The sequence below is a fragment of the Niallia sp. Man26 genome, from assembly GCF_022049065.2.
Classification (GTDB): domain Bacteria; phylum Bacillota; class Bacilli; order Bacillales; family Cytobacillaceae; genus Niallia.
Map to the genome: position 1 here is coordinate 130,343 of NZ_CP095743.1, position 230,686 is coordinate 361,028.

Consider the following 230,686-nt stretch of genomic DNA (forward strand, 5'->3'; position numbering starts at 1 on the left):
AAACTTGTTCCAGCAGGTACAGGTATGCCTAGATACCGTCATGCAGAACCAATTACTGTGGACGAAACAACAGAAGAATCTGTTCCAGTTGAGTAATTTACTGGTATAAAACAATGAATTCCAATAGGCAAGGTCTAATAAGTGTAACTGTAAGTTAGATCTTGCTGTTGGTCCATTGTAAGTAATATTTAATTTTTTTGGGAAAAGAATTGACATCTATTTTCATAGATGATACTATATCAAAGGTGCTCCTATTCACCTGTTGCTTTGGAGGATATCTTATGTCTTATGAAAAAGTATCACAGGCCAAAAAAATAGTAGTAGGAACAAAGCAAACAGTAAAAGCGTTAAAGGCTGGGAAAGTAGCAGAAGTAGTAGTTGCTGAAGATGCAGATCCATTTATAATTGGAAAGGTAACTGAAGCTGCCAATGAAGCGAACATCCCAATCATACTTGTGGATTCCATGATGAAGCTCGGCAAATCATGTGGTATAGAAGTAGGCGCAGCAACTGTTGCCATAAATAATTAAAAACTGTTTTTATGGATTTGAACCATGAAAACTTTGTTTTTGCCCTAATATGAACCACCTGGATGTGTGGACTTCAAACATAAATGGAAGGGAGGAAAATTAAATGCCAACTATTAACCAATTAGTGCGCAAGCCTCGTCAATCTGCTCAAGAGAAGTCGAAGTCTCCTGCGTTAAACAAAGGTTATAACAGCTTCAAAAAAACACAAACTGATGTATCTTCACCTCAAAAACGCGGGGTATGTACTCGTGTTGGTACAATGACACCGAAAAAACCAAACTCAGCGTTGCGTAAATATGCTCGTGTACGTTTGACTAACGGTATCGAGGTTACAGCTTACATCCCAGGAATTGGTCACAACCTACAAGAACACAGCGTTGTACTAATCCGTGGAGGACGTGTAAAAGACTTACCAGGGGTACGTTACCATATCGTACGTGGTGCTCTTGACACAGCTGGTGTTAACAACCGTATGCAAGGTCGTTCTAAATACGGTACTAAAAAACCAAAAGCAGCAAAAAAATAATAAACAAATAATATAACAATTGGTTGAAAGGAGGAAATCAAATGCCACGTAAAGGTCCTGTAGCAAAAAGAGACGTATTACCAGATCCAATATACAATTCTAAACTTGTATCTCGTTTGATTAACAAAATGATGATAGATGGTAAGAGAGGTAAATCTCAAGCTATCCTATACTCAGCTTTTGATATCGTTGCACAACGTTCTGGACAAGAGGCTATCGAAGTATTCGATCAAGCTCTTAAGAACATCATGCCAGTACTTGAAGTTAAAGCACGCCGTGTTGGTGGTTCTAACTATCAAGTACCAGTGGAGGTTCGTCCAGACAGACGTACTACTTTAGGTCTTCGCTGGTTAGTTAACTACGCTCGTCTTCGCGGTGAGAAAACGATGGAAGAGAGATTAGCTAACGAAATTCTTGATGCAGCTAACAACACTGGTGCATCAGTTAAAAAGCGTGAAGATACACACAAAATGGCAGAAGCAAACAAAGCGTTTGCTCACTATCGTTGGTAAGATCAAAAATCTAAAAAATACTTTCTTATGGAAGGAGAAAAACCAATGGCTAGAGAGTTCTCCTTAGAAAATACTCGTAATATCGGCATCATGGCTCACATCGATGCTGGTAAAACGACTACAACTGAGCGCGTACTTTACTATACTGGTCGTATCCACAAAATTGGTGAAACTCACGAAGGTGCATCTCAAATGGACTGGATGGAGCAAGAACAAGAACGTGGTATCACGATCACATCTGCAGCAACAACTGCACAATGGAAAGGTAATCGTGTAAACATTATCGATACTCCAGGACACGTAGACTTCACTGTTGAAGTTGAACGTTCTCTTCGTGTATTAGATGGTGCTGTAGCAGTATTGGATGCACAGTCTGGTGTTGAGCCTCAAACTGAAACAGTTTGGCGTCAAGCAACAACTTACGGTGTACCTCGTGTTGTATTTGTTAACAAAATGGATAAAATCGGAGCTGACTTCCTTTATTCATTAAAAACTTTGCATGACCGTCTTCAAGCTAATGCTCATGCAATTCAACTTCCAATCGGTGCTGAAGATCAATTCGAAGGCATTATTGACCTAGTTGAAATGAAGGCAACGTTCTATGGTAATGACCTTGGAACAGATATTGAAGATAGAGAAATTCCTGAAGAGTACAAAGATCTTGCTGAAGAATACCGTGAAAAATTGGTTGAAGCAGTAGCAGAACTTGATGAAGACTTAATGGAAAAATATCTTGGTGGAGAAGAAATTACTAAAGAAGAATTGAAAGCTGCAATCCGTAAAGGAACTGTAAACGTTGAATTCTATCCAGTAATTTGTGGATCTGCCTTCAAAAACAAAGGTGTTCAAAAAATGCTTGATGCAGTAATTGATTACTTGCCTTCTCCATTAGACGTACCAGCAATTAAAGGTACAATTCCTAATTCAGAAGAAGAAGTAACAAGACCATCAAGTGATGATGAGCCATTCGCTGCATTGGCGTTTAAAGTTATGACTGACCCTTATGTTGGTAAATTAACTTTCTTCCGTGTTTATTCTGGTACATTGAGCTCAGGTTCTTACGTACAAAACTCTACTAAAGGTAAGCGTGAGCGTGTAGGACGTATCCTACAAATGCATGCTAACAGCCGTGAAGAGATTACAGAAGTACATGCTGGAGACATCGCTGCAGCTGTTGGTTTAAAAGATACAACAACTGGAGATACTCTATGTGATGACAAAAACCTAGTAATTCTAGAGTCTATGGAATTCCCAGAGCCAGTTATTGAATTGTCTATTGAACCAAAATCAAAAGCTGACCAAGATAAAATGACAACAGCTCTACAAAAACTACAAGAAGAAGATCCTACATTCCGTGCGCATACTAACCAGGAAACTGGACAAGTAATCATCGCTGGTATGGGTGAGCTTCACTTGGATATTTTAGTAGACCGTATGCGTCGTGAATTCAAGGTTGAAGCTAATGTTGGTGCTCCTCAGGTTGCATACCGTGAAACATTCCGTTCTTCTGCTGCAGTTGAAGGTAAGTTCTCACGTCAATCTGGTGGACGCGGACAATACGGCCATGTTTGGATCGAATTCGCTCCAAACGAAGAAGGTAAAGGCTTCGAATTCGAAAATGCTATCGTCGGTGGTGTTGTTCCTCGTGAATACATCGCACCAGTTCAAGCTGGTCTAGAAGATGCATTAGAAAGAGGAGTACTTGCAGGTTACCCATTGGTAGACATTAAAGCTAAATTGTTTGATGGATCATACCATGATGTTGACTCATCTGAAATGGCGTTTAAAATTGCCGCTTCTATGGCGCTTAAAAATGCTGCTTCAAAATGTAACCCTGTAATTCTTGAGCCAGTAATGAAAGTTGAAGTAATCATCCCTGAAGAATACATGGGTGATATCATGGGTAACATCACTTCTCGCCGTGGACGCGTAGAAGGAATGGAAGCTCGTGGTAACGCACAAGTAGTTCGTGCGATGGTTCCACTTTCTGAGATGTTTGGATATGCTACAACTCTACGTTCTAGCACACAAGGTCGTGGTGTGTTCTCAATGACATTTGACCACTACGAAGAAGTGCCAAAATCAATCTCTGAAGAGATCATCAAAAAAAATAAAGGGTAATGATTGATTTTACCTTTTCAATGAAGTATAACTACTATGTAAGCAATAAAGCTGTGATATAAATATCACAGCTCCCATACTTAATTTTTACAAATCAAAGGAGGATTTTCCTAATGGCAAAAGCTAAATATGATCGTTCAAAGCCCCATGTAAATATCGGAACTATTGGTCACGTTGACCATGGTAAAACAACTCTAACAGCTGCTATCACTACTGTACTTGCTAAAGCAGGCGGTGGGGAAGCTAAAGGTTACGACCAAATCGACGCAGCTCCTGAAGAGCGCGAGCGTGGAATCACAATCTCAACTGCACACGTTGAGTACGAAACTGCTACTCGTCACTATGCACACGTTGACTGCCCAGGACATGCTGACTATGTTAAAAACATGATCACTGGTGCTGCACAAATGGACGGCGGTATCCTAGTTGTTTCTGCAACTGATGGTCCAATGCCACAAACTCGTGAGCACATCCTATTGTCTCGCCAAGTTGGTGTACCTCACCTAGTTGTATTCTTGAACAAATGTGACATGGTTGATGACGAAGAGCTTCTTGAACTAGTTGAAATGGAAGTTCGCGACCTTCTTTCTGAGTATGAGTTCCCTGGTGATGACATTCCAGTTATCAAAGGTTCTGCTCTTAAAGCTCTTGAAGGTGAAGCAGAGTGGGAAGAAAAAATCAACGAGCTTATGGCTGCAGTTGATGAGTACATCCCAACTCCAGCTCGTGACACTGAAAAACCATTCATGATGCCTGTTGAGGACGTATTCTCAATCACAGGTCGTGGTACAGTTGCTACTGGACGTGTTGAGCGTGGACAAGTTAAAGTCGGTGACGTTGTAGACATCATCGGTCTTGCTGAAGAGAAAAAATCTACTACTGTAACTGGTGTAGAAATGTTCCGTAAATTGCTTGATTATGCTGAAGCTGGTGACAACATTGGTGCACTTCTTCGTGGGGTTGCTCGTGAAGATATCCAACGTGGTCAAGTATTGGCTAAACCAGGCACAATTACTCCACACGTAAAATTCAAAGCTGAAGTTTACGTATTGTCTAAAGAAGAAGGTGGACGTCATACTCCATTCTTCACAAACTACCGCCCACAGTTCTACTTCCGTACAACTGATGTAACTGGTATCTGCAACCTTCCTGAAGGTGTAGAAATGGTTATGCCTGGCGACAACATCGAAATGGATGTTGAATTGATTTCTTCTATCGCTATCGAAGAAGGTACTAAGTTCTCTATCCGTGAGGGTGGACGTACTGTAGGCGCTGGCGTAGTTGCTACAATCGTTGAATAATAACCTTTAAAATAAACGGGCCGGTCTATCCGGCTCGTTTTTATTTAGAAATAACGAAAGTGATCTTAGTTTCTTCTATATATATGATGTAATTTTGTTATTTATTATTCTACATAATTATTGAAGAATAGATTGTAATTTTATGACTATTCATTAATGGGTTGAAATATAACGATAGTCGCTGTATAATAATCAAAGTGTACAAAACGTAAAAAGAAAAATAATTTAAGTATTGCTTTTCTTAGAATGTTTATGTATAATAGACAATGTTGGTCTTTGACTGCGATGATGCAGAAGGTTGCTGACACACCCGGCCGCTTTGCCATGGCGAGTGTGTGGGAAATTTCTGCGGAGAATGTCTATTTTAAAATAGGCGAAAAGGAGGGAAAATAATGGCAAAACAAAAAATCCGTATCCGTTTAAAAGCGTATGATCACAAGATTTTAGATCAATCTGCTGAGAAAATTGTTGAAACTGCAAAACGTTCTGGTGCTGCTGTATCTGGACCTATTCCGTTACCAACTGAAAAGTCTATATACACAATCCTACGTGCGGTTCATAAATATAAAGATTCTCGTGAGCAATTTGAAATGCGTACGCACAAACGTCTAATCGATATTGTGAACCCAACACCACAAACTGTTGATTCATTAATGCGTTTGGATTTACCATCAGGTGTAGATATCGAAATTAAACTTTAATTGAAATAAATATATAACTATCAGGAGGTGTGACTGAAATGACCAAAGGAATCTTAGGAAGAAAAATTGGTATGACTCAAGTTTTTGCTGAAAACGGCGATCTTATCCCGGTAACAGTAGTTGAAGCTGCTCAAAACGTTGTACTTCAAAAGAAATCTGTTGAAACAGACGGCTATGAAGCTGTTCAAATCGGTTTCGAAGATAAACGTGAAAAGTTGTCTAACAAACCTGAAAAAGGACACGTTGCTAAAGCAAACACTGCTCCTAAGCGCTTCGTTCGTGAATTGCGAGAAGTTAGCTTAGCAGAGTACGAAGTTGGTCAAGAAGTCAAAGTAGACGTATTCGCTGAAGGCGATATCGTTGATGTTACAGGAATATCTAAAGGTAAAGGTTTCCAAGGCTCTATCAAGCGCCACGGACAATCACGCGGGCCAATGGCTCACGGTTCTCGCTACCACCGTCGCCCAGGTTCAATGGGTCCAGTAGCTCCAAACCGTGTATTCAAAGGTAAAGCATTACCAGGACGCATGGGCGGAGAGCAAGTAACTGTTCAAAACCTAGAAATCGTTAAGGTTGATGTTGAGCGTAACCTTCTATTGATTAAAGGTAACGTACCAGGAGCTAAAAAAGCTCTATTAAAAGTAAAAAGTGCTGTTAAAGCATAATTAGTAATCCGGAAAGGAGGAAACAAGAATGCCTAAAGTTGCATTATTCAACCAAGACGGTACTCAAGCTGGAGATATCGAATTAAAGGATTCTGTATTCGGTATCGAGCCTAACAACCACGTTCTTTTCGAAGCAGTTGTTATGCAAAGAGCTTCTTTACGTCAAGGTACACATAAAACAAAAATTCGTTCTGAGGTTGCTGGTGGTGGCCGTAAGCCATGGCGCCAAAAAGGCACAGGACGTGCACGTCAAGGTTCTATCAGATCTCCGCAATGGCGTGGTGGTGGAACAGTGTTTGGACCAGTTCCACGTAGCTACAGCTACAAATTGCCTAAAAAGGTACGCAGACTAGCAATCAAATCTGCACTTTCTACTAAAGTATTAGAAGAAAGCATTTTAGTATTGCAAAGCCTTGCTTTCGATGCACCAAAAACAAAAGAATTCAAAACTGTTTTAGGTAATCTTTCTGTAGAGAAGAAAGCACTTATCGTAACAGCTGACCTAGATGAGAACGTAGCATTATCTGCTCGTAACATCCCTGGAATCACTGTTGTATCTGCTTCTGATGTTACAGTATTAGATGTATTAAATCATGATAAATTAATCATGACGAAAGCAGCAGTTGAAAAAGTAGAGGAGGTGCTTGCATAATGGATGCACGCGATACTATTAAGCGCCCCGTTATCACAGAACGTTCTACTGACTTAATGGCTGAGAAAAAATATACGTTTGAAGTTGATGTTAGAGCTAACAAAACTCAAGTTAAAGATGCTGTAGAAGAAATCTTTGGCGTTGAAGTTGAGAAAGTAAACATCATGAACTACAAAGGTAAGTTCAAGCGTATGGGCCGTTTCGGAGGCTACACTAACAAACGTCGTAAGGCAATTGTTAAACTAACAGCTGACAGCAAAGAAATCGAATTTTTCGAAGCTTAATATATAACTGAGAAGAGGAGGGAACACAAATGGCGATTAAAAAATACAAACCTACCTCTAATGGTCGACGCAACATGACTTCTTCTGACTTTAGTGAAATCACTACAAGTACTCCAGAAAAATCATTGCTTGCTCCTTTACACAGAAAAGGCGGCCGTAATAACCAAGGTAAGTTAACTGTTCGTCATCAAGGTGGAGGCCATAAGCGTCAATATCGTGTGATTGATTTCAAACGTGACAAAGATGGCATTCCAGGACGCGTTGCTACAATTGAGTATGATCCAAACAGATCTGCTAACATCGCGTTAATCAACTATGTAGACGGTGAAAAACGCTACATTCTTGCACCAAAAAATCTAGAAGTTGGCTTAGAAGTAATGTCAGGACCAGAGGCTGATATCAAGCCAGGTAATGCACTTCCACTAGCTAACATTCCAGTGGGTACTGTTATCCACAACATCGAATTAAAACCAGGTAAAGGCGGACAATTGGTTCGTTCTGCAGGTACTTCTGCACAAGTACTTGGTAAAGAAGGTAAATACGTACTTGTACGTTTAAATTCTGGTGAAGTTCGTCTAGTTCTTGCTACTTGCCGTGCGTCAATCGGTCAAGTTGGTAACGAACAACACGAATTAATCAAGATTGGTAAAGCAGGTCGCTCTCGCTGGTTAGGCAAACGCCCAACTGTTCGTGGATCTGTAATGAACCCTAACGACCATCCACACGGTGGTGGTGAAGGACGCGCTCCAATCGGACGTAAATCACCAATGTCTCCTTGGGGTAAACCAACTCTTGGTGCTAAAACTCGCAAGAAGAAAAACAAATCAGATAAATTTATCGTACGTAGCCGTAAAAAATAACGGGGTTGAACTACGGTTCATAATAAGAACCGTAGAACAATCACGAAGGGAGGTTCAATCATGGGTCGCAGCTTAAAAAAAGGGCCTTTTGTTGATGATCATTTACTAACAAAGATCGAAAAATTAAGTGAGTCTGATAAGAAACAAGTTATCAAAACTTGGTCTCGTCGTTCTACTATCTTCCCACAATTCATCGGTCAAACAATCGCTGTTTATGATGGTCGTAAGCATGTACCTGTTTACATCACTGAAGACATGGTAGGTCACAAACTTGGAGAATTCGCTCCATCCCGTACTTACAAAGGTCATGCAAGTGACGATAAGAAAACAAGACGTTAATGAGAGGAGGGCATTCACATGCAAGCTAAAGCTGTTGCAAATACAGTTCGTATTGCTCCTCGTAAAGCTCGTTTAGTCGTAGATTTAATTCGAGGTAAGCAAGTAGGTGAAGCAGTATCAATTTTGAAGTTAACTCCAAAAGCTGCTTCTCCTATCGTTGAAAAAGTTCTAAAGTCTGCTATTGCAAATGCAGAGCATAACTACGAAATGGATATCAATAACCTAGTGGTTGAGCAAGCATACGTTAACGAAGGACCAACACTTAAACGTTTCCGTCCACGTGCGATGGGTCGTGCAAGTCAAATCAACAAACGTACTAGCCACATCACTATCGTTGTATCAGAAAAGAAGGAGGGGTAATCAGTGGGTCAAAAAGTAAATCCAGTCGGTTTGCGTGTCGGGATCATCCGTGATTGGGAATCTAAATGGTACGCAGGCAAAGACTATGCTGATCTTTTACACGAAGACCTTAAAGTACGTGAGTACATTACAAAACGTTTAAACGACGCTTCTGTTTCTAAAGTAGAAATCGAACGTGCTGCTAACCGTTTGAATGTTACTGTTCACACTGCTAAACCAGGAATGGTTATCGGTAAAGGTGGTACAGAAGTTGAAGCTTTACGCAAAGCTTTAAACTCACTTACTGGCAAACGTGTACACATCAATATTCTTGAAATTAAAAGAGCGGACATGGATGCAAAACTAGTTGCTGAGAACATTGCTCGTCAATTAGAAAACCGTGTATCTTTCCGTCGCGCTCAAAAACAAGCTATCCAACGTTCAATGCGTGCGGGTGCTAAAGGTATCAAAACTATGGTATCAGGTCGTCTAGGCGGAGCAGATATCGCTCGTTCTGAGTCTTATAGTGAAGGAACTGTTCCTTTGCATACTCTACGTGCTGACATTGATTACGCTACAGCAGAAGCAGATACTACTTATGGTAAATTAGGCGTTAAAGTTTGGATCTATCGTGGAGAGATCCTTCCAACGAAGAAGAAAACTGAGGAAGGAGGCAAATAATAATGTTACTACCTAAACGTGTTAAATACCGTCGTGTACACCGTGGAAAAATGCGCGGTCAAGCAAAAGGCGGCACAGAAGTAACTTTCGGTGAATACGGTCTACAATCTTTAGAAGCATCTTGGATTACTAACCGTCAAATTGAATCCGCTCGTATCGCGATGACTCGTTACATGAAACGTGGCGGTAAAGTTTGGATTAAAATTTTCCCACATAAGCCTTACACTGCAAAGCCTCTAGAAGTCCGCATGGGTTCCGGTAAGGGTGCTCCAGAAGGTTGGGTAGCAGTTGTTAAGCCTGGTAAAATTATGTTCGAAATTGCTGGTGTTTCTGAAGAGATCGCTCGTGAAGCACTTCGCCTTGCATCACACAAGCTTCCAGTAAAATGTAAGTTTGTAAAACGTGAAGAAATTGGTGGTGAAACTAATGAAAGCTAATGAAATTCGTGACCTTACCACTGCAGAAATTGAACAAAAAGTTAAATCTTTAAAAGAAGAGCTTTTCAACCTTCGCTTTCAATTAGCGACAGGACAACTTGAAAATACAGCTCGCATTCGTGAAGTACGCAAAGCGATTGCTCGCATGAAAACAGTAATTCGTGAAAGAGAAATCGGCGTCAATAATCGATAACGTGAGAGGAGGTTCGTATGATGAGCGAACGCAATCAACGCAAAGTCTATACTGGCCGTGTTGTTTCTGACAAAATGGATAAAACCGTTACTGTTGTTGTTGAAACGTACAAAAAACACCCACTATATGGCAAACGCGTGAAATACTCTAAAAAGTATAAAGCTCACGATGAGCAAAATACAGCTAAAATTGGCGATGTTGTACGTATTATGGAAACACGTCCATTATCAGCTACAAAACGTTTCCGTCTTGTAGAAGTAGTAGAAAAAGCAGTTATTATCTAATTGTTCGGAATAAGCTTCATCCCGAAGGGAGGTTACACACATGATTCAACAAGAATCACGTTTGAAAGTTGCTGACAACTCTGGTGCTCGTGAAGTACTAACTATTAAAGTTCTTGGTGGTTCAGGCCGCAAAACTGCTAATATCGGTGATATCATCGTTGTTACTGTGAAACAAGCAACACCAGGTGGCGTTGTTAAAAAAGGTGACGTAGTAAAAGCAGTAGTAGTAAGAACAAAGAGTGGTGTACGCCGCGCAGACGGTACTTACATTCGTTTCGATGAAAACGCATGTGTAATTATCCGTGATGATAAGAGTCCACGTGGAACTCGTATCTTTGGACCAGTTGCTCGCGAACTTCGCGATAACAACTTCATGAAGATTGTATCATTAGCTCCAGAAGTACTATAAATCATAAATTCAATTGCCTTTAAGGAGGTGCGAAAAGATGCATGTTAAAAAAGGTGACAAAGTAATGGTCATCTCTGGTAAGGATAAAGGCAAAACTGGTGTAGTTCTTGCAGCGTTCCCTAAAAAGAGCCGTGTGCTAGTTGAAGGAGTAAACATTGTTAAGAAACACAACAAGCCATCCCAGTTGAATCCACAAGGTGGAATCAATGACCAGGAAGCAGCTATTCATGTATCCAACGTTATGCCTATCGATCCTAAAACAGGTGAACCTACACGTGTAGGATCTACATCTGTTGATGGTAAAAAAGTACGCGTAGCGAAAAAATCCGGTGAAATTCTAGATAAATAGTTTAAAAAAGAAGGGAGGTACTATGAATGAACCGCCTAAAAGAAAAGTACACAAAAGAAACTGTACCTGCTCTTATGAGCAAGTTCAACTATAAATCTGTAATGCAAGTTCCAAAGCTTGAGAAAATTGTTATCAACATGGGTGTTGGTGAAGCAGTTGCAAATGCTAAAGCATTGGACATTGCAGTAGAAGAATTGACAGTAATTTCTGGTCAAAAGCCAGTAATCACTCGTGCAAAGAAATCTATCGCAGGCTTCCGTCTACGTGAAGGTATGCCAATCGGTGCGAAAGTTACACTTCGTGGAGAACGCATGTATGAGTTTTTCGATAAACTAGTATCTGTTTCTCTACCACGTGTTCGTGACTTCCGCGGTGTTTCTAAGAAATCTTTTGACGGCCGTGGAAACTACACTCTAGGTGTTAAAGAACAATTGATCTTCCCTGAAGTTGATTACGATAAAGTAAACAAAGTTAGAGGTATGGATATTGTTATCGTTACTACAGCTAACACTGATGAAGAAGCTCGTGAATTATTAACTCAATTTGGAATGCCGTTCCAAAAGTAATCTCTAATTAGAGGGAGGCGTAAATGTGGCTAAGAAGTCAATGATTGCGAAACAAAAACGCACGCCTAAATATAAAGTACAAGAATATACTCGCTGCGAACGCTGCGGACGTCCACATTCTGTGTACCGTAAATTTAAGCTTTGCCGTATTTGTTTCCGTGAATTAGCATATAAGGGACAAATTCCTGGTGTGAAAAAAGCTAGCTGGTAAAACCCCATTATGGGAAGGAGGTTAAAACAATGGTTATGACAGATCCAATTGCAGATTTGCTTACAAGAATCCGTAATGCGAATATGGTACGTCACGAAAAATTAGAGGTACCTGCTTCTAATGTGAAAAAAGAAATCGCTGAAATCTTGAAGCGTGAAGGTTTCATCCGTGATGTTGAATATATTGAAGATAACAAACAAGGAATCATCCGCATTTTCCTTAAATACGGTTCTAGCAACGAGCGTGTAATTACTGGACTTAAACGTATTAGTAAACCTGGTCTTCGCGTATATGCGAAAGCAACTGAAGTACCACGCGTACTAAACGGTCTTGGAATCGCACTAGTTTCTACTTCTCAAGGAGTACTTACTGATAAAGAAGCTCGCGCTAAACAAGTTGGCGGAGAAGTTTTAGCATACGTTTGGTAATATAGGTTTAAATGAATGGAGGTGCAACTAAATGTCTCGTGTAGGTAAAAAACCAGTCGAAGTACCAGCAGGCGTTACAGTTACTATTGATAACAGTACTGTAACGGTTAAAGGTCCTAAAGGCGAATTAACTCGTACTTTTAACTCTGATATCGCAATCAACGTTGAAGAGAACGTGATTAACGTTACTCGTCCTTCAGATGCGAAGGAACATCGTGCATTGCACGGAACAACTCGCGCTTTGTTATCTAACATGGTGGAAGGTGTTTCTAAAGGCTTTGAAAGAGGTCTTGAACTAATCGGTGTAGGTTACCGTGCTCAAAAACAAGGAAACAAACTTGTTCTTAACGTAGGTTACTCTCACCCAGTTGAGATCGAACCAGAAGCAGGAATCGAAATCGAAGTTCCTTCTGCAACTAAAGTAGTTGTAAAAGGTACTAGCAAAGAGCGCGTTGGAGCACTTGCTGCTAACATCCGTGACGTTCGCCCACCAGAGCCTTACAAAGGTAAAGGTATTCGTTACGAAGGCGAATTCGTACGTAGAAAAGAAGGTAAAACAGGTAAGTAATGCCGGATAGGTAAACGAAAGGAGTGACCTGAATGATTACGAAGGCTGACAAGAATGAAACCCGTAAAAAAAGACACGCACGTGTGCGTTCTAAACTAAGCGGTACTCAAGCTCGTCCTCGTCTAAATGTGTTCCGTTCAAACAAACACATTTACGCTCAACTTATTGATGATGTTAATGGCGTAACAATCGCTAGCGCATCTACTTTAGATAAAGAGCTTAACTTAGAATCTGCTAGCAACCTTGATGCTGCTGTTAAGATCGGTGAATTAGTAGCTAAACGTGCTGTAGAAAAAGGTGTTAAATCAGTTGTTTTTGACCGCGGTGGATATTTATATCATGGTCGCGTAAAAGCTTTAGCTGATGCTGCTCGTGAGAACGGCTTAGAATTTTAATAGTCAAAGGAGGGACAAAAATAGATGCGTAGTCGTAGTATTGATCCAAACAAACTTGAACTTGAAGAACGCGTTGTTACTATCAACCGTGTAGCGAAAGTTGTTAAAGGTGGACGTCGTTTCCGTTTCTCTGCACTTGTAGTAGTTGGAGATAAAAACGGCAATGTTGGTTTTGGTACTGGTAAAGCTCAAGAGGTACCAGATGCAATCCGCAAAGCAGTTGAAGATGCGAAGAAAAATCTTGTGGAAGTACCTATGGTTGGTACAACAATCCCACACGAAATTATCGGACATTTCGGTGCTGGTGAAATCTTGCTAAAACCTGCTTCTGAAGGTACTGGTGTTATCGCTGGTGGTCCAGTACGTGCAGTGCTTGAGTTAGCTGGTGTTGCTGATATCCTATCTAAATCTTTAGGTACAAACACACCAATTAACATGGTTCGTGCAACTTTAGACGGTTTAAAACAATTAAAACGTGCTGAAGACGTAGCGAAGTTACGTGGTAAATCAGTAGAAGAACTGTTAGGATAAGGAGGGAAATTAGATGGCAAACAAACTGGAAATTACCCTCACTAAAAGCGTTATTGGTCGTCCTCAAGACCAACGCGAAACAGTTAAAGCGTTAGGTTTGCGTAAAGTAAACCAAACAGTACAACAACAAGATAATGCTGCTATCCGCGGCATGATCACTAAAGTATCACATTTAGTATCTGTTAAAGAAAACTAAAAATCATTCTTCTTCAATAAGGAGGTGCCAATATGAAACTTCATGAATTAAAACCTGCAGAAGGTTCTCGTAAAGAACGTAAGCGTGTCGGTCGTGGTATCGGTTCAGGTACTGGTAAGACTGCTGGTAAAGGTCATAAAGGTCAAAATGCACGTTCAGGTGGGGGTGTAAGACTAGGATTTGAAGGTGGTCAAACTCCTTTATTCCGTCGTTTACCAAAACGTGGTTTTACAAACATCAACCGTAAAGAATACGCAATTGTTAACCTTGATGTTCTTAACCGTTTCGAAGATGGAGCAGAAGTGACTCCAGAACTTCTTATCGAAACTGGAATCGTGAGCAACGAGAAAGCAGGAATTAAGATTCTTGCAAATGGCAAAGTTGAGAAAAAGCTTACTGTTAAAGCACATAAATTCTCCTCTGCTGCAAAGGAAGCTATTGAAGCTGCCGGCGGTCAAACTGAGGTGATTTAATGTTTCAGACAATCTCCAATTTTATGCGCGTGGGTGAAATAAGACGTAAAATCATATTCACCCTATTAATGTTGATTATATTCCGTATCGGTACTTTCATACCGGTACCTTATGTAAATGCAGAGTTTTTACAAGCGCAGGATGCTTTTAGTGCCTTCGGTATTCTAAATACATTCGGCGGCGGCGCGCTTAGCAACTTTTCTATACTTGCTATGGGGATTATGCCATATATCACAGCATCTATCATTGTCAGCTTGCTGCAGATGGATGTTGTACCTAAGTTCACTGAATGGTCTAAACAAGGTGATGCTGGTCGACGTAAGTTAACTCAATTTACTAGATACTTCACTATCGTCTTAGGCTTCATTCAGGGCTTTGGAATGTCTTATGGTTTCAATAACCTTGCAGGTGGTGCTTTGATTACTAATCCTGGATTTAGTTCCTACTTGGTAATCTCTGTTGTGTTAACAGCAGGAACTGCTTTCTTGATGTGGCTTGGGGAACTAATCACGTCAAAAGGTGTTGGTAATGGTATATCTATTATCATCTTTGCTGGGATAGCTGCTGGAATTCCAAATATCGCTAACCAAATTTATGCACAACAGTTTGAAAACCCTGGTGATCAATTATTCTTGCGCATTGCTACAGTGCTTCTAATTCTAGTTGCAGTGGTAGCTCTTGTAGTTGGAGTAATCTTCATCCAGCAAGCACTTAGAAAGATCCCAATTCAATATGCGAAAAGAATGACAAATGGAAACAGCTCGGTTGGAGGACAATCTACACATCTTCCGCTAAAGGTTAACTCTGCTGGAGTTATCCCGGTTATTTTCGCGGTTTCATTCTTGGTTACTCCAAGAACAATCGCATCATTCTTTGAGCAAAATGCTGTAACAACTTGGATACAAAAAGTATTCGACTACACGCATCCTATTGGAATGGTTATCTATACAGTATTAATTCTTGCATTCACTTATTTCTATGCTTTTATCCAAGTTAATCCTGAACAAGTTTCAGAGAACTTGAAAAAGCAAGGTGGATACATTCCAGGTATCAGACCAGGAAAAAGTACGCAAGAATATTTGACTCGTGTTCTTTACCGTTTAACATTAGTCGGTGCATTATTCTTGGCTGTTATTGCCATTCTTCCAGTGTTCTTTATCAACATTGCCGGGTTACCGCAATCTGCGCAAATTGGTGGAACGAGTCTACTAATCGTAGTCGGTGTTGCACTGGAAACAATGAAGCAGTTAGAATCCCAGCTAGTTAAACGTCACTATAAAGGATTTATAAAATAACATATAATTTTAGGGGACTCTTGTCCCTTGAATTTTATGTGCAAGACTTTATTTAGGGGGGAATACGCATGAATTTAGTCTTAATGGGGCTCCCTGGCGCAGGCAAAGGTACACAAGCCGAGAAGATTGTCGAGAAATATGGCATCCCTCATATCTCAACTGGTGATATGTTCCGTGCTGCAATGAAAGATGAAACAGAGCTTGGACTAAAAGCAAAATCATTTATGGATAAAGGTGAATTGGTTCCTGATGAAGTTACTATCGGGATCGTTCGCGAAAGACTTAGTAAGGATGATTGTGAAAAGGGTTTTCTTCTAGACGGATTCCCTCGTACTGTTCCACAAGCTGAAGCTTTAGAATCCATTTTGTCTGATTTAGAAAAAAGACTTGATTATGTAATCAATGTTCAAGTCGATCAAGAAATATTAATGGAAAGACTGACAGGACGCCGTATTTGTAAGTCTTGCGGAGCGACATACCATTTGGTGTTCAACCCGCCTGCTAAAGAAGATACATGCGATCGCTGTGGCGGTGAGTTATATCAACGCGCAGATGATAATGAAGCTACTGTCAAAAACCGTTTGGATGTTAACATCAAACAATCTCAACCATTACTTGATTTTTATGAGTCAAAAGGCTACTTGAAAAACTTCAATGGCCAACAAGATATTTCAAAAGTATTCTCAGATCTGGATGAATTACTAAGTACTCTTAAGTTATCCTAAATTCATAAAACACTTTTGCTTAGACTAATCTGAATCTAGCATGGACTTAAATCAGAGAATAAAATAGAAGAATTGGGATGAAATGGCTAAGGAGTTTATTCCTAAACATGATGCATTTCCTTTTTTCAAAAGGTATAATAATTCCTATGGTTATATCTGTAACAAATAAAGCATAAATATGAATTTTAATGTTTATGTGAGTTAGAAGAATAATCAATTTATGATAATTGGTGCAGAGTATTTTGGATTTCATGGTAGCTCCGCTTGAATTGCTTTTTTATCTAGTAGTGAAGAAGGTAACTATTATTCTTTCTATTATGGACATAAGGTATAGGACCAGGTGTGCGCAATCGGTAATCCCTCTTTATTTTAATATCGGAATGCGAAGATCTTTACGGCATTTCATGTAGCGATTGTGTATGTGATGCGAAAAATACGGTTAGACTCTTGAAGAAGTGTCCATGCTATTTTTTTTGCAGTAATTAACAAAAGCAGTGAAACAGCCGCAGTTAGCACTTTGCTAGTGTTTTTATATTACCCTGTTAGCAAGAAATATTACTTTTAATATAGCTTTATAACGGAGTGTAAAAGCAATATTAGCTGTGTTGGTGGTCACATTGGTCGATTCTGATGGAAGTTTATAATTTTTATTATTAATTTGTCATTATTAGCGGACGAAGGTTTAACATTGTGTTATAATCAATTAGTTGCAGTTATATGACGAATTAGTATATTATAGAGCAGTTCAGAGTAGTTGATGTACACCGATCGTGTTACAAAAGAGAGAACTACACTTTGCTATATTTAGTTTAAAGTATTTCGCATTTTAAAATGAAGGGAGAATTTATTCGATGGCTAAAGACGATGTAATCGAAATTGAAGGCACAATCACTGAAACTTTGCCGAACGCCATGTTTAAGGTAGAATTAGAAAATGGTCATACTGTATTGGCTCACGTTTCTGGTAAAATTCGTATGCATTTTATCCGCATTTTACCTGGTGATAAAGTAACGGTTGAGTTATCTCCATATGACTTGACTCGCGGAAGAATCACTTACCGCTTTAAATAATCTGATTGCACTCCGTACTATCAAGGAGGTTAGGATAATGAAAGTTAGACCATCTGTTAAACCTATCTGCGAAAAATGCAAAGTTATCCGCAGACGTGGGAAAGTTATGGTTATCTGTGAAAACCCTAAACATAAACAAAAACAAGGTTAATAATAAGGAGGTGCGCATATAGATGGCACGTATTGCTGGTGTGGATATTCCACGTGAAAAACGCGTAGTAATATCTTTAACATACATTTTTGGTATCGGAAAAATTACTGCACAAAAAGTATTGGCAGAAGCTGGTGTTTCTGAAGATACTCGTGTTCGTGACTTGACGGAAGATGAACTTAACAAAATCCGTGATATCATTGACAAACTAAAAGTTGAAGGTGACCTTCGTCGTGAAGTTTCACTTAACATCAAACGTCTAATGGAGATCGGTTGCTACCGTGGTCTTCGTCACCGCCGTGGTCTTCCAGTTCGCGGACAAAACACGAAAAACAACGCTCGTACACGCAAAGGTCCTCGTAAGACTGTAGCTAACAAGAAAAAATAATCGGTAAAGGAGGTACTAGTAATGGCACGTAAAACGAATACTCGTAAACGTCGTGTGAAAAAGAATATCGAATCTGGTATTGCACACATTCGTTCAACATTCAACAACACAATCGTAACTATCACTGATGTTCATGGTAATGCTCTTTCTTGGTCAAGTGCAGGAGCTCTAGGATTTAGAGGTTCTCGTAAATCTACTCCTTTCGCTGCTCAAATGGCTGCTGAAACTGCTGCTAAATCATCAATGGAACATGGTATGAAAACTCTTGAAGTAACTGTAAAAGGACCAGGTGCTGGTCGTGAAGCTGCTATCCGTGCTCTTCAAGCTGCAGGTCTTGAAGTTACTGCTATCAGAGATGTAACTCCAGTTCCTCATAATGGCTGCCGACCACCTAAACGTCGCCGCGTTTAATTTTTCTGTATAAAATCATTTATCCTTGTCTATACTGGGATTTGATTAAAACTTTTTAAAAAAGCCCGTACAGAATTATTAACCCAGTTGTTGTGCACAAAGCGGGAACGTAAACATGGGGAATTTCGGTTACTCAGTTAGCCGGGGTTTCGACGTTTTGAAGGAGGGTATATTTTGATGATCGAAATAGAAAAACCAAAAATCGAAACGGTTGAGATCAACGATGATGCCAAATACGGCAAATTCGTCGTAGAGCCACTTGAGCGTGGATATGGTACTACTTTGGGTAACTCCTTACGTCGTATTCTATTATCCTCACTCCCTGGTGCCGCTATCACATCCATTCAAATTGATGGGGTACTTCATGAGTTCTCAACAATTGAAGGCGTCGTGGAAGATGTAACATCTATCATATTGAACATCAAAAAACTAGCACTTAAAATCTACTCTGATGATGAAAAAACTTTAGAGATTGATATGCAAGGTGAAGGAGTTGTCACTGCAGCGGACATCACTCATGACAGTGATGTAGAGATCTTGAATCCAGATCTTCATATCGCTACATTGGGCAGCAACGGAAATCTTCGCATGCGTTTAACTGCTAAGCGTGGTCGTGGATACGCACCTGCTGAGCAGAACAAGCGTGAAGATCAGCCGATTGGTGTTATTCCAATTGACTCTATCTATACGCCTGTATCTAGAGTGAATTATCAAGTTGAAAACACTCGTGTTGGTCAATTGACTAATTATGATAAACTAACATTTGACGTTTGGACTGACGGTAGTACAGGTCCTCAAGATGCTATTGCACTTGGTGCAAAGATTTTGACAGAGCATTTAAACATCTTCGTTGGTTTAACTGATGAAGCACAAAATGCTGAGATAATGGTAGAAAAAGAAGAAGATCAAAAAGAAAAAGTTCTTGAGATGACGATTGAAGAGCTTGATCTATCTGTTCGTTCTTATAACTGCCTAAAACGTGCTGGCATTAATACAGTACAAGAATTGGCAAATAAAACTGAAGAAGATATGATGAAGGTTCGAAATCTAGGTAGAAAATCTCTGGAAGAAGTTAAGCATAAACTGGAAGAGCTAGGTTTAGGCCTGAGAAAAGACGACTGATAAACAGCCGTTTTTGATTGCCCAGCTGCTTGAATAACAACAAAAGGAGGGAATCACACATGGGTTACAGAAAGTTAGGACGCACTAGCGCACAGCGTAAAGCTATGTTACGTGACTTAACAACAGACTTAATCATCAACGAGCGCATTGAAACAACTGAAGCTCGTGCAAAAGAACTTCGTTCTGTTGTAGAAAAAATGATTACACTTGGTAAACGTGGAGATCTTCATGCACGTCGTCAAGCTGCTGCTTACGTACGTAATGAAGTTGCTAACGTTGAAGAAAACCAAGATGCTGTTCAAAAATTGTTCAGCGACATCGCTGCTCGTTACACTGAACGTCAAGGTGGATACACACGTATCATGAAAATGGGACCTCGTCGCGGAGACGGTGCACCAATGGTAATTATCGAGTTAGTATAATAAAGAGATTTTAAAAGAACTTAGGGTGCGGGACAGTTTATATTGCTATCAAACTTGTTCAAGTACCCTTTTTCTTTAGCAGTCTCATTCTATATGCTATCAAGCCAAAACAGAGTGTTACGATGAGCATTAAGGAAAAAAAGATAGAAATGTCTCGTCTAGCTCTAGCACCTCAATAAATTCAATGTGAATTTGGGGTGCGGGCTTTTTTCGTTTTTAAAGAAGCATTCAGGGTGCGAAGAATAGGAATATCATAAGATTCTTTACAACATATGAATTACCTGGGTAACAGGGACATAGGATTTTATAAAAAATATCAATCTTATGTTAAACCAATTCAAAGCTCGCCCGTAAGGCGAGTTTTCTTTTTGGCAAAAGAAAAATGAGTGGGGTATTATATGGACCATAAAGTATTGGTAACAGTTGATTCCTTATCTTTTATGTACGAAGATCAACAAAGAAAAGCTCTCGATAACGTTTCCTTTCAAGTAAAGCAAGGGGAATGGGTGGCGATAGTAGGACATAATGGCTCTGGCAAATCTACACTTGCAAAGCTGTTAAACGGCTTATATTTTTCGTCGGAAGGTTCAATTCAAATAGGTGATGTAACTATTTCTGAAGAAACAGTATGGGAAGCAAGAAGAAAGATAGGCATGGTATTTCAAAACCCTGATAACCAGTTTGTAGGTACTACAGTAAAAGATGATGTGGCTTTTGGGTTAGAAAATATTGCCGTCCCCAGAGAAGAAATGCATAAAAGGGTAGAAGCAGCTTTATCAAAAGTTAATATGTTGCCTTTTCTTGATCAAGAGCCGCACCATCTTTCAGGCGGTCAAAAACAGAGAGTAGCTATTGCTGGGGTAATTGCTTTGAAACCTAGCATCATCGTGCTGGATGAAGCTACTTCCATGCTTGACCCGCAAGGCAGGCAAGAAGTGCTGGAATTAATGAAAGAGCTGAAGGAGGAGAACATGACCGTTATCTCCATCACTCATGATTTAGACGAAGCTGCAAGAGCAGACCGGATCATAATTATGAATGAAGGGAAGATATATAAAGAGGGGAATCCTTCTGAAATCTTTCAGTTAGAAAAGGAATTAATTGATATTGGGTTGGATATCCCATTTGCGATAAAGCTGAGAAGCGGTCTTCGTAAGCAGGGAGTTCAACTGGACAAAATTACATTGACAGAAGAAGAGTTGGTGACAGAGTTATGGACATCTCACTTCAAAGAGTAGCTTATAAGTATCAAGAGAATACACCATTTGAAACTCTGGCTATTAAGGATGTAGACATAAACATTACCTCTGGATCATATACAGCTATTATTGGACATACAGGCTCTGGGAAATCTACCGTCCTTCAACATTTGAATGCTCTGTTAACACCTTCAAATGGTAGTGTTGTAATTGGCGACAGACTAATCGAATCTGGACGTAAAAATAAAAACCTTGCCCCTATTCGTCAAAAGGTAGGAATCGTCTTCCAGTTTCCCGAAAGCCAGCTTTTCGAGGAGACAGTGGAAAAGGATATTTGCTTTGGACCGATGAACTTTGGTGTAAGCGAGGAAGAAGCTAAAGTAAGAGCAAAAAAGGCGCTTAAAGAAGTTGGTCTGTCTGAAGAGTATTTGACTAAATCTCCATTTGATTTATCTGGAGGACAGATGAGAAGGGTTGCAATTGCAGGAGTTCTGGCAATGGAACCAGAGGTGCTTGTGCTTGATGAACCAACCGCTGGACTTGATCCAAGAGGGCGCAAAGAAATTATGGATATGTTCTACAGACTTCATAAAGAGCGGAATTTAACGACCATTCTTGTTACTCACAGCATGGAAGATGCCGCAATCTATGCTGATAAAATAGTTATTATGAACAAAGGAAATGTTTATAAAGAAGGAACACCAGAGAATATATTCTCAAATAGTGAAGGTTTAATAGAAATTGGTCTTAATGTTCCGGATATAGTTAGATTTCAACAGAAATTAGAATCACTGCTAGGATACAAGTTAGACAGAGTGCATTTAAACATGGAGACATTTATTATGGAAGTTTCAGATCATTTAAAGAAAAAAGAGGCTAATCAATGATGGGGAAGATGATAATCGGCCGTTTTGTTCCCATTGACTCTCTTCTTCACAGGATGGACCCTCGCTCTAAACTGATAATCGTATTTTTATTTATATGTATCGTTTTCCTTGCTAACAATGCGGTTACCTACTTTATACTTGCTGTTTATGTTGGTATGATGATTCTGTTATCCAAGGTGCCCTTCCGATATATTTATCTCGGGTTAAGGCCGATTTTATGGCTTATATTATTTACTTTCTGTCTTCATTTATTCTTTACTAAAGGTGGCAACCTTTTATTTGAATACGGATGGATAAAGATTTATGAAGAAGGTTTAAGGATGGGAATTCTTATTTCATTAAGATTCTTTCTGCTTATCATTATGACATCCTTGCTTACCTTGACAACGACTCCAATCGAGCTGACAGATGCCTTAGAAACGCTCCTAGGGCCGTTGAAAAAAGTCCGTTTTCCAGTTCATGAGCTTGCTTTAATGATGTCTATTTCCCTGCGCTTTATCCCGACACTTATGGATGAGACGGAGAAGATAATGAAGGCACAGATGGCAAGAGGGGTCGAATTTTCTAGCGGCCCAATCAAGAACAGAATTAAAGCTATTGTTCCATTGTTAATTCCGTTGTTTGTCAATGCTTTTAAGCGTGCGGAAGAGCTAGCAACTGCAATGGAGGCAAGAGGCTATCAAGGCGGAGAGGGCAGGACCAAGTACCGTCAGTTAGTATGGAAGCAAACAGATAGTATCATGATTTTATTATTAGTGCTAGTGGCAGGATTGCTGTTTGTATTTAAATCATAATGGAGATAAATAATGCAAAGATATAAAGGGATAGTCAGCTATGACGGCACCGAATACTGCGGTTTTCAGTTGCAGCCAAAAGACCGAACTGTTCAAGGAGAAATTGAAAAAGCTCTTAAAAAGCTTCATAAAGGCAGTGAAATTAAGATACAAGCATCGGGCCGTACAGATGCAGGTGTTCATGCAAAGGGTCAAGTTATTCATTTCGATTCAGATCTTGATATTCCTGCAGGTAAGTGGGAGCTTGCTTTAAATGCACTGCTGCCGCATGATATTGTTTTTTCCACAATAGAGGCGGTTGATAGGAGCTTTCATGCGAGATACGATGTGCAGGGCAAGGAATACCGTTATTTTATTCATCTCTCTGAAAGGAGAGACCCGTTTAAGCGTAATTTTTCCTATTATTACCCATATCAGCTGGATATAGGTGCCATTAGGGAAGCACTGGAGTATTTCATCGGAGAACATGATTTTACGAGTTTTTGTTCCATGAAGACAGACAAAGAAGATAAGGTTAGGACCATTCATTCCATGAGATTGGTGGAAGAAGGGGACATACTTGTTTTTTGCTTCGAAGGGAATGGTTTCCTGTACAATATGGTCCGGATTATTATTGGGACGCTGTTAGATGTGGGCAGAGGCAAACGAAAGCCGGAATCCATTAAAGAGATAATAGAGAAGAAAGACCGCAAAGCCGCAGGAAAGACAGCTTCTGCAAACGGACTTTATCTTTGGAAGGTCTTTTATTAGGGCCGAAAGAGCCAGGTTTTCAAGAAATATTCATAACAACTAAACCTGGTGTAACATTTTCTTGACATATGCCACTCTAGCATATATCATAATATGGTATGTATTATAAACCCACATTAAGCCCCGGAAACTTATTGTGTGAACATATAGACGTAAATCATTAAAACAAACAAAAAATTAAAAACTTACATTCAGGAGGGAAACTCATGCGTACAACGTTCATGGCTAATTCAAATACTGTTGACCGTAAATGGTACGTGATTGATGCTGAAGGCAAAACTTTAGGTCGTCTTGCTAGTGAAGTAGCATCAATTCTACGTGGTAAACACAAACCAACTTTCACACCACATGTGGACACTGGTGATCATGTTATTCTTTTAAATGCTTCAAAAATCGAATTGACTGGTAAAAAATTGACTGATAAAATTTACTACCGTCACACAATGCATCCAGGTGGACTAAAGCAAAGAACAGCTTTAGAAATGCGTACAAACTACGCTGAGAAAATGCTTGAGCTTGCTATCAAAGGCATGCTTCCAAAGAATTCTCTTGGTCGTCAAATGTTTAAAAAATTACATGTATACGCTGGTAGCGAGCATCCGCACCAAGCACAACAACCAGAAGTTTACGAACTTCGCGGATAATTAATAAGGGAGGTAAAAAAAATGGCACAGGTTCAATATATCGGTACTGGTCGTCGTAAAAGTTCCGTTGCACGTGTACGTTTAGTACCAGGCGACGGTCAAATCATCATCAATGGTCGTGAAATTGAAAACTATATTCCATTTGCAGCTTTGCGTGAAGTTGTAAAACAACCATTAGTAGCTACTGAAACTACTGGAAGCTACAATATCCTAGTAAACGTTAGCGGTGGAGGTTACACTGGTCAAGCTGGAGCTATCCGTCATGGTATCGCTCGTGCTTTACTACAAGCAGATCCTGAATACCGTCCAACACTTAAACGTGCTGGATTGCTAACTCGTGACGCTCGTATGAAAGAACGTAAAAAATACGGTCTTAAAGGCGCTCGTCGTGCACCTCAGTTCTCAAAACGTTAATTTTGCGTTTCAAAGACCCTTTCCACTTTTGTGGAAAGGGTCTTTTTTATGTCTGAAAATTATCTCTGACGGCGGCCTATGTTAACTCCTAAATATAAATCTTCACATCTAATCATTCTAGAGCTTAAATATCTTTTAATTTATGATGCAGGGGGCCTTTAAAAGTTAGTAACGTTATATAATAATATAGGTTAAACTTCTTCAATTGGTTTATAGAAGCTTTTGGCGGGATATTCTAAATCGAGGACTGCTTAAAATAAGCTGAATGGAAAAAATTATTAAGATAATTAGCATTTCTTAATAAGCGCATTTATTTTATAGCTGCTGTTTCTTGAACAAAGGATAACCCTGAAGATATATCTTCAGGGTTATCCTTTGTAATTAAACTATTGACCGTTAATCAATATTTTGTTTTTGTCGCACGTTCTTGCTCTCAAACATTTGCCTTTGGGAACTTTATTTTATTTATGGTGTGAATTGCTAAAAGAATGAATCTAGAAGTATAAAAAGAGGGGATGGGGAAGATAAACAGAGAAGAAAGACCCGTTCTTTTTACGGGCCTTTCCATCACTTATTCGTTCCTTTGAGCAAGGTTGCTTATTTCATCAGCTGTAAGTGAGCCATCATAAATCTTCAATTCATCCATGCTACCTTTAAATGGTGGGTCCCACCAGTTCACTCCTAAACTAAAGCTTGTGCTAGCCGTTGTGAATATGTTTGGGAATCCTGTGCCTTTATATTTTTCATTTCCGTTTACGTACACGGAGATCGCATCCTTATCAACTGTAAAAGCAAGATGTGTCCACTCACCCGTTTTTATTTGGCTGCCGACAGATGCATCATACCATTTAGAGCTGCCTGACCATACTTCTGTGCTTCCATTTCCTGTGCCATATGGAAGCAGACTTATCCAGTTGTTACTGTCTCTTGCACCGAAGAAAGTAGTAGTGTATTGCGTCAGCTGTTCTGGTTTAATCCAGAGAGAAACACTATAGCTATCACTAGATATTAATCCGTTTGGCAAGCGGATGCCTGAAGCTCCGTCAAATTTTGCTGCTTTTCCTCCGTTTACTCCATCTGTATAGGAGATTGTTCCACCATTATTATCAATTCTATTTCCTGTCACTGTACCGCTGCCGAATTGTGCATTGCTGTCACTTAAATCACCTTCGAATGAGTATTGGGCTGCCAAGCCATTTTCCTTATATGGCAAAACAGTAATGACGAAGGTTTTAGTAGTCGTGGACTTGCCTTTTGTAATAGTTGCGGTTAGCGTTGCTTCTTTACTGGCAGCACCAGCCTCTGGACGTGTTACTGCACCTGTTGCTGATATGACATTTGAATCAGAGGTTTTCCAAGTAATTGTTGTATGACGGGTTCCCTCAGTCGGCAAGGATATATTTGAAACTACGTTAGCTGTATCACCAAGGTTTAGGTCGGTTTTTACATCCTGGACTATTTCCTTGTCTGACTTATCTTCCATTTTGCTGCCCCAGATTGTAACTCCTTCGTTTGACATTGCTGTAAATGCCATCACATAGCTTTGGGACGTTTCATCCCATTGGCGGACAAACACACCGTTATAGGTACTGCCATCGATTTTTATTTCTGCTTCGTTATGACTTGTTTTTTTCCAAGTACCTGTCGCATCTCCTGTTATTTTACCGTTTTTATTTAGTTCAATATAAACTGATTCTGTAATATCGCCTGAATAAGCTTTTCCATGATTAATGAACTGATATTGGCCTATAAGATTTTGTCTATTCACTTTTTCTAACTTTTCCCCGCTGTAGCGGTATGGTGCTGCAACAGGCCAGCCTTCACTGTTCATGAACATTTGATGGACACGTACTTCATGCATTTCACCTGTTTCAGGGAAGCGGGAATGGAATACTAAGAAATGCTGCCCAGTTTTAGAATCGATGAAAGCTGAGTTATGCCCAGGAGATACATAGCCGACTCCGATACCAGTTCCTGGATCGCCAATTCTTCGTTCAAACAGGAAATTTCCCATTACCTTATTTCCGTATGGAGAATTGTCAACATTCCCAGGTAGCACTGCAGATTGACCACTTGCATCTACATAAGGACCATCAGGTGATTTGGAACGGAACAGCCTCATATTATAACCTCCATCAGCACCTAACCAGCCATATGTCACATACAGATAATAATATTTCGTATTTTTATCATAAACCACATACGGACCTTCTCCAGATTTGTAATAGCCTCCGGCGATTTTTGTGCCGAAGTAGCGGTCAATCATTCTGCCGTCCTTTGTTTTTCCGTCTTTGCCAGGATAAATTGGTTTTCCAGTTTTCTTATCAATTTCCAGCAGATAAATTCCGCCAGACCAAGAACCATATGTCATCCACAACTTGCCGTCAGCAGCTGTGAACACATTAGCATCAATCGCATTAGGATAAAGATTATTGTTATAGGAGCCGTCAGCATTAAACCAGCTGTCGTTTTCATTTGTTAATTCTTTAGAGCTTATTAAGGTACTGATATTTGTATTTACCCATTTTTTATCAACATTGCTGTTAGCATCTTTTGCACTTTGTTTTGTGAAACCTGAATACACAATGGTGTCGACATATTCAAATGGACCTTCAATATTTTGAGAAACTGCATAACCGATCGCTGAGCGTATATATGTGGAGGAAGCACTGTAGTAAATCATGTAAGCACCTTTGCTACCATCCTTATTAACATAATTTTCGTTCCAGAAAACATCCGGAGCCCAAACAGCAAAACCTCCCTTGCTGTCGGAGTCATTTTCGCCAGCCCATTTGAATGATCCGGCTAAATTTTTGGATAAATCTCCATACAGCTTGTTATTAGGTGTTGTATACCCATTTGTGAATGTCTCCCAATTTATTAAATCGTTTGACTTGGCTGCTTCAATATGAGAACCAAATACATAGTATGTGTCACCATCCTTGATAATAGATGGATCATGAACAGATACATTTTGAAAACTAGGATTTGTGCTAGAAGGGGATTTTTGTTTATCTTTTTCTGCAAAGGCAGCGCTGGGAATCATCAATACAAAAGCTAGAATAGCGGACAGCAAAACCCGCATATGATTTGTTTTCATTGACAGATCTCCTTCATTTTGAAATGGAAAATTACTTGCCAAAGGACAACTCCATTCTAAGAGGCGATGTTATGTATGAGGGAGGAGCTCCGTTGTGGTGAACTAAGTGATTATCGGCTTTATCAACTCCTTTTCTCTTAATTTTTGAAACGCTTTCATAATCTATCATACGTTAACAAAATTAGGAAAACAGAACCTATTGGCCTATTTTTAACTACTAATTTCTTTGAATAAAAATACTTAAATAATAACGTTTTTTGGAAATAGTAGAAACTAATCTGGCTTTTCACCCGTATAACAATTACAAGGCTTGGAGGTGAATGAAGAATGTATACAAAAATTGAGGAACCGAATAGATGTATTTCTGAAAAGGCAATGAAAGTGTGGCGGATATCGGAAGCTCTCCTAAATGGGGGAATTCTAGTTGTACTTGGCATAGTATATTATTTAGATGTTTATTTTGATTGGAAGTACTGGATAGGCTGGATAATAATTGGGCTTCTTGGGCTAACAGTATTATCCGCAATTTGGGGGATTATTCTTGAACCGTCATTAAAGCAAAAATATTGGCGTTATGATGTGGATGAAGAGTTCATTCAATTGAAATCAGGTATCTGGAATAAACAGCATCAACTCATTCCGATGACAAAGGTACAATCTGTTGAACTTATTCAAGGGCCATTATTAAGAAAATACGAGCTGTATTCCATCTCTGTCGGCACAATGGGCAGCAGTCATAAAATACCAGCTATACCGCAAGAAGAAGCACGAGAACTAAGGGATCAGATAGCACATTATGCAAAAATAAAGGAAGTGGAATGATGGAAGGGAGAACAGTAAGGCTGCATCCGGTAAAAATGCTGCTGGACCTCATTACATTGGTTAAAACCAATATAATATTTATTTTCTTTCTTTATGTCATCCATTTTGGCACAGACAATAAGGTTTGGATAGCTTTACAGTATTTATTTGCAGTATTTATACTTATTGCCATTGTTTATATAATCTTTGATTGGTGCTTCTACCGTTATACAGTGAAAGATGAAGCTATTCATATTATATCGGGTGTCATAAAAAAATCAGAGCGGGTTATTTACTTAAATAAGATACAAAATATTCAAAGACGCACTACTGTTATCCATAAGTTATTTAATATCTCTTCCATTACTATGGAAACTGGTGAGTCAGGGGATAATGGTTCGATTGCACTGCCTGCTGTCTCTCGAAAGGAAGCAGATTGGCTGGAGACTATAGCTTCAACTGAGTATATGGATGTACCTGATGAAGCGGCTGAGGATAACATAGAATATACGGTGGAGAAAACAAATGACAGACAGATTCACTTTATAGCGTCAAAAAAAGATGTCTTAAAGGCATCCTTTACATCATTTAGTTTTTTTGCACTAATTCCTGTTGTTTTTTCTATCTATTCCAATGTAGAAGATGTTTTCCCTGTTACAAATAAAATGGGGGATTGGTTTAGCAGCATTATGAGATACTGGTGGATGATCGCTATACTGCTGTTTCTTTTTACAATAGCTGCAGTTGCTTATGGTGTAATCTCCACGTACTGGAGATATGGAAAATACCAAATATTATCTGACAGCAATAGAATTTATATTAGAAAAGGACTTGTGGATGAGGTTGCATTTTCTATCTTAAAAGAGAAGGTGCAAGCAATTGAAGTGATCCAATCGCCTTTGAAAAGAATCCTGAAACTTGCAGAGGTCAAGTTAGTCAGTGCAGGGGAGACAGGGGAAGAAGATTTAAAGACAAACTCTCTTTATCCGTTTTTGCCGATAGAGAAAGCATATGAAATTGTTCATGAATTATTGCCTGAGTACAAAATTCATTCAAAAATGACTAGCCTGCCGAAGAACGCGCTAGCAGCAAGGTTGTTAAGACCGAGCTATTTATGGATTATATCATTAATTGCTCTATGTATTTTTAAACCAGGTTTATGGTATGCATCGTTTGCCGTATTGCTGTTTGTTTATCTATTACGAACTCTGGACTTCGTGAACAGCCGCTATATAGTAAAGGATGAATATATCCAGATGAAAACAGGCAGCTTCCAAACGTCCTTATTTCTCACAAAAAGAAATAAAGTAATCGAGATTGAAGTAGGACAGTCCCGTTGGCAAAAGCGATTTGGTTTAGCGACAATTGATATTGTCAACCGTTCAAAGCCAATTGTACATACTGAAATATCGGATATTCCGTATGAAGCAGCTGCTGGCTTTTATTATTGGTATAGGATGCGGACAAAGGAAATTCGCATTGATAAGCAGTAGTGACATCTTTTCCTATCGTTCCCCAATCAATGAAGTGTATACAAGTACATATTTCCTTCAATGTTCTTGTTTTTTTCGTTCATACTAATAAGGCAAAAGATTTAATGAAAGGAAAAATCTCATGCTGACTAAACAACAACTTAATGAATTCCAATCACTGTTAGAAAATGAAAAACAAGACATAGAAGAAAGATATGATATAAATGATCACTTAGGTTTAATCCGCAGTCATGCACATGATTCGGTTGGGGAATTATCGAGTTATGATAATCACCCAGGAGATGAGGGCACCGAGTTATATGAAAGAGAAAAGGATATTGCCTTAAATGAGCATTATAGATTTGAATATGCTGGTGTTGTAAATGCGTTAAAGGCAATTGAAAATGGAACATATGGAAAATGTGAAGAATGTGGAAAGGAAATTCCTCTTGAAAGACTTGAAGCTCTTCCAACAGCAAGATATTGCATTGAGCATACCCCGGACCAAGTTGTTTCACACGAGCGGCCGGTAGAGGAAGGTGTGCTTATGCCTCCATTTGGAAAGTTTGACATGGATGAACAGGATGAAACAGTTGCATATGATGCGGAGGATTCCTGGCAGGATGTTGAGAGCTTTGGTACGTCAGAGACTCCATCTGACTTTGTTCATCCTGTATTTGATCATTATAATGATCTCTCCATTGATTCTTATGAAAATGTTGGGTACGTAGAGGAGTATGAAAATTTTGTAGGTGTTGATATAGAGGGAAAAAATATCACGGTATATCCTAATCAGCAGCATAAAAGATATGAGCAGAGCTTAGATGAAGAAGGAATCATGACGAGCTTCGGAGATTTGCCTGCATATGAGCATGATCCTTATGTTGAAGATGAGGATGGCAGAGAACGCTAATAAGAAAGGTCAGGCACACATCTAGATTTATATCTAGTGCGCAGCCTGACCTTTTTGTTTAAAACAACAGTTCATATATGTCGTTTAGGTGGTGAGCCCTTTTGGAGTCTTGCTCGTTTTTAGCATGCTGTATTTCCTCTTCTAATACTTGATTTAAGAAGCTACTTTCTTCTTCGGATAATTCGCGGACAAATGCTTCTTCTGATTTATAATGACCCTTCATCATTTTGCTGTAAATGCTTTTTCCAGTATCTGAACGGTCTGTATACAGAGATAAAACTTCTCTTACATAGGCTAATGACTGATTCATTTAAGCACCTCATACTTATCATTTTTTCTATATTATTATGGGTTATTCTCTTGATTTTTATTATCCGTCTTACATTTTTCCATATATAGAAACATCCATATTATTTGGATATGGAAATTAGCCTTATCCTTGAATTGCTCCTCTCGATTAGTTAAAAACTATTTTCAAGAGGTGAAATCAGTGACAGTTATTATGAACTTCGATTTAAAAAAAAGAGAAAAACAAATAAAATATGAAAGATCTGTTCTTAAAGAGCTTTCTGTAAAGGATTTAAAAGAAAAGGTTGCTCGTTATTTTGGCTCATCTCAATTGACATCAAGCGTTATTATGAACGAAGGTATGGAAGAGGCTTGTTATGATGTAGCTATTGAAGCATTTTTGTTAGGGGCAAACTTTAGCAAGTTCAGCGCATGGGGTGAAGATATCCCCACTATTAAAAATAGATGCTTAGAAGAAGATAAACATTTAAAGGATACATTATTTCATTTTCTCCTCTACTGGGGAAGTGAAGAAAGCAGTAAAAATGAATCGCTATACTATCTTTGTGAACAATTCGTAAATGCATGGTGGTTAGAGGGTTTTAATAAAGCAATTAAAAGAAAAAAACTTAGACTTCATTAAAATCAGGCGGTGCGCACACCGCTTGATTTTTTTCTGGTTTGTTCTAAATTGCCTCCTTGTCCCATATATTTAGCATAAGGACGAGCAGCAGGAGGGATTGACTAGGACAGTGAATAAAAAACTTAAAATCAGTATATTTGCAGTGGGACTCATCCTTCTTTTTTTCATCTTGCAATTTGACTTTTCAGATGATGACTCATGGGACGCTTGGAATTTGCCTTTAACCGGGAAAATTATTGTCATTGATCCTGGTCATGGTGGCCCAGATGGTGGAGCGGGTGATGAGGAAGTGTTAGAGAAAGATGTTGCTTTGGATGTATCCTTAAAAATCCGCGATTATCTTCAAGAACAAGGCGCGCTAGTTATAATGACTAGAGAGGAAGATAAGGATTTAGCAGGGGATGATGTAAAGGGATATCGCAATCGGAAGGTAGCAGACCTGAAGGAAAGGCTCAATATGATTAATTCCTCAGATGCTGATTTGTTTTTAAGTATACATCTGAATGCCATTCCGTCCTCTAAATGGAGCGGAGCACAAACCTTCTTTTCCCCACAGCTGGAGGATAATGAGATTGCCGCAAAGTTTATTCAAGATGAGCTGATTGATAACCTGGAAAACACAACAAGAAAAGCAAAGCCACTAAACAGTGTTTATATTTTAAAGTATGCCAAAAAGCCAGGTGCTTTAGTGGAAATTGGTTTTCTATCCAATCCTGCAGAGAAAAAGAACTTAATGGATAAGGAGTACCAAAATAAAATAGCTGCATCCATCTATAAAGGTGTTAATCGATATTTTTCTAACGAGGATGCAATTAAAGGGGAATAGCTATAGGCTGATTCTCCTTATTCTTTTCTCCCGTAATTCCTGGGAAATATAAAGGGAGAATCTGAAATATGTAAAGGTTATCATTTTCTATGTTATACTTACTAAAAAGAGGAGGGGATTGTCATTTTAAACGCAGAAGCGATTGAACGCATGATAGAACAGATAACAGATCCTTTTTTACATAAGACATTGTTAGAATTGAATTCCATAAAGGATTTAAAATGGGATGCAGAAAAGTCACATGTCAGCATTAAGTTAGCAGTTGCGGAAATGGGATCTCCTGCACAAATGGAATTGCAGCAGGAAGTTGTCAGCATACTTAAACAAAATGGGGTGCAGACTGTTGGTATGCGATTCACTGAACTTTCAAGTGCCCTAGTCCGGGAGATACAAGCAGAACATGCTGAGATGGAAAATAAGAATTCCCCTACATATATTGCTGTGGCCAGCGGAAAGGGAGGGGTTGGTAAATCAACTGTTTCTGTCAACTTGGCTGTTTCTATGGCAAGGCTTGGAAAAAAGGTTGGGCTTCTAGATGCAGATATATATGGATTTAGTGTTCCTGATATGATGGGAATAACGAAGAGACCGGAAGTGGTAAATGATCGAATTATACCTGTAGAGCGTTTAGGAGTACAGGTCATTTCTATGGGTTTCTTTGTTGAGGATAATGCCCCAATCATTTGGAGAGGACCTATGCTCGGGAAAATGCTGACAAGCTTTTTGCAAGAAGTGGAGTGGGGAGATTTAGATTATCTCATTCTAGACTTGCCACCTGGAACAGGTGATATAGCTTTAGATGTACATACGATGCTACCTTCTAGCAAAGAAATAATTGTAACAACTCCACATCCTACTGCAGCATTTGTAGCAGCTAGAGCGGGAGCAATGGCAATAAAAACGGAACATGAGATATTAGGTGTTATTGAAAATATGTCCTACTTTGAGAGTAAATTAACAGGAGAAAAGGAATATGTGTTTGGACAAGGCGGGGGCAAGAAGTTGGCAGAGGATTTGCAAACCTCCATGTTGGGACAGCTTCCGTTAGGTCAGCCTGATTGGGATAAAAATGATTTTGCCCCTTCTGTTTATGGGCAGGAACATGTAATAGGCGATATCTATATAAAGATTGCAGAGAAGGTCATTCAAAAGGTAGGAAAATAAGAAGCCTAAATAAAAGAAAGCAGGGGATTCCCTGCTTTCTTATTTTGACTAGATTTTAAAGGATTTAGTATTAAAGTTAGAGGCTGCCTCTTTAGCTGCTTTGTCGAGCATTTCCTGAAACTTTTTCTTGAATTCAGGTGTATCCATTGATTCCTGCATAACCTGCATTAGATGTTCTCGATATTCTGTGCTTTTTAACACATTTTTCAAGTCTGATTCAATTGCCGGGTCTTGCAGTAGTTCGACCATCATCTTTCGATAATCTGGATCCTTCATCAAGTCTTTGAGTAATTTCTCATTCTCTGTTTTCAGGCTTTTTGCCATTGTTTCTGCAAATTCCGGATCTTTAAATTTCTCTGTCCAAAACTTAGCTGCTTTATCAGAAACTAAAGTAGATTCAATGGTCTTTGTTACAGCCTCTTCATTCATTACGAGATTTTCCTTAATTTCTTCATCCCCAATAACATCACGTATTGCTTTTTTTCCGTCATCGGTTTTTAGTATATCTACTACCATTTTTTTGGTTTGGTCATAGTCCATCTGTTGCGCAGACTCGCCGGCTGAACATCCGCTTAAAATGGAAAGAGATAAAAGCAGGACGATGCTGTATTTTTTGAACATTGCAGCTGCTCCTTTCAAAAGGAAATATCCCTGTTCATTAGGATGCTTTGTTTTTTATTTATTATTCCTTTCGATTTCAAGTTTGCAGGATATGTTTTGCCGGGAATAGGGGATAATGATAAAGGCCCTTAATGAAATAAATCATCAAGGACCTTTATGTTATGGGAATTAATTCACTTCTTTTGAACTTGAGTCAGCGTTTGAAAGCATTTCTGTTACAGAAACGAACTTCAAGTTTTTGTCTTTGAGATTGTCGATTATCGCTGGCAGTGCGTTAGCTGTCTGCTTAGCTGAATCTGATGCATGAAGCAATACAATATCTCCTTTTTTTGCCGGAGCAACGTTTTTAACAATTTGTTCGGTTCCTGGATTTGTCCAATCTTTAGAATCAACACTCCAATGAACAAGTGTGTAGTTGTACCTGTTTGTGATGGTTAAAGCCTTTTGGTCAAAATGCCCTGTTGGTGCTCTGAATAAGGAGATATTCTCCACTTTCAGTTTTTCAAATGCTGTTTTTGCTTTTGAAACATCTTGATTAATCTTTTCTTCTTTTACATCGGAATAATCAACATAGTCATAGCCGAGGATACCAATTTCATGGCCTTCCTTAACGATTCTTGCGATGAGGTCAGGATGTCTTTCAGCCCAAGAACCAGCGAGAAAAAAGGTAGCGGTCACTTTCTCTTTTTTTAATATATCCAATATCGGCTCAGCTTTTTCATCGCCCCATCCGATGTTGAATGTCAATGCAATACCCTTTTCTCCTTTATAAACTGCTTTAGGTCCATCCTTTGATGAAAAGACAGGGACTTGTACAATGTTTTCCATATACAAGAACCAAGCGGTAAAGAAAGATACGACAACGATTAATGTTAACTGCTTCAACCTTTTGCCATTAAGTACATAAAAGTTATTCATACTAAGCTCACCTCGTCCAATTTACTGCTTGGTTCATCCTATGCAGAGAAAGAAATGAAAATAACAAAAAAAGTTTATTCATAAAAAAATATAAGATGGCAATAATACTGAGACAAAGTGCCATTATATTTGTTGATGATGGATATCATCTCTCCTAGATTGCAGTGGCTGTATATAGGAATAATAAAATTTCACACAAGTACATCAAGGAGGAGCCATATGGTAGGACTACTATTAACGCAAAGAGAAGTGAAGGAAATAGAGTATTTGATTAAACGGGAATTAGACGAAATATTGTTGGATCTAGGTGATGAAAGAATTGATATTGTTGTCAAGAAATCAATGGTAGAAAGGTATAAAGACCTTTTTTCATTGTTCAAAAGAGTTGCTTCTCCAAAAGAGTGTATGAATTATATCATTAAGGATAATAAGTACCTGGATGAAAAAATATGAAAAACTTCTAAATAGTTGTTGACGAAGTTTAGATAACTTGCTATATTAATAAACGTCACTTCGACAAAAAACACCAAAATAAAAAAGTTAAAAAATATTTGACAATGAGTTTTGGTTATGTTAAATTGATAAAGTCGCTTGAGAGAGCGGCATGAAATTGCTCTTTGAAAACTGAACAAACAAAACGTCAACAATAATCGTTTTTATAACTTGCGTTATAAAAATGAAAACAAAGTAACAAAAAGCTAGAGTTTAGCAAATGAGCTAATCTTACTCTTTATCGGAGAGTTTGATCCTGGCTCAGGACGAACGCTGGCGGCGTGCCTAATACATGCAAGTCGAGCGGACTTAAAAAGCTTGCTTTTTAAGTTAGCGGCGGACGGGTGAGTAACACGTGGGCAACCTGCCTGTAAGACTGGGATAACTTCGGGAAACCGGAGCTAATACCGGATAATCCTTTTCTACTCATGTAGAAAAGCTGAAAGACGGTTTACGCTGTCACTTACAGATGGGCCCGCGGCGCATTAGCTAGTTGGTGAGGTAACGGCTCACCAAGGCGACGATGCGTAGCCGACCTGAGAGGGTGATCGGCCACACTGGGACTGAGACACGGCCCAGACTCCTACGGGAGGCAGCAGTAGGGAATCTTCCGCAATGGACGAAAGTCTGACGGAGCAACGCCGCGTGAGTGATGAAGGTTTTCGGATCGTAAAACTCTGTTGTTAGGGAAGAACAAGTACGAGAGTAACTGCTCGTACCTTGACGGTACCTAACCAGAAAGCCACGGCTAACTACGTGCCAGCAGCCGCGGTAATACGTAGGTGGCAAGCGTTGTCCGGAATTATTGGGCGTAAAGCGCGCGCAGGCGGTCCTTTAAGTCTGATGTGAAAGCCCACGGCTCAACCGTGGAGGGTCATTGGAAACTGGGGGACTTGAGTGCAGAAGAGAAGAGTGGAATTCCACGTGTAGCGGTGAAATGCGTAGAGATGTGGAGGAACACCAGTGGCGAAGGCGACTCTTTGGTCTGTAACTGACGCTGAGGCGCGAAAGCGTGGGGAGCAAACAGGATTAGATACCCTGGTAGTCCACGCCGTAAACGATGAGTGCTAAGTGTTAGAGGGTTTCCGCCCTTTAGTGCTGCAGCAAACGCATTAAGCACTCCGCCTGGGGAGTACGGCCGCAAGGCTGAAACTCAAAGGAATTGACGGGGGCCCGCACAAGCGGTGGAGCATGTGGTTTAATTCGAAGCAACGCGAAGAACCTTACCAGGTCTTGACATCTCCTGACAATCCTAGAGATAGGACGTTCCCCTTCGGGGGACAGGATGACAGGTGGTGCATGGTTGTCGTCAGCTCGTGTCGTGAGATGTTGGGTTAAGTCCCGCAACGAGCGCAACCCTTGATCTTAGTTGCCAGCATTTAGTTGGGCACTCTAAGGTGACTGCCGGTGACAAACCGGAGGAAGGTGGGGATGACGTCAAATCATCATGCCCCTTATGACCTGGGCTACACACGTGCTACAATGGATGGTACAAAGGGCAGCAAAACCGCGAGGTCGAGCCAATCCCATAAAACCATTCTCAGTTCGGATTGTAGGCTGCAACTCGCCTACATGAAGCTGGAATCGCTAGTAATCGCGGATCAGCATGCCGCGGTGAATACGTTCCCGGGCCTTGTACACACCGCCCGTCACACCACGAGAGTTTGTAACACCCGAAGTCGGTGGGGTAACCTTTTAGGAGCCAGCCGCCTAAGGTGGGATAGATGATTGGGGTGAAGTCGTAACAAGGTAGCCGTATCGGAAGGTGCGGCTGGATCACCTCCTTTCTAAGGAAAAATGGAATTCGTTCCATTCACAGATTGTTGATGATTTTGTTGTTCAGTTTTGAGGGAGCAATTCCTCAAAACATCAGGGTAATGATTAACATCATTAGCCGAATTTGTTCCTTGAAAACTAGATTATGAATAGTAAGAACCAAGAAAGAAACCGAGTAATCGCCATCTTAGATTCTCTATTTAATAGAAGAATTTCAGGGTAAAGAGTAACATCTTTAGCCGAAACAAGTTAAGTTAGAAAGGGCGCACGGTGGATGCCTTGGCACTAGGAGCCGATGAAGGACGGTACTAACACCGATATGCTTCGGGGAGCTGTAAGTAAGCTTTGATCCGGAGATTTCCGAATGGGGGAACCCACTATCCGTAATGGGATAGTATCGTTACTTGAATACATAGAGTAACAGAAGGCAGACCCGGGGAACTGAAACATCTAAGTACCCGGAGGAAGAGAAAGCAAACGCGATTCCCTGAGTAGCGGCGAGCGAAACGGGATTAGCCCAAACCAAGAGGCTTGCCTCTTGGGGTTGTAGGACACTCTACATGGAGTTACAAAGGAACGGGGTAGATGAATAGGTCTGGAAAGGCCAGTCATAGAAGGTAAAAACCCTGTAGTCGAAACTTCGTTCCCTCCTGAGTGGATCCTGAGTACGGCGGGACACGTGAAATCCCGTCGGAAGCAGGGAGGACCATCTCCCAAGGCTAAATACTCCCTAGTGACCGATAGTGAACCAGTACCGTGAGGGAAAGGTGAAAAGCACCCCGGAAGGGGAGTGAAATAGATCCTGAAACCGTGTGCCTACAAGTAGTTAGAGCCCATTAATGGGTGATAGCGTGCCTTTTGTAGAATGAACCGGCGAGTTACGATTACATGCGAGGTTAAGTTGAAGAGACGGAGCCGCAGCGAAAGCGAGTCTGAATAGGGCGTAATAGTATGTGGTCGTAGACCCGAAACCAGGTGATCTACCCATGTCCAGGGTGAAGTCCAGGTAACACTGGATGGAGGCCCGAACCCACGCACGTTGAAAAGTGCGGGGATGAGGTGTGGGTAGCGGAGAAATTCCAATCGAACTTGGAGATAGCTGGTTCTCTCCGAAATAGCTTTAGGGCTAGCCTCAAGGTAAGAGTATTGGAGGTAGAGCACTGTTTGGACTAGGGGCCCCCATCGGGTTACCGAATTCAGACAAACTCCGAATGCCAAATACTTATCCTTGGGAGTCAGACTGCGAGTGATAAGATCCGTAGTCAAGAGGGAAACAGCCCAGACCACCAGCTAAGGTCCCAAAGTATACGTTAAGTGGAAAAGGATGTGGAGTTGCTTAGACAACCAGGATGTTGGCTTAGAAGCAGCCACCATTTAAAGAGTGCGTAATAGCTCACTGGTCGAGTGACTCTGCGCCGAAAATGTACCGGGGCTAAACGTATCACCGAAGCTGTGGATTGACATCTACGATGTCAGTGGTAGGAGAGCGTTCTAAGGGCGTTGAAGCTAGACCGTAAGGACTGGTGGAGCGCTTAGAAGTGAGAATGCCGGTATGAGTAGCGAAAGATGAGTGAGAATCTCATCCACCGAATGCCTAAGGTTTCCTGAGGAAGGCTCGTCCACTCAGGGTTAGTCGGGACCTAAGCCGAGGCTGAAGAGCGTAGGCGATGGACAACAGGTTGATATTCCTGTACCACCTTATGAATCGTTTGAGCGATGGGGGGACGCAGGAGGATAGGGTAAGCGTGCTGTTGGATTAGCACGTCCAAGCAGTTAGGCTGGTAATGAGGCAAATCCCATTACCGTGAAGGCGGAGCTGTGACGGCGAGGGAAATATAGTACCGAAGTTCCTGATTCCACACTGCCAAGAAAAGCCTCTAGCGAGATTCAAGGTGCCCGTACCGCAAACCGACACAGGTAGGCGAGGAGAGAATCCTAAGGTGAGCGAGAGAACTCTCGTTAAGGAACTCGGCAAAATGACCCCGTAACTTCGGGAGAAGGGGTGCTCTTTTGGGTGCAAGCCCGAGAGAGCCGCAGTGAATAGGCCCAGGCGACTGTTTAGCAAAAACACAGGTCTCTGCGAAGCCGTAAGGCGAAGTATAGGGGCTGACACCTGCCCGGTGCTGGAAGGTTAAGAGGAGGGGTTAGCGTTCGCGCGAAGCTCTGAATTGAAGCCCCAGTAAACGGCGGCCGTAACTATAACGGTCCTAAGGTAGCGAAATTCCTTGTCGGGTAAGTTCCGACCCGCACGAAAGGTGTAACGATCTGGGCACTGTCTCAACGAGAGACTCGGTGAAATTATAGTACCTGTGAAGATGCAGGTTACCCGCGACAGGACGGAAAGACCCCGTGGAGCTTTACTGTAGCCTGATATTGAATTTTGGTACAGCTTGTACAGGATAGGTAGGAGCCTTGGAAGCCGGAGCGCCAGCTTCGGTGGAGGCATTGGTGGGATACTACCCTGGCTGTATTGACATTCTAACCCGCACCCCTTATCGGGGTGGGAGACAGTGTCAGGTGGGCAGTTTGACTGGGGCGGTCGCCTCCTAAAAAGTAACGGAGGCGCCCAAAGGTTCCCTCAGAATGGTTGGAAATCATTCGTAGAGTGTAAAGGCACAAGGGAGCTTGACTGCGAGACCTACAAGTCGAGCAGGGACGAAAGTCGGGCTTAGTGATCCGGTGGTTCCGCATGGAAGGGCCATCGCTCAACGGATAAAAGCTACCCCGGGGATAACAGGCTTATCTCCCCCAAGAGTCCACATCGACGGGGAGGTTTGGCACCTCGATGTCGGCTCATCGCATCCTGGGGCTGTAGTCGGTCCCAAGGGTTGGGCTGTTCGCCCATTAAAGCGGTACGCGAGCTGGGTTCAGAACGTCGTGAGACAGTTCGGTCCCTATCCGTCGTGGGCGTAGGAAATTTGAGAGGAGCTGTCCTTAGTACGAGAGGACCGGGATGGACGCACCGCTGGTGTACCAGTTGTCTTGCCAAAGGCATAGCTGGGTAGCTATGTGCGGAAGGGATAAGTGCTGAAAGCATCTAAGCATGAAGCCCCCCTCAAGATGAGATTTCCCATAGCGTAAGCTAGTAAGATCCCTGAAAGATGATCAGGTTGATAGGTTTGAGGTGGAAGCGTGGTGACACGTGGAGCTGACAAATACTAATAGATCGAGGACTTAACTAATAAATGATTACTCATTCTTTCTTCTTACAACATAATCTAGTTTTCAGGGAATAAAAACCTTGAAAAGAAATTGAGAATATGATATAATAATATCTGTCTCAAAAAAGAGTCTGGTGGCGATAGCGAGAAGGTCACACCCGTTCCCATACCGAACACGGAAGTTAAGCTTCTCAGCGCCGATGGTAGTTGGAGGTTCTCCTCCTGTGAGAGTAGGACGTCGCCAGGCATACCATTATTCCGCAGTAGCTCAGTGGTAGAGCACTCGGCTGTTAACCGAGCGGTCGTAGGTTCGAATCCTACCTGCGGAGCCATAATGATTTTGAGTTATATGTTAGCAATTTGCTTCCATAGCTCAGCAGGTAGAGCACTTCCATGGTAAGGAAGAGGTCACCGGTTCGAGCCCGGTTGGAAGCTTAAAAAACAATAAAGGCCCATTGGTCAAGCGGTTAAGACACCGCCCTTTCACGGCGGTAACACGGGTTCGAATCCCGTATGGGTCACCAAATGGAGGATTAGCTCAGCTGGGAGAGCATCTGCCTTACAAGCAGAGGGTCGGCGGTTCGATCCCGTCATCCTCCACCATTTATAATATAATACAAGATTAAGATATGTGCCGATGTAGCTCAATTGGTAGAGCAACTGACTTGTAATCAGTAGGTTGGGGGTTCAAGTCCTCTCGTCGGCACCATTTATGAAACAATTCTTTCCAATATTACGGAGGGGTAGCGAAGTGGCTAAACGCGGCGGACTGTAAATCCGCTCCTTCGGGTTCGGCGGTTCGAATCCGTCCCCCTCCACCATTTTACAATTGGACATTAAGTCCTTTTATTTATTTTTGGGCTATAGCCAAGCGGTAAGGCAACGGACTTTGACTCCGTCACTCGTTGGTTCGAATCCAGCTAGCCCAGCCAAGAGCCATTAGCTCAGTTGGTAGAGCATCTGACTTTTAATCAGAGGGTCGCAGGTTCGAATCCTGCATGGCTCATCTGTAAAAACCAAGCATAAATTGCTTGGTTTTTTTTATGTTTTCTTATTTCAAAAAAATATGTAAGACATCAATTATGAGTAACTGTAATATGCTGTATAATGATTAAATTTCATTAATAATTTTCTTTCCAACTTGCTTTCATAAAGCTGTCGTACTTGTTTAACAACACGTCTAATTTAGCGCTTAAATCAATCACTTTAGGGTGCGAAAAAGAAGTGCGAGTTGCTAAATTAATCATCTGTTCACGATGTTCCTCAATATCTTTTAACAACTTTTGCTCACACATTGGCTTCACCCTCATTCATTAGTTAGTCTTCATTTTATCTGAAAAGAATAATATTGTCATGATTTTAACATAATATACCTAATTTTTATAACCAAATAACAAAAATTTTAAACATAACTTGTCATAATTTGTTAAAATAGTAGTAAAGTCATTCAAAAGTAGTAAATATACATATTATAAAAAATGTGAAAAATAAATCTCCTGATAGTTGGACGGTTAAGCCTTTAGATAGACAACTTGACTATAATTATAAGTAGAAGTCACTAAACTCTTTTTTTTTGTACACAAATATGAGCACAGATTTATTTTAAGCAGATTTAGGAGGAATTTTTTAAAAAAATGAAACCTTATTCGCTATCGATACGTATTAATCGATTAGCCGCATTTAGAGCGGAGGTAAATAGATGGAAGCATTAGTTAAAAAGAGAATTAAGCAAGTAATAAAAGGGGATCAAAATGCCTTCGGTGACATAATTGACATCTACAAAGATAAGGTGTTCCAAATATGTTATCGGATGCTGGGGAATAGACATGAAGCGGAGGATATTTCACAAGAAGCCTTTCTTCGAGCATATGTTAATATAAACAGATTTAACATGGACTTGAAGTTTTCCACATGGCTTTATCGCATTGCAACTAATTTGTGTATTGACAGGATCAGAAAGAAAAAGCCAGATTATTATTTGGATGCTGAGGTACCTGGTACAGATGGTTTGAACATGTACTCGCAAATCTCTTCAGATTCGAGATTGCCAGAAGAAGATGTTGAAAGTCTTGAATTGCAAGCTTCAATACAACGTGAAATATCAAAACTGCCAGAGAAGTATCGTTCTGTAATTGTGCTAAAATACATTGAAGAACTGTCTCTGAATGAGATTAGCGAAATTCTAGAACTTCCTCTGGGAACGGTAAAAACTCGCATCCATAGGGGTAGAGAGGCTTTAAGAAAGCAATTACGGCATGTCTAATAAGAAGGTGAAATAATATGACTTGTTCATCAAAGGTTATAGAATATATGCATGAATATCTTGATGAGGAAATATCAGAACAAGATAAGCATCAGTTAAAAAAACACTTGGATGAATGTGAAGATTGTGCAATTCATTTTCATGAATTGAAAAAGACAATTGCACTTGTACAAAGCACATCTCATATACAGGCTCCAGTTAATTTTACGGAGAATGTGCTGGCACTGCTGCCGAAGGAAAAGAAGCAGGCTGTCTTTAAAAGATGGGTGCGTAATCATCCCATGTTTGCTGCAGCATCTTTATTTATTGTATTAATGATTTCAAGTCTCCTTTCCGCTTGGAATGAAAACCATGAATTTTCTGTTTCAAAACAGCCTAATTTGGTTGTTGAAAATGATACGGTTATTGTTCCTAAAGGAGAGGTAGTTGAGGGAGATATCGTAGTCCGAAATGGAAATATTAAGATAGAAGGACAAGTGAAAGGCGATGTCACCGTTATAAATGGAGAGAAGTATATGGCTTCTGCGAACCAGGTTACAGGTGAGATTGAGGAAGTTAATGAAGTCTTTGATTGGCTTTGGTACTACATCAAGTCAACATTCGATGATATCACGGACATATTTAAAGGTGAAGAAGCAAAGAATAGCCTCCCTGCATATTAATTGCAGGGATTTTTCATTCCTAACACTGATAAAAACGGAAGAAGCATCATATAATAAAACCAAGAATTTTCCAATGGTTTATAGAAACATCCTCCTGTTTTTTAAAATTAGTATGTCCTGATTGGTATTAAACACAAATGTGATATAATATGATAATTGTAGGTAAATAAAACAAGCAGCGATTGCTTATGAAATATATATGCTTTGGAGGAAGGAAAATGTCGTTTGCAGATTTCCCTTTTTTAAAATATTTAGCGAATACCGTAGACATTCTCCTTGTGTGGTATGTCATCTATAAAATCCTTATGATAGTAAAGGGTACAAAAGCTGTCCAATTATTAAAAGGAATCTTTGTTATCCTAATCGTGAAGCTGCTGAGTGATTATTTCAACTTGCAGACAATGGGAACAATGATGGAGCAAGTGATTCAGTGGGGAGCACTAGGGCTCATCATCATTTTCCAAGGAGAACTGAGAAGGGCACTCGAACAGCTTGGTAGAGGAAAGTTCTTTTCGCGAAGCGGAATACCGGAAGACCAAGCACAGCAACATGTGGTCGAATCCATTGTAAAAGCTGTTGATTATATGGCAAAACGGAGAATTGGTGCGCTTATCTCCATTGAAAGAGAGACAGGCATGAATGACTATATTGAAACGGGGATTTCATTAGATTCCAAAATATCTTCTGAGCTTTTGATTAACATCTTTATCCCAAACACTCCTCTGCACGACGGTGCCGTTATTTTGCAAAAAAATAATATAGCTGCAGCTGCCTGTTATCTCCCTTTGTCTGAGAGTCCTTTCATATCAAAGGAGCTGGGCACAAGGCATAGAGCTGCACTTGGCATCAGTGAGGTAACGGACAGCATTACTATTGTTGTTTCTGAAGAAACTGGAGCTATTTCTATTACCAAAAATGGCGACCTCCATCGAGATCTTAAATTGGAAGCATTTAAAGAACTATTGTCCAGTGCATTAATTGCACCTTCTGCCAAACATGCTTCCTCTGTTAAGTGGAGCTGGAAGGGGAAGAATAAATGAATAAGTTATTTGACAGAATCGGAGAAAGCAATTGGTTTATGAAGGTAATTGCCTTCGCTCTTGCGTTGCTATTGTTTTTATATGTATATGATGGAAATGATAACTCTAATGATGTGAATGTCCCAGGAACAGAGGATACTGGAGTAGTAAAGGATATGCCTGTAAAGGTCTACTATGATACAGAGAATCTTATCGTATCCGGAGTGCCGGAAACAGTGGATGTTACGCTGACAGGACCCACAGTCCATTTACAATCGGCAAGACTGCAAAAGAATTTTGAAGTGTATGTTGATTTGACTGATGCAGAAATTGGCACGAAAAAGGTTACCCTTCAGGTCAAAGATCTTTCTGATAAACTGAAAGCCGATATTGATCCTGACACTATTGAGGTAACTTTAAAAGAGAAAGTAACAAAAGAAGTAAGCGTAGAAGCTGAGTATAACAGCAGCTTGATTGCTAAGGGGTATTCAACTGGCTCGGCAACTGTCAGTCCTTCGACTGTAAAGGTTACAGGAGCTAAGGATGAAATTGAGAAGATAGCCTATGTCAAAGCAAATGTAGAGCTGGAAGAAGGAACTAGTAAGGATATAAGCCAAAAGGCCAAAGTATCTGTTTTAGATAGCAGTTTAAATAAATTGGATGTCGAAGTGGAACCAGAAACGGTGGATGTGAATATCCCTGTAACAAGAACAAGTAAAACAGTTCCAATCAATATTGTAGAAAAAGGTGATCCGCCATCCAATATTACCATTGACTCTATTACTTTAAACAAAACGGAAGCGACAATTTCCGGTCCAGAAGATATACTAAAAGAAGTGGACAGTACAAGAGTTGAAGTGGACTTAAGTGATATAGATAAGGATTCAAATATTGAACTTCCTGTAATTATTTCAAATGGCGTGACGGCTGTAGAACCGGAGCTTGTAACGGCCACTGTTAAAGTGACAGTTGGGAAGGATAGTGCAGATTCAGAGCAATCTTCCTCCTCAAGCGAAGATGATTCAGATGAAACAGCATCTGCAGAAGAACCGAGCACAAAAACAATCAGCGGTATACCTATTAACATACAAGGTCTGGGTGATGAGCTTGTGGCAGAAATAACAGACCCTGCTGATAAAAGCGCAAGTCTCGATGTAACTGGAGCAGATGAGATTGTTAAAGGCTTAGCAGCATCAGATTTTTCTCTGTATCTAGATCTGACCGGGATGTCTGCTGGTGAACATGAAGTACAGATAACGGTTGAAGGTCCTGATGAGATCAGCTGGGAGCTGGCAAAAGAGACAGCAAGTGTATCAATAACGGAAAAAGACGCTTAACATGAATAAAGATTTATATTAGTTAGAAGGAGCGATTTAGGAATGGGTAAATATTTCGGTACGGACGGAGTACGAGGAGTAGCAAATAGCGAACTGACACCTGAAATAGCATTTAAGCTTGGGAGATTCGGTGGTTTCGTCCTGACAAAAGATCAAGATCGGCCTAAAGTACTGATTGGCCGTGATACTCGTATTTCAGGCCATATGCTGGAAGGAGCCCTAGTAGCAGGATTGCTTTCCATCGGTGCGGAAGTAATGCGCTTAGGTGTTATTTCTACACCTGGGGTATCCTATTTGACAAAAGTTCTGGGAGCACAGGCCGGTGTAATGATATCCGCTTCCCATAACCCTGTTGCCGATAATGGCATTAAGTTTTTCGGTCCAGATGGCTTTAAACTTTCAGATGAACAAGAATTAGAAATAGAAGCATTGATTGATCAAGGTGTTGACTCATTGCCAAGACCAACTGGAGCAGATCTTGGACAAGTTAATGATTATTTTGAAGGTGGGCAAAAATACCTGCAGTTCCTGAAGCAAACTGTTGATGAAGAGTTTGACGGCATTCATGTTGCGCTTGACTGTGCACACGGAGCAACATCTGCTCTTGCTATGCATCTTTTTGCTGATTTGGATGCTGACATTTCAACAATGGGAGCATCTCCAAATGGATTAAATATAAATGACGGGGTAGGCTCTACTCATCCAGAAACTTTGGCGGAATTTGTGAAGGAAAAACAAGCGGATGTTGGTTTAGCTTTTGATGGGGATGGCGATCGCCTAATAGCTGTTGATGAAAAAGGTGAGATCGTTGATGGCGATCAAATCATGTATATTTGTGCTAAATATCTGAAAGAAACTGGCCGCCTTAAACAAGATACAGTCGTATCGACTGTAATGAGCAATTTAGGCTTTTATAAGGCGCTGGAGCAGCATGGAATTAATAGCATACCTACAGCTGTCGGTGACCGCTATGTAGTGGAGGAAATGCGTAAAAATGGTTATAATCTTGGCGGAGAACAGTCAGGCCATATTATTTTCCTTGATTTTAATACAACTGGTGATGGTCTGTTGACAGGTCTTCAACTTGTAAACATTATGAAGGCAACGAAAAAGCCGTTATCAGAGTTGGCAGGAGAAATGAAGAAGTTCCCGCAAAAGTTAGTGAACATTAGGGTGACTGACAAGTACCATGTGACAGATAATGAGCAGGTGAAGGAAGTCATCAGTAAAGTGGAAGAGGACATGAATGGCAACGGCAGAATTTTAGTTCGTCCTTCTGGAACGGAACCGCTTGTCCGCGTAATGGCAGAGGCTCCAACAAGCGAATTATGTGATGCATATGTTAATATCATTGCTGAAGTAGTAGAGAAGGAAATGGGCTTGAAAGAGCAGTAAGCAAGGTATTGTCACATTTTTTTAAATACTGAATAGGATAGAGGGTAAAGAAAATTCACTGGTTGAATCTTTCTTTATCCTCTTTTTTCATAAAAGTAAAATACCTTAACTATTAGTATTTGACGGATTATTTGAAAGTAAGGTATGATTAACTTGCTTTTGTGAAAAAAAGCAATATAAGAAAAGGGAGGGAGAAAAAGAAAGTAAAATTTCATAAAGCGCCTGAACTAGCAGTGGACGAAACTTATGCTAGTTGACGAGGAGGAGGTTTATCGATATTTCGGCGGATGCCTCCCGGTTATAGCAAATCGTGAGCTTTATTTTAAAACATTAAGGTAACTTAATGGACAAAGAATAGGGCATGCTAACATAAAGATTAATTATAAACATTACAGAGATAGGGGAGCAAGTTTGTCCCCTAAGAAGACTTCTTGCTCCCCTAGAACGGAGGAAAAGAAGTATGTGTGGAATAGTTGGTATTATTGGAAACCAGGATGCAAAAGAGATTTTATTAAAAGGGCTTGAAAAGCTTGAATATAGAGGATATGATTCTGCAGGTATTGCCTTAAGCAATGCGGACGGAGTACAGGTATTTAAAGAAAAAGGCAGAATTGCAGATTTGCGCAGCATTGTGGATGAAACAGTGTTTGCTGATACAGGAATTGGCCATACACGCTGGGCAACACATGGTGTGCCAAGCAGATTGAATGCACATCCGCATAAAAGTGCGTCTGGTCGTTTTACCATTGTTCATAATGGAGTAATTGAGAACTACGATCTGTTAAAAAAGGAATACTTGCCAGAAGTTGAAATGAAAAGTGATACAGATACAGAAGTAGTTATTCAATTAATTGAACAAATTGTTGAGAGCGGCAAAGATGTTAAAGCAGCATTTGTGCAAACGTTGAAGATGCTAAAAGGTTCTTATGCTTTTGCTCTATTGGATGAGCAAAACAAAGATGTAATTTATGTTGCTAAAAACAAAAGTCCCCTTTTAGTCGGATTGGGAGAAGACTTCAACGTAGTAGCGAGCGATGCAATGGCAATGCTGCAAGTGACAGACCAATATGTTGAACTAATGGATAAAGAAATTGTTCTAGTTTCAAAGGACAGAGTAGTAATTGAGACTTTAAACGGAGAAGTTATTTCCCGGGAAGCTTATACAGCTGAATTGGACGCAAGTGACATTGAAAAAGGAACTTATCCTCATTACATGTTGAAGGAAATTGACGAGCAGCCGCTTGCTATTCGTAAAATCATTCAACAATACAGAGATGAAGATGGGAAGCTTACAATTGATCCTGCTATAATAGATGCAGTAAAAGCAGCAGATCGCCTATATATCATTGCAGCAGGAACTTCTTATCATGCAGGTCTGCTAGGCAAACAATTTATTGAAAGCTTAGCTAAGATTCCGGTAGAGGTTCATGTAGCTAGTGAATTCGGATACAATATGCCATTGCTTTCTGAAAAACCATTGTTCATTTTCATTACGCAAAGTGGTGAAACAGCTGATAGCAGAGCTGTGCTTGTGCAAGTGAAGGAGCTTGGTTATCCAGCAATCACTATCACAAATGTTCCTGGTTCTACACTGTCTCGTGAAGCAGACCACACATTGCTGCTGCATGCAGGTCCTGAAATCGCGGTTGCTTCCACAAAGGCATATACTGCGCAGATGGCAGTATTGTCTATACTTGCTGAAGTAACAGGCAGAAGCAAGGGCTATGATAGCAGCTTTGACTTAGTGCATGAGCTAGGCATCATTGCAAATGCAATGGAAGTTGTCTTTGAGCAAAAAGACGAACTTGAAACGATTGCTAGAGAATATCTATCTACAACAAGAAATGCATTCTTTATTGGCCGCGGAATTGATTATTATGTTGGTCTAGAAGGTGCGCTTAAGCTTAAAGAAATCTCTTACATCCAGGCAGAAGGCTTTGCAGGCGGGGAATTAAAGCATGGTACGATTGCTTTAATTGAAGAAGGAACGCCAATCATTGCTTTAGCAACACAGGAAAGTGTTAACTTGAGCATACGCGGAAATGTTAAAGAAGTGGTTGCACGCGGTGCTAATCCGTGCATCATCTCCATGAAAGGCTTGGAGATGGACGGCGACCGTTTTATCGTTCCGGCTGTGCATGAGTTATTGACACCCCTTATCTCTGTATTACCGCTGCAGCTTATTTCTTATTATGCAGCACTTCATAGAGACTGTGATGTTGATAAGCCGCGTAACTTGGCTAAATCTGTTACAGTTGAATAAATAGATAAAAGTAAACCCTATAGACTAATTTGTCTATAGGGTTTATTTATTTTAAAAATCTAGTAAAAGGGCCTGCTTGAATTTGGTTCAAAAAGAAACAATTGACAGAAAAATAAAAAAGAATTATTATTATTGAGAATGATAATCATTGTAAAATGTGATGAATATGACTTTTTCAATAATTCTTGATCACTTTTTGCTCTATTAAACTTTCATAATACATAATAAGAGGGGACCTAGATATGCATATAAAACGCAATAAGTCATTTCTTCAGTTACTATTATTTTCAATTATTGCAATCTTAGTATTAGCAGGTTGTTCTAATTCATCATCAAATGATTCTGATAATGAGGAATCTGCTTCTTCCGATTCAGATTCCCAATATCCGATTACAATAAAACATGCTTTAGGTGAAGCAGTTATTGAAAAAAAACCAGAACGTGTTGTTACTATTCAATGGGGAAATCAAGATGTTGCTTTAGCTCTTGGTGTAGTGCCTGCAGGATTCTCAGCAGCAAACTTTGGGGTACAGGATGACAGTGGTCTGCTTCCATGGACTGCAGAGAAGCTAGAAGAGCTTAATGCAGAAAACCCTAATGTTTTCCAAGATACTGACGGTCTTGATTTTGAGGCTATTTCAGATGCAAAACCAGACGTTATTCTTGCTGCTTACTCTGGTATTACGCAAGAAGATTATGATACCCTTTCTGAAATCGCTCCCGTTGTTGCATACCCAAAAGCAGCTTGGGCTACAACATGGCGTGAACAAGTGGAACTGAATGCAACAGGTATGGGAATGAAAGAAGAAGGCGAACAGCTTATTACAGATGTTGAGGATATGATTAAAGAGAAATTGACTAAATACCCTCAAATTGAAGGTAAAAAAGTAGTTTGGGTAAACTTCTCAGCTGATGACTTATCTAAGCTTCATTTATATACACCGGTTGACTCCCGTGTTGCTTTCTTGAAAGAACTTGGACTTGATTATCCAGACAGTGTTAAAGATTTAATTACAGACCCTAACAGTTATTCTCTAGAGTTAAGTGCGGAAAATGTAGAAGCACTTAATGATGCTGATGTAATTGTAGGTTACGGTAACGACGATTTATATAACGCAATTAAGGCAGACCCATTACTTGGAAACATCCCTGCTGTAAAAAGAGGTTCAGTAGCATTTATTGCAAGTGATACACCATTGGTTGCAGCGGGAACACCAACTCCGCTTTCAATCGAATACACTATTGATGAGTATTTAGAGCTAATTGGCGGAGCTGTCGATAAGATCAATGAATAGTTTCTCCGCTTCAAAAGTTAAACAGATGGACCTGCATGTTCCCAGAAACTTTAAGCTAGTTATTGTTTTGTCCATTATATTATTAATCGCCAGTATTATTGCTTCTCTCTCCTTTGGGGCTCGTGTGGTCAGCTTTCAAGACATAATGGACGGATTGTTTAGTCAGAATAAAGATTCCTTTGCGGCAAATATTGTGCGTAAGCGTCTGTCCAGAACGATTTTTAGTTTATTATGCGGAGCTGCATTAGGAGTATCTGGAGCGCTAATGCAAGCTATTACGCGCAATCCGCTTGCAGATCCTAGCATACTTGGAGTAAATACTGGAGCAGCATTATTTGTTGTTTGTGGACTGGCATTCTTTAATATTAGTACAGCAAATCAATATATATGGTTTGCTTTAATAGGAGCAGCATTAACAGCAGCATTTGTTTTTGGAATTGGTTCAATGGGACGAGGGGGAGCAACACCAATAAAGCTTGTATTGGCGGGAGCTGCAACAACTGCAGCTCTCTCTTCCCTTGTAACGGCTATTTTGATACCTAATTCTTATGCTATGGATCAATTCAGATTCTGGCAAGTAGGCAGTGTTGGTTCAGGAACTTGGGATTCTATTACAACATTTCTTCCTTTTCTGGCAATTGGTCTAATCATCGCCTTTATTTCGGCACCAGCATTGAATGCTCTTGCACTAGGAGACGATGTTGCATCAGGACTTGGCGTCAGACCAGGACTTTTACGTCTTGGGGCGGCTGTTGGCGGTGTGATATTATGTGGAGCAGCTACTGCGTTAGCAGGTCCAATTGGCTTTATTGGACTTTTATCTACACATGTTATGCGGCTAATACTTGGTCCAGATGTACGATTTACCATTCCGATGTCCGCAATTGCAGGGGCAATTATATTAACGTTCTCTGATGTAATTGGACGTCTTGTTGCCAGTCCTGGAGAACTAGAAGTTGGTGTTGTCACTGCATTTATAGGGGCACCAATACTCATCATATTAGCGAAGAAATCGAAAGTGCGGTCATTATGAAAAATCAATCTAGTGAAGTTAACTTTATTATGACAGGCATCCGCAAAAGACGGCGTCGATGGATACAAGTTACTAGCTTACTGCTTCTGCTGACTTGTATTCTTTGCTGCGCAATGCTTTTATTGGGTAACACAATCTATCCCATCCAAGAAGTTATTCGAACACTTTCAGGGGAAAAAATTGCAGGTGTTTCTTTTGCAGTCAATACGATACGTTTACCAAGAATGGTTGCAGGTCTTTTTGCAGGCTTTGCCTTTGGTGTTGCTGGCTATATATTTCAAACAATGCTGCGCAATCCACTTGCAAACCCAAATGTTCTAGGAATAACATCTGGCTCAAGTGCTGCAGCTGTTCTGTGTATCACTATGTTTCATACGAGCAATGCAGTTGTGTCTATTGCTTCTGTTATTGCAGGTCTTGTAACTGTTATTTTTATGTACGTATTATCCCGAGGGAAATCTTTCTCTATTGGACGCTTAATTCTTATTGGAATAGGAATACAGGCTATACTTGATGCCGTAATATCTTATCTTTTGTTAATCAGTTCGCAGCAGGATATTCCAGCAGCACTTAGGTGGCTTAATGGAAGTTTGAATGGCTCTCGGATGGAAGAGCTGCCGCCGCTGATAATTACGGTCATTCTATTTACGCCAATTGTTCTATTGTTAGGCAGACACTTGAATATTTTAGAACTTGGTGAGCAAATGGCAACTTCCCTTGGTGTTGCTGCTGGTAAGACAAGGGTTTTACTTATTGTAAGTTCTGTTTTTATGATTGCTATTGCGACATCAACGACAGGTCCGATTGCATTTGTCTCCTTTCTTGCAGGTCCGATTGCTAATAGATTAGTAGGCGCGAGTTTCTCTAATATTTTACCAGCAGGTCTTGTAGGAGCCAGCTTAGTGTTAGCGGCAGATTTAATTGGCCAATTTGCTTTTGAGTATCGGTTCCCGGTAGGGGTAATAACTGGATTGCTAGGAGCGCCGTATTTAATCTTGCTGTTAATCCGAATGAATCGAAAGGGAGAATTGTAATGGAAACAATACATGATTTTCGGGCGGAAAAGTTAATAGCAGGCTATGAAAATAAAATGATTTTAAACGAGATAGAGCTGAAGATTCCGAGCAACAAAATCAGCGTTATAATCGGAGCTAACGGCTGCGGAAAATCGACTCTTCTAAAAACTCTTGCCAAGTTGATAAAACCTTCATCTGGTCAAATTACGCTTGATGGGAAAGCAATCAGCAAAATTCCACCAAAGCAATTAGCGAGAGTTTTAGGTATCTTACCGCAATCTCCTGTAGTCCCAGAAGGTATTACAGTAGCAGATTTAATCGGTTGTGGACGGTTTCCGCACCAATCCTTGCTAAGCGGCTGGTCGAAGAAGGACTATGAAGCAGTTGCAGAAGCAATGGAAATTATGAATATAACAGAATTTGCAAATCATGATATTGATGAACTTTCAGGCGGTCAAAGGCAGCGAGTTTGGATTGCGATGGCGCTGGCACAGCAAACGGATATATTATTTCTTGATGAGCCGACCACTTTTTTAGATATTACGTATCAAGTAGAAATCTTAGATTTGTTAACAGACCTTAATCGTAAGTACGGGACGACAATTGTAATGGTTCTTCATGATATAAACCTGTCAGCTCGTTATGCAGATTATATTTTTGCCCTTGAAAAAGGAAAGCTGGTAGGAGAAGGCAAGCCTTCCGAGATAATTACTAGTACATTAGTGAAAGATATATTTGGACTCAATTGTACAGTAATTAGTGATCCAGTTTCCGCTACTCCTTTAGTTGTGCCTAAAGGCAGATACCATGTTAAGGAATAATAATTTTAAAAAGCCCTCAAGTTTATAATAAAACTTGAGGTTTTTTTTCAGCAGTTAATGCTCTTAGGGCTTGCTGCTTATTTTAATCGTAAAGAAATATTTTAAGAGGATATTCGCATTGCGTAGCGAAAATGTTGATAGGAAAACATCTTTAAAAGAGGAGGAATAGGAATGTCTTTAAACAAATACGGTGTGCTAAAGGGGAAGGTTATAAACACGATGTTGGGAAGCGGTGATTCTCCTCATTATCAGATTCATATAAAGGATGATGAAGGTGTTGATTACCGGATTGCTGTTAATATTAAGTCACAAGCGTATCCTTCAGAAGTACTTTTTTATGTGGGAGAGGACTTTAATTCTGACGATATCTCCAAGCTGCCTGCGCTTAAGTCTGGTTTTACACTTATAAAAAATAATGAACCTGATCTTGCGCTTGATTATGTTAGAGGCAATCTATTTGATCCTAAAAAAATGGTTCCCCTTCCAGCAGATCTTGATGGGGAAGATAATGACCTCAATGAGAAGATGCAGCGTTATGTGAAAGAGGCGCTGGAGAAGGAGGCTGTCATTTATGCTTTTGGGGAAAGATGGGGCCCAGAGGAGAATAAAGCAGATCAGTACTTTAAATTTAAGCCGGGAAACGGCATTCATGATATTCATATGAATCAAGGTAATGTTGGAAGATGGAAAAAGGATAATGGAGCATGGCAGGACGGTGGCATCCTTATCCATTTTGAAAAAGAAAATCGTTGGGCAGCTATCTTCCTTGCCTTTCAATCACAGTCATGGTGTACAGATGATAACGGACATGCGCTTAAGCCTGTGGAGGAATGCAGTTATTTATCGGTAAAATAGGGGGCGGCACAAATCAGAACAGAACAGGAAATGCTTGAGCTTATCCTTGGATATGCTAAAAGGGATGATAGAATTAGAGCAGTGTATATGAACGGCTCCAGAACAAATCCAAATGTGAAAAAGGATATCCTGCAGGATTATGATTTCGTTTATGTTGTCACAGAAACAGGCTCCTTTCTTTCGGATGAGTGCTGGATACAGGTGTTTGGCAATCTTATTATGCTTCAGGAGCCTGATAAAATGGATTTGGCTGCTGGACGTAAGGCTGACGTCAGCCAATCATACGGATATTTAATGTTGTTTACCGACGGCAATCGGATTGATCTTCATCTTGAAACAAAAGAGTCGATGCAAAAACATTACGGGTCTGATTCTCTCACTGTGCCCTTATTGGATAAGGACGGCATCCTTCCGAAAATTAATTCTGCTTCTGACAGGAGCTATCATGTAAAGGCACCGTCAGATATTCAATATCAGCATGTATGCAATGAATTTTGGTGGTGCCAACAGAATGTTGCAAAGGGAATATGGCGGAAGGAGCTGCCATATGCAAAAAACATGGCAGAAACAATTGTGAGACCAATGCTTGATGAAATGATTTCCTGGTGGATTGGTATTCACCATGATTTCAGAGTGTCGACAGGAAAGATGGGGAAATATTTTGGAGAATATTTGCCAGAGGAATATTGGCGTATGTATAAACAAACTTATACAGACAGTAATGATGAGAGCTTGTGGCAAGCCTTGTTTATGATGAGTGATTTATTCAGGCATCTTGGAGCAGCTGTGGCCACACACTTACATTATCGTTATCCTCTTGAAGAAGATCAAGCGATGACAAAATACTTGGAGCGCATCAGAAGCATGGCAGCAGATGCTAAGCATATATTTTAGCTGTTGATTGGACTTCCTTTTTGATTTCCATTTCTATATAGTTAAGTATAAAAAGAGGTGCGCACAGGTATAAAAGGGCTAGCTTCTGTGTTGTAGGGGGAATACTATCATGAGAAAATACAGGACATTGCTGTTTGATATTGATGACACATTATTGGATTTTGCAGCGGCAGAGCAAGAATCATTGCGCATGTTGCTGGAAAGCCAAGGTATTCAATATAGTACAGATAACCATAACAAATATTCACAAATTAACCGCCGCTTATGGGCAGCCTTTGAGGACGGCAAGATTTCGCGAGAGGAATTATTCAGTACACGATTCAGCCTGCTGTTTAAAGAGCTGGGGAAAGTGGTGGATGGCATGCAGCTGGAAGAGCATTACCGCAGAGGTCTTAGTGAGGGACATCAGCTTATTGCTGGTGCACTGGAGCTTATTCAGGAGCTGCAGAATGAATTTGACTTGTATATTGTTACAAACGGTATTTCCAAAACACAGGATAGACGTTTAAAGCTGTCAGGCTTGTTCTCATCCTTTAAAGCTGTATTTGTATCTGAGGATACAGGATATCAGAAGCCGATGAAGGAGTTTTTTGATTTCGTATTTGAGCGCATACAAAATTTGACATTAAATGAAACGTTGATTATCGGTGATTCTTTAAGTGCAGATATTAAGGGCGGCATTTTAGCTGGTATTGATACATGTTGGGTTAATCCGAAGGGGATTGCAAATACTACGGAGTGGAAGCCTACTTATGAGATTAAGAGTCTTTCTGAGCTGTATAACATACTTGAGGTTAACAGAAAATAAAATCAGTACAAAATTTGGGAAGTCATCTAAAGTGCAGATGACTTCTTTTCTATAATCAAACTATTTGAAGTTATGATAAGGAGAATGAGACAATCTATATAAGGTATAAAAAAGGAGGAGCTAAAATAGTGAAAGTGTTAGTTGTAGGAGCAAATGGAAAAATAGGCAAACAGCTTGTAGACTTGTTGCAGAATGAGAACAAACATGCCGTGCGGGCTATGGTCCGTTCTGAGGAGCAAAGTGAGGCATATGCCAACAAAGGCATTGAAACAGTTTTAGCTAATCTTGAGGGAAGCGTGGATGAGCTGGCCGAAGCTATGAAAGGCTGTGATGCCATCGTGTTTACAGCTGGTTCAGGTGGAAGCACTGGGGCGGATAAAACATTGTTAATCGATTTAGATGGTGCAGTGAAAACTGTGGAAGCAGCCGAAAAGGTGGGAATTGACCGCTTTATCATGGTTAGTGCCTTACAGGCTCATAAGAGAGAAAATTGGAATGAGCATATTTTACCTTATTACGTTGCAAAGCATTATGCAGACCGCATGCTGCTCGCCAGCAATCTCAATTACACAATCATTCGGCCTGGAGGACTTACGGATGAGACTGCAACAGGAAGGATACAGCTTGGGGAAAATTTAACTAGAGGCTTTATTCCAAGGGGAGATGTCGCAAAAGTTATCGCCGCGTCTCTTGATGATTCAAGAACATATAAGCGTTCCTTTGATTTAGTTTCAGGTGAAGAGCAATTGCCGGAAGCCTTTAATCAACTAGCATGAAAAAAACCGAGATAGGAACAACCTATCTCGGTTTTTGCTTATACTGCATGGAAGTTTGTTCCGTCTGTCACTGCTTTAACAACACCAGCACGAATGACGAAGTCACCAAAGTGTTCGCCTTCTAATCTTTCTTTTGCGTAGCGCGGCAGAAGAACACCAAGCTCGCTTAAAATATCTTCTTCTCCGACATTTTCACGATAAAGCTTGCTCAATCTGCTTCCGTTAAAGGCTGCGCCAAGATACATGTTATATTTGCCAGGACCTCTTCCGATAAATGCGATTTCAGCGATTGTGTGTCGAGCACATCCATTAGGGCAGCCTGTCATGCGAATAGTAATTTCTTTATCATGTAAGCCATTCGCATCGACGATTTCTTCAATCTTATCGATTAGGCGCGGCAAGTAGCGCTCAGCCTCTGCCATTGCAAGACCGCATGTCGGCAAAGAAACACAAGCAAGAGAGTTTCTGCGCAATGCAGAGAAATGCTTGCCATCTAATAGACCATACTGTTCGATTAGTTCTGTAATTTTTTTCTTATTTTTCGTTGATATATTAGCAATGATTAAGTTTTGGTTAGCTGTAAGACGGAAATCACCTGTATGGATTTTCGCAATTTCACGCAAGCCTGTCATCAGCTTGTAGTCATCAAAGTCTTTAATACGTCCGCCTTCTACAAACAGGGTGAAATGCCATTTCCCTTTAACACCTTTTTCCCAGCCATATCTGTCGCCATTATGATCAAAATGGAATTCCCTTGTTTCCTGTAAATCCCAGCCGAGGCGATACTCTAATTCTGCTTTAACATTTTCTAAGCCGAGGCGATCGACAGTATATTTAAAACGGGCATTTTTACGCACAGAGCGGTTTCCGTAGTCACGCTGGATGGTAATTACTTTTTCTGCAACTTCTAAAACTTGCTCAGGCTCACAGAAGCCAATAACCTTCCCGAGCTGTGGATACGTTTCTGTATCTCCATGTGTCATACCCATGCCGCCGCCGATGGAAATATTGAAACCAACCAATTTCCCTTCTTCAACAATCGCGATAAAGCCAAGATCTTGTGAGTATACATCCACATCATTAGAAGGAGGGACAGCTACCCCGATTTTAAACTTTCTTGGCAAGTAAACAGGACCGTACATTGGCTCTATTTCTTCATCCACTGTTGGAGAAGAAGCGACTTTTTCTTCATCAAGCCAGATTTCATGATAGGCACGAGTCCGAGGAAGAAGGTAATCGCTCAATCTCTGTGACCAGTTGAATACCTCTTCGTGAACTTCCGACTGATAGGGATTTGGATTACACATAACGTTACGGTTAACGTCACCGCAAGCTGCTATTGTATCAAGCATCGATTGGTGAATTTCCTGGATAGTGCTCTTCATATTCCACTTCAGAATACCATGCATTTGAAATGCCTGACGCGTTGTAAGCTTCAATGTTTGGTTACCATAACGCTGGGCAAGGTCATCCATTTTCAGCCATTGCTCAGGTGTTGCGACACCTCCAGGAGTTCGAACGCGAAGCATGAATTGATAAGCAGGCTCTAATTTTTGCTTTTGACGTTCATTCCGAAGGTCGCGATCATCCTGCAGATAACTTCCATGGAATTTCATTAGCACGTTATCATCATGTGGAATCCCTGATGTCAGAGGTTCCTGCATCGTGTCTGCTAAGCTTCCGCGCAAATAGTTACTGTCTATTTTTAGTTGCTCATTTGGAGAGGGTGGTCCTTCTGGTGCTGTTAATACTGGTCTAGCCATTAGAAAAACTCCTTTCAATTACTTAATAGACATCACGCTGGTAGCGTTTGTCCTGCTGCATTGCTGCAAGATATTTTTCGGCATCTTCACGGTTTAGATTGCCTTCTTTTTCAATGATGCTGATTAATGTTTCGTGTACATCATGGGCCATATGCTTTTCATCGCCGCAAACATAAACAGCGGCACCTTCCTGCAGCCATTCGAATAATTCTTTGCTGTGCTCAAGCATACGATGCTGTACATAAACTTTCTCGGCAGTGTCGCGGGAGAATGCGACGTTCATTTTTGTTAATACCCCGCTTTTGAGGTAATTTTGCCATTCTGTTTGATAAAGGAAGTCTGTTACAAAATGCTGATCACCAAAGAACAGCCATGATTTACCTTCAGCACCGATTTCTTCACGTTCTTGGATAAAGGAACGGAATGGTGCAATACCTGTGCCTGGCCCAATCATAATGACAGGGGTATCAGGATTTTCAGGCAGCTTAAAGTTTTCATTCTGCTGGATAAATACTGGAATTTTATCACCTGGATTAAGACGCTCCGCACATAGTATCGAGCAAACACCTTTGCGTTCACGGTCATGGGCATTATAGCGGACTGCTCCAATTGTCAAATGAACTTCCTCAGGATTTGCTGTATAGCTGCTTGCAATAGAGTAAAGGCGCGCAGGCAATTTACGTAATTGCGAGATAAAGTTTTGAGCTGTAAAATTCCAAGGACCAAATTCACTTACTAAATCAAGCAAGTCCCTTCCGTCTATATAGGCTTTCAATTGTTCTTGATTCTTGAGAAGATTTTGAAGCGCTTCGTTTGTCGAATACGCTGCTAACTTTTCTAATAAAGGTTTTGTTAAAACGGTTATTTCAAATTCGGAAAGAAGTGCTTCCTTAATGGAACGAATCTCACCTTTTTTATTAATAGAGACTGTTTCTTCTGGATTAAAGGACAGTTTATTAAGCAGCAGTTCAACAAGCTCTGGGTCATTCTTCGGATAAATTCCAAGGCTGTCTCCAGGTTTATATGTCAATCCAGATTCCTCAAGAGATAGCTCAATATGAAGCGTCTCTTTATTGGAGCCTCGGCCGTTTAAGTTTTGGATGTCCAGTACTTCAGCGAGGAAAGGGTTTGATCTAGAATATTCTGTTTCTGCCGTTGTTGCTGTATTTGGAGTTGCTGTGCTTTGAGCAGCTGCTGCGCTTGTATTACCAAGCTCTGCAAGCACACCTTCGAGCCATTCATTTGCCGGCTCTTCAAAATCTAAGTCACAGTCAACGCGTGGAAATAGGCGCTTACCGCCAATTTCTTCTAAGCGTTCATCAAATTCTTTACCAGTCTGGCAGAAGAATTCATAGGAGCTGTCACCAAGTGCCAATACAGAGAAGCTCAAATCATCCAATTTAGGCGCTCTTTTACCATGAAGAAACTCATGGAATGTTAAGGCAGTATCAGGTGGATCTCCTTCCCCATGTGTGCTGACAATAATAAGCAAGTTTTTAACTTTCTTAATATTATTTGGCTTAAAGTCGCTCATTGATAATGTTGTAACATGGAAGCCTTTATCTGTCAGAGTTTTTGCACTCTTTTTGGCAAGGTTTTGTGCATTTCCTGTTTGAGATCCAAATAGGATTGTGACATCTTTAGAGACTGGTTCGGCAGGTGCAGGAGCAGAAGACGGGACTTCTGCTGCCAGTCCAGCGGGACTTACCGTTGTTGCTGCTGTTGCAGAAAGATAGCCGTTAAGCCATACCTTTTGTGTTTCTGATAAAGTCGGCAAAAGCCGGTTTAAAAGCTCTGTCTGTTCCTGGTTAAAAGGACTGTTCGTTACTAGTAATTGCAAAAGTATTCACCTCACATAAAAATCCGTTGCTTTTTCAAATGTCAAAGTTCATTAATTAACAAAACGTTTTTAAGAAGTTGATTCTAACTAATTAATCCAATAAGACAAATCGGATTTTAGACAGATTCTTTTTTCAAATTGTTTCATGCATATATAATTGTACTTTACTGGAAGTCAAAGAATTAGTAAAATACATTTAACTTATTGGAGCTATTAATAATCTTAATAATTAAACAAATAGCTGTTTGGAATTTACATGTAAGATTCAAAAAGTCGAAAGGAGTGTTTTTGTTGCAGTATGATGCGTTAAAAACATTTGTCACCCTTGTAGAAGTGAAAAATTTCACTAAAACAGCTGAAATTCTGCTGATGTCTCAGCCAAGTGTAAGCCTCCATATTAAAAACTTAGAAAAGGAATTTCAAACGAAGCTGTTTGAACGTTCTCCAAAATATTTAAAAGTAACTCCTACAGGGGAAATTCTCTATGATTGTGCAGTACAAATGATTACTATATATGAACAGACAAGGCAAAATATATTAGACCACCATCATTCCATCAAAGGAGATTTAAAAATAGGCGCAAGCTTCACGATAGGAGAATATATACTGCCCCCATTATTGCTGGAACTTCAGAAAACCCATCCCGATTTGGCACTCCAAGTAACAATTGGTAACACAGAAGAGGTAGTCGAGTCAGTCAGACGTTATCAAGTGGATATCGGTTTAATTGAAGGACAAACTAATGATAAGGAAATTTCTGTCCATCCATTTATGGAAGACGAACTGTTTGTTGTTGCATCTGCTAAACACCCGCTTGCTAGTAAGGAAATGGTTCCTATAAAGGAATTGCAAAACCAAGCGTGGATTACCCGGGAAATCGGATCAGGGACGAGGGAATACTTGGATCATGTCATCCGTTCAAACGGATTGAAGATGAACACACTTCTGACAATCAGCAGCAACCAGGCGATTAAAGAAACGGTCATAAGCGGCCTAGGGTTAACCCTTTTGTCTAAATGTGTAATAGAAAGGGACCTGCAGGCAGGAAATCTTTCGACCATCTCCCTTGATAAAGAAGTATTTAAAAGGACACTCTCCTATGTATACTCGCCTGTTATGAAGGAAAAGCAGAATGTAAAAACATTTATTCAGGCATTAAACAGCAAGTATCCATACCAGGAAGAGGAACATAGAAATTAAGATAAACATGCATAAAGAAATAATAAACCGCAACTACCTAGAAAGGAAGCTTTTATAGTCGTTCGCCTATTGCCTCTTTTGGATTTTGTAGTATGATAACGAAGGAGATTTTTTTCGTTAAAAGGAGTATTGTTATGAAAAAAAACAATAAGACATTTCGGATTGTCCTATTAGGGATGCTTTCTGCTATCATCATTATTCAAACGACAATCCCGTTTTTAGGATATATCCCGATTGGACCGCTTAGCTTGACGATTATTCAAGTAACAGTCATTATTGCAGCGATTGTTCTTGGCCCGAGGGAAGGAGCAATAGTCGGCGGTATATGGGGAATCATTACCTTTATCAGGGCATTTGTTGCACCGACAAGTCCAATTGCCCCGATTGTATTTACGAATCCCCTTGTCTCTGTTCTGCCCCGAATATTAATAGGTGTTGTAGCAGCATATGTATTTCATAAGCTGCTCAAAGACAAGCTTAATGAAACAGTTAGAATGAGTGTAGCTGGTGTGCTTGGATCTTTAACAAATACTGTTTTAGTGCTGGGATTGATTTATTTATTTTACCAGGAACCGTATGCGAATTTTCTAGAAATGAATATGGATCAGCTTTTGCCTGCGCTATTGACCATAATAGCTACTAATGGGGTTACCGAAGCAATTCTTTCAGGTATATTAGCCCCGATTATTTCAAAACCATTATTAAGAATTAGAAAAAAATAGCAGCTTAGGCTGCTTTTTTTTACGCCGTTTGCTGACATAATAATCTTTTAAAACGGCACAATATAAGAGATTAATTTTGGAGGTGAGTTTTTTGACAACTGTTAAAGATATAATGACAACGGATGTAAAGGTATGTCAGCCCCATGATTCTCTTGTGGAAGCGGCAAAAATAATGCGTGATGTTAACGTTGGGATTGTTCCTGTATGTGAAGGAAAAAAGGTTATTGGCATGATTACTGACCGTGATATTGTTATCAATGCAATCGCTGATGGCAAAGACGGAAATACGGTTCACTGTCATGATGTGATGACAGCGGATGTAACTACATGTACGCCAGATACAGATGTTCATGAATGTGCAAACATCATGTCAGAGAATCAGATTCGCCGCCTGCCTGTAGTTGAGAACGGCGAACTTGTCGGAATATGCGCAATTGGTGACCTTGCAAGAATCAATATTCATATGGATGAAGCAGGGCAAGCTTTGAGCGATATATCTGAACCACTTCATTAATTCTGTAAGCAAAAAAACCCGCTTTTTAAAAAGTGGGTTTTTTTGGCATGGACTTGCTGCTTATTTTTTATATATGCATATGTTAAAATAAGGTTATCAAAAAATTGTAAATGTTAGATGATTTAATTCCGACTAAACAACTAGAAAAACTTGTTGACAATATAATCAATTGTGATAAAATTTAGAAAAAACATTGCTTATCCAGAGCGACAGAGGGAATTGGCCCTATGATGTCCAGCAACCTGCATTTGTAACCAAGAGCAAGGTGCTAAATCCAACAAAATGGTCTCCATTTTGAAAGATAAGGTAGTTATATTACCTTGTGTCTTTCCGAATTGGGAAGATTTTTTTATTGCTATGATCATCGGTAACAGTTTTTTGTTTGTAGGAGGGATTTGTTAATGGGGGAAAAAACAAATCAACTGGACAAAATAAAAGATCAGTTGGAAGAAATGTTGAAAAATATGAAATTTGGCTCCATTACCTTAATTGTTCAGGATGGAAAAGTCATTCAAATCGAAAAAAGCGAAAAGATTAGACTTGGAAAATAAATTGCTGACTAGAGAAACTAGAGGCAGTTTTAACACAGGAATTGTGTTAAAGCTGTCTTTTTTGCATGTAAAGCAATTTATCTGGAGAGGAGTAGGCAACTTGAGTGAACTATTAACTTATGAAAATCTTGATCGTTATACATTGCCAGCATTCCCGAGCGACACAGAAACAAAAGGAGCTTTGGAAGTACTGGAATGGGCATATGAGACATATGAAGAGGAAATTGTATATGCCTGCAGCTTTGGTATAGAAGGAATTGTACTTATCGACTTAATTTCAAAAGTGAAGGAAGACGCCAAAATCGTCTTTTTAGATACAGATGTGCATTTTAAAGAAACATATGAATTGATAGAAAAAGTGAAAAAAAAATATCCGCTACTGCAAATTGAAATGAAAAAACCAGAATTAACATTGGCAGAGCAAGCAGAACAGTATGGGGATGAGCTATGGACATCTAATCCAAATAAGTGCTGTGAAATTAGAAAAGTTATTCCATTAAATTCTGTTCTTTCAGGTTCAACTGCTTGGATATCTGGATTAAGAAGAGAACAGGGCGGAGCAAGGGCGAATACGGAATATATCAATCTAGACAATAAATTCAAAAGTATTAAAGTATGCCCGCTTATTCACTGGACTTGGAAGGATGTTTGGAGATACGCACACAAGAATCAGCTTGACTATAATGTCCTTCATGATAACGGCTATCCGAGTATTGGCTGCAGAACATGCACACAGCCTGCTTTCACAATGGAAGATATGCGCTCTGGAAGATGGTCTGGCAAAGGAAAAACAGAATGCGGGCTACATTTACAATAACTTAAAGGAAACTAAATGATGATGATAATTCTTGCAGGCATAATGTCTTTATTCTTTGCCATGAACATAGGCGCAAGTGGTGCTGCGGCAAGCCTTGGCGTTGCCTATGGTTCAGGTGCGATTCCAAGCAAAAGGCATGCCCTCCTTTTATGCGGTGTTGCGATTTTTTTAGGGGCCTTTTTAGGAGGCAGTGAAGTAGTTAAAACGATAGGGGAAGATCTCATTCCAAGCAGCTTGCTTAATGCAAAAATCGTGTTAATTATTCTGTCATCTGCCGCCATTTCCCTGTTTATCGCAAATTTAATGGGGATTCCGTTATCAACTAGCGAAATCACTGTTGGCAGCGTTGTTGGTGTTGGCGTAGCATATAAAAGCCTTTTTATTGGACATATTTTATGGATTGTATTCTTTTGGATTTTTATTCCCTTCGTTTCCTTTGGAATTGCTTTGGCAGCAGGGAAGCTAATCATGCGAGCTGAGAGGAAGTACACTTGGCTGAAAGCGAGCAAATCACAGCGTTACTTATCCGTTTTCGTAATTGTTGTTGGTTTTTTTGAAGCCTTTTCGGCAGGAATGAATAATGTAGCTAATGCTGTTGGTCCGATGGTTGGAGCCAATCTCATCTCGATGAGCAGCGGAATATTAATAGGCGGTTTGGCTATCAGTATTGGAGCTATTTTGCTGGGTGGAAGGGTATTGCAGACAAATGGGAAGAAAATCGTCCAATTCAGCAAGCTGGAAGGCGGAATTATTTCTGGTATCGGAGCAACCTTAGTTACAATTGCTTCCATTTTCGGACTTCCTGTGCCGTTGACTCAAGTAACAAGCACAGCGATTATTGGCATCGGTGTTGCGAAGAATGGTGTAGGACTTTTCAAAAAGCAGATGATTCATCGAATTATAAAGGTATGGATTGTTTCACCAGTCTTGTCTCTTGTTATTTCCTACTGTCTTGTACAACTATTTGTTAAAAATGATTTCTACAATGTCATTGTGCTGTCGAGTGTATGTATCGCCACATTAGGCATCTTAAGCCTCGTGAAATCAATCAAAGAAGATAATCGCTCTATATATGAGGACGGAGGCGGCATTTGATATATGCAAATCCGTTTCTATTAAATATAAATAATAATATAACTAGATGTTAAATTAGGAAGGATAGGTGCAAAGATTATGGCATTAAGCAAACCTCATGGAGGAACACTAATTAATTTATGGGAACCAAATTATGATGTGAGCGGCATTACACAAGAGCTTGAAATTGATGGCGTTGCGCTAAGTGATTTAGAATTAATCGGAAATGGAGCTTTCAGCCCACTAACTGGGTTTTTGACACAGAAAGACTATGAATCTGTTGTAGAGAACATGAGGCTTGCTTCAGGGCAAATTTGGAGTATTCCAATTACACTTCCTGTATCACAAGAGCAAGCAGACAAATTAGAAGTGAATGACATAGTGAAGCTTGTACATGACGGTGATGTGTATGGTGTGCTTACTGTTGAAGATAAATTTAAACCAAATAAAGAAAAAGAAGCAGAAGCTGTTTACCGCACTGCAGATTTGGCTCATCCTGGAGTAAAGAAGGTTTTTGAAAGAGGAAATGTGTATATTGGTGGTTCTATTAAACTGCTGAAAAAATTAAAAAGAACTAAATTTGAAAGTTTCTACCTAGATCCTAAAGATACTAGAGAAGTGTTCCAAGAGAAGGGCTGGAAGACTGTTGTCGGTTTCCAAACTAGAAACCCTGTGCACCGTGCTCATGAATATATTCAGAAGACGGCTTTAGAAACAGTGGATGGATTATTCTTGAACCCGCTTGTTGGTGAAACAAAATCAGATGACATTCCTGCAGATGTACGAATGGAAAGCTACCAAGTACTATTGAAAAACTATTACCCAGAAGACCGTGTATATCTTGCTGTTTTCCCTGCTGCAATGCGTTATGCTGGACCGAGAGAAGCAGTATTCCATGCACTTGTAAGGAAAAACTACGGCTGCACACACTTTATTGTGGGACGAGATCATGCAGGTGTGGGCAATTATTATGGCACATATGATGCGCAAAGGATTTTTGATCAATTTGAATCAGAAGAACTTGGTATTAATCTGTTGTTCTTTGAACACAGCTTCTATTGCAAAAAGTGTGAAAACATGGCGTCTACAAAAACTTGCCCTCATGACAAGGAATATCATGAAATCTTATCTGGAACAAAGGTGCGCGAGCTTCTAAGAAATGGTGAAATTCCGCCAAGCACGTTCAGCCGCAAAGAAGTAGTGGAAGTGCTGATAAAAGGCTTGAAAAACCAAGAGATCCATTCATAATACAGGGGGAAAAGTAAATGAGCGGCAAAAGTACAAATATCACATGGCATGAACAAACTGTTTCAAAAGAACGCAGAAGAGAGAAAAATAAACATCACAGCTATGTATTGTGGTTTACTGGTCTTTCCGGTTCAGGGAAATCATCTGTAGCTAACGCAGTTGCAGAGAGGCTGTTCCAAGATGATACGCTCACATATGTGCTGGATGGTGATAATATCCGTTTCGGAATCAATAAAGATCTTGGCTTCTCTGAAGAAGACAGGAAGGAAAACATTCGCAGAATTGGCGAAGTCAGCAAGCTGTTTGTAGACAGTGGGCAAGTGGTGCTGACTGCCTTTATCTCTCCGTTCCGCAATGATCGAGAAGGAGTCAGAGAATTGCTGGAGGGCAATGAGTTTGTTGAAGTATATGTGAAATGTTCATTGGAAGCTTGTGAAGCTAGAGATCCTAAAGGTCTTTATGAGAAGGCAAGGCAAGGAATCATCAAGGACTTCACAGGAATCAGCTCTCCTTATGAAGAGCCGGTTAATCCGGAGATTGTGATTGACTCGGAAAAAAATTCCATTGAAGAATGTGTGGAGCAAATTGTTCAATTTTTGAAAGAAAAAGGCTATTATAGAAATATATAAATATAGAAAGAAAGGAATTATAGTGTCTCTAGTTTTGAGAGAATCCTATAATTCCTTTCTGTTAATATGCCAAAGCTTAGGATTATGCAGCAACAGAGGAAGGTGAAAGATGTGGGGAAAGTTTATTTGGTAGGAGCAGGGCCTGGAGATCCTGATTTAATTACTGTTAAAGGGCTGAATTGCATTAAAAATGCTGATGTTATCGTATATGACCGACTTGTTAACAAAGAGCTGCTGCATTACGCAAAGCCGAAGGCAGAATTGGTATATTGCGGAAAGCTGCCGCATCATCATGTAATGAAACAGGAATTGATTAATCAGACGCTCGTCAAGCATGCTAAAAGAGGAAAGATAGTGACAAGATTAAAAGGGGGAGACCCTTTTGTATTTGGCAGGGGCGGAGAAGAAGCAGAAGAATTGGCTAAAAATCAGATTCCGTTTGAAATTGTGCCAGGCATCACTGCGGGTATTGCTGCACCGAGCTATGCAGGAATCCCCGTTACACACAGAGATTATGGTTCATCCTTTGCTTTTGTAACAGGACATATGAAGAATGGGGAAGAAGACAGCATCAAGTGGGAGGCATTATGCCATATAGATACACTTGCCATCTATATGGGAGTTAAAAACTTACCGAATATCAGGGAGAAGCTGCTTTCCTATCAAAAAAGCGGGGATACTCCTGTTGCCTTGATTAATTGGGGAACTACGAGCAGCCAGCGAACGATTGTAACAACATTAGATAAAGCTGTAGAGGATGCGCAAAACGGGCAGATTGAAAATCCGTGCATGATTATTATCGGTGAGGTTGTCCGCATGCGTGAAAAAATTAAATGGTTTGAAAACTCATTTGAAGATCCATTGGCGAAAGAAGTGGTTTTATAATGAAAGCAGTTTTGTATATATGCCATGGCAGCAGGGTAAAGGAAGCGAGTGACCAGGCAATATCCTTTGTAAAGGAATGCATGAAAGAGAATGATTACCCCATTCAGGAGTATTGCTTTTTAGAGCTCTCAGAGCCAAGCATTGAGGAAGGCTTTAAGACATGTGTAGCAAAAGGCGCAACAACGATAATAGCTGTTCCTGTCTTGTTGCTGACAGCAGCTCATGCAAAGATTGATATTCCTGAAGTCCTCGACGAACTCGTTAAAGCATATCCAGACGTAGCATTACATTATGGACGCCCGATTGGTGTACATGAGAAGATGGCAGAGATTGTCATAGCTAAAATTAAACAGTCTGAATTGTATGTTAAAAACAAGTCACTTGTTCTGCTTGTTGGCAGGGGCAGTAGTGATCCGGATGTAAAGCGGGATTTACGGGAAATTAGTGACTTGGTAGAGCGGTCGCTGGACGGTGTTAAAGTGGAGGACTGTTATTTGACAGCAGCATCTCCTAGCTTTGAAGCTGCCCTTCAGGCTGCAAGCAACTCTCAGTACGAAAATATCATCGTCATTCCATATTTGCTGTTTACAGGTATACTGATGAACACGATGCGCAAGACAATCAACGGATTATCAAATTCAAATAAAAACTATGAGCTTTGCAACTACTTAGGATACCAGCCTGCTATTGCTAGTATTCTGAAGGATCGAATTGATGAAGCAGCTGGGGCTAAACTGTATGTTCCCATTAATGGTTAATATGCAGAATAAGAAATGTATCGTTGCAGGTGGAGGCAAGGTTGCCTTAAGGAAAGTAAAAGCACTAATTGCAGAAGGTGCAAACATTACAGTTATTAGTCCTGTACTATGTCCTGAGCTTGAGGAGCTCGAGCAAGCGGGAGCAATCGCTGCAGTTAGAAAAAAAGCAGCAGAAAGTGATTGTAAGGATGCTTTTTTTGTAGTTACAGCAACGAATGACGATAAAGCAAACCAAAGATTAGCGAACAGGCTGAAGCACCGTATGCTAGTTAATAATGCTAGCTCTGCTGATAATGGAAACTGTCATATACCGGCAAGTTTGCAAAGAGGCAGGCTTATCTTAAGTGTGTCGACAATGGGTGCAAGCCCAATCCTCGCAAGAAAAATCAAGGATGAATGGGCACAGGAATACCCTGATGGTTTGGAGGATTATTTCGATTTTTTATTTAATGCCCGGGAAATGATTAAAAGAGCTAATCTAAATTCTGTTGATAAGAAGGGCTTGTTAGAGGAGATAACGGACAATAAATACAAGCAATCTCCACAATTGAGAGATGATTTTTATAAGCTGCTCCAAAACTTCTAACGAGGAATGTTAGAGGTTTTTTTGTGAGAAAAAATGCCTGCTGATCTTTCCAGACAGCAGGCATTCGTCTTAATTTTTTGTTTTTACATATTCCATCACATACCGAACGTACTTGTCGTCCTTACACATCCAGGCTCCGTGATTTCTCTTTAAAAAGTTTTCTCCTTCTTGGAAGGAAGAAAAAGTTTCAGGCAGCTTTGTTTTCTTTTTGTTGATAACCCATTGCTGCTTGCCAGTCGGATATAGATAAAATATATCATCATGTTTATTCTCATAAAGTGTGCCTAATGGAGAATTCTTCTTATTATATTCATTCTTTTTAGGATCTTCCCTTAATGCTTCAAGCGGGAATGTATCTGTTACGAAGTTTTTATATGCTTCACTCGTCATTGTGCAGCCAGACGCTTTCACATGTCCGCCTCCACCATATGTACCGGCAACTTTGGAGACATCGACGTGGTCATGAATGGTTCGGAAACCGACCCTCTTGCCGCCAATATTAAGGATTGCTATATAATCGAGATGCGGGTATTCTTTGCCTAGCTCATTGCCTAGTTCTGAGTGATATGATTCGGCATAAACAACACCTGCATAAAGACCGTCGATTTGTGTTTGAACAAGCTCCCGCCGTTTGCGGCGAATATATCGTTCAATTTTTTTCTCTTCCAAATCAAGAATTTGCTGCTCTACTTCATCAAAGAAGAAGTGGTTGTTATTCTCAAGACGCGCAACCATTTTTTCTACAAATTCGTCAAATGATATTAAATAGAAAAGTGCATTCAGCTTTTGGGCATCAAAGTTTTCATTCTTTTCCCAATCCCATGTATCGTACTGTCTGACAAGCTCTACAAACTCAAGCACACTGTCAGAGGGAGTGAGATGCCCGTTTTTAACAAGGTACTCATATAATAATGAAGTAGCACAGGTGGAAATTCCTTCTTCATCTTCTACTACTACATGTCCCCATTCAAAATCATTTAAATGTAAGGCTGTTTTATGATGATCTATCAGTTGGACCTTGCCGCCCTTCTTATAGTAATCATCCAGCCTGATAGCATTCTCTTCACTTACAGAAAGGTCTGTAACGATAAGGAATGTATCCTCAGGCTTTTGGTCAAGGAATCTTTCTACCTCAAGATTCAGGCTGGAAACAGAATTATAGCGGATTTCCACATCTTCTCCAAAGGCAAGCTTTGCGATGATTCCACAGCCGACCCCATCAAGGTCATTATGCGACAATAATTTATACATTTTTTTCACCCCTGCCCAATAGTATAATCTAATATGGAAAAAATAGAACATGTTTCTTTTGAAAAGGACATATAAACGAGAAAGACCTAAGGTAATATGTACTTAGGTCTGACTCTTATGGACTTATTCAAAAGCAACAAAAACCTGGTAGCTGCCTATACGCAATTCAGTCATGCTTTCTGACACTGTGTAACGAATGCTATTTAAAAGGACACCTTTATTAATCAGATTCTCATACTCCTGTGCCAAGGAAATAAATTCTTTTGATCCGCCAAGCTTCAAAGTAATCCGCTGCTCGACAGGCAAATTCTTTTGTTTTCTCAAGTCTTGAACAGAGCGGATAAAATCCCTTACTAATCCTTCTTTTGCTAATTCGTCTGTGATGCTAGTATCTATTATAACAGTAAAGTTCCTGTTTGACGCCTCGCTGTAGCCTGACATAGATGCAGTTTTCTGGACAAGCACATCCTCTTTAAAGAGTTCAACCTGCTGTTCGTCTGCTGTGATGGTTAACTTTCCATCGTAAAGAAACTGTTCTATCTCTTCTTTTGTGAGATGGCCGAGAGCTTTATGAACGGGATTTGCCTTTTTACCGAGACGCTTGCCGGCATTTTTGAAGTCGAGCTTGAGGCTGTATTGTACATAGCCTTTACTTGACTCAGTCCAGTCTATCGTTTTTACATTCAGCTCACTTTTAATGATTTGGCTGAAAGATTGCAATGCCGAAGGCGGAGTGTCATTTGAGACTATAGCCATCATGGCAAGCGGCTGTTTCGTCTTGATTTGGCTTTGATGCCGTATGTTTCTTCCCAGTTCCACAATTTCTCTTACACCGCTCATTTTCTTTTCAAGCTCTATGTTGATGTTCGCTTCTTCACCAGCTGGGAAATCTTCTAAATGAACGCTTTTTCCAGTCAGCTTATAATGAATATCTTCAGCAGTAAAAGGTGTGAACGGTGCGAGCAGCTTAGAGATATGAACAAGCAGGCTGTAAAGAGTATGGTAAGCACAAGCTTTATCCTCAGACATGCCTTCACTCCAAAACCGTTCTCTGTTTCTTCTGATATACCAATTACTTACGTCTTCTAAAAGAGTGCCAATATGTCTTGCTGCATTTGTCAGCTGGAAGCTTTCCATTTCTTTGCGGACTTGCGAGACAGTTGAAGCAAGCCGGGAAAGAGCCCATTTATCCATCAAGGTTAAGGAAAGACTAGCTGGCGTTGAATTCGGATCAAATCCATCGATATCAGCATACATTTTGTAGAAATGATGAAGACTTGTTAGAGTATCGACTAGCTTTGACTTAGCTTCCTGTACATTTTTGACAGAAAATCGCTTCTGGTTCCAAGGTGCGCTGTCCTCTATCAATGCCCATCTTAGCGAATCGGCGCCAAACTTGTGGATCAGCTCTACTGGGTCAAGGGCGTTGCCTTTGCTTTTTGACATTTTTTGTCCTGCCTCATCAAGAACGTGGCCAGTCGCCAGTACATTCTTATACGGCAGCTCGCCTTTATAAAGAGTGGAGACAGCCAATAAGGAGTAGAACCAGCCTCTTGTCTGGTCAATTCCCTCAACTATCACATCGGCTGGGAATTGCCTTTGCCATAACTCCTCATTCTCAAAAGGGGTATGATATTGGGCGAATGGCATAGACCCGCTATCGAACCAGACATCGATTACTTCAGGTGTGCGCACCATCATTGTGCTGCAGGAAGGACAAGGGAATGTCACCTCATCGACATATGGTTTATGAAGCTCAAGCTCAGCAAGATTGCTGCCGGTTAATGCTGCTAATTCTGCTATTGATTTGGGAGCCTCCTGATGGTTACAGGAAGGACATTCCCATACATTTAAAGGTGTACCCCAATAGCGGCTCCGGCTTATATTCCAATCTACCATTCCCTCAAGAAATTTCCCGAAACGCCCGTCCTTGATAGTGTCTGGATGCCAGTTTACCTGCTGGTTATTAAGTAGCATTGCCTCCTTGACAGCTGTTGTTCGGATGAACCAGCTCTCTAGTGCATAATAAAGCAGGGGAGAATCACAACGCCAGCAGTGCGGGTAAGAATGTTCGTATCTTTCTTTATGGAACAATAGCCCTTTCTCATGAAGGAGCTTGATGATGTCGACATCACAATCCTTAACGAATCTGCCTGTCAAAGGTGTGACCGCTTCTGTATATTTGCCCTGTTCATCCACGACTTGAACAAAGGAAAGGTTATTTTCTTGTACAAGACGATAATCGTCCTCCCCATATGCTGGAGCAATATGAACAATGCCAGTTCCGCTGTCTGCAGTCACAAAGTCGCCATGAACAACATAATGGCCTTTTGCGACTTTGATAAAGGAGAATGGCGGTTCGTAACTGAGACCGAGCAATGCAGACCCCTTCACTGTCTCTAAGAGGACGCTGTCAGGAGACATTAATGTAGGAGCCAAATCCTTTGCTACGATATATACTTCGTCTCCAGTCTGTATTCGAACGTAGTCTAACTTTTCATTCACTGCAAGAGCAACGTTTGCAGGCAGTGTCCAAGGTGTTGTCGTCCAGCCGAGGATAAACTCATTGTCCTTATTCTTTAGTTTAAACCTTACAGTTGCGCTCAAGTCCTTTACATCTTTATAGCCTTGCGCGACCTCATGAGAGCTTAATGATGTCTGACAGCTCGGGCAGTAAGGGGAAACTCTGTGACCTTTATAAAGCAGGCCTTTTTCATGGATGGTTCCGAGTATGTGCCATACCGATTCAATATACTCATTGCTCATTGTCATATAAGGGTTCTCCATGTCGACCCAGTATCCTAGTTCCTTTGTAAAGTCTCTCCATTGCTTTTCATAGGAGAAGACGCTCGCCTTGCATTTTTGAATAAATGCCTCTACTCCATATTCTTCAATGGCCTGCTTTCCGGATATGCCAAGCTCTTTTTCCACACCAAGCTCTACAGGCAGACCGTGCGTGTCCCAGCCAGCCTTTCGGATTACCTGCTTGCCTGCCATTGTCTGGTAACGTGCTATGATGTCTTTGATTGTGCGCCCAAGAGCATGGCCAACATGGGGTAAGCCATTTGCAGTAGGCGGTCCCTCGTAGAAAACAAAGGATTCCTGATTTTTTCTTGCCTCAACTGATTTTTCAAAAATATGATTGTGCTCCCAAAGAGCAAGGATTCTTTTTTCTCTTTCTGCTTGTGTTTCTTGCTGGCTATTTTTCATGATAAAATCCTCCTTGGATTTAATAGTTACCAGAAAATACCGGAACATGACAGAGTCGGAGTAAACAAAAAACACTCGTCCCTATAAATAGGGACGAGTGTATATACCCGCGTTACCACCCAAATTCTGCTGCAAAAAGCAGTCAGCGCTTAGTCAACGTACTATCATACGCGTTCCTTTTTAACGGGGGAAATCCCGTCAAGGCTTACTTTAAATATTCAGCCTTGCATCTCAGAGATGATTTTTCCGTCAGAATCCCTTGCCGGCTTCCACCAGTTCCGGCTCGCTTATAAGTTCATGCATGACGTACTTGTTCTCTTCATCGATTTATAAGTTTCTGGAATGTTTTGTATATAATATCACTTATTATACCTTAATTCAAGGTAATTGATTCTTGATATTTTAGTATATGAGCGGTTTAGGATTTAGTTGCTTGCAAGTAATGAGAAATGGCTAGCAGGGGGAAGATTTTGCTGTAGCTATAATAATCAATATAGAATTGCCCAGGCAAACCTATACCTGTAGGGTAGGTGAGGCTGCGTTCATCCTTCATGCCCTTTAAGAGAAATTCTATCCCTTTTGTTACAGCCTTGCTTTTCCACTCTCCTGCAGCAATTAACGCGTCAAGTGCCCATGCTGTCTGGGAATCTGTACTAAAGGGAAGAGGGATATAATGGCGCTTTTCGCAGCTATGACAAGATTCACCCCAACCTCCATCCTCTCTTTGAATAGTTTTCAGCCATTTGATGCCTTTCTTTATGCTCTGGTCGCTTGCTGCTGTTCCGGTTGCCCTTAAACCAGTGATAGCAGCCCATGTTCCATATATATAACAGACACCCCAGCGGCCATACCAAGAACCATCTTTTTCTTGATTGTCTATTAGCCATCGCGCAGCTGACTTAATATGAGGGTGTTTCTGTTGAAGTTTGGCAAAACGACCTAAATATTCAAGTACTCTGCCCGTCAAATCTGGTGTAGACGGGTCAACAGCAGCGTCCTTTGCATTCTCAATAGGAACATGCTGAAGAATCTCCCAATCAGTGTTTTTTTCAAATGCACCCCAGCCTCCATCGCTGTTTTGCATGGAAAGGAGATAGTTAGTTCCGCGCTGCCAAGAGCTATGAACGTTCGTATTTAGAAGAGCTGTTCTAGTTAAAGCTCGCAAAGCGGCCGATGTATCGTCATTGTCTGGATTGTTTGTATTAATATCTGAAAAGCCCCAGCCTCCAGGAGTTGTATCTGGATTATGGACTTTCCAGTCTCCCGCTGCTGTATGCTGTTTTTTAAGGAGATAGTTAATAGACTTCCTAATAACAGGACTGTCAGGCAAGCAGCCTGCTTCTTGGAGACTGTAGCTTGTTAATGCTGTGTCCCAGACGGTGCTTGTTGAGTTTTCCAAGTGGGCGTTTTCTCCTTTTTTGTCAATCAGGGAGGATAATCCTGATATTGCCTTTTTAATAACCGGCGAATCCTTGCGATAGCCAATGGAAAGCAGGCCGTAAATCATAAAAAAAGTTGCACTTGCATAGCTGTAAAGTGTACCATCCTCTTCAAGCCGATCAAGTATATATTTTTCCGCATAATAATATCCGAGCTGATGGAGGTAAGCAGGCCATCTTCCAATTTGTTTTATTTCTTTCCAAACAAATGACAGTGGTGATCTTTCAGCCTCCAAATGAGCAATCGGGTTGAACATTTCCTCGCTTCTTCCGTACAGGTCGCTTAAATCAGGCTTGTTTTTAGTGTGGACGGCAAATTTTTTATTGGATGCAAGCAGCATAGGGATGAAATGAATGCGAGCATAGGCACTGAACTGAAAGAAATTAACAGGCTGGTAGGAAGGCAAAAGTAAAAAGGTCATTGGAACATAAACCATTCGGGACCATGGATACAGTCCGTTGGCAGAGAGCATCCATCTAATCATAAAATGGGCTTTGGAAATCCCTCCGTTTTGAACAATAAAGGACTTTGCCTTTATCATATTGTCGTCTGTCTGCTTAGCGTAACCAGAGTATAAAAGGGCCGTATACGCAATGATTGTCGCAGATAAATGCCCATTCGGTGCATCTATGTATGCTTTCCAATAGCCTTCTTTATGCTGGGAATTTTTTAAGGATGTGGCAAGAAGCTTAATATTATCTTCCTCCGTACTAATTTCCAACGCTCTGCATGTAATGATAAAGAAAGCATCTGTCATTAAACTGCCTTGAAAGCGAAAGCGGAAAGACCCGTCGCTATGCTGTAGCTTTACAAACTCATCAATTCTGTGTTTTTTTTCGTTTTCAATATCTGCTATTTTCAAGTTAATCACCTCAAATCTTGATTATCTATACATAAGGTATGCATCTCATCCCCAGTATCGTGAATACAAAGGCAAAAAGAATAGATGAAAGCAGTTTCTAGACAAAGGAATCGAGGTATAGGAAAAGAAAATACGAAGTTAGAAAGTAGGGAATTGTATGGTACATCATTTAAAGCTTGCAGTAGATGCAAATGCTGCCTTAGGAGAGGGACCGTTTTGGGATCACAAGGAAAATGTGCTTTATTGGGTTGATATTAATAACAAAAAAATCTGCATGTATAATCCAGCTGACAATGAAAATAAGGAATTAGAGCTTCCTGAGAAGGTCAGTGCTGTCATTCCGGTGAACAGCGGAAAGGGAGCAATAGCTGCTTTGGAAAATGGCTTTCATTATGTCGATCTTACAAACGGTGAGATTCAACCGATTTTTGATCCAGAAGAGCATTTGTCTAATAACAGGTTTAATGATGGAAAATGTGACGCACAAGGTCGATTTTGGGCAGGTACGATGAGCACAAAGGACGAGATGGAGCAAGGCGCGTTATATTGTTTGGATAAGGATGGCACGATTACAAAAAAGCTTGATAAGTTAAGCACATCTAATGGATTGGCTTGGTCATTGGATAACAAGTACCTATACTTGATTGATACCCCTGTGCAAAAGGTATACCGATTCGATTATGAAGTTCATTCAGGCAATATTGACAATAGCGTGGCTATTATTGACTTTTCAAATGAAGAAGGGTTTCCTGATGGTATGACAATAGATGAAGAGGGGATGCTGTGGATTGCTCATTGGGGTGGCGCGCGTGTATCAAGGTGGAATCCTCATAGTGGCGAAAAAATAGATGAAATTAAAGTGCCAGCCCAAAACGTTACCTCCTGTGTATTTGGAGGAGAAGAATTAAATGAGCTTTATATTACAACAGCGCAAGAAGGAATGACTTCAGAGGAGTTGGAAAAATACCCGCTGTCAGGGGCACTTTTCACATGCAAAATGGACATAAAAGGTCTGCCTGGTAATTATTACGGCGGATAATGAAAAAGATTCATGGCAATTGCCATGAATCTTTTTAATGACCTGAAGGATTAGCATCAGGGTTTTGGAAAATGGCCAGCTTATCGACGAGTTTCTTACTGGCCGAATCAAGGCCGCTAATGCTGACTGTATTATTATTTTCTTTAAGTTTAAGGACTACTTTATCAATTGCTCCTACAGCAGAATCATCCCAAACACGAGCTGAAGAGAAATCAATGGAAATTTGCTTGTTCTGCTCAGATGTATCGAATGCTGCAATAAAGCTGTCAACAGAAGCAAAAAATAATTGTCCTTGCACAAAATATTTATACTCATTTTCTGTTTGCTCTTTGTTTATTTTCAGATGAGATATTTTTGCAGCAAAGAACACCGCGCTCAAGATAACACCTGCAATTACTCCTTTTGACAAGTCATGTGTTGCAACGACTATAACTACTGTAACAACCATAACAATTGCGTCTGTTCGAGGAGCTCTTACTACATATTTAAAGGAAGACCAGTCAAATGTACCGATGCAGACCATAATCATAATGCCAACAAGTACAGGCATTGGTATTTGGACAACTAGATCTCCCAGCACAATAATCAAGAACATTAAAAATGCACCAGCAACAAAGGTCGAAAGTCTGCCCCTGCCTCCTGATCTTACGTTGATTCCAGACTGTCCAATCATAGCGCAGCCAGCCATACCGCCAAAAAAGCCAGTGATAAAATTGGCAATTCCTTGTCCTCTAGCTTCTCTGTTCTTATCGCTGTCTGTATCTGTTGCATCATCTAGAATGCTTGCAGTAAGAAGTGATTCTAGTAAACCTACAATCGCCATAGCAATACTGAATGGAAAAATAATAGCTAAAGTTTCAAATGAAAATGGTACATCCGGAATCAAGAAGGACGGCAAGGTTTGCGTAATATTTCCTAAATCGCCAACTGTTTCAACATGGATATGACCAAAAATTGCTACTGCTGTCAAAACGATGATTGCAATTAACGGTGCCGGCACTGCCTTGACATATCGAGGCAATATATAAACGATTAATAATGTTATGCCGACAAAAAGATAAGTCATATTAGAGATCCCAATAAAATGAGGAACTTGTGCCATAAAAATTAGGATGGCAAGGGAATTAACAAATCCAATCATAACCGCTCTCGGAATGAATTTCATCAGCTTAGCAATTTTAAATACTCCAAAAAGCACCTGAAATACTCCTGTCAAAATAGTTGCTGCAAAGAGGTACTGCAGACCGTAATCCCTTACTAGCGGTCCCATCAGCAATGCCATTGCCCCTGTTGCTGCGGAAATCATCGCAGGTCTACCGCCTGCAAAGGAGATGATGATTGCAATACAGAAGGAAGCATACAACCCTACCATCGGGTCGACTCCTGCAATAATCGAGAAAGCGATTGCCTCAGGAATAAGGGCCAACGCAACGACGATGCCTGAAAGAATATCAGCTCGTACATTGAAGAACCACTCTCGTTTTATTTTTTCTATCAAAATGTTCACCTCAATTTTTTATCGCAGTAGTTCAATAAGGAGAAGTGTAACAGAATTATTCCCAAAAGGGAATATATATTGGGAAGTTTTTTACAAAACTCATTTTCCTATCTATAATGGTTAGTAGCAGAAATGACAAGGGAGCGAAAAAGATGATAATAGGTTATATGAGGCCATCTCAGGAAGATGAAGATTGTCAGCAGCAGGAGCAAATGCTTAAGGACATCTGCGGTAGTATAGTCCGGGAGGAGCATTCATCTGCTAAAAAAAGAGCGGTGCTTACTCAGATGCTGGAGCACATAAATGAAGGGGACAAGATTGTTGTATCCAGATTATTTACGCTAGCTGATTCTAGCAGGCATCTATTTGAGCTGCTGGAAATACTAGAACAAAAAGGTGTCTACCTGCAAGCAATATATGAGGAAATTGACACAGAAGAAAAGAAGGAATACTCCCTAAGGAAAATGGTCGGCTATTTAGTGGAATTTCAAAATGAAATTATCAGTGAACGGACAAAAAAAGGAATGGAATATGCAAAACAAAAAGGCATCTCCACAGGACGGCCAAGAAAAGCAGATGAAAATGTAAAAAAGGCCATCAAAATGTATCAAAGCAAAAAATATAGTCTAAAGGAAATAAAAGAATCTACAGGCATAAGTAAATCAACTCTATACCGCTATCTAGAAAATTAGTGCGAAGAAGGGAGCTTGATGTATGAGGAAAGTGGAAGTGTGCCCATACAGCAATGAGTGGCGTGTTTTATTTGAAACAGAGAAAAAACTTCTTCAGCATATATTTGAAGCAGAGTTGCTGGAAATCCACCATATAGGGAGCACAAGCATACGAGGTATGAAGGCTAAACCAATCATTGACATTATGCCCATTGTAATAAATATACATAATATTGACAGCTATAATGGGAAAATGATTGAAATCGGCTATGAAGCAAAGGGAGAAAACGGAATTTCTGGCAGGCGATATTTTCAAAAAGGCGGCGATGAAAGGACACATCATGTTCATATTTATGAAGCTGGCAGTCCAGAGATTTTCCGTCATCTAGCATTTAGGGATTTTTTGCGTGCTAACAAGGAGGAAGCCGAGAAGTACGGTGATTTAAAAGAAAAACTCTCCCAAAAATATCCTGCTGATATACAGGCATATATAAACGGCAAACATGATGCTGCAGCATCTTTGGAACAAAAGGCTTTAAAATGGGCTAACCTCAGAAAATCAAACCTCCATTTCCAGTAACAATTTTATTCGTTAGGCACAAATTCCTCACAAGTATTTATCTGACAATTGCTGATAAAAACAAATAAAAAGGAGAATATAAGGAATATCAACATTCGTGGGAGGATCATCATGCCAGAACAGAATATTGAGCTTACTTCAACAGAGATTGCTTCGTTATGGACTTCTTATATGAATAACACCATGTCCAAGTGTGTGCTTAGCCATATGAGTAACTCCATAACCGATCAAACGATTGCAGATGCGATAGACAAAGCACTTGTTATCTCTGTCAAGGAGGTAGAGAAGCTTGAACAAATCTTTCAGGAAGAAAATTTTGCACAGCCGTATGGGTTTACAGACAAAGATGTGAATTTAGCAGCTCCTGCTTTGTTTACGGACACTTTCTCCCTTCAATATATTAATCATATGGCAAAAGCAGGTATGCTTGCATACAGCGGATTCACTGCAATGAGTTTTCGGGAAGATATCATCCAGCACTTTACAACAACCTTAAGCGAAACTGCCAAGCTTTATAACCAAACGAATAATGCATTAAAGGAAAAAGGGATGCTGGTTCGCTCACCTTACATAATCCCGCCTTCAGAAAATGATTATATTGACAGTAACAGCTACTTAAGCGGTTTGAATCTTTTTCATAAAAAACGCCCTTTGAATGCCATTGAGATTTCACATTTGTTTCTGAATACCCAAACGAATAATATCGGTTATAAAATCAGCCTTGCATTCGGACAAACATCTAATGACAAAGATGTTCAGGATTATATGATGCGAGGAAAGGATATCTCGCAAAAACATGTAAAAATCTTTGCTGATACGTTAATTGAGGGGAATATACAGAGTCCTATGTCTTCCGATATTGGGATTACGGAGTCCACAAACAAGACATTTTCTGATAAGTTAATGATGTTTCATATGTCTCTACTAAGTGCTTCTGGAATCGGTAACTATGCAGCAGCAGCTGGCGCCAGCCAAAGGAGCGATCTTGCCGTTAATTATGAGCGGCTTTCCTTTGAAATAGCACAGTATGCAAAAGCAGGAGCTAATATCATGATTAAAAACGCTTGGCTGGAGCAGCCTCCAGCAACAGCTGATCGTGAAAACCTCATTAAAAACAAAAAATCAGAACAGAGATGAAGGATAGAAGACAGAGCTATACAAAAAGCTCTGTCTTTTATCATATTAAGGCGCAGGTTTCTTTAAATTTTTTTGAATAATGTGAGCGCTTTCTTCCAATATGTACATAACCGGCATCTGGGATGTAATATTCGAATCCCCGAGAAATACTTCTGTCACATAATAGGCAATATTTATATCTGATATCCTGGCAAGCTGGCAGTTTTTACTATTAGTAATACTGACAATATTGGAACCTTCTACTTTCAGTTGATTTGCCAAGTTAAGAGTGAAGTCAGTTTCCCCAGAAACGGAAAGAATAATGGATGTACTGTTTTTTAAATCCTTGCTGTTTATTGGATAAAATGGATCTTTAATAAAGGAGGAGAATTTTCCAAGACTGGAAAAATACCTTGCACCATATTCGGCTAAAATGCCTGAACTTCCTGTACCTACAAAAATAATCTTATCAGTCCGCAACACGAGTTCTGCCATTTTTTGAATATCGGACTCAAGATTTCCTTTTAGCGTTCGTTCTAAAAACTCGGAGAGATAGTATTGAGTAGATTTCAGATTTTCTTGTTCATTTCTGTCCAAATATAGCTTGAGCTTTACTTTAAATTCTGAGAAGCCATCACAGTTAAGCTTCCTGCAGAAACGCAAGATGCTGGAAGTGGATACATGGGTTTGATCGGACAGCTCTCTAATCCGCATATAAATGACTTTATCGCTGTTTTTCGTAATGAAGTTATAAAGAATCATTTCCAATTCATTGAATGTTTGGACCATTTCTTTTGTAAACAGGTTAATCTCCTCCTAATAGGATCTGTTTTTATTCCAGCAATGATTTCAATCCACAATATAAATATAAAACAACATGTGCCATAATTGAAACAATTTCCACAAATTGAAACAAAAATCTAAGTATCTAAATTATATTGATTAATAAATGAAAGCGTATACAATACAATTTAAGGAGGAGTTAACAAAACCTAGATAGGTTAAAGAAAAAATATCTGGAGGGGTTCATAATGAAAAAACTGTTATTAGTTTGTGCAGCAGGGATGTCTACAAGTCTCTTAGTCAATAAAATGAAGGATGCAGCAGAGGAAAAAGGGGTAAGTATCGAGATATTTGCATTGCCTGTTTCAGAATGCCAAAGCGTAGCAGATCAGGTTGATGTGGTGCTGCTTGGCCCGCAGGTAAGATACCAGAAACCGCAGGTGGAATCCATTATCGCAGGCAGAGTTCCCGTCGAGGTAATTGACATGCGAGCATATGGAACGATGAATGGGAAAGCCGTTTTAGAAAGAGCACTTGAGCTGCTGTAATCAGCAGCTTACAAAGAGAAAAAGATCAGGCAAGACCTCCTGTACAGCATGAATTTACACCCATTGCCTAATCAAACAAATTCTTCATCTAAAGGGTGGAAGAATTATATATTAATAGGGGGAGTAACTTATGGGTTTTATGGCTAATTTTGAAAAATTTGCTGAGAAGGCTTTGGTGCCAGTTGCCTCTAAACTGAACTCACAGCGACATATTGTAGCAATTCGCGATGCATTCATTTTATCATTTCCGATTACGTTAGCTGGTTCACTTATCGTTTTGCTCAATTTCGCTGTATTGGCGCCAGATGGGTTTATTGCAAAAATACTGTTTCTTCACAAGCTGTTCCCTGGCTTAGCAGATTTACAAGCAGTCTTTTCCCCTGTCCTAAATGGATCGACGAATATTCTTTCTATGTTTATCGTCTTTCTAGTGGCAAGGAATATGGCAATTTCGCTTAAAGCAGATGAACTGCTGAGCGGCTTGACGGCATTATCTACATTCTTTATTATTTATCCGCCATATACGGCTGTTGAAGGAACTAACTTCCTGACTACACAGTGGGTAGGGGCCCAAGGTCTTTTCGTTGCCATTATAGTTGGTTTGATTGTCGGTGAGTTTTTCAGTGTGCTTTCCAAGTCAAAGAAATTGCAGATTAATATGCCAGCATCTGTCCCGCCTGCTGTTGCCAGGTCCTTTAAGGTGCTGTTCCCGATCATTATTATTACTGTAGTGTTCGCAGTTGGGAACGCTATCATCAATGCCTTTTATCCGAAAGGCCTGCATGAGTTCATTTATGCAGTAATTCAAACACCGCTAAAGCATTTGGGCACTAATATTTTCTCACTTGTTATTTTGGCAATTGTCTCTAACCTTTTATGGGTATTTGGGATTCATGGTCCAAACACGATTGCTGCTATTCGTGAGGCTATGTTTGCAGAAGCAGGTCTAGAGAACTTGAACTATGTGGCAGAACATGGTTCGGCATGGGGAGCACCATATCCTGTTACTTGGGCAATAAATGATGCCTTTGCTAACTATGGTGGTTCAGGGATGACATTAGGTTTATTGATTGCGATATTTATCGTCGCTAAACGGAAGGATTACCGAGATATCGGCAAGCTATCGATTGCTCCAGGATTATTCAATATTAATGAACCTGTCATTTTCGGTTTACCGGTCGTGTTAAACCCGATTTTGATTTTGCCATTCATATTGGTTCCTGCCGTGAACATTATCATAGGCTATGCTGCTATTGTGACTGGCTTAATTCCGCCAATTGCGTACTCTGTGCCATGGACGACTCCAGGTCCGCTGATCGCATTCTTAGGCACAGGAGGAAACTGGCTTGCATTAGTTATCGGCTTTGTTTGCCTGGCTGTCTCAACACTTATTTATATTCCATTTGTAATGGCAGCAAACAAAGCAGCTGCTGATAACAATGTCTCTAGCGATTCGGAGAAGTCCGCGTAAGAAAATGAACGAATATACAATTGAGTTCTACTGTGGGCAGATTAAATTTATAAAGGATTTTTTTGAGGGCTACCAAGACAGCAGGGTGTCCACATATGTGGAGCAATCAAGCAGAATAAAGGCTGACGTCAAGGTGCATACATTGCTGCCAATCCATGAAACAAAGAAGCATTTAGAGAATGTTTTTAAGCAGTCCAAATATGGATGCGCCCTCCATTTTACAGTTAAGGCAATAGATGAACCCTTTTAATAAATAAGCAAAGAAACCTCTATTTATAATAGAGGTTTCTTTTTTTATAACAATATTTGCTTCATTAAACAACTAAAGGCACAGAGTGTCTCTGAAGCTTTATCAAATCGGCAGGACCGTAGAGGATTTTATTTCTCTTAGGGCAAGGCTGGTATTTATTTTGGAGATGCCAAGTTTATTCAGCTTCTTGATAAAGCTCTCTAATCCACCTGTATCTTTATTGGCAACCTTCAACAAATAGTCATACTCTCCTGTTAAACAATGACATTCCAATATTTCCTCCATACTGCTTAACACACCTTCAAGCTCTGCAATAGCTTCCTCTTGGTGGATATTAGTCGAAATGAAAATATAGCATAACAAATCAAACCCTAATTTTTTATGATTCAAGATTGCCACATGCCTCTCGATAAATCCCTCCTTTTCAAGTCGCTTAATGCGGGCATGTGTGGCTGGAGGAGATAAATTAACGAGTTTAGCAAGCTCGGCGTTGGAAATAGCGGCGTTTTTTTGCAATAAATCTAATAAAGTAATATCAACCGAATCGAGCACTTTATGAACAATGGATTCCATAAATGTAACCTGCCTTTCTTTTATTCTGATTCTGCTGTAAAAATCAGTACACTTCTTTATAAAATTCGGTAAAATCGCAAAATAAATATGAAAGTTTTGTATTTATTGCATTATACAGAATTTTATATCGTTTTAAAAGGTACGGTGATACGATATTAACAAGAAATTTCTAACTTTGTGCTTGAAGGAGTTGTTTGTATGCCGTATGTGTTTCTGTTGATCACAAGCTTTTTATTTGGAGGGAATTTTGTTTTAGGCAAATTTCTTGTTGGGCATGCTTCGCCTGCAACACTGACAAGCTTAAGGTGGGCGCTTGCTGTTATCTGTCTGTTGCCGATTATTTGGAAACGAGAACAAAGATTGATTCCGCCAAAAGCTGCATTGCTGCCTTTATTCCTTATGGGTCTGACAGGAGTAGCTGCTTTTAATCTATTGCAATTTCAGGCATTAGAATATACTTCAGCCAGCAATGTAGGTTTAATCTCAACATTAAATACAATCTCCATTGCGCTGTTTTCCTTTCTTTTATTGAAGGAAAAAATCAATAGCTGGCAAATGGCTGCCATGCTTTTGTCCTTCTCTGGAGTTCTTGTTGTACTAACAGAGGGTTCTTTAAGTCAGTTATTAGATTTACGCTTTAACAAAGGAGATTTATATATGATGGGAGCGGTATGCATTTGGGGGCTTTACTCTGTGTGCAGCAGGTGGGCAATGCAAAAAACATCACCGCTGATGGCCACCTTTTTTTCTGGAGCAATCGGTGTTGTTCTGCTCTTGCCATTTAATGCAGCTGATTTTTCAATCACAGAATTCAATGTTTCCTTCATGGTATCCATCCTTTATACCGGTGTTGTTTCAACAGTCATTTGTATGGTGCTTTGGAATATCGGCGTACAAAAACTCGGTGCTACAGAAGCAGGGCTGTTCCTTAATTTCAACCCAATCTTTACGGCTGTGCTGGCGTCTGTATTTTTGCATGAGAAATGGAGCTGGATGCAGGTTATAGGAAGCCTTGTCGTTATCCTGGGCTGTATTCTTTTTACGAAGCTTAAAAAGCCTCCACAGCTTACTTTAAAAAAGAGTGCGATAGTAATTAATGAAGAGAAATCGACAAATTTCGTCCATGGAAAAAAGTAGCCCTTTCTATTTTAGTTGAAATTTACTATAATAATAAGTACACATAAGCAAGAGGGGATTTCATAATTGGAGTCTCCTTTTGTTTGTTCTAAAATTCTTCATAGTGGATTTAGCAAGTGAGCAATGAGTTTTTACTGTTTTCACTTTTATTGTATAGTTAAATATATGTTAATAAATTTGTATAGAACAGGATGTTGAAATAATGAGCGAAAAACCATATAGAGTACTTCTTTACTATAAATATGCAACTATTGAGAACCCAGAAGAATTCACTAGCGAACATTTAGCTTTTTGTAAGGAGCTAGGTTTGTTGGGACGTATTCTTGTATCATCAGAAGGAATTAATGGTACAGTATCTGGTACAGTTGAACAGACTGATAAGTATATCGAGGCAATGAGAAAAGACCCTCGTTTTGCAGACACTGTCTTTAAAATAGACGAAGAAGAGGGACATGCTTTCAAGAAAATGCATGTGCGTCATAAAAAAGAATTGGTAAACTTAAGTCTTGAAGATGATGTTAATCCGTTGGAGTTAACTGGAAACCATCTAAAACCAGCTGAGTGGCTGGAACAAATGCAGGATCCTAATGCCGTAATTATTGATGCCCGCAATGACTATGAGTTTGACTTAGGTCATTTCAGAGGAGCAATTAAACCTGAAATTGAAACATTCCGGGAATTACCTCAATGGATTCAAGACAACCGTGAAATGCTAGAAGGAAAGAAAATCCTGACTTATTGCACAGGCGGCGTGCGTTGTGAGAAATTCTCAGGCTGGCTTAAGCGCGAAGGCTTTGATGATGTATCACAGCTTGACGGTGGTATCGTAACATACGGTAAAGATCCAGAGGTGCAAGGTAAGCTTTGGGATGGCCAATGCTATGTATTCGACCAACGAATTAGTGTTCCAGTTAACAGAGTCGAGAATGTAGTAGTAGGTAAAGACTACTTTACTGGTGAACCATGTGAGCGTTATGTGAACTGTGCAAACCCAGAATGCAACAGAAAAATTCTTTGCTCACCTGAAAATGAAGAGAAGTTCATGAAGAGCTGCAGTCATGAGTGCCGTACACATTCAAGAAACCTTTATGTAAAAGCACATGACCTTACACCAGAACAAGTGGAAGCAAGAGTGAAAGAAATTGCTGAGTGGGAAGCAAACCATGCTGGCAATTTAGCTTAATGAAAAGAGGATGTCTTAAGGACATCCTCTTTTTGTATTTTACAATTCGATGCTTTCACCAATCTGAAGGACTTTGCCTTTAATACCGCGGTCTTTTAGCGCCTTTACGAAGGCATCTCCATCTTGTTCGATAGCTGGGAAAGTATTGTAATGGATAGGTATGATTAAATCCGCTTTATACCATTCTGCAGCCAGCACAGCATCTTCAGGTCCCATTGTATAGTGATCGCCAATTGGGAGGAATGCGATATCGATATCATGTCTGTCGCCAATAATCTTCATGTCTCCAAAAAGGCCTGTGTCACCAGCATGAAGAATCGTTTTTCCTTCTGCCTCAATGACGAATCCAGCAGGCATGCCGCCATAAAGAATATTTTTGTTTTCTTCATCAATGATACCAGAGCTGTGAAATGCATGTGTCATCTTCGCTTTGGCAAACTGTAAATCTAATGTGCCGCCAATATTCATTCCGATTGTCTCGGCGCCTTGCCAGGACATGTATGCAGCCAATTCAGGTATAGCAACAATTGGTGCATTATTTGCTTTGGAGATTGGTGCTGCATCTAGAATATGATCTCCATGAGCATGTGTTAATAGCACAGCATCAACCTTAATATCATCCACTTTCACTTTAGCTGCTGGGTTTCCACTGATGAAAGGATCAATAATAAGTGATTTTCCATTTGCTTCAATTACAATAGTTGATTGTCCGTGATAGGTAATCTTCATCATACCATCTCCCTTTTTTTTCTTTCCAATAATGACGCTTTGATTTTCACTACTTAGATTAGAATAGTTTAGCCGATTTTGCCAAGCAATATGCTTGTTAGCAGCTAGACTGTTTTTCTTTTGTCAGGAATATATTATAATGAGCCGTTAATCTGAGGAAATTGATGCACTAAATAATTAACGTATCTGTTTCTTAAGAAAATCATGTTCTTGGCAGATTTGTATGTGAACAAATTTTTTTCTACATAATGGGTAGCTTCTTGTTGGCTGACCAATCGGGTATTCAATGCAAGGCTAAAAGAAATAAAGTGTTTAAACACTATCATTTCAACTCCTGACAAGATTATTTTATAATTAGTGTAGTGGAAAAATTAGAATATAACTATTTTTCAGAATAAGGGGGATTCGGGAAATGGCAGAGAAGGTGGCTTTAAATTACGCATTAATGATTGAACAGGTCAAAAGCAGAGGATACAGCAATGAGGAAATACTTGAGGCTCTAAATAAGGGGAATATTGATTTCTTTCGAGAGTTTGGCAAGGGACTTCCAGATTGGGAAACGCTTTTCTCTTATTTTCATGATAAAAAGGAAAAAGTGGAACAGCTGCTTAGAGGCAATTATGAGATTGCATTTTTAACAAAAGGGACATTAAAAAGATACTTGCTGTTTAAATTTGGTTTGGCTGAGGGCAAAGATTTTAAGGATAAGGGAGAAGTGCTTGGAGTATTTATGCTATCACGTGAAGACTACCAGGCTTTATCGAAAAATATAGCAAAAAACTGGATTATCACTAATGTAGAAGAGGATAAGAATAATGTACAATTTACAATTGAATTACAATTTAAACCAGTCCTCTAATAAAATTTTTATAAATAGGTTGTTATTTTTTCAAGAAATCTTTCTTTATTATATAGAGGAGGAAAGATTGATGAAATTCGTTCATGGAAGGATATGTTATAATAAGAAAGTGGCTAATGCGAGTTAGTCCCTTTTTTTACACTAAAAACAGAACATACGTTCCTTTCAGGAGGTGCTAATCATGTGTGAGGAATCTGTTAATGGATTGAAAAGGTTTATAGAAGAGAACAAAGAATTTATGGGAAATACAATTGTACAAGGTTTTTTACGGGAAAAGGGTCATTTTAAGCTGTTTGCCGACGCTGTTTGTTATCCTTCTAAAGAAAACAAAGAAAATTTAGATGAAGCGTTTAAAAAGTATTATTTTACGATCCGGTTCACGTCCTATATCTCCTCTTCCATACATTTTAGCACATTAAATTTTCATAGGAAGCAAAGGCTCTATGCAAACAGATATCCTTTGTTATTGGACGCTGAAACAGAAGATGGTAGGACGCATAAAGACAGAATGGAAGATAGGAATGCTAATTTGGAAGCATATGCAGAAAGGGAGGGAATTCGGGAAAGCATTTCTGAATATATAGCTGATCCTTTACTTTATGATGCAATACAATCACTGTCTGACTCCCAAAAGACCGTTCTCTATTTTGCTTATATTAAGAAGCTCAATGATACAGAGATAGCGGAGGTGATCCAAAAAAGCCAGCAATATGTGTCGAAGTGCCATCAAAAAGCTTTGCAAAGGATATACAGCTATATGGCCCAAAAAAAGGAGGATTATAGACGATGAGTATTGGAGACTTGACGCAATGGATGACAATTGTAAGCAATTACGCATTTCCGGTGAGTGTTTCTATATATCTGTTATTAAGAATTGATAAAAAGCTTGAACGGTTGGGAAAAGAGCTGACAAAAAGGACGGAAGAAGGAAAGGAAAATGGATGATGGCCACATTATATTCATTAGTAAAAGAGTCGAAGATTAACAAGGATGCATTAGAAGAAGTGATAGAGATGTTTGAACCAAAGTTGAACAAAGCAGTCCAATATACTTCCCCTAATGAACAAGATGATCTCTCACAAGAATTGAAAATGCTGTTAATGAAATGCATTCAGCTATATGATTTAGATAATATCCCAGGCTTCTGGGAATTTAGAGACAAAATCAATAAAATCAAATAATAAGATAAAAGGCTCCTTTCGCCAGATGGCAAAGGAGCACTTTTTTTAAAAAAGTATTAATCAGTACCTTGCATTGAACAGTAGGTGGTGTTATATTATTAATCAAAGACCAGTACTGTTCATTGTATAGTACTAAAAGAAAGGAGATCTGTAATTGAACGTCCAATTTAAAAAGGGAGTCCTTGAGCTTTGTGTTCTTGTTCTGCTTGATAAACAAGACAGGTACGGATATGAGCTTGTTCAAAAAATTTCTGATCAGATCGAAATATCAGAAGGCTCTGTTTACCCGCTGTTAAGAAGGTTGACGAAAGAAGAATACTTTTCAACCTACCTCCAAGAATCTACAGAAGGCCCTCCAAGAAAATATTACAAGCTTACTGAAAAAGGCAGGGAATATCTCCAAACATTACTTAGTGAATGGCAACAATTCAGAGACGGTGTTGATACTTTAATTAAAGAAGGTGCTAGTGATGAATAAAGATCAATTTATAAAGGAACTGTCTGTGTTACTGAAGGATTTAAATGGTAAGGAAAAACAAGAGATATTGCATGATTACGAGGAGCATTTCCAATTTGGAATCGAAGAAGGCAAAGCAGAGAACGAGATTGCTGCTTCTTTAGGATCACCAAAATTGCTGGCAAAAGAAATACTTGCCAATTACCACCTTGAAAATGCTAAGGGTGCTCAAACAGCTGGAAATGTTATGCGGGCAGTATGGGCGGTGATTGGGTTGAGCTTCTTTAATATCATCATTGTGTTAGGTCCGTTTATTGCGCTTGTTGGTGTTATATTAGCTGGCTGGGCTGTTAGCATTGCCGGCATCAGTACTCCGCTTCTCGTTCTTCTTAACAATCTTTTTGGAAGTTCCTTTGATCTTTTTGAATGGTTTTTATCCTTTGTCTACTGTGGAGCTGGTTTATTGCTATTTGTAGGGATGCAATGGATAACAAAATGGTTTATGCACGGCTTTGTCCGTTATATTTCATTCAATACAGCATTAGTTAAAGGAGGCATCAAGTAATGAACAAACGAAAGTTACTGTGGGCTGGAGCAGTTTTGCTTGTGATTGGACTGATTGGCAGTCTAGCCACCTATAAACAAAGTGCAGAAAAATTTGATTTGAATGAAAGAAAAGTAATAGAAAGCAATAACTTTGAGCATGTGGAAATTTCAGCAGATAACGCTGCAATTGAAATTCATCCAATACAAGAGTCTTCAGCTTATGTTCAGCTATCGGGAACAAAAAGAGGAAATAGAGAATTGAATTATTCAGCAGAAGTTGAAAGCAATAAACTTAAAGTGATATTAAAGGAAAAAGGACATCAGCTTATTCCAATGAGCTTATTTGGGGACAGTGAGCTTAGCTTAGATTTGTACTTGCCGGAGAAACAATATGCCAGCATGATAGCAGATATTAAAAACGGCAGGATAAAAATGACAGAGTTGTCTTCAAGAGAAGTTGTGCTCCATACAGCAAACGGCCGTCTGGAATTGGCAAATATAACTGCAGAAACAGTTAAGGCAGACTCTTCTAATGGAAGAATTCAGTTGGATAATGTCTCAGGGGAAATCGATGGAAAAACAATCAATGGAAGAATTGAATTGAACGCAAGCGCATTAAATCAGGATATACAATTACAAACAAACAACGGCGAAATCTCCATAACAGCAGAGAAGGAACCAGAAAATGCTAACATAAGTGCAGAAACAGATAATGGGGATATTGAAATTTTTAAGCAAGCCAATTCTAATGTAATCTTCGGTGATGGTGAGTATAAGATAAGATTAAAAACAAATAATGGAGATATAGAGGTAAATTAAAAGAGTAGCCCTTTTTTCAGGAAAAAAGGGCTTATTTTTTTATGTGATTTTTTATTTAAAAAAGCAGTTGACAAGTAACCGTTTACAGAATTACCTTTATATAGACCAATCGTTATAATTTTTCCTAAGGAGGATATGAGCTTGGGTGAAAAGGGGAACACTCGTGAGTTGATCCTAGAGACTGCCTCTCGCTTATTCCAGATTCAAGGCTATTATGGAACTGGCTTGAATCAGATTATTGCAGAGAGCAATACACCAAAGGGATCACTTTATTACTATTTCCCTAGTGGTAAAGAGGAATTAGCAATAGAGGCAATAAAATATACAGAAAATGTGCTGTTGCAGAAGACAAAGGATATTCTGTTTTCCGTCAACGACGCAATAACAGCATTTCAGTTGCATATCAATGAAATCGCTGCTGATTTTGACAAGAAGGAAAGCATACACGGAATGCCAATCGGACTTATAGCGTCAGAAACAGCGTCGACATGTGAGCCAATTAGAAAGACTTGCTTAGTGACTTTCGAGAAATGGCAAGCTGTATATGCAGAAAAGCTTAAGGAAAGCGGATTTTCTGCTGAAGAGGCTGCAGATTTAAGCATACTTATCAATTCTATGATAGAAGGAGCCATCGTCCTGTGCTTAACAAAGCAATCAGGAAAGCCGATGAGAATTGTTGCAGATAAGCTTCCAAAGCTGCTGTCACAAGAATGTTAAGAAAGATGAAAGGGGATTTTTTATGGAAATGAATATGGACGCGGTAAAGGGGAAGGGAATGGAAGGAAGGCAATTTAAGACATTGCCTATCGTAACTTCTTTCTTGATTGCCGGTTTTATAGGTATGTTCAGTGAAACTGCCTTAAATATGGCATTGAATGATTTAATTGTTATTTTTAATATTGAGCCGACAACAGTTCAATGGCTGACAACAGGCTTTTTGCTTACATTGGGTATTTTAGTCCCAATTTCAGGATTATTGCTGCAATGGTTTAAAACTAGACAGCTTTTCTTTGCATCATTAAGTTTCTCTATATTAGGAACACTAATTGCTGCACTTGCACCAACCTTTGAATTTTTATTAGTGGCAAGAATTGTGCAGGCTGTCGGAACAGCGTTGCTGCTGCCGCTAATGTTTAACACGATTTTGCTAATTTTCCCTCCTGAGAAAAGGGGAGGAGCAATGGGAATGATCGGGCTTGTTATTATGTTTGCTCCAGCTACTGGGCCAACAATTTCTGGTTTGATTATTGAAAATCTGACATGGCATTGGATTTTCTGGATTTCCTTGCCGTTTCTAGTATTTGCTTTATTGTTCGGTATTCGTTATATGGAAAATGTCTCAACTGTAACAAAACCGAAAATTGATATAGTATCGATTATCTTGTCTACATTAGGCTTCGGCGGAATTGTATTTGGCTTCAGCAGTGCTGGAGAAGGCGGAGACCATTCAGGCGGCTGGGAAAGCCCAGTTGTAATTGTCTCTCTAATCGTAGGTGTAGTTTCACTTATTCTTTTCTCCATTCGTCAGTTTAAAATGGAACAGCCAATGATTAATCTTCGAGCATTTAAATACCCGATGTTCGTCTTAGGACTTATCTTAGTCTTCATGTCTATGATGCTTATTCTGTCTACGATGCTTCTTCTTCCAATGTATCTGCAAGGCGGTTTAGGTTTAACAAGCTTTACAGCAGGACTACTGTTGTTGCCTGGAGGTTTAATTAACGGATTCCTTTCACCAGTGATGGGAAGATTGTTTGATAAATATGGACCAAAATGGCTCGTCATTCCAGGTCTTGCCCTATGTTCAGTTGTTCTATGGTTCTTTACAGGAATTACAACAACATCAACAGTTGCGCTGATTATCGTGCTGCACAGCTGTTTAATGATTGGTGTATCCATGATTATGATGCCAGCACAAACAAATGGTTTAAACCAGCTGCCACCTCAATTATATCCTGATGGTACAGCGATTATGAACACATTACAGCAAGTTGCAGGAGCGATTGGTACAGCAGTCGGTGTATCTATATTGGCTTCTGGTCAGAAGAACTTCCTGGCAGGGGTAAGCAACCCTATGGACCCTGCTAATATTCCTGCTGCATTAACTTCAGGTGTACAAAGTGCCTTTACTTTTGCACTGATTGTAGCAATAATCGGATTTATTTGCAGTCTCGTAATAAAAAGAGTAAATCCAAAACATTAATCATAAAAAACAGTCTGTATGAAAAATGCAGGCTGTTTTTTTGTGCTTAGAATTTCGAGAATATTGAAGAACTTTGGCGAAATACCGCGCTAGCATCCGTCAACAAATCCTCTAAAGCTGCTATTTTGCTAAGCAGCATCAAAGCAAGAGCATTTTTTCTCCTAAATATTAAAACTGTCTTTACAAAGATTTACCAATATTTAATTTTCCCTAAACGATTACCATACAATCTCATTCTATACTTGACACAAAGGTTCAAAATACACATAAACAGTCTACGAGGTGACAATATATGCGTGAAAAGAGCTTTAATATCTACCACGATTACACCATTGTCGAGGGGGAAAAGTTCTCTGTACCAAAGGAAGCAGAATACTACTTGTATACAAAAAGGTGTTTGGATCTGCTGCTGGCAAGCGTTGGGCTAATTTTAGCAATACCGATTATTGCTGTCTTCGCAATTCTAGTTGTGTTAGAGAGCCCAGGCTCCCCATTTTATATACAGCAGCGCGTTGGAAAAAACGGAAATTACTTTAATTTAATAAAGCTTCGCTCTATGCACAATGATGCCGAAAAGGAAGGCGCTAAATGGGCCGAAGCAAATGACCCGCGTGTTACGAAAGTTGGTCATTTCATGAGAAAAACTAGAATAGACGAGCTTCCTCAGCTGTTATCTGTTTTAAAAGGAGATATGTCTATTGTTGGTCCGCGGCCGGAAAGACCAGTCTTTACTGCACAGTTTGACAGTGAGATTCCTGGTTTTGCGAAAAGGCTAGCAGTAAGACCTGGTTTGACTGGACTTGCTCAGGTAAGCGGAGGATATGAAATTACTCCTCGTGAAAAACTTCAGTATGATCTTGAGTACATTTCAAACTTGACGTTTAAGCTTGAACTGAAGATTATGCTGAAAACAGTAAAGGTATTGGTTACAGGTGAAGGCGCGCGCTAATTGACCGTATCTAAAGAGTTAAGCATAGGAATGAGCAGATTTTAACATTGCCATAGTTTTAAGCGAAGTTGGACCAACAGTCCCAGCTTAAAGCATTGTGTCTGCTGTTCCTGCTTTTTAGTATGTTTCTAATGCTAGTTTTTGCCTACCAGGTTTTTTGAGCTGGATTCAGATGAAAGTGTAGTGATTATGAGTCTAATGCTCGTTAATATGCTTTATTTCCAGTTAGCTAAATAAATGTAAAAGGAAGAGAAGCATGAAGATTCTGTGGATTACGAGTGTTTATCCGAGTAAAGAACAGCCTGGCAATGGGGTATTCCATGAAACACAGGTTCAAGCTTTGAAAAAACGAGGGTTAGAGATAACGGTAATCTGCCCAACACCGCAAAACCCTGCCGTTTTAAGAGCGCTAAAGAAAACATATAAGCGCAAAACTTTGCCGTTTTATGAAGTACGAGAGGGAGTGAAGGTTTATAGGCCGATTTATAGAGCACTTCCAGGGCAGCTCAGATGGGCACAGCCGGACAAGAGAATTGCTAAGGCGATTCTAAAGACGATCCAAGACAAAAGTCTGCAATTTGATATGATCCACGCACATTTTGCGATGCCGTCAGGAGGCGCTGCTCATATTATTTCAAAAGAGCTGCAGAAACCATGGCTTTTAACACTGCATGGAAGTGATGTGCATATTTATCCTGCTTTTAGCAGAAGTGCCAACAAAGCATTTCAGCGCTCTGTTCACTCTGCCGATGAAGTGATATCAATCGGAAGACATCTTGCTCTAGCAGCAAAGGAAAAGACAGGCAGGGATAGCTTTGTTCTCCCTATTGGGATAAACCTTTCTAGATTTCAGGCTGCAGCATTGCCGAAGGAGAACGTAAGAAAAGAGCTTAAGCTGCCTTCTGACAAACAGCTGATTACCTTTATTGGAAGGCTTGTAAAGGAGAAAGGCGTGTATGAACTTGCTGAAAGTCTTAACCGACTCCCAAAAAATATGGCAGTTGTCTTAGTCGGAGATGGCCCTGCAATGGATGATTTAAAAAAGCATGAACAATATGGAAAAAGGCTGTTTCTTCCTGGCCAAATTAGCAATGATAAAGTGAAGGATTACTTGCAGGCAAGTGATATATTCGCATTGCCTTCTTATTCGGAAGGGATGCCGACTGTTGTCATAGAGGCAATATCTATGAAAGTGCCAGTTATTTGTACAGCAGTAGGCGGGGTACCCGACTTGTTCGGCGAGTTCAATCATTTGCTTATTAAGCCAAAGTCCGTTGACAGCATTGTTGAAAGAGTATTGGACTATCATTCAGAAAAATATGACCTTCCTATTATTAAGGATCAATTGCTTCAATATGTACAAGACAACTTCCATGTGGGCAGAAATGCTGAAGTCTTGGAAAAACGCTATCGGAAACTGGCATGGAATGAAGGCAAAGCTTCATTAAGCATTAAGGGGGATTAAGGATGAGCAGAGCAGTTGTAACAGGTGGAGCAGGATTCATTGGTTCCCATATTGTCGAAGAATTATTAGCAAATAATTATGAAGTGATTGTAGTTGATAATTTCACTACAGGTCATTATCGAAATATTAGCCATCTTCCTATTAAAATCTATGACTATGATATTACCGATCCTTCCTGCATTGATTTTATATCATCATTAAATCCGGAATATATTATCCATCAGGCTGCCCAAGTAAGTGTAGCTGAATCAGTACATGATATATTGCACGATGAAAATGTTAATGTAAAGGGTTCACTGCACGTCATTAAAGCAGGCATTAAAGCATCCATAAAAAAAATAGTATTCGCTTCATCGGCTGCTGTTTATGGAAATCCGCATTTTCTGCCTGTTACGACAGATCACCCTACAATGCCTGAGTCTCCGTATGGGTTAACAAAGCTGACTGTTGAGCGCTACTTGCAAATGGCTTATAAGTTTTACCAGTTGCCATACAGCATCCTTCGGTACAGCAATGTTTATGGTCCAAGACAAGACGCGAAAGGAGAAGGCGGGGTTGTCTCTATATTTGCTGACAAGATAGCTGAAGGAAAAGCACCTGTTATATTTGGAGACGGCGAACAAACAAGGGACTTCATTTATGTAAAGGATGTAGCAAAGGCTAATGTTAAAGCGATGGAGGCGCAAGGGAATATTTGTGTAAATATCTCCACTCAAACCAAAATTACGGTCAATGAATTATGGGAGACAATGGTCAAGGCTGGTGACATCCAATTAAAAGCAGAGCATCAAGCTGCAAGGCCAGGGGATATTCTGCACAGCACTCTTTGCAATCAAAAAACATTGGATGTATTAAATTGGGTCCCGCAAACAAGCTTGGAAACGGGGTTAAAGGAAACGCTAGTTTTTACAAGGAGTATGCTCCAAGGAACAAAATGACTAATGGAAAGAAAGGGTCTGAACAGTAAATGGAAAGCAAGCAACTAGTTCGTCAGACAATTGGAGCGCTAATTGTTGTCATGGCATTACTCTCCCTTTTATATGCGATCCAAAATTTTGATATGAAGCTGCTGCTTCTTCTCCTCGGGGGCTTTGGGGGACTGCTCCTTTTTTTATACTTAAAATCGACTATTGGGCTGGAGGATATGGTGAGAGGGGCAGTTTATGCCCTTCTCATCACTACGTTTTTGAATCAGTCTATTATCAACATTAATATTGGTTTTTTTAGCTTGTTTTTGTATAGAATTCTGCTTATTGCTGCAGTATTTATTTATTTTATGTATGCCATTTCAGACAAGGGCTTAAAAAAAGACTTTGATGGTTTGTCTGTTAAAGGTATCTGGCTGTTTTTAGCAATATGGCTTGTGTATGGAACAGTATCCATGCTTTGGGCAAGATCGATTATCGAAACATTCAAGTACATGTCGCTTATGTGGATGGGCTTGTTGTTCGTCTACTTAGCAAATGTCACATTTACTAGAGTATCCCGTCTGATAATCTTTTATGTCATTTGGATGGGAATGACGCTTCTTTTAATGGCCATTGGATTGGTGAACCATTATCTGCATATTCAACTGCCAACCTCGAGCCTTTATGGTGCTGGCGAATACAGAATCGGCTATCCGACAGCAGTGTTTTTTAACCAAAATGACTTTGCTGCATTTTTGAGTATTTCTTTCTTTTTCTATTTAGCAGCAGCAAAAAACGGCAGCAGTATAAAGGTCCGAATTCCTGCTCTTGTTTTGAGTGTTTTATCCTTTTATGTCATCTATTTGACACAATCTCGCGCAGGTATCCTTTCCGTATTAATCGGGCTGTGTTTTTATGTTTTCCTGCTGGTCAATGATAAGCTGAAAAAGCTGCTTTTAATCGGTGCTTTTTCAGCCGCAGGGATTGCAGTCCTCTTGTTTTCAGGAAGATTAATAGGGAAATTCCAGCATGCTTTCACACAAGCAAACCTTTATGGAGCAGATGAGACGATGCCCTCCAATTTGGCAAGAATAAATCTGCTACGAAATATACAGCAGTATATTATTGATACATTTGGTATTGGTGTAGGAGCAGGGAATATTCCTTATTACTTAAAAAACCATCCTGTATTTTCTACGGGAGGTGTGCAGCAGGCGCATAATTGGCTGGCTGAAATAGCAGGCAACTTCGGGATTTTTATCCTTCTTGGTTACGTAGGGCTTATCCTTTCCCTGTTTATCCAATTGTACAGGATCTACAAAAAGGCAAACAGCAGGACATATAAAATGCTTTTAGAGGCAAGCATGCTTGGACTGGCAGCTTTTATGGCATCCAGTATCAGTCCCAGCACAGTCAGCAATTTGTATTTTCATTGGGTATTGATGGGCTTTATCATTTCTGTCCTGTCAGTGTTTAAAAAAAGAATTAAAGCAATGGATAAGGGGATTGTATCTCATGAAAGATAGCATAAAACGAATTGTTGGCCGACTGAAGAAATATATATGGGCAATTTTAATTATTTGCGTGGCAATGCCGATTCTTGGCTGGTTCATGCCCACAGGCAACGGACAGTCGGAATACACATCAGAAGCGATAATCAAACTAGGAAACTATGAAACCAGCTATTTAACAAATGCTGATCAGCTTGTTTCCTTGTTATCAAATGAAGCATCATTTAAACAAATCCTCCCGGATGTTTGGGAAGAGGAGGTAACTGATAAGCTCGCGGTCTCCTCTACGCCTAGTAAACTGCTTGTGCTTAGCCTTACAGGAAAAACAGAAGAGGAAGCATTAAACAATCTGACAACTATTGTTGATGGCTTTATGAAGCTTGATCAGTCTTCCTTTGAAGAAAAAAGCACAATTATTGAATCAAGCATTCAGGCATTAGAGACAGAAAATGCAAGCAGTGATACGATTGTTGACCAACAGCGGTTTCTTTATGAATTAAAGAACGAAAAGCTTGGTCTCGAGCAGGCTATCTTGATTAAGGATGTTTATGTAAAAGGGCAGATAGTGGAGGCTTCTGCAGAAGACAGAGTTATATTAGGGGCTTTATTAGGTATCATGGCGAGTATTTTAATATTAATCACTCCAGAGTTTATACGAGCACATTCCCGACAGTGAGGTGTCTTTCTTGAAAGAATTAGTTTCGGTAATTATGCCTTCATATAACAGCAAGGATTATATTTCGTTCAGCATTGAGTCTGTTTTAAAACAGACTTACCCTAATTGGGAGTTGATTATTGTCGATGATTGTTCGACAGATGGAACCCCTGATATGCTGGCAGAGTGGGCAAAAGCAGATGAGCGAATACATGTTATTAACAGGAAGGAAAACGGCGGAGCAGCTATGGCGCGAAATACAGCATTGGATTATTCGTCAGGGAGGTATATTGCCTTTTTAGACAGTGATGACAAGTGGAAGCCGAATAAACTGGAACTGCAGCTTCGTTTCATGGAAGAGAACAATTATGCCTTTACGTTTACATCGTATGAATATATTACAAAAGATGGAGAACAGCTGGAGAAGCAAGTTCACGCTCCGAGGATTATCTCCTATCAGGATATGCTGAAAAACACGATTGTCGGCTGTCTTACGGTCATCGTCGACAGAAGTATCATTGGTTCCTTCCACATGCCGAATATAAGAACTCGACAAGATTTGGCTACGTGGTTAAGTATCCTGAAAAAGGGACATAACGCTTATGGTATGAAAGAAATTCTGGCTGAATACCGTATCGGCAATGATTCTATTTCCAATAATAAGTGGAAATCAGCGCAAAAAACATGGTTTGTTTACCGGGAAATTGAGAGACTTAATCTCGCTAAAGCAGCATGGTGTTTTTCCCATTATGCTTACCATGCGATTAGAAAAAGGATATAAGGTGGTCAAAAATGAAATCAATCCATGTACTTGTAGCAACAGCAGAATGGGAGAATGACCAGTTGCGCTACAGAAGACATCGTTTGGCAGAATATTTGCAGAAACAAGAAAAAACAGCTGAAGTGATTTGGTTATGTCCTGGGAAATCTCTGGACAGCGAGGCAGTAGAAATACTTCCAAACGGTATTAAGCAATGGAAAGTTGCTGATTTGGGTGACAATAAGCTGCTTCGTTTCAGCCGCTTTATATCTATATTCTATAAGAAAAAACTAGAGAAACTGGTTGCTTATTTACAGGCAAAGCAAAGTGCGTATGATATCAACCTATGGTACACCTATCCTGCTTTTCCAATTCTTGCGGAGATGTTCCCTTGGAGAAAAATTGTATATGATTGCAGTGATTTATGGGCAGCATCCATTGATGGAAACAAATCTGCAGTAAATATGCTTAAGTATAAGATTATTCAATCAAGTGAGAGCAGAATTATCGAGAGTGCTCATACTGTTACATGCACCTCTGTCTATTTAGCTGAGCAAGTAAAAGATAAGCTGCCAATCCCAAAACAAAAAAAGGTCTATACGTATGAAAATGGGGTTGATTTTTCGCTGTTTCAGCATAATGAGAAAGCTGCGCACGTGTTAGCAGACAAGGGAAATGGACCTGTGCTAGGGTATATTGGCGGAATAAAACCGAAGCTGGACTTTGCTCTTATTCAAGAAGCAGCAGAGCAAAGAAAGGATTGGCAGTTTTTATTTGTTGGGCCTGACGGAACGAACCAAAGTGAAGAATTCCAGAAATTATTGAAGCTTCCGAATGTTACTTGGACAGGAAGTGTACCGCCAACATTAGTTTCCCATTATATGAATTTAATTGATATAGGAATTATGCCGTATAAACCATCTACTTATAACAAAGCAATATTTCCGCTTAAGCTGTTCGAATTTCTTGCAGCAGGGAAGGCAGTTATTGGGACGAACTTGCCGTCAACCAAAAGATATGCTGAAAATGGCATCTATACACATCTTGAAGGAACCAGTGTTAGCAGCTTCCTAAAAGCATGCGAAGAGATCCGCATTAATAAAGCCGAGACAGAAACAGCAGAGAGAAGGATATCACTGGCAAAAACCAAAGATTGGAATATGATTTTCGCCCAAATGATGGAGCTATAAATAATTAAACAAAAAGGGAATGTAAGCAGCCGGCTTGCATTCCCTTTTCTTTATAGTTGCTGTGATGAGACTGGTAAGAGGATATAATGCTAAAATAGTTTTAGCAGCTATATATAATTTGTGAACAAAAAGTCATTATATATCCGCTCTTTTTTAGTGGGAATAATGGCATAATACATCATATAGGAAAGATTATTTTAGGCGGTGTAATTATTGAAGACTATAGTCGTTGTCGGCGGAGGAATCACAGGATTGTCTGCCATGTACTATTTACAGAAATTAACACGAGAACATAAGCTGGATATTAAGCTTATCCTGATTGAAGGGGAGGTGTCGCTAGGCGGGAAAATTCACTCGATTCATAAAGGCGACTTCATCATGGAAACAGGCGCAGATTCAATTGTAGCACGAAATAAAAACGTTCTTCCCTTTGTACAGGAGCTTGGATTAGAAGAAGAGCTTGTCTATAATGCAACAGGGATTTCTTACATTCATACGAGAGATAAGCTTTTGGAAATCCCGAAGGACTCTGTATTCGGCATCCCTATGACATTAGAATCCTTGCTTTCGAGTGAGCTGATTTCCCAAAAAGGAAAGCTGGAAGCATTAAAGGATTTGTTAAGAACTAATAAGCATTTTACAAAGGAAACATCTATCGGCGAGTTTTTAGAGTACTTCTTAGGGAAAGAGATCGTCGAAAAGCAGATTACCCCTGTATTAGCAGGAGTATATTCTGGAGGTTTATATAACTTAACGATGGCATCAACGCTTCCATATTTACTTGAATACAAGGAGAAGTATGGCAGCATTATTCGAGGACTGGGCAAGAACAAAAGTCAATTCCAGTCTGCCTCTAATAAAAAATTCATCTCCTTCCAGAATGGACTTTCCACCATTATAAACCGGCTGGAGGAAGTGCTGGAAGATGTTGAATTTAAAAAGGGCAAAGCAGTTGAATCAATCAAGAAAGAGCAGGATGGCTACAGTATAAGTCTAGCAGAGGGTGAAGCTGTTCAGGCACAATTTATTGTGCTGGCAGCACCTCATCAAGCTGCAGAAAAAATCCTTGCTGAAAGCAGCCTTTCTACAGAGTTTGCTAGGCTTCAAAACTCTTCTAATATCACCATGTATCTTGCTTATGATATTCCAGATGAACAGCTGCCAAAGGACGGAACAGGCTTTATTGTGGCAGAGGACAGCGATTTGACTTGCAATGCCTGTACGTGGACAAGCAGAAAGTGGACACACACCTCCAAAAGCAGCAGTCTGTTGCTTAGACTTTTTTATAAGAAATCTAATCCTGCATATGAGCAGCTTAATTCATTGTCTGAAGAGGAACTGTTAAAGGTCGCTAAAAAGGATATTGAAAAAAGTCTCGGAATTACAGAAAAGCCAATCAGTTATGAAGTGACGAAGTGGAATGAGTTAATGCCGGTTTATTCCTTGCAGCATAAATCAGCAATAGATACGATAAATGCTAAGATGGCCGAGCTTTTTCCAAATGTATTATTAGCAGGAAGCTCCTATTATGGAGTTGGAATTGCAGCCTGCATCGCAAATGGAGAGGAAACAGCAGGGAAATTGACCAAGTCTCTACTTTAAAAAAAGGTGCTGGATGAACCAGCACCTTTCCTTATGTTCTTTTCTTTTTAAATGGTATAAACACAAGAATAAGCAGCAACAGTGAGATAAACAAAGCCGAATAAGATACAGCTTGTGCAGATGACCAATTTTTGATTGCTATTGCAAGATAAGCCCAGATAATAACGAGGGAATATGCCCAATCCTTTTCAAAGATGCGAAAGAAAATCCCCAGAATACCGCCAATAGCTAACAGGGAAACGGTCCAAAGCGGGTCAGTGACATTTAAGCCGATATAAGTTACGTAATAGCTTATGTTAACAATAGAGGCTACGGATATCCACCCAATATAAATAGAAAAAGGGAAGATGTCGAATAAACGATTAGACGCAGCCTTTATTGCTTTATAAAGGAAAAGCAAGGTTAATAGCAAGAGCAGAATGACGGCTACTGACAAGGCAAATAGTTCATAATGCCAGACGAGTATCCAGCCGGCGTTTAGAATGCAGGTAAGCACGAATAGAATGCTGTTTGTTTTCGAATATATAAGTGCTCTGTGTTTGCGCATAAAGCCGCGCGCAAGCCAAATTGCTAATAGAATATAAATAAATCCCCAAATCATTAAAGCATAAGAAGCAGGAGTTACAAGCACTGCTAATTTATTTGATATTTCGCCAGTTGTTTGCCCGTTGATAGGAATGATATTGGCGAGGGCATTTACTCCTACCATCATCACATAGAACAATAGGCTCAGAATTATATAGGCCAAAGACAATTCCTCCTTTTTTATATACTTATTCCACCCACAACGAGAATATAATCCAAAAAAAGAAGAATACTCCAAGCAGATTGGGAGTATTCTTCTCCTTATCTATATGGATGATATAAAGAAAAAAACAGGGTATTATTTCCACTTTTATGTATTATCAAGTTTTAGTAGCAAGTTAGTTTACTTATTTAATATAATAAGTAAGGTCAAAATACCTGAATAGGGGCTAGTAAAAATGATGGACCAAATCATATTAACATATATTGTCATAATGACGGTTGGTGGGGTTTTACAGCTTGTATTGGCATTTATAGGCTATACCAATAGACATGTTTTTGCGGGAACTAGAACGTTTGCGTGGCTTTCGTTATTTTCAGCCATCTATGCATTCGGACATGCGCTCGAGCTTACGAGCAGTACAGGAAAAGGGATTATGTTTTGGGTTGTGTTTCAATACTTAGGAATGCCGTTTTCTGCTCCAGCGACCTTGATTCTTGTTTTGCAGTACATAGGCTTGGATAAGCATTTGAACAGAAAAACCTTGCTCTTGTATTATCTCATCCCTGTGCTCACCTTTCTTTTTATCGTAACAAATGATTTTCACCATTTATTTTATAAACAAGTTAATTTTGTGCAAAGTCATGGTGCTTTACTGTTAGATATGACAGTAGGCCAATGGTATGTAGTTCATGGAAGCTACACATTTGGCACTTTGTTTGCCGGAGCTAATATTTTAATTTGGTATTGGATTAAGTCGAAGACAAAGCATTGGAAACAGGTACTAACACTTTTAATCGGCATTTTATTGCCAATTACAACATCATTGCTCTACTTATTAGGATTAACACCATATGGCATTGATCCTGTACCGATTGTGATGGGTATCACAGGCTTGTTGTATCTATGGGCGATTATGTCTACACATATGCTGACAGTGGCTCCTGTTGCAAAAGATTATTTATTTGAAAGCATGAGGGACGCAGTCATTGTTCTTGATTTGTCTGGAAAAATAGTTGAATTCAATCCGCTTGCTTCCCTGCTGTTTCCTTCCTTGAAGAATGGAAAACAAATTGATGATATAATGGAAGACAGAGACCGACTTTTAGCATTTGGCGACAGAATAATAAATGATGATACTGTATATGAGATGGAATGGAAAGACAGTGGGAAATACTATCAAGTAAGGATATCGCCGATTCACAAACGAAATCATATTCTTGTGGGAACAGCGATTGTTATTATAGATATTACAGAACTAAAAGTAGTGCAGAAACAGCTGCGAGAATTGGCCTATAAAGATGGCCTTACAAAAATATATAACCGCACCTTTTTTATGGAGAAATCCAAGGAAGTGATAAGTCGGGACAGAGGTGCACAGGATTATACATCATTGCTGCTTTTTGATGTAGATCATTTCAAAGGAATCAATGATACTTTTGGACATTTTGCTGGTGATGATGCGTTACGGCATATTGTGTCTGTCACACAAGGCCTGCTAAAAGAAGACATGCTATTCGGAAGATATGGGGGAGAAGAGTTTATTGTGCTACTCCCTGGATATTCCCTTGAATCAGCAGCTGAAATAGGCCATTCAATCAGAAGTTGCCTTGAAAATTCGAGTTTTTACTCTAAAGCAGAAAAGATTGCTATTACAGCAAGCTTTGGAGTTGCAGCAACGGAGAACATCTCTCATCCGGAGGCTGCTTTAAGCGAGCTTGTTGAAAAGGCTGATGTTGCTCTGTATGAAGCAAAAAGGAATGGCAGAAACAGAGTATATGTCGGGATTAATAGTGAATATGAGGAATACAGCTTTATATCGCATTAAAACGAACTAAATGACTTAACATACGAAATAGGCTAGGGGTGAAAGCGCAAATGAATATCCTTTCAGCGAAAGATGTGAAAATAGGTTATGATGATAAAATCATTGTCGAGCAGCTGAGCCTGGAAATTGAAACAGGTAAAATTACAACCATCATCGGACCGAATGGATGCGGAAAGTCAACGATATTAAAAGCGCTGGCTAGACTAAATAAGGTGAAGGCTGGAGCTGTTTACTTAGATGGTGAGGCTATTCAAAAGATTCCAACCAAAAAAATCGCTAAAAAGATGGCGGTTTTGCCCCAATCTCCAGATGCCCCAAGCGGATTAACGACTTATGACCTCGTTTCCTATGGACGATCTCCTCACCAAGTGGGATTTGGTCGGTTAGGGGAAAAAGATAAAGAAATAATTGATTGGGCACTTGAAGTGACAGGTCTAACTGAATGGAAGTATCAAGAGGTAGATACGTTATCAGGCGGTCAAAGACAAAGAGCGTGGATTGCAATGGCAATTGCCCAAGAAACAGAACTGCTTCTATTGGATGAGCCGACGACCTATCTTGATATGGCACATCAGCTTGAGGTGCTGCAATTGCTTAAAAAGCTCAATGAAGAGGAAAAGAGAACAATTGTAATGGTCATACATGATCTTAATCATGCTTCCCGTTTTTCTGATAAAATGATTGCCATGAAAAAAGGAAAGCTGAGAAAAGAAGGCACCCCGAATGAAGTCATGACAGCAGAAGTTTTAAAGGATGTCTTTCAAGTGGATGCAGAAATTGTTACAGATCCAAGGACAAATAAGCCGGCCTGTTTATCCTATGATTTGCTTGGTGCAGAAATGAGAAATACAGGGGTGCTGTCCCGAGGGTGATAGGCATAAAACAGCAAATTAACTCATATAATGTTACAAAAATATAAAATTCACATAAAAACAATAAGTGTTTTTGTTTCAAACAGTTAGAATGTTATACAATGGTAAATGGTAAAAGGATTGAAATATTAGCAGAAGGTTGAGATTATGAAAAATTATGATGTAAAAGAAAAGTTCTTACAGATAATGACAGAAGATGAAGTTAAGATAGATGAGCCGCTAAGTCAATATACGTATACAAAAATAGGAGGGAAGGCAGATTACCTGCTTTTTCCGACTACGTTTGAACAACTACAGAATGCTTATAAAGTAGCATTAGAGGCTGGAATTCCCATCACGATTTTAGGGAATGGATCTAATGTCCTTATAAAGGATGGAGGAATTCGTGGTGTTGTGTTCAACTTGACGAAGCTTGTGACCATTCGGCTTGAAGGAGATAAAGTATTTGCTGAGAGCGGAGCAGCACTTATCGATACTTCCCGATTCGCGCTTGAGCATTCCTTAACTGGTCTTGAATTTGCTTGTGGAATTCCAGGCTCTATCGGCGGTGCGCTCTATATGAATGCAGGGGCTTACGGCGGTGAGATTGCAGATGTATTAGAGAGTGCAACTGTTCTGACTAGTGCCGGGGAAATCATCTCAGTACGTAAAGAGGATTTGGATTTAGGTTACCGCACAAGCAATATTGCCAAGAACCATTATGTTGTCTTAGAAGCGGTTTTTAAACTGCAACCAGGTAAACAGGAAGAAATTAAGGCGAAAATGGATGAACTGACATTTTTGCGAGAATCAAAACAGCCTCTTGAGTATCCTTCTTGCGGCAGTGTCTTTAAAAGACCTCCAGGCTACTTTGCAGGGAAACTGATACAGGACAGCAATCTTCAAGGAACAAAAATAGGCGGAGCGCAAGTTTCCACAAAGCACGCAGGCTTTATTGTCAATGTGGATAATGCAACTGCTGATGATTATATTTCTCTTATCAAACATGTTCAAAAGACAGTCAAAGAGAATTATGATGTTAACTTAGAAACAGAAGTTAGAATCATTGGGGAAGACAAATAAAAAATAACCACACTGAACTTTACAGTGTGGTTATTTTTTATTGATCACTTGAATGACAGGGATTTTCGGCGGATACTTAGTTGTGAATTTTTGGTGAATCTTAAATAGGATATATCCTAACATACTGCCTATAACATTTAAAATAAAGTCATCTATATCTGCAGCCCGGTTTACGGTAAAGAAGTATTGTGTAACCTCAATGATAAGCGAAGTAACAGCCCCGAGAAATACAGTTGCAAGCCATTTGAAGCGTCTGCGGTAAATAGCCGGGAACAGCATGCCAAAAGGAATAAACATGATAATATTGCCAAGTGTATAAAGCATCCAAAATATTGGAGGCTTATTTTCATATTGATAAAGAATCTGCACATACGGAATCAAGTTAATATTCTCTCTATTACCGGGTGGAGTGAAATGGAACGGATTCAATGTCACATACATAACCATTAATAAGTAGAGAAAAAAGATATTGACGATCCATTCTCTTTTTGCGGCAACAAATTGCTTTTTCTTTGAGCGATATATTCTGTAATAAATCCAAACTGGCACCAGCATTAGCAGGATTATTGGGAAATTGAGCGTTAATTCGATATCTGTCTGAATCCAAATAATAAATAACAGGGCCAGAAAAGTGAGTAAAATAATCTTTTTCGGTATGTACACTTTCAAAACTCAAAATCCTTTCGTGTTATAACTATATTATATATATATGGCTAGGCAAATTAAAGTAGAAGCCGTAAATGAAAGAAGCAGATTGCTTTACTATTTATCCAATGATTCCCATAATAAAAGAGAAGGGTCATATTCTTCATAGGAATCTAGTGATTTCCTGAACGAAGCCCGAATTTGGAAATAAGGAGATGGAACATTTTGAGTAGTAAAGTTCAAATTGGGAAAACATCAATGAACGTCACAAAGCTAGGGTATGGAGCAAACTCAGTTGGAGGGCATAATTTATTTCCAAACTTAAAAGATGAAACTGGTAAGGAAGTAGTGAATGCAGCCTTAGATGCAGGAGTAGACTTTATAGATACTGCGTTTATTTATGGGCTGGGGAAATCAGAGGAGCTAATCGGAGAAGTGCTCAAAGAACGGGGAATTAGAGATAAAGTGGTTATTGCCAGCAAAGCTGCCCATAAAGCAGTCGACGGCAAGATTGTTCTCGATAATAGCCGTCAATTTTTGCGAGATTCAGTAGAGGAAAGCTTAAAAAAACTGCAGACAGATTTTATTGATTTGTTTTATGTTCATTATCCAGATGGTGTTACTCCACTGGCCGAAGTGGCAGGCACTTTAAAGGAATTAAAGGATGAAGGTAAAATCGGAGCAGTCGGTGCATCTAACTTAAATGAAGAACAACTAAAGGAATTTAACAAGGATGGCTACTTGGAAGTATTTCAAGGAGAGTATTCGCTGTTAAAAAGGGAAGCAGAACATTCCTTTTTACCGTATTGTGCGGAAAATGGGATAAGCTTTGTCCCTTATTTTCCTTTGGCATCAGGGCTTTTGACAGGTAAATTCTCTAAAGATGCTAAATTTGATGATATTCGTGCAAAAGATCCGCTTTTCCAAGGAGATGCATTCCTTAAAAATCTCGAAAAAGTTGACCAGTTAAAAAAGCTGGCTGAAGAGAAAGGATTTGAAGCAACACATTTGGCACTTGCTTGGCTGTTAGAGCAGCAGGCAGTAGATGTCATTATTCCAGGAGCGAAAACGGTCGCTCAACTGCAAAACAACTTACGGACATTAGAAGTCACTTTAACAAATGAAGAGATAGCAAGTATCAGTAGAATCTTTTCTTGATAGATAAGGAGCATCCTTTACATAGGGTGCTCTTTTTGTTCCGGTTGATATTATTTCGAAATAGTAAAACTCGAAACAGAATAAGTCGGGGATATCCTCGTATTCTCCTTCATGTTAGTATATTTAACGCGTGGTGTAACGAAGGTCATAATTACTTGCTGGTTTTAAGCTGATATATTTTTTCTGAAAAACGTTGAGAAGAAATTATACCAATTTTTCTATGATAGTGTTACAATGATTTAAAGTTTAAATATACAGATAATTCGTTTTAATCGGAAAATGGAGGGGTAAAAGTGGCAGAGTTAAGAAGCAACATGATCAAAAAGGGGTTTGACCGCGCTCCGCACAGAAGCCTATTGCGTGCAGCTGGTGTAAAAGAAGAGGATTTTAATAAACCATTTATCGCTGTAGTGAATTCATATATTGATATTGTTCCAGGTCATGTCCATTTACAGGAGTTCGGAAAAATTGTAAAAGAAGCAATTAGAGAAGCAGGTGGCGTACCGTTTGAAATGAACACGATTGGTGTGGATGACGGTATTGCTATGGGGCATATTGGAATGAGATATTCGCTTCCGAGCCGAGAAATCATTGCAGACTCCATTGAAACAGTAGTTTCAGCTCACTGGTTTGATGGTATGGTATGTATCCCTAACTGTGACAAAATCACACCAGGAATGATGATGGCTGCAATGCGTCTAAACATTCCAACCGTGTTTGTCAGCGGCGGTCCTATGAAAGCAGGGGTTACTAGTGATGGCAGAAAGATTTCCCTATCATCCGTATTTGAAGGAGTAGGAGCATATCAATCAGGCAAGCTTGATGATAAAGGGTTGCTTGAATTAGAACAATTTGGCTGTCCGACTTGCGGTTCATGTTCAGGCATGTTTACAGCTAATTCTATGAACTGTTTAGCAGAAGCTTTAGGACTGGCATTGCCGGGTAATGGTACTATTTTGGCTGTGGCACCAGAGCGCAAAGAATTCGTGAAAAAATCTGCCAAGCAGCTTATGACTCTAATTGAAAAAGATATTAAGCCAAAAGATATCGTGACAGAAAAGGCAATCGATAATGCCTTTGCGTTGGACATGGCATTGGGCGGTTCAACAAACACTGTCTTGCATACATTGGCATTGGCTAATGAAGCAGGTATTGATTATCCGCTGGAAAGAATTAATGAAGTGGCAAACAGGGTGCCGCATCTGTCGAAATTGGCTCCATCCTCTGATGTGCATATTGAAGATTTGCATGAAGCAGGCGGAGTTTCAGCAGCGCTTAATGAGCTGTCGAAAAAAGAGGATGCTCTTCATTTAGATACATTAACTGTAACAGGCAGGACACTTGGTGAAAATATTGCTGGTTGTGAAGTGCAGAATTATGATGTTATCCGTCCAATTGATAACCCGCATACAGAAAAGGGCGGCTTGGCAGTATTGTTCGGCAACCTGGCTCCGGATGGCGCAATCATCAAAACAGGCGGTGTGCAAAACGGTATTACTAGACATGAAGGACCTGCAATTATATTTGAGTCACAAGAGGATGCTCTTGAAGGTATCTCTAAAGGCAAGGTACAGGCTGGTCATGTTGTAATCATTCGCTATGAAGGACCGAAGGGTGGTCCGGGAATGCCGGAAATGCTTGCCCCGACATCACAGATTGTGGGCATGGGTCTTGGGCCGAAAGTGGCATTAGTAACCGATGGGCGTTTCTCTGGAGCATCCCGTGGTTTGTCAATCGGCCATGCTTCTCCGGAAGCTGCTGAAGGCGGTCCGCTGGCATTTGTTGAAGATGGTGATCACATCGTTATTGATATCGAAAACCGTTCAATGGATGTTATCGTTGATGATGTGGAATGGGAAAGACGGAAGTCAGAATGGAAAGGGTTCGAACCAAAAGTTAAAACAGGTTATCTTGCCCGTTATTCTAAATTGGTTACATCTGCAAGCACTGGCGGAATCATGAAAATCTAATAAAAAAAGTCGATGGCATATGCCATCGACTTTTTTTATTCTTCCTCCGTATGAATGCTTTGCACTTGAAGGATATCGAGCAGGAAGACAAATACCGGTATACCAAGAATTAATCCCCAGACTCCGAAGAAGTGCTCTGAGAAAATCAAGACAATAAATGTAAAGAATACAGGCAAGTCTGTTTTAGAAGACATTAGTTTAGGATTCAGAACATAGGCCTCTAATGCATGAATGATGCAAATGAAAACGATGAGGATAATGATATACATATAACCGCCAATCGTATAACCTATTGTCAAAAGTGGAATGAGAGATATGACAACCCCTGCAACTGGTATCAAACCGAAAAGGAAGACCATAATCGACAGACCGAGCAATTGCGGGAATCCTAAAATCCATAAACCGATTGTTGTTAAAATACAATTAACTAATGCAATAATGAATTGTGCTTCCAAAACTTTTCCGAAAGTCAGTACGAACTTCTTTCCGAAGAAAGCTATTTCGTTGTAAAAAGCAGCAATTTTGCTTGTTTTAAAGTTTTCTTTGTACTTAAGAAGTCTTGGTTTTTCCAGCAGAAAGAAAAAGCTTAAAATAATCGCGAGCAAAAACTGAATGCTGAAATGGCTGATTGTCGTAAAGTAAACGACGATAACCCCAAGTCCTTGTTCTAAATAACTGTCAATATCCCTAGCTTGAATTGCCTTTACAATATAATTCAAGACGGCATTATCGTGAGGCTGGGAATAGAAATCCATCAGCTGTCTGACCAACGCTGTAATTTCTTCGATAAGCATCGGCAAATACTTAATGAAGCCGTAAGATAGTAAGCTGATTGTTATGAGGTAAAGCAGGCTAACAATGATGTTTCGTTTAATCGGTATTTTTTTGGAGATGATTTTTTCCAGCCTATCCATTAGAAATGAAAGGATAAAGGTGAAAAGCATCAAATTGATCATGCTTCTTAAAAAGTAAATCCCTAAAATAAGCAACCCGAAAATGACGATGCGCTTTGCGCTTTTATTTGCTATTAATTTGTTTACTAACTCCATTCTCCTTCTCCTGACCCTTATTGTTATACTTCTTTACCTTAATTCTACCTTATATGGGAGAATATCATAACAAAAACTTACGATATTTGACTGGTTTTTTTCTTTTTTGTGTCAACTTTTTTCCATTTGAAAATTTTGTTCAGTAAATTGAATATTTTCGTTGATTCCTTTGTGAGCAAAGGACCTAAAATGGCAAGTATTAACACGTAAAGAGCAGAGAATGGCTTCAGCATTGGCATAAGACCGCCGGCAATGCCTAAGTTAGCGACGATGATGGAGAATTCACCGCGGGAAACAATTGTTAAGCCGATATTGGCTGATGCTTTGTGGGACAAACCTGTTCTTCGTCCGGCAATCATACCTGCAATGAAGTTTCCGAAAATAGTCAGGATGACAGCACCAAGAGTAAACCAGACTGCACCGCCTAATTCGAATGGATCGATTGTCAAACCGAAGCTAAAGAAGAAGATAGCTCCAAAAAAGTCGCGGAACGGAACAACAAGTTGTTCTATGCGGTGGCTGTGTTCTGTTTCAGAGAAAACAAGCCCTAATAGCAATGCGCCAATTGCTTCTGCAACGTGAATTGTTTCTGAGAAGCCAGCAACAAAAAATAGTGCTGCAAAGATAACGATGATAAAGATTTCGTTTGAGGAAATATCAAGCAACTTATTTAATAAAGGTGCGCCTTTGCGAGCGATAATGAAAAATAGCAGCATATATCCTAGAGCAGTTCCGATGCTGATCAGCGTTCCACCAATTGATGTGGAGTCGCCCATAACGAGTCCGGAAATGACAGATAAATAAACAGCAAGGAAAATATCCTCGAACATGATTATTCCTAAGATAAGCTCTGTCTCTGCATTACCTGTTCTGCGCAAATCGACAAGAACCTTTGCGACTATTGCGCTAGAGGAAATAGTGATAATACCTGAAATGATTAGTACCTCGATTAGGTCATAACCATTCAAGAATCCGTATAAAAGACCTAATGAGAAGTTGATTACTATATATATCGTGCCGGCAGTGACAATAGAGCGACCTGATTTAATCAGCTTGCCAACGGAGAATTCCAGCCCTAAATAGAACAAGAGGAATAAAACTCCGATTCTGCCCATGAAGTTAATGATTTCGGCACTTTCAATGAATCTCAGGTCAATTATTCCGAAGTGGGGTGCATGGGGACCAACCAGCATGCCGACAATGATTAAAAATGGGATAATGGAGAACTTCAATTTGCCTGCCAATATGGCTGCAAGGGCAACTAGAAGCAGTGCGGTACCAACTTCAAAAACTAAGTGATCCATTAAGTGTCACCTCCAGTGCTTTTTGTCAGTTGCTCAAGTATTAATCTTTTTAAATGCTGTCTTTCACCGGAAATGACAAGTGTATCGCCTGCCTCAACTAATGTTTCAGGTCCAGGGCTTAACATCTTATCTGCTCCTTTTTTCATGATAGCGATAACATTTACATTGTAATTGTTGCGGATATCCATATCTCCGATTGTATGATTAGCAGCTCTCGATTCACGCTCTACTTTATACCATTCAATAATGAGGTCGTTAAATGCCATCTCAATCGTTTCAAGCGCTTTAGGTTTGTATGCTAAACCACCTAATATACCGGCGATTTGCCTCGACTCTAAATCGTTGAATGTCACGCTAGAAATGCTTTCCTCATGATCGTCATCATCAAAATGATAAACCTCTCGTCTGCCGTCATCGTGAATGACGATAACTACCTTATCGTTATTTTTGGTTACTAGTTCGAATTTTTTTCCAATGCCAGGGAGTTCAGTCTCTCTGATATTCATCTTTCTTTCCTCCTTAATAATTTATAGGTTTACATCAATGCGAGGAGTGGTTACCTCTTCTTTGTTAATCCCAAGGAACTTGTATGTCTCTTGTTTTGTAGAATGGTTAAAGTGCCTCTGCAATAACGAAATGGCAACACCTCGCTTGTAAGCATGATAACCAAAGGTCTTTCGCATCGAGTTAGTACCGATATTGGAGCCGATGCCTAAAGCTTCTGCAGCCTGATGAATAATCCGGTATGCCTGCTGTCTGCTTAAATGATTTTTGGATTTCTTCGATTGGAATAAATAGCTTTCCGGTGGAAGCTGGCTCACTTGGATATAGTGAAGAATTTCCTTTTTAACCTTTTGGTTCAAATAAACCTTGCGCTCATCCCGAAGATCATCCTTTTTAATTGTGTAGAAATCGCGAATACCTGCCTCTTCGAGAAGATCAGAGATGCGGATATCCAGTAGCTCCGTAATCGTCAAACCAGTATTGATGCCAAGCAAAAACAGCAAGTAGTCCCGTTCAGACTGCTTCTTTAAATAGCGTTTCATACTGTTTATTTGCTTTAAGTCCTTTATTGCCTCTACAACTTCCATTTTCTTTTGCTCCTTTGGATTTAATGTAACTCAACATATAAAAAACATAGTATTGAGTAACATAACTCTATTATAGGTCATAATAGATGGTCAGTCAAATGTAAACGTTGTTCTGCTGTTAAAGCTAGAACTGCTGCTTCATATAAAGAGGTAGAAAAGGTTTTTTTCTTGAATATTATTTGTGTTCGACTATATAATTATTTCATTAAAGTAAAAAGTTTTTTGAGGGGGTGGAAGAAATGGGGCTGTGCAATTAAAGATTGATTTCCTAATAACAAAACGAACTATTAATCATTACACGAACCTAGGTCTCTCCATCCATTTGCTAACAAGTTGCCGATTTCGATGAACTTGCTAAAAAAAGTTTCATCATTATATAGGAAGTGATCGAAGGAAAATAGCTTAAATCTAAAAGAGATCAAGGTATGAAATGAGCACAAAAAAGGGTATGGCCGTAATATCCATTGAGGAAAAAGGGGAGAATGGCCGCCCGACATAAAAAGAAGGAAGTTAGAAATACTATTCACATGAGTGTATTTCCTTCTTTGCAGGCATTGCTGCTTTTAAGCTAATTTTCTTATAATATCAGGAGGTGTAAGCCTTTTTAGGCTGTTCATTGGAAATTTTTAATTTAATTTTATTCGCAATACTTATAGCTTTTACAGGATTTTTTGTTGCAACGGAGTTTGCGATCGTCAAAGTAAGAGGATCGAGGATAGATCAACTGGTTGCGGAAGGAAGAAAAGGAGCTTTAGCGGCGAAAAGGGTAACTACTCATCTGGATGAATACTTATCTGCGTGTCAGCTTGGTATTACAGTTACAGCGCTCGGATTAGGGTGGATTGGTGAGCCGACGGTGGAAGCAATCCTTCATCCGGTATTCGAAAAGCTTCATATATCTGGATCACTTTCGACAATCCTGTCTTTTGGGATAGCCTTTATATCTGTAACCTTTATACATGTTGTAGTTGGGGAGCTTGCTCCGAAAACAGTTGCTATCCAAAAAGCAGAAACGATTACCTTGCTTTTTGCTCCGCCAATTATTTGGTTCTACAGACTTCTGTACCCGTTTATTTGGCTTTTGAACGGATCTGCCCGTGTCTTGACTGGAATGTTTGGCCTAAAGCCTGCCTCAGAGCATGAGCTAGCCCATTCGGAGGAAGAACTCCGCATTTTAATGTCTGAAAGTTATAAGAGCGGTGAAATAAATAAAAATGAATTAAAATACGTGAACAATATTTTTGAATTCGATGAAAGAATAGCGAAGGAAATTATGGTTCCCCGTACAGAAATGGTCACAATCAGTGTAGACAATACTTTTGATGAAATCATGGACATTCTGGAAGAGGAAAACTATACTCGTTATCCATTAGTGAATGGTGATAAAGACAATGTTATTGGTCTAATCAACATTAGAGAATTCTTGACGGCAAGGATCCAAGAGAAGGAACAGATGGACCTGGAGAAATACATGAAGCCGATTATCCGCGTTATTGAGACAATACCTATTCGCGATTTGCTTATTAAAATGCAGAAGGAAAGAACCCATATGGCAATTTTGTTAGATGAATATGGCGGTACTTCTGGTATTGTTACAGCAGAGGATATATTAGAAGAAATCGTTGGTGATATCCGCGATGAGTTCGATGAAGATGAAGTTGCAGAAATTCGCAAGCTGAAAGAAAATCACTATATCTTAAGCGGTAAAGTACTAATCAGTGAAGTTAATGACCTGCTTGGCATTCATCTGTCAGAAGAAGAAGTTGATACAATTGGCGGCTGGTTCTTGACAAATAATTTTGAAGCGGTCGAAGGTGATGAAATTGAGGAAGAAGGTTTTATCTTCAAGCTGAAAAGTATTGAGGAACATCATATTCATTTCATTGAAGTATTTAAATCTGCTTTTGAAAAAGAAACAATTTAATAAAAAGAGGACTTCAGTGTGCATGAAGTCCTCTTTTTTTGCGGAAAATAACAGCAGATTGTAAGTTAACAGTTTAAAACAGTAAATAAATCCAATAATAGGTATTTTTTTAAACTAATAATTGGAAAAGAATCATTCTATTTAATTATGTCAACATTGTGTCCGTCAAAGTTATGCTTAGTTTAAATTGTAACGAAGCTGAAACCGCTTTATCATTAAGGTTAGAAAGAATAAGGGGTGAACAATTAATGTCTAACGAAAATAATAAAGGTTTTCGCGTTAAAATACAGCGTTTCGGAAGTCACTTGAGCGGAATGGTAATGCCGAATATCGGCGCATTTATCGCTTGGGGAATCATCACAGCACTTTTTATACCTAAAGGATATTTTCCTAATGAAGATTTGGCAAAATTAGTTGATCCTATGATTACGTACTTGCTGCCATTATTAATCGGTTATACTGGCGGTAAAATGGTATATGATGTCCGCGGGGGCGTTGTCGGTGCAATTGCAACGATGGGGGTTATCGTCGGTTCAGATATACCGATGTTCCTTGGGGCAATGGTTATGGGTCCTCTTGGCGGATATTTAATCAAAAAGGTTGACGATCTGTTCAGAGGTAAAGTAAAAGCAGGCTTTGAAATGTTAGTAAACAACTTCTCAGCAGGTATTCTAGGAGCAATTATTACTATTCTTGCATTTAAGTTTGTAGGACCTGTTGTTGAAGCGATCAGCCAAATGCTTTCAAACGGAGTGGAGTTCATCGTTGATGTTAATCTACTTCCACTTGCGAGCATTATTATTGAACCAGCTAAAGTATTGTTCTTGAACAATGCAATCAACCAAGGTATTCTTGGACCAATCGGTGTAGACCAAGCAAAAGAAGTAGGGAAATCAATCCTATTCTTATTAGAAGCAAACCCAGGACCAGGTCTTGGTGTCTTGTTGGCTTATAGCATTTTCGGTAAAGGCACATCTAGACAAACTGCACCAGGTGCAGCTATTATCCACTTCTTAGGTGGTATTCATGAGATTTACTTCCCTTACATCCTGATGAAGCCTGCAATGCTATTGGCAGTTATCGGTGGAGGAATGAGTGGTGTGTTCACATTCACATTATTCAATGCAGGACTTGTAGCAACACCATCACCAGGAAGCATTATTGCCATTATGGCATTGTCTCCAAAAGGTGAGCATTTAGGAGTATTAGCTGGTGTAATCGTTGCAACCGTTGTTTCCTTTGTAATCGGTGCAATCGTATTGAAAACAAGCAAAGGCGAAGCAGAAGACATCAACGCTGCTGCTGATAAAATGCAAGAGCTTAAAGGTAAAAAGAGCACTGTTGCCGGTGCAGTTACTGGTGCAGCTACTGGTGCTGATGCTTCTGTTGAAGCTGCTGAAGCAACAAACAAAGCTGCAGACTTCGATTACCACAGTGTTAAGAAAATCATCTTTGCTTGTGATGCAGGAATGGGTTCAAGTGCAATGGGTGCTTCTATCATGCGTAATAAAGTGAAAAAAGCAGGCATTGAAGGTGTGGATGTAACAAATACATCGATTGCCAACCTTCCAAGTGATGCAGATCTTGTTATCACACATAAAGATTTAACAGATCGTGCAGTTGCGAAGCTTCCAGATGCACACCATGTGTCTGTAGAAAACTTTATGAACAGCCCTAAATATGATGAGATTATCAATAACTTGAAATAATGATAAAAGGAGTATCGCCTAAAATGGTGATGCTCTTATTTATGTTGTAAAAGGATTAAAAGTGGGTAATATAAACAAAATGATTTTTATGATCTAATATTTAATAATGGCAACATTGAGTGTGAAAAAAATGCTATAACAACTGTTTGAATCCAAGCAATTACTTACTTATAATTAAATTATGTCAAGAAAACAAGGTGATATGGCATGGTTATTTCTGCGAGAGAAAGACTGATTCTGCAATTTTTGCTTGAAGATATGAAAGAGGATGTCACCATTAAGCAGCTTGCTGACATTGTAAATGTGAGTGAGCGGACAATCCATCGCGACCTGAAGAATATTGAAGATGTTCTGCAGGCATTTCATTTGAAGTTGCAGAAAAAAGCAGGAGTGGGAGTAAAGGTAATCGGTACACAAGGTGATATTTATCAATTAAGGGTCACCATCCTAAAGCAGGATTTTACAGAATATACCCCAGATGAAAGGCTTATCGTCGCATTATGTACACTGTTAGACAATAAGGAGCCTGTGAAACTCTTTTCCCTTGCAAATGATATGGGTGTGACTACGGCAACGGTCAGTCATGACTTGGATAAGCTGGAGCCGATCATAAAAGAATACGACTTGCGGCTTGTGCGCAAACGAGGCTATGGAATCGAGCTGGAGGGTTCTGAAGATGCAAAAAGAAAGGCGATAACAAGTCTGATTTCAGAAAGATTTGATGTGCCGGAATTTTTGAAGATGGTCAGAGACAATATCCAAAAGAAATCCACCAACAAAATAGATTCCATTTCAGAACGGCTGTTAGGTCTCGTTCATAAGGAAAAGATTATCCTGATTGAGGGAATCATTGAAGATATTAATGAAGAGCTTCCTTACAGCCTGGCAGACAGTTCGTATGTAGGGCTGGTTGTCCATATTGCATTGGCGATGGAGCGTATCCAGCGGGGAGAAAATATCACTCTTCAGGAAGATTACTTAAGCGAGTTAAAGATAACAAAAGAGTTTGAATTCGCTCGTAAAATCGCCATGCGTCTGGAGCGGACCTTTGAGGTTGCAATACCAGATGAAGAAATTGGCTATATAACCATGCATTTGCGGGGAGCGAAAATTCGCTATGACAAGGATATAGGGATAAAGGATGAAAACATTGAGGTCGCTGTCATTGTACAGAGCTTAATAAAAAATGTGGAAAATTTGCTTCATACAAGATTATTAGATGAAACCTTATCTCAAGGGCTTTTAGCGCATCTCAAGCCAGCTTTATACAGGCTTAAACAAAAAATGAGAATTTCCAACCCGCTGCTAAGCGATATAAAATTGGACTATCATGACCTGTTTAAAGTTGTAAAAAAAGCAGCAGAATTAACATTACCTAAACTGCATATTCCAGATGAGGAAATTGGTTATTTAGTTCTTCATTTTGGGGCAGCGTTGAATTCCAAGCAGCTTACGACTAAATTAAGGGTTTTAATTATTTGTTCAAGTGGAATTGGTACATCAAAAATGCTTGCCACCAAAATCGGCAATGAAATACCAGGGCTGTCTGAAATAAAAACAGCATCTGTGTTTGAATTGAAAAACATTACCCTTGATGATTATGATGCCATTCTTTCTACTATCCCGATTGAGGAAATCAACAGAGATTATTTTGTGGTAAGTCCGATTTTAACGAATCAGGAACTCGAGATTGTCAAAAACTACTTACAGGAAAAAGGTGGACAATTAACAGAATCAGCTGATCCAGCTGTTGATGGGATGGAGATATTATCCTTAAGCTTTGAGCATTTTGATCAGTTAGGAAAGCAAGTCACAGTTCTTGCCAATCTGCTCAAAAGTTTCGAAGTGTGGGAAGCAGCTACTAATGCTGATTTATCTAGGTTATTACAAGATGGGCTGGAAAAGCTTAAGCAAAAAGATTCTATCACAGATGCTTCAGAAGTGTTACAGTCACTCCAGGCAAGAGAAAAGATAGGAGGCTTAGCCATTCCAGATACAACACTTGCTCTTTATCATACAAGAAGCAATTCAGTGGCGTTTCCATCTTTTAATATAATAAATACAACAAATGCTTTTGAATTAAAGGCGATGAATGGCGGAAGCGAAAAAGTTACAAGGATTTTGCTGCTCTTAGCACCATTCGATCTTGCTTCGTCCACTTTAGAATTGCTGAGCTTTATCAGTTCCCTTATAATCCAGTCGCAAACAAGCATCAGGATGTTTGAAAAGGGGTCAAAAGAAGAGTTGGCACATTTCATAAGCAACCAATACTTAAAAAACTATATTCATACAAATCAGGAGGCAACAAAATGTCTATATTAAAAAAAGAAAACATCATCTTAAACAGCAATGTATCTGAAAAAACGGAAGCTATTAAATTAGCTGGTCAAATCTTGGTAGATCAAGGCTATGTATCAGCAGATTATATTCCAGCGATGCTTCAAAGAGAAGAGATGTCGTCCACTTACATGGGGAACTTCCTAGCAATCCCTCACGGTACAGATGAAGCGAAAGCAGCTGTTCTTCAATCAGGTCTTTCTGTAGTGCAAGTCCCAAATGGTGTAGATTTTGGTGACGGCAATATTGTTAAATTGCTTGTTGGTATTGCAGGAAAAGATGGAGAGCATTTGGAAATCCTTTCTCAAATCGCTATCGTATGTTCTGAAGAAGAAAATGTAGAAAAGCTTGTACAAGCAAAATCAGAAGAGGAAATCATTTCAATTCTAAGCGAGGTTAACTAATATGAAAGCTATCCATTTTGGAGCAGGAAATATTGGGAGAGGCTTTATCGGTCTCTTGTTACATCAATCAAATTATGAAGTTCACTTTGTGGATGTAAATGAAAAAATTATTGATGAAATAAATCAAGAGGGAACATACCGAGTTCTCCTTGCGAACGATGCGAAGGATGAATTTACAGTTTCGAATATTAAAGGCATTAACAGTAAGGCGAACCCTCAGCTGGCTGTCGAGGAAATAGCTTCAGCTGATTTAGTAACAACTGCTATCGGTCCGAACATCCTTAAGTTCATTGCACCATTGATTGCAGACGGATTAAAAGCAAGAAAAGCAAATGATGGTTCATTCTTAAATATTATCGCATGTGAAAACATGATAGGCGGCAGCACAGAATTAAAAAAATTCGTGTTTGAGCACTTAAATGATGAAGAAAAGACTTGGGCTGAAGAATATATCGGATTCCCTGATTCTGCAGTGGATCGAATTGTTCCGAACCAGTCGAATGAAAAGCTGCTTGATGTTCTTGTAGAGCCATTTTTTGAGTGGGTTATTGATGAAACAAAAATTAAAGGCGAAAAGCCTGTAATTCCAGATGCGCATTTTGTTGAGAATCTGACTGCTTATATTGAAAGAAAACTTTTCACAGTTAATACTGGTCATGCTACTACAGCTTATTTAGGTAACAGAAAAGATTATAAAACTATATCTGAAACAATCGAACATAAAGATGTTGAGGAAAAAGTGCTGCAAGTATTGAGTGAGACTGGAAAAGTACTTGTTGAAAAATACAAGTTCGACAAGGATGAGCATCAAAAATATATCCAAAAAATTATTGGCAGATTTGCAAACCCTCATATCGTTGACGATGTGAAAAGGGTTGGACGTTCTCCGCTTCGTAAGCTAAGCCGTAATGACCGTCTGGTTGCACCGGCAATGGAATATATAGAATTGTTTAAAGAAAAGCCTGCTGGTTTAGTAGAAGTTATGGCATCGGCTCTGCTGTTTTTCTCTGGAGAAGACCAAGAGTCAGTTGAGTTGAAAGAATTAATTTTGGATAAAGGTGTGGAACAAGCATTCAGTGAAGTTTCCGGACTGCCTTTAGACAATCAATTAGTTGGTGCTGTCTCTGCTGCTTACAAAGAAATGCAATAAATTGTTTAGAAAGCTGTCCTTTAATGGGCGGCTTTATTTGTATTATTTTCCAAGAGGTTTCACTGAATTTGGACAAGGGTAAATTATTAGCAAATAGAAAGGAGCGAGTAGTAATGAATTCTAGCAAGACTATCCATGTAGTTTCTTCAACAGATGATAATTATGTTCCCCATCTAGGAGTAATGTTTGTCTCACTTCTAGAAAACACACAAAAAAACAGAAAGGTGCAGCTGTATGTCCTTAATGGCGGCATAACGGAGAAGAACAAACAATGGCTGCAAAACACTGTGGCCCCGTACCAAACTTCCATACAATTCCTGGACGTCGATCCAAAACAATATGAAAATGCAGTCGAAAGCAGACATATCACAAAAGCCTCCTATTATCGTATTTCCATTCCTGATTTAATTTCAGAACCAGATATTGAAAAGGTGCTTTATATTGACAGCGACACTGTTGTGCTTGAAGATGTCTCTTCCATTTATGATCAGGATATTTCTCCAAACATAGCTGCGGCTGTAATAGATTGTGGACTTCATGACAGATTAGCAACACTCGGTGTCAGTGAGGAAGCCAATTATTTCAATGCTGGTATCATGCTTATCGACTTAAAAAACTGGCGTGAGAACCAAATTACAGAGAAAGCCTTTGAGTATATTAAGAATGCAACAGATGAGCAGCTAGAATACCATGACCAAGATATTCTTAATACATTGCTTTGCAATAAGTGGCTGGAGCTTCATCCAAAATGGAATGCTCAGGCGTATTTATTGTTAAAACAGAGGAGATTAGAGTTTATAGATGAAATTAAAAAGCAAGAAGCCTTTAGCAAACCTGCCATCGTTCATTTCTGCGGAGAGGAAAAACCGTGGCTTAAAGGCTATGTTCATCCATATAAAAAGACATACTATCATTTCTTAGCTAAAACAGCGTCTGGATTAGAGCAAGGGACAAGCGCTAAGAATTTTTAAAGGGAAAAAGCTGATAAATTCAGCTTTTTTTATATAGAAGAGGCCGAAACTTAAGTTTCGGCCTCTTTTAATGTCTTTTATTTAGTTAGGCATTCGTGATCTAGAGCGAGTACTTCCTTTAGATTGCTTCTTTTTATCCATCATCTTTTTTACGATAGGATAGATGACAGGAGCCCATTTAATGACTGTACGTATCATTTTTTTCATATCTATCACTCCTTTTTCTTATCTATTCCCTGCAATAAGTGTATATAAACAAGCCAAAATGAGGCAGAGTCCTGTATTTTGGCTATAATAAATATTGTATTTGCAGAAGAAAGAGCATATAGTTTTTATTAAATGAGATGCAACAATTTAAGACGGAAATACGTCTAAATAGAAAGTATAGAGAAATAAGCAAAGGAAAGGGTAAAATGATGGAGAAAATCAAATCCCTGCTGGAGATGTTCTGGCGGTTTTGGAAAAGAAGACATTTAACACAAATTCTTCTTTTAGCATTGTTATTATTTGTTCTAGTTTCTATATTATATTTTATGTATTTAGCAAGTCAGGCAAATGTAAGTACGTTGAAGGCTGGGCTTAGCCAAGCTACTGTTATTTATGATAAAGACGGCGACGAGGCAACGGAGATAAAGACAGAACGGACAGAAGGCATTGAGCTTAAGGATGTGCCGGACTATGTACCGGGTGCAGTCGTTTCTATTGAAGATGAGCGGTTCTACAGCCATAATGGCTTTGATTTGAAAGGGATAACGCGAGCGTTTTTTAAAAACCTGCTTGCTGGAAGTATAACAGGCGGGGGCAGCACGATCACCCAGCAGCTGACAAAAAATGCACTGTTATCTTCTGAACAAACATACAAACGAAAAGCAGAGGAATTGTTTTTGGCTGTGGAAATAGAGAAGCACTACAGCAAGGATGAAATTCTGCAGATGTATTTAAATCATGTTTATTTTGGCAGCGGTGCTTGGGGTATTGATCAAGCAGCCAAAAAATATTACAACAAGAATATCAAGGATGTTTCCATAAGCGAAGCAGCATTGCTTGCAGGGCTTTTACAGGCTCCATCTTCTCTTGATCCGTACAAAAATTATGATGGTGCCATCAAGCGAAGAAATGTAGTGTTAGGGAAAATGAAAGAAGAAAATGTCATTACAGAAGATGAATATAAGGATGCTGTCGCTGAAAAGATTGTTCTAGAGGACGGCGGAGGTTCGTTCATTGACAGAGATTATCCTTATTTTGTTGATTCCGTTATAAGTGAAGCAATTTCCGAGTATGGTCTTACTCAAGAGGAAATTCTGACTAGAGGGTATAAAATTTATACAGAAATGGACCAGAATCTCCAATCAACACTTGAAAAAACATTTGCAAACGATTCGCTTTTCCCATCGAGCAGTGATGGAACAAGCGCACAGGGCGGGGCTGTGCTGCTCGACCCCGAGACAGGCGGTATAAGAGGTCTTGTTGGAGGCAGAGGCGAACAAGTCTTCAGAGGATTAAACAGAGCTACACAAATTAAGGTGCAGCCTGGTTCGACAATGAAGCCGCTGGCAGTTTACACCCCCGCATTGGAACAGGGCTATAAGACAACCTCCATTTTGAAGGATGAGCCGTTTAAAAAGGGTAACTATGAGCCGCAAAACTTCTCGAAAACATATCAAGGAGAAGTGCCAATGTATGAGGCGTTAGAGAAGTCCTTAAATGTTCCTGCTGTTTGGCTTTTAGATAAAATTGGCATTGATAAAGGGCTGGATGCATTAAATAGATTCGGCATTCCATATGATGAGAAAGAAGATAAATATTTAGGTATTGCGCTTGGAGGAATGTATGAGGGAGTGTCGCCGCTGCAGATGGCAGAAGCGTACTCAACATTTCCGAATGATGGCGTTCGGATGGAAGGACATTTAATCACTAAAATCGTCGGACCGACAGGCAATGTGATTGCAGAGTATAAGTCGAAGTCGACTAAAGTAACATCAAAATCCGTCGCAGAGGATATGACCTCGATGCTGCTGGATGTTATAGATTCAGGAACAGGCCAAGGAGCAAAGGTTACAGGCTTTGAGATTGCTGGGAAAACAGGCTCGACTCAATTAGACAATGCTAATCTGTCTGGCACAAAGGATCAATGGTTTGTAGGCTATACACCAAATCTAGTTGGAGCGATGTGGCTTGGGTATGATAAAACAGATGAGCAGCATTATTTAAAGAGTAAAAGCTCTGGAGATGTTGTGCCGATTTTTAAAACGATTATGGATCAAGCAGTACAGTATGTAGAACCAGAAAATTTCTCTGTAATATCTGTAAGTGACCAGCTTGCTGGCAAGACTGAGCGAACACAGAAAGTAGAGGAAACAAAAGAAGCAATCAAGGAAAAAGCGAAAGAGATACAGACTACCATTGAAGAGAATTCTTCCAAATGGGGCCAAGTATTGGATGAAATGAAAGAGGACGCAGGCATCATCAGTGATAAGCTCAAGAATAAATGGAATGAAATAATGGGTCAATAAAATAAAGGAGGCTGGAACACAATGTTCCAGCCTCCTTTATATGATTTGTGCCAATTTTTAAAGGAAAAAAAGAGTATATATAATAGAAGCGTTTAGTTTGGCTAAAAATGGTTCAATATCCTTTTAAAAAAGTATATGTGACAAGTTTATGGACATAGATTTTCATAGCCACATCTGCTATAATTACTGAGTTGGTATCTTCTTGGAAAATGTTTGCTAGATTTAGGGGTAAATCAATTATGACAATTGGTAAATTTATCCTTACGATTTTTGTCACATTTACAGGCTTCGAGATATGATATCATCATACAGGTAGTAATAATAGATATTTTACCTATTTAAAATGAATGTTCTATGTCTAAATCTTGAACATTCTGTGAATATTTTAACATTTAAAGTTAAATTGGAAGGAGATGCACTAAATTGAAGTCAAAAAAAGGCTTGTTATTATCACTTCTAGCGATTTTGCCAATTTTTGTACTGAGCGGCTGTGAAAGCATGGTTGTTTTTGATCCTAAGGGCCCTGTTGCTAAGAGCTTAATGGATTTGATCAACTGGTCGCTTATTTTTATGACAATTATCGTACTAGTTGTTTTTGGTTTGTTCGCGTACATTGTTTGGAAATACCGCGCTAAACCGGAAAACGAAGGCTATGAGCCGCCAGAGGAGCACGGAAGCACAGTGCTTGAAATTGTCTGGACAGTTATTCCTTTCTTAATTATCATTGCTTTGACTATCCCAACTGTTAAAACTATTTATGCAGTAGAGGATATTCCGAAGAATTATGAAGATCAAGAACCAGTTGTGATTAATGTAACATCTGCAGATTGGAAATGGATTTTCAGCTATCCGGAAGAAGGAATTGAAACTGTTAACTATGTAAAAATTCCTGCTGGTGTTCCGATTGAGTTCAAATTGACTTCTGCTGGAACAATGCAATCTTTCTGGGTTCCACAGCTTGCTGGGCAAAAGTACACAATGTATGGAGCTGAAACTGAGTTGTACTTAGTTGCAGATCATACAGGAGAATACTTAGGACAAAATACAAACTTCAACGGTAAAGGATATGCAGAGATGCAATTCAACGTAGAAGCTGAAACACAAGACGATTACGATGCTTGGGTTGATGAAGTTAAAGATACTGCACCTAAGTTGACAGAAGATAAATATAAAGAATTGTTGAAGCCGACTCATCTAGGGCGCATGACATTCTCTAATACTCATTTAGAGTGGATTGACCATGGAAAAGGCGGAACTTCTAACTACTACTTGAACCCTGAATTGTACAAAGTTCATGGTTATCAAGGTAAAATCTTCGATCATGAAGATGCAGACAGCGAAGAGAAAACTGATGGGGGTGAGCATTGATGGACATTAAATGGAATGAAATCCTTGTACAAGGAGATCCGTTGATCCTCGGTTCCCAAATCGGTATCGCATTGACGATGATTGGTGCTGTTGTTCTAATCACGTACTTGAAAAAATGGCGTTACCTTTGGGATGAGTGGATCACAACTGTCGATCATAAACGTATTGGTATAATGTACATCATTGTTGCGGTATTGATGTTCTTCCGCGGCGGTATTGATGGATTAATGATGAAAACACAAACAGCGGCACCAGACATGAAGTTCCTGGATGCACAGCACTATGATGAAGTATTTACAACACATGGTGTTATCATGATCTTGTTCATGGCGATGCCTGCTTTAATTGGTCTTATGAACGTTGTTATTCCGTTGCAAATCGGAGCGCGTGACGTTGCATTCCCGCAGCTGAACGCATTAAGCTTCTGGCTGACTTTCGCTGGAGCAATGCTTTTCAATATTTCTTTCGTAGTCGGTGGTTCACCAGATGCTGGTTGGACATCGTACTTCCCGCTTGCAGGTAAGGAGTTCACACCTGGGGTAGGTAACAACTATTACGCAATTGCCTTGCAGATTGCCGGGGCAGGTACATTGATGACAGGTATTAACTTTGTTGTCACAATCCTGAAAATGCGTACTAAAGGCATGACATTAATGAAAATGCCTATGTTTACATGGACTGCGTTATTGACAAACGTCCTAATCATTTTTGCATTCCCAATCCTTACAGTTGCATTAGCATTGATGACATTTGACCGTATGTTCGGTACACATTTCTTCACTGTTTCTGGCGGAGGAAATGCAATGCTTTGGAACAACTTATTCTGGCTATGGGGACATCCAGAAGTATATATTGTTGTCCTGCCGGCTTTCGGTATGTTCTCAGAAATTATTTCTACGTTCTCAAGAAAAACATTATATGGTTATAAATCTATGATTATTTCCATTGTTGGTATTGCGATTTTGAGTTTCGTTGTTTGGGTTCACCATTTCTACACAATGGGATCTGGACCTGTCGTTAACTCCGTATTCTCTATTACAACAATGCTGATTGCGGTTCCGACCGGGGTTAAGATTTTCAACTGGTTGTTTACCATGAGAAAAGGTCGTATCCAATTTACGACTGCAATGCTATGGTCACTTGCATTTATTCCAACCTTCACTATCGGTGGGGTAACAGGGGTTATGCTTGCAATGGCTGCAGCTGACTATCAATACCATAATACGTTATTCCTAGTGGCTCACTTCCATTATGTGTTGATTCCTGGGGTAGTATACGCAGTATTTGCTGGATTCTATTACTGGTGGCCAAAGATGTTCGGTCATGCATTGAACGAACGTCTTGGAAAATGGCATTTCTGGTTATTTAATATCGGTTTCAACGTAACATTCATGCCAATGTTCTTCCTTGGCCTTAAAGGTGCAGTTAGACGTTCTTACACGTTCTCTGCAGAATCAGGATTTGCACCGTTATTCGCAGTTTCAGCAGTAGGATCATTGATTCTAGCAGCTGGTTTCGCAGTATTAGTGTACAACATCTACTGGAGTGCACGTTATGCAAAACGCAATATCTCTACAGATCCATGGGATGCAAGAACATTAGAATGGCATACAGCTTCACCTGTACAGTTCTATAACTTTGCTCAACTGCCTGAAGTTAAAACATTAGATGCTTTCTGGCACATGAAGAAAAAAGATAAAGATGCGTTAGTTCTAAAAGAAGACGAGTTAGAAGAAATTCATATGCCAAGCAATTCAGGGCTTCCATTCATTATGTGTGTAATCTTTGGAGCTGCCGGATTCTTCATGGTATTTGAGTGGATTCCTCTAGCAGCAATTGCAGCTGCCTTTATATTCGTAGGCTTGCTTGTACGTTCCTTCGATTACGATGAAGGTTACCACGTAAAAGTCGACGAAGTTAAGAAAATTGAGCGTGCATGGAGGGGTGAAAAATAATGGCTAAAGTAGATACTTCTTTACCGTTGGAGTACCAAACGGAACAGAACCGTCTGAACATTTTCGGTTTCTGGATTTTCTTGGGTGCTGAAATAGTCTTATTTGCATCATTGTTCGCCGCACATGGCTCTCTATACAATGCATTCGCAGATGGACCTACTCCTAAAGATTTATTTATACTAAAAGACGTTATGATTGAAACATTGCTGCTGTTAACAAGTAGTTTCACATGCGGTATTGCTATCTGGTATATGCGCCGCAACAACTTGAAAGGCTTGTTAACATGGCTTGTTATTACATTGTTACTTGGTGCTGGTTTCGTATTCTTCGAGGTGACTGAGTTCATCCATTATGTTCATGAAGGTGCGAAAATGCAGACAAGCGCATATTTCTCAAGCTTCTTTGTACTGTTAGGAACACACGGACTTCACGTTTCTATCGGTATCGGCTGGGCAATTGCAGTTATTATTCAATTAGTTAAACGTGGATTGACACCTACGACTGCGCGTAAAACGTTTATTATCAGCTTATATTGGCACTTTTTAGACGTTGTGTGGATCTTTATCTTCACATTCGTTTATCTAGCAAGGATGGTGTAATAGATGGCGAAACATAATAGCAGTTTTCCGACAGGTCACGTAGCAGGATTTATCGTATCTATATTGCTGACTTTTGCAACAGTAGGTGCTGTAAGATATACAGATCTGCCTTTCGTGACAATCATGTGGATTATTGGTTCTTTAGCAGTTATCCAAGCACTTCTTCAGCTTTTCATGTTCATGCATTTAACTGAAGGTGAAGGCAAAATGCAAATGATTAATATCATTTATGCATTCTTCTGTGCGATTGTTGTTGCAGCAGGAACTATTTGGGTAATGACATCAGGACATGTTCATTACTAATTGATAAAAACCTCCGAGAAATCGGAGGTTTTTTTGTTGTTTTAAGCCTAGTACGAACGAACTAATTGAGAATAAAATGACTGGAAAATGGAAACTTGTTCAAGAAAAACCATTGACGATAATCAAAAAAATGATAAAATCAGTTTAAGAGCGTAAATGATAATGAAAATCATTTGAGAATTTTTTTTAGATAGAATTACTTTTTAAGGAGGCGAGTTGAGAGAGGTTTTTGACTCAATCTACCATCTATGAAGATAAGATATTTAGCCATCATGTTAATAGTGTTGTCAATCGCCTCCTTGTTTATAGGAGTTATTGATATTAATCCTTTGAGCATCTTTAAGCTGACAGAGGATCAAAAAGAAATATTATTAATCAGCAGGTTCCCCCGATTAATAAGCATTATTATTGCAGGTGTAAGCCTTAGCGTTTGCGGACTAATTATGCAGCAAATTACCAGAAATAAATTTGTGTCTCCAACAACAGCAGGCACGATGGACTGGGCAAGATTTGGCATTCTTATTGCGCTCATGATGTTCACAACTGCAACTCCGATTGTTAAAATGCTTGTTGCCTTCGTTTTTGCATTGCTTGGTACATTCCTGTTTATGCAAATACTGAATCGAATCAAATTTAAGGATGCCATTTTCATCCCGCTTGTCGGCTTGATGCTTGGAAACATCATCAGCTCCATTACAACATTCTTTTCTATGAAGAATGATCTTGTACAAAACATGTCATCATGGCTCCAAGGTGATTTTTCACTGATCATGGAAGGAAGATATGAGCTCCTGTACATAAGCATTCCTGTCGTCATTATCGCATATCTATATGCGAACAAATTCACAATCGCCGGCATGGGTGAAGAGTTCTCCACGAACTTAGGTCTTAACCATAAAAGAGTGGTAAATATTGGGTTGATTATTGTTGCCCTTGTTTCATCAGTTGTACTGCTCACGGTCGGTATGATTCCATTTTTAGGGCTTATCATTCCTAATATAGTCTCTCTCTACAGAGGAGATAACTTGAAGAACAGCTTAACGCACACAGCATTACTTGGTGCAAACTTTGTGCTGATATGCGATATCCTTGGACGGATAATCATTTATCCTTATGAAATCTCGATAGGTGTAATGGTTGGCGTTATCGGGAGTGCCATATTCCTTTATTTATTGATAAGGAGAAGAACGTATGAATCAGCCTAAGAGAAAACTTTTACTTCTAGCGATAATAGCCGTTCTGCTTATTGCAGTATTCATGCTGATAAAGGTGAGCAGTGTGAATTGGGAATATGTTATACCAAGAAGAGCAATCAAAATATTAGCAATATGCCTGACAGGCGGATGTATCGCATTTTCATCCATGGTTTTCCAGACCATCACTAATAACCGAATCCTAACACCGAGTATTCTAGGTCTAGATTCTTTGTATTTATTTATCCAAACGTTTGTAGTTTTCTTTTTCGGTTCACAGAGCTTAACGATGTTGAACAGTAATGTTAACTTTCTGTTATCAGTCGGGCTGATGATTCTTTTCTCAGTTGCCCTTTACTACTTGTTCTTCCGAAAAGGAAGTCAGAATATCCTGCTGCTTCTCCTGATTGGGATTATTCTTGGCAGCTTCTTCTCAAGTCTGTCATCTTTTATGCAGATGCTGATAGATCCTAATGAGTTTTTGATTGTTCAAGACAAAATGTTTGCTAGCTTTAATAGTGTAAATACGGATATTTTGACAATATGTATTGTGATAATTGCAGTGATTGCTATTTACGTGTCACGCTACAGCAAGTTTTTCGATGTAATGTCACTTGGAAAAGAGCAGGCAATCAATCTGGGAATTGATTATGATCGTGTTGTAAGAAATATGCTCGTTGTAGTTGCAATTCTGGTCAGTGTATCAACTGCTCTTGTCGGACCAATCACCTTCCTTGGATTGCTCGTCGTGAATCTTGCAAGAGAATTCCTTAGAACGTATAAACACAGCCAACTCATTGCAGGTTCCATCTTGTTAAGCATCATAGCCCTTGTTGGCGGTTTGCTCATAGTGGAAAGAGTGTTTACATTCTCGACAACAATCAGTGTTATCATCAACTTTGTCGGCGGAATTTATTTCATCTATTTATTGTTAAAGGAGAGAAGAGCATGGTAGAGGTCAAGAATGTCAGTAAACAATACAATGGAAAAAGCGTCCTTGAAAATGTGTCTCTTTCCATCGAAAAAGGAAAGATTACTTCCTTTATCGGCCCGAACGGTGCCGGGAAAAGCACATTGTTATCCATCATCAGCAGGCTGATTAAAGCTGACAACGGTGAAGTCCTGATTGATGGGCAAGATGTCTCCACTACAAAAAGCAATATTCTGGCAAAAAAGATTTCCATCCTCAAGCAGAGCAATCATATTAATATACGATTGACTGTTAAGGAACTAGTAAGTTTCGGAAGGTTTCCTTATTCACAAGGAAGACTGACGAAAGAGGATGAAACAGCCGTGGCAGAAGCAATTTCGTATATGGAGCTTGATGAAATTCAGCATAAATATTTGGATCAATTGAGCGGCGGTCAGAAACAGCGAGCATATATTGCGATGGTTATTGCACAGGATACAGAATACATCTTGCTCGATGAGCCGCTGAACAATCTGGATATGAAGCATTCTGTGCAAATCATGAAGGTTCTTAGAAGGCTTGTAAATGAGCTGGGGAAAACAGTTGTCATTGTAATTCATGATATTAATTTTGCCTCTGTTTATTCTGACAATATAGTGGCATTAAAGAATGGCAAACTAGTTAATAATGGTCCAGCAGACAGTATTATCAATCAAGCTGTTCTAAAGGATATCTATGAAATGGATATGCAGATTGAGGAGATTAACGATCATAAAATCTGTGTCTATTTCGCTTAAAATCATAAATTAATGACTGTAAAGCTAAGCGGAACTAATGGTAGATGTTGTTCGATAAAAAGAAAGGAGGCAGTGTTTCTATGGAATACTTAAAAATAAGTCTCTTCGCCAGAAGAACCATAATAACACTACCATTAGCATTAGTACTTTTCTGTGTGACATTCTAGGAAAATGCACTAGGAAAATATTAATATCTCAATCATAGGATATTCTGTTTATCATTGCAATCAATTTAATTTAAATAATCTAAATATAATAATAGGGGTGTCTTAATTGAAGAAAAAACTATCTATATTATTCATAGCATTAGTTATGGCAGTATTAGCAGCTTGCGGCAATACTTCTACAAGCAGCAGTTCATCTGATAATGAAAAAGCAGCAGAACCAATTACAGTAAAACATGATTTAGGCGAAACAAAAGTTGATCCAAATCCAAAAAAAGTGGTTGTATTTGATATGGGTATCTTAGACACATTAGACAAACTTGGTGTAGAAGTAGCAGGTGTTCCACAAGACAGCCTTCCAGAGTATCTTTCAAAGTACAGTGACAGCAAATATACAAATGTCGGTGGACTTAAAGAGCCAGACTTAGAGGCAATAAGCGAATTGGCTCCAGATGTTATCTTTATTTCAGGCAGACAATCAGCAGCATATGAAGACTTAAGCGAAATTGCGCCAACTGTTTATGTGGGTGTTGATACGACTAAATATATGGAATCATTTAAGAGCAATATGGAACTAGTTGGACAAATCTTCGGTAAAGAAGATGCAGTAAAAGAAGAATTAGCAAATATTGATGAAACAATTTCAGCATTAAACGATAAAGCGAAGGCAGTAGAAGGTAAATCATTAGTAGTATTAGTAAATGACGGCAGTGTGAGTGCGTATGGATCTGGATCAAGATTCGGAATCATTCATGACGTATTTGGATTGGCTCAAGCAGACGAAAAAATTGAGGCTTCAACACATGGACAAAGCATTTCCTTTGAGTATATCGCAGAAAAGAACCCAGAATATCTATTTGTTGTAGATAGAGGCGCTGTTGTCGGCGGAGAATCCTCTGCAGAAAAAGTATTGGATAACGAGCTAGTTAACGGTACTGATGCAGCTAAAGACGGTCATATCATCTACTTAAATCCTAACTATTGGTACCTTTCTGGCGGTGGTTTGATTTCTACAGAAGAAATGGCGAAAGAAATCGATGCTGGTATTTCAAAATAATAATTTCTAAGATAGGAACCCGGTTTGCTTATAAGCAGAACGGGTTCTTTCATTTACAATTTATGAAAATGCTGCTATAGAGTTGCTTTTTCATAATTTTCGATAGAAAATATAAAAGAGAAAATATGTTTAAGATGGGCAAGGAGGATTTTCATGAGTATTCGATTTGGAATTATAGGAACAAACTGGATTACAGAATCATTTATTCAAGCAGCAAGTATGGTGGAGGAGTTCACTTTAGCTGCTGTGTATTCACGTTCAAAAGAAAAAGGTGAAGCATTTGCGCAAAAGTATAATGCAGAACATATATTCACAAGTCTGACTGAGATGGCAGAAAGTGATCAAGTCGATGCCGTATATATTGCAAGCCCCAACTCATTGCATGCGGAGCAGTCCATCCTTTTTTTAAAGAATAAAAAGCATGTTTTAACAGAAAAAGCATTCGCTTCGAATGTTAAGGAAGCGGAAATAATGATATCGGTTGCAAAAGAAAACAATGTGCTGCTGATGGAAGCTTTAAAGACAACCATGCTGCCTAATTTCAAGGTAATTCAAGAAAATATACATAAAATAGGGAAAGTTAGACGTGCTTTCGCAAGCTATTGTCAGTATTCTTCCCGCTATGACGCATACAAAGAAGGGAATATTCTTAATGCTTTCAAGCCGGAATTCTCTAATGGAGCATTAATGGATATCGGCGTGTACTGCATTTACCCAATGGTAGCCTTATTTGGAAAGCCTCAGTCTGTCAAAGCATCAAGCTATCTGCTTGAGAGCGGTGTCGATGGAGAAGGAAGCATCATTATGACCTATAAGGATATGGATATTGTGCTAATGTACTCTAAGATCACAAACTCCCTTATCCCATCAGAAATCCAAGGTGAGGATGGCAATATCTTAATAGATCAAATGAATACACCGCAAAAGATAGAGATAGCGTTCCGCAACGGGGAAAGAGAAGATGTTTCTGTTCAGCAAAAGGAAGAAGCTATGTATTACGAAGCGAAGGAGTTTATTGATACTATCCTTGCAGGGAAGACAGAATCGTCCATAAATTCCCTTGATTTATCCTTAGCTGTAATGGAAGTAATGGAAGAAGTAAGAAAACAAACAGGAATTGTGTTTCCTGCAGATAAAAAGTAAATCCTTGTTTAGACACTTAAAATAGCCTGGTGCTATTTTAAGAGAAAATATTGAAAGCGTTCTTACTGATTATGAAACGGGGGAGAAAATGCATGAAATTATTCGGTGCAGTGGAGGCTGGCGGAACAAAATTTGTATGTGCGGCGGGAACGGAAACAGGAGAAATTAAGGAACGTATCTCAATACCTACTACTACTCCAGAAGAAACGATGCCAGAGGTAATTGCTTTTTTTAAAAAGCATAAAGTGGAAGCAATCGGCATCGGCTCTTTCGGACCAATTGATGTAGATAATAATAGTCCGACATATGGCAACATCACGACAACTCCTAAGCTTGCTTGGAGAGATTACCCATTACTAAATGCGCTTAAGAAGGAATTTTCCATTCCAATGGGCTTCAATACGGATGTAAACATTGCAGCCTTAGGAGAAGCAGTTCTTGGAGCAGCTAAGGGACTTGACAGCTGTCTCTATATAACTGTAGGAACCGGAATAGGTGCAGGAGCAATAGTTCAAGGAGAGCTACTCCAAGGTTTAACACATCCTGAAATGGGTCACATCCTAGTGAGGAGACATCCTGAAGATAACTATAAGGGAAGATGTCCTTATCATGGAGATTGCCTTGAAGGATTAGCTGCAGGACCTGCTATTGAAGAAAGATGGGGCAAAAAAGCAATAGAATTAAGCGATAATAACAAGGTCTGGGAAATAGAAGGATATTATATTGCTCAAGCACTTATGCAATATATATTAATACTGTCACCGAAAAAAATCATCCTCGGTGGCGGGGTTATGAACCAGGAGCATGTTTTGTCACATATTAACCGCAATCTCAAGGAGCTTTTGAATGGCTATATCGAATTTCCCCAAGTCTCCTCAGATATAGACAATTATATTGTGAGACCGGGCCTTGGCGACAATGCAGGTATAACAGGCGGAATACTGCTGGCAAGCCGTGTATGGAAAGAAAGCATAAATAAATAATGAACAGGAAAAGCCTCCAGGGAAAACCCTTTTCCCTGAGGCTTTTTATTATTTTATCTCAAGCTGGACGAGAACAGGGCCGCCTGCAGGTGTAAATGTCTTCGTTATTTCAAAACCCCATTTTTGGTAAAGCCGGACTGCTGGCGTATTCTTCGCAGCAGTGCATACATGAACTGGTTTCCCCCGTTTTTCCAACAGGCTGCTTAGAAGTCTTGAAGCTACGCCTTGCTGAAAATAGGCAGGGTGAACAATGAGTCTGCTGATGAGAAGGATATTCTCTGTTTCCTCGTAAGAAAGAACACCAACCAATTCTTTATTAACCTTCCAGCCGATAAACACTTCACAGCTGTTCTGAATATGAAAGAGGCTCTCCTTTAATGGAGGCAGATCATCATATTCAATAAGATCAGCCTCCACTTGATAGGAAAGCTTTTGTAATTTATGAATAGCTCCTGCAGCTAATTCATCTGCTTGATTTAAATGGATAAGCATAAACATCAGCTCCTTTGTTGTTTCCTTTTATTATAAAGCTTAAGCATAATTTTGAAATTATGAACAAATTATTGCTAACCCATTAACATTCATTTAAACCTGTTCAAGAACTGTTGCATAGAGGAAGGAAAGCAGGTTTAATAAATACAAAAGCAAGAGGCGGAGGGCAGCAAATATGAAAGTTTTAGTTGTAGAAGATAATATTGGTGTTTGCTCTATGTTAGAGATGTTTTTTGGGAAAGAAGGATTCAATGGAGTATTTCTTCATGATGGATTAGAAGGATATAAACATTTTATAAATAATGAATATGATATGGTTATTTTGGATTGGATGCTGCCGGGAATGGACGGAATAACAGTTTGTCGGAAAATTAGAGAAGTGGACCAAAATGTGCCGATTATAATGTTAACAGCAAAGGATACAGAATCTGATCAAGTTCTTGGTCTTGAGATGGGCGCTGACGATTATGTCACTAAGCCGTTCAGTCCGTTGGCGCTGACTGCGAGAATGAAAGCAATAATCAGAAGACAGGTAAAGGATAAAAATAGTTTGGAAGAAGCGTTAGAAACGAGTATCATTAAGATTAATAAGGAAACACGGGAAGTATATATTTCAGACAAGCTTATTCCTAATCTTACTCCTAAAGAGTTTGACCTTCTATCGTTTTTTGCACAGCATCCAAAACAAGTGTTTTCAAGGGATCAAATCCTTGAACAAGTGTGGGGCTTTCAATTTTACGGAGATGATCGTACAGTAGATGTTCATATTAAAAGGCTGAGACGGAAAATCGGCCGTGATAATCAGCCATTCTTTCACACTGTGTGGGGAGTAGGCTATAAATACGATGAAACGGTGGTAATGAATGAGAATTAAGTATTTATACCAGCAGCTGATCAGCCATATCAGTGTCATAGTAGTTGCGTTTTTAGTTGTAAGCATTGCCTCCACTCATTTTGTAGAGAAGGTCGTGCTCACCATTAAAGGACAGGAGCTTTATGATTATGGCATCAACATCCTGACAGATATTCAAGGAAACCAAATGCAGACCTCCGCTCAGGAAACACTGCTGAATTACGCAGATGTGCTCAAAAGCAGGGGCGTAACATTCGGGATTTTTGATACACAGCAAAATGTCATTGCATCTGTCGGCAAAAGAATTAATATAACGGATGAAGAATGGAATGCCATTAAAGACGGAGAGAACAATAAAGTAATTAAAAGCAGTACACGACGGGGCAATCAAGAAGTTACCCTTGTTGCTATTCCTTATAGTGTGAACGGAGAGGTGGAAGGTGGAATATTGCTGACCGCTCCTTTAAGTGATTCGAAGCAGCTTATAAATGAAATAAATAAATATCTTGTGTATTCTGTGTTTTTTGCATTTGGAGTAGCATTGCTGTTAAGTATATTGTTGTCGAGAATTCACGTGAGAAGGATTAAAAAGCTGCAGGAAGCAACAAGTCTTGTTGCTGTTGGAGACTACAGTGTCAGAGTTCACTCCTCGAACTTTGATGAGATTGGCGAATTAGCGAGTGACTTTAATTCCATGGTTGATCGTCTGCGTATTTCAAAGGAAGAGATAGATGCCTTAGAAAATCGACGAAGACAGTTCATGTCAGATGTATCTCATGAATTGAAAACACCGCTAACAACCATCAGCGGTGTTATCGAAGGACTCAATAATAATATGATACCTGAAGCAGAAAAAGGAAAAGGGATTACTCTTGTGAGTCAGGAAACGAAAAGGCTTATTAGGCTTGTGAATGAGAATTTGGATTATGATAAAATTCGCTCCAACCAGATAGTGCTGATGAAGGAAACAATTCAGCTTGGAGAAGTTCTGGAGATTATTCAAGAACAGCTTTATACACAGGCAGTCGAGAAAAATTTGGCAATCAATGTCGATGTGGCGGATGATATTTATATTTATGCCGATTATGACAGACTGATTCAAATTATTATGAATATCACGAAGAATAGTATTCAGTTTACAGATGCCGGCGAAATTTGGTTAAGAGGCAGAACGGATGAAAGTTATACAATAATAGAAATCAAAGATACAGGTATTGGAATGGACCCAGCAGAAATTGAAAATATTTGGAAGAGGTTTTATAAGGCTGATATTTCAAGAACGAATAATCCATACGGAGAGTTTGGGTTAGGGTTATCGATTGTAAAACAGCTTGTACAGTTCCATAATGGGAAAATTGAAGTAAGCAGCCAAAAAGGAGCAGGAACGAGATTTACGATTTATTTTCCAATATTTAAATAGGAGAGATGCTTCTGATTATGCTGGGTAGTAAGGTTTATGCTTAGCGTAATCAGAGCTTTTTTACTATCTGCAGCAACAGTAGGTGGAAATTCTCTATTTCGTCCTTAATTTTTCTAGGTCTATTAAAACTTTGTTAATAATTTATTCATATATAAGTTTTATTATATAAACATGAAATCAAAACAATAATTAATTTCTTCTTATAGATGATGCATAGTTGGTAATTATTATAGGAGGTATAAAACGATGAATGAGTTTGAAAAAAACAAAGAGAATATGAACGGAGAACAGGACTTTGAAAGCAAAAATGAGAGTGTGAACGAAGAACAAAATGTTGAAATGCAAAAAGAGCTCACAAACAATGCTGAGTTTACGGCAAGAAAGGAAGAAGACAAAGCGAATGATGAAGCAGTTGATTTAAACAAGCTGGAAGAAAATCCAATAGTAAAATCAGAGAATCAGGAGGATGACAGCCAAAATACAGGTATGTCCGACTTCGATAAGGCAGATGCGATAGCTCGTGAATATGAAAAAATGGCAAGTGACGCTGAGGAGGAAAGACTTGCAGCCCAAAAGCAGATTCACGTTCAGCAAACAATGGCAGCAGCTGCAACAGCTGAAGAGCCTTCTGGCAAAAGAAGCAAGGAGCGGCCGTCAGCAGGCAGTCCTAAATGGAAAGGGTTCTTTTCCTTGCTGGCAGCCGGTGTTGTCGGGTCTGCATTGACATTTGTTGCTGTTCCACATACGAATTTGCTTGATGGGCAGTATGAAAAGCTGGAACAACAGGTAGAGGAATTAAGTAGTAAAGTTGGCAATAGCAGCTCTAGCTCTAATAATATAACAGCACAGACTACATCAGCCCAAACTTCTGACAGTTCAACGTCCATTGCAGATATGGTTGAGTCCTCTTCTAAGGCAATTGTTGGAATTGTGAATGTTCAGCAACAAACAACGAGCCAATTTTCCCAAAGTACGTCCACTGACGTCGAATCAGGGTCAGGCTCTGGAATCATCTTTAAAAAGGATGATAAATATGCGTACATTGCTACAAACAATCACGTGATAGAAGGTGCGAATTCATTAGAAATCTCACTGTATAACGGTGATAAGACAGAAGGGAAATTAATCGGTGCAGATGCCCTTACTGACTTGGCTGTTGTCAGAATTGATGCGAAGTATGCTACGGATGTAATTAATTTTGGGGATTCCACTACACTGCGCCCAGGTGATCAAGTTTGGGCAATCGGTAACCCACTTGGCCTTGATTTATCGAGAACAGTTACACAAGGTATTGTAAGTGCGGTGGACAGAAGTATTACTGTTAACACATCTGCTGGTGACTGGGAGTTTAACGTAATTCAGACAGATGCGGCGATAAACCCAGGGAACAGCGGAGGTGCCTTGATTAACTCTGCAGGCGAGGTTGTCGGCATCAACAGCTTGAAAATCTCAGAGGATGGAGTAGAGGGGCTTGGCTTTGCAATACCAAGTAATGATTTGCTTCCAATCGTCAATGAAATCATTGAAAATGGCGAGGTAGAGCGTCCATATATCGGTGTCGGACTGGCAAGCTTAGAAGAAGTTCCGCAGATGTACTTGCAGGACCTTCCTGACTCTGTAACAAAAGGAGTTATGGTAACAAATATTGATTCTAACTCTGCGGCAGCTAAAGCAGGTCTTGAAGTACAAGATGTAATTGTCTCCATAAACGGAACTGAACTAGAAGGGTCTTCTGACTTGAGAAAATATCTATATACGAAAGTGGATATCGGCGATAAAGTAAAAATGGTCGTATATCATGATGGCAGTAAGAAGACAGTAGAGCTGACTTTAACGAGCAACAGCAGCAGCACTAATTAAGAGGCTTGCTTCATACTAAAAATCCCATCTGGTAAAATTACTAAAAATCAGATGGGATTTCTATTTTTGTTAATATTTTTGTAATATTTTTATGGTATGATGTATTTTATGTGGCAATGGAATTGTCATATCTATTATGATAGTTTTAGTTTATTAAAATATAGTTTAGAGAGGACACAGGATGAAAAACAAAAAGATCATTTTACCCATTTTAGCAGTAGTACTAATAGCGTTGATCGTTGTTGCTGTTATTCTAGTTCAGAAGAATAACACAGTAGCATCTATCGATGGAGAAAAAATCACGCAAGATGACTTAAACGAGGCGTTGAATAAGCAATACGGGACATCTATCCTTGAGACTTTAATTGCTAATAAAGTAGTTGATTTAGAAGCGGAAAAAGAAAAAGTTAAGGTAACGGATAAAGAACAAGAGGACGAGCTTAACGAGCTTATTGAATCTTCAGGCGGCGAAGATGCTTTCAATGCTGCATTAGAAGCGAACGGTGCATCTAAAGCAGATATCGAAGAAGAGCTGTTGCGCTATTTGAAAATCAAAAAATTGCTTGAGCCAAGAATCGAAGTTACGGATGATGAAATCCAGGCTTACTTTGATGAAAACAAAGCAAGCTTTGACACTCCTGAGCAAGTAGAAGCAAGTCATATTCTAGTTGCTGACGAAAAAACAGCAAAAGAAGTGAAGCAAAAGCTTGATGACGGTGAAGATTTCGCTGATCTTGCAAAAGAATACTCAACTGATACAGCAACAAAAGAAAACGGCGGTGAGCTAGGATACTTCTCATCTGGCCAAATGGTTGAAGAGTTTGAAAAAGCTGCTTTCGCTATGGATGTAGATGAAATCAGTGATCCAGTTGAAACAACAAACGGCTGGCATATCATTAAAGTAACAGGCCATAAAGATGCAGTAGAAGCTAAATTGGACGATCATAAAGATGAAATTAAAGATACAGTGTTCGAGAGCAAAATGAACACAGAATACAGCACATGGTTGGAAGAAGTAAAAGCTGACTACGACATCAAGAACAACTTGGATACTGCTAGCACAACAAGTGCAAGCTAATGAAAAAAGCGACTTTCCTGTAAAAGGGAAAGTCGCTTTTTTATGCTTAAAGAGGATTGATATCCATATCTGGAAGCTGAAATGGATTAGTGCTGTTAATATGGTCCGGAAACAATATACCGTTTAAATGATCGATTTCATGCTGAAATACAATTGCTTCATAGTCTTTCAGTTTAATTTTTACTTCTTTCCCGTTAATATCATAAGCCTTCACTGTAATTCTTTTAAAACGGGGCACATAGCCAATGACAGGTCTGTCAATAGAGAGACATCCTTCGCTGTCAGGCAGGTATATCATGCTTGCAGAATGGCTGATGATTTTTGGATTGATTAGCATATGCTCAAAGTTATTGCCATTTTCACCTTTAATAAAGGCCGCAAACATCCTTTTGTTAAGCCCGATTTGATTTGCGGAGATGCCGACACCGGGACGAAGCTTATACTTTTTAGCAAGGCTAGGATCCTGGCTGTTTTTTAAGTATTGCAGCATGCACAGAAGCTCTTGCTTATCCTCCTCGGTTGGCGGCAGTGAAAGTTCAGGCATTTTCTCTCTGAGGATATCATCACCTTCTCTTACGATATCCTGCATCGTTATTACATATGATTGATTGTACTTGCTCATGTATTTAATCAACTCCATTATTGTCCTTTTATAGTCGAAAAACCATATAAGTAAAATAGCAAAAGAATGGATGGAAGTCTAATTCTAACTTACGGGATCATCATAAAAATAATGTCTGTTTTCTTCAAGTTAATTTACAATAAAAAATTACATAAATTATGAAACGAAGGAAAAGATAGGAGGGAAGGAAAATAAAGGAGGAAGCAATGTGAAAAAAATACTGGTAGTTGGATTGTTAACACTTAGTTTTATGATGCCTAGCTTTTTACATACAGCAAAAGCAGCTCCGGAGAACCCGCCGATAAACCATCAGGCGCCTGAGGAGGACCAAGCCTTCATTAAGAAGATGGCTGAGAGCTTAGGAATAAAAACAGACGGGAAAGACGGAGAAGCGCTAAAAAAGGAAATTCATGAGGTTTTAATTAAAAAAGAGGCAAGTAAGCTTGGTATTAAAACAGACGGAAAAGACATGAAGCAAATTGCTGCAGAGGTTCATGAAAAAAGACTGCAGGATGAAGCTAAAAAGCTGGGAATCAGCACAGAGGGCAAAGATCCACGCACGTTGATGAAAGAGTTATACGAAGCAAAGATTAAGCAAAAGGCAAAGGAATTAAATATTAAGACAGAAGGTAAAACACTTGAGCAGCTCAGTAAAGAAGTCAGAGAACAATTAATACTGTCAGAGGCAAAAAAATTGAACATTAAAACAGAGGGTAAGGATTTAAGAGCTCTTGCAAATGAAGTCAGAGAAGTCCAGATTACAAATGCCGCTAAGGAGCTTGGAATTGAAACGAAGGATAAAACACCGAAAGAACTGTTGAAGGAAATGATGATTAGTTACCCAGAAGAAGTGAAAAAGCTTAAGCTGCTGCCATTTCATGAAGGACCTATGATGGGGCATCACCATCGAGGCAAAGAAGCACGAGAGAATTAAATAACGATATTCTACAATACAGAGCTATAGACGCTGCTTTAAAGAGCAGCGTCTTCTCTATGGTTTATAGTGGAAAATTGTATTTTTATGCAAAATTAAAACAAATGATAAATGTACTATAAACCGGCAGAGAATAAGCAGTTTTTTAATAAAGGGAGTATTTGGAAGGAGAAACAGTGAGTGATTTGCGTAGTTTAATGCTATTTATTGACTAAATATTAAGACTATTATACCTGTGTTCTATATATTGAAATGATATGAAATACCTATTAACAAATCAGATTATCAACCCTAATATCTATTTTTGTAAAAAATATGCATAAATGAATGTTATTTTCGTTAATGATTAGTATTCTTATTTTACAGGGGTCTGTCTTTCATTCATTTTTGGTTAGAGAAATGAACAGAAGTCAGCTTAGATAAATTATCGAATAAGGGAGAAGCATTAGGAGGAATACATTTTGAAACAATATTCCAAACTACGAATTACCGAAAAAGATCAGAATATATACAACGCTTTGTGTGATTTGTATAAGGAAAAGAACGAGGAAGCTGGAATAGGTCCTACCGAGATTGGGATAAGAGTTGGCAGGGATTCGTATGATGCTTCTGCTTACTGTAATGCTTCACTTAAAAAGCTTATACATTTCGGGAAAATAGAAAAAGTGGAGAATGGAAAGTATAGACCGTTAATGGAGGAAGAATAAGTTTCTATTCAATGTGGGAGGATTTTGCGAAAGCAAAGTCCTCCATTTTTTTATATGTTGGATGTTTTTTTAAAATAGGATTGCAGTCCATTTAAATTATTGTATAATGAACGGAGTAAAATTAAACTTAAAGTTTAGTTTCGGTAAACTTTTATGACTTTGAGTTTACTATTTCTAAACAAAAAAGTAGGTTAAAAATATGGAAATAGGTAAAAAGATAAAGAACTTGCGTTTGAAAAAGGGTCTGACCCAGGAAGAGCTTGGGGAAAGGACAGATTTAAGCAAAGGTTATATATCACAGCTCGAACGAGATTTAAGCTCTCCTTCTATTGAAACATTCTTTGATATTTTGGAAGTGCTAGGCTGTTCTCCAAAAGAATTTTTTGATGATGAAGAGAGGAAGCAGAAGGTTGTTTATACAGAAGAGGATGTAACAGACTTTTTTGATGAAGAAAAAGGCTATCATATTCAATGGCTAGTACCGGAATCCAATGAAAAGGAAATGGAGCCAATAAAGCTTAGCTTTAGTAAAAAAGGTGAATTTAAAAAGTTTGAGCCTTCCCTGTCTGAAACATATGCCTTCGTTTTGGAAGGGGAAGTGCTGTTAAAGCTCGGAAAACAAGAATACAGAGCAAGACAAGGGGAGTCCATCTATTTCCATGCGACAGAGGAGCACCAGTTCTTTAACATCGCTGATGGTAAGTCCTCGCTGCTGCTTGTAGCAACTGATTCTTACTTATAAATTTAGGAGAAAAGGAGAATATCATGCCAGGTGAATCTATTATAAGGTTTGAAAATGTAACAAAAGCCTATGACCAAAATACGACTGTCCTAGAGAATGTCAGCTTTGAAATAGAACGAGGCAAATTCTATACACTGCTTGGACCTTCAGGCTGCGGAAAAACAACAATTCTGCGCCTTATCGCAGGCTTTATGGAGCCGACTGAGGGGAATATTTACTTTAATGATAAAGTAATCAATAAAATTCCAGCGAATAAACGACAAGTAAATACGGTGTTTCAAGATTATGCGTTATTTCCTCATTTAAATGTTTTTGAAAATGTTGCCTTCGGTTTGCGCATTAAAAAGCTGAAAAAGCAGGAAATAGAGAAGCGAGTAAAGGACGCATTACGGTTTGTCAATTTAGATTCCTATGAGAATAGGGAAATAAGTGAAATGTCAGGTGGCCAAAAGCAGCGTGTGGCCATTGCGAGAGCTATTGTAAATGAACCGGAAATAATTCTTCTTGATGAGCCTCTTTCTGCATTGGATTTAAAGCTGCGCACAGAAATGCAGTATGAGCTGAGAGAACTTCAGCAAAGGCTTGGGATTACGTTTATCTTTGTCACACATGACCAGGAAGAGGCATTAGCAATGTCAGATGAAATATTTGTCTTAAATAAAGGCAAAATCGAACAAAGCGGCACACCTACGGATATTTATGATGAGCCGATTAATCGTTTTGTCGCTGATTTTATTGGAGAATCCAATATAGTCTCCGCGAGAATGGAGAAAGACTTTGTCGTTCATTTTGCAAGCAAAACATTTGAATGTGTCGACCAAGGCTTTAACCATAATGAAGCGGTGGAGGTTGTTATCCGTCCAGAGGATTTAAACATTACTTCACCAGATGCAGGAAAGCTTAAAGTAAAGGTAGATTCCCAGCTGTTTAGGGGAGTTCATTATGAAATTTGCGGATATGATGAGGATGGCAATGAGTGGCTTGTTCATTCCACTAAAAAAGTTGTTGTAGGGGAAGAAATTGGTCTTGATTTTGAAAAAGAGGCAATTCATGTCATGAGAATAGGAGAAACAGAAGAAGAGTTTGACAGACGCCTTGAGGCATATGAAGGTGCAAATGATGAAAAATAAGGCAAATTGGTATACGATTCCCTACTACTTATGGATTGCGTTGTTTGTAATTGCTCCTGTGGTGCTGATTGTTTATTATTCTTTTTTTGATATTGAAGATCAGCTGACATTCAGTAACTACGAAAAGTTTTTTACACCTGTTTACTTGAAAATGACGTTAAACTCCTTTTGGTATGCGTTTTTGATCACTTTTTTCTCCTTGATTATCGCTTATCCAACAGCATATATATTAACGAAGACTAAGCATAAGCAATTATGGCTGCTCCTTATTATACTGCCTTCATGGATTAACCTGCTTTTAAAGGCTTACGCATTTTTAGGGATTTTCGGAACATATGGTGCAGCAAACGAGGTGCTGGACTTCTTAGGAATTGGTAAACAGCAAATTCTGTTTACAGATTTCAGCTTCCTGTTTGTCAGTGTGTATATCTTTATTCCGTTTATGATATTACCAATCTTTAATGCACTAGAAAAGTTGAATCCTAGTCTTGTAGATGCGTCAAAAGATTTAGGTGCATCGAGCTGGACGACGTTCTCAAAGGTAATATTTCCATTAACAATAGATGGGGTCAAGTCAGGCTGCCAGGCTGTTTTTATTCCAGCATTATCTCTGTTTATGATTACAAGATTGATTGCCGGCAACAGAGTCATCACGCTTGGAACAGCCATTGAACAGCATTTCTTAATCACACAAGACTGGGGAATGGGTTCTACAATAGCTGTTTTCCTGATTATTATCATGATTGTGATTATGATGCTAACAGGTAGCAAGAAAGAGAGGGGGATAAGATGAATAAATTATCGAAAGTATCTGTACTATATTTAGTTTTCATTTTTATTCTTCTATATGCCCCAATCTTTTATTTGATTTTTTATTCCTTTAACAGCGGTGGTACAATGCATGATTTCCAAAGCTTCACTTGGAAGTGGTACAAAGAGCTGTTTCAAGACACAAGGCTGCTTGTGATTGTACTGAACACGATAATTGTCGCACTGCTGTCAGCATCGATTGCGACCATTATCGGTGTGTTTGGAGCAATCAGTCTTTCCATGATGAGAAGAAAACGATTAAGGAATACGGTGTTGTCCTTAAATAATGTTTTGATTGTAAGTCCTGATGTTATCATTGGTGCATCGTTTCTGATTTTCTTTACTATTTTAGGAATAAAACTCGGTTTTGTATCTGTTCTCTTGTCGCATATTGCCTTTTCTATTCCGATAGTGGTAATAATGGTGCTGCCAAAGCTTCAGGAAATGAGCCCAACCTTAATGGATGCAGCTTTTGACCTTGGCGCAGGCTGGAAGGAAGTTCTGTCGAAGGTTATTCTGCCATATATTGCTCCAGGTATCTATGCTGGATTTTTTATGGCGCTAACCTATTCTTTGGACGATTTTGCAGTTACCTTCTTTGTGACAGGCAATGGTTTTTCTACTTTATCTGTAGAAATATATTCATTGGCAAGAAGAGGAATTTCGCTTAATATCAACGCACTTTCTGCTTTGCTATTCTTTATTACACTGCTGCTTGTCATCGGCTACTATTTCGTTGCGAAGCGAACAGTCAGAAGGCATAAACCGGGGGTGAGCAAATGAAGGGGCTAATAAGAGGGCTGACAGCAGCTCTCATCTTATCAGCTATCCTAATGGCAGTTGTTCATCAAGTGAACAGCAGCAGAGGGTATGCGGGTGGAAATACGATAACGGTCTATAACTGGGGAGATTATATCGATGCGGACCTTATCGATAAGTTTGAAAAAGAGACAGGAATAAAGGTTATATATGAGACATTTGATTCAAATGAAGCGATGATGACTAAAATAGAACAGGGCGGCACGAATTATGATATTGCCATCCCTTCTGAATATATGATTGATAAAATGAAAGAGGAGAATCTCCTTCTCCCGATTGATCATACAAAGTTACCGAATCTCAAAAATATTGACAGCAGATTCATGAATTTATCATTTGATCCGGATAATAAATATTCCATCCCTTATTTTTGGGGAACAGTAGGTATAGTGTATAATCCCGAAATGCTCGGAGGGAAAAAGATAACTTCCTGGAATGACTTATGGGATAGTGACTTGAAAAACCAAATCATGCTTATAGATGGAGCAAGAGAAATAATGGGGATGAGCCTTAACAGCTTAAACTATTCTCTTAATGACAAAGATCATAAGCATTTGCGGGAAGCGAAGGAGAAGCTAGATACGCTGACTCCTAATGTTAAAGCAATAGTTGGGGACGAAATTCGTATGCTTATAGAAAACGAAGAAGCAGCGATTGGCGTACTATGGTCAGGCATGGCAGCTGAAATCATGTGGGAAAATGAAGAGGTAGAATATGTGGTTCCACAGGAAGGCTCTAATCTTTGGTTTGATAATATGGTTATTCCGAAAACAGCAAAAAATATTGATGGTGCTCATCAGTTTATCAATTTTATGCTTGATGCAAAAAATGCAGCACAAAACACAGAGTATGTTGGCTATTCGACGCCAAATAAAGCGGCAATGCAATACTTGCCGGAAGAAATTACTTCTGATAAACGCTTTTATTTAGATGAGGAAATGACATCGAAACTTGAGGTGTATGAGAATCTTGGGCAGCGGTCTTTAGCTGAGTATAATGATCTGTTCCTGGAATTCAAAATGCATCGCAAATAGTGACTTGGCTTTATGCCAAGTCATTTTTTTATGGAAGTAAATAAGTGGATGAAGTCTGGATTAGAAGAAAATACTAAGGAAAAAAGCGAGGTGTTTTTATGAGAAAAACATTATTACTTTTTTGTTTGCTCACCTTTTCCTGTGTGACTGCATATGCGGAGGGTGAAAAGCAGCAGGCAAAAAAAGAGCTTGCGATTGTCATTGATGATTTCGGCAACAATATGAAGGGAACAGAAGAGATGCTGAATCTGCCTGTGCCAATCACTGCGGCAATTATGCCATTTATGCCGACGAGCAAAGAGGATGCCATTAAAGCTCACAAAAAGGGGCATGATGTTATCATTCATATGCCGTTAGAGCCTAAGCAAGGTAAAAAAAGCTGGCTTGGTCCTGGAGCAATCACAACGAATTTAAGCGATGAAGAAATTAGAAAAAGAGTTGTCTCCGCCATTGAAAGTATTCCTTATGCAGTTGGGATGAATCATCATATGGGTTCAAAGGCTACAGAGGATGAAAGAGTGATGAGGATAATATTAGAAGAGTGTAAAAAACACGATTTATTTTATCTCGACAGCAAAACGACAGGGAAGAGCGTCGTAAAAAAACTGGCAGAGGAATTGCAAGTGCCTTATTTGGAGAACAATATGTTCTTCGATCACATTTATTCTAACCAGCATATCCAAAAGCAGGCAACAAGTCTTGTTAAGAACCTTAATAAGAAGGACGAGTATATTGCAATCGGCCATGTAGGCATTTCCGGTCCTGCTGTTGTATCTGTGCTGAAACAATATATTCCGTTATACCAAAAAGATGCCGAAATAGTGCCGTTGTCCACATTGGTAGACGGTTATGAATTGCTTGATACAGACTTGCCGTAAGAATAAGCAGCGGAGCAGCTGACCATCACGCTATGCAAAATTCACGCATATAACGCTGAAAAGCTCCGCCGTTTAGTTAAGCATAAACTATGAAATTGGTTTCATATCAACTAATAACTTATAAGAAATGACGGTTTTTTCAGATGATTGAAAAAAACTCCGCAAGCAAATTGCGGAGTTTCTTTACATATAAGCTTATTACATACTGCTGTCATCTTGATTCTTATTGATTCCTGATTCATCCATCTTTGCATCAAGCTTTCTTAATCTCTTAGCAGCAAAATCTTTTCCGCCAAGACCGAAGGCTAGTCCGAATGCAAGAGCTAGACCACCAAGGATAAGAGTGAATGCAGCTGTAACAATAGAAGAAGCAACACCTAATTGATCTAATGCCATAAAGATTGTAATGGCAATAATAGAGTACTTCGCTATGGAAGGAAGCAGTCTAAATGCCGCTCCATGAAGTAGTCCTGCAAGTGTGTTTTTCACAAGAACTCCGAGCCACAAACCTACACCAATAATTACAACAGCGGCAATGACTTGCGGCAAGTAAGCCACAACAGCCGTTGATAATGTAACTAAGAACTCAAGGCCGAGCAGATTTAATGCTTGGACTGCCATCAAGAAAACAACTAAAATTTGTGCAATTGAACCAATCAGGTTGGCAATGCTTGTAGAAGGTGCAATTCCTATCTTATGGACATAAGAATCGATTCCTAAGCCAGATAATAGGGATGAGACGATTTGTTTAATCCATTTACCAATCCATACGCCCAGCAATACAAGGAAGATTGCCACAGCAATGTTTGGAATCATTGTCAGTACATCATTCAGCATGCTTACTGCAGGCTGGGAGATTCCGTCTATATCCAGTTTCTCTAATGCAGAAATAACGACAGGAATCATAATGAAGATAAATACGATATTACCTACTATAGTAGATAGGGATGTTTTTTCAAATAACTTCGCCATTCCAAAGCGGTTAGCCAATGATTCTAAACCGACGCTTTGCAAGAAGCTTGTAATGATTGTGCGGACGATTTTTGCTGCAAAATAACCGACTAAAACAATCAACGCTGCTGCAAGAAGCTTAGGCAGGAATGCAAGAATATTTTGAAGCATGTTAGCAAATGGTTCTGAAACCCCGTATAAATCAAGTGCGCCTAAAACCGCAGGCAAGAAAAGAAGTAGTACAAAATAAAAGACGATATTCGCAATCTTGTCTATCAGGTTAGGCTGCTGTTGATTGTTGTCTAGTAATTTCCATTTGTTAAGTTTCTCATGGACTTTCAATGTGTTCCCTGACTTTTTAATCAAGTACTTTAAGCCAGAAGCAACCAGCCATGCAACCAATAGAATGATGGCAGCTTTTAGAATATTAGGGATTGCTCCAAAAATAGATGAGAGCATTGATACTAATGGTGATGTAATAACAGTTAAATTCAAGATGTTAAAGAAGAGACTGAATACATACACAAGTAGAATGTAAAATATTATTTTACTGATAATTTTTTCAGAAGAGTACTTTTTTGGTTTTCCTTCAGGAAAAATTTTATCATCGAGCTTTGTTTTCTGAAGTCCTTTATAAATGGCTTTCTCAATGATTTTTGCGATAATCCAACCGAGGATTAATACGACCACTGCCAAGAGAAAATCTGGCAATCTGTCTAAGTAGTTGTTCCATCCATTCCAATTTCCACTGTTATTTATCATATTATTCCTCCTTGTCATGACTTATTGTCCTTATTACCCGTCAGATTTGAGAATAAACTAAAAAGTTAGAAGGAAGGTTAGCTGAAATTGGAGTGGAAACAGAGAAGGTCTGCATTCTAGCTGCATAAAAAAAAGCGGATTTTCTCCGCTTGCTTATAATCCATCTTCTTCGAATCGGTAAATATCTTCATTGCTGCCGATGACAATCAGTGTATCGCCTTTATAAATTTTCTCTTCGGCAGAAGGGGAGACGATTGTATCGCCCTTTCGTTGAATGCCGATTATCGTACAGCCGAAATTGGCTCGAACATTTAATTCAAGAAGTGTTTGCTGGTGTACTTTCTCTGTGGCAGCTAATTCTACAATGCCGTGTTTATCTGACAGCTCAATATAATCAATCATTTTTTCAGAGATAACATGATGGGCGATTCTTTTAGCCATATCCCTTTCTGGATGGATGACTCGGTCTGCTCCTATCTTTTCTAGGACTCTTTTATGATAAGTATCTGCTGCTTTAACCCAAACTTGCTTCATGCCCATTTCTTTTAAAATCAAGGTTGTAAGTACGCTCGACTCAATGTCATCTCCCAAAGCAACAAAAGCATGATCCATGTTGCGGATTCCAAGAGTTGTCAGCGTTGCCTCGCTCATATTGTTGACCTGTACACAGTGCGTGGCAAACGGGCGGTATTTTTCGACCCTTTCCAGGCTTTGATCAATTGCCAATACCTCTGTTCCAGCCTCATGAAATTCTTTAACAAGACTCCCGCCAAAATTCCCTAGTCCAATCACCACAAATTGTTTTTTCACATAAGTTCCTCCGCTGCTTTTGTATTTGGACTATATTTTATCATAATGCTAGATATTTCCAAAGTTATGCAGAGACAAGTTAGCTTTTATGTACTTTATGGGTAAAGGGTATAAAAAGAAGGAGGATGCATAGAAACTATGAAATATAAAAATGCCCTTTTTATTTATAATGGCAATGCAGGCAAAAAGGAAACGGATGTACAGCTTCAAAGCTGTTTACCTGTGTTTGCAAATGAAATAGATCAATTGCATGTTTTTAAAACGAGCCGGCCAAAGCATGCTGCAGAAATATGCAGAGAGTATGGAGAGAAGGTAGATCTTGTAATTGTTCTTGGTGGAGATGGAACTATCCACGAATGCATAAATGGACTGGCCGGCTTACAGAAACGACCTGTGCTGACTGTCTTGCCAGGGGGGACATGCAATGATTTCAGCCGGACTTTAAATATACAGCAAAATTTGCAAAAAGCAGCCAAGGAGCTTGTTTCTAATGGAGAAGAAGAAGCTGTTGATATTGTTCAAACTGATTCTGCTTACTTCTTGAATTTTTGGGGGATAGGCATTGTTGCTGAAACATCAAATAATATTAGGGAAGAGGAGAAAAACGTTCTTGGAAAGGCGAGTTATGTTCTAAGTGCTATTAGAACCATCCAAAACACAGAGCCGAAAGAGCTTGTCATGAATATAGACGGCAAGGAAATACGTGAAAAGGCTGTTTTGGCAATAGTAGTGAATGGTAACTATATTGGGGGGAAACGATTGCCATTCTCCATTTCCTATAATGATGGAATGGTTGATGTTTTCCTTGTCAGGAATACAAATTTTCAGCTAGTAAAAGAGTTAAATGACTTGCGGAAAATTGACTTCGAAACAGATAAGGCGTTTATGGAGGAGGTTGTGTATATAAGAGGGAAACATATTAAAATAAGCTCTGAGCATTTTGTGGATGTGGATATGGATGGCGAGGTTTACACAAAAACACCAAGTGAACTGAAGGTTCTTCCTGGACATATTAAAATGCTGAAGCCAAAGTTAACATGAGAAAAGGCATCCTTTGAAAGGATGCCTTATTTTTTATTCAGATAAGTATGCTGTAAGCATCCATAGATGCTTCTCGATTTTTTCTGTTAATCCAATTGCGATATCATGTGTCACAGTATCGTCAAGCTCGTCAGCATGTCCCGCTAATGCTCTAAGTTGTGTATTGATGTGGCTGTAATCTTCTACAAGAGATTTCACCATTTCAGTTGCTGATAATTTTTCTGTGCTTTCTGATAGTGTAGAAGTTTCCATAAATTCTTTTAATGTGGAAACAGGCTTTCCACCGATTGCCAATAAACGTTCTGCAAGTTCATCTACAACTTCTGCCGCTTCGTCGTAGAGCTCTTCAAATTTTTCATGTAATGTAAAGAAGAAAGGTCCTTTTACATACCAGTGATGCTGGTGAAGTTTTGTGTAAAGCACGCTCCAGTTTGCTACTTGTACATTTAATTCTTTTTGTAATTCAACTTTAGTTTGTAATCCCATTTTGATTAGCTCCCTTCGATTTATCATACTTTAATTATAACAAGTTTTAATTTAAAATCAATACTTAATTATAATTATTTTAATTTAGTTTTGATTTCAATTTACTGATGATTCTTTCTACTACTATCATATACAGGAAACATGTGGAAAACTAGTGTAAAACACATAAGTTCAAATAACTTTCAAATATCACCATTATTTTCTGCAGCTGTTAGAAAACTATACCCGGTTGCTGCTAGGATTTAAACAAGCAAAAAAGCAGCAATGAATGATTTGCTGCTTTTTTTGCTTTCTATTATATGGAAAGAGAGGGAGAGAACATATAGCTGCGATGATGATAGCGAATGCTGAAGATTAGCCCCATTGCCATCATATTCGTCATTAGCGAGCTTCCTCCATAGCTGATAAAGGGAAGCGGAATACCTGTAATAGGAAGGAGCTGGATTGTCATCCCAATGTTCTCAAATACATGGAACGCAATCATGCTAATAACACCGACACATATATAAATGCTGTAAGGATCATTAGATAGAAAGGCAGTTCTGATTAAATGATATATAAGCAGGAAATATAGAATAATTAGGATGCTTCCACCCACAAAGCCATATTCCTCTCCAATAATAGTAAACACAAAATCTGTATGCCTTTCGGGGATATAAACCTCAACGTTCCCATAGCCCTTTCCTGAAATAAGACCTGAGCCTATTGCCTGCAGAGACCAGACGAGCTGGAGACCGGAATCTCCTGCTTCAACAGGATCAAGCCATGAGTCAATTCTGGCAAACTGATACTGGTCGATGCTTAAGTATTTAGCGAGAAGGCTTCTGCCGAAAACAGCTAAATACATCACAAGCGCCCCGAAGGAAATAATGGAGCTGTATAACGGAATAATGATCTTCCAGGTAATGCCTGAAACAAGAACCATCCCTGCGACGATGGCAATTAAAACTAATGTCGTTCCAAAGTCTTGTACAATAACAAGTCCTATTGGAATTCCTGCCGTAAGGCCTATTTTACATAAAAGGATAAGGTCTGTTTTTAATGAAGTATAAACTGTCTTTTCATGATGGTCATGGATAACCTTTGATAATGCCATAATCGTGAATACTTTCATATATTCCGAAGGCTGGATGCTGCCAACAGATGGGATGACATACCAGCTTTGAGCGCCGTTTCGTTCTGGAGTGAAATCGGTGATCGGTGCAAAAACGAGTCCTAGAAGAAGGGCGATTCCGATTCCGTATAAAATCCACGTCAGCTTCCTCAACTGGTCATTATCAAAGCAAGTAATAACAGCGATAGCGACCGAGCCGATCACATACCACATAATTTGTGAGGGCAGATAATCTTTGTCTGCACTGTATATCGACACACAGCTTGTCAAACAAAACAGCAGCAGCAGCAAACATAATGTCCAATCAACTTTATCTGAAACACTGTTGTTTCTTCCTCTCATAAGCAAAACTCCTTATAAATAACTGGAAATGAATTGCAATTATTAAGACGGTTACAAGGGACTAATAGTTTCCATTTTTTTATATTGGCAAAAAATATTTAACTTTTGCTTAAGTGAAAAAAATAACGCTTCATTAGAAATTGGGAAGTCATTCTAATGAAGCGTCTGGCTTTACATAATATGTTTGAGGAAGGCACTTGCGATGCCAAAATAAATAAACAAAGAAAAAATATCATTTAATGTAGTAATAAGTGGACCTGAAGCTACTGCCGGATCAATCTTAAAGCGATACAAAATCAGCGGAATGATTGTACCAGACAGTGTTCCGATAATAAGTGTAAAGAAAAGGGAGCATCCAACCACAAATCCTAAGACAGGATCTCCTTGCCATACATATGCTATTAATGTGATGATTATGCCACATGTTGCTCCAATTATAAGGCCGACAAGCAATTCCCTGAAAATTACCTTAGTAACAATCTTTTTATTAATTGTATTAGAAATTAATCCGCGAACGATAACCGCAAGCGATTGTGTGCCAGTATTACCGGTCATTCCGGAAATCATCGGCATGAAAAAGGACAACGCTACAGCTTTACTGAGAATATCCTCATAAGAACTGATAATGCTGCCTGACACTATGCCGATAAACAGGAGCAAAATAAGCCAAGGCAGTCTGCGATATGCTGCAACATGAGCTTTCGTATCGAAGTCTATATCCTTACCGCCGGCAGATAATTTTTGAATATCTTCATCAGCTTCCTGGATAACAACGTCAATAATATCATCGACGGTAACAATACCCATCAGCATGTTTTCATCATCAACAACAGGAATGGCTAAGAAATCATATTTCTGGATGATATGAGCAACTTGCTCTTGGTCCTCAGCAACAGAAACACTGATTACCCGCTCATACATAATGTCCCTGATTTTATCCTGCGGCTCTGCAATTAATAAATCCCGGTAAGATACTACTCCAACTAATTTCCGTTTTTGATCAATGACATAAAGATAGCTTAATGTTTCTGCAAAATCAGCAAAGCTCTTAAGCTTATCGACTGCTTCTCTTGTCGAATAATAATCGCGTATCCAAACAAAGCGGTTCGTCATTAGTCGGCCGGCTGTTTCATCCGGGTAGTTCATTAAGTTTTGGACGATGATGGACTCTTCTTTTTTCATCCCCGAAAGCAATTGTTCCGTTTTTTCCGGTGAAAGTTCATTAAGAAGGGATGCGAGGTCATCGTTGTCCATTAAATCAAGAACCTTCCCTGTCTTTTCAATGCCAAGTTTATTCAATATATCAAGCTGCTCTTCTTTATTAACCTCTTCGAGCAGGTCTGCTAACAAATCTGTATTTAGATAAAGGAGAAAGTGGGTCCTATGCTTATCGGGGAGTGATTCATAAATTTGAGCAATGTCGTATGGCTGAAGCTCATCAACAATTGTCTCAAATTCTGCTTTTTTATTTTCTTTCAGTGTTTTAATAATGTGAAGTGTGATTTGATTGTCTGACATGTTTTGTATCATACTTCCCACTCCTTTCCGCCAAAGTCATAGTTGTTTATACCCTGTACTATTATATGAAATAAACAACAAGAATGAAATGGATATTTTTTTACCATCGGGTTGTAAAAAGTATGTTAAGTTTTCTGACAATTAACTTGCTGTCAAATGAGATTGAGTTAATATTATCTTATAAAAGTTAATTTAATTATGTTACTTTCGTATATCCTTAATAATTGGTTTAAGGGTCTCTACTTAGAAACCGTAAATTTCTAGCTACGAAAAAACAGGCATTTTCAGCTTGTTTTTTCGTAGCTTTTTATGTGTATAGGGGGAAAAGGACAATGACGACAATATTAATCAAGAATGCACAAATCGTAACGATGAATGGGCAAGAAGAAATAGTAAACGGGGATATATTAATTGAAAATGACCTTATCAAGGCAATTGGACCAGAAATTGATGCTAGCACTGCAGATAAAATAATAGAGGCGGCAGGACATACGGTAATCCCAGGATTTGTGCAAACACATATTCATTTATGCCAGACCTTATTCAGGGGCAAGGGAGATGATTTAGAGCTGATGGATTGGCTGCGCAAACGAATCTGGCCACTAGAAGCTGCTCATGATGAGGACTCAATTTATTACTCAGCAATGCTGGGGATCGGTGAGCTGATGGAAAGCGGTACAACAACAATTGTCGATATGGAGACCGTTCATCATGCTGATTATGCTTTTCAGGCAATCGCCAAAAGCGGAATCAGGGCGGTTTCAGGGAAGGTGATGATGGATAAGGGCAGCGAGGTGCCAAAGGCTCTGCAAGAAAAAACGGCAGACTCTATCCAGCAAAGTGTGGATTTATTGGAAAAGTGGGATCAATTTGATGGAGGAAGAATAAAATACGCCTTTTCACCGAGATTTGTTGTGTCCTGTACAGAGGAACTCCTCAAAGAAGTAAAGGTGCTTTCAGATAAGTATAATGTGCTTGTACACACACACGCATCTGAAAACAAAACAGAAATTGAAATTGTTCAAGAAGAAACAGGAATGAGGAATGTAGTCTATCTTGATCATCTCGGCCTGGCCAATGAGCGGCTGATATTGGCTCACTGTATTTGGCTTGATGAAGAGGAAAAGAGGATTATAAAAGAAAAAGGAGTTCATGTAAGCCACTGCCCAGGCTCTAACCTAAAGCTGGCATCAGGTATTGCAGATACCCCTGAGCTCCTGTGTAATCATGCCTCAGTAAGCCTTGGTGCAGATGGAGCTCCATGCAATAATAATCTTGATATGTTCAATGAAATGAGATTAGCTGCATTAATCCAAAAGCCAATTCATGGTCCGACAGCAATGGATGCAAGAACAGTATTTAGAATGGCGACAATCGGCGGCGCAAAGGCAGTAGGATTAGAGAAAGAAATCGGAAGCATTGAAGTGGGGAAAAAAGCAGATATAGCCATTCTCGATTTACAAAACTTCCACACATATCCTTCTTATGATGTAGATCCAATATCGAGGATTGTCTACTCAGCAACAAGAGCTGATGTAGTAACAACAATAATTGACGGCAGAATCGTAATGGAAAATAAAATAATGCGAACAATAGATAAACCGCTCATTTTGAAGGAAGCAGATAGCAGCATAAAAAGATTATTGAAAAAAACGAATATTGTGTAGGGGTATCCCATCATAAAACCGTCTCTTTTATTGAGGCGGTTTTTTAAAATAAAATTACATCTATATATCATTTTTTATATTCCTTCGATAATTATATAAAACAACACAGATACCTTGTATAATGTAATGGAAAATGGCTTGCTGCTGTATCAATCTACGTATATTAGGAAAGCATACAGGGAGAAATTAAAATACTCCGAGACAGTTTACATATTTGTTTTTGACGATAAATCATTTAGAAGCTATTTAAGTTTGTTTTTGATAAACTAAATGGGATAAAAAGTATCTATTATTTTTGCTTAAAGGGTTTGGGGGGTACTTTATGAAAAAAGGCAATCATGATATCCGGGATGTAGTGTATATTCATCTTCATGAAAAGGAACGATTCGTCCTATCATACGGAATTGAATTTTACGAATTTTATCAATTTTTATCTGAATCGATTTCATCAATCTTACTTATGAAGCATCAGTTTGATGACGGAGAATTACATACACACACAATGTTTGAATATGTTTCTGACCAAAAAATTGCAAAGCTTGCCAAAGAAGATGTTTATGGTTACGGTGACTTTGCGTGGATCGATTTTGAGGAGACAGAGGCATTAGATGTGCTTGATGGGCAAACAATTGCGGAGCTACTATATCTTGCTCATAAAAGAGACCATTTAAGGGCGCCGTTCTATCAGCATCTCAACAACCAGTTTGTATATTTAGCTCATGATGACGGCTGGTTCAATAAGACATATTATAAAAACCTTCCTGTATTTTATTCCTTTTTCGGTGAGGTGCTAGGACAGAAACTGAACCGTTTGAAGGCAGACAAAACTTTGTTTGGGGTAAAAAAGAAGCGGGTATATACACCGCTGAGTCAGCAAGGAGTTCTGCTTTTAAAGGGTTTAATGAAAGAAGGAATGGTCATTTCCATTCAAAAGGCAAGCCAAAACCGGCTTCGGATTGAAATCCCTATATGGGTCATCGGTGATTATCTGAATATGGATAATATGTACGAAGAATATGAGAAAAAAAGCAAACAAAGCAATTATGATGCAAAGCTAATTTATGATAAAAGAACAAAAGAGTGGGAGGTTATCATTAACTAGCTAGAAAGTGGTGAATAGTTTTGAGCAACTCGATTTCGGAAGCTTTTCCCCAGCCGCTTGTCAGAATGCTGTTTAAAGAAAGACCAAATCGCTTTATTCTTACATGTCTGCACGAAGAAACAAACTCTATCGAGACTGTTCATTTAGCTGATCCTGGCAGATTGAAGGAACTGTTAGTCAAGGATACGGTCGTATATGTGCTCCCAAGTACAAATCCTAACAGGAAAACTAAATGGACTGCCGTGCTTGTTGAGCATGAAGGGATATTTGTATCTGTTAATACGACATTTCCTAACAAGCTGATTGAAAAAGTGTTGAAAAGCAGTGCGCTTCCCGAGCTTAACACGTTTAAATGGGTGAAATCAGAGTTTGCTTATGGCAATTCCAGATGGGATTTTATGCTGCAGAATGAAAAAGGCGAGGGGCTTTTGCTTGAAGTGAAAAGTGTCACACTTGCAGAGGGGAAGATCGGAATGTTTCCTGATGCTGTAACAGCACGAGGGGCTAAGCATGTTCAAGAGCTTGCAGCAATAGCGAAGGAAGGGACATGGAATACGGCTATATTATTTGTTGTCCAGCGGGAAGATGTTGATTTAGTTACATCTGCAGCACATATTGACCCCTTCTTTGCAGAATCACTCATTCAAGCTGAACAGGCTGGTGTGAGGCTGTTGGCATATACATGCAAGCTGTCTCTGGAGGGAATCCAACTTGATCGCCCGATACCTGTTGAGCTCGATAAAAAAATGCTTGCTGTTAACTAACTTTGACAGCTTAATTTAGTGTATAATCAACGTTGATGAAAAATGAAAAAGATAGAGGATGGTGCTTGGTGTGCTTTGCATTAAGCTTAAAAGGGAAGCTGGTGAAAATCCAGCACGGTCCCGCCACTGTAAATGACTGCTGTTCTTGCAATGATGCCACTGTAAACATATGGGAAGGCGCAAGGAAGCAATAGTCATAAGTCAGGAGACCTGCCATCCATCTATACACCTTAAAATGCCTACGAGGATAGGATGGTGTGGAGCGCGATTTTTATAATGAAAGTCCTTCCCGGAGGTTGTCCAATGGGACCTTTTAAAGCTGCCACACTCTTTTGCTAAAAAAAGTGTGTTTTTTTATGGGTTCTAATCTATGAGGACAAGCCCCTTTTTATTTTTCCAAACAAATAAAGGGAGGAAATAAAATGAAAAAGTATTATTCATTATTTTGCGGAGCGTTAATGGCGTGTTTAGTTTTGGCTGGATGCGGACAAGCTTCTGACAGTGAAAGTAATGACAAGCAGAAATCTGAACAAGCAGAGGCAGAGTTTCCTGTTACTATTACAGATGCAGTTGATAAAGAGGTAGTCATTGAAGAAGATCCTCAAAAAATCGTTTCCCTAATGCCAAGCAACACAGAAGTAGCTTTTGCATTAGGCGTGGGCGATGAAGTTGTTGGTGTTTCTGAAAGTGATGATTATCCAGAAGAAACGAAAGATATCGAAAAAGTAGTGGGTATGGAGCTTAATGTGGAGAAGATCCTTTCCTTAGATCCTGATTTAGTGCTTGCACATGAATCAGTCGCTGACACATGGGCAGATGGACTGCAGCAGATGAGCGACGCTGGGATAGATGTACTTGTAGTAAATGATGCGACTGATTTTAATGGTGTTTATAACAGTATTGAAATGATTGGTAAAGCAGTTGGTGAAAAAGAGAAAGCTGAAGAAATAGTTCAAGATATGAAGGATGACATTGCCTCTATTAAAGAAAAGGCTGCAAGCATATCTGAAAAAGACAAAAAGGATGTGTATGTAGAAGTCAGCCCTGAACCAAGTATTTTTACAACTGGAAAAGATACATTTATGCAAGAAATGATTGATACCATTAATGCAACAAATGTTATCAAGGAAGCTGGCTGGGTTCAAGTTGACCAAGAGGCAGTCATTGAGGCAGATCCAGATGTAGTTATAACTACTTATGGCGGCTACTCACCAGATCCGGTCGGTCAAGTAACAAAAAGGGATGGCTGGGATCAGGTAACGGCAGTAAAGGATAAACAAATAGTGGAAGTGGATGAAGATCTTGTATCACGTTCTGGCCCAAGGCTGGCACAAGGGGTAGAGGAATTTGCGAAGGCAGTATATCCTGATGTATTTAAATAAAACAAAAGCGGCTTATTTTTTGGCCGCTTTTTTTCTCATCATCGCACTTTTTTTAGGGATATCCATTGGAACGGTTTCTGTGTCTTTCTTAACGATCATCAAGATATTCATAAATTCAGTCAGTCATACAGAAGTATTTACAGTAGATACGATGCAAGCCAACATCGTTAGTAATATTCGTCTGCCTCGTGTTATCCTAGCGGGCCTTGTTGGTGCAAGCCTTGCAATTGCAGGCTGTGCTTTTCAAGGATTGCTGCGCAATCCGTTGGCAGACCCGTATACTCTCGGTGTATCCTCAGGTGCCTCTGTTGGTGCTGTGGCAACCTTGTTTTTTCATATTACCATTCCCTTTTTAGGGAGCTATACGTTGCCTGTGCTGAGTATTGTGACCGCTTTTTTAACCGTTTTTCTGGTGCTGTTATTTGCAAAAAAGCTGGACCCTGCTATGAAGGTAGAAACGATTATACTGACAGGCATTATTTTCAGTTCCTTTTTAGGCGCTTTTATTTCCTTGTTAATTGCGTTAACAGGAGATGAGCTAAGACAGATTATTGGCTGGCTGCTTGGAAGTGTTTCAATGAGGGGATGGACGTATATTCAAATGTTCCTGCCCTTTTTTATCATTGGCTGTTTGATTCTTTTATTGCAAGGCAGGGAGCTTAATATATTGGCATTCGGGGAAGAAAGAGCACAGCATTTAGGAGTGCAAGTAAGGTTTAGGAAAATGACCATTATACTTGCCGGCAGCATGCTCACAGGTGCTGCTGTTGCAGTATCTGGGACAATTGGCTTTGTTGGGCTTGTTATCCCACATTTAGTCAGGATAGTGGCTGGAAGTAATCACCGTCATGTACTGCCGCTGTCTATATTCGTTGGCAGCGGATTTTTAATCTTGGCAGATTTATTGGCAAGATCGATAATTTCCCCGGCGGAGCTGCCAATCGGTGTAATTACAGCCCTTTCCGGAGCTCCTGTATTTGCCATTTTGCTGTTGAACTATAGAAAGAAAGGGAGGTAAGACGATGCTGGAGGCAAAAAAGCTGTCATTTCAATATGGAGAGAAAAAAGTGTTAACGGATATTACTTTTTCTGTACAAAAAGGGGAAATGCTTGGCATACTCGGCCCGAATGGCAGCGGAAAAACAACTTTATTTAAGCTGATAAGCGGGATTGTTATACCTAATGCTGGGGAGCTTTTTATTAAAGGCAGAAAAGTCTCCGAATATAAACAAAAGGAATTTGCCCAGATCGTTTCTACCCTTTCTCAACAAACCGCAGAGGCATTTTCTTATACTGTCGAGGAAATCGTTTCAATGGGCAGATATGCACATCAAAAAGGCTGGATGCAAGGATTATCAAGGGAGGATAAAGCTGTCATTCATAGCGCAATGGAACAGACAGGCATCAGCCATTACAGCAATACCTTGATTGGTGAGCTGTCTGGAGGGGAAAAGCAAAGGGTGTATTTAGCGCAATGCTTGGCACAGGAGCCTGAAATTCTCCTACTTGATGAACCGACTAACCATCTTGATCTTTCCTTTCAAAAGGAGCTGCTTGAATTATTAAAAGAGTGGAGCAAAAAGCGGGGCTTGACGGTTGTTTGTATTTTTCATGACTTAAATTTGGCTAGTCTTTATTGTGACAGGCTATTATTGCTTCATAACAGCGAGATTGAAGCAGACTCGCACCCGCGGAACGTTCTTCAAGAGGATAAAATAAAAAAAGTATACGGCACAGATGTGATAAGAGCTCAGCATCCGCAAGTGCCGGCGGCGAACCTTGTGCTCTCTCTTAGAGAAAGCAGTGCTGATTTGCAAGAGGAAGTTGGCGAAGCTAATTTGACCCTCTCTAAAGAATACATAGCCATTACAACCGATATTCCACTGAAATCATTATCTTCTGGTGTGACAGGAGCAGGGATAGGCTGGCACAAATATTTTATTAACCGTCATGTGAATAAAGACTACAACTGTGATGATTATAAAATGGAGATGAATGATTATCTCGTTAAAAACGGGTTTTTGCCAAGTGAAACGGTTGCGATGATGACAGCGGTTGAGCTGGAGGATACTGCTTACCGCAAATATCAGGCAGGTGCCACCAGTCTTTTCTTCGTCGTTGCTGCCAGTGTCGGCAATCCGGCGGATGCAGCTTTGAGTGAGCAGCACTCCTCACTCATTGTCCCGGGCACGATTAATATTTGGATATTTATAAATGGCGAGCTGTCTGAGCAAGCATTTCTGCAATGTGCGATGACGGCAACAGAGACGAAAGCAAGCGTACTTCGGAACAGACAAGTAACTGATCCTGCTACTGGCACGCCTGCAACGGGAACTCCCACAGACAGCTTGCTTGTTGCTGCTACCCAAAAAGGCAAATTTCATGAATTTGGCGGCAACATTACAGATTTAGGGAAAGCTGTTGCTAAAGGAGTTTATGAGGTAATGACGATGGCTTTGGATAAAAGGCAAAATAGGAAGACAGCTTTAGAAAGAGGGATGAAATGAAAATTTATACGAAAACAGGAGATAAAGGCCAGACACATATCATTGGCGGAAGAGCTTATAAAGATGATATCAGAGTGGAAGCTTACGGCACAGTGGATGAAGCGAATTGCTTCGTTGGCCAGGCCATTTCTTTGTTAGTGGAGGATATTTATTCAGATGTAAAGGCGGATTTAGAAAAAATTCAGCATGAGCTTTTTGACTGCGGTGGAGATTTAGCTAGCATAACAAAAAACAGGCCGTTAAAGTTACCGGAAGAAGCTGTTTTGTATTTGGAAGAGCGCATCGATGATTTAATGGAGGAAGCGCCGCCGATTGAACGGTTTATTCTGCCGGGGGGAACAGCTGCGGCCAGTGCCATCCATATTGCCCGAACAGTAACAAGAAGAGCGGAGCGGTGTGTTGTTACTTTAATGAGGGAAGAGGAGCATGTCCCTGAATTGCCCTTAAAGTATTTAAACCGTTTATCTGATTATTTCTTTGCATTAGCGCGAGTCATTAATTTTCGCAGCAATGTAAGTGATATAGAGTATGTCAGAAGTGCCAAGGTTTTTCGCGGAGAAAATAAGAAAGAAGATTAAAGGCTTGGCAGCCTGTCTTAGATGACCGATAAATAGCCTATAGAAATTTCTTTGAATAAGCTGCATTTACATGGCTTGTGACATAATTTATTACAAAAGCATGCGCAAATTTTACAATTTGATAAAAAGCAGAGCTAGTCCATGATTCCTCTTTTGAAGATAAGGGTGTAGTGGTAGAATAACAAGTGTGTGTCTTTAAAATATGGAGGTACGAATTATGAAAAAGAAAATTGGTTTACTATATGGCGGAAAATCCGCTGAACATAGAGTCAGCATGCAAACTGCCTTGGCTGTTATAAAAGCCTTGGATACAGATAAATTTGATATTCATCCAATTTACATAACAGAGACGGGTGAATGGATTAGAGGAGAACAGCTTACTGGGCCTGTAGAAACAGTGAAAGAATTAGAGTTTAAAAGACAGGAAGGGCTATCAGGAACAGTTCTTTCTCCTGACTTGTTCCAAGCTGGTGACACTCAGCTTGATGTTATTTTCCCATTGCTTCACGGACCGAACGGGGAAGACGGAACAGTGCAAGGGCTGCTTGAGCTGTTGAATCTTCCTTATGTAGGTAATGGTGTATTAGCATCATCTGCTGGTATGGATAAGGTAATCATGAAGAATATCTTTGAGGTAGCCGGATTAAACCAGGTTAAATACACTTCTTTCATTCGAAGTGAATGGCAAAGTGAAAAAGAAGCAGCCTATACAAAAGTAGAACAAGACTTAGGCTATCCATGTTTTGTGAAACCAGCTAATTTAGGCTCAAGTGTAGGCATCAGCAAATGTACGTCTCGAAATGAGCTGGATGCTGCGTTTGAGGAAGCATTCCAATTCGACCGCAAAATCATTGTGGAAGAGGGCGTTACAGCAAGAGAAATCGAAGTGGGTGTTCTTGGTAACGATTTCCCAGCAGTGTCTGTTGCTGGGGAAATCGTTCCGAAGAAAGATTTCTATGACTATAAGGCGAAATATGAGGATGGAAATACTGGTTTAATCATCCCGGCAGAAGTGTCAGAGCAAGAATATGCAGCAATTAAGGAAGATGCAATTAAAGCTTTCAAGGCACTAGATTGCTCTGGTCTTGTTCGTGCTGACTTCTTCTTGACAAAAGACGGCAAAGTTTATATAAACGAAGTGAACACAATGCCTGGCTTTACTCCATTCAGCATGTTCCCATTGTTATGGAAGCATACAAATGTTGAATATGCAGCTCTTATCGAAAAGCTTGTAGACTTGGCAGTAGAAAGACATGAAGAAAAACAAAGCATCAAATATACTTTTTAAGGGTAAGGGCATATTTGAAAGAAGACAGCCCGCCCTTTAAAGAAAAAAGGAGGCATTTTTTAACTGCCTCTTTTTTTTGCCAAACAATAATCTACCTAAAAAGGAGGAGACTGCTATGATCCGGAGATCTTTGCAACAAGCAGCAGATATGATTGGACCAGATGCAACTTTAAGTTCAAGCGATATTGGAGAAGTCATCATTCATGGGGTGACAATTGATTCAAGAAAAATTCAGCCAGGCAACCTTTTTATCCCCTTTAAAGGAGATAAAACAGATGGTCATAAGTATGTTGAGGCTGCTATTCAAAATGGGGCAGCTGCGTCCTTTTGGCAGAAGGATGTTCCAAATCCCCCCGAGCATTTACCGCTTATTTTTGTGAGCGACCCGATGACTAGCATCCAGAATCTTGCAAAAAGCTACCGTCATGAACTGGATATAAAAGTGGTTGGTATAACAGGAAGCAATGGGAAAACGTCTACAAAGGACATTACTACTAATCTCCTGTCATTGAAATATAAAGTGCAAAAAACAGAAGGTAATTATAACAACCATTTAGGACTTCCTCTAACAGTGCTGAGCCTAGAGGAAGACACAGATGTGGCTGTACTGGAAATGGGCATGAGCGGCCGGGGAGAGATTGATTTCCTGACAAAATTGGCTGAACCTGATGTTGTTGTTATCACTAATATTGGAGAATCCCACCTGCAGGATCTTGGTTCAAGAGAAGGCATTGCTGAAGCGAAGCTGGAGATTTTGAATGGGTTGAAAAAGCAAGGCAGAATTGTTTACTTTGGTGATGAACCGCTGTTGGCTGAAAGAATACCGACTTTTGATAAACCTGATGCTGCTATATGTTCTTTCGGCTTAGAAGATAAGAATAGTCTTTATCCGTTTGAAATAGAAGAAAGCAGTACAGGCAGCAAATTTAAGATAAACAAAAGTGATAAGGAGTTCAGCCTGCCGATATTAGGGAAGCACAATATCCTCAATGCATTGGCAGCAATGCTTGTAGCAGATTATTTTGATATCAGCTATGAGAAAATGGATGAAGGGTTCCAGAATTTAAAGCTGACTAATATGAGAATGGAGCTTTTAGAAGGGCAAGGTGGCCTGAAAGTCATTAATGACGCTTATAATGCCAGCCCTACAAGCATGAGAGCTGCTATAAATGTACTGCAAAGCCTTCCTGGCTTTAAGCATAAAGTTCTAGTACTAGGAGATATGCTTGAGTTAGGACCAGATGAGGCAACATTCCATTACGAAATTGGCGAGGAGATTGATGCTGCGGCAATTGATTATGTTTTCACGTTTGGTGAACTGGGCAAGCATATTGCACAAGGAGCAAAGACAGTATTTGCAAATGAAAGAGTTCAATCCTTCCTAGACAAAAGCGAATTGATTCAAGAATTGAAAAAAGTTGTTGATGGCGAAACAGCAGTCTTAGTTAAAGCATCAAGAGGAATGAGGCTGGAAGAGGTAGTAAAAGCTCTCCAGTAAGGTTTTTGAGTTAACAAGACAGGGAACAAAGGAATCTAGATGATTCTAGTTCCCTTTTTTGGTTTTAAATAGAATCGCAGAAGATATAGTGTAATTTATTATTAAATAGTGTAAAATGTAAACAAAACAATTGGTGGTGTTATCATTGACTGCTTGTTTATGTATTCACGGTTTTACCGGGGCTCCTAATGAGGTGGAGCCATTGGCGGAATTTTTAGGAGAAAACACAGATTGGGAATGTGCTGTACCTGTTTTACCTGGTCATGGTGAGCTTTTGCAATTAAGAGGAGTTCCTTTTAATGAATGGATAAGTTGTGCGGAAAGAGCATTGGAGGATTTATTGAAGAGGCATAAGGAGGTTTATGTAATCGGTTTTTCCATGGGAGGAATGATTGCAAGCTATCTAGCTGCCCATTATCCTGTAAAGAAGCTGGTACTGTTAAGCGCCGCTGCTTATTATATTAATCCACGGCAGTTGGGTGCAGACATCATTAGTATGTGCAAAGATCTTTATAGTGGGAAATTGCTTCAAAATGAACTGTTTAACCGCTATTCTTATAAAATCAAAACAACTCCCATTTCTGCGACTATCCAATTTAGAAAGCTTGTGCGGCATATTAAGCCGTTGCTTGAAACTATCACTATTCCGACGTTTATAGCCCAAGGAGAAAGTGATGGAATCGTCCCACTAAAGAGTGCGGAGTACTTATACGAAACCATTAAGGCAAGAAAGAAAAAGATTATGTATATGAAAGATTCCAAGCACTTAATCTGTCATTGTAAGGAGAAGCAAGTCCTTTTCTCTGAAATATTAAGCTTTTTATCATGAAGAAAAGGACCTTCCCTTTTCTGATAAAGTATGGAAGAATCTAGGATTAATATCCTATTTTTATATGTGGAAACGAAAGAAAATTAGCTGTTTTTTTAATGATAGCAAGCCTTGAGCTCCATTTTAAAACCGAGAAAGAAACTTGGCTTTTGAACTTCCACATTATTGCAAACCGATATTGTAAGTGATAAGATTATTTCTAAAAGTATTATGAAAATAAATGAAATGGTTATACTGAAAAAGGCACAATAAACATATTCAAATAAAAAGCAGTCAAATAGAGAGAAATTATTCAACATGGCAGATGCTTTGCATCCTCTTTATGGAGGAGATGTTTGCAAATTGTGCCCAAAATTTCTCTGTCTTTGGCTGACTTTTCAGTTTTAGCTAGCTATAAAAATTATAGAGTCATTTGAAATATTTCTCCTATTAACTTGGTTGAAAAGTATCTCATACTTGAGAAAAAAAGCATATAGCCTCGGAGTTTCTCCTTATAATTTTAAGTGATGATTATAATCCACAAAAACTTATGCATTCATAAAAAATATACGTAGTTTATTGTAATTATTAACTGTTTGGGGAAAAAACGGATAAGTGGACGGGTCAAACCATTTTTTATATGTTTCATTGATGGTAAAAAGGGGTACATACAATGGTTATTATTGGGGTAGACCATTATACCGTGGATATTTTTAATGACTAGAAGGAGATTGAATATATTGGTTAAGTTTCAAGATTTAGGCATCAGTTCTGCGACAATGAAAGCTTTAAATAGAATGGGGTTTGAGGAAGCGACTCCTATTCAAGCCGAAACAATTCCGTTGAGCCTTCAAAATAAGGACCTTATCGGTCAGGCGCAAACAGGAACAGGAAAAACAGCAGCATTCGGTGTGCCTCTAGTAGACAAAATAGATATAAGCAATGAAGTAGTGCAAGGCATAATCATTGCACCAACACGTGAATTAGCGATACAAGTATCAGAAGAGCTATACAAAATTGGTTTTGGAAAGCGTACAAGAGTATTGTCCATTTTCGGAGGCCAAGACATTAACCGCCAAATCCGTGCACTGAAGAAGAATCCGCATATCATTGTAGGAACTCCAGGGCGGATATTAGATCATATCAACAGAAAAACACTTCGTTTAGATAATGTTTCTACTGTTATATTGGATGAGGCAGATGAAATGCTGAACATGGGATTCATCGATGATATCGAAGCAATCCTTTCTAAAATTCCAGAAGAGAGACAAACATTGCTATTCTCAGCTACAATGCCTCCGCAAATCAGAAGAATGGCAGAGCGCTTCATGAAGGAGCCTCAAGTGGTCAAGGTAAAAGCAAAAGAAATGACTACACCGCTTATTGAACAATATTATGTTGAAACACAAGAAAAAACGAAGTTCGATATTTTAACAAGATTATTGGATATCCAATCACCAGAATTAGCAATCATCTTCGGACGCACAAAGCGCCGTGTTGATGAGCTGTCTGAGGCTTTGAACCTGCGCGGTTATACAGCAGAAGGCATTCATGGTGACCTTAGCCAAGCGAAACGTATGTCTGTTTTGCGTAAATTTAAAGAAGGTGCCATTGATGTTCTTGTAGCTACAGATGTTGCTGCACGTGGATTGGATATTTCCGGAGTTACACATGTTTATAATTTCGATATTCCGCAAGATCCAGAAAGCTATGTGCACCGTATCGGAAGAACGGGAAGAGCTGGTAAAGAAGGAATGGCGATTACGTTTATCACATACCGTGAAAGATCATATCTTCAAGTTGTCGAAAAAGTGACAAAGAAAAAAATGGAGAAGATGATTCCGCCTACTGTTGATCAAGCACTAGAAGGACAGCAAAAAGCTGTATTGGAAAAAATCATGCAGACAATTGATGAGAATAATCTTGATTCTTACAAAACAGCTGCAGATGAACTTCTGGAACAAAAAGATGCTTCTACAGTTGTAGCTGCTGTTCTAAAAATGATGACAAAAGAACCGGATACAACTCCAGTTAAATTGACAGAGGAAAAGCCGCTTCCACAAAGACGTGACCGTAAGTTTAATGACCGCAACAGCGGTGGCGGTTATAAAGGCAAGAAGAGCTATAACTCTAACTCTAATTCTAATTCTCGCCAAAGACAAGGCTACAGCAACAAAAGATCAGGCCAATCTAGCAGCAGCAGCTATTCTAAATCTAATTCTTACAGATAAGAATTCAACCCCTGTGAAGTGAATCTTCACAGGGGTTTTTTATGTTTTTTCTTGTGCATACTAACCAAAAGGCTTGTAAGGAAGGATGTTAGCCAATTGACTATATTCAAACTAGGCTATGTTGCAATGAGTGAAAATCTCAAAAATGCATCACCATCTCAAACGATGACATATAAGCAATTCTCCCAAATTGCGAATAAGGAAGCGGCATTGCAGAAGCTTGAGAGGATTGCCATCAGCAATCTTGAGAATTGCTTAAGACTCTTAAAACATAATATAGGTAATGATATTCACTTCTTTCGTTTTAGCTCTAAGCTGATACCTCTTGCCAATCACCCAGAGCTTCAAGGCTGGAACTTTATGCGGCCGCTGAAACCAAAGCTGTCAGAATTGGGGGAATGGGTAAAGAAGCATTCCATGCGCGTCGATTTTCATCCAGACCATTTTGTTGTTTTAAACAATTCTCATGCTGATATCTTAAAAGCATCCTTGAAGACACTGTCTGTCCATGAGGGGTTGCTGAAAGGGATGGCTATAAATACTACTCACAGATGTGTGCTTCATGTCGGAGGAGCCCATGATGATAAGGAAGGGGCACTAGAGCAGTTTATCGTCAATTGGGGATTTGTTCCTGAGAAGCTGCAAAGAATGATTATCCTTGAAAATGATGATACGACCTTTACGATTGATGACACCCTTTATTTATGTGAAAAATTAGGGATACCGTTTGTTTTTGATTTGCATCATCACCTAGCCAACCATACGGACAGCAATTGGGAGGAACAGTGGCCGAGAATGATAGAAACGTGGAAAGACTCTCCGCTTCCTCTGAAAATGCATATATCCAGTCCCCGTTCTGAAGCAGAATTTCGGGCGCACGCCGATTATATTGATGTTGATATGTTTATGGGATTTTTGGAGAAAGTCAATCAGACTTTGCCAGAAATACATTGTATGATTGAAGCGAAAGCAAAGGATAATGCCCTCTTTCAACTGGCAAAAGATCTTCGTGAGTCAGGGAGGGCAGAATTCATTGATCAGTCTACCTTTACTTTGAAAAATCAATCATAAATGAGTTTTTTAGGTCAGCGAAACAGACCGATTAATGCAAGCAAAATAATAATTGTCCAAATCGTCAGCGTTCGCGCTGGCGGTTTTCTGTTTGAGCGAACTCTTCCTTTGAGTTCTAAAAACTCTTCTTTATACGAAGAGAAGATTTTTCTGCCTTTCGCTTCAATAAGGCTCCCGGCTGCCATTCCAAAGAAAAAGCCGAATAGATGTGCAGCAATATTAATATTGGGTTGGAGGAACGTCATGATTAAGCTTAATGCCGCAATCGTGCCAATTACTTGTGAATTATTCCTTGATATAATATCTTTGCGGAATACAATTAAAGCGATATAGTAGCCGAATAGACCAAAAATGCTGCCGCTTGCACCGAGATGTGAAAAGGTGAGCGGTTCTGTCACAAGGGTGGCGAGATTTGCTAATATGCCAGTTAACAAGTAAATAGCAATAAATTTAAATTTACCAAGTATTCTTTCTAATGCAGGTCCAAATAAAAAGATGCTGAAGCAATTGAACAGGAAATGGGAAAAGCTCGTATGCAGGAAAATCGGTGTGATCAGTCTCCACCAGTCTCCTTGGATAATATAGAGATTGACGCCAACCATGTTCGTCATGATAAGCTGGTTTGGAAAAACAGGCAGTACAGTTGATAAGTAAACCAACAAGTTAATGAACAGAATGAGAGAAACAATAGGATAGTAAGTTAAATACTCTTTAAAGCTTTCTCTTCTTGTAAACAATAAAAAACCTCCTTTGCACTTAGTTTCATGATAGCCAATGGGAAGGGAAAGATACAAATAATTTATGCTTACTAAATAGAAAATAGAAGGATGTGTCCTGATGATAAAGGGAATTGGAATCGATATTGTAGAACTTAAGAGAATAGCTGAGCTGCTAGAGCGTAAACCGCAATTTGCGGACAGAATTTTGACAGCATATGAAAAGGAAAGATTTGATAAACTGCTATTAAAAAGAAAAATAGAGTTTCTAGCAGGCAGATTTGCAGCAAAGGAAGCATTCTCAAAAGCTGTTGGAACAGGTATTGGCAAAGGGCTCAGCTTTATAGATATAGAAGTTGGGCAAACCGAGCAAGGTAAGCCGTATATAGTCAGGCCTTATTCAGATGGAGTTCATTTATCCATCACCCATAGCAGCGAGTATGCGTTCGCCCAGGTAGTAATAGAGGAATAATAATCAAAAAAATGAACAGCTTGTTTCTTTCTGATGTGCATATTCCCTATAGTTGTCTCATATATTCATAGAGCAAAAGGAGACAAGTTTAAAGTCAGCTTTATGCTAATAAGACCTAAACTTCTCTTCTTAAATCGATGAAATGAGAATAAGGGAGTTGAAAAAATGAACAAGAAATTATGGTTGCTTTTCGTAGGGCTAGCGGTCATGGTAATGTTAACTGCCTGTGGAACAAAATCCAAGGAGGATGTACTTAAAGATTTGGATGAAAAGGTTGCTACAAAAGGCTATAAAGCCGATGCAGAAATGACATTGCAAATGGGCACTGAGCCGCAAACCTATGATGTTCAAATCTGGCATAAAGATCCTACGTATTACAGGGTGAATTTAAAGAATGCGAAAAAGGACCAAAGCCAGATGATCCTCAGAAATGATGAGGGTGTTTATGTACTGACACCAGCATTGAACAAAAGCTTTAAGTTTCAAAGCGATTGGCCAGAAAACAGCAGCCAAGCGTATCTATATGAGTCTTTAGTTAAGGACATCGAGGAAGACAAGGATGCGAAATTCTCCTCTACAGATAAATATTATGTATTTGAAACAAAAACTAGATACCAAAATAATAAGATGCTGCCTACACAGGAAATCACTTTAAACAAAAAAGATTTATCACCTGTGAGTGTTAAGGTGAAGGACACAGACGGCAAAGCACTTGTCACTGTGAAATTCTCTAATGTGAAATTTGATGTGAATTTTGATAAAGCTGACTTTGATTTACAAAAGAGCATGACTGCAGCCAAACTAGCTGTGCCTGTAATGGCTGAAGTGGATGAGGATGAATCATTCTCCGTCAAATATCCGGAAACTTTATTAGGTGCAAGCCTTGTTGAAGAGAAAAAGGTTGCAACTGAAGATGGTGAAAGGGTAGTTCTGACATATGACGGACAGAAATCATACACAATCATTCAAGAAAAAGCAGAAGTAGCCCCTGCGACAGCAGGTCCAATTAATATGACTGGAAATCCTGTCGACTTAGGTTTTGCGATTGGAGCTGTTTCTGGCAATAAGATATCGTGGACATATGAAGGAGTAGACTATGTTATTGCATCTACAGAGCTGTCAGAGGATGAAATGGCAGAGATAGCACGGTCTGTTCAAGGAGAAGCAATTAAATAAGCCGTAAACAAGCCGGGTGTGGTACCACACCCGGCTGTTTTTTTGTTATGCTGGTCCGTATCATTGATAATTTATTGACAAGCAAAAGTGGAAATAGAATAATTTAACTATTATACTTCGTGTTTAGGAAAGAAGGAAGGTTAGCTTTGATGCTAGAAAATACATTTTTTCGGGATACTTGGGCAGAAATAAATTTAGATTATATAGAAGAAAATGTGAAAAACATGAGAAGCAGGATGAAGCAAGACAGCAAACTTTTTGCAGTAGTGAAAGCGAATGGTTATGGTCACGGAGCTGAAGAGGTTGCTCGTGCTGCACTTCATGCAGGAGCAGATTATTTAGCGGTAGCTTTTTTAGATGAGGCTCTTTCACTACGGAAAAAGGGCATTGCTGCACCGATATTGGTATTAGGAGCAAGCAGACCTGCTGATGCCTTAATAGCAGCACAGCAAAACATCTCCTTGACCGTTTTTGATATACAATGGTTAGAAGAAGCTGCGATTCAACTGCAAGGCAGTGATATTAACATTCATGTAAAAGTCGATTCAGGCATGGGAAGATTAGGGCTAAGAACGGAAAGGGAAGTTAAGGAAATTGAGGAATTTCTTTCTCGGCATACAGAGTTTATTTTAGAAGGAATTTATACCCATTTTGCAACAGCAGATGAGCGTGATTCCGATTACTTAAACAAGCAGTCACAAAAATTCGCAGAAATATTAGCTAGCTTTACAGCTAAGCCTCCGATTGTACATTGCAGCAATAGTGCTGCAGGACTTCTTCATCCTGAACTGGCGTTCAATGGAATCAGGCTGGGGATTTCCATGTACGGCTTGTCTCCTTCAATGGAAATTGAAGAATTGCTGCCATTTAAGCTTAAAGAAGCTTTCTCGCTTCACACAAAAATTGTCCAAGTGAAAAAGCTTCAAAAGGGTGATAAAGTAAGTTATGGTGCCACATATGAGGCGAAGGAAGATGAGTGGATTGGGACATTGCCGATAGGTTATGCAGATGGGTGGCTCAGAAAGCTGCATGGCCAAGAGGTTCTTGTTGATGGCAGAAGAGTTCCGATTGTAGGCAGGATATGCATGGACCAATGTATGATTAAACTTCCCTTTCAAATGGAGGTTGGAACAAAGGTTACATTGATTGGAATTCAGCAAGAGCAAGCGATTTCTATTAATGAAATTGCCAAAAAACTGGACACGATAAATTATGAAGTGACCTGCACCATTGCTAGCAGAGTGCCGAGAATATATATAAAAGACAAAGCACAGCGAAATATCGTTAATCCGCTCCTAAATTAATGTAATGGAAACATACTATGCAGAATAGGATTAATAAGGGTTGCTGCCTAAATACTTGAGGCAGTGTGTGAATATAAAAAAATGTACAAAATTTATTGGGAATGATGCATAAAACCTATAATTTTTGGCGGATAATACATTAGAATTGCTGAATGGACTTTGCAGATTGGGTTATTAGTGGTATGATTAAAAAAAAGAGCTAAATATGGTGTGTAGTGATGGTGGAGGTGTATGTTTGTGTCTGAATCCAGCGCAACGACAGAGATCATGATAAAATTACCAAAGCATTTATTATCTGAATTGGACGGCTTCGTAAAGCAAGAAAATGTGAATCGTAGTGAATTTATTTATCAAGCAACGAAAATGTACCTTCGTGAACGGAAAAAGAGACATATCCGGGAATCAATGAGAAGAGGCTACATGGAAATGGCAAAATTAAATTTATCCATTGCATCGGAAAGCTTTCTAGCAGAATATGAGGCAGAGCATACAGTAGAACGTCTAGTTAGCGGAGGATAATCCTTTGATTGTCAAACGTGGTGACGTTTATTTTGCAGACCTATCCCCAGTTGTTGGCTCAGAGCAAGGCGGTGTCCGTCCTGTACTTGTCATTCAAAACGACATCGGGAATCGGTTCAGTCCCACAGTCATTATTGCAGCAATTACGGCTCAAATTCAGAAGGCTAAATTGCCGACTCATGTGGAAATTGACGCGAAGCGCTATGGTTTTGAGAGAGATTCAGTAATTCTTTTGGAACAAATTCGCACGATAGATAAACAGAGGTTAACGGACAAAATTACCCATCTTGATGATGAAATGATGGAAAAAGTAGATGAAGCTCTGCAAATAAGCTTGGGTCTCATTGAATTTTGATAGGGATTATTGCGCTCTTTTTTAAAGAGCGTATTTTTTTTGCATTCATGCACATAAATTTTATATATTTTTCTTGAAAACAGGTTTTGAGGCAGACGATAAAGGGAAAATAGAAAAGTCAAATAGACTTTGTTCATATTCGAAGCATATTAATGGTTCGTAAAGATATTGTATACTAATAATTTCACCTGCTAGTTATGAAATTTGATGATGATAGACCTGTAAAAAACCCCATTACTATCATCCGAATATGTTAAAATGGAGGTTGAACCTTGAAAAAAGAAATAATAGATTTTTTGAAATCTAATCATAAAGAAATCCATTCTGACTGGCTCAACAAGATGGAAGAAAATAGGGATAAACTGACTATCAGAATCACCTCTGATCATGATTATTACATGATGGGCGAGGAATTTATTAACCTGCTCCTTGTGGATTCATTAGGTAATAAAGTGTTTAATGATAAGCTGCCTGCTTTTATAGAAAAGGCTGTCAGCTATAATTGGCCTCTCCGGTTCTTGGTGCAGGGAATACAGGTGCTTGAGCAGGTGGTGTTGGAACATCTGGAGAAATCTGAGTCGAGTCATAATAAGGCCTATGAGCAAGTCAGCCTCTTAAATGCTTGGGTTCATCCACTGTGCCAAAGGATTGTAGAAGTATACTCCGAAACATGGGAAAGGACTTTCTCCTTGCAAAAGATTGCGCTGCAGGAACTGTCAGCTCCTTTAATTCCAGTTTTTGATGGAATTACAATAATGCCGCTTGTTGGTACAATAGATACACAGCGTGCAAAGCATATAATGGAAAATCTGCTCCAGGGTGTAGTTAAGCACCGATCAGAAGTTGTGCTGATTGATATAACAGGTGTTCCTGTTGTTGATACGATGGTTGCCCACCATATCATTCAAGCAGTTCAAGCCGTTCGGCTGGTAGGAGCAAAAAGCATGATTGTCGGAATTAGGCCGGAGATTGCACAAACCATTGTTAATCTTGGAATTAAATTAGATCAGTTTGAAACGAAAAATACATTAAAAAAAGGCATGGAAAAAGCTTTAGAATATACAAACAGAAAGTTGGTTGAAATTGGTGAATAAAGTGAGAATACCAATATTAAAGCTGCATGATTGTTTGCTTGTTTCTATCCAGTGGGAGTTGGATGACCAGACAGCCCTCCAGTTTCAGGAGGATTTGCTGAATAAAATCCATGAAACAAGTGCAAATGGTGTCGTAATCGATTTAACTTCTATTGATTTTATCGATTCATTTATAGCGAAGGTGCTGGGCGACGTTATTGGCATGTCCAAATTGATGGGTGCCAAGGTTGTGTTGACAGGCATTCAACCTGCTGTTGCAATTACGTTAGTAGAACTTGGGATCAGCTTGAATGATGTGTTGACCGCCCTAGATCTAGAAAAAGGTTTGGAGAAATTACAACAGGAATTGGGGGATTGACCTATGGGAGACCAATCCTGCGTAAAGATTGTCAACGAGTGGGACATTGTAGCTGCTCGTCAATTAGGAAGAAATGTAGCAAAAGAGCTAGGGTTCGGTACCGTAGATCAAGCGAGAATAACTACGGCTATTAGTGAGCTAGCTAGAAATATATACTTATATGCTGGCCAAGGCCAAATATGCATCAGCAAGCTTTCCGAGAACGGCAAAGTTGGCTTGAAATTAAGTGCTGTTGACAGCGGTCCAGGTATTAAAGATTTACGCCAGGTCATGCAGGACGGATTTTCAACCTCAGGCGGATTAGGAGCTGGCCTTCCGGGAGTGAAAAGGCTGATGGATGAGTTCCAGATAGAAACAGCAGTAGGAAAGGGTACAGATATCCAAGCAATCAAGTGGCTCAGATAAGGAGGGGGAACATGGATTTCCGTGAAATGATGGATTCTAAGTATCGAGATCTTCTTGTCAGTTACATCAAAGACGAATCTGAGCAAGCCCTCTATCAAGGGCAGAAGTTCAGCAGGAAATCGATTGAACATAAAATATCACCAGAGGATATCATAAGCCTACATAAATACTTAATGATGGATTTATATCCAGATTTACCGGAGCATGTAACAAGGTCTTTTGATATATTGCTCGAGGTTATGATGGGTTACGGTCTTGCGTACAGAGAGCATCAGAGCCTCCGCCATGTGCAGCAGGAGATTAGAAGTGAGATGGAGATTGCTTCTAATGTTCAGCAAACCTTGCTGCGTACAGAGATTCCTGATGTGGAAAGTATTGATATTGGTGCAATAAGTGTTCCTGCTAAAATGATGAATGGTGATTATCACCATTTTGTACAGGATGAAGATAAGTTTATCAATATTGCCATAGCTGATGTTATCGGCAAAGGGATACCTGCCGCTCTTTGTATGTCCATGATTAAGTATGCGATGGACAGTCTGCCGGAAAACCGCAACTTTCCAAGTAAGGTTCTGGAAAACTTGAACCGAGTAGTTGAACAAAATGTTGATCCAAGCATGTTTATAACAATGTTCTATGGCGCTTATGAAATGCAAACACATATTTTTCATTATGCTTCTGCCGGTCATGAACCAGGATTTTTCTTTGAAGCAAAAACCGGTGAGTTCAGCGATTTGGAGGCAAAAGGGCTCCTGTTAGGTGTAGATAAACAAGCTAAATATAAACAGTTTGAAAAAGAAGTGAATATTGGCGATATGATTATCCTGATGTCAGACGGCGTGACTGAGTGCAGGACAGAAGAAGGTTTTATCGAAAAGGAAACTTTAATCGGTTACATAAAAAAACATATTCACTTGAAAGCACAGGAAATAGTTAACAATGTCTATGAAGAGCTAGTGAAAATACAGGATTTTCAACTAAGAGATGATTTCACTTTAATTATTTTTAAAAGAGAAGTTTAAACTTCCTGCGCATCGGGTATTTATCTAAGACATTAGAATGTTAAAGGTGGGTCGTACATGAATATTGTGATAGATGTAAACGAAAAAGAGTTAGATGTTGATATTAAGGTGGCTGGTGAAATTGACGCATATACAGCACCGAAATTAAAAGAAACAATTTATTCCTTCTCTGAAAAAGAGGGTGTAAGGATGACTATAGACTTATCAGATGTAAATTATATGGACAGCACAGGTCTTGGAGTATTTGTTGGCGTCTTTAAAAATGTACGTTCAAACGATGGAGAATTTAAGCTTATCGGCTTATCTGAACGCCTAATCAGGCTGTTTGAAATAACAGGTTTAGCAGATATTATCGACATTAACAGTAAGATTGAAGGTGGGATTAAATGAGCCAGCATTTTGAATACATTGAAATGAAAATCCCTTCAAAACCAGAGTATGTAGGTATCATTCGGTTAACCCTTTCCGGAATTGCGAGCAGAATGGGATTTAATTACGATGAGATTGAGGACTTGAAAATTGCCACAAGTGAAGCATGTACAAATGCTGTTCAGCATGCTTATAAAAATAAAGAGTCAGGGGAAGTGCTGATTGGGTTTCGACTTTATAATGACCGTCTAGAGGTTATTGTTGCTGATAATGGAAAAAGCTTTGATTTTGACAGCACAACAAAAGATATCGGACCATACGATCAGGATGAATCTATTGAGTTCCTTCGAGAAGGAGGCCTTGGACTCTATCTGATTGAAACACTAATGGATGAAGTTAAAATTCATCACAATGAAGGTGTTACGGTCTTGATGACGAAATACCTTGAGGGAGAGCAGGTGGAGAGTGATGCCGAGACAATCTCAACCTAAGCGCCAATTAACAAAAGAAGAAGTAAATGAGCTAATAAAAAAATTCCAGCTAAATCAAGATGAGGAAGCCCAGAATATACTTGTGATGAATTATCGGGATTTAGTAGAAGTGCTGGCAAGAAAGTACTCTAAAGGAAAAATGTTTCATGAGGATATCAGCCAGGTAGGCATAATCGGGCTGCTCGGAGCTATTCGCAGATATGACGAAAGTTTTGGGAAAAGCTTTGAAGCATTTGCTGTGCCGACTATTATAGGTGAGATAAAAAGATTCTTACGAGACAAGACGTGGAGTGTCCATGTTCCTAGAAGAATAAAAGAGATTGGTCCGAAAATAAAGAAAACAGTAGAGCATTTAACAACTGAATTACAAAGATCACCAAAAGTTGATGAAATTGCTGACTATCTAGAAGTCTCTGAAGAGGAAGTGCTTGAGGCAATGGAGATGGGTAAAAGCTACCAAGCTTTATCTGTTGACCATTCCATCGAGGCAGACTCTGAGGGCGGTACAGTAACCTTGCTTGATATTGTAGGGGATGTAGATAAAGGCTTTGAGCGTGTCAATCAAAAGCTTGTGCTTGAAAAAGTGCTGCATGTATTGAGTGAGAGGGAAAAGAGTATCATTCAATATACATACCTGGATAATATGAGCCAGAAGGAAGCTGGTGACAAGCTCGGAATTTCCCAAATGCATGTCTCCAGACTGCAAAGAAGGGCGATTAAAAAACTCCAGGAAGCGATTCATGCTGAATCCAGCAATTCGGAGTTTATTCTATGACTGCTATAGCTGACTCCAACATTCAAGTTTTAGCACATCAGACGAACAAGCAAGGTAAAACATTATGTGGTGACAGCTATTTTTTTCTATCGACAGAAGAATACTTTATCTGTGTGCTTGCAGATGGCCTGGGGAGTGGAGAGTTTGCCAATGAATCATCCCAAGCGGTAGCAGACGTAATTGAAGGTAATCACACTGCAGACGTGGAAGAATTGATGGAGTTGGCAAACAAGGCTCTTCTTAAGAAAAGAGGTGCCGCTGTTAGTGTTTTCAAAGTGGATTATGAATCGAAAAGCATTAAGTACAGCTGTGTCGGAAATATCCGGTTTTTCTTGTACACTTCCGGCGGAAAACTCACCTACCCGCTTCCTGTAACAGGTTATCTGTCAGGAAGACCACAAGTTTATCATACTCAAATTTTTTCATATGAAGCTAATTCGAAGTTCCTTGTCCATTCAGACGGCTATAATATTCAAGGAGTGAAGGATTTACTGAAGGGCTATCACCCATTGCGTAATATTGCCGATACAATCGCCAAAAAATATAATAATTCAGATGATGATTCTACCTTTATTTTAGGAAGCTTGCTTTAATGTAAGCTTTTTTTTTGTCTTTTAAAGTTTGATATACCTTATTTTGGGATGATAGGGTTAGATAATTTCATTCAATATATAGTAATATGAAGGAAGCAACTCTTTATGATACATATAAGGAAGGACAGTGGTAGTTCGTATGGAGAAAGTTTTAATTAAAGAGGATTATCAAAATATGATTGCGAAGGAGCAATCAATCACGAAAAAACAAGTATCTAGTGTTCTTGCGCTTTTAGAAGAGGGGAATACAGTGCCCTTCATCGCCCGTTACCGCAAGGAGCAAACCGGTGCTTTAGACGAAGTGCAGATAAAGGATATTATGGATCGATATCATTATATTCAGAACCTGGAGCAGAGGAAAGAAGAAGTTATACGGTTGATAGATGAACAAGGAAAGCTTACAGAAGAATTGCGAAAGAGTATTTCAGCATCTGTTAAGCTGCAAGAAGTAGAGGACTTATATCGTCCTTATAAGCTTAAAAGACGAACTAAAGCTACAATTGCAAAGGAAAAAGGGTTAGAGCCACTTGCTCAATGGCTGCTTGAATATAACGGTAGCTCTCCTATAGAACAAGAGGCAGTTAAATATATTTCAGAAGAAAAAGAAGTGCTGACAGCTGAAGATGCCATCGCAGGTGCAAGGGATATTATTGCAGAGGTAGTATCAGATGATGCTGACAGCAGGAAATGGATACGAAATAAAACATTTCAAGGAGGACTTATCGCATCAAGTGCTAAAGATGCTGATAAAGATGAAAAAAATGTTTATGAAATGTACTATGAATATGAGGAGCCTTTAAACAAAATTGTACCTCATCGTACATTGGCGTTAAATCGAGGCGAGAAAGAAGACATATTGAAAGTATCCATTAAGGCGCCTGTTGATACAATTGTCAGCTATCTCGAAAAAAAATGGATGAAAAGAGAAGGTTCCCCGTCTCATGACACGATTAAAGCTGCAATTGAAGACAGCTATAAGAGACTTATACAGCCTTCTATTGAGAGGGAACTTCGAGGAGAGCTGACAGAAAAAGCCGAGGAGCAAGCAATTCATATCTTCTCGGAAAATCTTCGGAATCTGCTGCTACAGCCGCCTCTAAAAGGGAAAATGGTGTTAGGAGTCGATCCAGCTTACAGGACAGGCTGTAAATTAGCAGTCGTAGATGAAACGGGTAAGGTGTTAGAAATAGGAGTTATCTATCCTCATCCCCCGGTCTCGAAAGCGAAAGAAGCAGCTGCTAAGTTTCAAGAGCTGTTAACAAAATATAAAATTGAAATGGTTGCTGTAGGGAATGGAACAGCCTCCAGGGAAACAGAACAATTTGTTGCCGAGCAGATTAAGAAGCAAGACAAGGAAATATTCTATCTGATTGTCAATGAGGCAGGGGCGAGTGTATACTCAGCTTCAGAAATTGCCAGGGAGGAGTTCCCAAACTTTCAAGTAGAGGAAAGAAGTGCAGTATCCATTGCAAGAAGGCTTCAAGATCCTTTGGCAGAACTAGTGAAAATTGATCCGAAGTCAGTCGGCGTCGGACAATATCAGCATGATGTGTCTCAGAAAAAACTGTCCGAATCTCTTGGATTTGTCGTTGAAACGAGCGTAAATAAAGTTGGGGTTAATGTAAATACGGCATCTTCTTCTCTTTTGCAATATGTTGCTGGTCTTTCTAAAGCGGTAGCTAATAATGTTGTTAAAAAGAGAGAAGAAGAAGGAAAGTTTACAAACAGAAAGCAGCTAAAGAAGATTCCGAGGCTCGGTGCGAAAACATATGAACAGGCAATCGGCTTTTTGCGCATATTAGACGGTGATGAACCGTTAGACAGAACAGGAATACATCCGGAGCATTATGATGAAGTGAAGGCCCTGTTGAAAAAAATCGGTTTTGATTCTAAACAAATTGGGACAGATGAATTGAAGGAAGCATTAAGCGGTCTTAATATAAAGGCGGTTTCAGCTGAGCTTGGAATCGGTGAGTTGACTTTAGGTGATATTGTCGATGCTTTAATGCGTCCAAGTCGTGACCCGAGGGATGAACTTGCAGCACCGCTCCTTAGAACGGATGTTTTGAAGCTTGAAGATTTACAAGCAGGCATGGAGCTTCAAGGGACTGTCCGGAATGTTGTTGACTTTGGTGCCTTTGTTGATATCGGCGTTAAGCAGGACGGTTTGGTTCATATCTCAAAACTCAGCAATAAGTTTGTTAAGCACCCATTGGATATAGTGAGTGTAGGCGATGTGGTCACAGTATGGGTCGACGGTATTGATCATAATAAAGGAAGAGTCGCTTTGACTATGCTGCCGCCAAAAGCATAATTGCCAATGCTGAAAAAACCAAAGGACATGCTTAGTCCTTTGGTTTTTTATTTTCATGAGCAATTTTTTCTTCTATAATAATACCAGCATTGGTTAAGCAACCTGACTTGGTAGGTGTTTTTTTCATAAAACGCCTTTTTAATTTGATTTTGCAGCCATGTAGGCATAAGCTTATACCCCCTTTGTAATGTGCTGAAAAAATAGATGAAGCGCAGTTGCTGCTAAACCCAGCTTAGTAAAGGAAATATAAATCCTAGTAGTTACGAATTGCTGATGCTTAAATCATCATATGCTATAATATTTGTCTTGTTGAGGAGGGGACACTATTGACTGATCAAGAGCTGCAATTGTTAGTGGAAGAATTGTCAAACACTCATTTTAAAATACCGTTTATGCATAAAGCATCCTTTAACCCGAGACTCAGGACAACTGGAGGCAGATATTTACTGAACAGCCACAATATTGAGATCAATAGAAAGTACTTAGATGAATTGGGGATGGAGGAACTAATCGGAATTATTAAACATGAGCTGTGTCATTACCATCTTCATATAAATAAAAAAGGCTATCAGCATAAGGATGCTGATTTTAAAAACTTGCTGCGAAAAGTTGGGGGGCCCCGTTTTTGTTCTTCCTTGCCGCAGGAAAAAACGCAAAACAAACCAAAGCGAACACTCATATACAGATGCCAATCATGTAATCAAATTTATTTTCGCCGAAAAAAAGTAGATATGAAAAAGTATGTTTGCGGGAAATGCAGAGGGAAATTGAGTCTTGAGGAGATAAGAAACAGCTAGAAATTACAGTGTTTATAAGGCATTTATATGCAGTGAAGGCATGTTCAGATTCGTTTTAAAAAAAGTTTTAGAAATACGCTTGACTTTTAATATATACCTGCCTATAATGTAAAGAGTCGACAAGAGAGAGCGACGAACTAACGAAGTTCTCTAGAAGACAAGCTTTATAGAATAAACATTATTCCGCAGTAGCTCAGTGGTAGAGCACTCGGCTGTTAACCGAGCGGTCGTAGGTTCGAATCCTACCTGCGGAGCCATTGTTTTTTTCGGGGAAGTACTCAAGAGGCTGAAGAGGCGCCCCTGCTAAGGGTGTAGGTCGCGATAGCGGCGCGAGGGTTCAAATCCCTCCTTCTCCGCCATTATTTTTTAATGGCCCATTGGTCAAGCGGTTAAGACACCGCCCTTTCACGGCGGTAACACGGGTTCGAATCCCGTATGGGTCACTTTATTAATTTAATAAACATTATGCAAAAAGCGAAACGGTCCCGTGGTGTAGCGGTTAACATGCCTGCCTGTCACGCAGGAGATCGCGGGTTCGATTCCCGTCGGGACCGCCATTTTTGTTGGTGGGCTATAGCCAAGCGGTAAGGCAACGGACTTTGACTCCGTCACTCGTTGGTTCGAATCCAGCTAGCCCAGCCATTTTTAAGAGCCATTAGCTCAGTTGGTAGAGCATCTGACTTTTAATCAGAGGGTCGCAGGTTCGAATCCTGCATGGCTCACCATTTATTATTGTAGATTCGCGGGTGTGGCGGAATTGGCAGACGCACTAGACTTAGGATCTAGCGCCGCAAGGCGTGGGGGTTCGACTCCCTTCACCCGCACCATGAATTTTAAACGAAATCGTTTATTGTAGTATGATGAAGGTTATCTAATATAGTGCGGTCGTGGCGGAATGGCAGACGCGCTAGGTTGAGGGCCTAGTGGGGGTTAACCCCGTGGAGGTTCAAGTCCTCTCGGCCGCATCTTTAAAAGACACTTGACAACCAGATATAAACATTATATGATAGTAAAGTCGCTTTCGTGGATATGCGCCCGTAGCTCAATTGGATAGAGCGTCTGACTACGGATCAGAAGGTTATGGGTTCGACTCCTTTCGGGCGCGCCATATTAGCGGGAAGTAGCTCAGCTTGGTAGAGCACTTGGTTTGGGACCAAGGGGTCGCAGGTTCGAATCCTGTCTTCCCGACCATTATCAAGTTGATTTAAGAAATTATAATTTAAATGCGGGTGTAGTTTAATGGTAAAACCTCAGCCTTCCAAGCTGATGTCGTGAGTTCGATTCTCATCACCCGCTCCAATTTATCTAAAATTGCTCTTTGAAAACTGAACAAACAAAACGTCAACAATAATCGTTTTTATAAATTGCGTTATAAAGATGAAAACAAAGTAACAAAAAGCTAGAGTTTAGCAAATGAGCTAATCTTACTCTTTATCGGAGAGTTTGATCCTGGCTCAGGACGAACGCTGGCGGCGTGCCTAATACATGCAAGTCGAGCGGACTTAAAAAGCTTGCTTTTTAAGTTAGCGGCGGACGGGTGAGTAACACGTGGGCAACCTGCCTGTAAGACTGGGATAACTTCGGGAAACCGGAGCTAATACCGGATAATCCTTTTCTACTCATGTAGAAAAGCTGAAAGACGGTTTACGCTGTCACTTACAGATGGGCCCGCGGCGCATTAGCTAGTTGGTGAGGTAACGGCTCACCAAGGCGACGATGCGTAGCCGACCTGAGAGGGTGATCGGCCACACTGGGACTGAGACACGGCCCAGACTCCTACGGGAGGCAGCAGTAGGGAATCTTCCGCAATGGACGAAAGTCTGACGGAGCAACGCCGCGTGAGTGATGAAGGTTTTCGGATCGTAAAACTCTGTTGTTAGGGAAGAACAAGTACGAGAGTAACTGCTCGTACCTTGACGGTACCTAACCAGAAAGCCACGGCTAACTACGTGCCAGCAGCCGCGGTAATACGTAGGTGGCAAGCGTTGTCCGGAATTATTGGGCGTAAAGCGCGCGCAGGCGGTCCTTTAAGTCTGATGTGAAAGCCCACGGCTCAACCGTGGAGGGTCATTGGAAACTGGGGGACTTGAGTGCAGAAGAGAAGAGTGGAATTCCACGTGTAGCGGTGAAATGCGTAGAGATGTGGAGGAACACCAGTGGCGAAGGCGACTCTTTGGTCTGTAACTGACGCTGAGGCGCGAAAGCGTGGGGAGCAAACAGGATTAGATACCCTGGTAGTCCACGCCGTAAACGATGAGTGCTAAGTGTTAGAGGGTTTCCGCCCTTTAGTGCTGCAGCAAACGCATTAAGCACTCCGCCTGGGGAGTACGGCCGCAAGGCTGAAACTCAAAGGAATTGACGGGGGCCCGCACAAGCGGTGGAGCATGTGGTTTAATTCGAAGCAACGCGAAGAACCTTACCAGGTCTTGACATCTCCTGACAATCCTAGAGATAGGACGTTCCCCTTCGGGGGACAGGATGACAGGTGGTGCATGGTTGTCGTCAGCTCGTGTCGTGAGATGTTGGGTTAAGTCCCGCAACGAGCGCAACCCTTGATCTTAGTTGCCAGCATTTAGTTGGGCACTCTAAGGTGACTGCCGGTGACAAACCGGAGGAAGGTGGGGATGACGTCAAATCATCATGCCCCTTATGACCTGGGCTACACACGTGCTACAATGGATGGTACAAAGGGCAGCAAAACCGCGAGGTCGAGCCAATCCCATAAAACCATTCTCAGTTCGGATTGTAGGCTGCAACTCGCCTACATGAAGCTGGAATCGCTAGTAATCGCGGATCAGCATGCCGCGGTGAATACGTTCCCGGGCCTTGTACACACCGCCCGTCACACCACGAGAGTTTGTAACACCCGAAGTCGGTGGGGTAACCTTTTAGGAGCCAGCCGCCTAAGGTGGGATAGATGATTGGGGTGAAGTCGTAACAAGGTAGCCGTATCGGAAGGTGCGGCTGGATCACCTCCTTTCTAAGGAAAAATGGAATTCGTTCCATTCACAGATTGTTGATGATTTTGTTGTTCAGTTTTGAGGGAGCAATTCCTCAAAACATCAGGGTAATGATTAACATCATTAGCCGAATTTGTTCCTTGAAAACTAGATTATGAATAGTAAGAACCAAGAAAGAAACCGAGTAATCGCCATCTTAGATTCTCTATTATTAGTAGAATTTTAGGGTAAAGAGAAACGAGCAGGTCGAGGAAGCGACTAAACGAGCACCGGAGCGTACGACAGTACGTGAGGAGCGGAGTGAGGGAGCTGACGAAGAGATGCGAAGTTTATCTTTAGCCGAATAAGTTAAGTTAGAAAGGGCGCACGGTGGATGCCTTGGCACTAGGAGCCGATGAAGGACGGTACTAACACCGATATGCTTCGGGGAGCTGTAAGTAAGCTTTGATCCGGAGATTTCCGAATGGGGGAACCCACTATCCGTAATGGGATAGTATCGTTACTTGAATACATAGAGTAACAGAAGGCAGACCCGGGGAACTGAAACATCTAAGTACCCGGAGGAAGAGAAAGCAAACGCGATTCCCTGAGTAGCGGCGAGCGAAACGGGATTAGCCCAAACCAAGAGGCTTGCCTCTTGGGGTTGTAGGACACTCTACATGGAGTTACAAAGGAACGGGGTAGATGAATAGGTCTGGAAAGGCCAGTCATAGAAGGTAAAAACCCTGTAGTCGAAACTTCGTTCCCTCCTGAGTGGATCCTGAGTACGGCGGGACACGTGAAATCCCGTCGGAAGCAGGGAGGACCATCTCCCAAGGCTAAATACTCCCTAGTGACCGATAGTGAACCAGTACCGTGAGGGAAAGGTGAAAAGCACCCCGGAAGGGGAGTGAAATAGATCCTGAAACCGTGTGCCTACAAGTAGTTAGAGCCCATTAATGGGTGATAGCGTGCCTTTTGTAGAATGAACCGGCGAGTTACGATTACATGCGAGGTTAAGTTGAAGAGACGGAGCCGCAGCGAAAGCGAGTCTGAATAGGGCGTAATAGTATGTGGTCGTAGACCCGAAACCAGGTGATCTACCCATGTCCAGGGTGAAGTCCAGGTAACACTGGATGGAGGCCCGAACCCACGCACGTTGAAAAGTGCGGGGATGAGGTGTGGGTAGCGGAGAAATTCCAATCGAACTTGGAGATAGCTGGTTCTCTCCGAAATAGCTTTAGGGCTAGCCTCAAGGTAAGAGTATTGGAGGTAGAGCACTGTTTGGACTAGGGGCCCCCATCGGGTTACCGAATTCAGACAAACTCCGAATGCCAAATACTTATCCTTGGGAGTCAGACTGCGAGTGATAAGATCCGTAGTCAAGAGGGAAACAGCCCAGACCACCAGCTAAGGTCCCAAAGTATACGTTAAGTGGAAAAGGATGTGGAGTTGCTTAGACAACCAGGATGTTGGCTTAGAAGCAGCCACCATTTAAAGAGTGCGTAATAGCTCACTGGTCGAGTGACTCTGCGCCGAAAATGTACCGGGGCTAAACGTATCACCGAAGCTGTGGATTGACATCTACGATGTCAGTGGTAGGAGAGCGTTCTAAGGGCGTTGAAGCTAGACCGTAAGGACTGGTGGAGCGCTTAGAAGTGAGAATGCCGGTATGAGTAGCGAAAGATGAGTGAGAATCTCATCCACCGAATGCCTAAGGTTTCCTGAGGAAGGCTCGTCCACTCAGGGTTAGTCGGGACCTAAGCCGAGGCTGAAGAGCGTAGGCGATGGACAACAGGTTGATATTCCTGTACCACCTTATGAATCGTTTGAGCGATGGGGGGACGCAGGAGGATAGGGTAAGCGTGCTGTTGGATTAGCACGTCCAAGCAGTTAGGCTGGTAATGAGGCAAATCCCATTACCGTGAAGGCGGAGCTGTGACGGCGAGGGAAATATAGTACCGAAGTTCCTGATTCCACACTGCCAAGAAAAGCCTCTAGCGAGATTCAAGGTGCCCGTACCGCAAACCGACACAGGTAGGCGAGGAGAGAATCCTAAGGTGAGCGAGAGAACTCTCGTTAAGGAACTCGGCAAAATGACCCCGTAACTTCGGGAGAAGGGGTGCTCTTTTGGGTGCAAGCCCGAGAGAGCCGCAGTGAATAGGCCCAGGCGACTGTTTAGCAAAAACACAGGTCTCTGCGAAGCCGTAAGGCGAAGTATAGGGGCTGACACCTGCCCGGTGCTGGAAGGTTAAGAGGAGGGGTTAGCGTTCGCGCGAAGCTCTGAATTGAAGCCCCAGTAAACGGCGGCCGTAACTATAACGGTCCTAAGGTAGCGAAATTCCTTGTCGGGTAAGTTCCGACCCGCACGAAAGGTGTAACGATCTGGGCACTGTCTCAACGAGAGACTCGGTGAAATTATAGTACCTGTGAAGATGCAGGTTACCCGCGACAGGACGGAAAGACCCCGTGGAGCTTTACTGTAGCCTGATATTGAATTTTGGTACAGCTTGTACAGGATAGGTAGGAGCCTTGGAAGCCGGAGCGCCAGCTTCGGTGGAGGCATTGGTGGGATACTACCCTGGCTGTATTGACATTCTAACCCGCACCCCTTATCGGGGTGGGAGACAGTGTCAGGTGGGCAGTTTGACTGGGGCGGTCGCCTCCTAAAAAGTAACGGAGGCGCCCAAAGGTTCCCTCAGAATGGTTGGAAATCATTCGTAGAGTGTAAAGGCACAAGGGAGCTTGACTGCGAGACCTACAAGTCGAGCAGGGACGAAAGTCGGGCTTAGTGATCCGGTGGTTCCGCATGGAAGGGCCATCGCTCAACGGATAAAAGCTACCCCGGGGATAACAGGCTTATCTCCCCCAAGAGTCCACATCGACGGGGAGGTTTGGCACCTCGATGTCGGCTCATCGCATCCTGGGGCTGTAGTCGGTCCCAAGGGTTGGGCTGTTCGCCCATTAAAGCGGTACGCGAGCTGGGTTCAGAACGTCGTGAGACAGTTCGGTCCCTATCCGTCGTGGGCGTAGGAAATTTGAGAGGAGCTGTCCTTAGTACGAGAGGACCGGGATGGACGCACCGCTGGTGTACCAGTTGTCTTGCCAAAGGCATAGCTGGGTAGCTATGTGCGGAAGGGATAAGTGCTGAAAGCATCTAAGCATGAAGCCCCCCTCAAGATGAGATTTCCCATAGCGTAAGCTAGTAAGATCCCTGAAAGATGATCAGGTTGATAGGTTTGAGGTGGAAGCGTGGTGACACGTGGAGCTGACAAATACTAATAGATCGAGGACTTAACTAAAACGAAAAGCTAAAAGAACAGCTTAAATCGATAGGATGTTGGAGCGCACGAGAAGCAGTCGCAAGACTGTGCACGAGTGAGTGAAACAGCCGTACGATTTGGCTTCTGCAGCTGGACATGAATGATTACTCATTCTTTCTTCTTACAACATAATCTAGTTTTGAGGGAATAACTCTCAAAATACAAATAGTCTGGTGGCGATAGCGAGAAGGTCACACCCGTTCCCATACCGAACACGGAAGTTAAGCTTCTCAGCGCCGATGGTAGTTGGGGGCTCTCCCCCTGTGAGAGTAGGACGTCGCCAGGCATATTTAATATTACCGTCGCGGGGTGGAGCAGTCTGGTAGCTCGTCGGGCTCATAACCCGAAGGTCGCAGGTTCAAATCCTGTCCCCGCAATCAAAGCAGAAAATCCTTAGGGTCTAACCTAAGGATTTTTTTTTAGAAAAAGAAACATGCTGTATTTATTAGGAAAGTTCTAGCACTATCTATATAATGAAGATAGGCTAAAAATAATATAGGACAAACTGGGTGAGTTTTATGGATAAATATATGTGGACAACAAATAAAGCTGATGAGACAATGGCTTTTGCTGAAAGACTTGCTGAGCTTTTGGATCAAGGTGATGTACTGACATTAGAAGGAGACTTAGGTGCAGGAAAAACAACCTTCACAAAGGGACTTGCTAAAGGGCTAGGCATTACAAAAACAGTAAACAGCCCAACCTTTACAATTATTAAGGAGTATGCGGGCAGGCTTCCGCTTTATCATATGGATGTTTATCGTGTCGAGGATGCCTTTGAAGACCTTGGTTTTGATGAGTATTTTCATGGCAATGGAGTTACAGTGGTAGAATGGGCACACTTAATAGGGGAACAGCTGCCTGAAGAGTATTTAAACATAAGTATTCATTATAAAAATGAAACAGGAAGAGAAATTGTGCTAACCCCCTATGGGTCTAGATATGTGCAAGTATGTAAGGAGTTAATGAAATGAAAATACTAGCAATTGATACTTCCAATCTTGTATTGGGAATTGCCATTATGGACCAAGATAAAGTAATTGGAGAATATATTACGAATTTAAAAAAGAATCATTCTGTCAGGGCAATGCCGGCAGTAGAGATGCTGATGAAGGAATGTGACGTGAAACCAGCTGATTTAACAAAGATAGTGGTTGCTAAAGGTCCTGGTTCTTACACAGGTGTCCGAATAGGAGTCACAATTGCGAAGACTCTTGCTTGGACATTAAATATTCCTCTTGTTGGTGTTTCGAGCCTTGAGGTATTGGCAGCAAGTGCAGGCCGATATTTTCCTGGCAGTGTAAGTCCATTGTTTGATGCAAGAAGGGGGCAAATTTATACAGGGCTGTACAAGTTTTCAGATGGAGCAGTAGAACAGCTGGAAAAAGACCAGCTTATTCTGGCAAAGGATTGGGTTAGCCGGTTACGAGATGAGCAAGGCAAGGTTTTATTTACAGGTAATGATCTGTCTATCCATAAAGAGCTGCTTGAAGCTGAACTAAAAGATATTGCTGTATTTGCTGATTATGCTGACTTTAATCCAAGACCGGCAGTGCTGGCGAGATTGGGGCAAACGAGGGAAGCAGAAGAGGTTCATCCGTTTACTCCAAATTATATTCGTTTGGCTGAGGCAGAAGCGAATTGGCTTAAGGCAAATAATAAAGAGTAAAAAGGAAGAGAGTAGGTATCATGGAGGATTATCTTTTTCGGGATATGACGATTGGGGATATAGATAAGGTACACATGGTTGAAACACTTTCTTTTAGCACACCATGGAGTAAAGAGGCCTTTTTTAATGAGCTGACAAAGAATCGGTTTGCCAAGTATATAGTTATAGAACATGGCGAACAGTTGGTTGGTTATATTGGAGCATGGATTGTTATAGATGAGGTTCATATAACTAATATTGCCATATTGCCTGATTTCCGGGGGCAAAAGCTTGGAGAAAAACTATTAAGAGCAATGATGGAAGAAGCGAAAAAGCAGGAAGCTAAGTCTATGACATTGGAAGTAAGGGTGACAAATATAGTTGCTCAAAACTTGTACAAAAAGCTTGGTTTCCAAAGCGGCGCTATCAGAAAGAATTATTATACCGATAATCAAGAAGATGCTTTAGTAATGTGGGTGAAAATATAATGATAAAAGATGTATTAATAATGGGAATGGAAACAAGCTGTGATGAAACAGCTGTATCCATCGTTAAAAATGGAACGGAAATCTTATCGAATGTTGTTGCTTCACAAATCGAAAGCCATAAAAGATTTGGCGGTGTTGTCCCAGAGATTGCTTCTAGGCATCATGTTGAACAAATAACATTGGTCATTGAAGAAGCACTGCGCACTGCTGATGTTTCTTATGAAAATTTAGATGCAATTGCTGTCACAGAAGGACCTGGACTTGTCGGTGCTTTGCTTGTTGGTGTTAATGCTGCTAAGGCAATCAGCTTTGCACATGGCATTCCTCTTGTTGGTGTTCATCATATTGCTGGTCATATTTATGCGAATCAGCTTGTGGATAAGTTAGAATTCCCGCTGTTATCTCTAGTAGTCTCAGGGGGACATACAGAGCTTGTCTATATGAAGGAGCATGGTCATTTTGAAGTAATTGGTGAGACAAGGGATGATGCAGCAGGAGAAGCATATGATAAAGTAGCAAGAACGCTAAATCTGCCGTACCCAGGAGGACCTCATATTGACAGGCTTGCCGCAGAAGGAAAGCCATCAATTAAGTTGCCGCGTGCATGGCTAGAAGGCAGTTATGACTTTAGTTTCAGCGGGCTGAAATCAGCAGTTATCAACACGGTTCATAATGCTGAACAGCGAGGAGAAACCATAAAGCCAGAAGATTTGGCGGCAAGTTTCCAGGAAAGTGTCATTGATGTGCTGACAACAAAAGCCTTTGACGCAGCAAAAGAGTATAAAGTAAAACAAGTAGTCCTAGCAGGCGGAGTAGCTGCAAATAAAGGATTAAGGTCTGCGTTGGAAAAGAAATTTTCAAGCCTTAATGATGTCAGACTGACAATACCGCCATTATCTTTATGTACAGATAATGCTGCGATGATTGCTGCTGCAGGAACAGTTTTCTATGAGAAGGGACAAAGAGCTTTCTCTGATTTAAATGGAAATCCTGGCTTGGATATTACTATCCACAACTAGAAATAGGTATAGGTCTAAATCCCTGTTGAAAAACAGGGGTTTTATTTTAGGATATAAACAGAAATGTCCACAACACTGTGGATAATGTGAGTAAAATCAATAGAAATTGTGGATAATGTGAATAAATCTGTGGAAAGCTAGTTTAATAACTATTTTTATGTGGATAAATATGTGGAAAAAAAGTACTGGGCAAATCACTGCCCAGTACTTTTTACTTATCTGACAATTCAGTCCACTCATCCATAAGGTTGTCGATTTCGCTTTTAAATTCTTCTAGTTCTTTGTTCAGTGCAAATACCTTTTCATGGTCTTGGAAGATGTCAGGCTCACAGAGCTTTTCCTCATGATCTGCTACCTTTTGTTCCAAGCTTTCGATTGTTTTTTCAATTTCTTCAATTCTGCGCATGCGCTGCCGTTCTGCTTTCTTAGCTTCCTTATCTTGTTGATAAGATGTTTTTTCAGTATTATCAACAGCAGGAGCAGAATTGGAAACGGCTGTTTCCATTGCCAGCAACTCTTCTTGTTCGAGTTTCTTGTCTACATAATAGTCATAGTCTCCAAGATATTCCGTTGAACCTTCCTGTTGAAGCTCAATTACTTTTGTAGCAATTCGGTTAATGAAATAACGGTCATGGGAAACGAATAATAGAGTACCAGGATAATCAATTAAAGCATTTTCAAGCACTTCTTTGCTGTCTAGATCAAGATGGTTTGTTGGCTCATCTAAAATCAGTACATTTGGCTTTTCCATCATAAGCTTTGCAAGAGCAAGTCTAGCCTTTTCCCCGCCGCTCAGTGAATTGACAATCTTTAGTACATCGTCTCCTGAGAAGAGAAAATTACCTAGAACGGTTCTAATTTCTTTTTCAGGTCTTAGTGGGAACTCATCCCACAATTCATTTAATACTCTCTTGTTCGAATGGAGTTCTGCTTGCTCTTGGTCATAATAACCAACCATGACATTTGTTCCCCAAGCTGTTGCGCCTGCATGCTTGTCTATTTTTGAGATAATTGTTTTTAGTAATGTTGATTTACCGACACCGTTAGGTCCCACTAAAGCAACACTGTCTCCTCTGGTTAATTGGAAAGAGATATGTTCAGAAACAGTGTTTCCCTCGTAACCAATCGCAAGATCCTGCACCTTTAACACATCATTGCCGGATTGCTTCTCAATTTGGAATCCGAAAGAAGCTGACTTTTCATCACCATCAGGACGCTCAAGACGGTCCATTCGATCCAGTGTTTTTCTTCTGCTTTGAGCTCTTTTTGTTGTCGATGCTCTAGCAAGATTCTTTTGAATAAATGTTTCTAGCTTAGCAATCTCTTCTTGCTGCTTTTCATATACCTTCATATCTCTTTCGTAATTCTCAGCTTTTTGCTGAAGGTAAGAGCTGTAGTTACCATTGAACTTTTGGATATTGGTTCTGGAAAGTTCATATATTTGGGTTACAACTTTATCAAGGAAGTAGCGGTCATGGGAAACAATTAAGACAGCACCATCGTAGCCTTGCAAATATTGTTCCAGCCATGATAGGGTCTCAATATCCAAATGGTTAGTCGGCTCATCCAAAATTAAAATTTCAGGGGTTGTCAGCAAAAGCTTTGCTAAGGCAAGTCTTGTCTTTTGTCCGCCGCTTAATGTAGATATTTTTGTGCTGTAATCAAAGGAACCGAAGTTCAAACCATGAAGTACAGAACGAATATCAGCTTCATACTGATAACCGCCATTTTCCTTAAAGTTATATTGAAGAGTATCATATTCCTTCAATATCTTTTCGAATCTTTCCGGTTGGCTGCTTATGTCAGGGTCTGCCATCTGCTGTTCCAGCTTTCTTAGCTCTGCTTCCTGCTGCTGAAGGCCTTTAAATACGGTCAACATCTCATCCCAAATGGACAGATTAGATTCGAGCCCTGTATTCTGAGCAAGATAACCTATTTCTACATTTTTTGGTTTAATGATTTCCCCAGTTTCATATGAAAGGTGGCCAGCGATCATCTTTAGCAATGTCGATTTTCCAGCACCGTTTCGGCCTACTAACGCGATTCTATCTCTTGTTTGCACTTCTAATTTTATATTGGATAAGATAATTTCAGCTCCAAAGTATTTGGAAAGTTGATTCACTTGTAATAGTATCATTGCGTAATTCACCTCAGAATGTATGTATATCAAGTGTAACTTATATACGTGGGAAACCGCAATAAAGGCAATCGCAGGCAGTGAAAATTCTTTAATGATACACTTTAGAAGGAAAATAGTGTATGATTTGCTTAGAGGTGTTAAAAATGAAGAGTTTTACACACTTTAATGATGAGGGCCGAGCGAAAATGGTTGATATAAGCGAAAAAAGCGAAACCGCTCGCATAGCAGTTGCCCACTCAAGCATTATAGTAAATAAATATATATACGACAGCATCATCCATAATACGATAAAAAAAGGAGATGTTTTGGCTGTCGCCCAAGTAGCAGGCATCATGGCAGCAAAGAAAACATCTGACTTAATACCGATGTGCCATCCCATCTCTTTGAAAGGGGTCGATATTTCTTTTCGTTGGGAAGAAGAAGGACAAGAACAAGAAGCTTACCGTTTAGTAATAGAAGTATCAGCAAAGACGATTGGGAGCACCGGCGTGGAAATGGAAGCACTGACTGCAGCATCCGTCACGGCATTAACGATTTATGATATGTGTAAAAGCATTGATAAAGGAATGGTCATCGGCGAAACTTACTTGCTTGAAAAATCAGGCGGTATCAATGGTCCATACAAGAGGGTTTAAAGTTTATCAGGAAAGATAGATGTATTATTAATTACAGGTAGGGGATTACAATGAGCAATGAGATAATGAAGATACCGCAAGCTACTGCTAAGCGGTTGCCTTTATATTATCGCTTCTTAAAAAATTTACATTCTTCAGGGAAACAAAGGGTTTCATCTGCCGAATTAAGTGAGGCAGTTAAGGTAGATTCAGCTACCATCAGAAGGGACTTCTCGTATTTTGGAGCATTAGGGAAAAAGGGTTACGGATATAATGTAAACTACCTGCTTTCCTTTTTCCGGAAGACATTGGACCAAGATGAGCTGACGAAGGTTGCCCTGATTGGTGTGGGTAATTTAGGGGTTGCCTTCTTAAACTATAACTTCTTGAAAAACAACAATACAAAAATAGAAGTGGCATTTGATATTGCAGAAGATAAGACAGGAACGTCAATTGGAGAGGTAGATATCCATCATATGGATGATTTGGAGAAGGTCATTTTAGAGCATGATATCCAGGTTGCCATCTTAACTGTTCCGGCAGCAGTTGCCCAAACGATTACTGATCGTTTAATAGACTGCTCTATTAAAGGCATTCTGAACTTTACACCAGCTCGGCTGACTGTGCCTGCTAGTGTACGAATTCATCATATCGACTTGGCTGTTGAACTTCAATCTCTAGTCTACTTCCTTAAACACTATCCGACTCCAGCAGATGAAGCGGAAGAGGAATGAGCCACAAAAAAGCAATTATAAATGCTTCCATTTATAATTGCTTTTTTTATTATATATGGCATTATCTCTCCTGATTTTTGCGGGTAGCCTTTTTAATCATAAAATGGAAGGAAATGAGCCGGATTCCAGTGCCTATATCAAATGTCGCCAGTATGACAAGTATATAGGAGAAGAAGCCCCATCCTCCATGATCACGGACTGATTGAACAGCAAAATAGGTAAATAAAGCACCAAGTATTAAATAAAGTATTCCAGAGAGTAATGCTGATTTCCTCATAAAAATCCTCCAATAAATTGTGAAATGTTCTCCATATTTCGCTGCCATTCCTGGATGGCATCCAGATTAAACTGGATGATGACGACCAGTGTGTTCATTGACACATGAGCAAAAATAGGAACCCAGATTCTTTTTGTTCTTACATAAAGGAAAGCAAAGGTGAAACCCATGCTGGCGTACAGCAAGATATGTACAAATTCCATGTGTGCTGCTGCAAAGACAAGAGAACTGATCAATGCAGACAGGAAAAAACCTAGTCGTTTATAGAGTACCCCGAATATGATTTTCCGAAAAATGATTTCTTCTAAGATTGGACCGACAACGCTGATAACTATAATCACAAGCGGAGAATACTCAACAAAGGTCATAAGCTGCTGTGTATTTTCTGATTCTTGTTCAATTCCTAATGCCATTTCGATTGAACCGGCTATTGATTGAGCAACTAAGGAAAGAAAGATACCTGCCACTGCCCAGCCAATGCTTGCAGGGATGCTTGCGGGATTTTCGCGGAGCGGATTCCTCATCTCATGGCGAAGCAGGAAAAGAACAACGAGCAATGTGACAAGGAAGCTGAAAATCAGCCAAATAACGACAGAAGCCATGCCAAGCTCTGCAGAATCATATCCCATAAGGTTGCCGAAAAACATGACAATCGGAACGCCAATTAAGGTAGATAATTGCATAGCAATATACGATATTACAATAATCCAATATTCTTTTTTCAAGATATCGTACTCCTTTTCGATATTCTAATATATAAATTAATCATATAAACTTTTGAGCATTAGTATTCTTCGCATTCAGCAAATGCTGTCTTTTGCACAAACATGATTAGAATTAGTAATACACATACTATTCATTCTACTAATAAGTGCGTGCTTACTCAAATAGAACACATTAAAAAAGAGGAGATTTTATGAATAAAGTCGAAGAAAGAGTGTATACTTCTTAAAGGCGTGTACAGGGCAGTATAATTTTTTGTAAAATCTAAGGCTTGTCTCTTGCAAATTATAAAAAGATTAATTAATATAATAATTGTGTTAGCACTCAAGAGTGATGAGTGCTAATAATAATAAATTTACATATTATTTGAGGAGGTTGTTTCACTTGTTAAAGCCATTAGGAGATCGTATTGTTATTGAGCTTGTTGAAACAGAAGAAAAAACTGCAAGTGGCATCGTGCTACCTGACTCTGCTAAGGAAAAGCCGCAAGAAGGCAAAGTAGTAGCAGTTGGTAACGGCCGTGTTCTAGACAATGGAGAGCGTGCTGCACTTGATGTATCTGTTGATGATGTAATTATCTTCTCAAAATATTCTGGAACTGAAGTTAAATATGAAGGGAAAGAATATTTAATCCTTCGCGAAAGCGACATTTTGGCAATCGTACAATAATTTGAAATTAATATATAAGAAATAACATAAATTCTTGAGGAGGTTTTTTAAAATGGCTAAAGATATTAAATTTAGTGAAGAAGCGCGCCGCTCTATGCTTCGTGGTGTAGATGCACTTGCTGATGCAGTTAAAGTAACACTTGGACCTAAAGGACGCAATGTCGTGCTTGAAAAAAAATACGGTTCACCGCTAATTACAAATGACGGTGTTACTATCGCAAAAGAAATCGAGTTGGAAGATGCATTTGAAAATATGGGTGCTAAACTTGTAGCTGAAGTTGCAAGCAAAACAAACGATGTTGCTGGGGACGGTACAACAACTGCTACAGTATTGGCACAAGCGATGATCCGTGAAGGACTTAAAAACGTAACTGCTGGTGCAAACCCAATGGGTATCCGCAAAGGGATGGACAAAGCGATTTCAACTGCTATTGAAGAGTTGAAGGCTATCTCAAAACCAATCGAAGGCAAAGCTTCTATCGCACAAGTAGCTGCTATCTCTGCTGCTGACGAAGAAGTTGGCCAATTGATCGCAGAAGCTATGGAACGCGTTGGCAACGACGGTGTAATCACAATTGAAGAATCTAAAGGCTTCACAACTGAATTAGATGTAGTAGAAGGTATGCAATTCGACCGCGGATACGTATCTCCTTACATGGTAACTGATTCAGATAAAATGGAAGCTGTTCTTGACAACCCATACATCTTAATCACTGACAAAAAGATTTCTAACATTCAAGAAATCCTGCCAGTGCTTGAGCAAGTAGTTCAACAAGGCAAGCCATTATTGATCGTAGCTGAAGATGTAGAAGGTGAAGCAAACGCTACATTGGTAGTGAACAAACTTCGCGGAACTTTCACAGCTGTTGCTGTTAAAGCACCAGGCTTTGGTGATCGCCGCAAAGCAATGCTAGAAGATATCGCTGTATTGACTGGCGGAGAGGTTATTACAGAAGATCTTGGCTTAGATCTTAAATCTGCAACAATCGAATCATTAGGCCGCGCTGCGAAAGTTGTTGTTACGAAAGAAAACACAACAATTGTAGAAGGTGCTGGAGATTCAGCAAACATCGCATCACGCATCAACCAAATCCGCGCTCAATTAGAAGAAACTACTTCTGAATTCGACCGTGAGAAATTGCAAGAGCGTCTTGCTAAACTTGCAGGCGGAGTTGCTGTCGTAAAAGTCGGCGCTGCGACTGAAACAGAATTAAAAGAGCGCAAATTGCGCATTGAAGATGCATTGAACTCTACTCGTGCTGCAGTTGAAGAAGGTATTGTAGCTGGTGGTGGTACTGCACTTCTAAACGTATACAACAAAGTTGCTTCTATTGAAGCAGAAGGCGACGAAGCTACTGGTATCAACATCGTTCTTCGCGCAATCGAAGAGCCGGTTCGTCAAATTGCTCACAACGCAGGTCTTGAAGGATCAGTTATCGTTGAGCGCCTTAAAAACGAAGCAGTTGGAACAGGATTCAACGCTGCTAACGGTCAATGGGTTAACATGATCGAAGCTGGTATTGTTGATCCAACTAAAGTTACTCGTTCTGCGCTTCAAAACGCAGGAAGCGTTGCTGCTATGTTCTTAACAACAGAAGCAGTAGTTGCTGACAAGCCAGAACCAGCAGGTAGCGCTGCAATGCCTGATATGGGCGGCATGGGTGGAATGGGCGGCATGATGTAAGGCCGTTTACGCCTAACATCTGATAAATAGTTGCAACTATTTTACCTAATACTAAACCCCACTTCTTTTTTTAAAGAAGTGGGGTTTTTTTGCGTTACTATCCCAATGGATACTTTTTTTAATTACATAAATCGCCCTGCTTGTTTCAAGTACTATAATAAAATGGGATAATTATAAACTATTTGAATGAAAGCGTTTAATAAATATCAATCAAACATATTTACGGATATAGCTAAGATGATTAATTAAGTAATAGGTGTTTAGCAGTCTTTGCTTTTTGGATACATGTTGAAACTTCGATAAACTTGGAGGAATTTATGAAAAAGGGCAAACTTAGTTTACAAGCTATCATAATTATTTTTGTATGTATTGTGGTTGCGTTATCACTTGGGATAACCGACTTGCTTATAAGTAAAAGTATTACTTCCAGTGTAGAAGAGACACAGAAAGAAAAGGCGCTGGATGTTGCAAGGACAATGGCGGTTACTCCAGCTGTAATCAAGACTCTTGAAGGACAAGCTAATCAAGCGGAATTACAGGAATTTGCTAATGTAATAAAAGACAAAACGAATGTGAACTTTGTTGTTGTTATGAATATGAAGGGAATTCGGCTGTCTCACCCGGAGTCTAGTAAGGTGGGTAAGCATTTCTTTGGGGGAGATGAAGGCCCTGTTCTTAAAGGGGAGGAGTATGTTTCCATTTCAAAAGGAACGCTCGGTAAATCTATGAGGGCATTTACCCCAATAAAGGATGCACAGGGCAAACAAATTGGAGCGGTTGCTGTCGGGATTTCTTTGAAAAGTGTTACAGAGGCTGTTGATAAAGGACGGATGGGAATTGTTTTGGGGACGTTAATCGGACTTATGATTGGAATAATTGGTGCGGTCGTTCTAGCAAGGTATATTAAAAAAATCCTTTTAGGACTTGAGCCGTTTGTTATTGCGAAGCTGCTTGAAGAGCGCAGTTCTATGCTTCAGTCTGTACGTGAGGGCATTATAGCCATTGACCAGGAAGGAAAAATCACCCTTGTTAACAAGGCAGCGAGTAAGCTTTTTAAAAAGGCAGGTCTTGAGGAAGAGCCAATGGGGATAAATATTGAGGATTACTTGCCAGAAACCCGGTTAACTCGCATTATCAAATCAGGTGAAACAGAGCTCGATCAAGAACAGAACCTGCAGGGGGTTACTATTTTAGTAAACCGGGTACCGGTCGTTGTTGGAAATCAGGCTGTAGGAGCCATCGCTACATTTCGGGATAAAACAGAGGTCCAGCATCTGGCTGAACAGCTGACAGGTGTCCGTAATTATGCGGATGCTCTCCGTGCTCAAGCTCATGAATTTATGAATAAGCTCCATGTTATCTTAGGTCTTGTCAGAACGGAACAATATGATACACTTGCTGATTATGTAAGTGAAACGGTTAATCATCGGGAAACGGAAATGGACTTTGTGACAAGGAAAGTCCAAGATCCTGTGCTTGCTGGTTTTCTGATTGGGAAGCTAAGCTTTGCAAGAGAATCAGGAGTTTCCTTTGCATTTGATTGTGCCAATAAGCTGCCGAAGCCGGCAAACTCGGAAATTACACATGAGCTGATTACGATTATTGGCAATCTTTTGGATAATGCAATAGAGGCTATTGCAAACAGTATAAATAAAAAGGTCCATCTTAAACTGGATTATGCAGAGGATATTTTAACAATCGAGGTTAAAGACACAGGAATGGGAATGACGAATTCACTCCAAAACAAAATCCTAGATAAAGGCTTTTCTACTAAAGGAAATAACCGCGGATACGGATTATACCTTTTGGCGCAAGCAATTGAAAGGCTGGAAGGAGAACTGATTATTTCGTCCAAGCCAGGAAAGGGAACGAGTTTTGCTGTGTATATATCATATCAAGAGGAGGATAAAGAGAATTGATTAATGTAATGATCGTTGAAGATGACCCGATGGTAGCACAAATTAATAAACGATATCTTGCCAAAATTGAAGGGTTCCGATTAGCGGCAACAGCTACATCAGTTGATGAAGCTATACAATTACTAAATACAGAAGAAATCCAGCTTATCCTTTTGGATATTTTTATGCCGGGAAAGCTTGGGATTGAATTATTAGCACATCTGCGGAAAAATGAACTTGAAATTGATGTGATCATCATTTCTGCTGCATCCGATCTTGATCGAATAAAGAGGGCATTAAGATATGGGATTGTCGACTATTTAATCAAGCCGTTTGAGTTTGACCGGTTTAACACGGCACTTACTACCTATCTTGAACAAACTCGGTTAATTGATAAGCAAGATTCAGTAAGTCAGCAGGAGCTGGATTCCTTACTTTTGCACAGAGATGAACATGTCATCGCAGAGGAGCTGCCAAAGGGGTTAGCGAAGGATACGTTAAAGCAAGTATGGGATGCCATTCAGCGATTAAAGGCAGACCCTTTTTCGACTGATGACATTGTAAATATTGTAGGCATCTCAAGAGTTTCTGCTAGAAAGTATCTTAATTTTCTTAAGGATACAGGAATCCTGGAGGTTAAGGTTATCTATGGAGCAGTCGGAAGGCCTGTGTATCAGCACGAATATAATCAATTTAAAGAACACTTAATTAAAAATTTTTTGTAAGCAGTTAGAAAAGCTGCTTACTTTTTTTATTTACAAAAAGAATTATTAAACTTTATTAAACTATGAAAACGGTTTACAGGGGAATATGATGTACACGTAACAAAGGGGAGTAATATTTGCAATCTCACTATCGCGATTGCAAAGGGAATTTGGATTTTTTACATGATGATAAAAATGACAAGGGGGATTAAATATGCAAATTCCAATTAAGAAGACGCTCGATAAAATTCCAGGCGGAATGATGGTAGTTCCGTTATTTTTAGGGGTACTAACAAACACTTTTTTTCCACAGTTTTTAGAAATAGGGCATTTTACAACGGCATTATTCAGTAAAGAGGCATCATCAACTATTTTAGCTTGTTTTATGTTTTTAATTGGTTCACAAATTAACTTTAAACTAGCACCAAAAGCGATTAAAAAAGGTGCAATTTTATTATCTGGTAAATTTATAGTAGGTGCAGGTCTAGGTATCTTTATAGCGATGGTTTTTGGACCGGCTGGTATTCTAGGATTGTCACCACTAGCTATCCTTGCAGCATTGTTAAACGCTAACGGTGGGTTATATGCTTCACTAGCTTCATCTTATGGTGACGAAACAGATGTAGGGGCATACGCATTATTTTCTTTAAAAGATGGTCCATTTTTCACATTAGTTGCTTTAGGTGCATCCGGCCTTGCTTCTATTCCTTTTCAAGCACTTGTAGGCGTTTTAATTCCTATCGTAATTGGGATGATTTTAGGAAATATCGATCCGGATATGAGAAAGTTTCTTGGAAGCAGTAAGTTATTATTAATCCCATTTTTCTCTTTCCCATTAGGGGCAGGCATGAATCTGAATACAATTGTAGAAGCGGGTGGTCCAGGCTTACTACTAGGATTAATCGCTTCATTTACAGGAATTGGTGCTTTCTTGCTTTTGAAATTATTCAAAGAAAATCCTATCGTCGGTTTAGCAACAGGGTCAACTGCAGGTAACGCTGTAGCGACACCAGCTGTAGTTGCGGCAGCAGATCCAACACTTTCTGCAATAGCACCAGCAGCTACTGCGCAAGTTGCAGCAGCATGTGTTGTTTCTGCAATCGTTTGTCCGATTATTGTCAGCTATGTATATAAACGGTCAGAAAAGAAAAAAGCTAAAAAGCTTATAACAAAGGCTGCATGATAAAAAATATATTAAATTTCTATAGAAAGAAGGATTTCCATAATGAGCGTGCCTGATAATGTAATTATTACAACATTAAAAGGAAAAGAAGTTCTGTCTAATCCTTTTATCAATAAGGGAACAGCATTTACTAGAGAGGAAAGGGAAGAGCTTGGACTTGACGGCCTGTTGCCGCCTCACGTGCTTACCCTTGATGAACAGGCTAACAGAGCCTATGAGCAATATTCCATGCGGACTACAAATCTTTTCAAAAACGGTTTGCTTTATGATTTATATAATCGGAATGTTGTCCTTTTTTACCGACTTTTAAAAGATCATTTAGCAGAGATGCTTCCAATCATCTATACACCTACTGTCGGAGAAGCGATTCAGACATACTCTCATAGCTATCATCGCCCAGGTGGATTATATCTTTCCATTGATCATCCTGAAGGTGTTGAAAAAGGATTTGCTAATCTTGGGGTCTCAAAAAATGACATAGACTTAATCGTTGTCACTGACTCTGAAAGTATCCTTGGAATCGGGGATCAAGGGGTAGGCGGTATTAATATTGCAATCGGTAAACTGGCTGTTTATACAGCGGCAGCTGGGATTGATCCAAGCCGCGTCCTGCCAATCGTATTGGATGTTGGCACAAACAATCAATCTTTAATTGACGACCCTATCTATATTGGTAACAAGTTCGCCCGTGTCCGCGGTGAACGTTATGATAAATTCATTGATTTATTTGTACAGACTGCCAGAAAATTCTTCCCAGAAGTGCTTATCCATTGGGAGGATCTTGGCAATGTAAATGCTCGAAATATTTTAGAAAAATACGGTGACAAAATCCTTACATTTAATGATGATATCCAAGGAACAGGTGCTGTTACGCTTGCAGCGGTTATGTCTGCATTAAAGGTCACAGAAACTTCTCTGAAAGATCAGCGTATTGTTGTCTTTGGACCAGGTGCTGCGGGGATCGGGAACGCAGACCAAATGGCAGATGCAATGGTCCTTGAAGGATTGACAGAAGAAGAAGCATACGACCGTTTCTGGGCAATTGATTATCGAGGATTACTGACAGATGAAACACCGGATGTCCTGAAATTCCAACTTCCTTACGTAAGAGAAGGAGAGGAAGTAGAGGGCTGGGAGAGAAACGAGGAAGGAATCATTCCATTAATGGAAGTAGTGAAGAGAGTAAAACCTACCATCCTTATCGGTACTTCCGGTCAAGCTGGCGCCTTCACAGAGGAAATAGTGAGGGAGATGGCTAAGCATGTTGAACGTCCAATCATCATGCCTATGTCTAATCCGACTCATCTTGCAGAAGCCATACCAGAAGATTTAATTAAATGGACAGACGGCAAAGCGTTAATTGCGACAGGAAGCCCATTTGATAATGTAGAATATAACGGTGTTTCCTATGAAATCGGACAGTCTAATAACGCATTTGTATTTCCAGGTCTAGGGCTTGGAGCGATTGTTGCAAAAGCCCAAGTAATCTCAAAAGGAATGTTCGCAGCAGCTGCAAATGCTGTAGCAGAGATGTGCGACAATACTGAGCCAGGCTCGTCATTGCTGCCGTCAATTGAGAAACTACATGATGTATCAATCTATGTGGCTGTTGAAGTAGCTAAGGCTGCACTAGAGGAAGGTATCGCAAAAGCAGATATTTCCAATGACGTACCAAAAGCTGTTGTTGATGCTGTTTGGCAGCCTGAGTATAAGGAAATTAAGAGTGTTGGGATTTGGACGAGAGTTTAACCATAAACAGATAATAATTAATTTTATAAAGATGGACTACTCCTGAATTGGGGTAGTCTTTTTTGTTGATACCTAGGATGCGACTATTTTAATGCTTGTTCCATAATATAACTGTCGATATAATGTATGTGTATTATTTCACATTCTGGTTGCTGCTAATTAACAGAAACTTAAATGAAAGTAGGTATTGTTATGGCAAAAATATTAATAATTGAAGATGATCAGGCAATTAACAATTTAATCTTTATGAATTTGGATTTAGTTGGCTATGATTGTAAACAGGTGTTTGACGGAAAAGAGGCTAGTGAAGTTATATATAGTTGGCAACCAGATTTAATTTTGCTAGATGTGATGATTCCATATGTAGATGGGTTTACACTTATAGAACAAAACAAGTTTAGTACTATTCCGGTTATATTTGTTACTGCAAAAGATAATATTTCTTTTAAGGTTAAGGGGTTACAACTAGGTGCTGATGATTATATTGTAAAACCGTTTGAATCAATTGAATTGCTTGCGAGAATAGAAGCAGTACTACGACGTACAAAACCAGTTAAAAGGAGATATAGTATCGGCAGTACTATTATTGATCTGGATGAGCATATAACTATTGTAAAAAATGAACCTGTAAGTCTGACTAACCAAGAGTTTGTGCTTTTAGAAGCATTAATTAACAATTGTAATTTAGCCTTATCTAGGGAGCAATTACTTAATTTGGCTTGGGGTCAGGATTATTTTGGGGATGCTAGGACTGTAGATGTTCATATTACTAAATTGCGAAAAAAGTTACAATTAGAGTCATATATACAGACAGTATACAAGTTTGGGTATCGACTGGAGTTTCAAAAATGAACTTCTGGCAAAAGATTTTTTTGAGTACATTTTTCATTTTTATTACGTTATTTGACATAGCAGCTTTTGTACTAATATCTTCTTCTTACCATTTCAGTCTTCAAAGAGAAGAAGAAAATAGTATACGGGAACAATCGATTATTTTAAAATCCATAGAAAATAGTATAAGTCAATTCCTTCAGTCTGCTTCTTACAACAAAGAGCAACTAACCTCTCTTATAAAACCACTTGCAAATTACTATGAGAATCAAAATGTTTACCTTGCATTATACAATGAAAACACGAAAGTATATTCAAATACTCCAATCTTAGATAGTAAGCTACTAGGTATTCAAGAGAAAGAAACGAGGAAGATACAAACGAAAAAATTGGGTGGCAAGAGATATTTACTTGTATCTTCACCATTACCTTCAAATCCAAATTACTCCCTTGTTTATGCTCGAAATATTAGTCAACTTGATGTCTTTCTTTCTTCAATGAGCCGTGTATTCGTAATAGTTAGTATTCTAGTATGTATTGTACTGGGTATTTTAAATTTCATATTTTTAAAACGATTAACTGGTCCACTAAATAAAATGATTTCTATTACAAGTGAGATAGCAAATGGAGCTTTTCATAAAAGAGTTCATATTAAACGAAGGGATGAGCTTGGCACTCTGGGGAGTACGTTTAATATGATGGCTGATTCAATAGAAGATAAAATTGGTCAATTAACAAAGGAATCACAAAATAAACAGCAGTTTATTGATAATCTTGCTCATGAAATGAAGACGCCGCTTACTTCTATTTTAGGTTATTCAGAATACTTGGAAAAGGCAAAGTATAAGGAGAAACAACGTCTCATCGCAACTCAACATCTCAATGAAGCAGCAGAAAGACTGCAAAAATTGTCCATTAAACTTCTTGATTTAACATCAATGCGTACCAAAAATAAAGATTTTAAAGAGGTTAATATGGAGGGGTTGTTTGCTGCTTTATATAGGTTCATGAATCCAATTTTAAAAAAGAAAAATATTCATCTAGAGACAAGAGCAGAGGTAAAGTCCTTGTTAGGTGATGAAACACTGTTACTGTCGCTATTAATTAACTTGGTAGAGAATTCAGCAAGAGCCTCTAAGGATAATGACTTAATAGCTGTAAGGTCATATGTTGATGAGAAGGAAGAGTTTATAGTTGAAGTAAAAGATTATGGTATTGGTTTAGATAAAGAAGAAATAAAAAAAATAACTGAACCCTTTTATCGTGTTGATAAATCTCGTTCTCGTGAATTTGGAGGTTTCGGCTTAGGTCTAAGTATTGTTGCTCAAATAGCTAAATATCATAATGCTGATTTGGACATTCAATCACAAAAAGGTACGACAATAAGGATAATCTTTAACAAGACTCTAACAACTTAATAGCAACTCAAAAATATCATGAGTGTATCCTTGCTTCATATAAGGGATATTACATTCTGTATATAGGGGGCTTAAATGAAAAAAGGGAAATATATAGTCGGGGCATACATTACAGGATTCACTTTTTGCGCTGGGCTTTTAGTCAATAGCTTTGCTTTTCCTTCTGTTCTAGCTGCAACAACAGAAAATTCAAAGGTTAAAACCGTTGAGGCTGCTAATCTTGAAGAAAATCAGAAAACTGAGCAAATAAAAGATTCATCAAATGAATTATCTCAATATGGAATCAAAGATGGCATTTCAGAAAAAGAAGCGCTATTAATAGCTATTAACGCATTTAAAGAAACAAAGGATGTCAGCAACCTAACTTATGATATTAAAATTGTCCAGGAGGATATTCCAGTAGATCCAATCAAGTGGTTTGTTACATTTTATGATAATAACGATGGATATATGGCTACTATAAATCCCTTTTCCGGTACAATTATTACTCTTGAGCAATTTTCAGGAGTTAAAGAAGTTTTCTCTAAAGATATGGAAAAAGCCAGAGAGGAAAAGGAAAAACTTTATAACGAGTATTATAAAGAGATATTTTCTATCTATAATAACGAATAAACAAGGAATATATCCCTTATGAAGTTAAAAAAGTATTCTTACCCTCTAACTGATTGGTAAGGATACTTTTTTATTTTCCAATATATCTTAGTTATTACTTGGAAAATTATTGAAACTATGAAAAAATATAATCAGAAAATCATTGGAAGAAACATGCACTTATATAATTTTGAGGTGACTTGTTGTGGTTAATAAATCTGTTTTATCTGTAAGAAATCTATCAAAAGTTTATAAAGGTGTCGGTCATGAGGTGCAAGCATTAAAGGATGTTTCATTTGAGTTATATGAAGGGGAACTGATTGCCATAATGGGGACAAGCGGTTCGGGAAAAAGTACGTTGCTTAACGTGTTGGCAGCATTGGATGAGCCAGATAAAGGGGAAATTCAATTATATGGCCAAAAACAAACAGAAATGTTTACAGAACCAAATGCTACTTATTATCGGCGAGATAAAATTGGCTTTATCTTTCAAGCTTTTCATCTTTTGAAAGATTTAACAGTGGAAGAGAATATTGCTTTGCCACTTATTCTAAAGGGAGAGAAAAAGTCTTATATAGATGAGAAAGTAGATGAGATGTTACAGTTTGTCGGGCTCTTGGGCTGGAGGAAACAAAGACCAGTTCAATTATCAGGCGGACAACAGCAGCGGGTTGCAATCGGCAGGGCATTGATAACTGCACCGCCAATTGTGTTGGCGGATGAACTCACAGGGAACTTGGATTATAATACTTCAAATGAAATTCTTCAGGTTTTAGTAAAGATGAAAGAGACGTTGAACCAAGCAATTATAGTTGTTACACATGATCCACATGTTGCAGCTTTTGCTGATCGTGTGCTGTTTTTTCATGATGGACAGATTGTGAATGAATATGATTGTTCTGGGAATCAAGCGATGGATGATATTTTAGAGCATTTTGGGAAGCTGTTGGAGTTCAAGGTATGATGAAAACAATACAAGGACTAGCCTTGCGCTTCTTTCAAAAAAATAAATTTATAACATTTTCCTCTGTTATTAGTGTACTTTTATCGGTCTTTTTAGTGGTTGTTATGGTAGCTTTCGCAACAAATGCGGAGCGCTCGTTAAGAGAAGAAGTGCAAAAAATGTATGGAGAGATGGATTTATCTGTCGGCTATAATGCGGAACTGAGTAAAAACGTCGATCGAGACTTTATTTCTGCTTTGCAGACAAACAAAGATATTCAAAAGATATCTCCAGTCATCATTAACCAGCTAAAGGTAGATAAATTGCAAGCAGACATTTATTCAGTTGGTCTAGAAAATGATTATCTAGCAAAGAGCAGATATCATTTAAAAGAGGATATAAATGAAAATGAAGTTATGATGAATGAAAGTTTGGCTGAAAGCTTACAAGTAAAAGCTGGTCAAAAGGTAGGTATTGAAGGCAGGGAGTTTACGGTAACAGAGATATTAGAGGATTTAAACGCAAGTGGGCTTACTCCCGATATGCTCATTGTTTCTAAACCAACAGCCAAAGAATTAGTAAAGCATAGATCCGGTCAACATGTAGAGGCTACTTATGTGCTAGTCAAAGCGAAAAAGAATGTTGATCCACTTTTGCTTGCCAATGATATTAAGAAATATGATGCCGGTGTAAGGATTGATATTGCTGAAGAAGATGAATTTCTAAAAAGGAATGTACAGTCTCTGAAAATTTTCATCTACTCTTTAGCTTTTCTAATGTTAATCATTACAGCGTTATTGATTGTTGCCAATTTTGAATTATTTTTATATAAGTATAAAAATCAATTTGCGATTTTGCGTTCCATTGGCGCCACAACCAAACAATTATCTAACATAATACTCATTCAAAGCAGTCTTATTACAATAGCGGGCACAATAGGCGGCTTCCTATTAGCTATCGTTAGTCATCAATATATTCAACCAGGGCTTGAAGCGATATTTTCTTTCCATTTACCAACAGCAGCGGGTTATAACTATAAGGAAAGTTTAATGATTGCACTAGCAAGCGGTATGATTATACAAATATTTATGCTGATTCCAGCTTATAAAAGTTCAAAATTATTACCGCTTAAAATCATGCAGGAAAATGAAAAGAATGATTTCAGTTATAGGAAAACTCGCAGAAATATTGGGTTTGGTTTGATCTTTATTGCCCTGTTATTGATTTGTATTGGTAAAGTAATGCCCAAAACAGAAGGGACGGGAGTTTTGTGTATCTTTATAGCTGCGTTGTTTTTACTAAGCAGCATTTATCTTCTTTTTCCTGTCTATCTATCAGCTGCTTTAATAGGGGTTCTGCCAATAATAAAAAAGCTGTTTGGAAATGTTTCTTATATCGCAATTAAAAACTTAGTGCCTCAAGTCAGAAAAAATACATTCGTGATGTTAACAATCAGCGCGATGATGATTATCGCTGTATTTGGGTCTGTTATGTTAAAGACAATCCAGCAAAATGAAATAAACTATTTAAAAGAACAATTTCCAACCTCCATTGTGCTGAATAGTCGTCTAGTATATGATTCAATGATTGAACCAAAGGATTTGGAGAAAAACGTAAAAGAAATTAGCGGAGTTCAGAAAGTAAGCTCTCAAAGCACTACTTCTGGGGCAGTGATAATCGGAAACGATGATGATCCTAATTTGGAGTATACATTAGCCGATATAAAAGGGATGGAGCAACAAGGAATCATTCCAAAAATGGAGGATGATAGTAAATTAATTGTTGTATCTGAGGCATTTTTAGAAAAGCATGGACTTAAAGTAGGTGATTCTATCGACTTGGGCTTATACTCGGAAGAAAAGCAAAGTCCTGTATTTTTGGATACATTTATTGTGGGAGCTGCAGTAAAAAATCTACCTAATGCTGATGCGTATATCGATTGGGAAAATACATCATTCAAAGAGGAATTTACGAAATTTAGCGCAATGTACATCACTTCTAACGATGAAAAACAAACTGTTCAAGAATTAGAAGCACTAAAACAGCAGTACCCAGAACTTCAAGTTAATGTATATCAGCAGTCTGTTGAAAAAGCTAATGAGTTGTTCTTGCAAAGATGGTCTGTTTTTATTGTGGTTATGGTTGTCATCTTGGTGTGTGTGATGTTGGGTGTAGTTACTACACTAGGTAACAATATTTATTCCAAAAGAAAAGAGTTTGCAATATTAAGGACTATTTCTGTTGATCGGAAGGGGATAAAAAAGGTCATTTTAACCCAAGTCAATCTGTATATAATAATAGGGCTGCTGCTTGGAATAATAGCAGGTTTACTTTTTACCGCCGTGATTTTGCTAATAGATTCTGGGCAAATTTCGATTTATTACTCATTGATCATCGGAATTACAGCAGCGCTATTGTTAGTTGGAAATAGTGTGTTTCTTCCTATTGCAAGTAAGATAGGGAAAAAGAAGATATCCTTAGAGCTTACGGAGGATAATAAATAAATTTTTCTTAAAAGATAAGGCCATTCATCTGTTTATGACTGATGGATGGCCTTATCTTTTCTGGAATACCCATTCTTCCAATCCTCTCAATAAGGTATAATAGTGGCAGAAAGAAAACGGAAATACCATGCTCAAAAAGGAGGAATGCTCTTGCAAAGCAAAAATAAAACGGTAGTAAAGTCAATGGACATTCTTAATCTTTTCCTTCACCATTCAAAGCTGAGCTTTAATGAGATTGTTCAGTTTTCAGGTATTCCAAAGACGTCTGTGTACAGGATGGTGCTGTCGCTCGAGGAAATGGGTTTACTTGATAAGGATGTGGATGGGAAATATTCGCTTGGGCTTTTGTTTCTTCAGTTCGGCCATTTGGTGTCAGAGAGGCTTGATATTAGGCAGTTAGCTTTGCCTGTAATGCATATGCTTCACCAGGAGGTTGGCGAAGCAGTTAACTTGATTGTCCGCGATGGAAATGAGGCCATTTATATTGAAAAGCTGGACACGAAACAGCCTGTGAGGCTTTATACGGCAATTGGGAGAAGGACACCTCTTTATGCGGGTGCTTGCTCTCGTGTTATTCTTGCTTTCCTGCCGTATATGGAGCGGGAGAAATATATTGATGAAACAGAATTACAGCCAATTGCGTCAGGTACAATCACAGACAGAGAAAAACTGCGTCAGCTGATTACGGAATCAAGGGAAAATGGTTTCTCTGTCAGTTATTCAGAGCTAGAGGATTATTCGGCTGCTCTTGCTGCACCGGTTTTTAACTTTAAAGGAGAAATCGTAGCAGGCATTAGCGTTGCTGGGCTTGATGTTAATTATAAGCAGGACAAGCTGGGGCCGCTTTCTGAGAAAGTGAAGGCAGCTGCATTGGAGATTTCCCGCAAATTGGGATATATAGAATAAGATAAAGGACATGGATGTATAATCTCATGTCCTTTTTATATGTCCTTAAGAGCGGAAAGGGGTAATCTCAATCCTTGATTTTTCAAGGGTTTCCTTGATTTGCTGGGCAAAAGTGAGAGCTTCAGAGCCGTCGCCATGAATGCAAATAGTATCAGCTTTGACAGATATATCTGCTCCTTGTCTAGTAGTGACTTTTCCTTCCTTAACCATGCGGATTACTTGGCCGACCGCTTGGTTCTTGTCATGGATAAGGGCATCTGGCTCTGTTCGCGGTGTTAACGTACCGCCGCTATCGTATGTGCGATCGGCAAATACTTCATTTGCTGTTTGCAGACCGATTCTTTCACCAGCAGTGACTAGTTCACTGCCAGCTAAACCGAATAGTATTAATTCTGGGTCAACTTTATAGACTGCTTCTGCGATTGCAGTTGCAAGAAGGCTGTTTTTGGCAGCCATATTGTATAACGCTCCATGGGGCTTAACATGCTGCATCTTTGCACCTTCTGCTTTGACGAAGCCAGACAAAGCGCCAATCTGGTAAATGACAATATCATGTGCTTCTTGTGGCGAGATATTCATGTTTCGTCGTCCGAACCCAGCTAAATCGGGAAGGCCTGGATGTGCACCGATTTTAACGTTATTATTGAGTGCAAGCTTTACCGTATTCCTCATCACTGATGGGTCGCCAGCATGAAAACCACAGGCAATATTTGCTGATGTAACGAAGCGAAGAATCTCTTCATCCATTCCTATCTTATATGCTCCGAAACTTTCACCTAAATCACAGTTCAAATCAACTTTATACAAAAAAATGCCTCCCAACTTAATATTCCGATTTAAGGAACTATTGTTTCGAATATCGTAGCATAAAACAGTATTTATGCATATCAGCAAATTTTTATAATATTTAAATTAGCTGATTTAAACCTCTACATGTAGGGTCTTTTCGATAATGTTAGTTTGAAATAATAAATTATATTGTATTTTTATTCTTACTAGTATAATATAACAGATAAATCTAATAATTCAGAACTTCAGTTCCGAAAATCGGAACTGTTAGAAATGGATGTCGTCATACTTAAAGTAATAGATACATAGAAGGGAGTAATCTTATAGATGATTAAACTAATAGGAATTCTTGTTGTGGCAATTGGCTTTGCATTTCGTTTTAACACATTGCTGGTTGTTACCGTTGCAGGTATTGTAACAGGCCTTGTGTCAGGCTATTCTTTTAATGAAATACTAACTTTATTTGGGCAATTCTTTATCGATAACCGCTATATGTCTTTACCAATTATCCTGACATTGCCGGTGATTGGGGTGCTCGAGCGTTATGGTCTGAAAGAGCGAGCAGAATCTTTAATTAAAAAAGCAAAAAATGCAACAACAGGACGTGTGTTGTTGACTTACTTGTTTATCCGCGAAGGTTCTGCGGCAATAGGCCTTAATATCGGCGGACATGCTCAAACGGTCCGGCCTCTTGTTGCACCAATGGCTGAAGGAGCGGCGGCTGCACGATATGGCGATCTGTCGGAAAAAACAAAAAATGATATAAAGGCACATTCTGCTGCTGCCGAAAATACAGGCTGGTTTTTCGGAGAGGATATCTTTATCGCAACAGGTGCAATCCTGCTGATGAAGGGTTTCTTTGATTCAGTCGGCATTCATGTAGAGGTTTGGGATATGGCATTATGGGGCATTCCTACTGCCATTACTGCATTGATTGTAAGCTGGTTCCGTTTTAACAGACTTGATAGACGTATTGCCAAAGCGGCAGGAAAAAACGGCAGTTTAAACAACTTGGCAAAAACGAACAAAGATGAGGAGGTAATGTAATGCACTTAATAACGCTTGATACACTTTATTACTTATTAGGTATTATCGTTGCCTTCGTTGCAGTTCGTGTTGCATTGGATAAGAATCATCCAACCCGGTGGGGATCCACTATTTTCTGGGGGATTTTTGCGATAACTTTCCTGGTTGGCAAACAAATCCCGCCGCTTTATGTTGGATACCTTGTATTAGTGATGGTGATAGTTGCTTCAATTGGAAAGGTGACAAAGTCAAAAGAGGAAGAATCAGATTCTGCTGAAAGAGAAGGGCATGCAGAAAGACTTAGAAATAAAATATTCCTTCCAGCTATCTTGATTCCAGTTCTCACCATTGTAGGAACACTGACTCTTGGAAAAATCAAGTTTGGTTCTGTCCAGCTTGTAAATCCGGAGAATGTTACATTGATTGCTCTTGGGCTTGCAACAATTATCGCCTTTATAGCGGCACAGCTAATCACAAAGGCAAAGGCAACAGTTCCTATTAATGAAGGGAGCCGTCTCCTTCAAGCTGTAGGCTGGGCAGTTATTTTGCCGCAGATGCTCGCAGCATTAGGCGGAATATTCTCTAAGGCAGGCGTCGGTGATGTTGTATCAGGAATTGTCGGAGATTTCCTGCCGACAAATTATGCTTTTGTAGCTGTAGCTGCTTATTGTATCGGAATGTTGCTGTTCACGATGATTATGGGAAATGCTTTTGCTGCTTTTGCTGTAATAACAGGAGGAATCGGGCTTCCTTTGATTGTTCAGCTCCATGGCGGCAATCCTGCTATCATGGCAGCACTTGGTATGTTTGCAGGCTATTGTGGAACATTGATGACGCCGATGGCTGCTAATTTTAATATTGTTCCAGCAATGCTTTTGAATTTAAAGGATAAAAATGCAGTCATTAAAGCACAAATACCTGTGGCTATACCAGTGTTTATTATTAATATGCTGCTGATGTATTTCCTTGTATACCATTTTTGATTTCGTATTAACCAAACAATTAGGAGGGATATGAAATGCAGAAGATTTTGCTGACAGGATTTGATCCATTTGGAGGAGAAGCAACTAACCCAGCTTTAGAATCTGTTAAAAAGCTTGATGGTGTTAAAATTGGAGATTATTTAATAGAAGCACGAGAAGTTCCAACTGTTTTTGATGAATCAATAGCGAGATTAAAAGAATATATAAAGGAAATAAAGCCAGCGCTGGTTATTTGTGTTGGTCAAGCAGGCGGCCGTCCTGATGTTACGATTGAGCGGATTGCGATTAATGTCAATGATGCACGGATTGCAGACAATCAAGGACAGCAGCCGATTGATACAGCCGTTGTAGAAGGAGGTCCAGCAGCCTATTGGTCTACACTTCCCATCAAGGCCATCGTGAAAGCAATGCGAAAGGAGGGAGTGCCAGCCTCTGTTTCCCAGACTGCAGGCACATTTGTCTGCAACCATATTTTCTATGGTCTAATGAATGTATTAGAGCAAATGGGTAACAAGATAAAAGGCGGCTTTATTCATATTCCATTCCTTCCTGAGCAGGCGACAGCACATCCAGGTCAGCCAAGCATGGCACTTGATACGATAGTTAAAGGGCTGAAGACAGCAGTTGAAGCAGCGGTTGTTACTGAAAAGGACATTCAGGAAATAGGCGGACAGACTCATTAAACAGGAAATATAGTGCTGTCTAAAGAATAGATAAAAGTGACATGAGTAATGGTTGCTCATGTCACTTTTCTATTCAGAGAAGTTGCGTTTTAAATTTCTGATAATTATAATAGTTTTATAATCTAATATACGGAACTGTAATTCCGAAAATCGGAATTTAAGAAGGGGGATAATATGGGAGAAAATATTGTCGGTGACAAACCAGATACTCAAATGAAACCACTCGGAGACTCAGGGATACTTCTCCAATTCGGCACAGAAATAAGTCCCGATGTACATGAAGAGGTAAAGGCATTTACAGACTGTATAGAAGCAAATTCTTTTCCCGGCTTTATAGAATGTGTGCCAGCTTTTACTAGTGTGACCATCTTTTATAGTCCTTTACTCGTCTTTCAAATGTATAAAGGGAAAGGCAAGCCAGAGGATTTGTCACCATATAGTATTGTCCAATCTATTCTGCAGGAAAGATTAAAGAGTCTTCATACGTCAAAAAGAAGGGAAAAAAGAGTGGTTGATATTCCTGTGTGCTATGGGGGAGAGCTTGGCCCTGATTTAGAGGCAGTGGCAAAATATCATCAATTAACACCGGAAGAAGTAATAGATATCCATTCACAAGCAGAATATCTCGTTTATATGATTGGCTTTGCTCCTGGCTTTCCCTATTTAGGAGGAATGTCTGAACAGATTGCCACACCGCGCCATTCTTCTCCAAGATTATCAATACCAGCAGGTTCTGTCGGTATTGCTGGCATGCAAACTGGTGTTTATCCGATTTCCACCCCAGGGGGCTGGCAGATCATTGGACGAACACCAATTAACCTCTTTTATCCAGACAAGAATCCGCCAACTCTATTAACATCTGGTGATATTGTCCGATTTAAGCCGATTTCAATAGAAGAGTATAAGGAATATAAGGAGACAGTGCTATGAGCTTAAGAGTGGAGCGCCCTGGTATGCTGACAAGTTTGCAGGATCTGGGCAGATACGGTTATCAAAAATATGGAGTAGTTGTCAGCGGAGCAATGGATTCTATCTCTTTGAGTATTGCTAATTTGCTCGTCGGCAATAAGGAGAATGAGGCAGGGCTGGAGATGACGTTAATGGGCGGGTCATTCCTTGTTGAAGAAGACTTGCTTATTGCTGTTACAGGCGGAGATTTGGCTCCGGTTATAGAAGAAGAGTCAATCCCGCTATGGAGGCCAGTGTGGATAAAAAAGGGAAGTCTGCTTCGGTTCCGAGCTTCCCGTTCAGGCTGCAGAACGTATATGGCTGTTGCTGGCGGTTTTGATGTGCAGGAGGTGCTTGGAAGCAAAAGCACTTATTTGCGAGGAGAACTCGGCGGGCTGAAAGGGCGGGCTCTTTCAGCAGGTGACAAACTGACTTGCGGCGGGGCTGCCCACCGTTTTCAGCACTTAAAAAGCAGCGCTGGGGCAATATCCTTTGCTGCCACTGCTTGGCATGTTAATCCAGAACCGTTTATTAATCTGAAGGAAACAGTGATACGTGTAATAAGAGGCGGAGAATTCGATTATTTTACTGAATCAAGCAGAGACCGTTTCTTTAAGGAGGATTTTCGTATTACACCGAATTCAGATCGGATGGGATACAGAATGGAAGGCACTCCCTTGGAAATGACCGATTCATTTGAACTCCTATCTGAACCTGTAACAAATGGGACGATTCAAGTGCCGAAGGATGGAAACCCCATTATCTTGCTGGCAGATCGGCAGACGACGGGAGGCTACCCGAAAATCGCACAAGTCGCAACGGTGGACCTACCGCTGCTAGCTCAAAAGAAGCCGGGGGAAATTGTCCGCTTTAAAGAAATATCGTTAGCAGAGGCCGAACAGCTTTATTTAAGGCAAGAACTGCAATTAGAAAAACTAAAGGCCGGCCTATCATTGAAAGTTGATGAAACAGCGTAAATTAGGAAATAAAGATAAAAAAGGAGATGCAAAAAACGGATGTGGGTTATAACCGTCTATTCACCAGAAAATGATATTGCGCAATTTGAATTCACTACAGAACAAGAAGCTCGGGAAGCATTTGAGCAATTGCAAGGCTGCAAGATTCTCACAGAGGTTATTTACTTTAATGATGAGATTATCTTAGCAACAGCTTAAGACAGCTTTTCCTTTAAGCTCTAGTTATGCACCCTTACAATTCAATAGATTCTAGACAATAGGATTCTATGAAAGTAGCAACTGAAATTGCTATAATAGGTAGTACAAGCTATTGAATATCAATTGGAGGAGCAGGTTAATGAGTGAAAATATAAAGCATTTAGGGAATTTGCTGTTGCAAAATTCACAAGAAATTGCGCTGACTGTGCATAAGCGGAGAATAGAGGGAGAAAGCTCTGAAAAATTAGCGCAAATCAGCTCTGTTGAAGGAGAAATTCTTCAGCTGCGCGCTCATTTTGTTTCCTTATTCGGTAAAAGCCTGTTAAACTATCCAGATTTAAAAGGAGCTCGTTCTTTATTTACCGATTGGGGAATCAGCACTGGTGCGAATTTATCCTCCGAAGGAGTACCGTTAGATGAGGCATTAAAGGATGTGTCATTCTACAGAACAGCAATTTGGGAAGTTTTAAAGACAGAGATGAAAGAAAAGGATTATTCCATCGATGAGGCTTTTGAGGTGAAGGATATTATTGATCCTTTACTGGATTATGCGTTGTACAATTTCAGCCTGTCTTATGTGGATTCCTATGCGAATACACTCAATAATTCAAGAAAAGCGTTTTTGGAGCTGTCTGTTCCAGTTGTGCCGATTACAGAAAATATCGCTATTCTGCCTTTAATTGGGGATTTAGATACAGAAAGAGCACAGCTGCTTATGGAAGAAACATTGGTTAAAACTAGAGATATGGGAATCAGTCACTTAATCATTGATATTTCTGGGGTTATCATTATAGATACGATGGTTGCTAATGAATTGTTTAAACTTATGGATGCATTAAGACTGCTCGGGATTGGCACAATTTTCTCTGGAGTGAGGCCGGAGATAGCCCAGACGATGGTAAGTCTTGGTCTCGACATTAAGAATTTAGTGACGAAGGCAAGCTTAAGACAAGCACTTGCTCTCCTTGAAAGAGAAAATGTGATTTAAATAGGAAAAGAGCTGGCGGATATGGCCAGCTCTTTGTTGTTTTTATTTCAATGTATTTAATGTATTTAAATCATGGTGCAATGATTCTGACGGTACTTTAGTTATTGGCACATTCCCTTTTGCGACAGGCTCTTTCACATAGACGAAGTCTCCTGTGCCATCAGGGGCGCTTCCAGTTGCCCATAAGCCGTCAGATGACTCGGATCCTTCAGAGAGGTTCCAGAATTCATAAGCTTCAGGCTGTGATTCCTTCTCTGCTTCTGGCGGGAAGCTTGCTGGTACAACGACACCGTTTTTGCTTTCCAATTCCTCAATTGCTGCAAGCCATTGATATTGGTGATATCTGTCGCGAGCAAGCATTTTTCTAAATGTAGCGCGGACACCCTCATCCTTTGTCATATGGTACAGTCTTGCAACTTGCAGGCGGCCTTGACTTTCTGCATGCAGGTTAGAGCGCATATCTGCAAGTAAGTTTCCGCTTGCTACGATATAAGAACCATTCCACGGCACTCCATTAGAGTTAGTTGGAAGACCTCCTAATCCGCTCACAAGCAGATGCTGCGGATTGACTCCACCCATGATGGCAGCAATCGTCGGATCTTTAGCTGCTTCTGCCTGATCATCTGGTGATGCACCATCTAGAAGTTGGCTTATAAGGGAACATAACATTTCTACATGCCCGATTTCCTCTGTACCAATGTCCATCAGCATGTCCTTGTATTTTTCTTCCCCGCGGCAGTTAAAACCTTGAAAAAGATATTGCATCATAACAGTCATTTCTCCGAATTGTCCACCAAGAACCTCTTGAATTTGGCGGGCCAGCATTGGATCTGGCTTGTCCACTTTTACTTCAAATTGTAATTCTTTCTGATGACGAAACACATATATCTCCTCCTTTTGGTTTTGCAGTTACGCTTATGAAGTACCCCTGCTAAATTAGAGATAAACACAGTGCTAAAAATTGCCAAAAAAAAATGAGCCTTCAAGGCTCATCATTTATTAATGGATTCTTCCTGGTTATTTGTTTTGTGAGTTTCTTCCATAACTTGTTTTTCGTTCTTATCTTTTTCATATTCCTTACGGATTTTTCCGCATGTTATACACTCGCCGCTATAATAATAGCTGTATTTATGGTACTTGCGGATTGAACAAATTATCGATCCAAAAAGCATATGTAACACAACTCCTTTACATATAAATTGTACAATAAAGAGAATGAAGCGAAGATTAAATAAAAGTGACACAACAAGTCAGATAGGTGACAAAAACCGTCTTTGATTACCGAATGAAAACATTATGACGATGAACATTAAAGGTTTGTTATAAAAGAAATAACGATGTAATATCTACTCTTTGCATCCTTCATAAATTTCTTTTCCCTTCTTGGTTAATACTAATAATCCTGTTAAAAAGACGCCTTAGGAGGGGGAAGATGAAAAGACTAAAAAATCTGCATAAATCAGATTTAAAGATACCGTTTATCTATTTACTCATTTCTGCATGCTGGGTTATGTTTTCATCTTATCTACTCCCTTATTTCACTGGCGATTTGCGAAATTTGGCATCCTATGAAATGCTGAAAGGCTGGATTTTCATCTGTGTTACAAGTACTATTCTTTTCCTTCTAATAAGAAGGGAAAGACTGAAGGATGAACAATCGAATAAAAGAATTTCAGAAGCTGAATTTAAATTTCGAACATTAGTAGAGGAGTCTTTGTTAGGAATTTATATCCTTCGTGAAGGAAGATTTGCGTATGTCAATTCTACTTTGCTTGCATTAAGCGGCTATCACAGTAAAGAGCTGCTTTGCATGCATTTTTCAGACTTGATTTTGCCACTTCATGAAGGGGAAGAAGTCGGTCTTTACAACAATAGAGCTGAACTTCAGCTTCAGAAAAAGGATGGCACGCTGTTGGATGTAGTGGTTCTTTCTCACAAATTAAGTGTGATACATAATGATGCACCTGCCATTATGGGTTCTATTCTAGATAATACGGAGAAGCGTAAATACCAGCGGAAATTGGAGAGACTGGCATTCTACGATCCATTAACAAACCTAGCCAACCGCCGCATGCTTAGCAATTCAATGAATGAGGCAATGAATAAAGCAAGAACAACAAATGAGAAGCTTGCGCTTTTATTTATAGATTTAGATCATTTTAAAGGTATCAATGACAGCATTGGGCACGATATGGGGGACAAGGTGTTAAAGGAGCTCGCAGATAGAATTGTTGGTTGTATCCCGAAAAGCGGACTTGTTTCTCGATATGGAGGAGACGAGTTTACTGTTATGCTTCCGGGACTTCAGTCTGCTAAGGAAGCGGAAAGGATTGCCAAAGATTTAATTTCCCTTTTTAACGAGCCGCTTCATATTGAAAATCAGAAGTTCTATATTACATTAAGCATTGGTATATCTATTTTTCCCGATCATGGAAAAGAGTTAGAAACTCTCGAAAAGAATGCGGATATTGCGATGTATTTTGCGAAAGAAAAGGGGCGTAATAATTCACAGTTGTTTACAAAAAGCATGAAGGTGTTTATGGTTGAGCGGCTTCACCTCCAGCATGAACTTAGAAAAGCAACAGAAGATATGGATAATCATTTCTTTCTTGTGTATCAGCCGAAAATTGATGTGTTCTTAAATAAGGTAATTGGAGTGGAAGCATTGCTGCGCTGGAATCATCCTGTGTCTGGTCTAATATCTCCTAGTCGCTTTATTCCTGTTGCAGAGGAAATGGGGACAATAGGTGCTATAAGCAATTGGGTCATTAATAAAGCTTGCAGACAATTAAAATACTGGAATGAACAAGGAATCAGCCTGACCATTTGCATCAATATATCACCTTTATTATTTCAGCAGGCTGATTTTGTAGACAACATTCTTGAGCCAATTTCGGAAGCAGGAGTAAAACCAAGCCATATCCAGTTAGAGATTACCGAAAGTGTGCTCACTAATTATCTTGATGAGGCGATAGACAAACTGAAATTGCTGAAGAGGAATGGACTTACAATTGCTATTGATGATTTTGGCACAGGATATTCCTCCTTGAGTGTACTAAGAAAAATGCCGATTGACCGATTGAAAATTGATCAATCCTTTATTAGAGATCTGCAGAAGGAACAGGATATTGTTGCGTTGATTATATCGATGGCGCATAAGCTTTCCATGCATGTAACGGCAGAAGGTGTGGAGACGGTGGAGCAATGCAGGCTTCTCCGAGATTTAAATTGCAGAGAGATGCAAGGCTACTTATTCAGTAAACCAATTACAGCAGTAGAAATGGAAGAATACTTAAAGAGGCGGCCGATTGCTGCTTCCATACAAGAAAGGCTCTGACAAAGTTGGAGCCTTTTGTTTTTGGAAAGAAGGAATCAGTTGCTTTTCTCGCGAATGGATACGGAAAAAGGGAACTTTTTGTTATTTTTGTACGTATATAGGCAGGTTAGAAAATTCCAAATAATAACGAACTCATGTACAATAAAAATAATACAATGGCACTGGACACAAGGGTGAATTAGTTGCTAAGGAGGAATAGTAATGGGCGTAATGCTTAGCAAAGGACAGAAGGTGGACTTAACGAAAACCTATCCAGGTTTGAGCACTGTAATAGTAGGGTTAGGATGGGATATCAATCATACAGGTGCTGATTATGATCTTGATGCTTCCGCATTTTTACTTGGGGGCAACAGCAAGGTTCTCAGCGACCAAGATTTTATTTTTTACAATAATCCGAGCGGAGCGGGCGGCTCTGTTATGTACAGCGGAGATAACAGGACAGGAGCAGGGCATCTTGACGACGAACAAATAAGAATTGACTTAAACAGGGTACCTCCGTCCATTCAGCGAATTGCCTTTTCTATTACCATACATAATGCATATGAAAAAGGGCAGAATTTTGGCCATATATCTAATGCATATGTTCGTGTGTTTAATGAAGGAAACCAAACAGAGTTAATTCGCTTTAATCTTGGCAGAGATTACACCGTGGAAACAGCAATTGTGGCTGCGGAGCTTTATCGCCATAACGGAGAGTGGAAGTTCAATGCAATCGGAAGCGGCTTCCAAGGAGGACTTGGTGCTTTATGCAGGAACTTTGGTGTAACGGTCGATGACGAACCAGCACCGCAAAATAGCTTTAATGCCCAGCCGCATAGCTTTGCTCCACCTGTGCAAAACCAGCCATACTACGAGAACTCGAACACCTATGCAAATACATACCCATCTAGCAGTGCTGGAACATATCCTCCTGTCAATCAGCCATCCTATGGACAAGCACCTTTTCATGGCGGCAATCAGCAGCAAGGCTTTGGCCAAAGCCAAACAGGGTATGGCGGTGACCATATTGCTTGCCCGAGGTGTAACAGCACAAATGTAAGAACAGGAGAGAAGGGCTTCGGATTGGGGAAAGCAGCTATCGGCGGCTTAATTCTTGGCCCAATCGGCCTATTAGGCGGATTTATTGGCAAAAATCAATTGAAATTTACATGCAACAGCTGCAGAAACACCTGGTCACCTTCTAGTACAGATTATGCGGAGTGGGGAAGACAGCAAAAGCAGAGAGCAAAGGAGCTGTTCATGCGCTTTAAAAGTCCGGATGTTCTTGATGCTGTTGTTGCCTCCTGTGCCCTTGTCAGCATGGCAGATGGCAGGCTGGACCCTGCCGAAGAACGGAAGATGATAGAGTTTATCCATCAGAGTGAAGAACTGCGAGTATTTGATACAAACAAAGTGCAGCAGCAATTTAATCATTTTGTAAGAAGAATGGAATATGACCAAATAATTGGACGGGCTGAAGCTTTTAGAGCTATTGGGAAAGTTCGTTCCAAGCCGGAGGTTGCGCGGCTTGTGGCACGGTATTGTATATCTATCGGTTATGCAGACGGAAACTTCGACCAAAGAGAAAAGCAAACAGTTGCAGAAATCTGTCAGGAGCTTGGGCTTAATCCGAATGAATTTCTTTCTTAACAAAAATAGATAAAGGCAGAAGGATGGCTTGTTTCCGCGGCAATTTTTACAGGTACTTTTATATAGGAGGAGAAGCATGACAATCACACAAGAAGCTAATGGCAAAGTGAACAGAATAATTGAAAATATAGAGAAGGTAATGATTGGCAAGCGGGAAGTGGCAGAGCTAAGTTTGATTGCTCTGTTGGCACAAGGTCATGTGCTCCTCGAAGATGTTCCAGGCGTAGGAAAGACAATGATGGTTCGTTCATTGGCTAAATCGGTCGGCGCAAATTTCCGCAGAATTCAATTTACTCCAGACTTGCTTCCATCTGACGTAACTGGTGTGTCTATCTATAATCCAAAGGAAATGGAGTTTCAGTTTCTTCCTGGACCAATACTTGGCAATATAATTCTCGCAGATGAGATTAACAGAACTTCCCCTAAAACCCAATCCGCATTATTAGAGGCAATGGAAGAAAGCAGTGTCACCATAGATGGTGTGACACATAAGCTGAATAAGCCCTTTTTTGTTATGGCCACTCAAAACCCGATTGAATATGAAGGGACATATCCTTTGCCAGAGGCTCAGCTGGACAGATTTCTTTTGAAGATGAAAATGGGTTATCCAACACATGAAGAGGAGATGGAGGTACTGACAAGAGTCCAAACGTCAGCTCCTATTGAAGAATTGGAAAGTGTTGTTTCATTAGAAGAGCTGCTTATGCTGCAGGCAGAAGTGAAGAAGGTTTATGTTGATGCTACGATTAAGAAGTACATTGTCGATCTTGCAACAGAATCGAGAGCACATCGCAATGTTTATTTAGGTGTCAGTCCCCGTGGATCAATTGCCTTGATGAGAGCTGTTCAAAGTTATGCATTTGTTCAAGGCAGAGATTATGTTATTCCTGATGATGTTCAATATCTTGCCAAGGCTGTATTTTCCCATAGAATTATCTTAAAGTCAGAGGCTAAGTTTGACGGTATCTCTGCAGAGGATATAATGGGCGAGATTCTGGCAGCTGTTCAAGTTCCTGTCAGAAGGCTAGGTACGTGATGAACAGGATACTTAGAAGATTGCTTCGCATCTGGAAGTTACTTGTTTTGTTTCTGTTGGCAGGTGCAGCTTTTGCGTATGCAATGTTTCAAGGTGGGTTTGTCAGCTGGTTTTTGTTTTACAGCTTTTTGCCATTTGCCATATACGGAGCTTTGCTTGCTATGTATCCGTTAAAGGCTTGGAAAGCAGTAAGGAAAATTACGAAGCATGAATACACTGCGATGGAGAAAATGACAGTGGAGTTGGAGCTGACAAGATCGTCCGTGTTTCCCCTTTTTTACTTGGTGGTAGAGGATGTGTTCAGCACCAGCTTGAAAGAGCAGGCTTCAGGAAAAGTATTAGTCTTTCCTGGTTTTAAAAGGCGAATTGTTCTTTCTTATCATATAGATGCCGTACCAAGAGGAGAGCATCTGTTTACAGAGGTAGCTGTTAAAACAGGTGATCCGCTTGGCTTAATGGAAAAGGAATTAAAGCTTGCTTTGCCAGACCAGATTATTGTTTATCCAGTATATGAGGAGCTTTCCTACAAACCGTTTATGACACATTATGATCAAGGGGCGACAGTATCGAAGGAACGGGTCCAACGTGATACAACGATGGCAGTCGGTATTCGAGAATATCAGACTGGTGACAGATTTTCGTGGATTAACTGGAAGGCGAGTGCTAAAAGGGATTCCTTTATGACAAAGGAATTCGAACAGAAACAGTCACATGACATTTTAGTTGTACTTGACTGTGAAAAAAGCGAAAAATTCGAGACGCTTGTTTCGTTTACTGCTTCTTTAATTAGAGGGATTATTCGTAAAGGCGCACAAGCAGGTTTGCTTACGGTCGAAAAGGAGCGGACAACCTTTCCGATAAGAGGCGGGGAAGGCCAGCGCAGTCTTCTATTCCATCACCTAGCTAAGTGTGAGGATGCATCTCCGCTTTCCTTGGCAAATGTGCTTGATAATGAAATGTCCTTATTGCAGCAGCAAGCCACCTTGTTAATCACTACAACAAACTTGACGAAGCAGCTTGTTGAAAAGACAAGCTATCTCGCTAATAAACGCTATCAGGTAGCTGTTTTTCTTGTGAAGGAGGCAAATGAGAGCTTGACTCAGGAAGAAAGAAGTTTAAAAGCTGCGGCTTCTTCGAGGGGAATTATGGTTATACCTGTGTCTAAGGGAAGATTCAAGGATGCATTTTTGGAGGTGGCAACTAGTTGAGATTTATAGGAATTCATACGGCTATTTCTAATTTTTTGCTGTATGTGCTAGGTTTTTTTCTTATATGGGAATGGCTGCGGCCGATGGAGCAACTAACTAATACAGGGAATGTTGTCGTGTTTATCCTGTTTTTGCTTCTCTCACTTGTTATGGCCTATCTGCGTTTTCATCCTACTTTAAGCGGTATTATTAAAATTGGCTATATTCTATTTGTTTTACAATATTTGTACTATGGAAATTCCTTTTTTACATTCAACTGGATTGGTGCCTTTACAACAGAAGTAATGGATAATTTTGCGATTTTATTTGATACGAATTGGCCTGAGTTAACCAATATGTTCAAAAGTCTGCTTTTCTTTATTTTGCTTTGGTTAATGTCATATCTTATTGATTACTGGCTGATTAAACGCAGAAGAATATTTACCTTCTTTCTACTAACGATGGTTTATATAACGGTTCTTGATACATTTACTCCATATGATGCATCAATAGCAATCATAAGGACAACTATCATAGGCTTTACAGCAATGGGCATGCTGACCTTCTATCGGATGAAGGATAAGGAAAATATAACTGACCGAAGATTCTTAGCATTAAAGTGGATGGCTCCATTGCTTTTCTTTGTTTTTGCTAGTGCGGCAATAGCATATGCAGCGCCGAAAGCAAATCCAATCTGGCCAGATCCTGTGCCGTTTATCCAGACAATTGGTGACAATGGTGGTGAAGGCGAAGGTAATGGCAACGGACCCCATCGAGTAGGCTACAGTGTTGATGATTCGAGGCTTGGCGGAGACTTTGAGCCGGATGATACATTAATGTTTCAGACTGAAGTTGAATCCTCTCATTATTGGAAGGTAGAGACGAAGGATACGTATACAGGTAAGGGCTGGGTTCAATCGGAAGAAGCAGTCACAATGAATGGACAAGACTTTCAGAGATTAGAAGGAGCTGGTGATATCCCGTTCGTATCTTTTGAGGAAGGCGACAGTGTAAAGACAGAAGCACAGGAAAGTACGGTTAACTTTGCACAGCCTTTTGATTATCTCTTATATCCTTTAGGAGTGACAGAAGCAGCTTCAAGTATGGATACGACGATGATTGTAGAAACAGGAAGTGAACGGATTTCCTTCGATTTTCCAACAGATTCCTATAGTGTGAGTTATGAAAAGCCTGAATACAGTTTAAGTACATTGACGAGTGCTGACATGAGCGGCTATTTAAGAGAAAATCCGGAGATAGCAGCAAGATATACGCAGCTACCGCAAAATTTGCCGCAGAGAGTCCTTGATTTAGCAGCTGAAATCACGAAGGATGAGGATAATGTTTTTGCAAAGGCAAGAGCAATTGAAAACTACTTTTCCGGAAATGGTTTTGTATACAGCCAAAGCGATGTGGCCATACCAGCAGATGATGAAGATTATGTCGATCAGTTTCTTTTTGAAACAAAAATAGGTTATTGTGATAATTATTCAACTTCAATGGTTGTGATGCTGCGATCTCTCGGCATTCCTGCAAGATGGGTTAAAGGATTTACTGAAGGTGAACTCATCAAACAGGAAAACAATAGAAGCCAATATGAAGTAACCAATAACAATGCTCATTCCTGGGTAGAAGCATATTTTCCTGGAGCTGGCTGGGTAACCTTTGAACCGACACAAGGATTCTCCAATGAAAATACGTATGTGAATGATGTTCGAAACGAAGCGGACACAAACACAGAAGAAAATGAACAAACCGAGCAGGAAGCACAACAGCAGCGGGAAGAGCAACAAGTACCAGAAGAAGAGACAGTAGCATCAGATCAGTCTGAAGAGAAATCATTCGGAAAGTGGTGGAATACAATTGCAAACTTTGCTGCTGAAAGATGGCAGTGGCTGGTTGGCGGAGCTGTTCTAATCATAGCCATGAGCTGGATACTGTTCTGGAAGAGACATAAGTGGCTGCCTATATTTTATATATGGAAATACAAGCGCGGGAAAAAAGGCAATGACTTTGAAAAAGCCTATTTAACCTTGCTCAAAATGCTCAAGCTCTCAGGTTGGGGCAAACAAGACAACATGACATTGCGGGAATATGCCAAATACATTGACCATGTTTTAAAAACGAATGAAATGGCTGTTTTGACTGCCAAATATGAGGAGCTCTTGTATAAAGGGAATAGTCAGGACAATAATTGGACGGAATGGAAGGAAATGTGGGAAAGGCTGATTAGAAAGACAGCAGCTTGACCTGTTGAAAGGAATTCAACACATTTTTATTGGGGTGTTGGATTCCTTTTTTTATAGCATTTATCAGATTAGAATGATAAAAGGATCTGCCAAATAGAGGAAGTTATTAAATGAAAGCAAACTACAAAAGTATGAATAGAATGACTTGGTGAATTGTGTGAAAATTTAATCAAAACAACAACACCTTGACCAGCAATTCGACATGTTGTTACAATGTTCTAAACTAATAAATTTCCTTCATATATCCTCGATGATATGGTTCGAGAGTCTCTACCGGGTCACCTTAAAGGATCCGACTATGAAGGCAGATGGGTCTTATTTTTATATGGTGTGTGTAAACCATTGTAATAGTAAAAGACTAGAATTCTGCCTTCGTTTTTATTTGAGGCCGAATTCTAGTCTTTTTTATATGAAGAAATACCTTTTTTGCTGCTATAAAATAGTCTTTTTCAATGTTTTTTGCTATGGCTTTTCGTTTTATAGCATGAATAAGCAAAAATGTGAAAAAATAGTAACAATGAGCTTTTTAATAGATTAATGAGGTGAATAACATGGGGAAAACAAGCATTCAAGACCAACAAATGATTGTCGTTCTTGATTTCGGCAGTCAGTACAATCAATTAATCACAAGAAGAATTAGGGAATTTGGCGTTTATAGTGAGCTTCACCCACATACAATTACAGCAGAAGAAATCAAAGCGCTAAATCCAGCGGGGATTATCTTCTCTGGCGGACCTAACAGTGTTTATGATGAGAATGCATTCGGCTGTGACGAGCGAATCTTTGATTTAGGGCTGCCAATCTTCGGTATTTGCTACGGCATGCAGCTGATGACAAAGCATTTCGGCGGTAAAGTTGAAAAAGCGAAGCACCGTGAATATGGAAAAGCTGAAATCAAAATCGAAAACAGCACAAAGCTTTTCTCTGATCTGCCAAGTGA

General features: G+C 39.7%; 228 protein-coding genes, 20 tRNA genes, 6 rRNA genes, 4 riboswitches and 1 other annotated feature (2 of these 259 cut by a window edge). Of the genes, 218 read left to right on the top strand and 36 right to left on the bottom strand.

Translation table 11 applies throughout. From position 1 onward, the window contains the following. The 41 genes from rpoC to rpsI form a co-directional block, all read left to right on the top strand. A protein-coding gene (rpoC, locus tag L8T27_RS00670; RefSeq protein ID WP_233318666.1) for a DNA-directed RNA polymerase subunit beta' crosses the window boundary here: on the top strand, nucleotides 1–96 show its final stretch. The gene continues 3,504 nt to the left of window position 1, outside the view; the window shows 96 of its 3,600 coding nt (coding positions 3,505–3,600); its start codon lies beyond the left edge, outside the window; its stop codon occupies nucleotides 94–96. A 185-nt stretch (nucleotides 97–281) separates the two neighbouring features. Beyond that, nucleotides 282–530 (top strand): 50S ribosomal protein L7ae-like protein, encoded by a 249-nt coding sequence (locus L8T27_RS00675; RefSeq protein ID WP_233318668.1) that lies wholly within the window; start codon nucleotides 282–284, stop codon nucleotides 528–530. Nucleotides 531–633: 103 nt separating this feature from the next. After that, nucleotides 634–1,056, top strand: coding sequence for a 30S ribosomal protein S12 (gene rpsL, locus L8T27_RS00680; RefSeq protein ID WP_233318670.1), 423 nt, complete (start codon nucleotides 634–636; stop codon nucleotides 1,054–1,056). Nucleotides 1,057–1,097: 41 nt separating this feature from the next. Further along, nucleotides 1,098–1,568, top strand: a complete 471-nt coding sequence (gene rpsG, locus L8T27_RS00685) for a 30S ribosomal protein S7 (protein ID WP_127742395.1) — start codon at nucleotides 1,098–1,100, stop codon at nucleotides 1,566–1,568. Nucleotides 1,569–1,613: 45 nt separating this feature from the next. Beyond that, the gene (gene fusA, locus L8T27_RS00690) at nucleotides 1,614–3,689 is read left to right on the top strand and encodes an elongation factor G (protein WP_233318672.1); all 2,076 of its coding nucleotides are present in this window, start codon (nucleotides 1,614–1,616) and stop codon (nucleotides 3,687–3,689) included. 113 nt (nucleotides 3,690–3,802) lie between these two features. Further along, nucleotides 3,803–4,990: an elongation factor Tu gene (tuf, locus tag L8T27_RS00695; protein ID WP_233318674.1), complete on the top strand. Its 1,188-nt coding sequence runs from the start codon at nucleotides 3,803–3,805 to the stop codon at nucleotides 4,988–4,990. Between the two features lie 392 nt (nucleotides 4,991–5,382). After that, complete coding sequence (gene rpsJ / locus L8T27_RS00700) at nucleotides 5,383–5,691, top strand: 30S ribosomal protein S10 (RefSeq protein ID WP_233318676.1); 309 nt, start codon at nucleotides 5,383–5,385, stop codon at nucleotides 5,689–5,691. A gap of 38 nt (nucleotides 5,692–5,729) precedes the next feature. Next, nucleotides 5,730–6,356 (top strand): 50S ribosomal protein L3, encoded by a 627-nt coding sequence (rplC, locus tag L8T27_RS00705; protein WP_233318678.1) that lies wholly within the window; start codon nucleotides 5,730–5,732, stop codon nucleotides 6,354–6,356. Nucleotides 6,357–6,384: 28 nt separating this feature from the next. Further along, nucleotides 6,385–7,008, top strand: a complete 624-nt coding sequence (rplD, locus tag L8T27_RS00710) for a 50S ribosomal protein L4 (protein ID WP_233318680.1) — start codon at nucleotides 6,385–6,387, stop codon at nucleotides 7,006–7,008. Beyond that, nucleotides 7,008–7,292, top strand: coding sequence for a 50S ribosomal protein L23 (rplW, locus tag L8T27_RS00715; protein WP_144458335.1), 285 nt, complete (start codon nucleotides 7,008–7,010; stop codon nucleotides 7,290–7,292). The genes rplD and rplW overlap by 1 nt, the downstream gene beginning before the upstream one ends. Before the next feature lie 29 nt (nucleotides 7,293–7,321). Further along, nucleotides 7,322–8,152: a 50S ribosomal protein L2 gene (rplB, locus tag L8T27_RS00720; RefSeq protein ID WP_233318682.1), complete on the top strand. Its 831-nt coding sequence runs from the start codon at nucleotides 7,322–7,324 to the stop codon at nucleotides 8,150–8,152. A gap of 60 nt (nucleotides 8,153–8,212) precedes the next feature. Beyond that, nucleotides 8,213–8,491, top strand: a complete 279-nt coding sequence (gene rpsS / locus L8T27_RS00725; RefSeq protein ID WP_233318684.1) for a 30S ribosomal protein S19 — start codon at nucleotides 8,213–8,215, stop codon at nucleotides 8,489–8,491. An 18-nt stretch (nucleotides 8,492–8,509) separates the two neighbouring features. Then, the gene (rplV, locus tag L8T27_RS00730; protein ID WP_233318686.1) at nucleotides 8,510–8,851 is read left to right on the top strand and encodes a 50S ribosomal protein L22; all 342 of its coding nucleotides are present in this window, start codon (nucleotides 8,510–8,512) and stop codon (nucleotides 8,849–8,851) included. Nucleotides 8,852–8,854: 3 nt separating this feature from the next. Then, nucleotides 8,855–9,511, top strand: a complete 657-nt coding sequence (gene rpsC, locus L8T27_RS00735) for a 30S ribosomal protein S3 (protein ID WP_127742415.1) — start codon at nucleotides 8,855–8,857, stop codon at nucleotides 9,509–9,511. Nucleotides 9,512–9,513: 2 nt separating this feature from the next. Further along, nucleotides 9,514–9,948 carry a 50S ribosomal protein L16 gene (gene rplP, locus L8T27_RS00740; RefSeq protein ID WP_127742417.1) on the top strand — a complete coding sequence of 145 codons (435 nt, stop codon included), beginning with the start codon at nucleotides 9,514–9,516 and terminating at the stop codon, nucleotides 9,946–9,948. After that, a complete protein-coding gene (gene rpmC / locus L8T27_RS00745) occupies nucleotides 9,938–10,141 on the top strand; it encodes a 50S ribosomal protein L29 (RefSeq protein ID WP_003351417.1) in 204 nt (67 codons plus the stop codon). Before rplP ends, rpmC begins: the two co-directional genes overlap by 11 nt. A 20-nt stretch (nucleotides 10,142–10,161) precedes the next feature. Further along, nucleotides 10,162–10,425, top strand: coding sequence for a 30S ribosomal protein S17 (gene rpsQ / locus L8T27_RS00750; protein ID WP_233318739.1), 264 nt, complete (start codon nucleotides 10,162–10,164; stop codon nucleotides 10,423–10,425). 40 nt (nucleotides 10,426–10,465) lie between these two features. Beyond that, nucleotides 10,466–10,834 carry a 50S ribosomal protein L14 gene (gene rplN, locus L8T27_RS00755; RefSeq protein WP_016204567.1) on the top strand — a complete coding sequence of 123 codons (369 nt, stop codon included), beginning with the start codon at nucleotides 10,466–10,468 and terminating at the stop codon, nucleotides 10,832–10,834. Nucleotides 10,835–10,871: 37 nt separating this feature from the next. Beyond that, nucleotides 10,872–11,183, top strand: a complete 312-nt coding sequence (gene rplX, locus L8T27_RS00760; RefSeq protein WP_233318690.1) for a 50S ribosomal protein L24 — start codon at nucleotides 10,872–10,874, stop codon at nucleotides 11,181–11,183. A 26-nt stretch (nucleotides 11,184–11,209) separates the two neighbouring features. After that, a complete protein-coding gene (gene rplE / locus L8T27_RS00765; protein ID WP_233318692.1) occupies nucleotides 11,210–11,749 on the top strand; it encodes a 50S ribosomal protein L5 in 540 nt (179 codons plus the stop codon). A gap of 25 nt (nucleotides 11,750–11,774) precedes the next feature. Next, the gene (gene rpsN, locus L8T27_RS00770; RefSeq protein ID WP_009499044.1) at nucleotides 11,775–11,960 is read left to right on the top strand and encodes a 30S ribosomal protein S14; all 186 of its coding nucleotides are present in this window, start codon (nucleotides 11,775–11,777) and stop codon (nucleotides 11,958–11,960) included. 29 nt (nucleotides 11,961–11,989) lie between these two features. Further along, nucleotides 11,990–12,388, top strand: coding sequence for a 30S ribosomal protein S8 (gene rpsH, locus L8T27_RS00775; RefSeq protein WP_233318694.1), 399 nt, complete (start codon nucleotides 11,990–11,992; stop codon nucleotides 12,386–12,388). A 31-nt stretch (nucleotides 12,389–12,419) separates the two neighbouring features. Further along, entirely contained in the window at nucleotides 12,420–12,956 is a 537-nt protein-coding gene (rplF, locus tag L8T27_RS00780) for a 50S ribosomal protein L6 (RefSeq protein WP_233318696.1), read from the top strand. Between the two features lie 32 nt (nucleotides 12,957–12,988). After that, nucleotides 12,989–13,351 (top strand): 50S ribosomal protein L18, encoded by a 363-nt coding sequence (gene rplR, locus L8T27_RS00785; protein WP_233318698.1) that lies wholly within the window; start codon nucleotides 12,989–12,991, stop codon nucleotides 13,349–13,351. A 24-nt stretch (nucleotides 13,352–13,375) separates the two neighbouring features. Continuing rightward, nucleotides 13,376–13,882 (top strand): 30S ribosomal protein S5, encoded by a 507-nt coding sequence (gene rpsE / locus L8T27_RS00790; protein ID WP_233318700.1) that lies wholly within the window; start codon nucleotides 13,376–13,378, stop codon nucleotides 13,880–13,882. A gap of 13 nt (nucleotides 13,883–13,895) precedes the next feature. Then, nucleotides 13,896–14,078, top strand: a complete 183-nt coding sequence (rpmD, locus tag L8T27_RS00795; RefSeq protein WP_233318701.1) for a 50S ribosomal protein L30 — start codon at nucleotides 13,896–13,898, stop codon at nucleotides 14,076–14,078. A 32-nt stretch (nucleotides 14,079–14,110) separates the two neighbouring features. After that, nucleotides 14,111–14,551, top strand: coding sequence for a 50S ribosomal protein L15 (gene rplO, locus L8T27_RS00800; RefSeq protein WP_233318703.1), 441 nt, complete (start codon nucleotides 14,111–14,113; stop codon nucleotides 14,549–14,551). Further along, nucleotides 14,551–15,846, top strand: a complete 1,296-nt coding sequence (gene secY, locus L8T27_RS00805; protein WP_233318704.1) for a preprotein translocase subunit SecY — start codon at nucleotides 14,551–14,553, stop codon at nucleotides 15,844–15,846. The genes rplO and secY overlap by 1 nt, the downstream gene beginning before the upstream one ends. 68 nt (nucleotides 15,847–15,914) lie before the next feature. After that, nucleotides 15,915–16,571 carry an adenylate kinase gene (locus L8T27_RS00810; RefSeq protein WP_237940539.1) on the top strand — a complete coding sequence of 219 codons (657 nt, stop codon included), beginning with the start codon at nucleotides 15,915–15,917 and terminating at the stop codon, nucleotides 16,569–16,571. Between the two features lie 851 nt (nucleotides 16,572–17,422). After that, nucleotides 17,423–17,641 carry a translation initiation factor IF-1 gene (gene infA / locus L8T27_RS00815; RefSeq protein ID WP_016204578.1) on the top strand — a complete coding sequence of 73 codons (219 nt, stop codon included), beginning with the start codon at nucleotides 17,423–17,425 and terminating at the stop codon, nucleotides 17,639–17,641. Nucleotides 17,642–17,678: 37 nt separating this feature from the next. After that, nucleotides 17,679–17,792, top strand: a complete 114-nt coding sequence (gene rpmJ / locus L8T27_RS00820) for a 50S ribosomal protein L36 (protein ID WP_000868344.1) — start codon at nucleotides 17,679–17,681, stop codon at nucleotides 17,790–17,792. Nucleotides 17,793–17,814: 22 nt separating this feature from the next. Beyond that, the gene (gene rpsM / locus L8T27_RS00825) at nucleotides 17,815–18,180 is read left to right on the top strand and encodes a 30S ribosomal protein S13 (protein ID WP_127742447.1); all 366 of its coding nucleotides are present in this window, start codon (nucleotides 17,815–17,817) and stop codon (nucleotides 18,178–18,180) included. 21 nt (nucleotides 18,181–18,201) lie between these two features. Continuing rightward, the gene (gene rpsK / locus L8T27_RS00830) at nucleotides 18,202–18,591 is read left to right on the top strand and encodes a 30S ribosomal protein S11 (RefSeq protein WP_233318710.1); all 390 of its coding nucleotides are present in this window, start codon (nucleotides 18,202–18,204) and stop codon (nucleotides 18,589–18,591) included. A gap of 177 nt (nucleotides 18,592–18,768) precedes the next feature. Beyond that, nucleotides 18,769–19,713: a DNA-directed RNA polymerase subunit alpha gene (locus L8T27_RS00835; protein WP_233318741.1), complete on the top strand. Its 945-nt coding sequence runs from the start codon at nucleotides 18,769–18,771 to the stop codon at nucleotides 19,711–19,713. Nucleotides 19,714–19,772: 59 nt separating this feature from the next. Then, the gene (gene rplQ / locus L8T27_RS00840) at nucleotides 19,773–20,135 is read left to right on the top strand and encodes a 50S ribosomal protein L17 (protein ID WP_127742449.1); all 363 of its coding nucleotides are present in this window, start codon (nucleotides 19,773–19,775) and stop codon (nucleotides 20,133–20,135) included. 398 nt (nucleotides 20,136–20,533) lie between these two features. After that, on the top strand, nucleotides 20,534–21,373 hold the full coding sequence (locus L8T27_RS00845) for an energy-coupling factor ABC transporter ATP-binding protein (protein WP_237940541.1): 840 nt from the start codon (nucleotides 20,534–20,536) through the stop codon (nucleotides 21,371–21,373). Next, on the top strand, nucleotides 21,349–22,221 hold the full coding sequence (locus L8T27_RS00850) for an energy-coupling factor ABC transporter ATP-binding protein (RefSeq protein WP_233318713.1): 873 nt from the start codon (nucleotides 21,349–21,351) through the stop codon (nucleotides 22,219–22,221). Before L8T27_RS00845 ends, L8T27_RS00850 begins: the two co-directional genes overlap by 25 nt. Next, on the top strand, nucleotides 22,218–23,015 hold the full coding sequence (locus L8T27_RS00855) for an energy-coupling factor transporter transmembrane component T family protein (RefSeq protein WP_237940542.1): 798 nt from the start codon (nucleotides 22,218–22,220) through the stop codon (nucleotides 23,013–23,015). Before L8T27_RS00850 ends, L8T27_RS00855 begins: the two co-directional genes overlap by 4 nt. A gap of 12 nt (nucleotides 23,016–23,027) precedes the next feature. Continuing rightward, nucleotides 23,028–23,765, top strand: a complete 738-nt coding sequence (truA, locus tag L8T27_RS00860) for a tRNA pseudouridine(38-40) synthase TruA (RefSeq protein ID WP_237940544.1) — start codon at nucleotides 23,028–23,030, stop codon at nucleotides 23,763–23,765. Nucleotides 23,766–23,971: 206 nt separating this feature from the next. Continuing rightward, nucleotides 23,972–24,409: a 50S ribosomal protein L13 gene (gene rplM, locus L8T27_RS00865; RefSeq protein WP_127742459.1), complete on the top strand. Its 438-nt coding sequence runs from the start codon at nucleotides 23,972–23,974 to the stop codon at nucleotides 24,407–24,409. Nucleotides 24,410–24,430: 21 nt separating this feature from the next. Beyond that, nucleotides 24,431–24,823: a 30S ribosomal protein S9 gene (gene rpsI, locus L8T27_RS00870; protein ID WP_150911003.1), complete on the top strand. Its 393-nt coding sequence runs from the start codon at nucleotides 24,431–24,433 to the stop codon at nucleotides 24,821–24,823. Nucleotides 24,824–25,394: 571 nt separating this feature from the next. On the opposite strand, the gene L8T27_RS00875 is transcribed toward rpsI, so the two are convergent. After that, a complete protein-coding gene (locus L8T27_RS00875) occupies nucleotides 25,395–27,923 on the bottom strand; it encodes a LamG-like jellyroll fold domain-containing protein (protein WP_481858855.1) in 2,529 nt (842 codons plus the stop codon). Between the two features lie 327 nt (nucleotides 27,924–28,250). Here L8T27_RS00875 and L8T27_RS00880 point away from each other — a divergent pair, with 327 nt between their 5' ends. The 3 genes from L8T27_RS00880 (at nucleotide 28,251) to L8T27_RS00890 (ending at nucleotide 31,109) form a co-directional block, all read left to right on the top strand. Further along, nucleotides 28,251–28,745, top strand: a complete 495-nt coding sequence (locus L8T27_RS00880) for a PH domain-containing protein (RefSeq protein WP_233318723.1) — start codon at nucleotides 28,251–28,253, stop codon at nucleotides 28,743–28,745. After that, nucleotides 28,742–30,217 carry a PH domain-containing protein gene (locus tag L8T27_RS00885; RefSeq protein WP_237940546.1) on the top strand — a complete coding sequence of 492 codons (1,476 nt, stop codon included), beginning with the start codon at nucleotides 28,742–28,744 and terminating at the stop codon, nucleotides 30,215–30,217. Before L8T27_RS00880 ends, L8T27_RS00885 begins: the two co-directional genes overlap by 4 nt. Before the next feature lie 121 nt (nucleotides 30,218–30,338). Next, nucleotides 30,339–31,109 carry a TraR/DksA C4-type zinc finger protein gene (locus L8T27_RS00890; protein ID WP_233318726.1) on the top strand — a complete coding sequence of 257 codons (771 nt, stop codon included), beginning with the start codon at nucleotides 30,339–30,341 and terminating at the stop codon, nucleotides 31,107–31,109. Nucleotides 31,110–31,167: 58 nt separating this feature from the next. Here the strand turns inward: L8T27_RS00890 and L8T27_RS00895 are convergent, their stop codons facing one another. Beyond that, complete coding sequence (locus tag L8T27_RS00895; RefSeq protein WP_233318728.1) at nucleotides 31,168–31,419, bottom strand: sigma-G-dependent sporulation-specific acid-soluble spore protein CsgA; 252 nt, start codon at nucleotides 31,417–31,419, stop codon at nucleotides 31,168–31,170. 180 nt (nucleotides 31,420–31,599) lie between these two features. Here L8T27_RS00895 and L8T27_RS00900 point away from each other — a divergent pair, with 180 nt between their 5' ends. From L8T27_RS00900 to L8T27_RS00910, 3 genes are all read left to right on the top strand, one after another. Further along, complete coding sequence (locus tag L8T27_RS00900) at nucleotides 31,600–32,040, top strand: DUF2521 family protein (RefSeq protein WP_233318730.1); 441 nt, start codon at nucleotides 31,600–31,602, stop codon at nucleotides 32,038–32,040. A 109-nt stretch (nucleotides 32,041–32,149) separates the two neighbouring features. Beyond that, on the top strand, nucleotides 32,150–32,866 hold the full coding sequence (cwlD, locus tag L8T27_RS00905) for an N-acetylmuramoyl-L-alanine amidase CwlD (RefSeq protein ID WP_233318732.1): 717 nt from the start codon (nucleotides 32,150–32,152) through the stop codon (nucleotides 32,864–32,866). Between the two features lie 123 nt (nucleotides 32,867–32,989). Then, entirely contained in the window at nucleotides 32,990–34,030 is a 1,041-nt protein-coding gene (locus tag L8T27_RS00910) for an Mrp/NBP35 family ATP-binding protein (RefSeq protein ID WP_233318745.1), read from the top strand. A 48-nt stretch (nucleotides 34,031–34,078) separates the two neighbouring features. Here L8T27_RS00910 and gerD read toward each other — a convergent pair whose 3' ends face one another. Both gerD and pdaB read right to left on the bottom strand, forming a co-directional pair. Continuing rightward, nucleotides 34,079–34,651 (bottom strand): spore germination lipoprotein GerD, encoded by a 573-nt coding sequence (gene gerD, locus L8T27_RS00915; protein WP_233318734.1) that lies wholly within the window; start codon nucleotides 34,649–34,651, stop codon nucleotides 34,079–34,081. Nucleotides 34,652–34,819: 168 nt separating this feature from the next. Further along, nucleotides 34,820–35,569 carry a polysaccharide deacetylase family sporulation protein PdaB gene (gene pdaB / locus L8T27_RS00920; RefSeq protein WP_233318736.1) on the bottom strand — a complete coding sequence of 250 codons (750 nt, stop codon included), beginning with the start codon at nucleotides 35,567–35,569 and terminating at the stop codon, nucleotides 34,820–34,822. Between the two features lie 219 nt (nucleotides 35,570–35,788). Here pdaB and L8T27_RS00925 point away from each other — a divergent pair, with 219 nt between their 5' ends. From L8T27_RS00925 to L8T27_RS00980, 12 genes are all read left to right on the top strand, one after another. Next, entirely contained in the window at nucleotides 35,789–36,022 is a 234-nt protein-coding gene (locus L8T27_RS00925; protein ID WP_233318738.1) for a hypothetical protein, read from the top strand. A gap of 277 nt (nucleotides 36,023–36,299) precedes the next feature. Then, nucleotides 36,300–37,848 (top strand): 16S ribosomal RNA (locus L8T27_RS00930). A gap of 236 nt (nucleotides 37,849–38,084) precedes the next feature. After that, nucleotides 38,085–41,019 (top strand): 23S ribosomal RNA (locus L8T27_RS00935). Between the two features lie 109 nt (nucleotides 41,020–41,128). Beyond that, a 5S ribosomal RNA gene (gene rrf, locus L8T27_RS00940) occupies nucleotides 41,129–41,245 on the top strand. Together the 16S, 23S and 5S rRNA genes with 8 tRNA genes alongside form the textbook arrangement of a ribosomal RNA operon. A 10-nt stretch (nucleotides 41,246–41,255) precedes the next feature. Then, a tRNA-Asn gene (locus L8T27_RS00945) sits at nucleotides 41,256–41,330 on the top strand. Between the two features lie 30 nt (nucleotides 41,331–41,360). Next, a tRNA-Thr gene (locus L8T27_RS00950) sits at nucleotides 41,361–41,433 on the top strand. A gap of 14 nt (nucleotides 41,434–41,447) precedes the next feature. Then, nucleotides 41,448–41,522: transfer RNA gene (locus L8T27_RS00955), tRNA-Glu, on the top strand. Nucleotides 41,523–41,525: 3 nt separating this feature from the next. Continuing rightward, a tRNA-Val gene (locus L8T27_RS00960) sits at nucleotides 41,526–41,601 on the top strand. Between the two features lie 30 nt (nucleotides 41,602–41,631). Then, a tRNA-Thr gene (locus L8T27_RS00965) sits at nucleotides 41,632–41,707 on the top strand. A gap of 28 nt (nucleotides 41,708–41,735) precedes the next feature. Beyond that, nucleotides 41,736–41,819 (top strand) — tRNA-Tyr (locus tag L8T27_RS00970). Between the two features lie 36 nt (nucleotides 41,820–41,855). After that, a tRNA-Gln gene (locus L8T27_RS00975) sits at nucleotides 41,856–41,930 on the top strand. Nucleotide 41,931: 1 nt separating this feature from the next. After that, nucleotides 41,932–42,004: transfer RNA gene (locus tag L8T27_RS00980), tRNA-Lys, on the top strand. 115 nt (nucleotides 42,005–42,119) lie between these two features. Here the strand turns inward: L8T27_RS00980 and L8T27_RS00985 are convergent. Next, nucleotides 42,120–42,293 carry an aspartyl-phosphate phosphatase Spo0E family protein gene (locus L8T27_RS00985; protein WP_192486552.1) on the bottom strand — a complete coding sequence of 58 codons (174 nt, stop codon included), beginning with the start codon at nucleotides 42,291–42,293 and terminating at the stop codon, nucleotides 42,120–42,122. A 404-nt stretch (nucleotides 42,294–42,697) separates the two neighbouring features. On the opposite strand from L8T27_RS00985, the gene sigW reads away from it, so the two are divergent. From sigW to L8T27_RS01055, 14 genes are all read left to right on the top strand, one after another. After that, nucleotides 42,698–43,261: an RNA polymerase sigma factor SigW gene (sigW, locus tag L8T27_RS00990; RefSeq protein ID WP_192486551.1), complete on the top strand. Its 564-nt coding sequence runs from the start codon at nucleotides 42,698–42,700 to the stop codon at nucleotides 43,259–43,261. A 17-nt stretch (nucleotides 43,262–43,278) separates the two neighbouring features. Then, nucleotides 43,279–43,923: an anti-sigma factor family protein gene (locus L8T27_RS00995; RefSeq protein ID WP_192486550.1), complete on the top strand. Its 645-nt coding sequence runs from the start codon at nucleotides 43,279–43,281 to the stop codon at nucleotides 43,921–43,923. Between the two features lie 218 nt (nucleotides 43,924–44,141). Continuing rightward, complete coding sequence (cdaA, locus tag L8T27_RS01000) at nucleotides 44,142–44,963, top strand: diadenylate cyclase CdaA (protein ID WP_192486549.1); 822 nt, start codon at nucleotides 44,142–44,144, stop codon at nucleotides 44,961–44,963. Beyond that, entirely contained in the window at nucleotides 44,960–46,279 is a 1,320-nt protein-coding gene (locus L8T27_RS01005; protein ID WP_233316813.1) for a CdaR family protein, read from the top strand. Before cdaA ends, L8T27_RS01005 begins: the two co-directional genes overlap by 4 nt. 42 nt (nucleotides 46,280–46,321) lie before the next feature. Continuing rightward, on the top strand, nucleotides 46,322–47,674 hold the full coding sequence (gene glmM, locus L8T27_RS01010; protein ID WP_233316814.1) for a phosphoglucosamine mutase: 1,353 nt from the start codon (nucleotides 46,322–46,324) through the stop codon (nucleotides 47,672–47,674). Nucleotides 47,675–48,134: 460 nt separating this feature from the next. Further along, on the top strand, nucleotides 48,135–49,937 hold the full coding sequence (glmS, locus tag L8T27_RS01015; RefSeq protein ID WP_233316815.1) for a glutamine--fructose-6-phosphate transaminase (isomerizing): 1,803 nt from the start codon (nucleotides 48,135–48,137) through the stop codon (nucleotides 49,935–49,937). Nucleotides 49,938–50,179: 242 nt separating this feature from the next. Further along, a complete protein-coding gene (locus L8T27_RS01020; protein WP_237940548.1) occupies nucleotides 50,180–51,232 on the top strand; it encodes an iron-siderophore ABC transporter substrate-binding protein in 1,053 nt (350 codons plus the stop codon). Continuing rightward, entirely contained in the window at nucleotides 51,225–52,265 is a 1,041-nt protein-coding gene (locus L8T27_RS01025) for a FecCD family ABC transporter permease (protein WP_233316817.1), read from the top strand. The genes L8T27_RS01020 and L8T27_RS01025 overlap by 8 nt, the downstream gene beginning before the upstream one ends. Then, entirely contained in the window at nucleotides 52,262–53,299 is a 1,038-nt protein-coding gene (locus L8T27_RS01030) for a FecCD family ABC transporter permease (RefSeq protein WP_233316818.1), read from the top strand. The genes L8T27_RS01025 and L8T27_RS01030 overlap by 4 nt, the downstream gene beginning before the upstream one ends. Beyond that, nucleotides 53,299–54,102, top strand: coding sequence for an ABC transporter ATP-binding protein (locus L8T27_RS01035; protein WP_237940550.1), 804 nt, complete (start codon nucleotides 53,299–53,301; stop codon nucleotides 54,100–54,102). Before L8T27_RS01030 ends, L8T27_RS01035 begins: the two co-directional genes overlap by 1 nt. Before the next feature lie 171 nt (nucleotides 54,103–54,273). After that, nucleotides 54,274–54,957: a DUF2278 family protein gene (locus L8T27_RS01040; protein ID WP_233316820.1), complete on the top strand. Its 684-nt coding sequence runs from the start codon at nucleotides 54,274–54,276 to the stop codon at nucleotides 54,955–54,957. Between the two features lie 12 nt (nucleotides 54,958–54,969). Next, a complete protein-coding gene (locus L8T27_RS01045; protein WP_233316932.1) occupies nucleotides 54,970–55,851 on the top strand; it encodes an aminoglycoside 6-adenylyltransferase in 882 nt (293 codons plus the stop codon). 109 nt (nucleotides 55,852–55,960) lie between these two features. After that, nucleotides 55,961–56,659 (top strand): YjjG family noncanonical pyrimidine nucleotidase, encoded by a 699-nt coding sequence (locus tag L8T27_RS01050; protein ID WP_233316821.1) that lies wholly within the window; start codon nucleotides 55,961–55,963, stop codon nucleotides 56,657–56,659. 128 nt (nucleotides 56,660–56,787) lie between these two features. Then, complete coding sequence (locus L8T27_RS01055) at nucleotides 56,788–57,435, top strand: SDR family oxidoreductase (protein ID WP_233316822.1); 648 nt, start codon at nucleotides 56,788–56,790, stop codon at nucleotides 57,433–57,435. 38 nt (nucleotides 57,436–57,473) lie between these two features. Here L8T27_RS01055 and cysI read toward each other — a convergent pair whose 3' ends face one another. Together cysI and L8T27_RS01065 are read right to left on the bottom strand one after the other, a co-directional pair. Continuing rightward, nucleotides 57,474–59,198: an assimilatory sulfite reductase (NADPH) hemoprotein subunit gene (gene cysI / locus L8T27_RS01060; RefSeq protein WP_237940552.1), complete on the bottom strand. Its 1,725-nt coding sequence runs from the start codon at nucleotides 59,196–59,198 to the stop codon at nucleotides 57,474–57,476. Between the two features lie 22 nt (nucleotides 59,199–59,220). Then, the gene (locus L8T27_RS01065; protein WP_233316824.1) at nucleotides 59,221–61,038 is read right to left on the bottom strand and encodes an assimilatory sulfite reductase (NADPH) flavoprotein subunit; all 1,818 of its coding nucleotides are present in this window, start codon (nucleotides 61,036–61,038) and stop codon (nucleotides 59,221–59,223) included. A gap of 291 nt (nucleotides 61,039–61,329) precedes the next feature. Here L8T27_RS01065 and L8T27_RS01070 point away from each other — a divergent pair, with 291 nt between their 5' ends. From L8T27_RS01070 to L8T27_RS01120, 11 genes are all read left to right on the top strand, one after another. Continuing rightward, complete coding sequence (locus L8T27_RS01070) at nucleotides 61,330–62,238, top strand: LysR family transcriptional regulator (RefSeq protein WP_233316825.1); 909 nt, start codon at nucleotides 61,330–61,332, stop codon at nucleotides 62,236–62,238. A gap of 134 nt (nucleotides 62,239–62,372) precedes the next feature. After that, nucleotides 62,373–62,960: an ECF transporter S component gene (locus L8T27_RS01075; protein WP_233316826.1), complete on the top strand. Its 588-nt coding sequence runs from the start codon at nucleotides 62,373–62,375 to the stop codon at nucleotides 62,958–62,960. A 91-nt stretch (nucleotides 62,961–63,051) separates the two neighbouring features. Further along, nucleotides 63,052–63,474, top strand: a complete 423-nt coding sequence (locus L8T27_RS01080) for a CBS domain-containing protein (RefSeq protein WP_233316827.1) — start codon at nucleotides 63,052–63,054, stop codon at nucleotides 63,472–63,474. 194 nt (nucleotides 63,475–63,668) lie between these two features. Then, nucleotides 63,669–63,782, top strand: a riboswitch (SAM riboswitch). Nucleotides 63,783–63,875: 93 nt separating this feature from the next. Next, nucleotides 63,876–64,025 (top strand): YezD family protein, encoded by a 150-nt coding sequence (locus L8T27_RS01085; protein ID WP_233316828.1) that lies wholly within the window; start codon nucleotides 63,876–63,878, stop codon nucleotides 64,023–64,025. Between the two features lie 100 nt (nucleotides 64,026–64,125). Continuing rightward, nucleotides 64,126–64,842 carry a phosphoadenylyl-sulfate reductase gene (locus L8T27_RS01090; RefSeq protein ID WP_233316829.1) on the top strand — a complete coding sequence of 239 codons (717 nt, stop codon included), beginning with the start codon at nucleotides 64,126–64,128 and terminating at the stop codon, nucleotides 64,840–64,842. Between the two features lie 18 nt (nucleotides 64,843–64,860). Beyond that, complete coding sequence (locus L8T27_RS01095) at nucleotides 64,861–65,937, top strand: sulfate permease (protein ID WP_396953819.1); 1,077 nt, start codon at nucleotides 64,861–64,863, stop codon at nucleotides 65,935–65,937. A 78-nt stretch (nucleotides 65,938–66,015) separates the two neighbouring features. Next, entirely contained in the window at nucleotides 66,016–67,164 is a 1,149-nt protein-coding gene (sat, locus tag L8T27_RS01100; RefSeq protein WP_233316830.1) for a sulfate adenylyltransferase, read from the top strand. A gap of 17 nt (nucleotides 67,165–67,181) precedes the next feature. Then, nucleotides 67,182–67,793: an adenylyl-sulfate kinase gene (gene cysC / locus L8T27_RS01105; protein ID WP_233316831.1), complete on the top strand. Its 612-nt coding sequence runs from the start codon at nucleotides 67,182–67,184 to the stop codon at nucleotides 67,791–67,793. Nucleotides 67,794–67,904: 111 nt separating this feature from the next. Then, nucleotides 67,905–68,678, top strand: coding sequence for a uroporphyrinogen-III C-methyltransferase (cobA, locus tag L8T27_RS01110; protein WP_233316832.1), 774 nt, complete (start codon nucleotides 67,905–67,907; stop codon nucleotides 68,676–68,678). Then, on the top strand, nucleotides 68,678–69,436 hold the full coding sequence (locus tag L8T27_RS01115) for a sirohydrochlorin chelatase (RefSeq protein ID WP_233316833.1): 759 nt from the start codon (nucleotides 68,678–68,680) through the stop codon (nucleotides 69,434–69,436). Before cobA ends, L8T27_RS01115 begins: the two co-directional genes overlap by 1 nt. Further along, nucleotides 69,417–70,022 (top strand): NAD(P)-dependent oxidoreductase, encoded by a 606-nt coding sequence (locus L8T27_RS01120; protein WP_233316834.1) that lies wholly within the window; start codon nucleotides 69,417–69,419, stop codon nucleotides 70,020–70,022. The genes L8T27_RS01115 and L8T27_RS01120 overlap by 20 nt, the downstream gene beginning before the upstream one ends. A 69-nt stretch (nucleotides 70,023–70,091) precedes the next feature. Here L8T27_RS01120 and L8T27_RS01125 read toward each other — a convergent pair whose 3' ends face one another. The 3 genes from L8T27_RS01125 to L8T27_RS01135 all read right to left on the bottom strand — a co-directional run bounded on the left by L8T27_RS01125 (nucleotide 70,092) and on the right by L8T27_RS01135 (nucleotide 76,794). Then, entirely contained in the window at nucleotides 70,092–71,273 is a 1,182-nt protein-coding gene (locus L8T27_RS01125; RefSeq protein ID WP_233316835.1) for a DHH family phosphoesterase, read from the bottom strand. 123 nt (nucleotides 71,274–71,396) lie between these two features. Further along, a complete protein-coding gene (gene ileS, locus L8T27_RS01130; RefSeq protein WP_396953818.1) occupies nucleotides 71,397–74,486 on the bottom strand; it encodes an isoleucine--tRNA ligase in 3,090 nt (1,029 codons plus the stop codon). An 83-nt stretch (nucleotides 74,487–74,569) separates the two neighbouring features. After that, nucleotides 74,570–74,815 (bottom strand) — a binding site (T-box leader). Nucleotides 74,816–74,901: 86 nt separating this feature from the next. Continuing rightward, on the bottom strand, nucleotides 74,902–76,794 hold the full coding sequence (locus L8T27_RS01135; protein ID WP_396953817.1) for a terpene cyclase/mutase family protein: 1,893 nt from the start codon (nucleotides 76,792–76,794) through the stop codon (nucleotides 74,902–74,904). 148 nt (nucleotides 76,795–76,942) lie between these two features. On the opposite strand from L8T27_RS01135, the gene L8T27_RS01140 reads away from it, so the two are divergent. Then, nucleotides 76,943–77,824 (top strand): SMP-30/gluconolactonase/LRE family protein, encoded by an 882-nt coding sequence (locus L8T27_RS01140; RefSeq protein WP_237940555.1) that lies wholly within the window; start codon nucleotides 76,943–76,945, stop codon nucleotides 77,822–77,824. A gap of 34 nt (nucleotides 77,825–77,858) precedes the next feature. Here the strand turns inward: L8T27_RS01140 and L8T27_RS01145 are convergent, their stop codons facing one another. Further along, nucleotides 77,859–79,322 (bottom strand): SulP family inorganic anion transporter, encoded by a 1,464-nt coding sequence (locus L8T27_RS01145; RefSeq protein WP_233316839.1) that lies wholly within the window; start codon nucleotides 79,320–79,322, stop codon nucleotides 77,859–77,861. A gap of 152 nt (nucleotides 79,323–79,474) precedes the next feature. On the opposite strand from L8T27_RS01145, the gene L8T27_RS01150 reads away from it, so the two are divergent. The 3 genes from L8T27_RS01150 to L8T27_RS01160 all read left to right on the top strand — a co-directional run bounded on the left by L8T27_RS01150 (nucleotide 79,475) and on the right by L8T27_RS01160 (nucleotide 81,710). Beyond that, complete coding sequence (locus L8T27_RS01150; RefSeq protein ID WP_237940556.1) at nucleotides 79,475–80,014, top strand: recombinase family protein; 540 nt, start codon at nucleotides 79,475–79,477, stop codon at nucleotides 80,012–80,014. 22 nt (nucleotides 80,015–80,036) lie between these two features. Continuing rightward, complete coding sequence (locus L8T27_RS01155) at nucleotides 80,037–80,573, top strand: GrpB family protein (RefSeq protein ID WP_233316841.1); 537 nt, start codon at nucleotides 80,037–80,039, stop codon at nucleotides 80,571–80,573. A 111-nt stretch (nucleotides 80,574–80,684) separates the two neighbouring features. Next, on the top strand, nucleotides 80,685–81,710 hold the full coding sequence (locus L8T27_RS01160) for a DUF3231 family protein (protein WP_233316842.1): 1,026 nt from the start codon (nucleotides 80,685–80,687) through the stop codon (nucleotides 81,708–81,710). Nucleotides 81,711–81,755: 45 nt separating this feature from the next. Here L8T27_RS01160 and L8T27_RS01165 read toward each other — a convergent pair whose 3' ends face one another. Next, nucleotides 81,756–82,493, bottom strand: coding sequence for a MurR/RpiR family transcriptional regulator (locus tag L8T27_RS01165; RefSeq protein WP_237942198.1), 738 nt, complete (start codon nucleotides 82,491–82,493; stop codon nucleotides 81,756–81,758). A gap of 227 nt (nucleotides 82,494–82,720) precedes the next feature. On the opposite strand from L8T27_RS01165, the gene L8T27_RS01170 reads away from it, so the two are divergent. From L8T27_RS01170 to L8T27_RS01180, 3 genes are all read left to right on the top strand, one after another. Continuing rightward, nucleotides 82,721–83,020: a PTS sugar transporter subunit IIB gene (locus L8T27_RS01170; protein WP_233316843.1), complete on the top strand. Its 300-nt coding sequence runs from the start codon at nucleotides 82,721–82,723 to the stop codon at nucleotides 83,018–83,020. 130 nt (nucleotides 83,021–83,150) lie between these two features. Next, nucleotides 83,151–84,491: a PTS sugar transporter subunit IIC gene (locus L8T27_RS01175; RefSeq protein ID WP_233316844.1), complete on the top strand. Its 1,341-nt coding sequence runs from the start codon at nucleotides 83,151–83,153 to the stop codon at nucleotides 84,489–84,491. Between the two features lie 4 nt (nucleotides 84,492–84,495). Continuing rightward, a complete protein-coding gene (locus L8T27_RS01180; RefSeq protein ID WP_233316845.1) occupies nucleotides 84,496–84,741 on the top strand; it encodes a hypothetical protein in 246 nt (81 codons plus the stop codon). A gap of 102 nt (nucleotides 84,742–84,843) precedes the next feature. On the opposite strand, the gene L8T27_RS01185 is transcribed toward L8T27_RS01180, so the two are convergent. After that, nucleotides 84,844–85,314, bottom strand: a complete 471-nt coding sequence (locus tag L8T27_RS01185) for an Lrp/AsnC family transcriptional regulator (RefSeq protein WP_233316846.1) — start codon at nucleotides 85,312–85,314, stop codon at nucleotides 84,844–84,846. A gap of 198 nt (nucleotides 85,315–85,512) precedes the next feature. Between L8T27_RS01185 and L8T27_RS01190 the strand changes: the two genes are divergently transcribed. Continuing rightward, nucleotides 85,513–86,451, top strand: coding sequence for a DMT family transporter (locus L8T27_RS01190; protein WP_233316847.1), 939 nt, complete (start codon nucleotides 85,513–85,515; stop codon nucleotides 86,449–86,451). Nucleotides 86,452–86,653: 202 nt separating this feature from the next. Beyond that, nucleotides 86,654–87,634 (top strand): oxygen-dependent tRNA uridine(34) hydroxylase TrhO, encoded by a 981-nt coding sequence (gene trhO / locus L8T27_RS01195; protein ID WP_233316848.1) that lies wholly within the window; start codon nucleotides 86,654–86,656, stop codon nucleotides 87,632–87,634. A 39-nt stretch (nucleotides 87,635–87,673) separates the two neighbouring features. Here trhO and L8T27_RS01200 read toward each other — a convergent pair whose 3' ends face one another. After that, the gene (locus L8T27_RS01200) at nucleotides 87,674–88,366 is read right to left on the bottom strand and encodes a metal-dependent hydrolase (protein WP_233316849.1); all 693 of its coding nucleotides are present in this window, start codon (nucleotides 88,364–88,366) and stop codon (nucleotides 87,674–87,676) included. 409 nt (nucleotides 88,367–88,775) lie between these two features. Between L8T27_RS01200 and L8T27_RS01205 the strand changes: the two genes are divergently transcribed. The 17 genes from L8T27_RS01205 (at nucleotide 88,776) to L8T27_RS01285 (ending at nucleotide 103,468) form a co-directional block, all read left to right on the top strand. Then, the gene (locus L8T27_RS01205) at nucleotides 88,776–89,222 is read left to right on the top strand and encodes a hypothetical protein (protein ID WP_237940557.1); all 447 of its coding nucleotides are present in this window, start codon (nucleotides 88,776–88,778) and stop codon (nucleotides 89,220–89,222) included. A gap of 181 nt (nucleotides 89,223–89,403) precedes the next feature. Beyond that, a complete protein-coding gene (locus tag L8T27_RS01210; protein ID WP_233316851.1) occupies nucleotides 89,404–90,012 on the top strand; it encodes a sigma factor-like helix-turn-helix DNA-binding protein in 609 nt (202 codons plus the stop codon). Continuing rightward, on the top strand, nucleotides 90,009–90,167 hold the full coding sequence (locus L8T27_RS01215) for a YvrJ family protein (protein ID WP_233316852.1): 159 nt from the start codon (nucleotides 90,009–90,011) through the stop codon (nucleotides 90,165–90,167). The genes L8T27_RS01210 and L8T27_RS01215 overlap by 4 nt, the downstream gene beginning before the upstream one ends. Further along, on the top strand, nucleotides 90,164–90,403 hold the full coding sequence (locus tag L8T27_RS01220) for a helix-turn-helix domain-containing protein (protein ID WP_233316853.1): 240 nt from the start codon (nucleotides 90,164–90,166) through the stop codon (nucleotides 90,401–90,403). The genes L8T27_RS01215 and L8T27_RS01220 overlap by 4 nt, the downstream gene beginning before the upstream one ends. Nucleotides 90,404–90,557: 154 nt before the next feature. Next, nucleotides 90,558–90,881 (top strand): PadR family transcriptional regulator, encoded by a 324-nt coding sequence (locus L8T27_RS01225; protein WP_233316854.1) that lies wholly within the window; start codon nucleotides 90,558–90,560, stop codon nucleotides 90,879–90,881. Next, the gene (locus L8T27_RS01230; RefSeq protein WP_233316855.1) at nucleotides 90,874–91,425 is read left to right on the top strand and encodes an HAAS signaling domain-containing protein; all 552 of its coding nucleotides are present in this window, start codon (nucleotides 90,874–90,876) and stop codon (nucleotides 91,423–91,425) included. Before L8T27_RS01225 ends, L8T27_RS01230 begins: the two co-directional genes overlap by 8 nt. Continuing rightward, nucleotides 91,425–92,225: a DUF4097 family beta strand repeat-containing protein gene (locus L8T27_RS01235; protein WP_237940558.1), complete on the top strand. Its 801-nt coding sequence runs from the start codon at nucleotides 91,425–91,427 to the stop codon at nucleotides 92,223–92,225. The genes L8T27_RS01230 and L8T27_RS01235 overlap by 1 nt, the downstream gene beginning before the upstream one ends. Nucleotides 92,226–92,366: 141 nt before the next feature. Then, a complete protein-coding gene (locus L8T27_RS01240; RefSeq protein ID WP_233316857.1) occupies nucleotides 92,367–92,942 on the top strand; it encodes a TetR/AcrR family transcriptional regulator in 576 nt (191 codons plus the stop codon). Nucleotides 92,943–93,000: 58 nt separating this feature from the next. Then, nucleotides 93,001–94,428, top strand: coding sequence for a lincomycin efflux MFS transporter Lmr(B) (gene lmr(B) / locus L8T27_RS01245; RefSeq protein ID WP_233316935.1), 1,428 nt, complete (start codon nucleotides 93,001–93,003; stop codon nucleotides 94,426–94,428). Between the two features lie 292 nt (nucleotides 94,429–94,720). After that, nucleotides 94,721–95,377, top strand: coding sequence for a sugar transferase (locus tag L8T27_RS01250; protein ID WP_233316858.1), 657 nt, complete (start codon nucleotides 94,721–94,723; stop codon nucleotides 95,375–95,377). Nucleotides 95,378–95,633: 256 nt separating this feature from the next. Further along, nucleotides 95,634–96,842 carry a teichuronic acid biosynthesis protein TuaC gene (gene tuaC, locus L8T27_RS01255; protein ID WP_237940559.1) on the top strand — a complete coding sequence of 403 codons (1,209 nt, stop codon included), beginning with the start codon at nucleotides 95,634–95,636 and terminating at the stop codon, nucleotides 96,840–96,842. Between the two features lie 2 nt (nucleotides 96,843–96,844). Then, a complete protein-coding gene (locus tag L8T27_RS01260) occupies nucleotides 96,845–97,780 on the top strand; it encodes an NAD-dependent epimerase/dehydratase family protein (RefSeq protein ID WP_237940560.1) in 936 nt (311 codons plus the stop codon). A gap of 29 nt (nucleotides 97,781–97,809) precedes the next feature. Next, nucleotides 97,810–99,276: a teichuronic acid biosynthesis protein TuaE gene (gene tuaE, locus L8T27_RS01265; protein ID WP_233316861.1), complete on the top strand. Its 1,467-nt coding sequence runs from the start codon at nucleotides 97,810–97,812 to the stop codon at nucleotides 99,274–99,276. Continuing rightward, nucleotides 99,266–99,937 carry a hypothetical protein gene (locus L8T27_RS01270; protein ID WP_233316862.1) on the top strand — a complete coding sequence of 224 codons (672 nt, stop codon included), beginning with the start codon at nucleotides 99,266–99,268 and terminating at the stop codon, nucleotides 99,935–99,937. Before tuaE ends, L8T27_RS01270 begins: the two co-directional genes overlap by 11 nt. 1 nt (nucleotide 99,938) lies before the next feature. Beyond that, nucleotides 99,939–100,697, top strand: a complete 759-nt coding sequence (gene tuaG, locus L8T27_RS01275) for a teichuronic acid biosynthesis protein TuaG (RefSeq protein WP_233316863.1) — start codon at nucleotides 99,939–99,941, stop codon at nucleotides 100,695–100,697. An 11-nt stretch (nucleotides 100,698–100,708) separates the two neighbouring features. Next, complete coding sequence (gene tuaH / locus L8T27_RS01280) at nucleotides 100,709–101,866, top strand: teichuronic acid biosynthesis protein TuaH (RefSeq protein WP_237940562.1); 1,158 nt, start codon at nucleotides 100,709–100,711, stop codon at nucleotides 101,864–101,866. A gap of 213 nt (nucleotides 101,867–102,079) precedes the next feature. Beyond that, nucleotides 102,080–103,468 (top strand): protoporphyrinogen oxidase, encoded by a 1,389-nt coding sequence (locus tag L8T27_RS01285; RefSeq protein ID WP_237940564.1) that lies wholly within the window; start codon nucleotides 102,080–102,082, stop codon nucleotides 103,466–103,468. Between the two features lie 31 nt (nucleotides 103,469–103,499). On the opposite strand, the gene L8T27_RS01290 is transcribed toward L8T27_RS01285, so the two are convergent. Then, nucleotides 103,500–104,216: a tryptophan-rich sensory protein gene (locus tag L8T27_RS01290; RefSeq protein WP_237940566.1), complete on the bottom strand. Its 717-nt coding sequence runs from the start codon at nucleotides 104,214–104,216 to the stop codon at nucleotides 103,500–103,502. Between the two features lie 235 nt (nucleotides 104,217–104,451). Here L8T27_RS01290 and L8T27_RS01295 point away from each other — a divergent pair, with 235 nt between their 5' ends. From L8T27_RS01295 to murB, 3 genes are all read left to right on the top strand, one after another. Then, entirely contained in the window at nucleotides 104,452–106,041 is a 1,590-nt protein-coding gene (locus L8T27_RS01295) for a histidine kinase N-terminal 7TM domain-containing diguanylate cyclase (RefSeq protein WP_237940568.1), read from the top strand. 50 nt (nucleotides 106,042–106,091) lie between these two features. Then, nucleotides 106,092–106,913, top strand: coding sequence for an ABC transporter ATP-binding protein (locus L8T27_RS01300; RefSeq protein ID WP_237940569.1), 822 nt, complete (start codon nucleotides 106,092–106,094; stop codon nucleotides 106,911–106,913). 147 nt (nucleotides 106,914–107,060) lie between these two features. Continuing rightward, nucleotides 107,061–107,975, top strand: coding sequence for a UDP-N-acetylmuramate dehydrogenase (murB, locus tag L8T27_RS01305; protein ID WP_233316869.1), 915 nt, complete (start codon nucleotides 107,061–107,063; stop codon nucleotides 107,973–107,975). Between the two features lie 30 nt (nucleotides 107,976–108,005). Here murB and L8T27_RS01310 read toward each other — a convergent pair whose 3' ends face one another. Continuing rightward, nucleotides 108,006–108,638 carry a VanZ family protein gene (locus L8T27_RS01310; RefSeq protein ID WP_237942200.1) on the bottom strand — a complete coding sequence of 211 codons (633 nt, stop codon included), beginning with the start codon at nucleotides 108,636–108,638 and terminating at the stop codon, nucleotides 108,006–108,008. A gap of 240 nt (nucleotides 108,639–108,878) precedes the next feature. Here L8T27_RS01310 and L8T27_RS01315 point away from each other — a divergent pair, with 240 nt between their 5' ends. Further along, a complete protein-coding gene (locus L8T27_RS01315) occupies nucleotides 108,879–109,778 on the top strand; it encodes an aldo/keto reductase (RefSeq protein ID WP_233316937.1) in 900 nt (299 codons plus the stop codon). 293 nt (nucleotides 109,779–110,071) lie between these two features. Then, on the top strand, nucleotides 110,072–111,748 hold the full coding sequence (ilvD, locus tag L8T27_RS01320) for a dihydroxy-acid dehydratase (protein ID WP_233316870.1): 1,677 nt from the start codon (nucleotides 110,072–110,074) through the stop codon (nucleotides 111,746–111,748). Between the two features lie 35 nt (nucleotides 111,749–111,783). Here the strand turns inward: ilvD and L8T27_RS01325 are convergent, their stop codons facing one another. From L8T27_RS01325 to L8T27_RS01340, 4 genes are all read right to left on the bottom strand, one after another. Further along, nucleotides 111,784–112,797, bottom strand: a complete 1,014-nt coding sequence (locus L8T27_RS01325) for an AI-2E family transporter (protein WP_233316871.1) — start codon at nucleotides 112,795–112,797, stop codon at nucleotides 111,784–111,786. Nucleotides 112,798–112,874: 77 nt separating this feature from the next. Beyond that, nucleotides 112,875–114,101, bottom strand: a complete 1,227-nt coding sequence (locus L8T27_RS01330; protein WP_233316872.1) for a cation:proton antiporter — start codon at nucleotides 114,099–114,101, stop codon at nucleotides 112,875–112,877. Then, nucleotides 114,101–114,607 carry a cation:proton antiporter regulatory subunit gene (locus tag L8T27_RS01335; protein ID WP_233316873.1) on the bottom strand — a complete coding sequence of 169 codons (507 nt, stop codon included), beginning with the start codon at nucleotides 114,605–114,607 and terminating at the stop codon, nucleotides 114,101–114,103. Before L8T27_RS01335 ends, L8T27_RS01330 begins: the two co-directional genes overlap by 1 nt. Before the next feature lie 21 nt (nucleotides 114,608–114,628). Next, on the bottom strand, nucleotides 114,629–115,192 hold the full coding sequence (locus tag L8T27_RS01340; protein ID WP_233316874.1) for a tyrosine-type recombinase/integrase: 564 nt from the start codon (nucleotides 115,190–115,192) through the stop codon (nucleotides 114,629–114,631). 616 nt (nucleotides 115,193–115,808) lie between these two features. Between L8T27_RS01340 and L8T27_RS01345 the strand changes: the two genes are divergently transcribed. The 6 genes from L8T27_RS01345 to L8T27_RS01370 all read left to right on the top strand — a co-directional run bounded on the left by L8T27_RS01345 (nucleotide 115,809) and on the right by L8T27_RS01370 (nucleotide 123,687). Continuing rightward, nucleotides 115,809–117,116 (top strand): hemolysin family protein, encoded by a 1,308-nt coding sequence (locus tag L8T27_RS01345; protein ID WP_237940570.1) that lies wholly within the window; start codon nucleotides 115,809–115,811, stop codon nucleotides 117,114–117,116. A 248-nt stretch (nucleotides 117,117–117,364) separates the two neighbouring features. Next, the gene (locus L8T27_RS01350; RefSeq protein WP_237940571.1) at nucleotides 117,365–118,825 is read left to right on the top strand and encodes a PTS mannitol transporter subunit IIBC; all 1,461 of its coding nucleotides are present in this window, start codon (nucleotides 117,365–117,367) and stop codon (nucleotides 118,823–118,825) included. Between the two features lie 207 nt (nucleotides 118,826–119,032). Beyond that, a complete protein-coding gene (locus L8T27_RS01355; RefSeq protein ID WP_237940572.1) occupies nucleotides 119,033–121,147 on the top strand; it encodes a BglG family transcription antiterminator in 2,115 nt (704 codons plus the stop codon). Next, nucleotides 121,135–121,566, top strand: a complete 432-nt coding sequence (locus tag L8T27_RS01360; protein WP_233316878.1) for a PTS mannitol transporter subunit IIA — start codon at nucleotides 121,135–121,137, stop codon at nucleotides 121,564–121,566. The genes L8T27_RS01355 and L8T27_RS01360 overlap by 13 nt, the downstream gene beginning before the upstream one ends. A 1-nt stretch (nucleotide 121,567) precedes the next feature. After that, a complete protein-coding gene (locus tag L8T27_RS01365) occupies nucleotides 121,568–122,716 on the top strand; it encodes a mannitol-1-phosphate 5-dehydrogenase (protein WP_233316879.1) in 1,149 nt (382 codons plus the stop codon). Between the two features lie 113 nt (nucleotides 122,717–122,829). Continuing rightward, complete coding sequence (locus tag L8T27_RS01370; RefSeq protein WP_233316880.1) at nucleotides 122,830–123,687, top strand: glycosyltransferase family 8 protein; 858 nt, start codon at nucleotides 122,830–122,832, stop codon at nucleotides 123,685–123,687. 81 nt (nucleotides 123,688–123,768) lie between these two features. On the opposite strand, the gene L8T27_RS01375 is transcribed toward L8T27_RS01370, so the two are convergent. After that, nucleotides 123,769–123,894 carry a hypothetical protein gene (locus tag L8T27_RS01375; protein WP_233316881.1) on the bottom strand — a complete coding sequence of 42 codons (126 nt, stop codon included), beginning with the start codon at nucleotides 123,892–123,894 and terminating at the stop codon, nucleotides 123,769–123,771. Between the two features lie 209 nt (nucleotides 123,895–124,103). Between L8T27_RS01375 and L8T27_RS01380 the strand changes: the two genes are divergently transcribed. The 11 genes from L8T27_RS01380 to L8T27_RS01430 all read left to right on the top strand — a co-directional run bounded on the left by L8T27_RS01380 (nucleotide 124,104) and on the right by L8T27_RS01430 (nucleotide 136,672). Continuing rightward, a complete protein-coding gene (locus L8T27_RS01380) occupies nucleotides 124,104–126,200 on the top strand; it encodes a transglycosylase domain-containing protein (protein ID WP_237942202.1) in 2,097 nt (698 codons plus the stop codon). A gap of 423 nt (nucleotides 126,201–126,623) precedes the next feature. After that, nucleotides 126,624–127,568: a cytochrome aa3 quinol oxidase subunit II gene (gene qoxA / locus L8T27_RS01385; protein WP_233316882.1), complete on the top strand. Its 945-nt coding sequence runs from the start codon at nucleotides 126,624–126,626 to the stop codon at nucleotides 127,566–127,568. Further along, nucleotides 127,568–129,523, top strand: a complete 1,956-nt coding sequence (qoxB, locus tag L8T27_RS01390) for a cytochrome aa3 quinol oxidase subunit I (protein ID WP_233316883.1) — start codon at nucleotides 127,568–127,570, stop codon at nucleotides 129,521–129,523. The genes qoxA and qoxB overlap by 1 nt, the downstream gene beginning before the upstream one ends. After that, nucleotides 129,523–130,122, top strand: a complete 600-nt coding sequence (gene qoxC, locus L8T27_RS01395; RefSeq protein ID WP_245399827.1) for a cytochrome aa3 quinol oxidase subunit III — start codon at nucleotides 129,523–129,525, stop codon at nucleotides 130,120–130,122. The genes qoxB and qoxC overlap by 1 nt, the downstream gene beginning before the upstream one ends. 3 nt (nucleotides 130,123–130,125) lie before the next feature. Next, nucleotides 130,126–130,425, top strand: coding sequence for a cytochrome aa3 quinol oxidase subunit IV (gene qoxD, locus L8T27_RS01400; RefSeq protein ID WP_233316884.1), 300 nt, complete (start codon nucleotides 130,126–130,128; stop codon nucleotides 130,423–130,425). 248 nt (nucleotides 130,426–130,673) lie between these two features. Continuing rightward, on the top strand, nucleotides 130,674–131,630 hold the full coding sequence (locus L8T27_RS01405) for an ABC transporter permease (RefSeq protein ID WP_233316885.1): 957 nt from the start codon (nucleotides 130,674–130,676) through the stop codon (nucleotides 131,628–131,630). Next, nucleotides 131,617–132,573 carry an iron chelate uptake ABC transporter family permease subunit gene (locus L8T27_RS01410; protein ID WP_237940573.1) on the top strand — a complete coding sequence of 319 codons (957 nt, stop codon included), beginning with the start codon at nucleotides 131,617–131,619 and terminating at the stop codon, nucleotides 132,571–132,573. Before L8T27_RS01405 ends, L8T27_RS01410 begins: the two co-directional genes overlap by 14 nt. Continuing rightward, nucleotides 132,567–133,325 (top strand): iron ABC transporter ATP-binding protein, encoded by a 759-nt coding sequence (locus tag L8T27_RS01415; protein WP_233316887.1) that lies wholly within the window; start codon nucleotides 132,567–132,569, stop codon nucleotides 133,323–133,325. Before L8T27_RS01410 ends, L8T27_RS01415 begins: the two co-directional genes overlap by 7 nt. 273 nt (nucleotides 133,326–133,598) lie before the next feature. Further along, complete coding sequence (locus L8T27_RS01420; RefSeq protein ID WP_282581412.1) at nucleotides 133,599–134,546, top strand: siderophore ABC transporter substrate-binding protein; 948 nt, start codon at nucleotides 133,599–133,601, stop codon at nucleotides 134,544–134,546. Nucleotides 134,547–134,699: 153 nt separating this feature from the next. Further along, nucleotides 134,700–135,689 (top strand): Gfo/Idh/MocA family protein, encoded by a 990-nt coding sequence (locus tag L8T27_RS01425; protein WP_233316888.1) that lies wholly within the window; start codon nucleotides 134,700–134,702, stop codon nucleotides 135,687–135,689. Nucleotides 135,690–135,781: 92 nt separating this feature from the next. Further along, nucleotides 135,782–136,672, top strand: coding sequence for an ROK family protein (locus L8T27_RS01430; RefSeq protein ID WP_237940574.1), 891 nt, complete (start codon nucleotides 135,782–135,784; stop codon nucleotides 136,670–136,672). Between the two features lie 48 nt (nucleotides 136,673–136,720). Here the strand turns inward: L8T27_RS01430 and L8T27_RS01435 are convergent, their stop codons facing one another. After that, entirely contained in the window at nucleotides 136,721–137,164 is a 444-nt protein-coding gene (locus L8T27_RS01435; RefSeq protein WP_233316890.1) for a GNAT family N-acetyltransferase, read from the bottom strand. A gap of 175 nt (nucleotides 137,165–137,339) precedes the next feature. Here L8T27_RS01435 and L8T27_RS01440 point away from each other — a divergent pair, with 175 nt between their 5' ends. From L8T27_RS01440 to L8T27_RS01455, 4 genes are all read left to right on the top strand, one after another. Beyond that, nucleotides 137,340–138,038 carry a response regulator transcription factor gene (locus L8T27_RS01440; protein WP_233316891.1) on the top strand — a complete coding sequence of 233 codons (699 nt, stop codon included), beginning with the start codon at nucleotides 137,340–137,342 and terminating at the stop codon, nucleotides 138,036–138,038. Further along, entirely contained in the window at nucleotides 138,028–139,437 is a 1,410-nt protein-coding gene (locus L8T27_RS01445; RefSeq protein WP_233316892.1) for a sensor histidine kinase, read from the top strand. Before L8T27_RS01440 ends, L8T27_RS01445 begins: the two co-directional genes overlap by 11 nt. A 246-nt stretch (nucleotides 139,438–139,683) precedes the next feature. Next, complete coding sequence (locus tag L8T27_RS01450; RefSeq protein ID WP_325169587.1) at nucleotides 139,684–141,297, top strand: trypsin-like peptidase domain-containing protein; 1,614 nt, start codon at nucleotides 139,684–139,686, stop codon at nucleotides 141,295–141,297. A gap of 181 nt (nucleotides 141,298–141,478) precedes the next feature. Continuing rightward, on the top strand, nucleotides 141,479–142,375 hold the full coding sequence (locus L8T27_RS01455) for a peptidylprolyl isomerase (protein WP_233316893.1): 897 nt from the start codon (nucleotides 141,479–141,481) through the stop codon (nucleotides 142,373–142,375). 46 nt (nucleotides 142,376–142,421) lie between these two features. Here the strand turns inward: L8T27_RS01455 and def are convergent, their stop codons facing one another. After that, nucleotides 142,422–142,997 carry a peptide deformylase gene (gene def / locus L8T27_RS01460; RefSeq protein ID WP_233316894.1) on the bottom strand — a complete coding sequence of 192 codons (576 nt, stop codon included), beginning with the start codon at nucleotides 142,995–142,997 and terminating at the stop codon, nucleotides 142,422–142,424. Between the two features lie 208 nt (nucleotides 142,998–143,205). On the opposite strand from def, the gene L8T27_RS01465 reads away from it, so the two are divergent. The 8 genes from L8T27_RS01465 to L8T27_RS01500 all read left to right on the top strand — a co-directional run bounded on the left by L8T27_RS01465 (nucleotide 143,206) and on the right by L8T27_RS01500 (nucleotide 150,051). Then, complete coding sequence (locus L8T27_RS01465; RefSeq protein ID WP_237940575.1) at nucleotides 143,206–143,931, top strand: hypothetical protein; 726 nt, start codon at nucleotides 143,206–143,208, stop codon at nucleotides 143,929–143,931. A gap of 461 nt (nucleotides 143,932–144,392) precedes the next feature. Then, the gene (locus tag L8T27_RS01470; protein WP_233316896.1) at nucleotides 144,393–144,638 is read left to right on the top strand and encodes a hypothetical protein; all 246 of its coding nucleotides are present in this window, start codon (nucleotides 144,393–144,395) and stop codon (nucleotides 144,636–144,638) included. 199 nt (nucleotides 144,639–144,837) lie between these two features. Next, a complete protein-coding gene (locus L8T27_RS01475; RefSeq protein ID WP_233316897.1) occupies nucleotides 144,838–145,380 on the top strand; it encodes a helix-turn-helix domain-containing protein in 543 nt (180 codons plus the stop codon). A gap of 23 nt (nucleotides 145,381–145,403) precedes the next feature. Continuing rightward, complete coding sequence (locus tag L8T27_RS01480) at nucleotides 145,404–146,510, top strand: ABC transporter ATP-binding protein (protein WP_233316898.1); 1,107 nt, start codon at nucleotides 145,404–145,406, stop codon at nucleotides 146,508–146,510. After that, a complete protein-coding gene (locus L8T27_RS01485) occupies nucleotides 146,500–147,303 on the top strand; it encodes an ABC transporter permease (RefSeq protein ID WP_233316942.1) in 804 nt (267 codons plus the stop codon). The genes L8T27_RS01480 and L8T27_RS01485 overlap by 11 nt, the downstream gene beginning before the upstream one ends. Further along, the gene (locus L8T27_RS01490) at nucleotides 147,300–148,103 is read left to right on the top strand and encodes an ABC transporter permease (RefSeq protein WP_233316899.1); all 804 of its coding nucleotides are present in this window, start codon (nucleotides 147,300–147,302) and stop codon (nucleotides 148,101–148,103) included. Before L8T27_RS01485 ends, L8T27_RS01490 begins: the two co-directional genes overlap by 4 nt. Beyond that, nucleotides 148,100–149,173, top strand: a complete 1,074-nt coding sequence (locus L8T27_RS01495; RefSeq protein ID WP_233316900.1) for an ABC transporter substrate-binding protein — start codon at nucleotides 148,100–148,102, stop codon at nucleotides 149,171–149,173. The genes L8T27_RS01490 and L8T27_RS01495 overlap by 4 nt, the downstream gene beginning before the upstream one ends. 98 nt (nucleotides 149,174–149,271) lie before the next feature. Then, on the top strand, nucleotides 149,272–150,051 hold the full coding sequence (locus L8T27_RS01500; protein WP_233316901.1) for a divergent polysaccharide deacetylase family protein: 780 nt from the start codon (nucleotides 149,272–149,274) through the stop codon (nucleotides 150,049–150,051). A gap of 198 nt (nucleotides 150,052–150,249) precedes the next feature. Here the strand turns inward: L8T27_RS01500 and L8T27_RS01505 are convergent, their stop codons facing one another. Together L8T27_RS01505 and L8T27_RS01510 are read right to left on the bottom strand one after the other, a co-directional pair. Next, nucleotides 150,250–151,764 (bottom strand): mechanosensitive ion channel, encoded by a 1,515-nt coding sequence (locus L8T27_RS01505; protein WP_233316902.1) that lies wholly within the window; start codon nucleotides 151,762–151,764, stop codon nucleotides 150,250–150,252. A 153-nt stretch (nucleotides 151,765–151,917) separates the two neighbouring features. Beyond that, nucleotides 151,918–152,574: a potassium channel family protein gene (locus L8T27_RS01510; protein ID WP_233316903.1), complete on the bottom strand. Its 657-nt coding sequence runs from the start codon at nucleotides 152,572–152,574 to the stop codon at nucleotides 151,918–151,920. A gap of 138 nt (nucleotides 152,575–152,712) precedes the next feature. On the opposite strand from L8T27_RS01510, the gene L8T27_RS01515 reads away from it, so the two are divergent. Next, nucleotides 152,713–153,615 carry a YegS/Rv2252/BmrU family lipid kinase gene (locus tag L8T27_RS01515; RefSeq protein WP_233316904.1) on the top strand — a complete coding sequence of 301 codons (903 nt, stop codon included), beginning with the start codon at nucleotides 152,713–152,715 and terminating at the stop codon, nucleotides 153,613–153,615. A 33-nt stretch (nucleotides 153,616–153,648) separates the two neighbouring features. Here L8T27_RS01515 and L8T27_RS01520 read toward each other — a convergent pair whose 3' ends face one another. The 3 genes from L8T27_RS01520 to mgtE all read right to left on the bottom strand — a co-directional run bounded on the left by L8T27_RS01520 (nucleotide 153,649) and on the right by mgtE (nucleotide 157,087). Beyond that, complete coding sequence (locus L8T27_RS01520; RefSeq protein WP_233316905.1) at nucleotides 153,649–154,101, bottom strand: Dps family protein; 453 nt, start codon at nucleotides 154,099–154,101, stop codon at nucleotides 153,649–153,651. Nucleotides 154,102–154,396: 295 nt separating this feature from the next. After that, the gene (locus tag L8T27_RS01525; protein WP_233316906.1) at nucleotides 154,397–155,557 is read right to left on the bottom strand and encodes an FtsW/RodA/SpoVE family cell cycle protein; all 1,161 of its coding nucleotides are present in this window, start codon (nucleotides 155,555–155,557) and stop codon (nucleotides 154,397–154,399) included. Nucleotides 155,558–155,728: 171 nt separating this feature from the next. Then, a complete protein-coding gene (mgtE, locus tag L8T27_RS01530) occupies nucleotides 155,729–157,087 on the bottom strand; it encodes a magnesium transporter (protein ID WP_233316907.1) in 1,359 nt (452 codons plus the stop codon). 175 nt (nucleotides 157,088–157,262) lie between these two features. Further along, nucleotides 157,263–157,362: riboswitch (purine riboswitch) on the top strand. Between the two features lie 45 nt (nucleotides 157,363–157,407). Between mgtE and L8T27_RS01535 the strand changes: the two genes are divergently transcribed. The 12 genes from L8T27_RS01535 to uvsE all read left to right on the top strand — a co-directional run bounded on the left by L8T27_RS01535 (nucleotide 157,408) and on the right by uvsE (nucleotide 171,971). Further along, nucleotides 157,408–158,742 (top strand): 5'-deoxyadenosine deaminase, encoded by a 1,335-nt coding sequence (locus L8T27_RS01535; RefSeq protein ID WP_237940576.1) that lies wholly within the window; start codon nucleotides 157,408–157,410, stop codon nucleotides 158,740–158,742. 322 nt (nucleotides 158,743–159,064) lie between these two features. Then, the gene (locus L8T27_RS01540; RefSeq protein WP_233316909.1) at nucleotides 159,065–159,844 is read left to right on the top strand and encodes a hypothetical protein; all 780 of its coding nucleotides are present in this window, start codon (nucleotides 159,065–159,067) and stop codon (nucleotides 159,842–159,844) included. A gap of 20 nt (nucleotides 159,845–159,864) precedes the next feature. Continuing rightward, a complete protein-coding gene (sfsA, locus tag L8T27_RS01545) occupies nucleotides 159,865–160,608 on the top strand; it encodes a DNA/RNA nuclease SfsA (RefSeq protein ID WP_237940577.1) in 744 nt (247 codons plus the stop codon). A gap of 43 nt (nucleotides 160,609–160,651) precedes the next feature. Then, a riboswitch (cobalamin riboswitch) is annotated at nucleotides 160,652–160,840 on the top strand. Between the two features lie 190 nt (nucleotides 160,841–161,030). Next, the gene (locus tag L8T27_RS01550; protein ID WP_233316911.1) at nucleotides 161,031–161,990 is read left to right on the top strand and encodes an ABC transporter substrate-binding protein; all 960 of its coding nucleotides are present in this window, start codon (nucleotides 161,031–161,033) and stop codon (nucleotides 161,988–161,990) included. Next, nucleotides 161,956–163,008, top strand: coding sequence for a FecCD family ABC transporter permease (locus tag L8T27_RS01555; RefSeq protein ID WP_248574467.1), 1,053 nt, complete (start codon nucleotides 161,956–161,958; stop codon nucleotides 163,006–163,008). The genes L8T27_RS01550 and L8T27_RS01555 overlap by 35 nt, the downstream gene beginning before the upstream one ends. A 4-nt stretch (nucleotides 163,009–163,012) precedes the next feature. Continuing rightward, nucleotides 163,013–164,497, top strand: coding sequence for an adenosylcobinamide amidohydrolase (locus L8T27_RS01560; protein ID WP_233316913.1), 1,485 nt, complete (start codon nucleotides 163,013–163,015; stop codon nucleotides 164,495–164,497). After that, a complete protein-coding gene (locus L8T27_RS01565) occupies nucleotides 164,494–165,075 on the top strand; it encodes a cob(I)yrinic acid a,c-diamide adenosyltransferase (RefSeq protein WP_233316914.1) in 582 nt (193 codons plus the stop codon). The genes L8T27_RS01560 and L8T27_RS01565 overlap by 4 nt, the downstream gene beginning before the upstream one ends. A gap of 217 nt (nucleotides 165,076–165,292) precedes the next feature. After that, nucleotides 165,293–166,363, top strand: coding sequence for a D-alanine--D-alanine ligase (locus L8T27_RS01570; RefSeq protein WP_237940578.1), 1,071 nt, complete (start codon nucleotides 165,293–165,295; stop codon nucleotides 166,361–166,363). 115 nt (nucleotides 166,364–166,478) lie between these two features. Beyond that, nucleotides 166,479–167,861: a UDP-N-acetylmuramoyl-tripeptide--D-alanyl-D-alanine ligase gene (locus tag L8T27_RS01575; protein ID WP_233316916.1), complete on the top strand. Its 1,383-nt coding sequence runs from the start codon at nucleotides 166,479–166,481 to the stop codon at nucleotides 167,859–167,861. Between the two features lie 145 nt (nucleotides 167,862–168,006). Further along, the gene (locus tag L8T27_RS01580) at nucleotides 168,007–168,690 is read left to right on the top strand and encodes an alpha/beta hydrolase (RefSeq protein ID WP_237940580.1); all 684 of its coding nucleotides are present in this window, start codon (nucleotides 168,007–168,009) and stop codon (nucleotides 168,688–168,690) included. Nucleotides 168,691–169,409: 719 nt separating this feature from the next. Beyond that, on the top strand, nucleotides 169,410–170,900 hold the full coding sequence (cshA, locus tag L8T27_RS01585) for a degradosome RNA helicase CshA (protein WP_282581413.1): 1,491 nt from the start codon (nucleotides 169,410–169,412) through the stop codon (nucleotides 170,898–170,900). Nucleotides 170,901–170,996: 96 nt separating this feature from the next. Next, on the top strand, nucleotides 170,997–171,971 hold the full coding sequence (gene uvsE, locus L8T27_RS01590; protein WP_237940582.1) for a UV DNA damage repair endonuclease UvsE: 975 nt from the start codon (nucleotides 170,997–170,999) through the stop codon (nucleotides 171,969–171,971). 14 nt (nucleotides 171,972–171,985) lie between these two features. On the opposite strand, the gene L8T27_RS01595 is transcribed toward uvsE, so the two are convergent. Further along, nucleotides 171,986–172,708, bottom strand: coding sequence for a rhomboid family intramembrane serine protease (locus tag L8T27_RS01595; RefSeq protein ID WP_233316919.1), 723 nt, complete (start codon nucleotides 172,706–172,708; stop codon nucleotides 171,986–171,988). A 100-nt stretch (nucleotides 172,709–172,808) separates the two neighbouring features. Between L8T27_RS01595 and acpS the strand changes: the two genes are divergently transcribed. The 14 genes from acpS (at nucleotide 172,809) to L8T27_RS01665 (ending at nucleotide 183,934) form a co-directional block, all read left to right on the top strand. Further along, nucleotides 172,809–173,159, top strand: coding sequence for a holo-ACP synthase (gene acpS / locus L8T27_RS01600; RefSeq protein WP_233316920.1), 351 nt, complete (start codon nucleotides 172,809–172,811; stop codon nucleotides 173,157–173,159). A gap of 165 nt (nucleotides 173,160–173,324) precedes the next feature. Beyond that, nucleotides 173,325–174,335 (top strand): LolA family protein, encoded by a 1,011-nt coding sequence (locus tag L8T27_RS01605; RefSeq protein WP_233316921.1) that lies wholly within the window; start codon nucleotides 173,325–173,327, stop codon nucleotides 174,333–174,335. A gap of 149 nt (nucleotides 174,336–174,484) precedes the next feature. Further along, nucleotides 174,485–175,639, top strand: a complete 1,155-nt coding sequence (alr, locus tag L8T27_RS01610; RefSeq protein ID WP_237942205.1) for an alanine racemase — start codon at nucleotides 174,485–174,487, stop codon at nucleotides 175,637–175,639. Nucleotides 175,640–175,876: 237 nt separating this feature from the next. Next, on the top strand, nucleotides 175,877–176,158 hold the full coding sequence (locus L8T27_RS01615; RefSeq protein ID WP_127740842.1) for a CopG family ribbon-helix-helix protein: 282 nt from the start codon (nucleotides 175,877–175,879) through the stop codon (nucleotides 176,156–176,158). 4 nt (nucleotides 176,159–176,162) lie between these two features. Further along, the gene (gene ndoA, locus L8T27_RS01620) at nucleotides 176,163–176,513 is read left to right on the top strand and encodes a type II toxin-antitoxin system endoribonuclease NdoA (RefSeq protein ID WP_019156408.1); all 351 of its coding nucleotides are present in this window, start codon (nucleotides 176,163–176,165) and stop codon (nucleotides 176,511–176,513) included. Nucleotides 176,514–176,785: 272 nt separating this feature from the next. Then, nucleotides 176,786–177,607 carry an STAS domain-containing protein gene (locus L8T27_RS01625; RefSeq protein WP_233316922.1) on the top strand — a complete coding sequence of 274 codons (822 nt, stop codon included), beginning with the start codon at nucleotides 176,786–176,788 and terminating at the stop codon, nucleotides 177,605–177,607. Between the two features lies 1 nt (nucleotide 177,608). Beyond that, entirely contained in the window at nucleotides 177,609–177,965 is a 357-nt protein-coding gene (locus L8T27_RS01630) for an STAS domain-containing protein (protein ID WP_127740846.1), read from the top strand. 3 nt (nucleotides 177,966–177,968) lie between these two features. Beyond that, nucleotides 177,969–178,370 carry an anti-sigma regulatory factor gene (locus tag L8T27_RS01635; protein ID WP_233316923.1) on the top strand — a complete coding sequence of 134 codons (402 nt, stop codon included), beginning with the start codon at nucleotides 177,969–177,971 and terminating at the stop codon, nucleotides 178,368–178,370. Nucleotides 178,371–178,381: 11 nt separating this feature from the next. Continuing rightward, on the top strand, nucleotides 178,382–179,392 hold the full coding sequence (locus tag L8T27_RS01640) for a PP2C family protein-serine/threonine phosphatase (protein ID WP_233316924.1): 1,011 nt from the start codon (nucleotides 178,382–178,384) through the stop codon (nucleotides 179,390–179,392). A gap of 57 nt (nucleotides 179,393–179,449) precedes the next feature. Beyond that, nucleotides 179,450–179,782 carry an anti-sigma factor antagonist gene (locus tag L8T27_RS01645; protein WP_233316925.1) on the top strand — a complete coding sequence of 111 codons (333 nt, stop codon included), beginning with the start codon at nucleotides 179,450–179,452 and terminating at the stop codon, nucleotides 179,780–179,782. Beyond that, nucleotides 179,779–180,252, top strand: a complete 474-nt coding sequence (rsbW, locus tag L8T27_RS01650) for an anti-sigma B factor RsbW (RefSeq protein ID WP_233316926.1) — start codon at nucleotides 179,779–179,781, stop codon at nucleotides 180,250–180,252. Before L8T27_RS01645 ends, rsbW begins: the two co-directional genes overlap by 4 nt. Beyond that, entirely contained in the window at nucleotides 180,230–181,027 is a 798-nt protein-coding gene (gene sigB / locus L8T27_RS01655; RefSeq protein WP_233316927.1) for an RNA polymerase sigma factor SigB, read from the top strand. Before rsbW ends, sigB begins: the two co-directional genes overlap by 23 nt. Further along, nucleotides 181,024–181,620, top strand: coding sequence for a PP2C family serine/threonine-protein phosphatase (locus tag L8T27_RS01660; protein ID WP_233316928.1), 597 nt, complete (start codon nucleotides 181,024–181,026; stop codon nucleotides 181,618–181,620). Before sigB ends, L8T27_RS01660 begins: the two co-directional genes overlap by 4 nt. A gap of 139 nt (nucleotides 181,621–181,759) precedes the next feature. Then, on the top strand, nucleotides 181,760–183,934 hold the full coding sequence (locus L8T27_RS01665; protein WP_233316929.1) for a Tex family protein: 2,175 nt from the start codon (nucleotides 181,760–181,762) through the stop codon (nucleotides 183,932–183,934). Between the two features lie 53 nt (nucleotides 183,935–183,987). Here L8T27_RS01665 and cmpA read toward each other — a convergent pair whose 3' ends face one another. Then, the gene (gene cmpA / locus L8T27_RS01670; protein ID WP_233316930.1) at nucleotides 183,988–184,101 is read right to left on the bottom strand and encodes a cortex morphogenetic protein CmpA; all 114 of its coding nucleotides are present in this window, start codon (nucleotides 184,099–184,101) and stop codon (nucleotides 183,988–183,990) included. Between the two features lie 159 nt (nucleotides 184,102–184,260). Here cmpA and L8T27_RS01675 point away from each other — a divergent pair, with 159 nt between their 5' ends. The 20 genes from L8T27_RS01675 to tsaD all read left to right on the top strand — a co-directional run bounded on the left by L8T27_RS01675 (nucleotide 184,261) and on the right by tsaD (nucleotide 194,148). Further along, entirely contained in the window at nucleotides 184,261–184,731 is a 471-nt protein-coding gene (locus L8T27_RS01675; RefSeq protein WP_233316931.1) for a SprT family protein, read from the top strand. Nucleotides 184,732–184,913: 182 nt separating this feature from the next. Next, a tRNA-Asn gene (locus L8T27_RS01680) sits at nucleotides 184,914–184,988 on the top strand. Between the two features lie 11 nt (nucleotides 184,989–184,999). Further along, nucleotides 185,000–185,090: transfer RNA gene (locus tag L8T27_RS01685), tRNA-Ser, on the top strand. A 12-nt stretch (nucleotides 185,091–185,102) separates the two neighbouring features. After that, nucleotides 185,103–185,174: transfer RNA gene (locus L8T27_RS01690), tRNA-Glu, on the top strand. A 38-nt stretch (nucleotides 185,175–185,212) separates the two neighbouring features. Then, a tRNA-Asp gene (locus tag L8T27_RS01695) sits at nucleotides 185,213–185,288 on the top strand. A 10-nt stretch (nucleotides 185,289–185,298) separates the two neighbouring features. Next, nucleotides 185,299–185,373, top strand: a tRNA-Gln gene (locus L8T27_RS01700). A 7-nt stretch (nucleotides 185,374–185,380) separates the two neighbouring features. After that, nucleotides 185,381–185,456 (top strand) — tRNA-Lys (locus L8T27_RS01705). A gap of 17 nt (nucleotides 185,457–185,473) precedes the next feature. Next, nucleotides 185,474–185,558 (top strand) — tRNA-Leu (locus tag L8T27_RS01710). Nucleotides 185,559–185,612: 54 nt separating this feature from the next. Continuing rightward, a tRNA-Leu gene (locus L8T27_RS01715) sits at nucleotides 185,613–185,696 on the top strand. Between the two features lie 66 nt (nucleotides 185,697–185,762). Further along, nucleotides 185,763–185,839, top strand: a tRNA-Arg gene (locus L8T27_RS01720). 6 nt (nucleotides 185,840–185,845) lie between these two features. Then, a tRNA-Pro gene (locus L8T27_RS01725) sits at nucleotides 185,846–185,922 on the top strand. A gap of 34 nt (nucleotides 185,923–185,956) precedes the next feature. Further along, nucleotides 185,957–186,030, top strand: a tRNA-Gly gene (locus L8T27_RS01730). 132 nt (nucleotides 186,031–186,162) lie between these two features. Then, nucleotides 186,163–187,711, top strand: a 16S ribosomal RNA gene (locus L8T27_RS01735). Nucleotides 187,712–188,037: 326 nt separating this feature from the next. Next, nucleotides 188,038–190,972: ribosomal RNA gene (locus L8T27_RS01740) — 23S ribosomal RNA — on the top strand. A 190-nt stretch (nucleotides 190,973–191,162) separates the two neighbouring features. Next, a 5S ribosomal RNA gene (rrf, locus tag L8T27_RS01745) occupies nucleotides 191,163–191,279 on the top strand. Between the two features lie 17 nt (nucleotides 191,280–191,296). Next, nucleotides 191,297–191,370: transfer RNA gene (locus L8T27_RS01750), tRNA-Met, on the top strand. 141 nt (nucleotides 191,371–191,511) lie between these two features. Further along, entirely contained in the window at nucleotides 191,512–191,967 is a 456-nt protein-coding gene (gene tsaE, locus L8T27_RS01755) for a tRNA (adenosine(37)-N6)-threonylcarbamoyltransferase complex ATPase subunit type 1 TsaE (RefSeq protein WP_237940584.1), read from the top strand. Next, nucleotides 191,964–192,662, top strand: coding sequence for a tRNA (adenosine(37)-N6)-threonylcarbamoyltransferase complex dimerization subunit type 1 TsaB (tsaB, locus tag L8T27_RS01760; protein WP_237940586.1), 699 nt, complete (start codon nucleotides 191,964–191,966; stop codon nucleotides 192,660–192,662). Before tsaE ends, tsaB begins: the two co-directional genes overlap by 4 nt. Nucleotides 192,663–192,682: 20 nt before the next feature. Further along, nucleotides 192,683–193,129: a ribosomal protein S18-alanine N-acetyltransferase gene (gene rimI, locus L8T27_RS01765; RefSeq protein WP_233319037.1), complete on the top strand. Its 447-nt coding sequence runs from the start codon at nucleotides 192,683–192,685 to the stop codon at nucleotides 193,127–193,129. After that, nucleotides 193,129–194,148 (top strand): tRNA (adenosine(37)-N6)-threonylcarbamoyltransferase complex transferase subunit TsaD, encoded by a 1,020-nt coding sequence (gene tsaD / locus L8T27_RS01770; protein WP_237940588.1) that lies wholly within the window; start codon nucleotides 193,129–193,131, stop codon nucleotides 194,146–194,148. The genes rimI and tsaD overlap by 1 nt, the downstream gene beginning before the upstream one ends. Nucleotides 194,149–194,359: 211 nt before the next feature. Here tsaD and L8T27_RS01775 read toward each other — a convergent pair whose 3' ends face one another. After that, entirely contained in the window at nucleotides 194,360–196,285 is a 1,926-nt protein-coding gene (locus L8T27_RS01775) for an ABC-F family ATP-binding cassette domain-containing protein (RefSeq protein ID WP_237940590.1), read from the bottom strand. A gap of 146 nt (nucleotides 196,286–196,431) precedes the next feature. Between L8T27_RS01775 and moaC the strand changes: the two genes are divergently transcribed. Both moaC and L8T27_RS01785 read left to right on the top strand, forming a co-directional pair. Beyond that, the gene (gene moaC / locus L8T27_RS01780; RefSeq protein WP_233319030.1) at nucleotides 196,432–196,923 is read left to right on the top strand and encodes a cyclic pyranopterin monophosphate synthase MoaC; all 492 of its coding nucleotides are present in this window, start codon (nucleotides 196,432–196,434) and stop codon (nucleotides 196,921–196,923) included. Between the two features lie 50 nt (nucleotides 196,924–196,973). Continuing rightward, complete coding sequence (locus L8T27_RS01785) at nucleotides 196,974–197,636, top strand: redox-sensing transcriptional repressor Rex (protein ID WP_233319027.1); 663 nt, start codon at nucleotides 196,974–196,976, stop codon at nucleotides 197,634–197,636. A gap of 61 nt (nucleotides 197,637–197,697) precedes the next feature. Here L8T27_RS01785 and L8T27_RS01790 read toward each other — a convergent pair whose 3' ends face one another. Both L8T27_RS01790 and L8T27_RS01795 read right to left on the bottom strand, forming a co-directional pair. Then, the gene (locus L8T27_RS01790; RefSeq protein ID WP_233319025.1) at nucleotides 197,698–197,913 is read right to left on the bottom strand and encodes a YdiK family protein; all 216 of its coding nucleotides are present in this window, start codon (nucleotides 197,911–197,913) and stop codon (nucleotides 197,698–197,700) included. Then, entirely contained in the window at nucleotides 197,910–198,638 is a 729-nt protein-coding gene (locus tag L8T27_RS01795; RefSeq protein WP_233319023.1) for a CPBP family intramembrane glutamic endopeptidase, read from the bottom strand. Before L8T27_RS01795 ends, L8T27_RS01790 begins: the two co-directional genes overlap by 4 nt. 382 nt (nucleotides 198,639–199,020) lie before the next feature. On the opposite strand from L8T27_RS01795, the gene groES reads away from it, so the two are divergent. The 12 genes from groES to L8T27_RS01855 all read left to right on the top strand — a co-directional run bounded on the left by groES (nucleotide 199,021) and on the right by L8T27_RS01855 (nucleotide 213,716). Beyond that, entirely contained in the window at nucleotides 199,021–199,305 is a 285-nt protein-coding gene (groES, locus tag L8T27_RS01800) for a co-chaperone GroES (RefSeq protein WP_127742660.1), read from the top strand. A 52-nt stretch (nucleotides 199,306–199,357) separates the two neighbouring features. Further along, nucleotides 199,358–200,989 carry a chaperonin GroEL gene (gene groL, locus L8T27_RS01805; protein WP_233319021.1) on the top strand — a complete coding sequence of 544 codons (1,632 nt, stop codon included), beginning with the start codon at nucleotides 199,358–199,360 and terminating at the stop codon, nucleotides 200,987–200,989. Between the two features lie 317 nt (nucleotides 200,990–201,306). Further along, nucleotides 201,307–202,908 carry a DcuS/MalK family sensor histidine kinase gene (dcuS, locus tag L8T27_RS01810; RefSeq protein ID WP_233319019.1) on the top strand — a complete coding sequence of 534 codons (1,602 nt, stop codon included), beginning with the start codon at nucleotides 201,307–201,309 and terminating at the stop codon, nucleotides 202,906–202,908. Next, complete coding sequence (locus L8T27_RS01815) at nucleotides 202,905–203,612, top strand: response regulator (protein WP_233319015.1); 708 nt, start codon at nucleotides 202,905–202,907, stop codon at nucleotides 203,610–203,612. Before dcuS ends, L8T27_RS01815 begins: the two co-directional genes overlap by 4 nt. Nucleotides 203,613–203,805: 193 nt before the next feature. Further along, nucleotides 203,806–204,774, top strand: a complete 969-nt coding sequence (locus L8T27_RS01820) for a 2-keto-3-deoxygluconate permease (RefSeq protein WP_233319013.1) — start codon at nucleotides 203,806–203,808, stop codon at nucleotides 204,772–204,774. 42 nt (nucleotides 204,775–204,816) lie between these two features. Next, complete coding sequence (locus tag L8T27_RS01825) at nucleotides 204,817–206,523, top strand: NAD-dependent malic enzyme (RefSeq protein WP_237940592.1); 1,707 nt, start codon at nucleotides 204,817–204,819, stop codon at nucleotides 206,521–206,523. Nucleotides 206,524–206,715: 192 nt separating this feature from the next. Beyond that, entirely contained in the window at nucleotides 206,716–207,375 is a 660-nt protein-coding gene (locus L8T27_RS01830; RefSeq protein WP_233319009.1) for a response regulator transcription factor, read from the top strand. Next, entirely contained in the window at nucleotides 207,372–208,772 is a 1,401-nt protein-coding gene (locus L8T27_RS01835; RefSeq protein ID WP_237940594.1) for a sensor histidine kinase, read from the top strand. The genes L8T27_RS01830 and L8T27_RS01835 overlap by 4 nt, the downstream gene beginning before the upstream one ends. 75 nt (nucleotides 208,773–208,847) lie before the next feature. After that, nucleotides 208,848–209,384, top strand: coding sequence for a hypothetical protein (locus tag L8T27_RS01840; RefSeq protein ID WP_237940596.1), 537 nt, complete (start codon nucleotides 208,848–208,850; stop codon nucleotides 209,382–209,384). Between the two features lie 184 nt (nucleotides 209,385–209,568). Next, complete coding sequence (locus L8T27_RS01845; RefSeq protein WP_237940597.1) at nucleotides 209,569–210,327, top strand: ABC transporter ATP-binding protein; 759 nt, start codon at nucleotides 209,569–209,571, stop codon at nucleotides 210,325–210,327. Further along, entirely contained in the window at nucleotides 210,324–212,810 is a 2,487-nt protein-coding gene (locus L8T27_RS01850; protein ID WP_237940599.1) for an FtsX-like permease family protein, read from the top strand. The genes L8T27_RS01845 and L8T27_RS01850 overlap by 4 nt, the downstream gene beginning before the upstream one ends. A gap of 150 nt (nucleotides 212,811–212,960) precedes the next feature. Further along, nucleotides 212,961–213,716 carry an IclR family transcriptional regulator gene (locus L8T27_RS01855; protein WP_233318998.1) on the top strand — a complete coding sequence of 252 codons (756 nt, stop codon included), beginning with the start codon at nucleotides 212,961–212,963 and terminating at the stop codon, nucleotides 213,714–213,716. Nucleotides 213,717–213,761: 45 nt separating this feature from the next. On the opposite strand, the gene pxpA is transcribed toward L8T27_RS01855, so the two are convergent. Beyond that, nucleotides 213,762–214,523, bottom strand: coding sequence for a 5-oxoprolinase subunit PxpA (gene pxpA / locus L8T27_RS01860; RefSeq protein ID WP_237940601.1), 762 nt, complete (start codon nucleotides 214,521–214,523; stop codon nucleotides 213,762–213,764). Nucleotides 214,524–214,832: 309 nt separating this feature from the next. Here pxpA and L8T27_RS01865 point away from each other — a divergent pair, with 309 nt between their 5' ends. The 7 genes from L8T27_RS01865 to L8T27_RS01895 all read left to right on the top strand — a co-directional run bounded on the left by L8T27_RS01865 (nucleotide 214,833) and on the right by L8T27_RS01895 (nucleotide 220,308). Next, nucleotides 214,833–215,552, top strand: coding sequence for a DUF969 domain-containing protein (locus tag L8T27_RS01865; RefSeq protein ID WP_233318994.1), 720 nt, complete (start codon nucleotides 214,833–214,835; stop codon nucleotides 215,550–215,552). Further along, the gene (locus L8T27_RS01870) at nucleotides 215,552–216,514 is read left to right on the top strand and encodes a DUF979 domain-containing protein (protein WP_233318991.1); all 963 of its coding nucleotides are present in this window, start codon (nucleotides 215,552–215,554) and stop codon (nucleotides 216,512–216,514) included. Before L8T27_RS01865 ends, L8T27_RS01870 begins: the two co-directional genes overlap by 1 nt. Nucleotides 216,515–216,549: 35 nt before the next feature. After that, nucleotides 216,550–217,197: a pyroglutamyl-peptidase I gene (gene pcp / locus L8T27_RS01875; protein ID WP_237940603.1), complete on the top strand. Its 648-nt coding sequence runs from the start codon at nucleotides 216,550–216,552 to the stop codon at nucleotides 217,195–217,197. Between the two features lie 174 nt (nucleotides 217,198–217,371). Then, nucleotides 217,372–218,127 (top strand): 5-oxoprolinase subunit PxpB, encoded by a 756-nt coding sequence (gene pxpB / locus L8T27_RS01880; RefSeq protein ID WP_237940605.1) that lies wholly within the window; start codon nucleotides 217,372–217,374, stop codon nucleotides 218,125–218,127. After that, nucleotides 218,124–219,122, top strand: coding sequence for a 5-oxoprolinase subunit C family protein (locus L8T27_RS01885; protein ID WP_237940607.1), 999 nt, complete (start codon nucleotides 218,124–218,126; stop codon nucleotides 219,120–219,122). The genes pxpB and L8T27_RS01885 overlap by 4 nt, the downstream gene beginning before the upstream one ends. Nucleotides 219,123–219,161: 39 nt before the next feature. Beyond that, nucleotides 219,162–219,320 (top strand): hypothetical protein, encoded by a 159-nt coding sequence (locus tag L8T27_RS01890; protein ID WP_233318983.1) that lies wholly within the window; start codon nucleotides 219,162–219,164, stop codon nucleotides 219,318–219,320. A gap of 139 nt (nucleotides 219,321–219,459) precedes the next feature. Beyond that, nucleotides 219,460–220,308 (top strand): STAS domain-containing protein, encoded by an 849-nt coding sequence (locus L8T27_RS01895; RefSeq protein WP_233318981.1) that lies wholly within the window; start codon nucleotides 219,460–219,462, stop codon nucleotides 220,306–220,308. A gap of 42 nt (nucleotides 220,309–220,350) precedes the next feature. Here the strand turns inward: L8T27_RS01895 and L8T27_RS01900 are convergent, their stop codons facing one another. Both L8T27_RS01900 and L8T27_RS01905 read right to left on the bottom strand, forming a co-directional pair. Further along, entirely contained in the window at nucleotides 220,351–221,190 is an 840-nt protein-coding gene (locus L8T27_RS01900) for a manganese catalase (protein WP_233318980.1), read from the bottom strand. Between the two features lie 110 nt (nucleotides 221,191–221,300). Beyond that, nucleotides 221,301–221,480, bottom strand: a complete 180-nt coding sequence (locus L8T27_RS01905; protein WP_233318978.1) for a hypothetical protein — start codon at nucleotides 221,478–221,480, stop codon at nucleotides 221,301–221,303. 260 nt (nucleotides 221,481–221,740) lie between these two features. On the opposite strand from L8T27_RS01905, the gene L8T27_RS01910 reads away from it, so the two are divergent. The 6 genes from L8T27_RS01910 to guaA form a co-directional block, all read left to right on the top strand. Next, on the top strand, nucleotides 221,741–223,645 hold the full coding sequence (locus L8T27_RS01910) for a putative bifunctional diguanylate cyclase/phosphodiesterase (RefSeq protein WP_237940609.1): 1,905 nt from the start codon (nucleotides 221,741–221,743) through the stop codon (nucleotides 223,643–223,645). Between the two features lie 201 nt (nucleotides 223,646–223,846). Continuing rightward, nucleotides 223,847–225,274, top strand: a complete 1,428-nt coding sequence (locus L8T27_RS01915; RefSeq protein ID WP_233318974.1) for a TerD family protein — start codon at nucleotides 223,847–223,849, stop codon at nucleotides 225,272–225,274. Nucleotides 225,275–225,350: 76 nt separating this feature from the next. Continuing rightward, nucleotides 225,351–226,310 (top strand): AAA family ATPase, encoded by a 960-nt coding sequence (locus tag L8T27_RS01920; RefSeq protein WP_233318972.1) that lies wholly within the window; start codon nucleotides 225,351–225,353, stop codon nucleotides 226,308–226,310. Further along, on the top strand, nucleotides 226,310–227,518 hold the full coding sequence (locus tag L8T27_RS01925) for a DUF58 domain-containing protein (RefSeq protein WP_237942207.1): 1,209 nt from the start codon (nucleotides 226,310–226,312) through the stop codon (nucleotides 227,516–227,518). Before L8T27_RS01920 ends, L8T27_RS01925 begins: the two co-directional genes overlap by 1 nt. Beyond that, complete coding sequence (locus L8T27_RS01930) at nucleotides 227,515–229,746, top strand: transglutaminase-like domain-containing protein (RefSeq protein WP_237940610.1); 2,232 nt, start codon at nucleotides 227,515–227,517, stop codon at nucleotides 229,744–229,746. The genes L8T27_RS01925 and L8T27_RS01930 overlap by 4 nt, the downstream gene beginning before the upstream one ends. A gap of 217 nt (nucleotides 229,747–229,963) precedes the next feature. Beyond that, a riboswitch (purine riboswitch) is annotated at nucleotides 229,964–230,065 on the top strand. A 232-nt stretch (nucleotides 230,066–230,297) separates the two neighbouring features. Then, on the top strand, nucleotides 230,298–230,686 hold the 5' end (the start) of the coding sequence (gene guaA / locus L8T27_RS01935; protein ID WP_233318968.1) for a glutamine-hydrolyzing GMP synthase. Its footprint extends 1,162 nt past the window's final position; 389 of the gene's 1,551 nt are visible here — the first part of the coding sequence; it begins with the start codon at nucleotides 230,298–230,300; the stop codon falls past the right edge of the window.

Bases quoted from the DNA above. Each gene is read 5' to 3' on its own strand.
- L8T27_RS00675 (WP_233318668.1), top strand. From the start codon at position 282: ATGTCTTATGAAAAAGTATCACAGGCCAAAAAAATAGTAGTAGGAACA.
- rpsL (WP_233318670.1), top strand. From the start codon at position 634: ATGCCAACTATTAACCAATTAGTGCGCAAGCCTCGTCAATCTGCTCAA.
- rpsG (WP_127742395.1), top strand. From the start codon at position 1,098: ATGCCACGTAAAGGTCCTGTAGCAAAAAGAGACGTATTACCAGATCCA.
- fusA (WP_233318672.1), top strand. From the start codon at position 1,614: ATGGCTAGAGAGTTCTCCTTAGAAAATACTCGTAATATCGGCATCATG.
- tuf (WP_233318674.1), top strand. From the start codon at position 3,803: ATGGCAAAAGCTAAATATGATCGTTCAAAGCCCCATGTAAATATCGGA.
- rpsJ (WP_233318676.1), top strand. From the start codon at position 5,383: ATGGCAAAACAAAAAATCCGTATCCGTTTAAAAGCGTATGATCACAAG.
- rplC (WP_233318678.1), top strand. From the start codon at position 5,730: ATGACCAAAGGAATCTTAGGAAGAAAAATTGGTATGACTCAAGTTTTT.
- rplD (WP_233318680.1), top strand. From the start codon at position 6,385: ATGCCTAAAGTTGCATTATTCAACCAAGACGGTACTCAAGCTGGAGAT.
- rplW (WP_144458335.1), top strand. From the start codon at position 7,008: ATGGATGCACGCGATACTATTAAGCGCCCCGTTATCACAGAACGTTCT.
- rplB (WP_233318682.1), top strand. From the start codon at position 7,322: ATGGCGATTAAAAAATACAAACCTACCTCTAATGGTCGACGCAACATG.
- rpsS (WP_233318684.1), top strand. From the start codon at position 8,213: ATGGGTCGCAGCTTAAAAAAAGGGCCTTTTGTTGATGATCATTTACTA.
- rplV (WP_233318686.1), top strand. From the start codon at position 8,510: ATGCAAGCTAAAGCTGTTGCAAATACAGTTCGTATTGCTCCTCGTAAA.
- rplP (WP_127742417.1), top strand. From the start codon at position 9,514: ATGTTACTACCTAAACGTGTTAAATACCGTCGTGTACACCGTGGAAAA.
- rpmC (WP_003351417.1), top strand. From the start codon at position 9,938: ATGAAAGCTAATGAAATTCGTGACCTTACCACTGCAGAAATTGAACAA.
- rpsQ (WP_233318739.1), top strand. From the start codon at position 10,162: ATGAGCGAACGCAATCAACGCAAAGTCTATACTGGCCGTGTTGTTTCT.
- rplN (WP_016204567.1), top strand. From the start codon at position 10,466: ATGATTCAACAAGAATCACGTTTGAAAGTTGCTGACAACTCTGGTGCT.
- rplX (WP_233318690.1), top strand. From the start codon at position 10,872: ATGCATGTTAAAAAAGGTGACAAAGTAATGGTCATCTCTGGTAAGGAT.
- rplE (WP_233318692.1), top strand. From the start codon at position 11,210: ATGAACCGCCTAAAAGAAAAGTACACAAAAGAAACTGTACCTGCTCTT.
- rpsH (WP_233318694.1), top strand. From the start codon at position 11,990: ATGGTTATGACAGATCCAATTGCAGATTTGCTTACAAGAATCCGTAAT.
- rplF (WP_233318696.1), top strand. From the start codon at position 12,420: ATGTCTCGTGTAGGTAAAAAACCAGTCGAAGTACCAGCAGGCGTTACA.
- rplR (WP_233318698.1), top strand. From the start codon at position 12,989: ATGATTACGAAGGCTGACAAGAATGAAACCCGTAAAAAAAGACACGCA.
- rpsE (WP_233318700.1), top strand. From the start codon at position 13,376: ATGCGTAGTCGTAGTATTGATCCAAACAAACTTGAACTTGAAGAACGC.
- rpmD (WP_233318701.1), top strand. From the start codon at position 13,896: ATGGCAAACAAACTGGAAATTACCCTCACTAAAAGCGTTATTGGTCGT.
- rplO (WP_233318703.1), top strand. From the start codon at position 14,111: ATGAAACTTCATGAATTAAAACCTGCAGAAGGTTCTCGTAAAGAACGT.
- secY (WP_233318704.1), top strand. From the start codon at position 14,551: ATGTTTCAGACAATCTCCAATTTTATGCGCGTGGGTGAAATAAGACGT.
- L8T27_RS00810 (WP_237940539.1), top strand. From the start codon at position 15,915: ATGAATTTAGTCTTAATGGGGCTCCCTGGCGCAGGCAAAGGTACACAA.
- infA (WP_016204578.1), top strand. From the start codon at position 17,423: ATGGCTAAAGACGATGTAATCGAAATTGAAGGCACAATCACTGAAACT.
- rpmJ (WP_000868344.1), top strand. From the start codon at position 17,679: ATGAAAGTTAGACCATCTGTTAAACCTATCTGCGAAAAATGCAAAGTT.
- rpsM (WP_127742447.1), top strand. From the start codon at position 17,815: ATGGCACGTATTGCTGGTGTGGATATTCCACGTGAAAAACGCGTAGTA.
- rpsK (WP_233318710.1), top strand. From the start codon at position 18,202: ATGGCACGTAAAACGAATACTCGTAAACGTCGTGTGAAAAAGAATATC.
- L8T27_RS00835 (WP_233318741.1), top strand. From the start codon at position 18,769: ATGATCGAAATAGAAAAACCAAAAATCGAAACGGTTGAGATCAACGAT.
- rplQ (WP_127742449.1), top strand. From the start codon at position 19,773: ATGGGTTACAGAAAGTTAGGACGCACTAGCGCACAGCGTAAAGCTATG.
- L8T27_RS00845 (WP_237940541.1), top strand. From the start codon at position 20,534: ATGGACCATAAAGTATTGGTAACAGTTGATTCCTTATCTTTTATGTAC.
- L8T27_RS00850 (WP_233318713.1), top strand. From the start codon at position 21,349: ATGGACATCTCACTTCAAAGAGTAGCTTATAAGTATCAAGAGAATACA.
- L8T27_RS00855 (WP_237940542.1), top strand. From the start codon at position 22,218: ATGATGGGGAAGATGATAATCGGCCGTTTTGTTCCCATTGACTCTCTT.
- truA (WP_237940544.1), top strand. From the start codon at position 23,028: ATGCAAAGATATAAAGGGATAGTCAGCTATGACGGCACCGAATACTGC.
- rplM (WP_127742459.1), top strand. From the start codon at position 23,972: ATGCGTACAACGTTCATGGCTAATTCAAATACTGTTGACCGTAAATGG.
- rpsI (WP_150911003.1), top strand. From the start codon at position 24,431: ATGGCACAGGTTCAATATATCGGTACTGGTCGTCGTAAAAGTTCCGTT.
- L8T27_RS00875 (WP_481858855.1), bottom strand. From the start codon at position 27,923: ATGAAAACAAATCATATGCGGGTTTTGCTGTCCGCTATTCTAGCTTTT.
- L8T27_RS00880 (WP_233318723.1), top strand. From the start codon at position 28,251: ATGTATACAAAAATTGAGGAACCGAATAGATGTATTTCTGAAAAGGCA.
- L8T27_RS00885 (WP_237940546.1), top strand. From the start codon at position 28,742: ATGATGGAAGGGAGAACAGTAAGGCTGCATCCGGTAAAAATGCTGCTG.
- L8T27_RS00890 (WP_233318726.1), top strand. From the start codon at position 30,339: ATGCTGACTAAACAACAACTTAATGAATTCCAATCACTGTTAGAAAAT.
- L8T27_RS00895 (WP_233318728.1), bottom strand. From the start codon at position 31,419: ATGAATCAGTCATTAGCCTATGTAAGAGAAGTTTTATCTCTGTATACA.
- gerD (WP_233318734.1), bottom strand. From the start codon at position 34,651: ATGTTCAAAAAATACAGCATCGTCCTGCTTTTATCTCTTTCCATTTTA.
- pdaB (WP_233318736.1), bottom strand. From the start codon at position 35,569: ATGAATAACTTTTATGTACTTAATGGCAAAAGGTTGAAGCAGTTAACA.
- L8T27_RS00925 (WP_233318738.1), top strand. From the start codon at position 35,789: ATGGTAGGACTACTATTAACGCAAAGAGAAGTGAAGGAAATAGAGTAT.
- L8T27_RS00985 (WP_192486552.1), bottom strand. From the start codon at position 42,293: ATGTGTGAGCAAAAGTTGTTAAAAGATATTGAGGAACATCGTGAACAG.
- sigW (WP_192486551.1), top strand. From the start codon at position 42,698: ATGGAAGCATTAGTTAAAAAGAGAATTAAGCAAGTAATAAAAGGGGAT.
- L8T27_RS00995 (WP_192486550.1), top strand. From the start codon at position 43,279: ATGACTTGTTCATCAAAGGTTATAGAATATATGCATGAATATCTTGAT.
- cdaA (WP_192486549.1), top strand. From the start codon at position 44,142: ATGTCGTTTGCAGATTTCCCTTTTTTAAAATATTTAGCGAATACCGTA.
- L8T27_RS01005 (WP_233316813.1), top strand. From the start codon at position 44,960: ATGAATAAGTTATTTGACAGAATCGGAGAAAGCAATTGGTTTATGAAG.
- glmM (WP_233316814.1), top strand. From the start codon at position 46,322: ATGGGTAAATATTTCGGTACGGACGGAGTACGAGGAGTAGCAAATAGC.
- glmS (WP_233316815.1), top strand. From the start codon at position 48,135: ATGTGTGGAATAGTTGGTATTATTGGAAACCAGGATGCAAAAGAGATT.
- L8T27_RS01020 (WP_237940548.1), top strand. From the start codon at position 50,180: ATGCATATAAAACGCAATAAGTCATTTCTTCAGTTACTATTATTTTCA.
- L8T27_RS01025 (WP_233316817.1), top strand. From the start codon at position 51,225: ATGAATAGTTTCTCCGCTTCAAAAGTTAAACAGATGGACCTGCATGTT.
- L8T27_RS01030 (WP_233316818.1), top strand. From the start codon at position 52,262: ATGAAAAATCAATCTAGTGAAGTTAACTTTATTATGACAGGCATCCGC.
- L8T27_RS01035 (WP_237940550.1), top strand. From the start codon at position 53,299: ATGGAAACAATACATGATTTTCGGGCGGAAAAGTTAATAGCAGGCTAT.
- L8T27_RS01040 (WP_233316820.1), top strand. From the start codon at position 54,274: ATGTCTTTAAACAAATACGGTGTGCTAAAGGGGAAGGTTATAAACACG.
- L8T27_RS01050 (WP_233316821.1), top strand. From the start codon at position 55,961: ATGAGAAAATACAGGACATTGCTGTTTGATATTGATGACACATTATTG.
- cysI (WP_237940552.1), bottom strand. From the start codon at position 59,198: ATGGCTAGACCAGTATTAACAGCACCAGAAGGACCACCCTCTCCAAAT.
- L8T27_RS01075 (WP_233316826.1), top strand. From the start codon at position 62,373: ATGAAAAAAAACAATAAGACATTTCGGATTGTCCTATTAGGGATGCTT.
- L8T27_RS01085 (WP_233316828.1), top strand. From the start codon at position 63,876: ATGGGGGAAAAAACAAATCAACTGGACAAAATAAAAGATCAGTTGGAA.
- L8T27_RS01095 (WP_396953819.1), top strand. From the start codon at position 64,861: ATGATGATAATTCTTGCAGGCATAATGTCTTTATTCTTTGCCATGAAC.
- sat (WP_233316830.1), top strand. From the start codon at position 66,016: ATGGCATTAAGCAAACCTCATGGAGGAACACTAATTAATTTATGGGAA.
- cysC (WP_233316831.1), top strand. From the start codon at position 67,182: ATGAGCGGCAAAAGTACAAATATCACATGGCATGAACAAACTGTTTCA.
- L8T27_RS01115 (WP_233316833.1), top strand. From the start codon at position 68,678: ATGAAAGCAGTTTTGTATATATGCCATGGCAGCAGGGTAAAGGAAGCG.
- L8T27_RS01120 (WP_233316834.1), top strand. From the start codon at position 69,417: ATGTTCCCATTAATGGTTAATATGCAGAATAAGAAATGTATCGTTGCA.
- L8T27_RS01125 (WP_233316835.1), bottom strand. From the start codon at position 71,273: ATGTATAAATTATTGTCGCATAATGACCTTGATGGGGTCGGCTGTGGA.
- L8T27_RS01140 (WP_237940555.1), top strand. From the start codon at position 76,943: ATGGTACATCATTTAAAGCTTGCAGTAGATGCAAATGCTGCCTTAGGA.
- L8T27_RS01150 (WP_237940556.1), top strand. From the start codon at position 79,475: ATGATAATAGGTTATATGAGGCCATCTCAGGAAGATGAAGATTGTCAG.
- L8T27_RS01155 (WP_233316841.1), top strand. From the start codon at position 80,037: ATGAGGAAAGTGGAAGTGTGCCCATACAGCAATGAGTGGCGTGTTTTA.
- L8T27_RS01160 (WP_233316842.1), top strand. From the start codon at position 80,685: ATGCCAGAACAGAATATTGAGCTTACTTCAACAGAGATTGCTTCGTTA.
- L8T27_RS01170 (WP_233316843.1), top strand. From the start codon at position 82,721: ATGAAAAAACTGTTATTAGTTTGTGCAGCAGGGATGTCTACAAGTCTC.
- L8T27_RS01175 (WP_233316844.1), top strand. From the start codon at position 83,151: ATGGGTTTTATGGCTAATTTTGAAAAATTTGCTGAGAAGGCTTTGGTG.
- L8T27_RS01180 (WP_233316845.1), top strand. From the start codon at position 84,496: ATGAACGAATATACAATTGAGTTCTACTGTGGGCAGATTAAATTTATA.
- L8T27_RS01185 (WP_233316846.1), bottom strand. From the start codon at position 85,314: ATGGAATCCATTGTTCATAAAGTGCTCGATTCGGTTGATATTACTTTA.
- L8T27_RS01190 (WP_233316847.1), top strand. From the start codon at position 85,513: ATGCCGTATGTGTTTCTGTTGATCACAAGCTTTTTATTTGGAGGGAAT.
- trhO (WP_233316848.1), top strand. From the start codon at position 86,654: ATGAGCGAAAAACCATATAGAGTACTTCTTTACTATAAATATGCAACT.
- L8T27_RS01200 (WP_233316849.1), bottom strand. From the start codon at position 88,366: ATGATGAAGATTACCTATCACGGACAATCAACTATTGTAATTGAAGCA.
- L8T27_RS01205 (WP_237940557.1), top strand. From the start codon at position 88,776: ATGGCAGAGAAGGTGGCTTTAAATTACGCATTAATGATTGAACAGGTC.
- L8T27_RS01210 (WP_233316851.1), top strand. From the start codon at position 89,404: ATGTGTGAGGAATCTGTTAATGGATTGAAAAGGTTTATAGAAGAGAAC.
- L8T27_RS01215 (WP_233316852.1), top strand. From the start codon at position 90,009: ATGAGTATTGGAGACTTGACGCAATGGATGACAATTGTAAGCAATTAC.
- L8T27_RS01220 (WP_233316853.1), top strand. From the start codon at position 90,164: ATGATGGCCACATTATATTCATTAGTAAAAGAGTCGAAGATTAACAAG.
- L8T27_RS01230 (WP_233316855.1), top strand. From the start codon at position 90,874: ATGAATAAAGATCAATTTATAAAGGAACTGTCTGTGTTACTGAAGGAT.
- L8T27_RS01235 (WP_237940558.1), top strand. From the start codon at position 91,425: ATGAACAAACGAAAGTTACTGTGGGCTGGAGCAGTTTTGCTTGTGATT.
- L8T27_RS01250 (WP_233316858.1), top strand. From the start codon at position 94,721: ATGCGTGAAAAGAGCTTTAATATCTACCACGATTACACCATTGTCGAG.
- tuaC (WP_237940559.1), top strand. From the start codon at position 95,634: ATGAAGATTCTGTGGATTACGAGTGTTTATCCGAGTAAAGAACAGCCT.
- L8T27_RS01260 (WP_237940560.1), top strand. From the start codon at position 96,845: ATGAGCAGAGCAGTTGTAACAGGTGGAGCAGGATTCATTGGTTCCCAT.
- tuaE (WP_233316861.1), top strand. From the start codon at position 97,810: ATGGAAAGCAAGCAACTAGTTCGTCAGACAATTGGAGCGCTAATTGTT.
- L8T27_RS01270 (WP_233316862.1), top strand. From the start codon at position 99,266: ATGAAAGATAGCATAAAACGAATTGTTGGCCGACTGAAGAAATATATA.
- tuaH (WP_237940562.1), top strand. From the start codon at position 100,709: ATGAAATCAATCCATGTACTTGTAGCAACAGCAGAATGGGAGAATGAC.
- L8T27_RS01295 (WP_237940568.1), top strand. From the start codon at position 104,452: ATGATGGACCAAATCATATTAACATATATTGTCATAATGACGGTTGGT.
- L8T27_RS01300 (WP_237940569.1), top strand. From the start codon at position 106,092: ATGAATATCCTTTCAGCGAAAGATGTGAAAATAGGTTATGATGATAAA.
- murB (WP_233316869.1), top strand. From the start codon at position 107,061: ATGAAAAATTATGATGTAAAAGAAAAGTTCTTACAGATAATGACAGAA.
- L8T27_RS01315 (WP_233316937.1), top strand. From the start codon at position 108,879: ATGAACGTCACAAAGCTAGGGTATGGAGCAAACTCAGTTGGAGGGCAT.
- L8T27_RS01325 (WP_233316871.1), bottom strand. From the start codon at position 112,797: ATGGAGTTAGTAAACAAATTAATAGCAAATAAAAGCGCAAAGCGCATC.
- L8T27_RS01330 (WP_233316872.1), bottom strand. From the start codon at position 114,101: ATGGATCACTTAGTTTTTGAAGTTGGTACCGCACTGCTTCTAGTTGCC.
- L8T27_RS01335 (WP_233316873.1), bottom strand. From the start codon at position 114,607: ATGAATATCAGAGAGACTGAACTCCCTGGCATTGGAAAAAAATTCGAA.
- L8T27_RS01340 (WP_233316874.1), bottom strand. From the start codon at position 115,192: ATGGAAGTTGTAGAGGCAATAAAGGACTTAAAGCAAATAAACAGTATG.
- L8T27_RS01350 (WP_237940571.1), top strand. From the start codon at position 117,365: ATGTCTAACGAAAATAATAAAGGTTTTCGCGTTAAAATACAGCGTTTC.
- L8T27_RS01355 (WP_237940572.1), top strand. From the start codon at position 119,033: ATGGTTATTTCTGCGAGAGAAAGACTGATTCTGCAATTTTTGCTTGAA.
- L8T27_RS01360 (WP_233316878.1), top strand. From the start codon at position 121,135: ATGTCTATATTAAAAAAAGAAAACATCATCTTAAACAGCAATGTATCT.
- L8T27_RS01365 (WP_233316879.1), top strand. From the start codon at position 121,568: ATGAAAGCTATCCATTTTGGAGCAGGAAATATTGGGAGAGGCTTTATC.
- L8T27_RS01370 (WP_233316880.1), top strand. From the start codon at position 122,830: ATGAATTCTAGCAAGACTATCCATGTAGTTTCTTCAACAGATGATAAT.
- L8T27_RS01375 (WP_233316881.1), bottom strand. From the start codon at position 123,894: ATGAAAAAAATGATACGTACAGTCATTAAATGGGCTCCTGTCATCTAT.
- L8T27_RS01380 (WP_237942202.1), top strand. From the start codon at position 124,104: ATGGAGAAAATCAAATCCCTGCTGGAGATGTTCTGGCGGTTTTGGAAA.
- qoxB (WP_233316883.1), top strand. From the start codon at position 127,568: ATGGACATTAAATGGAATGAAATCCTTGTACAAGGAGATCCGTTGATC.
- qoxC (WP_245399827.1), top strand. From the start codon at position 129,523: ATGGCTAAAGTAGATACTTCTTTACCGTTGGAGTACCAAACGGAACAG.
- qoxD (WP_233316884.1), top strand. From the start codon at position 130,126: ATGGCGAAACATAATAGCAGTTTTCCGACAGGTCACGTAGCAGGATTT.
- L8T27_RS01405 (WP_233316885.1), top strand. From the start codon at position 130,674: ATGAAGATAAGATATTTAGCCATCATGTTAATAGTGTTGTCAATCGCC.
- L8T27_RS01410 (WP_237940573.1), top strand. From the start codon at position 131,617: ATGAATCAGCCTAAGAGAAAACTTTTACTTCTAGCGATAATAGCCGTT.
- L8T27_RS01415 (WP_233316887.1), top strand. From the start codon at position 132,567: ATGGTAGAGGTCAAGAATGTCAGTAAACAATACAATGGAAAAAGCGTC.
- L8T27_RS01425 (WP_233316888.1), top strand. From the start codon at position 134,700: ATGAGTATTCGATTTGGAATTATAGGAACAAACTGGATTACAGAATCA.
- L8T27_RS01430 (WP_237940574.1), top strand. From the start codon at position 135,782: ATGAAATTATTCGGTGCAGTGGAGGCTGGCGGAACAAAATTTGTATGT.
- L8T27_RS01435 (WP_233316890.1), bottom strand. From the start codon at position 137,164: ATGCTTATCCATTTAAATCAAGCAGATGAATTAGCTGCAGGAGCTATT.
- L8T27_RS01440 (WP_233316891.1), top strand. From the start codon at position 137,340: ATGAAAGTTTTAGTTGTAGAAGATAATATTGGTGTTTGCTCTATGTTA.
- L8T27_RS01445 (WP_233316892.1), top strand. From the start codon at position 138,028: ATGAGAATTAAGTATTTATACCAGCAGCTGATCAGCCATATCAGTGTC.
- L8T27_RS01450 (WP_325169587.1), top strand. From the start codon at position 139,684: ATGAATGAGTTTGAAAAAAACAAAGAGAATATGAACGGAGAACAGGAC.
- L8T27_RS01455 (WP_233316893.1), top strand. From the start codon at position 141,479: ATGAAAAACAAAAAGATCATTTTACCCATTTTAGCAGTAGTACTAATA.
- def (WP_233316894.1), bottom strand. From the start codon at position 142,997: ATGAGCAAGTACAATCAATCATATGTAATAACGATGCAGGATATCGTA.
- L8T27_RS01475 (WP_233316897.1), top strand. From the start codon at position 144,838: ATGGAAATAGGTAAAAAGATAAAGAACTTGCGTTTGAAAAAGGGTCTG.
- L8T27_RS01480 (WP_233316898.1), top strand. From the start codon at position 145,404: ATGCCAGGTGAATCTATTATAAGGTTTGAAAATGTAACAAAAGCCTAT.
- L8T27_RS01485 (WP_233316942.1), top strand. From the start codon at position 146,500: ATGAAAAATAAGGCAAATTGGTATACGATTCCCTACTACTTATGGATT.
- L8T27_RS01490 (WP_233316899.1), top strand. From the start codon at position 147,300: ATGAATAAATTATCGAAAGTATCTGTACTATATTTAGTTTTCATTTTT.
- L8T27_RS01495 (WP_233316900.1), top strand. From the start codon at position 148,100: ATGAAGGGGCTAATAAGAGGGCTGACAGCAGCTCTCATCTTATCAGCT.
- L8T27_RS01500 (WP_233316901.1), top strand. From the start codon at position 149,272: ATGAGAAAAACATTATTACTTTTTTGTTTGCTCACCTTTTCCTGTGTG.
- L8T27_RS01505 (WP_233316902.1), bottom strand. From the start codon at position 151,764: ATGATAAATAACAGTGGAAATTGGAATGGATGGAACAACTACTTAGAC.
- L8T27_RS01515 (WP_233316904.1), top strand. From the start codon at position 152,713: ATGAAATATAAAAATGCCCTTTTTATTTATAATGGCAATGCAGGCAAA.
- L8T27_RS01520 (WP_233316905.1), bottom strand. From the start codon at position 154,101: ATGGGATTACAAACTAAAGTTGAATTACAAAAAGAATTAAATGTACAA.
- L8T27_RS01525 (WP_233316906.1), bottom strand. From the start codon at position 155,557: ATGAGAGGAAGAAACAACAGTGTTTCAGATAAAGTTGATTGGACATTA.
- mgtE (WP_233316907.1), bottom strand. From the start codon at position 157,087: ATGATACAAAACATGTCAGACAATCAAATCACACTTCACATTATTAAA.
- L8T27_RS01535 (WP_237940576.1), top strand. From the start codon at position 157,408: ATGACGACAATATTAATCAAGAATGCACAAATCGTAACGATGAATGGG.
- L8T27_RS01540 (WP_233316909.1), top strand. From the start codon at position 159,065: ATGAAAAAAGGCAATCATGATATCCGGGATGTAGTGTATATTCATCTT.
- L8T27_RS01550 (WP_233316911.1), top strand. From the start codon at position 161,031: ATGAAAAAGTATTATTCATTATTTTGCGGAGCGTTAATGGCGTGTTTA.
- L8T27_RS01560 (WP_233316913.1), top strand. From the start codon at position 163,013: ATGCTGGAGGCAAAAAAGCTGTCATTTCAATATGGAGAGAAAAAAGTG.
- L8T27_RS01565 (WP_233316914.1), top strand. From the start codon at position 164,494: ATGAAAATTTATACGAAAACAGGAGATAAAGGCCAGACACATATCATT.
- L8T27_RS01570 (WP_237940578.1), top strand. From the start codon at position 165,293: ATGAAAAAGAAAATTGGTTTACTATATGGCGGAAAATCCGCTGAACAT.
- L8T27_RS01575 (WP_233316916.1), top strand. From the start codon at position 166,479: ATGATCCGGAGATCTTTGCAACAAGCAGCAGATATGATTGGACCAGAT.
- acpS (WP_233316920.1), top strand. From the start codon at position 172,809: ATGATAAAGGGAATTGGAATCGATATTGTAGAACTTAAGAGAATAGCT.
- L8T27_RS01605 (WP_233316921.1), top strand. From the start codon at position 173,325: ATGAACAAGAAATTATGGTTGCTTTTCGTAGGGCTAGCGGTCATGGTA.
- alr (WP_237942205.1), top strand. From the start codon at position 174,485: ATGCTAGAAAATACATTTTTTCGGGATACTTGGGCAGAAATAAATTTA.
- L8T27_RS01635 (WP_233316923.1), top strand. From the start codon at position 177,969: ATGGGAGACCAATCCTGCGTAAAGATTGTCAACGAGTGGGACATTGTA.
- L8T27_RS01640 (WP_233316924.1), top strand. From the start codon at position 178,382: ATGGATTTCCGTGAAATGATGGATTCTAAGTATCGAGATCTTCTTGTC.
- L8T27_RS01645 (WP_233316925.1), top strand. From the start codon at position 179,450: ATGAATATTGTGATAGATGTAAACGAAAAAGAGTTAGATGTTGATATT.
- rsbW (WP_233316926.1), top strand. From the start codon at position 179,779: ATGAGCCAGCATTTTGAATACATTGAAATGAAAATCCCTTCAAAACCA.
- sigB (WP_233316927.1), top strand. From the start codon at position 180,230: ATGCCGAGACAATCTCAACCTAAGCGCCAATTAACAAAAGAAGAAGTA.
- L8T27_RS01660 (WP_233316928.1), top strand. From the start codon at position 181,024: ATGACTGCTATAGCTGACTCCAACATTCAAGTTTTAGCACATCAGACG.
- L8T27_RS01665 (WP_233316929.1), top strand. From the start codon at position 181,760: ATGGAGAAAGTTTTAATTAAAGAGGATTATCAAAATATGATTGCGAAG.
- cmpA (WP_233316930.1), bottom strand. From the start codon at position 184,101: ATGCCTACATGGCTGCAAAATCAAATTAAAAAGGCGTTTTATGAAAAA.
- tsaE (WP_237940584.1), top strand. From the start codon at position 191,512: ATGGATAAATATATGTGGACAACAAATAAAGCTGATGAGACAATGGCT.
- tsaB (WP_237940586.1), top strand. From the start codon at position 191,964: ATGAAAATACTAGCAATTGATACTTCCAATCTTGTATTGGGAATTGCC.
- rimI (WP_233319037.1), top strand. From the start codon at position 192,683: ATGGAGGATTATCTTTTTCGGGATATGACGATTGGGGATATAGATAAG.
- tsaD (WP_237940588.1), top strand. From the start codon at position 193,129: ATGATAAAAGATGTATTAATAATGGGAATGGAAACAAGCTGTGATGAA.
- L8T27_RS01775 (WP_237940590.1), bottom strand. From the start codon at position 196,285: ATGATACTATTACAAGTGAATCAACTTTCCAAATACTTTGGAGCTGAA.
- moaC (WP_233319030.1), top strand. From the start codon at position 196,432: ATGAAGAGTTTTACACACTTTAATGATGAGGGCCGAGCGAAAATGGTT.
- L8T27_RS01785 (WP_233319027.1), top strand. From the start codon at position 196,974: ATGAGCAATGAGATAATGAAGATACCGCAAGCTACTGCTAAGCGGTTG.
- L8T27_RS01790 (WP_233319025.1), bottom strand. From the start codon at position 197,913: ATGAGGAAATCAGCATTACTCTCTGGAATACTTTATTTAATACTTGGT.
- groL (WP_233319021.1), top strand. From the start codon at position 199,358: ATGGCTAAAGATATTAAATTTAGTGAAGAAGCGCGCCGCTCTATGCTT.
- dcuS (WP_233319019.1), top strand. From the start codon at position 201,307: ATGAAAAAGGGCAAACTTAGTTTACAAGCTATCATAATTATTTTTGTA.
- L8T27_RS01820 (WP_233319013.1), top strand. From the start codon at position 203,806: ATGCAAATTCCAATTAAGAAGACGCTCGATAAAATTCCAGGCGGAATG.
- L8T27_RS01825 (WP_237940592.1), top strand. From the start codon at position 204,817: ATGAGCGTGCCTGATAATGTAATTATTACAACATTAAAAGGAAAAGAA.
- L8T27_RS01830 (WP_233319009.1), top strand. From the start codon at position 206,716: ATGGCAAAAATATTAATAATTGAAGATGATCAGGCAATTAACAATTTA.
- L8T27_RS01835 (WP_237940594.1), top strand. From the start codon at position 207,372: ATGAACTTCTGGCAAAAGATTTTTTTGAGTACATTTTTCATTTTTATT.
- L8T27_RS01840 (WP_237940596.1), top strand. From the start codon at position 208,848: ATGAAAAAAGGGAAATATATAGTCGGGGCATACATTACAGGATTCACT.
- L8T27_RS01850 (WP_237940599.1), top strand. From the start codon at position 210,324: ATGATGAAAACAATACAAGGACTAGCCTTGCGCTTCTTTCAAAAAAAT.
- L8T27_RS01865 (WP_233318994.1), top strand. From the start codon at position 214,833: ATGATTAAACTAATAGGAATTCTTGTTGTGGCAATTGGCTTTGCATTT.
- L8T27_RS01870 (WP_233318991.1), top strand. From the start codon at position 215,552: ATGCACTTAATAACGCTTGATACACTTTATTACTTATTAGGTATTATC.
- pcp (WP_237940603.1), top strand. From the start codon at position 216,550: ATGCAGAAGATTTTGCTGACAGGATTTGATCCATTTGGAGGAGAAGCA.
- pxpB (WP_237940605.1), top strand. From the start codon at position 217,372: ATGGGAGAAAATATTGTCGGTGACAAACCAGATACTCAAATGAAACCA.
- L8T27_RS01885 (WP_237940607.1), top strand. From the start codon at position 218,124: ATGAGCTTAAGAGTGGAGCGCCCTGGTATGCTGACAAGTTTGCAGGAT.
- L8T27_RS01890 (WP_233318983.1), top strand. From the start codon at position 219,162: ATGTGGGTTATAACCGTCTATTCACCAGAAAATGATATTGCGCAATTT.
- L8T27_RS01895 (WP_233318981.1), top strand. From the start codon at position 219,460: ATGAGTGAAAATATAAAGCATTTAGGGAATTTGCTGTTGCAAAATTCA.
- L8T27_RS01905 (WP_233318978.1), bottom strand. From the start codon at position 221,480: ATGCTTTTTGGATCGATAATTTGTTCAATCCGCAAGTACCATAAATAC.
- L8T27_RS01910 (WP_237940609.1), top strand. From the start codon at position 221,741: ATGAAAAGACTAAAAAATCTGCATAAATCAGATTTAAAGATACCGTTT.
- L8T27_RS01915 (WP_233318974.1), top strand. From the start codon at position 223,847: ATGGGCGTAATGCTTAGCAAAGGACAGAAGGTGGACTTAACGAAAACC.
- L8T27_RS01920 (WP_233318972.1), top strand. From the start codon at position 225,351: ATGACAATCACACAAGAAGCTAATGGCAAAGTGAACAGAATAATTGAA.
- L8T27_RS01925 (WP_237942207.1), top strand. From the start codon at position 226,310: ATGAACAGGATACTTAGAAGATTGCTTCGCATCTGGAAGTTACTTGTT.